Annotated in this window: 186 protein-coding genes, 3 rRNA genes, 36 pseudogenes and 1 riboswitch (2 of these 226 cut by a window edge); of the genes and pseudogenes, 93 read left to right on the top strand and 132 right to left on the bottom strand. The window is 65.5% G+C overall.

The genetic code is table 11. From position 1 onward, the window contains the following. Together ACZK2V_RS02920 and ACZK2V_RS02915 are read left to right on the top strand one after the other, a co-directional pair. Positions 1-557: pseudogene (locus tag ACZK2V_RS02920) on the top strand (aminotransferase-like domain-containing protein); it begins 893 nt to the left of the window's first position. Positions 558-879: 322 nt separating this feature from the next. Continuing rightward, positions 880-1,029, top strand: a complete 150-nt coding sequence (locus ACZK2V_RS02915) for a hypothetical protein (RefSeq protein ID WP_177179489.1) — start codon at positions 880-882, stop codon at positions 1,027-1,029. Between the two features lie 75 nt (positions 1,030-1,104). Here the strand turns inward: ACZK2V_RS02915 and bioD are convergent, their stop codons facing one another. Further along, positions 1,105-1,788, bottom strand: a complete 684-nt coding sequence (gene bioD, locus ACZK2V_RS02910) for a dethiobiotin synthase (protein WP_049463380.1) — start codon at positions 1,786-1,788, stop codon at positions 1,105-1,107. Between the two features lie 68 nt (positions 1,789-1,856). Here bioD and ACZK2V_RS02905 point away from each other — a divergent pair, with 68 nt between their 5' ends. Next, positions 1,857-2,339, top strand: a complete 483-nt coding sequence (locus tag ACZK2V_RS02905; protein ID WP_005407940.1) for a GAF domain-containing protein — start codon at positions 1,857-1,859, stop codon at positions 2,337-2,339. Beyond that, positions 2,336-2,698 carry a TfoX/Sxy family protein gene (locus ACZK2V_RS02900; protein WP_032128727.1) on the top strand — a complete coding sequence of 121 codons (363 nt, stop codon included), beginning with the start codon at positions 2,336-2,338 and terminating at the stop codon, positions 2,696-2,698. The genes ACZK2V_RS02905 and ACZK2V_RS02900 overlap by 4 nt, the downstream gene beginning before the upstream one ends. 91 nt (positions 2,699-2,789) lie before the next feature. On the opposite strand, the pseudogene ACZK2V_RS02895 reads toward ACZK2V_RS02900, so the two are convergent. Continuing rightward, positions 2,790-3,366: pseudogene (locus ACZK2V_RS02895) on the bottom strand (histidine phosphatase family protein). A gap of 142 nt (positions 3,367-3,508) precedes the next feature. After that, positions 3,509-3,731, top strand: a riboswitch (cobalamin riboswitch). Between the two features lie 115 nt (positions 3,732-3,846). On the opposite strand from ACZK2V_RS02895, the pseudogene btuB reads away from it, so the two are divergent. Next, positions 3,847-5,689: pseudogene (gene btuB / locus ACZK2V_RS02890) on the top strand (TonB-dependent vitamin B12 receptor). Between the two features lie 128 nt (positions 5,690-5,817). Here btuB and gph read toward each other — a convergent pair. The 3 genes and pseudogenes from gph to ACZK2V_RS02875 form a co-directional block, all read right to left on the bottom strand. Beyond that, entirely contained in the window at positions 5,818-6,486 is a 669-nt protein-coding gene (gene gph / locus ACZK2V_RS02885; protein WP_049462426.1) for a phosphoglycolate phosphatase, read from the bottom strand. Between the two features lie 64 nt (positions 6,487-6,550). Then, positions 6,551-7,340: pseudogene (locus tag ACZK2V_RS02880) on the bottom strand (class I SAM-dependent methyltransferase). After that, positions 7,337-8,266 (bottom strand): LysR family transcriptional regulator, encoded by a 930-nt coding sequence (locus tag ACZK2V_RS02875; RefSeq protein ID WP_032128732.1) that lies wholly within the window; start codon positions 8,264-8,266, stop codon positions 7,337-7,339. Before ACZK2V_RS02875 ends, ACZK2V_RS02880 begins: the two are co-directional and overlap by 4 nt. A 108-nt stretch (positions 8,267-8,374) precedes the next feature. On the opposite strand from ACZK2V_RS02875, the gene ACZK2V_RS02870 reads away from it, so the two are divergent. Further along, positions 8,375-9,013 carry an NAD(P)-dependent oxidoreductase gene (locus ACZK2V_RS02870; RefSeq protein ID WP_049462428.1) on the top strand — a complete coding sequence of 213 codons (639 nt, stop codon included), beginning with the start codon at positions 8,375-8,377 and terminating at the stop codon, positions 9,011-9,013. Between the two features lie 85 nt (positions 9,014-9,098). Further along, positions 9,099-10,010: an MBL fold metallo-hydrolase gene (locus ACZK2V_RS02865; RefSeq protein ID WP_049462430.1), complete on the top strand. Its 912-nt coding sequence runs from the start codon at positions 9,099-9,101 to the stop codon at positions 10,008-10,010. Positions 10,011-10,301: 291 nt separating this feature from the next. Here ACZK2V_RS02865 and dinB read toward each other — a convergent pair whose 3' ends face one another. Beyond that, positions 10,302-11,396: a DNA polymerase IV gene (gene dinB / locus ACZK2V_RS02860; protein ID WP_049463455.1), complete on the bottom strand. Its 1,095-nt coding sequence runs from the start codon at positions 11,394-11,396 to the stop codon at positions 10,302-10,304. A 191-nt stretch (positions 11,397-11,587) separates the two neighbouring features. On the opposite strand from dinB, the pseudogene fabA reads away from it, so the two are divergent. Together fabA and fabB are read left to right on the top strand one after the other, a co-directional pair. Then, positions 11,588-12,101 (top strand): annotated as a pseudogene (gene fabA, locus ACZK2V_RS02855) (3-hydroxyacyl-[acyl-carrier-protein] dehydratase FabA). Continuing rightward, positions 12,101-13,309, top strand: coding sequence for a beta-ketoacyl-ACP synthase I (gene fabB / locus ACZK2V_RS02850; protein WP_049424825.1), 1,209 nt, complete (start codon positions 12,101-12,103; stop codon positions 13,307-13,309). Before fabA ends, fabB begins: the two are co-directional and overlap by 1 nt. Before the next feature lie 207 nt (positions 13,310-13,516). On the opposite strand, the gene ACZK2V_RS02845 is transcribed toward fabB, so the two are convergent. The 3 genes and pseudogenes from ACZK2V_RS02845 to ACZK2V_RS02835 form a co-directional block, all read right to left on the bottom strand. Further along, positions 13,517-14,200, bottom strand: coding sequence for an HAD family hydrolase (locus ACZK2V_RS02845; protein ID WP_049463457.1), 684 nt, complete (start codon positions 14,198-14,200; stop codon positions 13,517-13,519). Beyond that, on the bottom strand, positions 14,197-14,898 hold the full coding sequence (locus tag ACZK2V_RS02840; protein ID WP_049463458.1) for a pseudouridine synthase: 702 nt from the start codon (positions 14,896-14,898) through the stop codon (positions 14,197-14,199). The genes ACZK2V_RS02845 and ACZK2V_RS02840 overlap by 4 nt, the downstream gene beginning before the upstream one ends. Then, positions 14,895-15,955: pseudogene (locus ACZK2V_RS02835) on the bottom strand (class I SAM-dependent methyltransferase). The gene ACZK2V_RS02840 and the pseudogene ACZK2V_RS02835 overlap by 4 nt, the downstream one beginning before the upstream one ends. Before the next feature lie 156 nt (positions 15,956-16,111). Here ACZK2V_RS02835 and ACZK2V_RS02830 point away from each other — a divergent pair. Continuing rightward, positions 16,112-16,375, top strand: a complete 264-nt coding sequence (locus tag ACZK2V_RS02830) for a hypothetical protein (protein ID WP_005407925.1) — start codon at positions 16,112-16,114, stop codon at positions 16,373-16,375. Between the two features lie 160 nt (positions 16,376-16,535). Here ACZK2V_RS02830 and ACZK2V_RS02825 read toward each other — a convergent pair whose 3' ends face one another. Both ACZK2V_RS02825 and ACZK2V_RS02820 read right to left on the bottom strand, forming a co-directional pair. After that, on the bottom strand, positions 16,536-16,826 hold the full coding sequence (locus tag ACZK2V_RS02825) for a DUF3247 family protein (protein WP_049463459.1): 291 nt from the start codon (positions 16,824-16,826) through the stop codon (positions 16,536-16,538). A 43-nt stretch (positions 16,827-16,869) separates the two neighbouring features. After that, complete coding sequence (locus ACZK2V_RS02820) at positions 16,870-18,858, bottom strand: hybrid sensor histidine kinase/response regulator (protein ID WP_032128739.1); 1,989 nt, start codon at positions 18,856-18,858, stop codon at positions 16,870-16,872. A 244-nt stretch (positions 18,859-19,102) separates the two neighbouring features. Between ACZK2V_RS02820 and ACZK2V_RS02815 the strand changes: the two genes are divergently transcribed. Next, complete coding sequence (locus ACZK2V_RS02815) at positions 19,103-19,666, top strand: DUF3016 domain-containing protein (protein ID WP_049463461.1); 564 nt, start codon at positions 19,103-19,105, stop codon at positions 19,664-19,666. 281 nt (positions 19,667-19,947) lie between these two features. On the opposite strand, the pseudogene alr reads toward ACZK2V_RS02815, so the two are convergent. Beyond that, a pseudogene (gene alr / locus ACZK2V_RS02810) lies at positions 19,948-21,016 on the bottom strand (alanine racemase). Next, positions 20,995-22,295 (bottom strand): annotated as a pseudogene (locus ACZK2V_RS02805) (D-amino acid dehydrogenase). The pseudogenes alr and ACZK2V_RS02805 overlap by 22 nt, the downstream one beginning before the upstream one ends. 149 nt (positions 22,296-22,444) lie before the next feature. Between ACZK2V_RS02805 and ACZK2V_RS02800 the strand changes: the two are divergent. After that, positions 22,445-22,924, top strand: a complete 480-nt coding sequence (locus tag ACZK2V_RS02800) for a winged helix-turn-helix transcriptional regulator (protein ID WP_005407919.1) — start codon at positions 22,445-22,447, stop codon at positions 22,922-22,924. 56 nt (positions 22,925-22,980) lie between these two features. Here the strand turns inward: ACZK2V_RS02800 and ACZK2V_RS02795 are convergent, their stop codons facing one another. Both ACZK2V_RS02795 and ACZK2V_RS02790 read right to left on the bottom strand, forming a co-directional pair. Then, positions 22,981-23,181, bottom strand: coding sequence for a hypothetical protein (locus tag ACZK2V_RS02795; RefSeq protein ID WP_049463463.1), 201 nt, complete (start codon positions 23,179-23,181; stop codon positions 22,981-22,983). A gap of 144 nt (positions 23,182-23,325) precedes the next feature. Beyond that, a complete protein-coding gene (locus tag ACZK2V_RS02790; RefSeq protein WP_049398340.1) occupies positions 23,326-23,703 on the bottom strand; it encodes a hypothetical protein in 378 nt (125 codons plus the stop codon). A 141-nt stretch (positions 23,704-23,844) separates the two neighbouring features. Here ACZK2V_RS02790 and msrB point away from each other — a divergent pair, with 141 nt between their 5' ends. The 5 genes and pseudogenes from msrB (at position 23,845) to ACZK2V_RS02765 (ending at position 27,104) form a co-directional block, all read left to right on the top strand. Further along, positions 23,845-24,312 (top strand): peptide-methionine (R)-S-oxide reductase MsrB, encoded by a 468-nt coding sequence (gene msrB / locus ACZK2V_RS02785; RefSeq protein ID WP_049463465.1) that lies wholly within the window; start codon positions 23,845-23,847, stop codon positions 24,310-24,312. Between the two features lie 91 nt (positions 24,313-24,403). Then, positions 24,404-25,256: pseudogene (gene motA, locus ACZK2V_RS02780) on the top strand (flagellar motor stator protein MotA). Positions 25,257-25,259: 3 nt separating this feature from the next. Next, positions 25,260-26,198: a flagellar motor protein MotB gene (motB, locus tag ACZK2V_RS02775; RefSeq protein ID WP_049398339.1), complete on the top strand. Its 939-nt coding sequence runs from the start codon at positions 25,260-25,262 to the stop codon at positions 26,196-26,198. Between the two features lie 128 nt (positions 26,199-26,326). Further along, positions 26,327-26,815: a hypothetical protein gene (locus tag ACZK2V_RS02770; protein WP_049463467.1), complete on the top strand. Its 489-nt coding sequence runs from the start codon at positions 26,327-26,329 to the stop codon at positions 26,813-26,815. A gap of 13 nt (positions 26,816-26,828) precedes the next feature. Further along, positions 26,829-27,104: a DUF4031 domain-containing protein gene (locus ACZK2V_RS02765; protein ID WP_049463469.1), complete on the top strand. Its 276-nt coding sequence runs from the start codon at positions 26,829-26,831 to the stop codon at positions 27,102-27,104. A 39-nt stretch (positions 27,105-27,143) separates the two neighbouring features. Here the strand turns inward: ACZK2V_RS02765 and ACZK2V_RS02760 are convergent, their stop codons facing one another. Next, positions 27,144-27,686: a DUF6630 family protein gene (locus ACZK2V_RS02760; protein WP_005407911.1), complete on the bottom strand. Its 543-nt coding sequence runs from the start codon at positions 27,684-27,686 to the stop codon at positions 27,144-27,146. Positions 27,687-27,776: 90 nt separating this feature from the next. Between ACZK2V_RS02760 and ACZK2V_RS02755 the strand changes: the two genes are divergently transcribed. Next, positions 27,777-28,025, top strand: a complete 249-nt coding sequence (locus tag ACZK2V_RS02755) for a DUF3297 family protein (RefSeq protein WP_032128750.1) — start codon at positions 27,777-27,779, stop codon at positions 28,023-28,025. Positions 28,026-28,115: 90 nt separating this feature from the next. Here the strand turns inward: ACZK2V_RS02755 and ACZK2V_RS02750 are convergent, their stop codons facing one another. The 3 genes and pseudogenes from ACZK2V_RS02750 to ACZK2V_RS02740 all read right to left on the bottom strand — a co-directional run bounded on the left by ACZK2V_RS02750 (position 28,116) and on the right by ACZK2V_RS02740 (position 31,111). Next, positions 28,116-29,765, bottom strand: coding sequence for a Na+/H+ antiporter (locus ACZK2V_RS02750; protein WP_032128751.1), 1,650 nt, complete (start codon positions 29,763-29,765; stop codon positions 28,116-28,118). A 117-nt stretch (positions 29,766-29,882) separates the two neighbouring features. Continuing rightward, positions 29,883-30,669 (bottom strand): annotated as a pseudogene (locus ACZK2V_RS02745) (dioxygenase family protein). A 31-nt stretch (positions 30,670-30,700) separates the two neighbouring features. After that, the gene (locus ACZK2V_RS02740; protein ID WP_049424804.1) at positions 30,701-31,111 is read right to left on the bottom strand and encodes a DoxX family protein; all 411 of its coding nucleotides are present in this window, start codon (positions 31,109-31,111) and stop codon (positions 30,701-30,703) included. 96 nt (positions 31,112-31,207) lie between these two features. On the opposite strand from ACZK2V_RS02740, the gene ACZK2V_RS02735 reads away from it, so the two are divergent. After that, positions 31,208-32,089, top strand: coding sequence for a LysR family transcriptional regulator (locus tag ACZK2V_RS02735; RefSeq protein ID WP_049424802.1), 882 nt, complete (start codon positions 31,208-31,210; stop codon positions 32,087-32,089). Between the two features lie 95 nt (positions 32,090-32,184). Here the strand turns inward: ACZK2V_RS02735 and ACZK2V_RS02730 are convergent. Continuing rightward, a pseudogene (locus tag ACZK2V_RS02730) lies at positions 32,185-35,241 on the bottom strand (bifunctional diguanylate cyclase/phosphodiesterase). Positions 35,242-35,417: 176 nt separating this feature from the next. On the opposite strand from ACZK2V_RS02730, the gene ACZK2V_RS02725 reads away from it, so the two are divergent. Beyond that, positions 35,418-37,529 (top strand): M13 family metallopeptidase, encoded by a 2,112-nt coding sequence (locus tag ACZK2V_RS02725; protein WP_032128756.1) that lies wholly within the window; start codon positions 35,418-35,420, stop codon positions 37,527-37,529. A 354-nt stretch (positions 37,530-37,883) separates the two neighbouring features. Here ACZK2V_RS02725 and ACZK2V_RS02720 read toward each other — a convergent pair whose 3' ends face one another. Then, positions 37,884-39,056: an MFS transporter gene (locus ACZK2V_RS02720; RefSeq protein WP_049460662.1), complete on the bottom strand. Its 1,173-nt coding sequence runs from the start codon at positions 39,054-39,056 to the stop codon at positions 37,884-37,886. Then, on the bottom strand, positions 39,053-40,267 hold the full coding sequence (locus tag ACZK2V_RS02715; protein WP_049460663.1) for an MFS transporter: 1,215 nt from the start codon (positions 40,265-40,267) through the stop codon (positions 39,053-39,055). Before ACZK2V_RS02715 ends, ACZK2V_RS02720 begins: the two co-directional genes overlap by 4 nt. 133 nt (positions 40,268-40,400) lie before the next feature. Here ACZK2V_RS02715 and ACZK2V_RS02710 point away from each other — a divergent pair, with 133 nt between their 5' ends. Continuing rightward, positions 40,401-40,988 carry a TetR/AcrR family transcriptional regulator gene (locus ACZK2V_RS02710; protein WP_486322915.1) on the top strand — a complete coding sequence of 196 codons (588 nt, stop codon included), beginning with the start codon at positions 40,401-40,403 and terminating at the stop codon, positions 40,986-40,988. Between the two features lie 228 nt (positions 40,989-41,216). On the opposite strand, the gene ACZK2V_RS02705 is transcribed toward ACZK2V_RS02710, so the two are convergent. Continuing rightward, positions 41,217-42,146 (bottom strand): oxygenase MpaB family protein, encoded by a 930-nt coding sequence (locus ACZK2V_RS02705; RefSeq protein WP_049460666.1) that lies wholly within the window; start codon positions 42,144-42,146, stop codon positions 41,217-41,219. A 309-nt stretch (positions 42,147-42,455) separates the two neighbouring features. Here ACZK2V_RS02705 and ACZK2V_RS02700 point away from each other — a divergent pair, with 309 nt between their 5' ends. Continuing rightward, the gene (locus ACZK2V_RS02700) at positions 42,456-43,070 is read left to right on the top strand and encodes a hypothetical protein (protein ID WP_032128761.1); all 615 of its coding nucleotides are present in this window, start codon (positions 42,456-42,458) and stop codon (positions 43,068-43,070) included. A gap of 39 nt (positions 43,071-43,109) precedes the next feature. On the opposite strand, the gene ACZK2V_RS02695 is transcribed toward ACZK2V_RS02700, so the two are convergent. From ACZK2V_RS02695 to ACZK2V_RS02635, 13 genes and pseudogenes are all read right to left on the bottom strand, one after another. Then, positions 43,110-43,454: a hypothetical protein gene (locus ACZK2V_RS02695; RefSeq protein ID WP_032128762.1), complete on the bottom strand. Its 345-nt coding sequence runs from the start codon at positions 43,452-43,454 to the stop codon at positions 43,110-43,112. Between the two features lie 18 nt (positions 43,455-43,472). After that, entirely contained in the window at positions 43,473-44,243 is a 771-nt protein-coding gene (locus ACZK2V_RS02690; protein ID WP_032128763.1) for a LytR/AlgR family response regulator transcription factor, read from the bottom strand. After that, positions 44,233-45,492, bottom strand: a complete 1,260-nt coding sequence (locus tag ACZK2V_RS02685) for a sensor histidine kinase (protein WP_010484138.1) — start codon at positions 45,490-45,492, stop codon at positions 44,233-44,235. Before ACZK2V_RS02685 ends, ACZK2V_RS02690 begins: the two co-directional genes overlap by 11 nt. A 212-nt stretch (positions 45,493-45,704) precedes the next feature. Continuing rightward, on the bottom strand, positions 45,705-47,354 hold the full coding sequence (locus ACZK2V_RS02680) for a M28 family metallopeptidase (protein ID WP_049460669.1): 1,650 nt from the start codon (positions 47,352-47,354) through the stop codon (positions 45,705-45,707). Between the two features lie 551 nt (positions 47,355-47,905). Continuing rightward, positions 47,906-49,552, bottom strand: coding sequence for a CsgG/HfaB family protein (locus ACZK2V_RS02675; protein WP_049463530.1), 1,647 nt, complete (start codon positions 49,550-49,552; stop codon positions 47,906-47,908). A gap of 16 nt (positions 49,553-49,568) precedes the next feature. Further along, a complete protein-coding gene (locus ACZK2V_RS02670) occupies positions 49,569-50,246 on the bottom strand; it encodes a hypothetical protein (RefSeq protein ID WP_049398327.1) in 678 nt (225 codons plus the stop codon). A gap of 99 nt (positions 50,247-50,345) precedes the next feature. Next, positions 50,346-51,446: a hypothetical protein gene (locus tag ACZK2V_RS02665; protein ID WP_032128768.1), complete on the bottom strand. Its 1,101-nt coding sequence runs from the start codon at positions 51,444-51,446 to the stop codon at positions 50,346-50,348. Then, the gene (locus tag ACZK2V_RS02660) at positions 51,437-52,633 is read right to left on the bottom strand and encodes a hypothetical protein (RefSeq protein ID WP_049463531.1); all 1,197 of its coding nucleotides are present in this window, start codon (positions 52,631-52,633) and stop codon (positions 51,437-51,439) included. The genes ACZK2V_RS02665 and ACZK2V_RS02660 overlap by 10 nt, the downstream gene beginning before the upstream one ends. Positions 52,634-52,740: 107 nt before the next feature. After that, positions 52,741-53,999 (bottom strand): annotated as a pseudogene (locus tag ACZK2V_RS02655) (RNA polymerase sigma factor). A gap of 45 nt (positions 54,000-54,044) precedes the next feature. After that, positions 54,045-54,400: pseudogene (locus tag ACZK2V_RS02650) on the bottom strand (DUF1428 domain-containing protein). A 23-nt stretch (positions 54,401-54,423) separates the two neighbouring features. After that, the gene (locus ACZK2V_RS02645) at positions 54,424-54,834 is read right to left on the bottom strand and encodes a VOC family protein (RefSeq protein WP_032128772.1); all 411 of its coding nucleotides are present in this window, start codon (positions 54,832-54,834) and stop codon (positions 54,424-54,426) included. A gap of 37 nt (positions 54,835-54,871) precedes the next feature. Then, positions 54,872-55,294: a VOC family protein gene (locus ACZK2V_RS02640; protein ID WP_012509913.1), complete on the bottom strand. Its 423-nt coding sequence runs from the start codon at positions 55,292-55,294 to the stop codon at positions 54,872-54,874. Positions 55,295-55,362: 68 nt separating this feature from the next. Continuing rightward, positions 55,363-55,776, bottom strand: a complete 414-nt coding sequence (locus ACZK2V_RS02635) for a YciI family protein (protein ID WP_049463533.1) — start codon at positions 55,774-55,776, stop codon at positions 55,363-55,365. Positions 55,777-56,492: 716 nt separating this feature from the next. On the opposite strand from ACZK2V_RS02635, the gene ACZK2V_RS02630 reads away from it, so the two are divergent. Next, positions 56,493-56,900: a YciI family protein gene (locus ACZK2V_RS02630; RefSeq protein ID WP_049461400.1), complete on the top strand. Its 408-nt coding sequence runs from the start codon at positions 56,493-56,495 to the stop codon at positions 56,898-56,900. Here ACZK2V_RS02630 and ACZK2V_RS02625 read toward each other — a convergent pair. Next, positions 56,878-58,958, bottom strand: a pseudogene (locus tag ACZK2V_RS02625) (NHL repeat-containing protein). The gene ACZK2V_RS02630 and the pseudogene ACZK2V_RS02625 sit on opposite strands and share 23 nt — an antisense overlap. 165 nt (positions 58,959-59,123) lie before the next feature. Here ACZK2V_RS02625 and ACZK2V_RS02620 point away from each other — a divergent pair. Continuing rightward, on the top strand, positions 59,124-60,644 hold the full coding sequence (locus ACZK2V_RS02620) for a tetratricopeptide repeat protein (protein WP_049461404.1): 1,521 nt from the start codon (positions 59,124-59,126) through the stop codon (positions 60,642-60,644). 42 nt (positions 60,645-60,686) lie between these two features. Here the strand turns inward: ACZK2V_RS02620 and ACZK2V_RS02615 are convergent, their stop codons facing one another. Then, positions 60,687-61,463, bottom strand: coding sequence for a lytic transglycosylase domain-containing protein (locus ACZK2V_RS02615; protein WP_049461406.1), 777 nt, complete (start codon positions 61,461-61,463; stop codon positions 60,687-60,689). A 218-nt stretch (positions 61,464-61,681) separates the two neighbouring features. Then, positions 61,682-63,055, bottom strand: coding sequence for a D-serine/D-alanine/glycine transporter (gene cycA / locus ACZK2V_RS02610; RefSeq protein ID WP_049399140.1), 1,374 nt, complete (start codon positions 63,053-63,055; stop codon positions 61,682-61,684). A 228-nt stretch (positions 63,056-63,283) separates the two neighbouring features. On the opposite strand from cycA, the gene ACZK2V_RS02605 reads away from it, so the two are divergent. Next, positions 63,284-64,900 (top strand): EAL domain-containing protein, encoded by a 1,617-nt coding sequence (locus ACZK2V_RS02605; protein WP_049461408.1) that lies wholly within the window; start codon positions 63,284-63,286, stop codon positions 64,898-64,900. Positions 64,901-65,224: 324 nt separating this feature from the next. Here the strand turns inward: ACZK2V_RS02605 and ACZK2V_RS02600 are convergent, their stop codons facing one another. Together ACZK2V_RS02600 and ACZK2V_RS02595 are read right to left on the bottom strand one after the other, a co-directional pair. After that, a complete protein-coding gene (locus ACZK2V_RS02600) occupies positions 65,225-66,409 on the bottom strand; it encodes an MFS transporter (RefSeq protein WP_049461436.1) in 1,185 nt (394 codons plus the stop codon). After that, a complete protein-coding gene (locus tag ACZK2V_RS02595) occupies positions 66,406-67,584 on the bottom strand; it encodes a serine hydrolase domain-containing protein (RefSeq protein ID WP_049461438.1) in 1,179 nt (392 codons plus the stop codon). The genes ACZK2V_RS02600 and ACZK2V_RS02595 overlap by 4 nt, the downstream gene beginning before the upstream one ends. Before the next feature lie 228 nt (positions 67,585-67,812). Between ACZK2V_RS02595 and ACZK2V_RS02590 the strand changes: the two are divergent. Then, positions 67,813-68,710: pseudogene (locus ACZK2V_RS02590) on the top strand (LysR family transcriptional regulator). 240 nt (positions 68,711-68,950) lie between these two features. Next, positions 68,951-70,556 (top strand): annotated as a pseudogene (locus ACZK2V_RS02585) (ATP-binding cassette domain-containing protein). A gap of 72 nt (positions 70,557-70,628) precedes the next feature. On the opposite strand, the gene ACZK2V_RS02580 reads toward ACZK2V_RS02585, so the two are convergent. Then, the gene (locus ACZK2V_RS02580; protein WP_049461444.1) at positions 70,629-71,954 is read right to left on the bottom strand and encodes a GTP-binding protein; all 1,326 of its coding nucleotides are present in this window, start codon (positions 71,952-71,954) and stop codon (positions 70,629-70,631) included. Between the two features lie 69 nt (positions 71,955-72,023). Between ACZK2V_RS02580 and ACZK2V_RS02575 the strand changes: the two genes are divergently transcribed. Then, positions 72,024-72,395, top strand: a complete 372-nt coding sequence (locus ACZK2V_RS02575) for a MerC domain-containing protein (protein ID WP_014645760.1) — start codon at positions 72,024-72,026, stop codon at positions 72,393-72,395. Between the two features lie 125 nt (positions 72,396-72,520). On the opposite strand, the gene ACZK2V_RS02570 is transcribed toward ACZK2V_RS02575, so the two are convergent. Further along, complete coding sequence (locus ACZK2V_RS02570; RefSeq protein WP_049461446.1) at positions 72,521-72,805, bottom strand: metal-sensing transcriptional repressor; 285 nt, start codon at positions 72,803-72,805, stop codon at positions 72,521-72,523. Between the two features lie 48 nt (positions 72,806-72,853). On the opposite strand from ACZK2V_RS02570, the pseudogene dmeF reads away from it, so the two are divergent. After that, a pseudogene (gene dmeF, locus ACZK2V_RS02565) lies at positions 72,854-73,817 on the top strand (CDF family Co(II)/Ni(II) efflux transporter DmeF). Positions 73,818-73,933: 116 nt separating this feature from the next. Here dmeF and ACZK2V_RS02560 read toward each other — a convergent pair. Both ACZK2V_RS02560 and ACZK2V_RS02555 read right to left on the bottom strand, forming a co-directional pair. Continuing rightward, positions 73,934-74,839, bottom strand: coding sequence for an IS110 family transposase (locus ACZK2V_RS02560; RefSeq protein ID WP_486322914.1), 906 nt, complete (start codon positions 74,837-74,839; stop codon positions 73,934-73,936). Between the two features lie 301 nt (positions 74,840-75,140). Further along, positions 75,141-75,425 (bottom strand): hypothetical protein, encoded by a 285-nt coding sequence (locus ACZK2V_RS02555; protein ID WP_032130412.1) that lies wholly within the window; start codon positions 75,423-75,425, stop codon positions 75,141-75,143. Between the two features lie 90 nt (positions 75,426-75,515). Here ACZK2V_RS02555 and ACZK2V_RS02550 point away from each other — a divergent pair. The 3 genes and pseudogenes from ACZK2V_RS02550 (at position 75,516) to ACZK2V_RS02540 (ending at position 77,300) form a co-directional block, all read left to right on the top strand. Beyond that, a pseudogene (locus ACZK2V_RS02550) lies at positions 75,516-75,933 on the top strand (hypothetical protein). A gap of 69 nt (positions 75,934-76,002) precedes the next feature. After that, the gene (locus ACZK2V_RS02545) at positions 76,003-76,326 is read left to right on the top strand and encodes a hypothetical protein (RefSeq protein WP_049462916.1); all 324 of its coding nucleotides are present in this window, start codon (positions 76,003-76,005) and stop codon (positions 76,324-76,326) included. 131 nt (positions 76,327-76,457) lie between these two features. Further along, positions 76,458-77,300 (top strand): class I SAM-dependent methyltransferase, encoded by an 843-nt coding sequence (locus tag ACZK2V_RS02540; protein WP_049462917.1) that lies wholly within the window; start codon positions 76,458-76,460, stop codon positions 77,298-77,300. 3 nt (positions 77,301-77,303) lie between these two features. Here ACZK2V_RS02540 and ACZK2V_RS02535 read toward each other — a convergent pair. Together ACZK2V_RS02535 and ACZK2V_RS02530 are read right to left on the bottom strand one after the other, a co-directional pair. Continuing rightward, positions 77,304-78,271, bottom strand: a pseudogene (locus ACZK2V_RS02535) (polysaccharide deacetylase family protein). A gap of 70 nt (positions 78,272-78,341) precedes the next feature. Beyond that, on the bottom strand, positions 78,342-79,001 hold the full coding sequence (locus ACZK2V_RS02530; protein WP_177179481.1) for a hypothetical protein: 660 nt from the start codon (positions 78,999-79,001) through the stop codon (positions 78,342-78,344). A 133-nt stretch (positions 79,002-79,134) separates the two neighbouring features. On the opposite strand from ACZK2V_RS02530, the pseudogene ACZK2V_RS02525 reads away from it, so the two are divergent. Continuing rightward, positions 79,135-79,813: pseudogene (locus ACZK2V_RS02525) on the top strand (hypothetical protein). A gap of 91 nt (positions 79,814-79,904) precedes the next feature. Here the strand turns inward: ACZK2V_RS02525 and ACZK2V_RS02520 are convergent. After that, the gene (locus tag ACZK2V_RS02520) at positions 79,905-80,078 is read right to left on the bottom strand and encodes a hypothetical protein (protein ID WP_097048477.1); all 174 of its coding nucleotides are present in this window, start codon (positions 80,076-80,078) and stop codon (positions 79,905-79,907) included. A 9-nt stretch (positions 80,079-80,087) separates the two neighbouring features. Then, positions 80,088-80,900 (bottom strand): alpha/beta fold hydrolase, encoded by an 813-nt coding sequence (locus ACZK2V_RS02515; protein WP_049462921.1) that lies wholly within the window; start codon positions 80,898-80,900, stop codon positions 80,088-80,090. A gap of 222 nt (positions 80,901-81,122) precedes the next feature. On the opposite strand from ACZK2V_RS02515, the gene ACZK2V_RS02510 reads away from it, so the two are divergent. Both ACZK2V_RS02510 and ACZK2V_RS02505 read left to right on the top strand, forming a co-directional pair. Continuing rightward, positions 81,123-81,602 carry a nuclear transport factor 2 family protein gene (locus tag ACZK2V_RS02510; protein ID WP_049462922.1) on the top strand — a complete coding sequence of 160 codons (480 nt, stop codon included), beginning with the start codon at positions 81,123-81,125 and terminating at the stop codon, positions 81,600-81,602. A 75-nt stretch (positions 81,603-81,677) separates the two neighbouring features. Continuing rightward, entirely contained in the window at positions 81,678-82,070 is a 393-nt protein-coding gene (locus tag ACZK2V_RS02505; protein WP_049462923.1) for an XVIPCD domain-containing protein, read from the top strand. A gap of 3 nt (positions 82,071-82,073) precedes the next feature. Here the strand turns inward: ACZK2V_RS02505 and ACZK2V_RS02500 are convergent, their stop codons facing one another. From ACZK2V_RS02500 to ACZK2V_RS02490, 3 genes are all read right to left on the bottom strand, one after another. Then, entirely contained in the window at positions 82,074-83,018 is a 945-nt protein-coding gene (locus tag ACZK2V_RS02500; protein ID WP_049462924.1) for an XVIPCD domain-containing protein, read from the bottom strand. A gap of 9 nt (positions 83,019-83,027) precedes the next feature. Beyond that, positions 83,028-83,663, bottom strand: a complete 636-nt coding sequence (locus ACZK2V_RS02495) for a hypothetical protein (RefSeq protein WP_143048151.1) — start codon at positions 83,661-83,663, stop codon at positions 83,028-83,030. 163 nt (positions 83,664-83,826) lie between these two features. Continuing rightward, positions 83,827-84,972 carry a YncE family protein gene (locus ACZK2V_RS02490; protein WP_049462926.1) on the bottom strand — a complete coding sequence of 382 codons (1,146 nt, stop codon included), beginning with the start codon at positions 84,970-84,972 and terminating at the stop codon, positions 83,827-83,829. A 219-nt stretch (positions 84,973-85,191) separates the two neighbouring features. Between ACZK2V_RS02490 and ACZK2V_RS02485 the strand changes: the two genes are divergently transcribed. After that, a complete protein-coding gene (locus ACZK2V_RS02485; RefSeq protein WP_143048150.1) occupies positions 85,192-85,974 on the top strand; it encodes a hypothetical protein in 783 nt (260 codons plus the stop codon). A 42-nt stretch (positions 85,975-86,016) separates the two neighbouring features. On the opposite strand, the gene ACZK2V_RS02480 is transcribed toward ACZK2V_RS02485, so the two are convergent. Beyond that, the gene (locus ACZK2V_RS02480) at positions 86,017-86,943 is read right to left on the bottom strand and encodes an XVIPCD domain-containing protein (RefSeq protein WP_049462928.1); all 927 of its coding nucleotides are present in this window, start codon (positions 86,941-86,943) and stop codon (positions 86,017-86,019) included. A 219-nt stretch (positions 86,944-87,162) separates the two neighbouring features. On the opposite strand from ACZK2V_RS02480, the gene ACZK2V_RS02475 reads away from it, so the two are divergent. After that, positions 87,163-88,023, top strand: a complete 861-nt coding sequence (locus ACZK2V_RS02475) for a hypothetical protein (protein WP_049462929.1) — start codon at positions 87,163-87,165, stop codon at positions 88,021-88,023. Positions 88,024-88,050: 27 nt separating this feature from the next. Continuing rightward, positions 88,051-89,343 (top strand): XVIPCD domain-containing protein, encoded by a 1,293-nt coding sequence (locus ACZK2V_RS02470; protein WP_049462930.1) that lies wholly within the window; start codon positions 88,051-88,053, stop codon positions 89,341-89,343. 54 nt (positions 89,344-89,397) lie between these two features. Here the strand turns inward: ACZK2V_RS02470 and ACZK2V_RS02465 are convergent, their stop codons facing one another. The 7 genes from ACZK2V_RS02465 to ACZK2V_RS02435 form a co-directional block, all read right to left on the bottom strand. Then, complete coding sequence (locus ACZK2V_RS02465) at positions 89,398-92,610, bottom strand: helicase-related protein (RefSeq protein WP_049462931.1); 3,213 nt, start codon at positions 92,608-92,610, stop codon at positions 89,398-89,400. After that, the gene (locus ACZK2V_RS02460; RefSeq protein WP_049462932.1) at positions 92,610-94,448 is read right to left on the bottom strand and encodes a phospholipase D family protein; all 1,839 of its coding nucleotides are present in this window, start codon (positions 94,446-94,448) and stop codon (positions 92,610-92,612) included. Before ACZK2V_RS02460 ends, ACZK2V_RS02465 begins: the two co-directional genes overlap by 1 nt. Next, positions 94,445-95,635, bottom strand: coding sequence for a DUF6361 family protein (locus tag ACZK2V_RS02455; RefSeq protein ID WP_049462933.1), 1,191 nt, complete (start codon positions 95,633-95,635; stop codon positions 94,445-94,447). The genes ACZK2V_RS02460 and ACZK2V_RS02455 overlap by 4 nt, the downstream gene beginning before the upstream one ends. 530 nt (positions 95,636-96,165) lie before the next feature. Then, on the bottom strand, positions 96,166-98,031 hold the full coding sequence (locus ACZK2V_RS02450) for a dynamin family protein (RefSeq protein WP_049462934.1): 1,866 nt from the start codon (positions 98,029-98,031) through the stop codon (positions 96,166-96,168). After that, complete coding sequence (locus tag ACZK2V_RS02445) at positions 98,028-100,241, bottom strand: dynamin family protein (protein WP_049462935.1); 2,214 nt, start codon at positions 100,239-100,241, stop codon at positions 98,028-98,030. Before ACZK2V_RS02445 ends, ACZK2V_RS02450 begins: the two co-directional genes overlap by 4 nt. Then, on the bottom strand, positions 100,238-102,001 hold the full coding sequence (locus ACZK2V_RS02440; protein ID WP_032968364.1) for a dynamin family protein: 1,764 nt from the start codon (positions 101,999-102,001) through the stop codon (positions 100,238-100,240). Before ACZK2V_RS02440 ends, ACZK2V_RS02445 begins: the two co-directional genes overlap by 4 nt. Before the next feature lie 88 nt (positions 102,002-102,089). After that, a complete protein-coding gene (locus tag ACZK2V_RS02435) occupies positions 102,090-103,094 on the bottom strand; it encodes a helix-turn-helix transcriptional regulator (protein ID WP_004139622.1) in 1,005 nt (334 codons plus the stop codon). Positions 103,095-104,000: 906 nt separating this feature from the next. Here ACZK2V_RS02435 and ACZK2V_RS02430 point away from each other — a divergent pair. From ACZK2V_RS02430 to ACZK2V_RS02415, 4 genes are all read left to right on the top strand, one after another. Beyond that, positions 104,001-104,648, top strand: coding sequence for a HEPN domain-containing protein (locus tag ACZK2V_RS02430; protein WP_049462936.1), 648 nt, complete (start codon positions 104,001-104,003; stop codon positions 104,646-104,648). 324 nt (positions 104,649-104,972) lie between these two features. Continuing rightward, positions 104,973-105,347 carry a TonB family protein gene (locus tag ACZK2V_RS02425; RefSeq protein WP_080356568.1) on the top strand — a complete coding sequence of 125 codons (375 nt, stop codon included), beginning with the start codon at positions 104,973-104,975 and terminating at the stop codon, positions 105,345-105,347. Between the two features lie 454 nt (positions 105,348-105,801). Then, positions 105,802-106,170: a hypothetical protein gene (locus ACZK2V_RS02420; RefSeq protein ID WP_049462937.1), complete on the top strand. Its 369-nt coding sequence runs from the start codon at positions 105,802-105,804 to the stop codon at positions 106,168-106,170. Between the two features lie 643 nt (positions 106,171-106,813). Next, positions 106,814-107,371 carry an HNH endonuclease gene (locus tag ACZK2V_RS02415; protein ID WP_053093340.1) on the top strand — a complete coding sequence of 186 codons (558 nt, stop codon included), beginning with the start codon at positions 106,814-106,816 and terminating at the stop codon, positions 107,369-107,371. A gap of 197 nt (positions 107,372-107,568) precedes the next feature. On the opposite strand, the gene ACZK2V_RS02410 is transcribed toward ACZK2V_RS02415, so the two are convergent. The 4 genes and pseudogenes from ACZK2V_RS02410 to aceE all read right to left on the bottom strand — a co-directional run bounded on the left by ACZK2V_RS02410 (position 107,569) and on the right by aceE (position 115,451). Next, positions 107,569-108,786 (bottom strand): 5'-methylthioadenosine/S-adenosylhomocysteine nucleosidase family protein, encoded by a 1,218-nt coding sequence (locus tag ACZK2V_RS02410; protein ID WP_080356569.1) that lies wholly within the window; start codon positions 108,784-108,786, stop codon positions 107,569-107,571. Next, positions 108,783-109,262 carry a response regulator gene (locus ACZK2V_RS02405; RefSeq protein ID WP_080356570.1) on the bottom strand — a complete coding sequence of 160 codons (480 nt, stop codon included), beginning with the start codon at positions 109,260-109,262 and terminating at the stop codon, positions 108,783-108,785. The genes ACZK2V_RS02410 and ACZK2V_RS02405 overlap by 4 nt, the downstream gene beginning before the upstream one ends. Then, the gene (locus ACZK2V_RS02400) at positions 109,252-112,644 is read right to left on the bottom strand and encodes a hypothetical protein (protein ID WP_152911155.1); all 3,393 of its coding nucleotides are present in this window, start codon (positions 112,642-112,644) and stop codon (positions 109,252-109,254) included. Before ACZK2V_RS02400 ends, ACZK2V_RS02405 begins: the two co-directional genes overlap by 11 nt. Positions 112,645-112,765: 121 nt before the next feature. Then, positions 112,766-115,451, bottom strand: a pseudogene (gene aceE, locus ACZK2V_RS02395) (pyruvate dehydrogenase (acetyl-transferring), homodimeric type). Between the two features lie 567 nt (positions 115,452-116,018). Here aceE and ACZK2V_RS02390 point away from each other — a divergent pair. Further along, complete coding sequence (locus ACZK2V_RS02390; RefSeq protein ID WP_049399094.1) at positions 116,019-116,579, top strand: PadR family transcriptional regulator; 561 nt, start codon at positions 116,019-116,021, stop codon at positions 116,577-116,579. 58 nt (positions 116,580-116,637) lie between these two features. After that, on the top strand, positions 116,638-117,435 hold the full coding sequence (locus tag ACZK2V_RS02385) for a siderophore-interacting protein (protein ID WP_049462941.1): 798 nt from the start codon (positions 116,638-116,640) through the stop codon (positions 117,433-117,435). 94 nt (positions 117,436-117,529) lie between these two features. On the opposite strand, the gene ACZK2V_RS02380 is transcribed toward ACZK2V_RS02385, so the two are convergent. Further along, positions 117,530-118,363, bottom strand: coding sequence for a hypothetical protein (locus tag ACZK2V_RS02380; protein ID WP_049462942.1), 834 nt, complete (start codon positions 118,361-118,363; stop codon positions 117,530-117,532). 209 nt (positions 118,364-118,572) lie between these two features. On the opposite strand from ACZK2V_RS02380, the gene ACZK2V_RS02375 reads away from it, so the two are divergent. Continuing rightward, positions 118,573-118,974 (top strand): hypothetical protein, encoded by a 402-nt coding sequence (locus ACZK2V_RS02375; RefSeq protein ID WP_049462943.1) that lies wholly within the window; start codon positions 118,573-118,575, stop codon positions 118,972-118,974. A 556-nt stretch (positions 118,975-119,530) separates the two neighbouring features. Here the strand turns inward: ACZK2V_RS02375 and ACZK2V_RS02370 are convergent. Continuing rightward, positions 119,531-120,238, bottom strand: a complete 708-nt coding sequence (locus ACZK2V_RS02370) for a YceI family protein (protein ID WP_080356579.1) — start codon at positions 120,236-120,238, stop codon at positions 119,531-119,533. A gap of 86 nt (positions 120,239-120,324) precedes the next feature. Continuing rightward, the gene (locus ACZK2V_RS02365) at positions 120,325-120,915 is read right to left on the bottom strand and encodes a malonic semialdehyde reductase (protein ID WP_004139510.1); all 591 of its coding nucleotides are present in this window, start codon (positions 120,913-120,915) and stop codon (positions 120,325-120,327) included. 120 nt (positions 120,916-121,035) lie between these two features. On the opposite strand from ACZK2V_RS02365, the gene ACZK2V_RS02360 reads away from it, so the two are divergent. The 6 genes and pseudogenes from ACZK2V_RS02360 to ACZK2V_RS02335 all read left to right on the top strand — a co-directional run bounded on the left by ACZK2V_RS02360 (position 121,036) and on the right by ACZK2V_RS02335 (position 124,962). Next, complete coding sequence (locus tag ACZK2V_RS02360; protein ID WP_049463237.1) at positions 121,036-122,001, top strand: mitochondrial fission ELM1 family protein; 966 nt, start codon at positions 121,036-121,038, stop codon at positions 121,999-122,001. Between the two features lie 128 nt (positions 122,002-122,129). Continuing rightward, positions 122,130-122,357, top strand: coding sequence for a hypothetical protein (locus tag ACZK2V_RS02355; protein ID WP_004139505.1), 228 nt, complete (start codon positions 122,130-122,132; stop codon positions 122,355-122,357). A gap of 48 nt (positions 122,358-122,405) precedes the next feature. Further along, positions 122,406-123,255: pseudogene (locus ACZK2V_RS02350) on the top strand (DUF2145 domain-containing protein). Positions 123,256-123,274: 19 nt separating this feature from the next. Next, positions 123,275-123,778 carry a hypothetical protein gene (locus ACZK2V_RS02345; protein ID WP_049463238.1) on the top strand — a complete coding sequence of 168 codons (504 nt, stop codon included), beginning with the start codon at positions 123,275-123,277 and terminating at the stop codon, positions 123,776-123,778. 32 nt (positions 123,779-123,810) lie between these two features. Continuing rightward, complete coding sequence (locus ACZK2V_RS02340; RefSeq protein WP_004139500.1) at positions 123,811-124,326, top strand: hypothetical protein; 516 nt, start codon at positions 123,811-123,813, stop codon at positions 124,324-124,326. 75 nt (positions 124,327-124,401) lie between these two features. Further along, positions 124,402-124,962, top strand: coding sequence for a queuosine precursor transporter (locus ACZK2V_RS02335; protein WP_004139497.1), 561 nt, complete (start codon positions 124,402-124,404; stop codon positions 124,960-124,962). Between the two features lie 751 nt (positions 124,963-125,713). Here ACZK2V_RS02335 and glnE read toward each other — a convergent pair. Further along, positions 125,714-128,508: pseudogene (gene glnE, locus ACZK2V_RS02330) on the bottom strand (bifunctional [glutamate--ammonia ligase]-adenylyl-L-tyrosine phosphorylase/[glutamate--ammonia-ligase] adenylyltransferase). Positions 128,509-128,909: 401 nt separating this feature from the next. Between glnE and ACZK2V_RS02325 the strand changes: the two are divergent. Beyond that, complete coding sequence (locus tag ACZK2V_RS02325) at positions 128,910-130,424, top strand: succinyl-CoA:acetate CoA-transferase ScpC (RefSeq protein ID WP_049462169.1); 1,515 nt, start codon at positions 128,910-128,912, stop codon at positions 130,422-130,424. Between the two features lie 72 nt (positions 130,425-130,496). Here the strand turns inward: ACZK2V_RS02325 and hglS are convergent, their stop codons facing one another. From hglS to ACZK2V_RS02140, 37 genes and pseudogenes are all read right to left on the bottom strand, one after another. Then, positions 130,497-131,861 carry a 2-oxoadipate dioxygenase/decarboxylase HglS gene (hglS, locus tag ACZK2V_RS02320; protein WP_049462170.1) on the bottom strand — a complete coding sequence of 455 codons (1,365 nt, stop codon included), beginning with the start codon at positions 131,859-131,861 and terminating at the stop codon, positions 130,497-130,499. A gap of 165 nt (positions 131,862-132,026) precedes the next feature. Next, positions 132,027-132,513, bottom strand: a pseudogene (locus ACZK2V_RS02315) (hypothetical protein). Positions 132,514-132,544: 31 nt separating this feature from the next. Beyond that, positions 132,545-133,297, bottom strand: coding sequence for an HAD family hydrolase (locus tag ACZK2V_RS02310; protein ID WP_049462172.1), 753 nt, complete (start codon positions 133,295-133,297; stop codon positions 132,545-132,547). A 95-nt stretch (positions 133,298-133,392) separates the two neighbouring features. Then, positions 133,393-133,803, bottom strand: coding sequence for an EF-hand domain-containing protein (locus ACZK2V_RS02305; protein WP_004139214.1), 411 nt, complete (start codon positions 133,801-133,803; stop codon positions 133,393-133,395). Between the two features lie 232 nt (positions 133,804-134,035). After that, a complete protein-coding gene (locus tag ACZK2V_RS02300) occupies positions 134,036-134,407 on the bottom strand; it encodes a hypothetical protein (RefSeq protein ID WP_032968343.1) in 372 nt (123 codons plus the stop codon). Positions 134,408-134,617: 210 nt separating this feature from the next. Further along, positions 134,618-135,329, bottom strand: a pseudogene (locus ACZK2V_RS02295) (M15 family metallopeptidase). After that, positions 135,262-136,813 (bottom strand): annotated as a pseudogene (locus ACZK2V_RS02290) (serine hydrolase domain-containing protein). The pseudogenes ACZK2V_RS02295 and ACZK2V_RS02290 overlap by 68 nt, the downstream one beginning before the upstream one ends. Before the next feature lie 55 nt (positions 136,814-136,868). After that, positions 136,869-139,829 carry a TonB-dependent receptor gene (locus tag ACZK2V_RS02285; protein WP_486323301.1) on the bottom strand — a complete coding sequence of 987 codons (2,961 nt, stop codon included), beginning with the start codon at positions 139,827-139,829 and terminating at the stop codon, positions 136,869-136,871. A gap of 163 nt (positions 139,830-139,992) precedes the next feature. Then, on the bottom strand, positions 139,993-140,754 hold the full coding sequence (locus ACZK2V_RS02280; RefSeq protein WP_164084055.1) for a DNA adenine methylase: 762 nt from the start codon (positions 140,752-140,754) through the stop codon (positions 139,993-139,995). Between the two features lie 138 nt (positions 140,755-140,892). After that, positions 140,893-142,086, bottom strand: a complete 1,194-nt coding sequence (locus ACZK2V_RS02275) for a GDSL-type esterase/lipase family protein (protein ID WP_164084054.1) — start codon at positions 142,084-142,086, stop codon at positions 140,893-140,895. A 53-nt stretch (positions 142,087-142,139) separates the two neighbouring features. Beyond that, complete coding sequence (locus ACZK2V_RS02270; protein WP_057504379.1) at positions 142,140-142,880, bottom strand: hypothetical protein; 741 nt, start codon at positions 142,878-142,880, stop codon at positions 142,140-142,142. Beyond that, positions 142,877-146,602 carry a LamG-like jellyroll fold domain-containing protein gene (locus ACZK2V_RS02265; RefSeq protein WP_164171597.1) on the bottom strand — a complete coding sequence of 1,242 codons (3,726 nt, stop codon included), beginning with the start codon at positions 146,600-146,602 and terminating at the stop codon, positions 142,877-142,879. Before ACZK2V_RS02265 ends, ACZK2V_RS02270 begins: the two co-directional genes overlap by 4 nt. Before the next feature lie 207 nt (positions 146,603-146,809). Continuing rightward, complete coding sequence (locus tag ACZK2V_RS02260; protein ID WP_139042348.1) at positions 146,810-147,088, bottom strand: hypothetical protein; 279 nt, start codon at positions 147,086-147,088, stop codon at positions 146,810-146,812. A 152-nt stretch (positions 147,089-147,240) separates the two neighbouring features. Further along, on the bottom strand, positions 147,241-147,996 hold the full coding sequence (locus tag ACZK2V_RS02255; RefSeq protein ID WP_486322913.1) for a phage BR0599 family protein: 756 nt from the start codon (positions 147,994-147,996) through the stop codon (positions 147,241-147,243). Positions 147,997-148,091: 95 nt separating this feature from the next. Next, positions 148,092-149,288: a hypothetical protein gene (locus ACZK2V_RS02250; protein WP_486322912.1), complete on the bottom strand. Its 1,197-nt coding sequence runs from the start codon at positions 149,286-149,288 to the stop codon at positions 148,092-148,094. 2 nt (positions 149,289-149,290) lie between these two features. Continuing rightward, a complete protein-coding gene (locus ACZK2V_RS02245) occupies positions 149,291-152,746 on the bottom strand; it encodes a phage tail length tape measure family protein (protein WP_200997050.1) in 3,456 nt (1,151 codons plus the stop codon). Between the two features lie 184 nt (positions 152,747-152,930). Then, the gene (locus ACZK2V_RS02240; protein WP_164084048.1) at positions 152,931-153,440 is read right to left on the bottom strand and encodes a DUF6631 family protein; all 510 of its coding nucleotides are present in this window, start codon (positions 153,438-153,440) and stop codon (positions 152,931-152,933) included. Then, positions 153,440-154,195 carry a phage tail tube protein gene (locus tag ACZK2V_RS02235; protein ID WP_164171599.1) on the bottom strand — a complete coding sequence of 252 codons (756 nt, stop codon included), beginning with the start codon at positions 154,193-154,195 and terminating at the stop codon, positions 153,440-153,442. Before ACZK2V_RS02235 ends, ACZK2V_RS02240 begins: the two co-directional genes overlap by 1 nt. A gap of 3 nt (positions 154,196-154,198) precedes the next feature. After that, positions 154,199-154,420 (bottom strand): hypothetical protein, encoded by a 222-nt coding sequence (locus tag ACZK2V_RS02230; RefSeq protein WP_049403053.1) that lies wholly within the window; start codon positions 154,418-154,420, stop codon positions 154,199-154,201. Beyond that, entirely contained in the window at positions 154,417-154,893 is a 477-nt protein-coding gene (locus tag ACZK2V_RS02225) for a phage tail terminator protein (protein WP_064968315.1), read from the bottom strand. The genes ACZK2V_RS02230 and ACZK2V_RS02225 overlap by 4 nt, the downstream gene beginning before the upstream one ends. After that, positions 154,890-155,423 (bottom strand): gp436 family protein, encoded by a 534-nt coding sequence (locus ACZK2V_RS02220; protein ID WP_049449826.1) that lies wholly within the window; start codon positions 155,421-155,423, stop codon positions 154,890-154,892. Before ACZK2V_RS02220 ends, ACZK2V_RS02225 begins: the two co-directional genes overlap by 4 nt. Before the next feature lie 9 nt (positions 155,424-155,432). Next, entirely contained in the window at positions 155,433-155,927 is a 495-nt protein-coding gene (locus ACZK2V_RS02215; RefSeq protein ID WP_057503376.1) for a hypothetical protein, read from the bottom strand. A 162-nt stretch (positions 155,928-156,089) separates the two neighbouring features. After that, positions 156,090-156,782 carry a hypothetical protein gene (locus tag ACZK2V_RS02210; protein ID WP_486322911.1) on the bottom strand — a complete coding sequence of 231 codons (693 nt, stop codon included), beginning with the start codon at positions 156,780-156,782 and terminating at the stop codon, positions 156,090-156,092. Beyond that, complete coding sequence (locus tag ACZK2V_RS02205; RefSeq protein WP_486322910.1) at positions 156,769-157,044, bottom strand: hypothetical protein; 276 nt, start codon at positions 157,042-157,044, stop codon at positions 156,769-156,771. The genes ACZK2V_RS02210 and ACZK2V_RS02205 overlap by 14 nt, the downstream gene beginning before the upstream one ends. Positions 157,045-157,100: 56 nt before the next feature. After that, on the bottom strand, positions 157,101-157,454 hold the full coding sequence (locus ACZK2V_RS02200; RefSeq protein ID WP_057503378.1) for a capsid cement protein: 354 nt from the start codon (positions 157,452-157,454) through the stop codon (positions 157,101-157,103). A gap of 53 nt (positions 157,455-157,507) precedes the next feature. After that, positions 157,508-158,713, bottom strand: coding sequence for a hypothetical protein (locus ACZK2V_RS02195; protein WP_064968337.1), 1,206 nt, complete (start codon positions 158,711-158,713; stop codon positions 157,508-157,510). A 296-nt stretch (positions 158,714-159,009) separates the two neighbouring features. Further along, the gene (locus ACZK2V_RS02190) at positions 159,010-159,579 is read right to left on the bottom strand and encodes a phage virion morphogenesis protein (RefSeq protein ID WP_057503380.1); all 570 of its coding nucleotides are present in this window, start codon (positions 159,577-159,579) and stop codon (positions 159,010-159,012) included. Beyond that, entirely contained in the window at positions 159,579-160,856 is a 1,278-nt protein-coding gene (locus tag ACZK2V_RS02185) for a phage head morphogenesis protein (protein WP_057503381.1), read from the bottom strand. Before ACZK2V_RS02185 ends, ACZK2V_RS02190 begins: the two co-directional genes overlap by 1 nt. 3 nt (positions 160,857-160,859) lie before the next feature. Then, positions 160,860-162,386, bottom strand: a complete 1,527-nt coding sequence (locus ACZK2V_RS02180) for a DUF935 domain-containing protein (protein ID WP_057503382.1) — start codon at positions 162,384-162,386, stop codon at positions 160,860-160,862. A 45-nt stretch (positions 162,387-162,431) separates the two neighbouring features. After that, entirely contained in the window at positions 162,432-164,120 is a 1,689-nt protein-coding gene (locus tag ACZK2V_RS02175) for a hypothetical protein (protein ID WP_486322909.1), read from the bottom strand. Positions 164,121-164,122: 2 nt separating this feature from the next. After that, the gene (locus tag ACZK2V_RS02170) at positions 164,123-164,677 is read right to left on the bottom strand and encodes a DUF3486 family protein (RefSeq protein ID WP_064968335.1); all 555 of its coding nucleotides are present in this window, start codon (positions 164,675-164,677) and stop codon (positions 164,123-164,125) included. 4 nt (positions 164,678-164,681) lie between these two features. Continuing rightward, positions 164,682-165,005: a hypothetical protein gene (locus ACZK2V_RS02165; protein ID WP_231298635.1), complete on the bottom strand. Its 324-nt coding sequence runs from the start codon at positions 165,003-165,005 to the stop codon at positions 164,682-164,684. Beyond that, positions 165,002-165,319, bottom strand: coding sequence for a hypothetical protein (locus ACZK2V_RS02160; RefSeq protein ID WP_057503384.1), 318 nt, complete (start codon positions 165,317-165,319; stop codon positions 165,002-165,004). The genes ACZK2V_RS02165 and ACZK2V_RS02160 overlap by 4 nt, the downstream gene beginning before the upstream one ends. Next, the gene (locus tag ACZK2V_RS02155; protein ID WP_057503421.1) at positions 165,316-165,822 is read right to left on the bottom strand and encodes a lysis system i-spanin subunit Rz; all 507 of its coding nucleotides are present in this window, start codon (positions 165,820-165,822) and stop codon (positions 165,316-165,318) included. The genes ACZK2V_RS02160 and ACZK2V_RS02155 overlap by 4 nt, the downstream gene beginning before the upstream one ends. After that, positions 165,822-166,481: a lysozyme gene (locus ACZK2V_RS02150; RefSeq protein ID WP_219629382.1), complete on the bottom strand. Its 660-nt coding sequence runs from the start codon at positions 166,479-166,481 to the stop codon at positions 165,822-165,824. The genes ACZK2V_RS02155 and ACZK2V_RS02150 overlap by 1 nt, the downstream gene beginning before the upstream one ends. Positions 166,482-166,535: 54 nt before the next feature. Next, positions 166,536-167,009, bottom strand: coding sequence for a hypothetical protein (locus ACZK2V_RS02145; protein ID WP_231298636.1), 474 nt, complete (start codon positions 167,007-167,009; stop codon positions 166,536-166,538). 34 nt (positions 167,010-167,043) lie between these two features. Beyond that, on the bottom strand, positions 167,044-167,430 hold the full coding sequence (locus tag ACZK2V_RS02140; RefSeq protein ID WP_064968338.1) for a helix-turn-helix domain-containing protein: 387 nt from the start codon (positions 167,428-167,430) through the stop codon (positions 167,044-167,046). A gap of 110 nt (positions 167,431-167,540) precedes the next feature. Here ACZK2V_RS02140 and ACZK2V_RS02135 point away from each other — a divergent pair, with 110 nt between their 5' ends. From ACZK2V_RS02135 to ACZK2V_RS02030, 22 genes are all read left to right on the top strand, one after another. Then, the gene (locus ACZK2V_RS02135) at positions 167,541-167,750 is read left to right on the top strand and encodes a hypothetical protein (protein WP_024957605.1); all 210 of its coding nucleotides are present in this window, start codon (positions 167,541-167,543) and stop codon (positions 167,748-167,750) included. Beyond that, positions 167,747-167,980 (top strand): hypothetical protein, encoded by a 234-nt coding sequence (locus ACZK2V_RS02130; protein ID WP_057503387.1) that lies wholly within the window; start codon positions 167,747-167,749, stop codon positions 167,978-167,980. Before ACZK2V_RS02135 ends, ACZK2V_RS02130 begins: the two co-directional genes overlap by 4 nt. Next, complete coding sequence (locus ACZK2V_RS02125; protein ID WP_057503388.1) at positions 167,977-168,270, top strand: helix-turn-helix domain-containing protein; 294 nt, start codon at positions 167,977-167,979, stop codon at positions 168,268-168,270. Before ACZK2V_RS02130 ends, ACZK2V_RS02125 begins: the two co-directional genes overlap by 4 nt. Further along, on the top strand, positions 168,270-169,220 hold the full coding sequence (locus ACZK2V_RS02120; RefSeq protein ID WP_231298637.1) for a DUF3102 domain-containing protein: 951 nt from the start codon (positions 168,270-168,272) through the stop codon (positions 169,218-169,220). The genes ACZK2V_RS02125 and ACZK2V_RS02120 overlap by 1 nt, the downstream gene beginning before the upstream one ends. Position 169,221: 1 nt before the next feature. Beyond that, positions 169,222-171,036, top strand: coding sequence for a DDE-type integrase/transposase/recombinase (locus ACZK2V_RS02115; protein WP_057503390.1), 1,815 nt, complete (start codon positions 169,222-169,224; stop codon positions 171,034-171,036). After that, positions 171,033-172,208, top strand: a complete 1,176-nt coding sequence (locus ACZK2V_RS02110) for an AAA family ATPase (RefSeq protein ID WP_057503391.1) — start codon at positions 171,033-171,035, stop codon at positions 172,206-172,208. Before ACZK2V_RS02115 ends, ACZK2V_RS02110 begins: the two co-directional genes overlap by 4 nt. A gap of 1 nt (position 172,209) precedes the next feature. After that, positions 172,210-172,446, top strand: a complete 237-nt coding sequence (locus ACZK2V_RS02105) for a hypothetical protein (protein ID WP_057503392.1) — start codon at positions 172,210-172,212, stop codon at positions 172,444-172,446. Beyond that, a complete protein-coding gene (locus ACZK2V_RS02100; RefSeq protein ID WP_057503393.1) occupies positions 172,439-172,681 on the top strand; it encodes a hypothetical protein in 243 nt (80 codons plus the stop codon). Before ACZK2V_RS02105 ends, ACZK2V_RS02100 begins: the two co-directional genes overlap by 8 nt. Further along, positions 172,681-172,983, top strand: coding sequence for a hypothetical protein (locus ACZK2V_RS02095; protein WP_057503394.1), 303 nt, complete (start codon positions 172,681-172,683; stop codon positions 172,981-172,983). The genes ACZK2V_RS02100 and ACZK2V_RS02095 overlap by 1 nt, the downstream gene beginning before the upstream one ends. A 1-nt stretch (position 172,984) precedes the next feature. After that, on the top strand, positions 172,985-173,374 hold the full coding sequence (locus ACZK2V_RS02090; RefSeq protein ID WP_024957596.1) for a hypothetical protein: 390 nt from the start codon (positions 172,985-172,987) through the stop codon (positions 173,372-173,374). Then, a complete protein-coding gene (locus tag ACZK2V_RS02085) occupies positions 173,364-173,639 on the top strand; it encodes a hypothetical protein (protein WP_040006676.1) in 276 nt (91 codons plus the stop codon). Before ACZK2V_RS02090 ends, ACZK2V_RS02085 begins: the two co-directional genes overlap by 11 nt. Further along, a complete protein-coding gene (locus ACZK2V_RS02080; protein WP_008265784.1) occupies positions 173,632-173,859 on the top strand; it encodes a hypothetical protein in 228 nt (75 codons plus the stop codon). Before ACZK2V_RS02085 ends, ACZK2V_RS02080 begins: the two co-directional genes overlap by 8 nt. After that, the gene (locus ACZK2V_RS02075) at positions 173,856-174,335 is read left to right on the top strand and encodes a hypothetical protein (protein ID WP_057503395.1); all 480 of its coding nucleotides are present in this window, start codon (positions 173,856-173,858) and stop codon (positions 174,333-174,335) included. Before ACZK2V_RS02080 ends, ACZK2V_RS02075 begins: the two co-directional genes overlap by 4 nt. Further along, positions 174,335-174,589, top strand: a complete 255-nt coding sequence (locus tag ACZK2V_RS02070) for a hypothetical protein (RefSeq protein WP_057503396.1) — start codon at positions 174,335-174,337, stop codon at positions 174,587-174,589. Before ACZK2V_RS02075 ends, ACZK2V_RS02070 begins: the two co-directional genes overlap by 1 nt. After that, positions 174,586-175,197, top strand: coding sequence for a DUF3164 family protein (locus ACZK2V_RS02065; protein ID WP_057503397.1), 612 nt, complete (start codon positions 174,586-174,588; stop codon positions 175,195-175,197). The genes ACZK2V_RS02070 and ACZK2V_RS02065 overlap by 4 nt, the downstream gene beginning before the upstream one ends. 82 nt (positions 175,198-175,279) lie before the next feature. After that, entirely contained in the window at positions 175,280-175,870 is a 591-nt protein-coding gene (locus ACZK2V_RS02060; protein WP_486322908.1) for a hypothetical protein, read from the top strand. Further along, positions 175,867-176,184 carry a hypothetical protein gene (locus ACZK2V_RS02055; RefSeq protein WP_064968336.1) on the top strand — a complete coding sequence of 106 codons (318 nt, stop codon included), beginning with the start codon at positions 175,867-175,869 and terminating at the stop codon, positions 176,182-176,184. Before ACZK2V_RS02060 ends, ACZK2V_RS02055 begins: the two co-directional genes overlap by 4 nt. After that, positions 176,171-177,079, top strand: coding sequence for a recombination-associated protein RdgC (locus ACZK2V_RS02050; protein WP_057503399.1), 909 nt, complete (start codon positions 176,171-176,173; stop codon positions 177,077-177,079). The genes ACZK2V_RS02055 and ACZK2V_RS02050 overlap by 14 nt, the downstream gene beginning before the upstream one ends. Positions 177,080-177,082: 3 nt before the next feature. Then, a complete protein-coding gene (locus tag ACZK2V_RS02045; RefSeq protein ID WP_082587862.1) occupies positions 177,083-177,796 on the top strand; it encodes a DUF2786 domain-containing protein in 714 nt (237 codons plus the stop codon). A gap of 171 nt (positions 177,797-177,967) precedes the next feature. After that, a complete protein-coding gene (locus tag ACZK2V_RS02040) occupies positions 177,968-178,432 on the top strand; it encodes a regulatory protein GemA (RefSeq protein ID WP_057503402.1) in 465 nt (154 codons plus the stop codon). Positions 178,433-178,437: 5 nt separating this feature from the next. Beyond that, positions 178,438-178,785 carry a Mor transcription activator family protein gene (locus ACZK2V_RS02035; protein WP_057503403.1) on the top strand — a complete coding sequence of 116 codons (348 nt, stop codon included), beginning with the start codon at positions 178,438-178,440 and terminating at the stop codon, positions 178,783-178,785. Positions 178,786-178,824: 39 nt separating this feature from the next. Beyond that, a complete protein-coding gene (locus tag ACZK2V_RS02030; protein WP_057503404.1) occupies positions 178,825-179,148 on the top strand; it encodes a phage protein Gp27 family protein in 324 nt (107 codons plus the stop codon). A gap of 184 nt (positions 179,149-179,332) precedes the next feature. Here ACZK2V_RS02030 and ACZK2V_RS02025 read toward each other — a convergent pair whose 3' ends face one another. Beyond that, on the bottom strand, positions 179,333-180,823 hold the full coding sequence (locus tag ACZK2V_RS02025; RefSeq protein WP_049400066.1) for a transglutaminase-like domain-containing protein: 1,491 nt from the start codon (positions 180,821-180,823) through the stop codon (positions 179,333-179,335). 132 nt (positions 180,824-180,955) lie between these two features. On the opposite strand from ACZK2V_RS02025, the gene ACZK2V_RS02020 reads away from it, so the two are divergent. The 6 genes and pseudogenes from ACZK2V_RS02020 (at position 180,956) to ACZK2V_RS01995 (ending at position 187,465) form a co-directional block, all read left to right on the top strand. Next, a complete protein-coding gene (locus ACZK2V_RS02020; protein WP_049421210.1) occupies positions 180,956-182,392 on the top strand; it encodes a C40 family peptidase in 1,437 nt (478 codons plus the stop codon). After that, a complete protein-coding gene (locus tag ACZK2V_RS02015; RefSeq protein WP_032130035.1) occupies positions 182,393-183,487 on the top strand; it encodes a dipeptide epimerase in 1,095 nt (364 codons plus the stop codon). Positions 183,488-184,103: 616 nt separating this feature from the next. Continuing rightward, positions 184,104-184,952: a MurR/RpiR family transcriptional regulator gene (locus ACZK2V_RS02010; RefSeq protein WP_049461891.1), complete on the top strand. Its 849-nt coding sequence runs from the start codon at positions 184,104-184,106 to the stop codon at positions 184,950-184,952. 15 nt (positions 184,953-184,967) lie between these two features. Further along, positions 184,968-185,727: pseudogene (locus ACZK2V_RS02005) on the top strand (L,D-transpeptidase family protein). Next, a complete protein-coding gene (locus ACZK2V_RS02000; protein ID WP_049461893.1) occupies positions 185,724-187,025 on the top strand; it encodes an APC family permease in 1,302 nt (433 codons plus the stop codon). The pseudogene ACZK2V_RS02005 and the gene ACZK2V_RS02000 overlap by 4 nt, the downstream one beginning before the upstream one ends. A 110-nt stretch (positions 187,026-187,135) precedes the next feature. After that, positions 187,136-187,465 (top strand): hypothetical protein, encoded by a 330-nt coding sequence (locus tag ACZK2V_RS01995; protein WP_049461894.1) that lies wholly within the window; start codon positions 187,136-187,138, stop codon positions 187,463-187,465. A gap of 52 nt (positions 187,466-187,517) precedes the next feature. Here ACZK2V_RS01995 and yiaA read toward each other — a convergent pair whose 3' ends face one another. Next, positions 187,518-187,970: an inner membrane protein YiaA gene (yiaA, locus tag ACZK2V_RS01990; RefSeq protein ID WP_049461895.1), complete on the bottom strand. Its 453-nt coding sequence runs from the start codon at positions 187,968-187,970 to the stop codon at positions 187,518-187,520. Between the two features lie 168 nt (positions 187,971-188,138). On the opposite strand from yiaA, the gene ACZK2V_RS01985 reads away from it, so the two are divergent. Next, entirely contained in the window at positions 188,139-189,308 is a 1,170-nt protein-coding gene (locus ACZK2V_RS01985; protein WP_049461896.1) for a PQQ-dependent sugar dehydrogenase, read from the top strand. A gap of 70 nt (positions 189,309-189,378) precedes the next feature. Here the strand turns inward: ACZK2V_RS01985 and ACZK2V_RS01980 are convergent, their stop codons facing one another. The 4 genes and pseudogenes from ACZK2V_RS01980 to folB form a co-directional block, all read right to left on the bottom strand. Further along, positions 189,379-189,921 carry a hypothetical protein gene (locus ACZK2V_RS01980; RefSeq protein ID WP_049461897.1) on the bottom strand — a complete coding sequence of 181 codons (543 nt, stop codon included), beginning with the start codon at positions 189,919-189,921 and terminating at the stop codon, positions 189,379-189,381. A gap of 131 nt (positions 189,922-190,052) precedes the next feature. After that, positions 190,053-192,227, bottom strand: a complete 2,175-nt coding sequence (locus ACZK2V_RS01975; protein ID WP_049461898.1) for a glycoside hydrolase family 3 N-terminal domain-containing protein — start codon at positions 192,225-192,227, stop codon at positions 190,053-190,055. Positions 192,228-192,355: 128 nt separating this feature from the next. Beyond that, positions 192,356-193,625: pseudogene (locus ACZK2V_RS01970) on the bottom strand (mechanosensitive ion channel family protein). 62 nt (positions 193,626-193,687) lie between these two features. Further along, on the bottom strand, positions 193,688-194,041 hold the full coding sequence (folB, locus tag ACZK2V_RS01965) for a dihydroneopterin aldolase (RefSeq protein WP_025878255.1): 354 nt from the start codon (positions 194,039-194,041) through the stop codon (positions 193,688-193,690). A gap of 360 nt (positions 194,042-194,401) precedes the next feature. On the opposite strand from folB, the gene ACZK2V_RS01960 reads away from it, so the two are divergent. After that, a complete protein-coding gene (locus ACZK2V_RS01960) occupies positions 194,402-195,067 on the top strand; it encodes a hypothetical protein (RefSeq protein WP_049461900.1) in 666 nt (221 codons plus the stop codon). Between the two features lie 142 nt (positions 195,068-195,209). On the opposite strand, the gene tsaD is transcribed toward ACZK2V_RS01960, so the two are convergent. Continuing rightward, entirely contained in the window at positions 195,210-196,235 is a 1,026-nt protein-coding gene (gene tsaD, locus ACZK2V_RS01955; protein ID WP_049461901.1) for a tRNA (adenosine(37)-N6)-threonylcarbamoyltransferase complex transferase subunit TsaD, read from the bottom strand. A gap of 166 nt (positions 196,236-196,401) precedes the next feature. Between tsaD and rpsU the strand changes: the two genes are divergently transcribed. The 6 genes and pseudogenes from rpsU to ACZK2V_RS01925 all read left to right on the top strand — a co-directional run bounded on the left by rpsU (position 196,402) and on the right by ACZK2V_RS01925 (position 201,613). Further along, positions 196,402-196,617: a 30S ribosomal protein S21 gene (rpsU, locus tag ACZK2V_RS01950; protein WP_002808376.1), complete on the top strand. Its 216-nt coding sequence runs from the start codon at positions 196,402-196,404 to the stop codon at positions 196,615-196,617. A 133-nt stretch (positions 196,618-196,750) separates the two neighbouring features. Then, positions 196,751-197,194: a GatB/YqeY domain-containing protein gene (locus ACZK2V_RS01945; RefSeq protein WP_005415013.1), complete on the top strand. Its 444-nt coding sequence runs from the start codon at positions 196,751-196,753 to the stop codon at positions 197,192-197,194. Positions 197,195-197,299: 105 nt separating this feature from the next. Beyond that, on the top strand, positions 197,300-198,220 hold the full coding sequence (locus ACZK2V_RS01940; protein WP_049461902.1) for a YihY/virulence factor BrkB family protein: 921 nt from the start codon (positions 197,300-197,302) through the stop codon (positions 198,218-198,220). A gap of 61 nt (positions 198,221-198,281) precedes the next feature. Continuing rightward, positions 198,282-200,019: pseudogene (gene dnaG, locus ACZK2V_RS01935) on the top strand (DNA primase). Between the two features lie 27 nt (positions 200,020-200,046). Beyond that, positions 200,047-200,547: a protein tyrosine phosphatase family protein gene (locus ACZK2V_RS01930; RefSeq protein ID WP_049461904.1), complete on the top strand. Its 501-nt coding sequence runs from the start codon at positions 200,047-200,049 to the stop codon at positions 200,545-200,547. 28 nt (positions 200,548-200,575) lie between these two features. Continuing rightward, positions 200,576-201,613: pseudogene (locus tag ACZK2V_RS01925) on the top strand (bile acid:sodium symporter family protein). A gap of 46 nt (positions 201,614-201,659) precedes the next feature. Here the strand turns inward: ACZK2V_RS01925 and ACZK2V_RS01920 are convergent. From ACZK2V_RS01920 to ACZK2V_RS01895, 6 genes and pseudogenes are all read right to left on the bottom strand, one after another. Beyond that, complete coding sequence (locus ACZK2V_RS01920; protein ID WP_132808923.1) at positions 201,660-202,403, bottom strand: hypothetical protein; 744 nt, start codon at positions 202,401-202,403, stop codon at positions 201,660-201,662. A gap of 677 nt (positions 202,404-203,080) precedes the next feature. Beyond that, positions 203,081-203,887, bottom strand: coding sequence for a hypothetical protein (locus ACZK2V_RS01915; RefSeq protein WP_049461906.1), 807 nt, complete (start codon positions 203,885-203,887; stop codon positions 203,081-203,083). 146 nt (positions 203,888-204,033) lie between these two features. Then, positions 204,034-204,927, bottom strand: coding sequence for a heme o synthase (gene cyoE, locus ACZK2V_RS01910; RefSeq protein WP_010484229.1), 894 nt, complete (start codon positions 204,925-204,927; stop codon positions 204,034-204,036). A gap of 4 nt (positions 204,928-204,931) precedes the next feature. Beyond that, a pseudogene (locus ACZK2V_RS01905) lies at positions 204,932-206,093 on the bottom strand (COX15/CtaA family protein). Between the two features lie 10 nt (positions 206,094-206,103). Further along, positions 206,104-206,673, bottom strand: coding sequence for a hypothetical protein (locus ACZK2V_RS01900; RefSeq protein ID WP_032129724.1), 570 nt, complete (start codon positions 206,671-206,673; stop codon positions 206,104-206,106). 109 nt (positions 206,674-206,782) lie between these two features. Next, a pseudogene (locus tag ACZK2V_RS01895) lies at positions 206,783-207,497 on the bottom strand (SURF1 family protein). 57 nt (positions 207,498-207,554) lie between these two features. Here ACZK2V_RS01895 and ACZK2V_RS01890 point away from each other — a divergent pair. After that, a complete protein-coding gene (locus ACZK2V_RS01890) occupies positions 207,555-207,773 on the top strand; it encodes a twin transmembrane helix small protein (RefSeq protein ID WP_005412025.1) in 219 nt (72 codons plus the stop codon). Between the two features lie 20 nt (positions 207,774-207,793). On the opposite strand, the gene ACZK2V_RS01885 is transcribed toward ACZK2V_RS01890, so the two are convergent. The 6 genes and pseudogenes from ACZK2V_RS01885 to ACZK2V_RS01860 all read right to left on the bottom strand — a co-directional run bounded on the left by ACZK2V_RS01885 (position 207,794) and on the right by ACZK2V_RS01860 (position 212,648). Continuing rightward, positions 207,794-208,669 carry a cytochrome c oxidase subunit 3 gene (locus tag ACZK2V_RS01885; RefSeq protein WP_049461908.1) on the bottom strand — a complete coding sequence of 292 codons (876 nt, stop codon included), beginning with the start codon at positions 208,667-208,669 and terminating at the stop codon, positions 207,794-207,796. A gap of 13 nt (positions 208,670-208,682) precedes the next feature. Beyond that, positions 208,683-209,273, bottom strand: coding sequence for a cytochrome c oxidase assembly protein (locus ACZK2V_RS01880; RefSeq protein WP_049461909.1), 591 nt, complete (start codon positions 209,271-209,273; stop codon positions 208,683-208,685). Then, entirely contained in the window at positions 209,270-209,506 is a 237-nt protein-coding gene (locus tag ACZK2V_RS01875) for a hypothetical protein (protein ID WP_049461910.1), read from the bottom strand. The genes ACZK2V_RS01880 and ACZK2V_RS01875 overlap by 4 nt, the downstream gene beginning before the upstream one ends. A gap of 8 nt (positions 209,507-209,514) precedes the next feature. Next, complete coding sequence (ctaD, locus tag ACZK2V_RS01870) at positions 209,515-211,122, bottom strand: cytochrome c oxidase subunit I (RefSeq protein WP_004153896.1); 1,608 nt, start codon at positions 211,120-211,122, stop codon at positions 209,515-209,517. A 59-nt stretch (positions 211,123-211,181) separates the two neighbouring features. Beyond that, a complete protein-coding gene (coxB, locus tag ACZK2V_RS01865) occupies positions 211,182-212,159 on the bottom strand; it encodes a cytochrome c oxidase subunit II (protein ID WP_049461911.1) in 978 nt (325 codons plus the stop codon). 11 nt (positions 212,160-212,170) lie between these two features. Beyond that, positions 212,171-212,648, bottom strand: a pseudogene (locus tag ACZK2V_RS01860) (DUF2244 domain-containing protein). A 274-nt stretch (positions 212,649-212,922) separates the two neighbouring features. Here ACZK2V_RS01860 and putA point away from each other — a divergent pair. After that, positions 212,923-216,137, top strand: a pseudogene (gene putA / locus ACZK2V_RS01855) (bifunctional proline dehydrogenase/L-glutamate gamma-semialdehyde dehydrogenase PutA). Between the two features lie 88 nt (positions 216,138-216,225). Here the strand turns inward: putA and pnuC are convergent. Beyond that, the gene (pnuC, locus tag ACZK2V_RS01850; RefSeq protein WP_049461913.1) at positions 216,226-216,798 is read right to left on the bottom strand and encodes a nicotinamide riboside transporter PnuC; all 573 of its coding nucleotides are present in this window, start codon (positions 216,796-216,798) and stop codon (positions 216,226-216,228) included. Between the two features lie 142 nt (positions 216,799-216,940). Beyond that, positions 216,941-218,290 carry an outer membrane protein transport protein gene (locus ACZK2V_RS01845; protein ID WP_049461914.1) on the bottom strand — a complete coding sequence of 450 codons (1,350 nt, stop codon included), beginning with the start codon at positions 218,288-218,290 and terminating at the stop codon, positions 216,941-216,943. A gap of 227 nt (positions 218,291-218,517) precedes the next feature. On the opposite strand from ACZK2V_RS01845, the gene ACZK2V_RS01840 reads away from it, so the two are divergent. Continuing rightward, the gene (locus tag ACZK2V_RS01840) at positions 218,518-219,210 is read left to right on the top strand and encodes a rhomboid family intramembrane serine protease (protein WP_019662230.1); all 693 of its coding nucleotides are present in this window, start codon (positions 218,518-218,520) and stop codon (positions 219,208-219,210) included. A 117-nt stretch (positions 219,211-219,327) separates the two neighbouring features. Here ACZK2V_RS01840 and ACZK2V_RS01835 read toward each other — a convergent pair whose 3' ends face one another. The 3 genes and pseudogenes from ACZK2V_RS01835 to ACZK2V_RS01825 all read right to left on the bottom strand — a co-directional run bounded on the left by ACZK2V_RS01835 (position 219,328) and on the right by ACZK2V_RS01825 (position 222,676). Continuing rightward, on the bottom strand, positions 219,328-219,738 hold the full coding sequence (locus ACZK2V_RS01835) for a hypothetical protein (RefSeq protein ID WP_032129716.1): 411 nt from the start codon (positions 219,736-219,738) through the stop codon (positions 219,328-219,330). An 83-nt stretch (positions 219,739-219,821) separates the two neighbouring features. Then, on the bottom strand, positions 219,822-221,270 hold the full coding sequence (locus ACZK2V_RS01830) for a S41 family peptidase (protein WP_049461915.1): 1,449 nt from the start codon (positions 221,268-221,270) through the stop codon (positions 219,822-219,824). A gap of 108 nt (positions 221,271-221,378) precedes the next feature. Then, positions 221,379-222,676 (bottom strand): annotated as a pseudogene (locus tag ACZK2V_RS01825) (murein hydrolase activator EnvC family protein). A 95-nt stretch (positions 222,677-222,771) separates the two neighbouring features. Here ACZK2V_RS01825 and ACZK2V_RS01820 point away from each other — a divergent pair. After that, positions 222,772-223,432: pseudogene (locus ACZK2V_RS01820) on the top strand (DUF4097 family beta strand repeat-containing protein). Between the two features lie 86 nt (positions 223,433-223,518). After that, complete coding sequence (locus ACZK2V_RS01815; RefSeq protein ID WP_049401620.1) at positions 223,519-225,234, top strand: M28 family metallopeptidase; 1,716 nt, start codon at positions 223,519-223,521, stop codon at positions 225,232-225,234. 496 nt (positions 225,235-225,730) lie between these two features. Here the strand turns inward: ACZK2V_RS01815 and rrf (ACZK2V_RS01810) are convergent. From rrf (ACZK2V_RS01810) to ACZK2V_RS01800, 3 genes are all read right to left on the bottom strand, one after another. Then, positions 225,731-225,845 (bottom strand): 5S ribosomal RNA (rrf, locus tag ACZK2V_RS01810). A 135-nt stretch (positions 225,846-225,980) separates the two neighbouring features. Next, positions 225,981-226,095 (bottom strand): 5S ribosomal RNA (gene rrf / locus ACZK2V_RS01805). 127 nt (positions 226,096-226,222) lie between these two features. Continuing rightward, positions 226,223-228,295: ribosomal RNA gene (locus tag ACZK2V_RS01800) — 23S ribosomal RNA — on the bottom strand (it continues 805 nt past the right edge of the window).

The raw sequence follows: 228,295 nt of genomic DNA, 5'->3' as shown, positions 1-228,295 counted from the left end.
TCTGCGAACCGCCGGCGCCCTTGCTGAAGGCCTTCGATCGCGATGGCTGGGTGATGGTGGTCGGTGGGTTCTCCAAGACACTGGCACCGGATTACCGTATCGGCTGGCTGGATGGCGGCCGCTTCGCCGAGCGCATCGCGCTGCTGAAATTCCAGTCCACCGGTGGCGAGCCTCAACTGCTCGGCGATGCGGTGGCGGCGTATCTGGAAGCCGGAAGCTACGAGCATCACCTGCACCGCATGCGCCGGCTGTACCGCGAACAGGTGGGACGGCTGCGCCAGCTGGTGGCCGAACACTTCCCGGCCGGCACCCGTGCCACCGAGCCGCAAGGCGGCTTCCTGCTGTGGCTCGAACTGCCGGGCGTGGATACGCGTGAGCTGTTCGAACGTGCGCTGGTAGAGGACATCGTGTTCATGCCCGGCCAGGTGTATTCGCGTGGTGCGCGTTACCGCCACTGCCTGCGGCTGTCGTGCTGCCAGACCTTGGATGCGCGCTTCATCGGTGCGGTGGAGCGGCTGGGTGCGATCGCGCGGGAGCTGGCGGCTGCAGCACGGTAACGCCGGCCGCTGGCCGGCAACCTCGGGATCGCCAGGTGGATGCAGTTGCCGGCCAGCGGCCGGCACTACCTAGGATCACTCAAGCAGGTGCACGCCCAGCGCCGCGTGTACTCGCGCGGCGCGCTATCGCCACTGCCTGCGGCTGTCGTGCTGCCAGATGCTGGATGCGCGCTTCATCGGCGCGGTGGAGCGGCTCGGTGCGATCGCGAAGGAGCTGGCAGCTGCAACACGGTAGTGCCGGCCGCTGGCCGGCAACCTCGGGATCGCCGGGTGGATGCAGTTGCCGGCCAGCGGCCGGCACTACCCAGGATCACTCAAGCACGTGCGCGCCCAGCGCCGCGTGTACTCGCGCGGCGCACGCTACCGCCAATGCCTGCGGCTGTCGTGCTGCCAGACCTTGGATGCGCGCTTCATCGGTGCGGTGGAGCGGCTGGGTGCGATCGCGAAGGAGCTGGCGGCTGCGGCACGGTAACGCCGGTCGCTGGCCGGCAACCTCGGGATCGCCGGGTGGATGCAGTTGCCGGCCAGCGGCCGGCACTACCCAGGATCACTCGAGCAGGTACGCCGACAGCGCTTCGCCATCCTCTCCCGGCAGATACGGCAGCCGCCCCCAGCACGGCATCGGCAGGCGCTGCTGCAACGTCGCGATGTTCTCATCCTGGCGCTGCATCACCGGGTCGATGTGGTTGCCGATCCAGCCCAGGCACTCCACGCCGCTGGCCTGCAGCGACTGCGCAGTCAGCCGTGCGTGGTTGACGCAGCCCAGCCGCATGCCGACCACAAGTACTACCGGCAGATGCAATGCACGCACCAGGTCGAGCTGGTCGAGCGTGGCCGAGACCGGCGCCAGCCAACCGCCAACGCCCTCCACCACCACGACATCGGCCTGAGCACGCAGGCGCGCGAACGCTGCCACGATCGGCGCCAGTTCCACCTGCACGCCATCCTCGGCAGCGGCCAGCTCCGGCGCCAGCGGTTGCCGCAGCGCGTACGGATTCAGGTCGGCATAGACCGGCACCGGCCAACTGGCCGCCTGCAGCGCCAGCGCGTCCTCGTTGCGCAGGCCCTGCCCCAGGTCTTCGCTGCCGCTGGCCACCGGCTTCATGCCAACCGCGCGCAGGCCGCGCCGGCGCAGTGCATGCAGCAGCGCGGTGCTGGCCGCGGTCTTGCCGATCTCGGTATCGGTGCCGGTGACGAACAGGGCAGGCGGCAGCGTGGCGGGCAACGGCATCGATAAGCTCCAGCGGGGCAACAGAGCCTGCATTATCGCCGGCCCGGCGCGCTTGCTAGACTGCGGGCATGTTCGCCAATGCCTCGCTCACCGGCAGCAAGCCGGAACAATACGCCCAGCTGCTGGAACAGGCCCGCGGCCTGGTCTACGCCGAGTCCGACCGCATCGCCAACGCGGCCAACCTCTCCGCGCTGGTCTATCACGCTCTGCCCGACCTGAACTGGGTGGGCTTCTACCTGTACGACGGCAAGGAACTGGTGGTCGGGCCATTCCAGGGCCTGCCGGCCTGCGTGCGCATCCCGCTGGACAAGGGCGTGTGCGGTGCCGCCGCCAGCCAGCGCGTGACCCAGCGCGTGGAGGACGTCGATGCCTTCCCCGGCCACATCGCCTGCGATTCGGCCTCGCGCTCGGAACTGGTGGTGCCGTTGCTGCGCGGCGATGAACTGATCGGCGTGTTCGACATCGACAGCCCGAAAGTCGGCCGCTTCGATGCCGACGACCAGGCTGGCCTGGAAGCCATCGCCCGCGTGTTCGTCGAGGCGCTGGGATGAGCGCACCGAAGCTGCGCAACATCGGCCCGAAGAGTGCGGCGTGGCTGCGTCAGGTCGGCCTGCGCAGCCGCGAGGATCTGGTTGCGATCGGCGCGGTCGGCGCCTTCGTCAAGGTCAAGCGCGCCGGCTTCAAGCCCAGCCTGAACCTGCTCTATTCACTGGAAGGCGCGCTGCTGGACTGCCATTGGCAGGAACTGAGCGAGCCGCAGCGTGAGGCACTGGTGCAGGATTACGAAGCGCGCATCGCTGCGCATCCGCTGAAGGCGGCCGGCCCCGCTTCGGGCCCGGTGCATGAGCAGCGCTTCGATGCTGACGACGACGCTGAGGACAGCGTGGCCGAGCGCGCGGACGAGGATTGAGGCCTCCGCGTTCCTGGGGATGCCGGCCAGCGGCCGGCACCACCACTGCGATGCGGGATCGGTAGCGCCGGGTCATGCCCGGCGAGTGCGGTCAGGGCTGCTGCAGCTCCTGCAGTTCGCCCACCAGCCCGACCTCGCCGCGCTCCAGCCACACCCGCAGGCGTGTGCCGTGGTCAATACGCAGGGCCCAGCACAGCGACATCGGCAGGCCGCAGACCTGCGACAGCACCATGCGCAGCGGGCCGCCGTGGCTGACCACCAGCGTCGGCACCGGATCGTCATCATCAAGCAGGCGATCCAGCGCGCGCGATGCGCCGCTCGAAGTGGCCCCAGCTTTCGCCGTTCGGCGGCGGGAATGCATGCGGGTCGGCATGGAAGGCCGCCAATGCGTCCTCCGGCAGGTCGAACAGCGACTGCCCGTCCCAATCGCCGAAATCCAGCTCTTCCCATTCCTCGTCCGCTTCCACGTCCAGCCCGCGCGGCGTGGCCAGGGCCATCGCCGTGTGCAGCGAGCGCAGCCGCGGCGAACTGATCACCCGCTCCCAGGGCTGCGCAGCGTAGGCGTCGACCAGTTCCTGCGGCAGGCGGGCCAGCTGCGGTGGATCGCTGCGGCCATCGAGGAACTCATCGCGACCGTTGCCGGCATGGCGGACCAGGTCGAGGATCATGCGTGCGTCCTGTACAGGCAACGCGGGAACAGCGGAAAACGGGCGGACATCGGCAACGGCACCACGGGATCGAGGGACCATTCTAAGGGCACAGCAAAGGCAGTCGAGCACGCTCGACGCTACGGGCCGCCTGCGATGCCGTAGACTGCGCGCACTTCCAGGTGACCTGCGGCCACGGCCGGCAGGTTGAAACGGGAAGCCGGTGACGCGTGATTCCACGCCAGGCCGGCGCTGCCCCCGCAACGGTAAGCACGTCAGTTCCAGGCAACAACGCCACTGTGCCGCAGGCATGGGAAGGCGCCTGGACGGTGGCCTCGCGCCACCCGGCGGCAAGCCCGGAGACCGGCCAGGAAGCCTCAGGTCGCGATGCGGTGGGCATGGCGCTGGATGACCGCAGCCTGCGCTGCGGCGTCGGCGCATGCCTGCCTTCGCGGCTCCTCCCCTTCGCCACGCGGGCGTGCGTGGCACCTGGAGTCCCCCATGAAGCTGCAGTCCCGAATGCTGTCCCTGGCCGTGCTGGCCGCCCTGCCCGCGCTGGCCCAGGCCGCCGATGACACCACCGCGCTCGACCAGATCCTGGTCACCGCCACCCGCACCCCGATCGCCCTGCAGGACAGCATCGCGCCGGCCCAGGTGATCGACCGCGCGCAGATCGAATCCAGCCAGGCCACCTCGCTGCAGGAGCTGCTGCGCGGCCGCGCCGGCATCAACCTGACCAACTCCGGCGGCCTCGGCAAGCAGAGCTCGCTGTTCCTGCGCGGCACCAACTCGGGCCACACCGTGGTGCTGGTGGATGGTGTGCGCATCAACAGTGCCGACCTCGGCCTGGCCATGTACCAGGACCTGCCGCTGGCGCAGATCGAGCGCGTGGAAATCGTGCGCGGCCCGCAGTCCAGCCTGTACGGTGCCGACGCCATTGGTGGCGTGATCCAGATCTTCACCCGCCGCAACCAGGGCGATTTCGCTCCGCACTTCCAGCTCGGCGGTGGCAGCAACGGCCTGCGCGAAGCCAGCGGCGGCATCGGCGGTGGCACCGAACGCGGCTGGTTCGGCGCCGACATCGCCTACCAGCATTCCGACGGCATCGATGCCTGCCGCGGCTCCGCCTCGGTGTTCACCGCGGGCTGCTTTGCCGACGAGCACGACCGCGACGGCTACCGCAACCTGTCCAAGAGCCTGCGCGGCGGCTACAGCTTCAACGACCAGTGGACCGTGGAAGGCAGCGCACTGCGCGCCGACGGCAAGAACCACTACGACGGCTACTACAACTACTCGGAGACCCGCCAGCAGGTGCTGGCCGGCAAGGTGCGCTACACCCCGTCTGAACGCCTGGCTTTCACAGCCAACGTCGGCCGCAGTGACAACGAGTCGGACAACTTCGGCGACTTCGGCGCACGCGGCAGCGCGCAGACCCACCGCGACAGCGCCTCGCTGCAGGGTGACTTCACCTTGGCCGAAGGCCAGCTGTTGAGCACCGGCGTGGACTGGAGCGAAGACAACCTGGATGGCAGCAGCGCGGGCTACCTCGTCGACAGCCGTCGCAACACCGGCGTGTTCGTGCAGTATCAGGGCCGCTTCGGCCGCCACCAGCTGCAGGCCAGCGCACGCAACGACGACAACCAGCAGTTCGGCAACCATGCCACCGGCAGCGTGGGCTGGGCGATGGAACTGGAGCACGGCCTGCGCGTCAATGCCAGCTACGGCACTGCGTTCAAGGCGCCGACCTTCAGCGACCTGTACGACCCGTGGAGCGGGGTGCCGACGTTGAACCCGGAGAAGTCCAAGAGCGCCAATCTCGGTGTTTCGCAGCAGGGCCAGGGCTGGCATTGGGGCCTGGATGTGTACGAGACCCGCATCGATGACCTGATCACCTACGATGCGTCCACGATGAAGATGCAGCAGGTGGAGAAGGCGCGCATCCGCGGTGCCGAGCTGACCGGTGGCGTGCTGTTGGCCGGTTTCGACATCAACGCGCAGCTGAGCTACACCGACCCGCGCAACCGCACCCATGGCAGCACCCAGTTCGACAACTGGCTGCCGCGCCGTGCGCAGCAGACCGCGCGCCTGGACGTCGACCGCCGCTTCGGCGATTTCCGCGCCGGCCTGACCGTGCAGGGTGCGGGCAAGCGCTATGACGATGCGGCCAACGCGGTGAAGGTCGGTGGCTACGGCACGCTGGACCTGCGCGCCGAGTACGCGCTGACGCCGTCGTGGTCGCTGCTGGCGCGCCGCCAACGTATTCGACCGCACGTATGAAACCGTGGCGTGGTTCAACCAGCCGGGCCGCGAGTACCAGCTGAGCGTGCGTTACCAGCCGAAGTGACCGCGACGGTCATGGTAGTGCCGGCCGCCGGCCGGCAACATCATGACCTTCGACAGCGCATCGCGGGTTGCCGGCCAGCGGCCGGCACTACCCATTGCGTCGGCCCGGTTACCGCCCGGCGACCGGCGTTATCCGTTGCACCAGCCCTGCAACCCCGGCAGTTCACGCAGGTCGTCGATCACCGCCACCGCATGCGCGGTGGCCAGGTCCAGGCCGCGCGGATAGCCGTAACGCACCAGCGCGATCGGCATGCCTGCATCTTCGGCGGCACGGTAGTCGGTCAACGAATCACCGACCATCAGGCACGCCTCTACAGGCAGCCCGAAGTGCGCGGCGATATGCCGCAGCGGTTCACCACTGGGCTTGCGCTGCGGCAGGGAGTCGCCCCCCAGCACCAGCGCGAACGCATCACCGATGCCCAGATGCTGCAGCAGCGGTGGCACCAGCGCTTCGGGCTTGTTGGTGCAGATCGCCAGCGGCACGTTGCGCGCACGCAGTTGCGCCAGTGCTTCAGCCACGCCATCGAACAGACGCGGGCTGCGCAGCAGGCACTCACGGTAGTGCACCATGAACACCGGCATCACTTCGGCCAGGTCCACCTCGCGGCCGGCCGCATGCACGGCCTGTTCGACCAGGCGGCGCACACCGTCGCCGATCCAACCGAGCACCGTGGTTTCCGGCACGCGTGCCACACCGATGTCCTCCAGCGTGCGGTTCAGTGCTTCGGCGATATCAGCTGCGCTGTCGACCAGCGTGCCATCAAGGTCGAACACGACCAGCGGATAGGGATACGACAAGGGACGGCACCTGCATGACGTGGGGCCGTCCATTGTACGCCGCAGGTTTTTGCGCCGATCCGCCTCAGCCGATCCGGCGCGCGCGGGTCGCCAGGAAGGTGGGCAGATAGCGATCGATCAGGAATCGCGGCTGCGGCTGCCAGTCTTCCATGAAGCGATCGATGATGAAGCCGGCATCGAGCTGCCCACCGATCAGTTCGGTCAGGCTGTGGCCGAAGGTCAGCGCGTCACCCCGTGCCAGCTTCGCCTCGCGCTCGGCCGGCGCCAGGTCTTCCAGGTCCGAATAGGGAATGGCGTACTGTGGCCGGATCAGGCCCTGTGCATCCAGCTGCGGATCGCGCGCCGACGAACAGCACCGGGTTGTAGAAGCTGGCCATCAGCATGCCATCGCGTGCCAGCACGCGGCGGCATTCGGTCCACACCGGGCGCACATCAGGCACGTACAGGTTCGAGATCGGGTGGAACACCACATCGAAACTGTCGTTGGCAAACACGTGCAGATCGCGCATGTCGCCCTGCACGGTGCGCAGCTGCAGGCCATCGCGCGCGGCGACCCTGCGGTCCTGTTCCAGCTGCCCGTCGGAGAGATCGAACACGGTGACGTCAGCGCCCGCAGCGGCCAGCACCGGTGCCTGCTGGCCACCGCCTGAGGCCAGGCACAGGATGCGACGGCCGCGCACATCACCCATCCAGTCCAGTGGCAACGCGCGGGGCGTCAGGTGCACCTGCCAGCGGCCTTCGCGCGCGGCGGCAATCGTTGAACTTTCCACCGGGCGCGACCATTCGCGCACTTCGCTGGCCTGGCGGTCCCAGGCAGCACGGTTGTGGTCGATCAAGGCCTGTCCATGGTTCATGTGTTCTCCTTGCCCGGTGGGCGCCAATCCAGATCCTGGAAGGCCGGGCTGGCGAAACACTCGCCCAGGAAATCCAGGAATCGCCGCATGATAGCGGGCTGCTGGCGCCGTGACGCGTACACGGCATGAATGCCGAGTTCGTCCAGGCTGAATTCGGGCAGCAGTTCGATCAGCTCGCCACTGCGCAGCAGCGGCGCCACCTGGTAGGTCGGCAGCATGGCGATGCCGGCACCGGCGCGCACCGCCTCCAGCAGCAGCGAGGCCTCGTTGGCGCTGATGTTGCCACCCACCGCCACCGACAGCGAACGACCGTCGCGGTGCAGCTGCCACAGGCTCTTGCCGACGTAGTGGTGGGTCAGGCAGTTGTGCGCGGCCAGGTGCTCGGGAGCGGTCGGTGTGCCACGCGCCTGCAGGTAGGACGGCGTCGCGCACAGCACCGAACGGCAGGTGGCCAGCCGCCGCGCGATCAGGCTCGGGTCGATCTGGCGGGCGATGCGCACCGCCAGATCCACGCGCTCTTCCACCAGGTTCACCGTGCGGTCGACCAGCAGCAGCTCGATGCGCGCCGCCGGATGGCGCGCGACGAAGCCAGCCACCGCCCGTGCCAGATGGCTCTGCCCGAACGAGACGCTGGCGGTCACCCGCAACGTGCCATGCGGCTCGGGATCATCGCTGGCCAGTTCGCCCTGCAGTTCTTCACCGATCGCCAGCATCTGCCGGAAGCGCGCCAGTGCCGCCTCTCCAGGACCGGTCAGGCTGACCCGGCGCGTGGTCCGGTGCAGCAGCCGTGCGCCCAGCCAGCCCTCGACCTCGGCCAGGTAGCGGCTGACCATCGCCCGCGACATGTCCAGCACCTCGGCGGCGGCGGTGAGGCTGCCGCGCTCGGCCACCTCGACGAAGACGGTCATGGCGGTCAATCGGTCCATATGCTCGATCCATGCAACAAACAAGCGCGTTATACGCTGTTTTTCGATCAACTGCAGCAGCCTAGAGTGGCCCCATTCCCACCCCACACCGCCCCACGGAGTCCTGCCATGAAGATCGCCCTCGTTGGTTCCACCGGCAACATCGGCCGCCAGATCGCCCGCCACGCGCTGGCCCGCGGCCACGAACTCACTGTCATCGTACGCAGCGCGCAGGACCTCCCGGCCGAGCTGGCCGGTGCCCATCCGGTGATCGCCTCGCTGGATGACCAGGACGCGCTGGTTGCCGCCATCACCGGCCACGACGTGCTGGCCAGTGCCTACGGCCCGCGCCCGGGCGATGACATCGGCCGCGTCGGCGAGGTCGCCGCGCAGCTGGCCGCCGCCGCACGCAAGGCCGGCGTGCCCCGCCTGGTGGTGGTCGGTGGCGCCGGCAGCCTCGAAGTCGCACCCGGCGTGCAGCTGGTCGATACCCCCACCTTCCCGGAGGCCTACAAGCCGTACGCACTGGCCCACCGTGAGGCGTTCAACCGCCTGCAGGCGGTGGATGACCTGGACTGGACCTTCTTCTCGCCGGCCGCCGAAATCGGCCCGGGCGAAGAGCGCGGCCAGTACCGCGTACAGCCCAAGGCCTTCCTGGCTGATGCCAGCGGCCACAGCCGCATCAGCTACGCCGACTACGGCGCGGCGTTCGTCGCCGAGCTGGAAGCGCACCAGTACCCGAAGCAGATCATCACTGCGGCGTACTGATGCCAGGCCGCCGGGCATGGCCCGGCGCTACCCACCTGTGAGCCAGGCCCACGCCCGGCTCGCCGTCCGCCACAAGGAATGCCCCATGCGTACCGCTGCCCTGCTGCTCCCCCTCGCCCTGGCCGCCAGCTTCACCAGTGCGCCACTGCTCGCCGCGCCGGCCGCCGCGGCGCCGGCCACGGCCACGAAATCCCAGCTGCACCTGCAGACCTTCCATCCCGGCCCGCAGGCGATGTTCTCGGTGTCCTCGGTGCTGATCGAAGGCCGCCACGACGCGATCCTGGTCAATGCGCAGTTTGGTGCCAGCGACGCGCGCAAGCTGGTCGAGCTGATCCGCACCAGCGGCAAGCAGCTGACCACCATCTACATCAGCCACGGCGATCCGGACTACTACTTCGGCCTGGCCACGCTGCAGGACGCGTTCCCGCAGGCGCGCGTCGTCGCCACTGCGCAGACCGTCGCCCACATCCAGCAGACCCAGGCCGGCAAGCTGGCCTACTGGGGACCGAAGATGGGCGCCGACGTGCCGGCGCGCATCGTGGTGCCGCAGGTGCTGGACGGCGATGCCCTGCAACTGGAAGGCCAGCGCCTGCCGCTGATCGGCCTGGATGGACCCACGCCGGACCGCACGGTGCTGTGGGTGCCGTCGCTGCGCGCGATCGTCGGTGGCATTCCGGTGGTGGCCGGTGAACACGTGTGGATGGCCGACACGCAGACGCCGAAGTCGCACACCGACTGGCTGCAGACCCTGCAGCGGCTGCAGGCACTGAAGCCGAAGGTGGTGGTGCCGGGGCATTACGCGCCGGGTGCGGCGTTGGATGCCAGTGCGCTGCGCTTCACCTCGGACTACATCCGCGCGTTCGATGTTGAGGCGGCAAAGGCGAAGGACAGTGCGGCGCTGGTGAAAGCAATGCAGGCGCGGTACCCGAAGCTGGCGGGCGTGGAGTCGCTGGAGCTGAGTGCGAAGGTGGCCAAGGGCGAGATGCAGTGGCCATGAGGTAGGGAGTTTTCTTTTGCAGGGCTGCGCCCTGCACCTGCTCAATGCAACGGCAACAGCCGAAGCAACAGCTGGCTATCCGTGGGATGGCGAGGTGGGTCCGGTTGCGGGGGACGCCGTGAATCCGTCCATGGAGGCTCGGTCGCGCCATCCATGGCGCTCACGCCCCCGCAACCGGACCCACCCCGCCTTCGACAGTTCTCTGCGATCTGCCTGGATGGCATGTCTCCGCAACCTGTCTGGATGGCATGACCTGCTCTTGGTAGGTGTCGACCTTGGTCGACACGAAGATCAGCTACGTGGGGACTCGTTCGGCCCGTGCTCGAACAGTTCCCCCTGCACCACCGGCTCCTTTTCGCGGAAGCCACCGAGTCCGACACCCACCAGCCGGTAGCGGGTCTCCGCCGGCAGGTCGACGCGGGCGCGCAGGGCCAGGGCGATGTCGCGCAGTTCTTCCATCGATTCCGGCGGGCGCTCCGGGGTGAAGCTGCGGGTGAGGATGCGGAACTGCGCGGTCTTCAGTTTCAGCACCACGGTGTGGCCGACGCGTTCGGTCTTGCGCGTGGCATTCCAGGTTTTCTCTGCCAACTGCACGATCGCCTCCCCCAGGTCTTCCAACGGCAGGTCTTCGGCGAAGGTGTCTTCGGAGGAAATCGACTGCACCTGTTGGTCCGGCTCCACCGGCCGCTCGTCGATGCCGCGTGCGCGGTTGTACAGGCTGCGGCCGAAACTGCCGAACGCCTCTTCCAGGTCGATCAGTGCCCACTGCCGCAGGTCGCCGCAGGTGACGATGCCGCGCGCGGCCAGCTTGCCTTCCATCACCTTGCCGACGCCGGGCACGCGGTTCACCGGCAGTGGCAGCAGGAAGGCGTCCACCCGCTGCGGTGGAATCACGAACTGGCCGTCGGGCTTGCGCCAGTCCGAGGCGATCTTGGCCAGGAACTTGTTCGGCGCGATCCCGGCTGAAGCAGTCAGGTTCGTTTCCTCGCGGATCTGCGCGCGGATGGTGCGGGCGATGTCGGTGGCCAGTTCAATGCCACTCTTCGGCTCGGTCACGTCCAGATAGGCCTCGTCCAGCGACAGCGGCTCGACCAGGTCGGTATGGCGCAGGAAGATCGCGCGTACCTGCTGTGACACCGCCTTGTAACGCGCGAAGTCCGGCGGCACGAAGATCGCGTCCGGGCACAGGCGCTCGGCACGCACGGCGGGCATCGCCGAACGCACGCCGAACACGCGCGCCTCGTAGGACGCCGCACACACCACCGAGCGGGCACCCCGCCATGCCACGACCACCGGCTTGCCGCGCAGTGACGGATCGTCGCGCTGCTCCACCGACGCGTAGAACGCGTCCATGTCAACGTGGATGATCTTGCGCAGTCGGGTCATGTCAGGTGGGAAAGGCGGGGCCGGGCCGGGTGGGCCACACGCCGAAGTATGGTCGTTGCACATCAACAGGATGCGCGTATTCCCTTGAAAACACTACGGTTGCGTACGGTTGAAATGTTTGATCGGCGCAGTTTCCACGGGCATCCTCGAGCGCTTGTTTCCCTGTTTCCCCGCTTCCAGGATTGTGCTTCATGACCCGTCTCCACGCGTTCAACCGCGAACAGCTGCTGGCCAGCGCACGCGGTGAACTGTTCGGCACCGCCGCCGGCCGTTTGCCCAACGATCCGATGCTGATGTTCGACCGCATCACCGACATCCGCGAGGACGGCGGACCGCATGGCAAGGGCATGGTACGCGCCGAACTGGATATCCGCCCGGACCTGTGGTTCTTCGGCTGCCACTTCACCGGCGACCCGGTGATGCCCGGCTGCCTCGGCCTGGATGCCATGTGGCAGCTGACCGGCTTCTTCCTGACCTGGCTGGGCGCCCCCGGCAAGGGCCGCGCACTGGGCTGCGGCGAGGTGAAGTTCACCGGCCAGGTACTGCCGGAGGCCAAACTGGTGCGCTACGAGATCGACATCAGCCGTGTCATCAACCGCAAGCTGGTGATGGCCCAGTCGGACGCCCGCATGTACGTGGATGACCGCGAAATCTACAGCGCGCGACCTGCGCGTCGGCCTGTTCACTGAAACCGGGAGCTTCTGATGCGTCGCGTCGTCATCACCGGCATGGGCATCACGTCCTGCCTCGGCAATGATCTGGATACCGTTTCGGCTGCGCTGCGCGAAGGGCGCTCGGGCATCACCGCCCTGGCCGACCACGCCGAAGCGGGCCTGCGCAGCCAGGTAGGCGGTCGCGTCGACCTCGACCTGGAGGCGCTGATCGACCGCAAGCAGAAGCGCTTCATGAGCGATGCGGCGGCCTTCGCCTACCTGTCCATGCGCGATGCGATCGCCGATGCCGGGCTCAGCCCCGAGCAGGTCAGCAACCTGCGCACCGGCCTGATCGCCGGTTCCGGCGGCGGCTCCAGCGAATGGCAGATCGGCGCAGTCGACCTGCTGCGCGAACGCGGTGTGCGCAAGGTCGGCCCGTACATGGTGCCGCGCACGATGTGCTCGACGGTCTCGGCCTGCCTGGCCACGGCCTACCAGATCAAGGGTGTCAGCTACTCGCTGTCGGCCGCCTGCGCGACCTCGGCGCACTGCATCGGCGCCGCCGCGGACATGATCCGCCATGGCGCGCAGGACATCATGTTCGCCGGTGGCGGTGAAGACCTGCACTGGTCGATGAGCGTGATGTTCGATGCGATGGGTGCGCTGTCGACCAGCTTCAACGAGACCCCGGCCAGCGCCTCGCGTCCATACGACAAGGACCGCGACGGCTTCGTCATCGCCGGTGGCGGCGGCATGCTGGTGCTGGAGGACTACGACCACGCGGTTGCGCGCGGTGCGCACATCCATGCCGAGCTGATCGGCTATGGCGTGACGTCCGATGGCGCCGACATGGTCGCGCCGTCCGGTGAAGGCGCGGTGCGCTGCATGAAGATGGCGCTGCAGGACGTCGATCGTCCGCTGGACTATCTCAACACCCACGGCACTTCCACGCCGCTGGGCGACGTCACCGAGCTCAACGCGATCCGCGAAGTGTTCGGCGATGCGGTGCCACCGCTGTCCTCGACCAAGGCGCTGTCCGGCCATTCGCTGGGTGCGGCCAGCGTGCATGAGGCGATCTACTGCCTGCTGATGATGCGCGATGGCTTCGTTGCCGGTTCGGCCAACATCGGCGAACTGGACCCGAAGGTGGAAAGCTTCCCGATCCTGCGCGAGAGCCGCGAGCAGAAGCTGGATACGGTGATGTCCAACAGCTTTGGCTTCGGTGGCACCAACGCTGCACTGGTGTTCGGGCGGGTGTGATGGGGCAGGTGTGCCGACCAACGGTCGGCACCCGTAGAGTCGAGCTTGCTCGACTGCATTGAAAAGCGTGCCAACCAAGGTTGGCACCTACCGGGGCGTTTGGGCGTGCCAACCAAAGTCGGCACCTACCAGGGCGTTTGGGCGTGCCAACCAAGGTTGGCACCTGCCGGGGCATTGGGTGTGCCGACCCACGGTCGGCGCCCACCGTTACCTCGGCAGCAGCGGCAGCAGCAGCGCGTGCGCGTCCACCAGCGAGCCGACGATGCGGTGACCCAGTGCGCGCAGCTCTTCATCCGGATGCACCAGGTCCGGCACCTGGATCACGGTCATGCCGGCAGCCAGCGCTGCACGCGTGCCGGCCGGTGAGTCTTCCAGCGCCAGGCAGCGCTCGGGCACCTGGCCCAGCCGCTGCGCGGCCAGCAGGTAGATATCCGGCGCCGGCTTCGGCCGCGCCACATCACCACTGGTGATCACGGCATCGAAATACGGCAGCAGGCCGGCAGCGGCCAGCTTGCGGTTGGCCCGCGGCTGCCGCGTGGTGGTTGCCACCGCGCGCGGTACCGCGTGCGCTTTCAGCAGCTCCAGCAGCTCCAGAATGCCCGGACGCAGCGGCAGGCCGGTCTGTGTGCGTGCTTCGTACAGCTCATGGCAGCGTGCGGCCACCGCTTCGATCACGCTGTCCTCGATGCCCTGCGCACGCAGCAGCGCGTGCGTGTCACGGTCACCGAGGCCGACCATGCGCAGGAACACCGCCTCGTCCAGGCCCAGTCCGAACTCGTCGGCGGCCTCGCTCCAGCAGGCCAGCGAGACCCGCTCGCTGTCGATCATCAGGCCGTCCATGTCAAAGATGACGGCGTCGGGCAGGAACGGCAGCGCAGCGATGGTGGTCATGGAGCGAACAGCGTATCCAGATCGGTGGAGGTGAGCTGCCGCCATTGCCCCTCGTCCAGTCCCTGCAGGTCCAGCCCGCCGACGCGGCTGCGGTGCAGGGTCTGCACGTGGTTGCCGGTGGCGGCGAACATGCGGCGTACCTGATGGTAGCGGCCTTCATGCAGTACCAGGCGTGCGCGACGCGCATCCAGCACTTCCAGTTCAGCCGGCAGCAGGGGGGTCTTCTCGGACTCCAGCATCAGCGTACCGCTGGCGAACAACGCCACTTCGTCGCCGCGCAGGTCGTCGCTCAGTTCCACTTCGTAGACCTTGGGCAGCTTCGACTTCGGCGAGATGATCCGGTGCAGCAGGCCACCATCCTCGGTCAGCAGCAGCAGGCCGCTGGTCTCGCGGTCGAGGCGGCCCACGGTGGACAGCACCGGATCGCGGTCACGGAAGCGCGGCGGCAGCAGGTCGTAGATCAAGCGGCCGGTGTCCTTGGTCGAACAGGTGTAGCCGGCCGGCTTGTGCAGCGCGATCGACAGCCCCACCGGCGGGTCCAGCGGCTCGCCGTCGACCCGGATCGCCTCGTGCGGCACCTGGTCGTCGGCATACAGCACCTCGCCGTCGGCGTCGGTGACGCGGCCTTCGCGGAACATCCACTGCACCTGCTTGCGGCTGCCATAGCCCAGGTTGGCGATGAGCTTGACCAGCTTCACTTGCCCTTCCCCTTCACCGCTTCCACCAGCTTGAAGCCATCACGCTCGGCGATCACGCGCACCGCGCCAAAGCTCTCGTTGAGCGTGTACTCGTACGGCAGGTGGCGGTTGGCCACCACGTACAGGCGTCCGCCCGGGCGCAGCGCCTGCGCGGCCACGGCGATGAAGCGCTGGCCGATGTCCGGGCGATCGGCGCGCGACGGCGTGTGGAACGGCGGGTTGCTGATGATGACGTCGTAGCCCGGTTCGATACCCGCGGTGACGTCCTGCCACAGGAAGCGCAGCGGCAGCGCGCGGCGGCGGCGCCAGGTTCAGTTCGGCCAGGGCCAACGCACGCTGCTCGGCTTCGTACAGATCCAGCGCGGTGATCTTCGGGCAGCGTTCCAGCAGCTCGCGCGACAGGTAGCCATAGCCCGCGCCGAGGTCGGCGGCACGCCCGGCCAGGTCGGCCGGCAGGTGCTCGGCCAACAGCGCCGACGCCGGGTCGATGCGATCCCAGGCGAACACGCCCGGGCGGCTGAGGAAACGGCCGCCGACGATCGGCCGCACCGCATCCAGTGCCGACCAGCGCTTGGCCAGGTCGGCGTCGTGCTGGCCCTGCATCGGGGCGGTCCAGTACACGCGACAGTGGTTCTTGGTCAGGCTGCCGCCGAGGCCGGTCAGTTGCTTGAGGTCACCCTCGCCCGAACGTGCACCTTCGTTGTTGGACTGGCAGGCGACGATGCGGCCGCCGTCGGCGACCAGCGCCAGCGCGCGCGAACAGGGCACGGGCCTCCTCGCGCTGGCGCGGCGGCAGCACCAGCACCAGCGGGTAGCGGCCCTTGCCGGCCACATCATCCAGCTGGCCGCTGACGGTCCAGCCGGCGGCCTGCTGCAGCGGCTGCGCGAACGGGGCAAAGCTCTGCTCGCAATGCACTTCGCGGTTGCCGGCCACTTCGCGCAGCGGCCAGCCGTCGCGGGCACGCAGGAAGGCCACCGGGCCCTCCGGCCAGCGCAGGGCGCCTTGGGAGAACGGCAGGAACAGGGTCTGCAGGGGGGCGTCGTCGCTGGAGGCCATCGGCGCGGGTACTTCAAGCGTGAGGGCCGTCCATTGTACCGGCTTGGCCGGGCCGGCCCCGGCGGCCGCTTTGCGAAACCCGAACGGGGCCTTGATCTGCCAGCAACATTGAAACGTTCAGGGTAGAGGCTCCCCCGGAAACCCAGGAGAACCTGCATGCGAGCCTTGTTCGTCGGTGGCGTGGTCGACAACAGTGAAATGGACCTGGAAGGCAGCCATCCGCCCGTGCATTACCCCGAGGACACCGGCGGTGGCCACTCGCGCTACCGGCTGCACCAGGTCGGCCATGGTGCCGACGGAAGCGTGGCCTATGCGGTGTACGGCGCACCGGACCTGGCCGACGACGAGGTGGCGAGGGTGGCGGAAGAACGCGCCTATGCGCGCCGGTTCGAGGCGACGCCTACGTTGTTCGAGCATTGATCCCAACAGCCACGCATGGCGTGGCTCTACTGCAACCTCTGGAAAATCCACGCTGTGCGTGGACGGCATGAGGCCTGGCCGATGACGAGGTCACGCACATCCATGCGTGGCCCTTTCCAGTAGATCCACGCCATGCGTGGATGGGGTTGGCAGGTTGCCGTCAGACCCTGGGCGGCAACCTGCGGATGCTGGCGATCTCATCCAGCCACACATGGTGCTGCTGCACCGGCGTGTCGTAGTCATCCAGGCGCAGCTGGCCGTTGCTGCCTTCGTCGCCGGCCTCGTTGCGGTATTGCTGCACCGTCGGTTTCACGGCGACGGTGCCGAGCAGTCGGCGACCATCGTGCAGGGTCAGTTCCACCTGCGTTTCGCCTTCCAGCTGCGGCAGCAGGGCTTCCAGGCGCGCGATCTGCGCCGGATCGGTGTGGATGCGGGGAGCTGTACGGGACATCGGCGACCTCCTGCGTGCAGGGTCGCCGATCGGCCGTGAATGCTCAGTGCAGCGCGCTGTCCGCGCGTGGCACCTGCACTTTGCGTACCGCAGCCACCAGCTGTGCCACCGAGTACGGCTTGGCCACGTGTTCCTGGAAGCCCGACGCCAGCGCTCGGCGCCGGTCATCGGCACGTGCCAGCGCGGTCACGGCAACCGCCGGCAGGGTCATCGCATCCACGCCCATGTCCTCGCGCAGCGTGCGCACCAGGCCATAGCCATCCATGCCCGGCATGCCGATGTCGGTCAGCATCACGTGGTACTGCAGGTGCCCGGTATCGGCCAGCAGCGCCAGCGCTTCACCGGCCGAGCTGGCTGCCGACACGCTTGCGCCCTGCTCTTCCAGCATGCGCCGCAGGTACTCCAGCACTTCCGGCTGGTCTTCCACCGCCAGCACGTGCATGCCACGCAGCGGATACGGCTCGACGATCACCGGCTCCAGGATCGGTCCGCTGATCACTTCGCGCAGCGGCCGCCGTTCGGCATCGGGAATGTGCTGCGGCAGGCGCACGGTGAAGGTGGCGCCGTGGCCATGGCCCTCGCTGGCGGCGGCGACGGTACCGCCATGCAGTTCGACCAGCTGCTGCACGATTGCCAGACCCAGGCCGAGGCCGCCATGCCGTCGGGTGGTGGTGCCATCGGCCTGGCGGAAGCGGCTGAACAGATGATTGAGGAATTCGGGCGCGATGCCGTCGCCGGTGTCGCGCACGGTGATCACCCAGTGGTTGCCGTCGGCCTGCAGCTGCAGATCGATGCGGCCTTCGGCCGGGGTGAACTTGATCGCATTCGACAGCAGGTTCCACAACACCTGCTGCAGGCGGGTGGCATCGCCCAGCACCAGGCTGGGCTGCTCCGGCAGCTGCAGGCTCACGTCCAGCGCCTTGCCTTCGGCGACCAGCTCCTGCGCGCCGATGGCTTCGCCCAGCAGGTCGCGCAGATCCAGTATCTCCACCTCCAGCTGCACCTTGCCCAGCAGCATGCTGCTGAGGTCGAGCATGTCCGAGATCAGCCGCTTCTGCGCACCGGCGCTGTTGGCGATCACGTTCAGGCCCTTGTACAGCGGGCTGGTGTTGTCCACGCGCTGCAGCAGCAGTTCGCTCCAACCGAGGATGGTGGTCAGTGGCGTACGCAGTTCATGCGACAGCGTGGCCAGGAACTCGTCCTTCAGCCGCGCCATGTTCTCGGCTGCGCTGCGCGCGGCACGCTCGGACTGCAGCAGCTCCTCGCGGGCCAGTTCGATCTCGCGGCGTTCGGTCACGTCCGGGCTGCTGCCGGCCAGGCCGATGAAGCGGCCCATCCGCGAGAAGCGCGGACGCGCGTTCATCTCCAACCAACGCCAGTCGCCATCGGCGCGTCGGGCCCGCACCAGCGCATGCATCGACCGCTGCGCCTTCAGCGCTTCCTGCAGTTCGTACTCGAACACCGACGCATCGTCCGGGTGCACCAGGCCACGCCAGACATCTTCCGGCACGCGCGTCTCGTCGCCGCCGAAGAACTCACTGAAAGCGCTGTTGACGAAACGGGCATGGCCGCGCTCGTCGAGCACCCACACCGGCATCGGCAGGCCATCGGCCAGCGCACTGAAGCGGGCTTCGCTTTCGCCCAGCTCCACTTCCATCTGCTTGCGCGCGGTGATGTCGAAGAACAGGATGCCGACCTTGTCCTCACCCGGGCGGCCCACGCGCACCGCATCCACCGCGAACGAGCGGCCCAGCGCACGCGCTTCCATCTCGAACTGTGCCGGCCGGCCACTGCGGGCAACTTCGCCGTAGATGCGGAACCAGTCTTCCTCGTGGCCCGGTTCCAGCGCCGTCATGCGCTGGCCACGCGCATCCTTCAGGCCGGTGTGGCGCTCGAATGCGTCGTTGACCTCGATGAAACGATAGTCGACCGCACGATCGCCCTCGAACAGCACCTGGATCACGCAGAAACCGGCGTTGATGCGCTCAAGCACGCCATGATGCAGGTCGGGTTCGGGCGCCGGCACCATCATCGGTGGGCGCTCCACGAGGGGCGGCAGTGTGGACAAGGGCGTCAGTGCAGGCCGGGTTGGAGGCACAGCATCTTCCAAAGGGCGTATTCACAGCGTCAAGCGCCGTCAGTCATGGTTGACGACGATGAATTGGCGGCAACCACTCTTGCGCATGACGCAATCTGCCATTGCGGCGCCCCGGCCGCAGGATCACACTCGATCTGTGATCAACATCGTCCCCATCGCGGGGACGCAGGAGACCGTCATGAAACGCTCACTCGCGATTGCCCTGCTGGCAGGCGCCCTGGTGGCGGGCGGCGCCGCCGCTGCACCGCGCACCGTGACCGATGCGGACGCGCCACGTGCGTTGCAGGCCGATGGCCCGGTCAGCGTGAAATGGGAGGACCCGGCCAAATTCACCGAGATCCGCCAGAGCACCAACCGCTTCGAGGCCGAGCGTGGCGACTGGGTACAGCAGCTGGCACGCTACCTGCAGACCACCGCCGCCAAGCCGCTGCAGCCTGGGCAGACCCTCGATGTGACCCTGGTCGACATCAAGCGCGCCGGTGACTACGAGCCGTGGCATGGCCCGCGTGGCCGCGACATCCGGATCATGCGTGACATCTACCCGCCGCGGATCAGCCTGCAGTACACGTTGAAGGACGCCAGCGGCCGTATCGTCAGCGAGGGCGATGTGCGCCTCAGCGATACCGGCTACCTGCACAACCTGGGGCTGAAGAGCGACAGTGATCCGCTGCGCTACGAGAAGCGCCTGATCGATGACTGGGTGAAGCGGCAGCTGGCCAGCCAGGCCACCGCCGCGCGATGATCCCGGGCGGCGCGACTCACCGGTAGGTGTCGACCTTGGTCGACACGCATTCAAAGCGCCGACCAAGGTCGGCCGCTACCAGTGCCGAGCACGCCGACCAGTCCCTACCGGTAGGTGTCGACCTTGGTCGACACGCATTCAGAGCGCCGACCAAGGTCGGCCGCTACCAGAGCCGTGCGCGCCGACCGGTCCCTACCGGTAGGTGTGGACCTTGGTCGACACGCATTCACAGCGCCGACCAAGGTCGGCCGCTACCAGAGCCGTGCACGGCCAGCGTTCGGTCAGTCCTGATAGACCTTCGCCACGCGCTTGACCGCGCAGGGCAGCTGGTACGCACTCACGCCGCAGCGCGGCGCCAGTTCGGACAGCGTCGGTGCACTGCCCCACAGTTCCACCACACTGCCGATGCCGGCCTGCGCGTGCGCGGTCAGGTCCACGGTCAGCATGTCCATGGACACGCGCCCGATCAGGGCACCGGGCTGACCATCGATCAGCGCCGGGGTGCCATTCGGGGCAAACTGCGGATAACCGTCGGCATAGCCGAGCGCGACCACGCCCACGCGGGTGCGTGCCTTGGCCACGAAGCGCGCCATAGCCCACCGGCTCACCGGCCTCGATCCAGCGTTCGGCGATCACCTTCGACTGCATCGTCATCACCGGGCGCAGGCGCTCGGTCAGCGCGGTGTTGTCAGGCAGCGGATTGGCGCCGTACAGCATCAGGCCCGGGCGCACCCAGTCGCTGCGTACATCTGGCCAGCCCAGCAGCGCCGGCGAGTTGCACACGCTGGTCTCGCCATCGAGGCCGTCGATGGCCCGCGCGAACGTCGCCGCCTGCTCGTGGGTGCGTTCGCTGTCCAGTTCGTCGGCACGCGCCAGGTGGGTCATCAGCACGATGCGTTCGACCTGCGGCAGCGCCAACAGGCGTGCATGCGCCGCGCGGAAGCTGTCCACGTCCAGGCCGAGGCGATGCATGCCGCTGTCCAGCTTCAGCCACACCGTCAGCGGGCGCGGGCTGTCGAACGCGACCAGGGCTTCCAGCTGCCACGGCGAGCCCACCGCGAACCAGAAATCGTGTTCGGCCACCAGCGCCATGTCGCTGGGCTCGAAGATGCCTTCCAGCAGCAGGATCGGCGCACGGATGCCGGCCTGGCGCAGTTCCAGCGCCTCTTCGATGGTGGCCACGCCGAAACCATCGGCCTCGCCTTCCAGTGCCTGCGCACAGCGCACTGCGCCGTGGCCATAGGCATCGGCCTTGATGATCGCCAGGGCCTTGCCACCGCCCAGTTCACGGGCGAGCCGGTAGTTGCTGCGCAGGGCGCCCAGATCGATCAGCGCGCGGGCAGGACGCATGTGCGGTTCTCTTGTTGCGGCGCGTGACCGTACTGGCCGTAGCGGAAAATATCCAGGCCTTCGGTGCTGATCTGCGGCTGGCGCGCTCATCAGGTCGGCCAGGTAGCGGCCCGAGCCGCACGCCATGGTCCAGCCCAGCGTGCCGTGCCCAGTGTTGAGGTACAGGTTGCGGAACGGCGTGGCGCCGATCACCGGCGTACCGTCCGGCGTGGCCGGGCGCAGGCCGGTCCAGAACTGCGCGCGACAGGTCACCGCCCTTCGGGTAGAGATCGCTGACCACCAGCTCCAGGGTCTCGCGACGGCGCTGCGACAGCGACAGGTCGAAGCCGGCCACTTCGGCCATGCCACCGACGCGGATGCGGTCGTCAAAACGGGTCACCGCCACCTTGTAGCTCTCATCGAGGATGGTCGAGGTCGGCGCCATCGCCGGGTCGGTGATCGGCAAGGTCAGCGAGTAACCCTTCAGCGGATACACCGGCAGGCGCATGCCCAACGATGCGACCAGCGCCGGCGAGTAGCTGCCGAGCGCGACCACGAAGCGGTCGGCGGTTTCCAGCTTGCCGTCGATGCGTACGCCGGTGATGCGGTCGCCATCGAATTCCAGGCCGGTGATGTCCTGGTCGAAACGGAACTCGACACCGGCATCCACGCACATCTGCGCCAGGCGGCGGGTGAACAGCTGGCAGTCGCCGGTCTGGTCACGTGGCAGGCGCAGCGCGCCGACCAAGCCATCGACATGGGCCAAGGCCGGTTCGGCCTGGATGATGCCGGCGCGGTCCAGTACCTCGTACGGCACGCCGTACTGGGCCAGGATCTCGATGTCCTGCGCCGAGGCATCCAGCTGCTGCTGGGTGCGGAACAGCTGGGTGGTGCCCAGGTCGCGGCCTTCGAACTCGATGCCGATCTGCGCGCGCAGCTCGTTCAGGCAGTCGCGGCTGTACTCGGACATGCGCACCATGCGCGCCTTGTTGATCGCGTAGCGCTCGTGGGTGCAGTTGCGCAGCATCTGCCACAGCCAGCGGTACTGGGCCAGGTCCATGCCCGGCTTGATCGCCAGCGGCGCATGCTTCTCGAACAGCCAACCGATGGCCTTCTTCGGCACGCCCGGGGCGGCCCACGGCGAGGTGTAGCCGAACGACAGCTGGCCGGCATTGGCAAAGCTGGTTTCCAGCGCCGGGCCGGGTTGGCGGTCGATGACCGTGACTTCAAACCCGGCCTGTCGCAGGTACCAGGCACTGGTGGTGCCGATCACGCCGCTGCCGAGAACTAGGACTCGCATGGGACTTCTCCAACCCGATCATTCCCTGCACTGGAGCGTGCCGGGACCATAATTGGGGAAGTATAGACAGCCATTCCCAGTTGATTTGCCTGATTTGCGATCAACCGGCAGGATGTTCCCCTGCAATTCATTCCCCAAGGTTGACGGCCATGGCCACCCGTACCCGCGAACTGGACAAGATCGATCGCAAGATCCTGCGCATCCTGCAGGCCGAGGGCCGTATCTCCTTCACCGAACTGGGCGAGCGGGTCGGCCTGTCCACCACCCCGTGTACCGAGCGCGTGCGCCGGCTCGAGCGCGAGGGGGTGATCACCGGCTACCACGCCCACTTGGACCCGGCGGCGGTGAAGGCCAGCCTGCTGGTATTCGTGGAGATCAGCCTGGCCTACAAGTCCGGTGACATCTTCGAGGAGTTCCGGCGCGCCGCCCTGAAGCTGCCCAACGTGCTGGAGTGCCATCTGGTCTCGGGCGACTTCGATTACCTGCTGAAGGCGCGGATCAGCGAGATGGCCTCCTACCGCAAGCTGCTCGGCAGCACCCTGCTGACACTGCCGCATGTGCGTGAGTCGAAGAGCTACATCGTGATGGAAGAAGTGAAGGAAACGCTGAGCCTGCCGATTCCGGATTGAGTCCGGAACGGTAGTGGGGCCAGATCCCGTGCAGCGGGCTCTGACCCCCGGGTCCGTCAGCGCTGCTGCGGATGCTTCTGCGAGCGCTGTTCCTGCTGCTTGCCACCCTTGTGCGGCTGCTGCGGCTCCATCTGCTGCTGTTGCTGTTGCTGTTGCTGTTGCTGCTGTTGTTGCTGCGGGTTGCGGCCCTGCGGTTCCTTGCCGGGATGACGGTTCTGCTGGTTTTTCATGATCGCGATCCAGTGGACGAAGGACATGCGGCGGCGCAATGCCGGCGCACGGTCACGTTGGTCCCGGAACGGTTAATCGCAGGCGAAAAAGCAGTGATCTGCAGCGGGTTGTTTTCGTGCGTTCAGGCCGGACAGCGTGCGGTAGCCGCCAACCTCGTTTGGCACCCGAGATCAGCGCTTGATCTGCTGGCCATCGCCGGCCGGCACGCTGTCGTAATAGCGGCCGGTACGCGAATCGAACACGCGGTTCGGACCGGCCGGGCGTACCCCGGGGACGATGCGGCCATTGCGGTCGTACACCTTGTCGGCCGGCTTCGGCGCCGGGGTGGGCGCGATCTGGGCGGGACCGGTGGACCTGATCGGCTGCGCCGGCTGCGGCGACGGCAGGACCTGCGGCTGCGGGCGAGCGGCCTGCGGCGGCGGCATCACCGGCTGCGGTGCCACGGTGGTGGCACTGCGGGTGGCGGTCGGGCTCGACGACGTCGGTACCTGGGCCTGCGCGACCAGGGGCAACAGGGCCATCAACAGCAGGGAAAGGGTCGGTTTCATGTCACGCTCCGGCGTGGATCACATTTACCTTGCGCCTGCACCTGTGTGCCGGCCATGAACGGCCATCACACTTGCAAGCGCGCGCCGGCACCCCCACGTTTTCCGCCATCCCCAGGCCATCAACCCCCACGGAGCGCCGCCATGACTGCCTTCGACCTGACGCCCCCCACCGCCACCCAGACCGAGGCGCTGATCGCCGGCCTCAGCAGTGAAGAGCGCCGCGTGCTGCTGCAGCACGGTACCGAGGCGCCGTTCTGCGGCGTGTTCCTCGACAACAAGCGCGAGGGCGTCTACTGCTGCCGGCTGTGCGCACTGCCGCTGTTCCGCTCCAGCACCAAGTTCGATTCCGGCACCGGTTGGCCGAGCTTCTTCGCCCCGTTCGACCCGGCACACGTGCGCGAAATCCGCGATACCAGCCACGGCATGGTCCGCACCGAGATCACCTGTGCGCGCTGTGGCAGCCATCTGGGCCACGTATTCCCGGACGGCCCGCCGCCCACCTACGAGCGCCACTGCCTGAACTCCGTCTCACTTTTGTTCACCGGCAATGGCGAGCCCTGGCCCGACCCGTTGCAGCGTGGCGGCGCCGAAAGCGGCGTGGCGGGCTGAAACACCCCGCTGACCGATTTCACAGAATTCCCTCTTCAGAAAACCGGGCGACGGGCCGACAAGGAGATATCCCCTCTCCTTGCGTCGCCCCATGCTCATCATCGTTGGATTCCTGGTCGTCATCGTCAGCGTGATCGGGGGCTATCTCGGTGCCCACGGCCGCCTGGGTGCCCTCTGGCAGCCCTACGAGCTGGTCATCATCGGTGGCGCCGCGCTCGGCGCCTTCCTGGTCGGCACCCCGGCCAAGACGGTCAAGCAGACCCTGCAGGCCATGGTCGGCGTGTTCAAGGGCCCGCGCTACAAGCAGCAGGACTACATCGATGTCCTCAGCCTGCTCTATGAACTGCTCAACAAGGCCCGCCGCGAAGGCTTCATGGCGCTGGAAGACCACGTCGAGCGCCCGGCCGAAAGCGCGCTGTTCGGCAACTACCCCAAGGTGCAGGCCGACCACCACCTGATCGACTTCATCACCGACTGCCTGCGCCTGATGATCGGCAGCAACATCGAGCCACACGAGCTGGAGCCGCTGCTGGAACTGGAGCTGGAAAAGCACCACGCCGAGGCCATGGCGCCGTCGCAGGTGCTGACCAAGGTCGCCGACGGACTGCCCGGTTTCGGCATCGTCGCGGCGGTGCTCGGCATCGTCATCACCATGGGTTCGATCGGCGGGGATATCGTCGAGGTCGGCGGCCATGTGGCCGGCGCGCTGGTCGGTACCTTCCTGGGCATCCTGCTGGGCTACGGTTTCGTCGGCCCGATGGCGGCAGCGATGGAAGCGCGCCGAGCAGGACAGCCGCATCTACGAATCGGTGAAGACCGCGCTGCTGGCCTGCCTGCGTGGCTACAACCCGAAGATCGCGCTGGAATTCGCCCGCAAGACGCTGCCGTCGAACGTGCGCCCGGCCTTCTCCGATTTCGAGCAGCACCTGAAGACGGTCAAGTAAGCCATGGCCGAGACCAAGCCCACCGTCATCGTCCGTCGGGTCAAGAAGGCCGGCCACGCCGCCCATCATGGCGGTTCGTGGAAGGTGGCGTATGCCGACTTCGTGACCGCGATGATGGCGTTCTTCCTGGTGCTGTGGCTGATGGCCACCACCAACAAGAACGACCGTGCGGCCATTTCCGAGTACTTCCGCAACCCCAGCCCGCTGAGCGGGCAGAACGCCACGCCGGCGCCCGGCATGGCCGGCCCGGGTGGCGCCAGCACCTCGATGATCAAGCTCGGTGGTGCCACCGACATCTCGCGGGGCAGCAGCAACGATCCCTTCCAGAACCAGAAGGAAGCGGTGCCGCAGCCGGTGGACCAGCAGCAGCGCGACAAGCAGCAGCTGGAAGCGCTGATGAAGGAACTGCAGGAGGCGATCAGCAAGAGCCAGGCGCTGGAGCCGTTCAAGGACCAGCTGCTGCTGGATCTGACCCCGGAAGGCCTGCGCATCCAGATCGTGGACAAGCAGAACCGGCCGATGTTCGACCTCGGCAGCGCCACGCTGAAGCCGTACACGCAGCAGATCCTGCACGAGTTGGCCAACTACCTGAACCACGTGCCGAACCGGATCAGCCTGACCGGCCACACCGACATCACCGCCTATTCGGCCGCGCGCGGCTACGGCAACTGGGAACTGAGCGCCGATCGTGCCAACGCCGCACGGCGCGCACTGGTGGACGGCGGCCTGGAGGACAGCAAGATCACCCGCGTGGTCGGCCTGTCTTCGTCGGTGCTGTTCGACAAGGCCGACCCGCAGAATCCGATCAACCGCCGCATCAGCATCGTGGTGATGACCCAGGCCGCCGAAGCAGCCGCCCTGGCCGGTGCCGGCCCGCAGGTGGGGCTGTCGGCCCCCGCCGCCGACCCGGACGTGCAGGCCGCGCAGGGTCCGGCAAAGTAAACGGTAGGTGCGGACCTTGGTCCGCACATCCGGGAAAAGCGTGCGGACCAAGGTCCGCACCCACCAGGGGCATGACCCGGCGCACCCGCTACAATGGTGGTCTTTCCGTTTCCAGGTGACCCCACCCCATGTCCCAGAACTCCAAGGCCAAGCGCGACAAGCGCAAGAAGCAGCAGGCCAAGCGCCCGTTCCTGCGCCTGAACGCGCAGCAGCAGGTGCAGAACCATGCCGTGCTGACCAACGAAGACGGCCAGGTGGTCGCGGCCATCGGCCTGCAGGGCCGTGAGTGGCTGCTGGCCATCGGCGGCCAGACCATGGGCAACGCCGAGAACCCGGTGCCGATGCTGGCCATGCTCAAGCACCTGGCCAACGTGCAGGAGAAGGAAGGCCGCAAGGTCAACCTGGAGTACTCCGAACTGCTGCAGAAGCTGCTGGACACCCTGGCGGCCGAATCCGAGCAGACCGCCGACGAGTACCTGGACAAGCTGGTTGCCGAGTTCGAAGGCGTCGACGCTGCTGAAGGCGAGGAAGGCGAAGCCGCCGAGGGCGACGTGGCCGAAGAAGCCGCTGCCGAGGCCACTCCGGCCGCTGACAGCGACAGCAAGCCGCAGGCCTGAACCGGCCGCGGCGGTGACAGTCTACGTCGATGACGCGGTGCATCCCTGGCGCGGACAGCGCTGGGCGCACCTGATGGCCGACACCCTGGCCGAGCTGCACGCGATGGCGGCGCAGCTCGGCATTCCCCCGCGGGCCTTCCAGAACAAGGCCAGCGGTGCCCACTACGATGTCACTTCCGAGCTGCGCGCACAGGCGATCGCGCTCGGTGCGCGGGCGATCTCAAGGCACACCGACCGCGCGCTGGTCAAAGCGGTGATCGCCAACGCCAGGGCGCAGTACCGGCCGTAGATGGGAGCGCCGGGCATGGCCCGGCGCTACCGATCAATCTCAGAACGGGTCGCTGCCCAGCCGGATTTCCACGTTCAGCAGCGAGCACAGCGCCAGCATCGCGTCGTCGTCGCGGGTCAGCGCCATCACGCCGGTGAAGCCGTCGCTGCCGGCATCCACGCTCCACAGCGTGTAATTGTGCTCGCGCAGGCGGTCGAATGCGGTGGACATCAGCTGCACGCCGTCCAGGTCTTCGGCGAAGTCCTCGTCGTCCAGGTCGCCGCCCCAGTCCAGCTGCAGGTTGAAGCGCGCCGACAGCTCGTTCACCGCCGACTGCAGCGATTCCAGGTCATCTCGTTCCACCTCGAAACCGGACTGCCAGGCAATGGCCGTGAACAGCGCTGGCAGCCAGTCGCTGTCCGCTTCCAGCGGCTGCCCGTCCTCGGCCAGGTGCTCGCGCCAGCGGTTGAACTGCTGCAGGGCCAGCTCTTCGTCGCCCGGGTTGATCAGTACCAGCAGGTTCCAGACCCGCGCCTCGAAGCCGTCTTCGTCGAAGTCGTGGATGTCTTCCTCGAAGTCGAAATAGTCGCTGTTGTCGGGCATGGCGGAACTTCCTCTGGGGCAGGCCGGCATTCTACGGTTTATCCTGTGCCGCTGAAGCCGGCCTTGGTGGCCGTCACTGTGAATGAAGCGATGAGCGATACCCCTCCCGACCACCTGGCGATCAACCCGGCCAGCCCCTTCCATGATGCGCAGGCGCTGGAGCGCGGCGTTGGCGTGCGTTTCAACGACGTCGAGCGCGACAACGTCGAGGAATACTCGGTCAGCGAAGGCTGGATCCGCGTGCAGGCCGGCAAGGCCCGCGACCGCCGCGGCAACCCGATGACCATCAAGGTCAAGGGCAAGGTCGAGGCGTATTTCCTGGACCAGAAGCCGGAATAACCCGCGCCGTGGGATCGGTAGAGTCGAGCTTGCTCGACTGCTTTGCGAAAGAGCAGTCGAGCAAGCTCGACTCTACGCTTCGGGGCAGGGTCACTCGCGCTTGCGCGATTCCAGCAGGTCCAGGTTGCGGATCAGGCGCCGCGAGATCTCATCGGAGATCACCCCGCGCCGGGTCAGCCGGAACAGCTCCTCGCGCTCGGCATTGAGGCCGGCACTGCGCAGCTGGCGGTAGCCCAGTTCCATGCGCCGCACCTTCTCCGGGTCCACGTCGGGCCCGTCGCTGTCCTTCTCCAGGTGGCGCTGGTACAGCAGGCTGACCCGCGAGGCGGCGTCGTTGTACAGCTGCACGTTCTCGGTGTTCTGGTTCATCACCATCTGCTGGCGCATGCGCTCGACCCCGGCCAGCGCCGCCTTCGACGACAGCCGGCGCGCCAGATCCTCTTCCTTGCGCTCACCCGAATCGGACGGCAGCTGCAGGCCTTTCAACAGCCGCGGCAGCGCGATGCTGGCGCCCAGCAGCGAGAACAGGATCACCGACGCGGCCAGGAAGATCACCAGGTCACGCGCCGGGAACGCACTGCCGTCGGGCAGGAACAGCGGCAGGGTCAACACGCCGGCCAGGGTGATCGCACCGCGCACGCCGGCCACCGAGGTCGCCACCACGATGCGCCAGTTCGGCGCCTCGCCCCGCTCCAGGCCGCGACGACGCGCGCGCAGCAGGTTCCAGCGCAGCGACAGCCACACCCACAGCAGGCGCAGCACGACCAGTGCCAGATTGATCACCACCACATACACCAGCAGCCACCACGCACTCTGGTGGCCGGTCTCGTTCATGGTGGTGGTGGCGCGTTCGACGATGCCCGGCAGCTGCTCGCCCAGCAGCACGAACATGATGCCGTTGAAGCTGAACTGCAGCATGTTCCAGACCCCGGCACGCTGCACGCGCATGCTGCCGGAGACACGGCCGGTCAGCTCGACATAGCTCATCGCGATACCGGCAGCGACCGCGGCGAGGATGCCCGAGGCATGGATCTCTTCGGCCAGCAGGTAGGCCGCGAACGGAATCAGCAGGTTGACCAGCATCGCCGCGCCAGGCTCTTCGCCGAAGCGGCGCCACAGCCAGCGCTGGAAGGTGGACACACCCAGCGTCACTGCCACTCCCACAGCAAGGCCGGCCACCGCCACCCACACGAAGGTCAGCGAGGCGGTGGCCAGCGAGAAGGTGCCGGTCATCACTGCCGCCACCGCGAAGCGGAAGCAGACCAGGCCCGAGGCATCGTTCAGCAGCGACTCGCCCTCAAGGATGTGCATCAGGCGCTTGGGAATCGGCGCCTTGGAAGCGATGGCCCCGACCGCCACCGGGTCGGTCGGCGACACGATGGCCGCCAGCGCGAAGCACACCGCCAGCGGCATCACTGGAATCAGCCAGTGGATGAGGAAGCCGGCGCCGATGACGGTGAACACCACCAGGCCGAACGCCAGCTCGAGGATCGCGCCCTTGTCGCGGAACAGGCCCTGTTTGGGAATGCGCCAGCCATCCAGGAACAGCAGCGGCGGCAGGAACAGCAGGAAGAACACCTCCGGCTCCAGCGCGTGGCCGCGGTTGAACACGCCGGCGATGACCGCACCCAGGCCGATCTGCACCAGCGGCAGCGGCAACGAGAACGGCAGGACACGAACCAGGTAGCCGCTGGCGACAACGGCCACCAGCATCGCCAGGACGACTTCAATGGTATGCATGCTTCTTCCAGGAAGCGGCGCGCGGGGAGGCTCGCAAGCCAGCGCCGGAAACCCGGAAAAAACTACCACATGCGGCCATGACCGCGACGGCCGGGGCCGCCGCGCGTCAGCCCCGGCTCATGCCCCGTCGAAGCGGTACAGATCCATGGCGAGGAAGCCGGCATCGATACCGGCGTCGATGCGGCGTGCACCGAAGCCGCCCTCGCCGGCCGCGCCCATCGCGAAGAACAGCGGCAGCAGGTGCTCGTCGGTCGGGTGCGCACGTTCGGCGAACGGCGCCTGCCGACGGTAATCGAGCAGGGCCTGGCGGTCGTCGGCGGCCAGGCGCTGCTCCACCCACTCGATGAAGGGCCGCACGTACGGCGCTTCCTTGCCGTCCTGGTAGTCGCCCCAGTCGTGCAGGTTGTGGGTGATGCTGCCCGAGCCGACCAGCAGCACGCCCTGCTCGCGCAGCGGCGCCAGCGCGCGGCCGAGCGCGAACTGGTGCTCGGGGCCGAGCATCGGCTGGATCGACAGCGGCACCACCGGGATGTCGGCCTGCGGGCGCAGCAGCCGCAGCGGCACCCAGGCACCGTGGTCGAGGCCACGCTGCGGGTCGAGTGCCACCGGCAGGCCAGCGGCGGCGATGCGGCCGGCCACCTCTTCGGCCAGCGCCGGATCGCCCGGCGCCGGGTACTGCAGTTCAAACAGCGCGCGGGAAGCCGCCGAAGTCATGGATGGTCGGTGGCTGCGGATGCGCGCCGACCAGCGGCTGCCGGCCCAGCCAGTGCGCCGAGGCCATCACGATGGCGCGCGGCGTCGGCAGGTCGCGCGCCAGCTCGGCCAGGCGCACGCCAACCTGGCCCGGATGCAGGGCGGTCATCGGCGAACCATGCGAGATGTACAGCGAAGGCAGGCGGGACATGGAATTCTCCAGTTGCAGGGTCAGGCGGCGATCAGCGCGAACGCAGGGTCCACTTGCCATCGCCGACCAGGAACAGCACTACCAGCGCCAGTGCCCAGAACGCCGGGTATTCCCAGCCGCCGCCGGCATTGGCGAAACCGAAGCCGTTGGCGCCGTGCACGGTGACGATGGTGCCCAGCAGCAGCGGCACACCGACAAGGCCCACCCAGCGTGCGTAGATGCCCAGCAGGAGCGCGACGGTGATCACCAGCTCGACGCCGATGGTGAGGTAGCCGAGCACGCCGGGCAGGCCCAGCGACTCGAAGAACGCCGCCGTGCCGGCCGGGGTGAATACCAGCAGCTTGATCAGCGCATGGACCAGGAACAGCACGCCCAGGGCCAGGCGCAGCAGGGTGGCGCCGTACGGGGCCAGCGGCGAAACAGGAGCGGTCGTGGTGTGCATGGGGAAACACCTTGAAGGGAGTAGGCACAGGTTATTGCGCCTTCGTGGACCAATAAATACGATGGATTGACCGTATTTATTTCAAAAGGCGCAACAATGGACACCCTCGAGGCGATGCGCGTGTTCGTGGCGGTGGTCGAGCGCAACGGCTTCAGTGCCGCCGCCCAGGCCCTGGATATGTCCACTGCCGGCGTCACCCGCCAGGTCGCCGCGCTGGAAAAGCGCCTGTCCACCCGCCTGCTCCACCGCACCACGCGCCGGGTCAGCCCGACCAGTGCCGGTGCCGCCTACTACGCCCAGTGCGTGCGCCTGCTGGCCGAGTTCGACGCGCTGGAGGCCAGCATCGGCGCGCAGGCGCTGGAGCCCTCCGGCACGCTGCGCATCAACGCACCGGTCAGTTGGGGCATCGCCCGCCTCGGCCCGCTGCTGGCCAGCTACCGCGAACGCTTCCCGCAGGTGGAACTGGACCTGGCCCTGTCCGACCGGCTGGTGGACATGGTCGAGGAAGGCTACGACGTCGCCATCCGCATCACCCGCGAGCCGGGGCCGACGTTGATCGCGCGACGTCTGGGCGAATCGCGGGTGAGCCTGTGCGCCGCGCCGGCCTACCTGGCCGCACGCGGTACGCCACAGACGCCGCAGGAGCTGCAGGCCCACGCCTGCCTGAGCTACAGCTACTGGGCCGCTGGCGACCATTGGCCGCTACAGGGACCGGGCGGCGAAGTGAAGGTGGCGGTAAGCAGCCTGCTGCACGCCAACAACGGCGACGTGCTGCGCGAAGCGGCGATCGCCGGTATGGGCGTGATCCTGCAGCCCGATTTCCTGCTGGAAGACGCGCTGGCCGATGGCCGCCTGGTGCGCATCCTGCCCGAATGGGAGGCCTCGCCGATCGGCATCTTCGCGGTCTATACCAGCCGCAGCCATCTGGCACCGAAGGTGCGCAGTTTCATCGACCATCTGGTGGAGGCCGGGGTGTAGCCGAATCTGGCGCTTGCCGGTAGTGCCGGCCGCTGGCCGGCAATCAGACACATCCCGGTCCTGGGCGAATGCCGGCCAGCGGCCGGCACTACCACTTAGGCGGCAACCTCATCCAGCGCCTCGATGATCCGTTCCAGCGGCGCCGGCCGCCCGAGCAGGTAACCCTGCACCTGGTCGCAGCCGTGCGCAGCCAGCCAGTCCAGCTGCCCCGGCGTTTCCACGCCCTCGGCGATGATGGTCAGGCCCATGCTGTGGCCCAGCGACAGCAGCGCGCGGCAGATCGAGGCATTGCGCGGATTGGTTTCCACGTCGGCGACGAAGCTGCGGTCGATCTTCAGGATGTCCAATGGCAGGTGCTGCAGGTAGGACATGCTGGAATAGCCGGTACCGAAATCATCCAGCGACACGCTGATGCCCTGCTCGTGCAGGCGTTGCATGGTCTGCATCGCCTGCGCCGGCTTGCGCATCAGGCTGCTCTCGGTCAGCTCCACGTGCAGCGCGCCGCGGGCCAGGCCGAACTCCTGCTGCGCGCGGGTGAACTCGGCCACCAGATCGCTGTTGAAGAACTGCACCGCCGATACATTGACCGCGATCGGCAGCTCGCCCCAACCGGCCTCGACCAGCCGGCGCTGCGCCTTCGCCGCCGCACGGATCACCCAGCGCCCCAGTGCCAGGATCAGCCCGGTGTCCTCACACAGCTGGATGAACTCGTTGGGCGGGATGAAGCTGCCATCGGCCTGCGGCCAGCGCAGCAGAGCCTCCAGCGCGGCCGGGCTGCCATCGCTGGCGTGCCGGATCGGCTGGAAATACAGCTGGAACTCGTTGTCGATGGCGGCGTGGATGCGTCCGGCCAGGCGCAGGCGGTCGGCCAACCGCGTGGTCACCGCCGCGTCGAACCAGACCACCACGTTGCCTTCGGCGCGCGGCATGCGCGGCCTGTGCGGCCATGCCGATCACCTGCTCGGCGCTGTGGCCGTCGCCGGCAATGTGCACGGCCACGCCGATGCGCGGCTCGAACTGGTGCAGCGAATCCTTGCCGCGCATCGGCGCCGACACGATCTGCAGCAGGTCGTCCAGCACGCGCTGGGTATCGTGCTCGGCACCGATGGCGAACACGAAGTCCTCCGCCGGCTGGAATGCCAGCGTGCCGCAGCGCGCCCAGGCCACCGAGCCGGGTCGCCATCGACTGCAGCACCGCATCGCCGATCTCGCGGCCCAGCGTGTCGGCCACCAGCTGCAGTCCTCGCAACTGCACGAAGGCGATGGTGTAGCCCTCCTGCTGTTCGTCCAGCTGTTCGGTCAACGCACGCACGTTGAGCAGGCCGGTGGCCGGGTTGTGCCGCGCCTGGTAGGCCAGGTCGCGCTCGTAAGCCAGCCGCTCGCTCACATCCTCGGCCAGCACCAGGCAGGCGGGCTGGCCATCGAAATCGAGCTTGGACAGGTGTGCGCGCACTTCGAACACACTGCCGTCCTTGCGCCGGTGCAGGCGCACGGTGGCATCCTGCAGCTCGCCGACACGGGCCTTGGCGATCGCACCCTTCACCTCGTCCCAGCCTTCGCGCGGGCGGATGTCGAGGATGCTCATCGCCAGGAATTCCTCGCGGCTGTAGCCATACTGGCGCACGGCGGCATCGTTGACCTCGATGAAGCGCAGCGTATCCGGATCGAACACCCAGAACGGCGCTGGATTGCGGTCGAACAACAGGCGGAAGCGGCGTTCCACTTCGCTCATCTGCTCGCGGGCCTGGTAGCGTTCGCTCAGGTCGGTCAGGGCACCGATCATGCGGCGCTCGCTGTCGGCCACCTCCACCCGCTGCCCGCGTGCGCCCACCCAGCGCACTGCGCCTCCGGGCAGCACCAGGCGGAACACCTGGTCGAGCACCGCGCCACCGGCGAAGGCCTGGTCGAAGGCCTGCTGCAGGCGCGCTGCATCATCACGATGCACGCGCGAAGAAATCGGCCACCGGCAGCGCATCGGTCTGCACGCCGAAGATCTCACGCGCCAGCGGTGACCAGCGCAACAGTGCGGCATCCTCGTCCACGTACCAAGTGCAGACGCGCCCAACCTGGTGGGCCAGGCGCAGTTCGGCATGCCCGGTCTTCAGTTCCTCCGCCATCGACTGCTGGCGGCGGGTGCTGCGGCGCACCGCGTACAGCAGGACCAGCAGCACCCCGACGTAGGCCAGCACGATTGCTACTGACGCCTGCAGGTAGGGCCACCATGGCGCCAGCACGTCCTCATCGGCCAACCCGACCTGCACCGCCAGCGGGCTGCGCTCCAGCGTGCTGATGGTGATGATGCGCTGCACACCATCGACCGCGCCCGGCAGGCTGCCCAGCTCGACCACGGCCTGCTTGCCGAGCAGGTCGCGATGCGCGAGATCGTAGCGTCGGCCGACCGTGCCGTGCGGGTCCGGTACGCGGGCCAGCATGTAGCCTTCCGCATCGCTGATCGACACCAGCCCGTTCGGGCCAACATCGAGGCCGCCGATGATGCGCTGCAGTTCGCCGCAGCGCAGCCGCGCCAGCAACCAGCGGTCACCGGCCATCGGCAGCGCCAGCGGCACCACCCAGCCACCGTCGCTGGCGCGCAGCGGCGGGCCGATGTACAGCGAACTGCCCAGGCCGCGGCGCTGCGGATCGGTCCACAGCGGCAGGTTCAGGTCACCTTTGCCGGCCGTCAGGGCGCGGCCATAGCTGTCCAGCACCACGATGCTGTGCAGCTCGGCATGCCGGCGCAGCACGCCGCCGATGGAGGCATCAAGCAGCGCCGGCGCCTGCGCGGGCACGCTGCGGAACACTTCAACGGCATCGGCGGCGATGCCGGACATCGCCCGCTCCAGGTTGCGCAGCTCCAGCGCCAGCAGGCGCTCGCTGCCCACCGCCAGTGCACGGCTCTGGCGCTGTGCGGCCTCCAGCCGGCGGTGATGGTCGTTGGCCAGCATGGTGGTCAACCCGGCCACCAGCAGAATGCCCAGCAACACCCCGCCCCAGGTAATGGCGCGCAGCGGCCGGGCCAACGCCCGTTTCAGCGCGGGCATCGGTTGGTCTTCCTTGTGCAGTCGGCTGGCTTCATGCGCGAACGAATCCTCCACATCCCCGACCTCAACGGCCGGCGGACGCCATTCTTGACGCCTGACCCGCCCCCGCATGGCCACCTCCCCGTGTCCGCGCAGGGCTCCTGAGGCCAGCATGCACCACACCGGTGACGGCGTGAAGATCGCTTCCGCGCGTTCAGCCAGATCCCGCACAGGGCGGGCGGCACTACGGGAGGGCCAGCCGGGGCGGAGCGGATTAGACTTGGGGTTTTCCGCTGCAAGAGAAGTCCATGTCCAAGCTGCGCCGTCCCACCCTGGCACTGGCCATCGTTGCCAGCCTGTCCCTGGCCGCCTGCGACCGCCCGGCCGATCCGGCTGCCGGCACCGCCGCGCCTGCCGATGCCGCACCTGCGGCCGCCAAGCCGATGCTGGGCAGCTTCGGCTTCGATGCCAGCGGCATGGACCGCAGCATCAACGCCGGCGATGATTTCTTCGGCTTCGCCAACGGCACCTGGGTGAAGAACACCGAGATCCCGGCCGACCGCTCGCGCTTCGGCAGCTTCAACGTCATCGCCGAGAAAACCCTGGCCGACACCCGCGCCATTCTCGAAGGCGCCGCCGGCAACACCCAGGCCAGCGGTGACGACAAGCTGATCGGCGACTACTACGCCGCCTACATGGACGAAGCCGGCATCGAGCAGCACGGCATCGCGCCGGTGCAGCCGCAGCTGAAGGCCATCGATGCGATCGCCGACAAGGCCGGGCTGGCCCGTGCCCTGGGCGGCGACGTGCGTGCCGACGTCGACCTGCTCAATGCGACCAACTTCTACACCGACCGCCTGTTCGGCCTGTGGGTGTCGGTGGACCTGCTGCAGCCGGACCGCAACGCGCCCTACCTGGTGCAGGGCGGCCTGGGCATGCCCGACCGTGACTTCTACCTGGGCGGCGGCCGCATGGCCGAGCTGCGCAAGCAGTACCAGGCCTACATCGCACAGATGCTGCAGCTGGCCGGTGTCGCCGATCCGGCGGGCAAGGCGCAGCGCATCCTCGCGCTGGAGACGAAGATCGCGCAGGCGCACGCCACCCAGGAAGAAACCAATGATGTGACCAAGGGCGCCAATCCCTGGACCCAGGCCGACTTCAATGCCAAGGCGCCGGGCATGGACTGGAACGCCTTCCTCGACGCGGCCGCGCTGGGCAAGCAGCAGGACTTCATCGTCTGGCAGCCCAAGGCCGTGGCCGGCCTGTCCAAGCTGGTCGCCACCGAGCCGCTGGATGTCTGGAAGGATTACCTGGCCTTCCACGCGCTGGACCGCGCCGCTGCCTACCTGCCGAAGAAATTCGCTGATGCCCGCTTCGCCTTCCACGGCACCACGCTGAGCGGCACGCCGCAGCAGAGCGACCGCTGGAAGCGTGCAGTGGACGACGCCAACCATGCCATCGGCGAAGCGATCGGCAAGCGTTACGTCGAGAAGCACTTCGACGCCAAGACCAAGGAACGCGCGGACGAGATGGCGAAGAACATCATCGCCGCCTTCGCCAAGCGCATCGACGCGCTCGCGTGGATGTCGCCGCAGACCAAGGCCAGCGCCAAGGCCAAGGTGGCCGGCCTGACCGTGGGCATGGGCTACCCCGAAAAGTGGCGTGATTACACCGGCCTGGAGATCCGCCGTGATGACGCGCTGGGCAATGCGCAGCGCGCCGAACTGTTCGAGTACCAGCGCAACATCGCCAAGCTGGGCAAGGCGGTCGACCACAGCGAGTGGGCGATGCTGCCGCAGACCATCAACGCGATGAACGTGCCGCTGGAGAACCGCCTGGTGTTCCCGGCCGCGATCCTGCAGCCGCCGTTCTTCGACGGTGCTGCCGACGACGCGGTGAACTACGGCGCCATCGGCGCAGTGATCGGCCACGAGATCAGCCACGGCTTCGACAACGCCGGTGCGCTGTTCGACGAGACCGGCAAGCTGCACAACTGGTGGACCGCTGAAGACCTGAAGCAGTTCAACGCCGCTGGTGATGCGCTGGCCGCACAGTTCAGCAGCTACGAGCCGTTCCCGGGCGTGCATGTGAACGGCAAGCTGACCCTGGGCGAGAACATCGCCGACGTGGCTGGCCTGGGTACCGCCTACGATGCCTACCAGCTGTCGCTGCAGGGCAAGCCGGGGCAGACCCTGGAAGGCTTCACCCCCGACCAGCGCTTCTTCCTCGGCTTCGCCCAGGCGTGGCGCAGCAAGAGCCGCGAGCAGGCGCTGCGCAACTCGCTGCTGACCGATGTGCATGCACCGGGCCAGTTCCGCGCACTCACCGTGCGCAACATCGACGCCTGGTACCCGGCGTTCGAAGTGAAGGAAGGCCAGAAGCTGTACCTGGCCCCGGACAAGCGGGTCAAGGTGTGGTGATGTAACCGGAACGGGCGCCGAAAGGCGCCTGTTTCATTTCCCGGTAGCTGCCAACCCTGGTTGGCAAATGCCCCGCTCTGGTGGGTGCCAACCCTGGTCGGCACATGCCCCGCTCTGGTAGCTGCCAACCTTGGTTGGCAAATGCCCCGCTCTGGTGGGTGCCAACCTTGGTCGGCAAATGCCCCGCTCTGGTAGCTGCCAACCTTGGTTGGCAAATGCCCCGCTCTGGTGGGTGCCAACCTTGGTCGGCAAATGCCCCGCTCTGGTAGCTGCCAACCTTGGTTGGCAAATGCCCCGCTCTGGTGGGTGCCAACCTTGGTTGGCACGGAGCAGGAATCCACGCATGGCGTGGATCTACCTGCGGGTGGTGGCAACCATCAGCAGAGCGCTCGCAGCCAACACCGCAGCAGCCCAAAGCGTGGCGTACGGCCCGACACCATCCAGCAGCCGTCCCCCGCCCCACGCGCCAAGTGCGATACCGATGTTGAACACGCCTACATACAGGGCGGTGGCGATCTCCACGGCCTGCGGCACCGCTTTCATCATCCAGCTCATCAGGCCCACCGATACGCCGCCATAGGCCAGGCCCCATAGCAGCAGCACCGCAATGCCACCGCTCGGCGTGCCCCCCACCCACAGCAACAGCAGCGGCGTCAGCAGCAGGCCCGATGCGATCGCCAGCAACGTACCGCGCGGATGGCGTGCTGCCAGCGGCCCGGCGATGAAGTTGCCGGCGATGCCGGCCAGGCCGTAGGCAAACAGCAGTGCACCGATCCACGACGCCTCCACGCCCGAGACGGACGTCAGCAGCGGCCGCACGTAGGTGAAGGCGATGAAGTGCCCGGACACCAGCAGCACGGTCAGCCACAGCCCACGCCGCAGGTCGCGCTGGCCAAGCTGCTGTACGAACTGCCGCGGCTGCGCCGATGTACTTACAGGTAACGCGGGAACCACCCGCAGATGCAGCAGCATCACCGCCGCACTGAACAACGCCATCGCCGCAAAGGCGCTGCGCCAACCCAATGCATCCCCGATCAGCGCGCCCAACGGAACGCCCAGCACCGACGCTGCGGCCACGCCGCCGAAGATGATCGAGGTAGCCAGGCCGATGCGGTCAGCCGGCACCAGACGCGCAGCCAGACCGCCGGCGATGGCCCAGATGCCGCCCATGCAGAACCCCACCAGCACCCGTGCGGCCAACAGCCAGCCGATGCCCGGTGCCAGCGCCGACGCGAGGTTGGCGACCAGCAGGAGCGCAAGCAGCGCGCACAGGATGCGACGGCGATCGATGCCACCGGCTGCGATCACCACCAGCGGTGCGAACACTGCCGCCAGCAGGGCCGGCAGCGAGATCATGAGGCCGGCTGTGCCGGTGGACGCGCCGAGATCTTCGGCGATCGGGGTCAGCAGGCCGACCGGCAACATTTCGGTGGTGACCACCGAGAACGTGGCGAGGCCGACGGCGGAAACCGCCCACCACGGATGACGAGGCACAGGCGCGGCGTGCGCAGGCGATGAAGCGCTCACGGGACGATTCCTTCAGGGGATGTGGTCGAGGCAGACGGGCGCAGTGCACGGTGCGCGAGCACGGCGAACAGCAGCACGCCACCGCCTGCCACCAGCGCAACAGCAAAACCGCTGCGCACGCCCCCCGCATCGACACCCTGCCCGGACAGTGCCGCGCCCAGCGCCACGCCGATGTTCAATCCGGCCAGCAACCAGGTCATGCCTTCGGTCAGGCGCGATTCGGGCACGTACTGTTCGACCAGCGACATCGCCACGATCATCGTCGGCGCGAAGAACACCCCGGCCAGCAGCACGGCAACGGCCAGGGCAGGCAGGCTGCCGACCCACAGCAGCGGTAGCGTGGCCAATGCAGTGGCCGCTGCTGCGGTCAGCAACAGGCGCGGCAACGGGATCTGCAGCTTCAGTGCACCAAACAGCAGGCCCGCCGCGCAGCTGCCCAGCGCATAGGCCGACAGCACCCAACTGGCAGCCAGTGGCTGCCCGCGCTGTTCGGCGAAGGCCACGCTGGTGATGTCGACGGTACCGACAATCACACCCATCGCCAGCATCAGCAACGCCAGCAGGCGGATCTCCGCTTGCCGCAGCAGCGAGCGCGAGGGTGTTGCGCCTTCGCAGCGCTGCAGCGGTGGTTCGGTACCACGCTGCAGGAACAGTGCGGTCACTCCGATCACCAGCAGAAGGGCTGCAGCCAGCACGCCGGCCTGTGGCCATACCGCTACCGACAATCCGACTGACAACGGTGGCCCGGCGATGAAGGTGACCTCGTCGAACACCGTCTCCAGCGAGTAGGCGGTCTGCAGTTGCGGGCGCCCGCGATGGATCGCGGTCCAGCGCGCGCGCACCATCGCCGACACACTGGGCATGCAACCGGCCAGCATCGCCGCAATGAACAGCGTCCAGTCCGGCGCGGCCAGCAGCGTGCACGCAAGCAGCAACAGCAACCCGGCCGCACTGGCCGCGGTGGCCCACGGCAGCACCCTGCCCTGCCCGCGCCGGTCGACCCAGCGCGATACCTGCGGCGACAGCAACGCGTAGGTCAGCACGAAGGTGGCCGACACCGCACCGGCCAGTGCATAGCTGCCGCGCAGCTGGGACAGCAGGGTGATGATGCCGATACCGGTCATCGGTAGAGGAAGGCGTGCCAGCAGCCCGGCCAGGGCGAGGCCGGCGGTGCCGGGGGCCGCGAACAGGTCGCGATAGGGGGTGGCCATCAGGTTCTCCAGGGCAGCGACTTGCCTGGCGCACTGGGCGCCACGACAATACATACAGAGTGTATGAATAAGAGGCTACATTCATACGCACCGTATGTAAATAATCATGCACTGTGTATGTAAGGAGCTCCGGATGGTTCGTCGCACCCGCGCCGAGATGGAAGAAACCCGCGCCACCCTGCTGGCCACCGCCCGCCGGGTGTTCAGCGCGCATGGCTATGCCGCCACCTCGATGGACGACCTGACCGCCCAGGCCGGGCTGACCCGCGGCGCGCTGTACCACCACTTCGGCGACAAGAGGGGTCTGCTGGCGGCTGTCGTCGCCCAGCTCGATGCCGAGACCGACCTGCGTCTGCAGGCGATCAGCGATGGCGCGGATGATGCCTGGGACGGCTTCGTGCAGCGTTGCCGCGCCTATCTGGAGATGGCACTGGAGCCGGAGATCCAGCGCATTGTGCTGCGCGATGCGCGCGCGGTACTGGGTGGTGCCTCACCGGAATCGCAGCGCCACTGCGTGCACTCGATGCAGCACCTGATCGAACATCTGGTGGCGCAGGGCGTGGTGGCGCCGGTGGACGCGCAGGCGCTGGCGTCGCTGATCTACGGCAGCCTGGCCGAGGCCGCGTTCTGGATCGCCGAGGGCGAGGATGGCGACCAGCGCCTGCGGCAGGCGACGGCGGCGCTGGAGATGCTGTTGCGTGGGTTGAAGTCGGCCGGGTGAAGCCCATCCGCGCATGGCGTGGATCTACTGCGGAATCCGCTCTGGTAGAGGCCAACCTTGGTTGGCGCTTCTTCGGCACCGCGCGAAATGCGTGCCGACCAAGGTCGGCAGCTACCAGAACCAAGGTGTCAGTAGATCCAGCTACTGCGGAATCCGCTCTGGTAGAGGCCAACCTTGGTTGGCGCTTCTGCGGCACCGCGCGAAACGCGTGCCAACCAAGGTTGGCACCTACCTGGGAACGGTGGGCCACCCGCGCAACACCGCCACCGGCACGCCCATGCGCGTGCAGGCGCGGCTGGCCAGGCCATCGGGTAGCGCGCGGCGGAACAGCGGCGCCATGCCCTGCATCAGCTTCGCCGACGCGGCCGCCTGCGCCCGTTGGCGGCCATTGCGCTCGAGCATGCCTTCGGCCCAGTCCGGCAGCAGCGCGGCACCGGCCCCCAGAAACACTTCGCGCGACAGACCCGGCACCGGTACCGGCAGGCGCACGCCGGACAACACCTCCAGCACTTCGCGCGAGCGTTCGTCGACGCGCAGTTCCGGCTGCCGCGCGCAGAAGTACGCGGCCACTTCGGCTTCACTGCGTGGCACATCCACCGCACCCAGTGCCTCGGCCACGCAGCGGTACTCGTCGTAGTAGCGATCGGCGATGTGCGCCGGCACCTCGCGCCCGTAGCGGCGGAAGCCTTGCAGGAAGCCAAACGCCTCGGTCACGTGCACCCACGTCAGCAGCTGCGGATCGTCCGCCGCATAGGGCTCCCCCTGCGCGGTCTGGCCCCGGATCTGCGCATGGATGCGGCGTACCTTGGCCACCAGCGCCTCCACCTCGCCGCTGGGCGCATAGCTGGTGCCGGCAACGAAGGCGGTGGTGCGACGCAGGCGTCCCACCAGGTCCTGGCGGAAATTGGAGTGGTCGTAGACGCCGGCCAGCGCGCGCGGGTGCAGGGTCTGCAGCATCAGCGCACACAGGCCACCGGCCAGCATCGACGGGAATTCCGCATGCAGCCGCCAGGTGACGCTGTCCGGGCCGAACCAGCCCGGGTCTCCCAGCGGGTGGTCGTAATCGATGCCGCTCTGGCCACGCGGGAAGGCCTCCAGCACCCAGCGCCGGATAGGCGCGGTGACGGGGCGGGAAAGTCGCTGCAGCAGAGCCGGCATCACAGGTCCAGGAAAGGCGGAAGAGCGGCCGCAGGTTGCGCGGTCGGCCCCGATTCTGGGCGATCACGACGCCGACGGCGAGTCTCCGCGCTCAGCCACGGTTTCATGTGCAGCCGCAGCACGTTTCACCCTGCGACATCCTGTCGCAGGCTGCGACCATGATGTTGCAGTGCAACAACATTCACCCATTCAGACAAAACCCTTACGCCGCTAGGCATTGCGCCCATTGCACGGCTCGCTGGAAGTGCTAGAACTGAACCCGCCACACCGTCCAACGCTGATCGACGCACGTTCCACAAGGAGCCAGCCATGATTGCTTTGTTCAAGGGTTTGGGACTACTGCTTCGCGACAACGAGCTCTACAGCAGCCCGTTCGAAAAACAGGTCGCGCACTGGCGCAGCCTCAGCGAGCAGCAGATCCGCGATGAAGTGGCTGTGCTGGCCCAGGCTAAGTGCCAATGGCTGATCGCCTCGATCGTCGGCTGGCAGGCGGCCTCGCTGCTGATCCTCGGGCTGATCACCAACTACCTGTGGCGCGACGATTACCACATCACCTTCACCCGCGTGGTCGTGGTGTTCGGCTCATGGATCTCGATCCTGTTCGTGATCTGGTTCATGGCCAACATGTTCGACCGCACCGCCGGTTTCGAGCGTTGGATGAAGGCCTTCAACAGCCGCGCCCGCATCAGCTCCAAGGCCGACAGCGTCGAGAACGTGGCCGAGGCACTGGACCTGGCCGAGCACTACCCGGAAGTGCTGGACTACAAGCAGGCCGTCACCGCCAAGCGCGAGCTGCGCCATGAGGACATCCGCATCATGACCGAGATCGGGCGCATGAAGCAGCACTCAGAACTGGTCGGCCGCCTGAACCATGTGGGTGAGAACGAGCACCACCACGACCTGACACTGCAACCTGCCTACTGACCCTTCAGGGAAGCGGGGGGACCCACAATGCCACCGTGATCACTCACGGTGGCATTGTTCTATCGGGTCCTGGCTGACGCATTGGTGGAAGCCCCTGGGCAGGTCACGCATCGCCTCGGTCTTTCCCACCGCCACCGCGAACCGACGCAACGGCGGCGTGGCACACGCGGCCCCGCTGCTGCATGCAGGGTCCAGCACCACGTAGTGGCAGTGGCCACTGCTGCTGGCGATGCACTGGAACCGCGCCTCGCCATCGACCACGGTGCGTTTGCTGTACAGCGTGTCCACGCCGTTGGCATTGGTACGGGTGATCGAGGTTTCGCTGGACTTCTCGCAGCCGGCCAACGACAGCGCAGCAACGCAGGCAAACAGGAACAGGCGCATGGTGCCTCCAGGGTGCGGCTACATGCCGCGGAACAGGCTCATGAAGGGTTGGCTGACCACCAGCGTCTCCGTACGCCCACGCAGGCGCAGCACCCCGCGCCCGGTATCGTCGCGGCTGACCGCTGCCACCGCCTTCATGTTGACGATGGTCGAGCGATGGATCTGGCGGAAGTGCTGCGGATCGAGCACTTCCAGCAGCTCGCGCAACGGTGTGCGCAGCAGGCTCTCACCGGCCGCGGTCATCACGGTGGTGTACTTGTTGTCAGCACGGAAATAGGCCACGTCTTCCAGCATGATCAGCTGCGTCTCGCGGCCGTTGCTGGCGGTGATCCAGGCCAAGGGCGGGCGCTCTGCCGCCCTCTGCGACGGCCCCAGGCGCTGAAGCAGGCGTTCGAGTACGGCATCGTCCTGGCGCGTTGATGGCAGCCGCGACAGGATGCGTTCGCGCGTGGCCAGCAGGCGCTCATCGCTGACCGGCTTCAGCAGGTAGTCCATCGCACCCTGCTCGAACGCGTCGATGGCGTACTGGTCGTAGGCGGTAACGAACACCACCTGGGTGCGCGGGCTCAGTTCGGACAGCGAACGGGCCACTTCAATGCCACTGATGCCGGGCATGCGGATATCGAGGAAGGCGATGTCCGGCTGTTTCTCGGCCAGCTGTTCCAGCGCACTGGCGCCATCCTCGCACTCGGCCACCAGCTTCAGGTCCGGCCACAACCGGCCCAGCTGCTCGACCAGCGACTGCCGCAGCAGTTCCTCGTCTTCGGCAATGAGCGCCTCAAGCGGCATGGCTGCGCTCCTTGCTCGACTGCGGCAGGGTCATGGTCGCGGCCACGCCGCTGGGGAAGTTGGCGACGATCGCCACGCCGGCCTGTTCGCCGCAGGTCAGGCGCAGGCGCTCGCGCAGGTTCTTCAGGCCGATGCCGGTACCGCTGGTGCCCTGGCCGAAGCCGAGGCCATCGTCGGCCACCGTCACCGTTACATGGTCATCGAAGCCACGCGCCAGGATCCAGATCGTGCCACCGCCGGGCTTCGGTTCCAGGCCATGCTTGATCGCGTTCTCCACCAGCGTCTGCAGCGCCATCGCCGGCAGCTGCACGCCGTGCAGTTCGTTCGGTACCTGCACCTCCACCCCCAGCCGTGCGCCCATGCGGATACGCAGGATCTCCAGGTAGGCACGGGTGCGCTCCAGCTCCACGCCCAGCGTGGACAGCGATTCGTCCACCTGTGGCAACGAGCTGCGCAGGTACTGGATCAGGTGGCCCAGCATCTGGTCAGCACGTGCCGGGTCGGTGCGGGTCAGCACCTGCGCGTTGGCCAGCGTGTTGTAGAGGAAGTGCGGTTCCACCTGCGCGTGCAGCAGGTTCAACCGGGCCACCGACAGCTCCTTTTCCACCTGGGTCTGCTCGGCCGCGGCCTGCTCGTCGCGACGCTGGTCGGCAACACGGCGGCTGATCGCGCGGGTGACCGCTTCGGCGTTCTCGAAGTTGCTGCCCTCATCCAGTGCCAGCAGGTCGGCCCACCAGCCGGCATCCGGCTCAAACAACAGGGTGACGGTACTGGTGCCCTGCCCCGGCGTGACCGTCGCCAGCACGCTGTTGCGCTTGATCGCCAGCCGTGCCGGCAGGTTCCAGCGCGATGGCTGGCGGCCGTTCCAGGCATCCACGCGGCGCACGTAGGCCCGCACCTGCAGGCTGCCGGCCGAACTTTCCACGTCTTCAACGCGCGGCAGTTCAGCGATGGCCGCTTCCACCACCGAGAATGCCTGGCCGGCATCCATCGGCAGTTCCACCTGGCGGCGCTGGCGGCCGGAGAGCGTGGTCGAATCCAGCCGGCCGGCGACCAGCCAGACGCGGCGTACATGGGTAATCGCGCTGCCCAGCGCGGAAATCATCAGAAACATCGCCAGCAGGCCGAAGATCCAGCCGGGGCCATCGTTCATGCCGCTGAAGATGCCGCTCCAGACCATGCCGGCGACGAACAGCGCCGCAGCCCAGGCCAGCAGGTGACGAAGCAGGAGAGAGAGGCTGGCGAACACGGCGGCGCCTTGGAGGAAGGGGGTGAGCCGAGCATAGGGCGGCCCGCCGGGCAAACAAGCGGGTTGCGACGAAGGGCCGGAAAGCGGGGATGGAAGCCATTCTGGTAGAGCCGGCCGCTGGCCGGCTCCCCATGACCTCCACAAGCATCACAAGGTTGCCGGCCAGCGGCCGGCACTACCCGGGAGGCGCCGGGCGAACCCGGCGCATTCCCTTACTTGCGCTGGTCGGCGCTGGCGTCACGCACGGCGCGGAACGATTCGTCCTTGCTCCAGTTTGGCCAGCTGCGCGAGTTGGCCAGCTGGTTGCCCAGCGTGTACAGCACCTCCAGGTCGCGGGCGGCACCGGCGAACACCCAGTCCGGCTGCCACTCGTCGCCCTGCTGGTGGTAGCGCTTGGCGGTGTAGTCCTCGGAGGCCTTCTTGCCTGCGGCCACGCCACCGTCCACCCAGTCCTGGCCGGCCGACCAGGACAGCGCCGGCACGCCACGCTTGGCGAACGGGAAGTGATCGGAGCGGAAGAACAGGCCCGCTTCCGGCTTCGGGTCCGGCGTGTAGCGGATATCCCAGCCCTTGGCCACGTCCTTCAGCTGGTCCAGCAGCTCGAAGCGCGCGGCACCGTAGATGCCGAAATCACGCGACGGCCCGAACGGCGCCATGCCATCCATGTTGATCACCGCCACGGTCTTTTCCAGCGGATACAGCGGATGGGTGGCGTAGTACTCCGAACCCAGCAGGCCCTTTTCCTCGGCGGTGACCGCCAGGAACAGCAGCGAACGCTGCGGGCGCTTGGCCTTGGCGAAGCCACGGGCCAGTTCGATCAGCGATGCGGTGCCACTGGCGTTGTCCAGAGCGCCATTGAAGATCCGGTCGCCACGTGCGTCGGGCTCGCCCACGCCGATGTGATCCCAGTGCGCGCTGTAGACGATGGTCTCGTCCGGGTGGCTGCTGCCCTCCAGGCGTGCGGCCACGTTGTGCGAGGTGATCACTTCGGTCTTCACCGCGTACTTCGCGTCCAGGCTGGCGCCGGTCAGCGGCACCGGGGTGAAGTCGCGCTGCTGCGCCTTCTTCTTCAGCGCCTCGAAGTCCTGCCCGGCCGAGCGGAACAGCTCCACGGCCAGGTCGCGCTGGATCCAGCCTTCCAGCAGCGGGTGGCTGTCGGCCGGGTTGTCGCGCACCACGTCGAACATGGTGTTGGTGTTGGAACCGGCCACGGTGGCCCAGCCGTACGACGCCGGTGCGGTCTCGTGCACGATCAGCACGCCCAGCGCCCCCTGGCGGGCGCCTTCTTCGTACTTGTAGGTCCAACGGCCGTAGTAGGTCATGCCCTTGCCGTCGAAATCACCCTGGCCGGTCTCGAAGTCCGGGTCGTTGATCAGCACGACGGCGATCTTGCCCTTCAGGTCCACGCCCTTGAAGTCATCCCAGTTGCGCTCCGGGGCCTTCACGCCGTAGCCGAGGAACACCAGCGGGGCCTTGCTGATGTCGACGTTGCTGGCGCCGTTCATGGCAGCGCGCACGGCGATCTGCTTGCCCTGTTCCAGCGCAACGGTCTTGCCGCCCTGGTGCAGCGCCAGCTGCGGTGCGCCGACGATGTCGCCCTTGCGCAGCGGCACCGCCTGGGTCCACAGGCGCTTGCCGTCCTTGAGGTCGCCGCCCGGCTGCAGGCCGGCGTCGGCGAACTGCTTGCTGAGGAAGGCGATGGTCTTCTCTTCGCCGGCGGTGGCCGGGGAGCGGCCTTCGTAGGCGTCGGAGGCCAGTTCCTTGACGTCGGCGGAGATCCGCACGCCATCGAATTTCGGGGTGGCCGCCATCAGTGCGCTCGACACCGAAAGGGCCAGCACGCCCAGTACTACTCGTTTCATTGCTCTCTCCAGCAGGGAAATCCTTCTGGAGTGTAAGGGGTTCGGCAGGGCTGCGCCCTGCACCCGCAGAAACAACGGCAACGGCCGAAGCAACAGCAAAAGCTGGGTTCCTGAGGGTAGGCGGGGTAGGTCCGGTTGCGGGGGACGCCGTGAATCCGTCCCTGGAGGCTTGGGCGCGCCATCCATGGCGCTTACACCCCCGCAACCGGACCCACCCCGCCTTCGACAGGTTCCCGCTGCTGTTGGTGGGTGTCGACCTTGGTCGACACACCGCTGTTGGTAGGTGTCGACCTTGGTCGACACGCCGCTGTTGGTAGGTGTCGACCTTGGTCGGCACGCCGCTGTTGGTAGGTGTCGACCTTGGTCGACACACCGCTGCTGGTAGGTGTCGACCTTGGTCGACACACCGCTGCTGGTAGGTGTCGACCTTGGTCGACACACCGCTGCTGGTAGGTGTCGACCTTGGTCGACACGGACGGAAACAAGAAGGGGTCAGTTCCCTTTCCCAGCGGGAACGGTCTCTGACCCCATCGGTGTGTTGCTTGAGCCTGTTACCAGTTCGGGTCTTCGGCCGGGGCGGCAGCGGGCTTGGGCTTCGGCTTGGCCGCCGGGCGCGCGGCGGCAGCCGGTGCAGCCGAGGCCGTTGCGCCAGCAGCGGCAGCAGCCGGCTTGCTGCCCAGCTTCTGGCGCAATTCAATCTGGCCCGGACGGAAGCCGCCGCGCATGGCGTCGACGCCGTCTTCGATGGTGCCGTACGAGGTCTGTGCAGCCACGCGGTCGATGCGGATGGTGCAGCACGGGTGTTCGCTGCGGCCCAGCGAGCGACCGGTCTGCGGGTCCTTCAGTTCTTCGCCCAGGCGCACGGCCTGCCAGCGCTGGCCGGCCTGCACGGTGTCACCGCCCTGGCTCAGCACCACCTGGTCTCCGTCCACCGAAACCACCGACACCGGGAACAGCGTGGTGACGATGGCGGTGCCGATCTGGCCGGACAGCGATTCCATCATCGCCGCGGCCATGTTGCGGCCATTGACCACGCGCGGCAGGGTGCTCGGGCCGGTCGAGGCCAGCTGGTGATCGAAGCTGTCGGACATCACCACCTGGCCGGTGGTGGCGTTGATCAGGCGCAGGGTAATGCGGCCGCCACCGGAGTACGAGGTCACCTGGCGGTCGGACATGCGCAGGTTGCGCACGCTGCGCGGGTACTCGAAACGTTCGATGGTCGGGATCAGGATCAGGTCGGTCGCCAGCTGCTGGCCCACGCGTGCGGTGTCCTGCAGGCGCACGTTGCCACTGTTGATGTGATCGATCTCGGCCTGCAGTTCGTCGCCGAATTCGCGGTCCAGCACGATGAAGCGCTGGGTCTGGGTCAGCGTGTCGGACAGCCGTGCGCGGATCGCATCGGCCACTTCATCGGCATCCACGCGGCCGTCTCCGACGGCGTAGCTGCCGGCCTTGGTGCGCGGCAGGGCAACCACGATCTTCGGCTTGCCCTGCTCGTCCGGCGCGCGGTACTGGGCAATCTGTGCGCGCACGCGCACCTTCCAGTAGCTGCGCATGCTGCGATGGGTCACGTCGGAATCGAACGAACTGGCGCCACGCTTGGCATCGACGTTGACCTTCTCGTCGTAGCTTTCCCTGACGCTGGCCGAGGCCGAACCGCTCTTGGCCGATGCTTCGCCGGAGGCACTGGCCGACGCCGAGCCCTTGAAGCTCCAGCCTTCGTCGCTGGCGCGCACGCGGGCGATGGTTTCCTCGTCCAGCTGCCGCACTTCATCCTGCGACAGGATTTCATAGCCCAGCACCGCGCCCTGCGAGCCGGCGATCATCTGCTGGGTGAACGCGTCGGCGCGGATATCGCCGACGTGTTCGTCATCCACATCCACATGCAGGCCTGCACGCAGGCTCTGCATCTGACTGGCCACGCGTACGCCGTTGACCTGCGCCACCGCCGACTGCAATGCCGCCAGCACCGCCAGTTCCGGGGTGCTGCCAATGCCGTCGGCTTCGCGCGCGACCTGGGTGATGCCGCCGAAATCCGGCGTGCCACGCAGGGGCGCTGCTTCCACTGGCGCATTGCTGGCCAGTGCACTGGTTGCCTTGTCCTTGGCGGGCGCGGCGGCCGGGGTGTCCTGCTTGCCACAGGCTGCAAGCAGCGTGGCAGCCAGGCCCAGGCCGATCAAACGGTAGGTCATACGCATGGAGATTCGCCTCGGATCAGAGCGTGTCGAGCATCGAATCGGCGTTGGACGGCACCTTCACCTTGCTCTTCTTGGCGAAGGTCACGGCCGACTTGGTCGAACCGTACAGGCCCTGGATGAAGCCCGGCGATTCCTTGGCCACCCATGCACCTGCTGCCAGCTTGCGGCCGACGGTGGCCAGCTGGGTCGCGCCCAGGTTCTTCATGCCGGCGGTGAAGTTGCTGGCTTCGCCGCCCAGCTTCTGTGCTTCGGCCGCCGAGGACAGCAGCGAGACCAGGCCTTCGGCGTAGTGCTGCTTGGATTCAGCGTTCAGTTCCGGCTGTGCGGCCTGGCGCTCGTTGATCGCCGCCTGCGCAGCTTCACTGACCGACACCGACTTCTTCATCGCATCGACGCTGACCGAACCCGACGACAGCGCCTGGCGCTCGGCTTCCAGCAGCTGCACCTGCTCGGCCAGGCCGAAGGCGCGGGCAAACGAGGTCTGGGCCTGCAGCGAGTGCGACTGCGAGCTGACGAAACGACGCACCAGCGCTTCCTGCGCGGCTTCGTCCGGAGCGGCGGCGCTGGAGGCGCTGCTGCTGGAGGTGCCGGTAGCGGCGCCAGCCAGGTCCTTCAGCTTGCCCAGGCCAGCGTGGGCCGGCATCGACAGGGTGGCGGCCGCGATGGCCACGACAAGAGCGGTATTGCGGATCATGTGAGTGTCCTTTTGGGAGAGACGGCCGCGAAGCGGCACGTGGGAAATCGGTAACCCCGGGCGATGCCGAGCGAGCTCGGCACCCACCGGGGTGGCGGATCAACGAACTGCCTTGACGTTCAGTTCGTTGATCATCTGCTGGGCAGCCTTTTCAGCCGCCAGCTGCAGCGCGTTGGTACGGGCGACGGTTTCGTTCGGGCCGGTACCGGAGAACTGCACCGGGCCCACCGACGACACGGTGCGCGGGAAGCGACCGGTCACGTCCAGCACCTTGCCGGTGACCGTGACGAACACGCGGGTGTTGCCGCTGGCCGGGTCGCGGTCGCGCATGCCGACGTCGAGGGTGCCGACGGCGATGTACGGGATGTTGGCCGCACGGATGCCGTTGGCGGTATCACGCAGGGTGGCCGGGGCCAGGTCGTTGCCGGTGCTGAAGTCCTTGCGGATACGCTCGATGCTGAGCAGACCGCGCGACTCGCCTTCCACGTATTCGGCTTCAACCACTTCGTAGCCGGCGGCGCTGAAGGCGCCGGTCATCGCGGTGTTCACTTCGGCGGCGTTGGCCACCTTCCAGCTGATGTTGTCGCTGCGCTGGGTGGTGCTGCCACCGCTGGTGACCGACATCGAACCATTCTGGTTGATGCTGCCGTTGGTGCTGACCGAGTTGCCGCGGAAGCTGTCGCCTTCACGGGTGTTCTCGCTGTAGCTGCTGCTGGCGTCGACGCGACGGTATTCCTTGTCCTGGAACGACTGCACGGTGTCCTGCGAGCGCGCCATGAACAGGAAGGTCAGCAGCGAGCGCTGCGCGGCGGTGGCACCGGCCACGGCCGAGCCGGCATCCAGCTTGGTCTGCAGCAGTGTGGTGTTGATCTCGGCGCGGACGGTGACGGTGTAGGTCTTGGCCTTCTTGTCTTCAATGTCCGACAGCTGCACGGCGCTGAGCACGTAGCGGTCGATCTCGCCGATGAACTCGGAGCGACGTGCTTCGAACAGGCGCAGCTTGGCCGCACCGGTTTCGGCGATGTACGCCTCCAGTGCATTGACCTTGGCCTTGTTCAGGGCCTGGGCGCGGGTGTCGGCACTCAGGCGCAGGCCGTAGCTGGCCGAACCGGTACCGCGTGAACTGGCGGTCTGTGCAGCGACCGGGGAGGCCACCACCAGGGCGATGAGGATGAGCAGGATGGTACGCATCAACGACATGACTTGATCAACTCCTGGAGGGCTTGGGTCTGCTGCTGCAACGGGCGGCCGCCCGGCTTCTGTTCGTCCAGCCAGCCGCGCGAATCGGCGCGCTTGGCGGCGGCGCCGGCGAAGGCGTCGAAGCCGGCCAGCAGGGTTTCGTAGCTGGCCGACCACTGGTCGACCTGCCACTGCGTGACCGGCACCACCTTGGTGGCACCCTTGCGCAGCGGCTGTTCGAAATAGACCTTGCCGGAGAACGGCTCGGTCACCTTGGCGGTGAAGAACGCGCCGAACAGCATCGTCTTCATCGCCGGCGTTTCTTCGATCACGCCGTTCTTCAGCGCATCCACCTGCAGGTTGATGACGTAGTCCGGCTCGGGAATCTTCAGCTGGTAGACCTTGCCGTCGGCAAAGCGCGCCGCCATCGCACCACCGATCGCCTGGCCCGAGGCCGGCGGCAGCAGGCCGACGCCGGTATTGGACGACAGCGTCTTGGACAGCTCATGGGCCAGCGTGGCGCGCAGCGGGGCTTCCCACTTCGGGTCGGGCAGCTTGGCGCGGACCGCGTCGGACAGGGTTACGCCACCGACCTGCAGGCGACGCACGGCGGCATCGGGCAGCTTGGCCTGGGCGAGGCTGGCGGCCAGTACCTGCGACAGGCTGGTCGCAGCGTTGCCGTACAGCAGATCGGCGACGATCGCATCGATATCGTCGTTGTCGGGGCGGTAATCCTGCACATCGATGCGCTGCAGGGTGAGCGGATAGGACGCGATCACCTGGCGCTCGCGGAAATCGAAGAACAGCGCCTGCAGCGCCACTTCCACCAGCACCTTGTACTGGTCGCCGATCGGCTCGACCGAGACCAGTTCGCGGTCCAGTGCCGCGGCCAGCACTGTCGCACTGGTGGTGCCGTCGAGCATCGCCACCGGCTGGTCGATCAGTTCCAGATTGGCCGGCGGGCGACGCTTGAGCCCCTGCCCCAGGGTCTGGTTGAGCGGGATCAAGCCACGCTTTTCCAGCACGGCGTGCGCATGCGGCGTGGTCGCCTGCACGGCAGCGGCATCAGCGGTATAGGCAAAACCGGCCCAATAGGCCTGCTGTGATTTGTCTGCCGCCTGCACGGCCATCGGCCATACGGCCAGGCACAGGGCACAGGCAAGCAGGCGCGCAAAAGCGCGCGATGCGCTCTTCGTCCTTGAATACATCCAACCGCTCCTCGGTCAATACGCATGGAAAGTGGACGCTGACGCGTCCGCTGGGCGCGAAACATAACGGCTCGCGGGCCCGCCGACAAGTGCTGCCTTCGTCGAGGTCACTCCGTGGGAGGCAGGCCGGCCCGTTGCCGCAGCAGGCCCCGCTCTGCCTGGTTCTGGCTGAGTCTGGCGGCTTCCGCAAAAGCGTGACGTGCGTCCAGGTCGCGCCCCAGCGCCTGTAGTAACTCCCCGCGCACCACCTGCAGCGGCGCGTACTCGCGCAGTCGCGCGTCCACCAGCAACGGCTGCAGCTGCGCCCACGCCGCGAAGGCACCGTCACTGCGCAGCACCGCCACGACCCGGTTCAATGCAACAACCGGCGAGGGCTGCACCTGCAGCAGCTGCGTATAGAGCGCTGCGATGCGCGGCCAGTCGGTATCCTCGGGGCGGCGCGCCGCTGCATGGCACGCTGCGATACGCGCCTGCAGTACATAGGGATCATCAGCGCCACCGGCGGCCAGCGCCGCGCCAGCACCTGCTGCCCGCGTTCAATCTGCAGCCAGTCCCAGCGCGCGGTTCTGCTGGTCCAGCAGTACCGGCACGCCCTGCGCATCGGTCCGTGCCGCGGCACGCGAGGCCTGCAGCTCCATCAGCGCCAGCAGGCCCAGCACCGGCGGCACCGGCAGCCGGTGCGCCAGGATGCGCGCGAGCCGCAATGCCTCCTCGCACAGCGCCGGACGCATCCAGTCATCACCGGCACTGGCCGCATAGCCTTCGTTGAACACCAGGTAGATCGCCTCCAGCACCGAAGTGAGCCGCTCGGGCATCGCGTCAGCACGCGGGACCTCGTAGGGCACCTGCTTCTGCGCCAAGGTGCGCTTGGCGCGCACGATGCGCTGGGCGATGGTCGGCTCGGGCTGCAGGAACCGCGCGCGATCTCGACAGTGGTCAGGCCACCGAGCAGGCGCAGGGTCAATGCCACCCGTGCATCGGCCGGCAGCACCGGATGGCAGGCCACGAACATCAGCCGCAGCAGGTCGTCACCCAGATCATCTTCCAGCGCTTGACTGTCGTCGGGCGCCGGCAGCGGCGCCGGATGCAGTTCCTCGCCCCACTGCGCATGCTGCTGCGCCACCCGCTGGTGCTGGCGCAGTACATCAATGGCACGGTTGCGCGCAGTGGTCATCAGCCAGGCTCCGGGGTTGTCCGGGATGCCCTGCTCCGGCCAGCGCTCCAGCGCGGCCAGCCAGGTGTCCTGGGCCAGCTCCTCGGCGCGGCCGACATCGCCCCCGAGCAGCCGCGCCAGGCGCGCGATCAACACCGGCGACTCCATCCGCCAGAGGGTTTCCAGACGCTGCGTCAGTGCGGGCTCGAGCATGCGCCGATCACAGCACGCACGCCCGGCCCGCACAAGCGCCGCAGCTCACGCTTCAACAATCGGCTTGAAGCCGCCCCAGAACATGCGTTTGGTGTCGAACGGCATGTCCTTCGGGCCCAGCGACGCCAACCGCGGGTCCACCATCACTTTCGCGTTGATACGGTCGCGCGCCGGCGCGAACGGAACACCACGAAGGCGACGATCACCGTTTCGCCAGGTTTGGCCTTGACCGCACGCGGAAACGACGTGCTCTTTCCCGGTTCCACATCGTCGGCCACGCATTCCATGTACTGCAGCGCGCCATGGTCCTTCCACACCGCACCGGCCTTGCGGGCAAGGCGGCGGTAGGCCGCCACCTTGTCCTGGGGGCACGGCAGCACGTAAGCATCCACGTAAGCCATGAGGATTCTCCCTGCGGCGGCCGTCAGCCCGGTTCGCCGTCCATGTGTGCGATTTCCCAGAGATGGCCATCCAGATCCTGGAAGCCGCGCTGGTACATGAAGCCCAGGTCGCGCGCCGGCTGCGGTTCGCTGCCGCCGGCGGCCAGTGCCTTGTCCACCAACTCGTCAACTGCCTTGCGACTGGGTGCCGAGAGTGCGTTGATCACTTCCGTGTGGGTGTGCGCATCGGCAATCGGCTTGTTGGTGAACTGCTGGAAAAAAGGTTGGGTCAGCAGCATCACGTAGATGCTCTCGCTGATGACCATGCCTGCCGCGTCATCGTTGGTGTAAGTTGGATTGAAGCTGTAGCCCAGCGCGGTGAAGAAGGCCTTGGATTTCTCCAGGTCCTTCACCGGAAGATTGACGAAGATCATCTGCGGTTGCGGTGCATTCATCGGTGAAGCTCCTTGTGGATGAAAAGAAGAAGAGGGATCAGGGCTGCTTCATGCAGTTGACCATCCACGGCTTGCCGTAGCGGTCGATCAACATGCCCCAGCGGTGCGCCCAGAACGTTTCGGCGATCGGCATCTGCACCTGGCCACCGTCGGCCAGCGCGGCGAACACGCGTTCGGCTTCTTCGATGCTGTCGACGTCGACATTGATGGTGGTCGAGCCACCCTCGCCACCGCCGGGACCGTCGGCCGCCATCACGATGGCGCTACCGATTTCCAGCTGGCTGTGCGCGACGTGGTCCAGGGTTTCCGGCGGCATCTCGTTGCAGCCCGGCGAGCCATCGGAGGGCGGCATGTCGCGGTATTTCATTTCCGAGGTGACCTGGCCACCGAGTGCCTTGGCGTAGAACGCCATCGCCTCATGGGCCTGGCCGCTGAAGCCGAGGAAAGGAATCAGTTTCATGGCAATACTCCGTCGTGGGTTTCAGGGGGGTAGCGCCGGGCCATGCCCGGCGGGGGAAATGAATCGGGTCAACCTTCCAGCTGTGCACGCAGACGCTGTTCCTGCTGCTGTAATTCGGAGGTGAAGGCTTCACCGAAGTCTTCGGCGGAGATCAGCGGGCGCAGCTCCAGCGTGCCACCACTGTTGAACGGCGCGCGGCTGGCCCATTCAACGGCCTCGTCCAGCGAGCGCACGTCCCACAGCCAGAAGCCGGCGATCTGCTCGCCCGCAGGGCCAAACGGACCGGCCTCGACCTTGGGCGCGCCACTGCCGAAATGAATGCGACGTCCGCGCTGGGTGGCATGCAGGCCTTCACCGGCCAGCATGATGCCGGCGGCCACGAGTTGTTCGTTGAAGGCGCCCATTTCGGACAGTTCCTGTTCACTGGGCATGCGGCCGGCTTCGGAGTCGGCGTTGGCCTTCACGATCACCATCACTTTCATTGCGGTCTCCCGTGGGGACGCGTGGTGCGTGCCCTTCACTGGGTACAACGAACCAGGGGGCTGGGAATCGACACGTCTTTTGAAAATTATTTCTTCCGTGGAAAGCGCGCCTTCGGCGGGCGTCGGCGAACGGCGGAGCCCCTCCGTGGTGGGGTGGGCTGGTCGCTGAAAGCTGGTTTCCTGTGGGTGGGCCGGGCGGGTGGGATTGGCGGGGACGCCGTAAACCCGTCCATGGGGGCTTAGCCGCGGCATCCATGCCGCGGATACCCCGCCAACCCCACCCGCCCGGCCCCAGACAGATTCCGGTGGCCGAACCACCACGGGAAGATCAAGAAAAAAGGCAGAAGCAACAGCAACAGCGGGTGGCTGGCGACCTCGGCTTTGCGAGCGGAGCGACCCGCTTTTGCTCTTGTTGTTGATCTCCCGTGGTGGGTCAGCCGCAGAGATCTGTCCAAGGCCGGGTGGGGAGGCAGGGCAGGGGCGTGAGCCGCATGGATGCGGCGACCGAGCTTACATGGACGTACTTGCAGCGCCCCCTGCCCTGCCTCCCCACCCGGCCAAATCCAAGAACCCGAGCTTTCAGCAACCAACCCACCCCACCACGGAGGGGCTCCGCCGTTCGCCGATCGCCCGCCGCAGGCGGCTTTTCGCGCTGCAGCATGCTGGCAGGCAAACCTGCGCCATCATGGACACCTCGCCCCCGCCAGGACCGTCCCATGCAGCAGTACCTGCTTCTGATCTACATCGAGCCTGCCCTGCTGCAGGCCCTGCCCACCGAAGAATTCAACGCGCTGATGCGCGACTGCCTCGCCCACGCCGACAGACTGCAGGCGGAAGGCACGCTGCTGGCCGCGCAGAAGCTGCAGCCGGTTGACACCGCGCAGACCCTGCGCGTGCGTGATGGCCACAGCCGTGTATTGGATGGCCCGTTCGCGGAAACCCGCGAACTGCTGGCCGGCTTCAACCTGATCGTCGCCCGCGACCGCGACGAAGCCATGCGCATCGCCCGCGATTTCCCGTGGGCACGCTTCGGCAGCATCGAGGTGCGGCCGCTGGAAGACATGGACGCCGAGCGCGAACGCTGCGGCGCCCCGGCTGCGGCTATGGCAGCAGCCGTACCCTGATCTCGCGCGGACCCACGCCTTCGTTGCCGCTGTAGTCGCGCACGCTGGCGCGCACGGTGTACTCGCCCGGTGGCAATGCCGCCGGCTGCCAGCGCCCGGTTTCCATCAGGCCGTCACGCACGGTGTTGGTGGCCAGGTAGCGGAAACGGGTCACCGCGCTGCCATGCACGGTGATGCCGCTGTCCGGCGCGTAGGCCACGCGCACCGCTTCGTTCTGCGGCGGCATGCGGTTGAACACGATGTTCCAGCGTGGCTGTTCGTAGCCCTGCAGCGGCTGTCCGCCGGCATCGAGGATCTGGTAACCCACCTGGTACATGCCCAGCCGGCGCCGCGGCAGGTTGTTGTCGACCTGGTCCCAGGCCTCGACCACGATCTGCACGCCACGTCCCTGCCGCGCCACCATCACCACGCCGTCGCTGCCTGCGGTCATCGGCTGGTCGTTGTCGTCCAGCAGGGCCACATCGGTGATGCGCGGTGCGAAGTGGTCGGCGTAGTTGTGGAAGCCCAGCGCCACCGCGTTGGTTTCGAAACCGCCGGTACCCACCGCCAGATGCACGTGCGCCTGGTTGTTGATGCTGCCCAGGCGATCACCGACGTGGATGCGCATGCCACGACGCACGCGCATCCGCTCCAGCTTGCCCTGTTCGTCGTACAGCGCCTGCCAGCGCGCATCGAACGGCTGGTCGCGCGGGGTGCGGCCGACCCGCATGTGGATGTACTTGAGACGGTCCACGGCCAGGCCCTCCGCCTGCCCACCCAGGCTCCACGCCGCTACCGGGCTGCTGATCTTGCCATCGGCGATCGCCAGCACGGTCTGGCCGACATCGCCGCGCACATCGAAACCGCCGTGCAGGTGGTGGCGGCTCTCGCCCTTGAAGTTGCCGCGCACCTCGCCCAGCGTGCCGACCACTTCATGCCAGCCATCCTGGGGTGCCAATGGCCAGCGCCCACCGGTGTCCGGCAACGCTGCATCGGCAGCGGGCCCGACCAGCGCCGGTGCCGGCAGGTCACCCACCGGCAGCGGGCGCAGGCGGTGCAGGCGATAGCTGGCGGAATCGGCGACCAGCACGCTGCCATCGGCATCCATCGCCAACCCACTGGGGCGGGCCAGGCGTGGCAGGCGGCCGTTGCCCACCAGCGCGATCTGGTGGCCCTGCGGTGTTACCTGCACGATGCGGCCATCAAGGTCACCCACGTAAAGCACGCCGTCGTGCGTGGTGGCCAGCGACAGCGGCCCATTGATCACGCCGCCATCGCCCAGCAGCGTGCTGACCATGCCGTCGGCACCGACCCGACGCACCGCGTTGTTGAACAGGTCGGCCACCAGCAGCGCGCCGTGCGCATCGAAGGCCAGTGCCACCGGTGTATCGAAGCGTGCATCACCCGCCAGGCCATCGGCCAGCCCCGGGCGCTCGCCGCCAGCCAGGGTACGCACGTTGCCGTCGGTACCGATCACCCTGATGCGGTCGTTGAAGGTGTCGGCCACATAGACCTGGCCCTGCGCGTCCACCGCGATGCCCATCGGTGCATCGAAGGCGCCTGCGCGGCAGGGCCATCGGCGTAGCCCTGTTCGCCACCGGCCAGCGTGGTCACCTGGCCATCGGTGCCGATACGGCGGATCGCGTGGTTGCCGGTGTCGGCCACATACAGGTTGCCCTGCGCGTCGGCGGCGATGCCCGAGGGCGTATTGAAACTGGCCTGCAGTGCCGGGCCATCGATACGCCCCTCGCCCTGCCCGGCCACCGTTTCAACGCGGCCATCGGGAAGGCGGCGACGGATCCGGTTGTTGTCACCGGCATCGGTGAAATAGACGCTGCCATCGGCACTGCGCAGCAACGCGTACGGATCGGCGAAACGCGCCTGCGCGGACGCGCCATCGCGGTCACCCGGGTGGCCATCGCCGGCCAGCGGCTCGATCTGCGCGGTCCACGCCAGCGGCGTTGGAACCGGGCCTGCCGGTTCAGCCGGCGTATGCAGCGGCGTCTCCCACCAGGTCGCGGCCAGTGCCACTACGGTCGCCAACGCTACGCCTGCCGCCATCCATTGCCACCGTGCCATCGTGCTGTGCTGCCTGCCTGCTGTCTGAAGAGGCACTGACAATAGACGCTGAACGCAGGATCCGCCACGGCCAAACGTACTGCCGGATACCAGAGTTCCATGCGTTGCGCTTGTTCTCCCTGGCTACAGCGGGTTCAATGCTCTTCCCACGGATGGAGATCCTCCATGCCCCGCATCTTCCCCCTCGCCGCCCTGCTGGTGGCCGCACTGGCCAGCACGCCGGCCTCCGCCTCGATCTCGGTGGCACCACAGAAGCCGTCAGTCACCGCCGATGCGATGCACCAGGCCTATGCCACGCGATGGGATGAGGCGATCCAGCAGTCACGCAGTGGCAACACGCTGGGCGCACTGATCGCGATGGAACGGCTGATGGAAGATCCGATGCTGGATGACTTCGATGCTGAACATCGCGGCCGCGCCGCGCAGGTGGCCGGCTGGACCGCGATGGTGCAGAAGAAGCCGGACCAGGCTCGCCGCTATCTGCAGCGCGCGCAGGAGGCACTGCCGGACGATGCGCAGATCCTGCTGACCCTGGTCTCGGTGGAACTGTCCGAGAACCAACCGGCGCCTGCCACCAAGCACCTGGTGCAGGCGCTGAAGCATGCCGAAGCGCCGTTGCCGGTGGACCACCACGCGATCAACTACCTGCAGTTCCGCCTGCGGGACCAGCCGCAGCAGCGCATGGAACTGCTGCAGGCACTGTTCGACAACGGCTGGAAGAGCGGCGGCCTGGAACCCACCGGACTGTGGCTGGCACTGGCCACGCTGCAGGCCGACAACGGCCGTGGCGAGGCCATCCCCGCGACCCTGGCCCGCATCTCCGCGCCCGCCGAAATCATCCGGCTGCGCAGTGACAAGCGCTTCGATCCCTATGTCGACCGCGCCAACCCGCGCTTTGATCCCGTGCAGGCTGCACAGAAGCACCTCGACGAACTGCGGGTTTCCGGCCTGCTCGACCGGGCGCTGGACGCGCGCATGGCCGAGTTCAGCAGCACGCTGCTGATGCTGGACCGCAACGAGGAAGTGCTGGCGCTGACCGATGGCATGGCCGCTGCGGCCGCCGAAGGCGAGGCGCCTTCGGCAGCGGAAGCCGAATGGGTGGCATGGCTGCTCAACAGCCGGCTTACGGCGCTGCGCCGGCTGGGTCGCAACGAGGATGCGCTGGCGGCAGCCAAGCTGGCCGCACGCATCGGTGCACTGGGCCCCGATGGTGCCGAGCACCAGTTCAACGTCGGCTTCGTGTTCAGTTCGCTGGGCCGCATGCAGGATGCCGCCACGGCAGTGAATGACATACCGGGCCTGGCCGGTTACGGCAAGGCGGCCCAGGCACTGCTGCAGTTCGTTGCCGCCCGTGAACGTGGCGATGCCAAGGCCGAACAGGCCGCGCGTGCAGCGATCCTGGCCCAGGGCGATGACGCGCGCCTGTTCCAGCGCGAAATGCTGCTGGACGAGGGCAATCTCGACGGCGCAGCTGCCGTGCTGATCGAACAGTTGCGCTCACCCGTTGAACGCGGTGAAACGCTGGCCAGCCTGCAGGACATGCGCACCTATCCGTCGCTGCCCGGTGACGTGAAGATCGATGCGGCCTGGCGTGCGCTGAAGCAGCGCGCCGACGTGCAGGCCGAGGTTGCCCGCCTGGGCCGCATCGAACGCTACGAACTGGTCAGCACCTCCACCTCGCGCTGAGCAAGCTCCCATGTAGAACCACGTGCGTGCAGCACCACCCGCCTAGCGCGCCGGCACCTCGGTACGGATGCCCATCGCCTCGCGGTAGCGTGCGTACAGGGCCATCACCTTGTCCACGTAGGCCAGGGTTTCGGCATAGGGCGGCACGCCCTTGTAGCGGGTGACCGCGCCGATGCCGGCGTTGTAGGCGGCCGCTGCCAGCGGCCGATCACCGTTGTAGCGACGCAGCAACGCGCGCATGTAGCGGGCGCCGCCATCGATCGACTGCTGCGGCGAGAACGGATCATTCACCCCGTACTCCTGCGCGGTGTCCGGCATCAACTGCATCACGCCCTGTGCGCCCTTGCTGGACACCGCCAGTGCATCGAAGTTGCTTTCGGCATGGGCGATCGCGCGCAGCCACGCGTCATCCACGCCGGTGGCCTTGGCGGCGGCCTTGAACTGTTTGGCATGCTGCGCCAGCTGCGGCTTGCCCACCTTGCCCAGGCCTTCGTGGGCAGGTTCACCCGCCGGCGTGGCCATGGTGAACTTCAGGAACACCCGCGAGCCGGGCAGGTTGCGGGTGGAGTAGACCAGCGCGCCATCCTGCTCGCGCTCGTACAGCACGCCGCTGAACACGCCCATGTTGCCCCACAGATTCGGGGTCTGGATGGCGTTGTCGTCGATTTCCTTCGGGGTGCAGCGTGAACCGGGTTCCGGCGCGGTGGCCAGGCTGACGGTGTTGCCCTGCACGCAGCGGTAGACGGTGCGCGCGGCGGCCAGCCCGGGCCACAGGCTGGGCAGCAGCAACAGCGCAAGCAGGAGAGGGCGACGGAACATGGCGGCCGGATCATCCGGCCGCGCCCGCTAATGCTGGGTGAATGGGGGTCGGCAGGGCTGCGCCCTGCACCCGTGGTAGTGCCGGCCGCTGGCCGGCAACCTCAACAGCAACGGCAACGGCCGATTTCCTGCGGGGGTCGGATCCCGTTGCTGCGCAACGGTCTCTGACCCCACTCCAGAGAGATCTCTGGATCAATCGATGGAACGCAAATGCTGGATTACTTCGCGGTCCTCCGCCGCACCCAATACCCCACGCCCAACAGCACGAACCACACCGGGCTGGCGACCAGCGCCTGGCGGGTGTCGGCCTGCAGGCTCAGCAGCACCAGCACGGCGGCGAAGAACACCAGGCAGGCCCAGCACATGGCGACGCCGCCGGGCATCTTGAAGATCGAGGCGGCGTGGCGTTCCGGGTAGCGGCGGCGGTAGGCCATGTAGGCCACCAGGATCAGCGACCAGACGAAGATGAAGAGCACGGTGGCCAGCGTCGTCACCAGGGTGAAGGCGGTCACCAGGTTCGGGATCAGGTAGATCAGCAACGTGCCGCCCAGCAGGCACAGGCACGAGAACAGCAGGCCACGGGCGGGCACTGCGGCGCGCGACAACTTCGACAACCCGCGCGGTGCGTGGCCCTCTTCGGCCAGACCGTACAGCATGCGGCTGGTGGAGAAGATGCCGCTGTTGGCCGAGGACGTGGCCGAGGTCAGCACCACGAAGTTGATCAGGCTTGCCGCGGCAGGAATGCCGGCCAGCACGAACAGCTGCACGAACGGGCTCTTGTCCGGCACCACCTGGCGCCACGGGGTGACCGCCATGATCGCGATCAGCGCCAGCACGTAGAAGATGATGATGCGCACCGGGATCGAGTTGATCGCCTTGGGCAGGTTGCGCTCGGGGTCTGCGGTTTCAGCGGCGGTGGTACCCACCAGCTCGATGCCGACGAAAGCGAACACCGCGATCTGGAAACCGGCGAAGAAGCCGACCAGGCCCATCGGGAACATGCCGCCGTCATTCCACAGGTTCGACAACGACGCGGTGTGGCCACTGGGCGAGGTGAAGCCCCACGCCACCAGCCCGGCGCCGGTGATGATCAGTGCACAGATCGCCACGATCTTGATCAGCGCGAACCAGAATTCCATCTCGCCGAACAGCTTCACCGTCACCAGGTTCAGTGCCAGCAACAGCAGCACGCAGGCCAGTGCCGGTATCCAGGCATCCAGCCCAGGGAACCAGAACTGCGCGTAGGCGGCAATCGCGATCACGTCGGCGATGGCGGTGACGATCCAGCAGAACCAGTACGTCCATCCACAGAAGAAGCCGGCCCAGGGACCGAGCAGATCGGTGGAGAAATCGATGAAGGATTTGTACTGCAGGTTGGACAGCAGCAGCTCGCCCATCGCGCGCATCACGAAGAACAGCATCGCGCCGATGATCAGGTAGACGAAGACGATGGACGGGCCGGCCAGGCTGATGGTCTTGCCCGAGCCCATGAACAGGCCGGTGCCGATGGCACCGCCGATGGCGATCAGCTGCAGGTGGCGGTTGGACAGGCTGCGGCGCAGGTGCTCGGGGGGCGTTGCGGGCTCGGTCATGGGCGTGCATTGGGGCGGGCGAAGCGTTCGACGTTAGTCCTCCCCGGCCCGGAGCGCCAGCGCTGGACGGCCCGATTGCGTCAATCATGGTCGCTTTCATCACATTGTGACCGAATACCGGATTCGTCCCATTCCGCCCGGCCCGGCGTCATGCTCAGATAGCCGCACCTGCCCAAGGATCGGCCCGACCATGTGCCCTGCCCTGCCCGCCCCGCTGGAGCTCCGGCCTTGAGTCGGCTGCGCGTGATCATTGGTGGCACCGCGCTGGCGCTGCTGGCCGCGGCCGTGCCGATCGCGGTGATGGCCTATGCCACCTGGGACCGTGCAGTCAGCGTCGAGCAGCAGCGGCTGCGCGACATCGCCGGTCGCGCGCTGCGCCGCGCCGACCAGTCCTACCAGGAAGCGCTGGCGGCACTGCAGTCGGCCGAGGTCGGCGCCCACGACGCCTGCGGGCCCGAGCATATCCGGCGCATGCAGACACTGGTGATGACCTCGCCGTCGGTCGACCAGATGGGCTACTTCGAGGGTGGCAAGCTGCGCTGTACGTCGTGGGGGCCGTTCCTGTCCGACGTCAACCAGCCCAAGGCCGACCACGTCACCAGTGATGGCGCCGGCATCGCCGTGGATGTGCGCCCCGAGGCCAGCGGACGGCGCCAGGTCCTGTCGTTCCTGTACGGCAACTACGACGTGCTGGTCGATCCGCGCCGCTTCGTCGATGTCATCGCCGACCCGAACGTGCGCCTTGCCCTGGCCAGCCCCGATGGGCGTCTCCTGGCCAGGCAGGACGGCATGGATCCGGCATTGCTGGAGACCCTGCTGCGCGCCCCCGATGAAGGCCTGGACCACCACACCCTGTATGCCACCGCCCGCAACGAAGAGTGGTTGGCGATCGCGACCATGCCGCGTACCGCGCTTGCCGCGACCTTCCGCCAGCAGGCGTGGCTGTTCGTGCCGATCGGCGTTCTGCTGGCCGCTGCCGGTGCCGGCCTGGTGATCTGGCTGTCGCGTCGCCGCCTGTCCCTGCGCGGCGAGCTGGCCACAGCGATCCGCCGCCGCGAGCTGTACCTGCACTACCAGCCGATCATCGAGCTGGATACCGGCATCTGCGTCGGCGCCGAAGCGCTGGTGCGCTGGCAGCGCCCGGATGGCACCCAGGTGCGGCCGGACCTGTTCATTCCGCTGGCCGAAGAGGCCGGCATGATCGGCGCGGTCACCGATCTGGTGATCGAGAACGTGGTGCGCGACATGCGTGAACTGCTGGTGGCCGACCGCAGCGCGCACATCGCGATCAACCTGGCCGCCGAAGATATCAGCAGCGGCCGTGCGCTGAAGATGATCTCCAAGCACATGGCCGGCAGCGGCATCCTGCCGCAGCAGATCTGGATGGAGGCCACCGAGCGCGGCTTCCTGGATCTGGACCGCGCCCGCACGATGCTGGCGCAGGCGCGTCGGGCCGGGCACAGCGTGGCCATTGACGATTTCGGCGTCGGCTTCTCCAGCCTGCAGTACCTGGAACAGCTGCCACTGGACGCGTTGAAGATCGACAAATCATTCATCGATGCGATCGACACCGAGAGCGCCACCAGCCCGGTAACCCCGCACATCATCGACATGGCCAAGGAGCTGGGCCTGTGGGTGGTGGCCGAGGGCGTGGAGACCGAGGCACAGCTGGCGTATCTGCATACCCGGAAGGTCGAGTTCGCGCAGGGTTGGCTGTTCTCGCGGCCGCTGCCGCGGGATGAGTTCGTGGTGTTCCATCACAAGCGGCAGCAGCGCTATGGCGCGGCGCGGGAGCACATGCAGAATCCGCGCAGCGTGCCGATCGAGCGTGAGGGGATCGAGTAGGACGGCCAACGGCGGAGCCCCTCGTGGTGAGTCGCGTACAGTGGATCCATCAGTTGGGGCCGGGTGGATGGGTCGCGCAGGGGGCGCTGCAAGTACGTCCATGTAAGCTCGGTCGCCGCATCCATGCGGCTCACGCCCCTGCGCAACCCATCCACCCGGCCACGGACACATTGCGGCGGCGTCCCACCACGGAATCAACAGAAGAAAGCAAAAGCAAAAGCAAACGCGGGTCGCTGCGCTCGGCAGATCCACGCCATGCGTGGATGGCGTGGACCACGGTAGTGCCGGCCGCTGGCCGGCACCTCGGTAACGTCTGGTCTGCGCCTACGCCCAGGCCTTCGGCCGTGCCAACAGCCACGCCGCGCTCACCGCCAGCAACAGCAACGGCAACCAGCCCAGCTGGCTCGGGCCGCTGACCTGCAACAGCACACCGCCTGCTACGCCACCGGCGGCAATCGCCAGGTTCCAGCCGGTCACCAGCATCGACTGCGCCAGGTCGGCAGCAGCACCGGCACGGCGTGCGAGCGCGGTCTGGAACAGGGTCGCAACCGACCCGAACGCCACGCCCCACAGGATCGTTGCCAGCAGCAGCGGTGTGGCCTGTCCTGGCCACAACAGCAGGGCCAACACCGGAAGAATGAAACCGATCACGGCCGCCCACACCAGCGTGCGCAGATGACGGTCCACGCCCCAACCGGCAATGCCGATACCAACGATGGCAGCCACGCCGAAGGCCAGCAGCAGGCGGTCCAGCCACGGGCCGGCGCCGGCCTCCACCGCCAGCGGTTCGATGTAGGTGTACAGCACGTTGTGCGCCAGCACGTACAGCACCATCACCGCCAACGCGCTGCGCACGCCGGGCATGCGCCACACCGTACCCAACGACGTGCGCTGACCGGCCGCGGCCGCCGGTAACGCCGGCAATGCCCAGCGCGCGTACGCCAGCAGGCCGACCCCCAGCACGCTCATCAACGCGAACGCCCAGCGCCAGCCGATCTGCTGGCCCAGCAACGTGCCCGCCGGTACGCCCAGCGACAGCGCCAACGGCGATCCAACCATCGCCACCGCAATTGCCCGGCCCTGCAGCGACGGCACCACCATGCGCGCCGCGTAGCCGGCCACCAGCGACCACAGCAGGCCACCACTCACACCGGCCAGGAAACGCGCGGCCAGGATCAGCGGATAGCTGCTGCTCACGGCGGTCAGCGTGTTGACCACCACGAAGCCGGCAATGGCGGCCAGCAACAAGGGGCGTCGCGGCAGGCGCTGGGTCAACGCGGTCATCGGCAGTGCGGCCATCACCGATCCCAGCGCGTACACGCTGACCAGCTGGCCCACCGCCGCATCACTCACGCCCAGGCTCTCGCCCATCGGCCGCAGTACACCGGCCGGCAGGGTTTCGGTCAGCAGGGTGATGAAGCCGCCACCTGCAAGCGCCAGCAGGCCGGCCCACGGCAGGCGTGTAGCTTCGCCGGCAGGACTCGCCGCATCAATGGCATGGCCGCTCATCGCGCAGCCTCCAGATCGGCGTAGACCGCGTCACGCAGCTCATCAACGAAGGCACCGTCCATGCCTTCGTACAGGGTGTTGGTCAGCGCCACCACGCTCAGCCCACGCGCAGGATCGACAAACCAGCTATGGCCGTAGGCACCGCCCCAGCGCCAGGTGCCTTCGCTCTGTGGCGTGCCACTGGCGGCGGCATCGCGCAGCACCGCAAAGCCCAGCCCGAAGCCCCAGCCGGCCGGTTCCGGCGGCCCCTGCTCGCCCACCTGCGGGGTGGCCATCGCCGCCACCAGCGCGGGCGGCAACAGATTCGAAGCTTGCACATCGCGCAGGGCCTCCAACACCGCCATCACCTCGTCGGCGCTGCCAATCAGTCCAGCACCGGCCGAAGGGAAACGGCTGGCATCGGTAGCACGGGCGAGGCTGTACTCGATGCCGACGGTACCCTCGAATGGAGCGACCACCTCGCCTTCCTGCAGGCGATGCGGCTGCGGCGCGTCGGTGACATAGGGCGTGGCCAGCCGTGCGGCATCGTCGATGGCAAACGCGGTATCGCGCAGGCCCAGCGGCGTGGCCAACAGGCGTGCGAACAATGCCTGCAGCGTTTCACCAGTCGCGGCTTCAGCCACGGCGCCCGCGACGTCCACGCCCAACGAGTACAACCATTGGCTGCCCGGCGCGAACAGCAGCGGCGCCTGCGCGATGCGATGCACGTTGTCGGTCAGCGTCAGCGGATTCGCATCCATGCCATCGCTGACGCCGGCCTGTGCGTACGGGCCATCCGCATCGGCTTCGAGGAAGCGGTAACCCAGCCCGCTGCTATGGCTGAGCAGTTGGCGCAGGCTGATCGGCGGCGTGCTGCCATCGGCCAGCGCCGGGCGGAAGTCCGGCAGCCAGCGCTGTACCGGCGCATCCAGGTCCAGCACGCCTTCGGCTACCAGGCGCAGGATCACCGTGGTCAACAGCGGCTTGCTGACCGATGCCAGCCGGAACAACTGGTCGCGCAGCATCGGCGTGGCCGACTCGCGATCGGCCAGCCCGGTCGCGCTGGCGTGGCGCAGCACACCGTGCTCGCGCACCAGCACTACCGTACCGACCAGGCGCTGTGGGTGGACCTGCTGCAGCAGCCGCTGCACCGACGGCAGCGTCGGCGCAGGTGCAAGGGAAGGAACAGCGTTCATCGCGGTGATCCGTGGGGAGAGGCCCGCCACGTTAGGCACCACGCCCTCGTGCAAAAAGCCGGTTGCGGCTCCGGGCATCATGGACCCTGCAGTCCGCAATCGGCATGATGGCCGGAACTGCAAGGCCGCAACGGGCTCCACACCACTTCGCACCACAGTGTTGCGATGGCGGAGCCGTCCGCTACAGCCGCGCCGACCTACCCTGCCGCTTTCATTGCCCGCACGCCCATGTCAGTCCTGGACAACCTCGCCAATCTGCAGACCTTCGTGCACGCGGCCGACACCCGCAGCTTCGTCGAGACCGGGCGCCTGCAGGGCATCTCGGCCTCGGCCGCGGGCAAATGCGTTGCCCGGCTGGAACAGGCACTGGGCGTGCGCCTGTTCCACCGCAGCACGCGCAGCATCACCCTCACCGCCGAGGGCCAGCTGTTCCTGGCACGCTGCCGGCGCATCCTCGACGAACGCGATGCCGCACGCACCGAGCTGGCGCAACCGCATGCCGCACCGAGTGGCACGCTGCGCATCAGCCTGCCGCTGGTGGGCGATCTCACCCTGCCGCTGATGGCCGAGTTCATGACCGCGTATCCGGACATCCGCCTCGACCTCGATTTCTGCGACCGCCTGGTCGATGTCATCGAGGAGGGTTTCGATGCCGTGCTGCGCGTCGGCGAGCCCAGCGACTCGCGCATGAACGCCCGACGCCTGGGCGTGTTCCCACGCCGCATCGTCGCCTCGCCGGCGTACCTGCAGCGGCGCGGCACGCCGCGCACGCCGGCCGATCTGATGCAGCACACGCTGCTGCACTATCGCTTCCCCAGCACCGGCAAGCTGGAACTGTGGCCGATCCACTGGCCCGACCATGAAACACCGCAGGAACTGCCGGTACACATGGTGGCCAATACCATCGAAGCGCGGGTGGCGCTTGCATTGCGCGATATCGGCCTGGCCTTCGTGCCGGTGCACTCGGTGCGCGATGCACTGGCCGACGGCCGGCTGCTGACCGTGCTCGACGAGCATGTGCACTCCTGCGGCATCTTCCACCTGCTGTGGCCCTCCGGCCGCCACGTGCTTCCGAAGCTGCGGGTATTCATCGACTTCGTCAGCGCGCCTGGAAACCGTGCCGTAGGCCGGTAGATCCGCGCTCGATGGCCGTGCCACGTAGAGTCGAGCTTGCTCGACTGCTCCTCAAAAGCAGTCGAGCAAGCTCGACTCTACAATTCGCATGCCCTGCGGGCGGTATAATCTCCCCTCATCCCTCCCAGAGGCTCGCGACCAATGCGCCATTGATGCCGCCGTCTTCGCAACAGACGGCCTGACTCTTCCCGCCCCTGCGCGCAGGGGAGAACCCGGCATCCATGGAGGTCGCATGACCCCGCATTCCCTCACGCTCGATCGCGTGTCGTATCGATTGGCCGACGGCCGCCCGCTGTTTTCCGATCTGACGTTTTCCTTCGAACCGGTCGCCACCGGCCTGGTCGGTGCCAATGGCGCTGGCAAAAGCGTGCTCGCACGCCTACTGGCCGGGCGTCTGTCGCCCGATAGTGGCCAGGTGCGTGGCAGTGGCCGCGTGTTCCTGTTGCCGACACCCGGTTATCCACCCGCCGGCACGGTCGGTGAACTGGCCGGCGTCGGCGCGGAACTGGCCGCACTGCAACGCATCGAAGCCGGCAGCGTCGATGAGGCCGACTTCACCTGCCTAGGCGAGCGCTGGGACCTGCGCGAACGCCTGCAGCAGCAATGGCGTGCGCTGCAGCTTCCCGACGACCTCGATCCCGCCCAGCCGGCCGCGCGCCTCAGTGGCGGCCAGGCCATGCAGGTGGCGCTGTCCGGCGCCTGGGCCAGCGGTGCCGACTGGCTGATCCTGGACGAACCCAGTAACCACCTCGACGCACGCCATCGCCAACAGCTGTACGAACAGTTGCAGCAGTGGCGCGGTGGCCTGCTGGTGATCAGTCATGATCGCGAACTGCTGGGCCGCATGCAGCAGATTGTCGAACTCGATGGGCGTGGCCTGCATCGCTATGGCGGCGCATGGCAGCACTACGCCGACACACGCGCCGCCGAACGTGAAGCCGCCACCGCCCAGCTTGACCATGCGCGTGCGCAGCACCGGCAACAGCAACGCAGCGCGCGAACAACACGAACGCCAGCAGCAACGCCAGGCACGTGGCAACCGTGATGCGAAGCAGGCCAACCAGGCCCCCATCCTGCTCGGCCGGCAGAAGCAGCGCGCCGAGGCCAGCCACGGCCGCGCGCAGCAGGTGCAGGCCGAACGCCTGCAGGCCAGTGCAGAGCAGCTGCGCGCAGCGGCGTCGGCGGTTCATGCGGCACCGGAACTGGCGCTGTTTGCCACCGATGGCGAGCGTGGCAGCGCACGCCTGCTGCAGGTACAGGATCTGGTCCTGCCACATGGCTGCAGCGCACCATTGCAGCTGGAGATCCGTCGAGGGCAGCGCATCGCCGTGGTCGGTGACAACGGCAGTGGAAAATCAACCCTGCTGCGTGTGCTGGCCGGCCAGCTGCCGGCGCGCAGCGGCATCGTGCAACGGCATGCGCCACTGGCTCTGCTCGACCAGCAGCTGCTGGGGCTGTCCGGCGAATGCAGCATCCTCGACAGCGTGCAGGCCGCCAACCCGAGTGCCGACCCCGGGGAGCTGCGCACGCGCCTGGCCCTGTTGGGTCTGGACGCACAACGCATCCAGCGCCCCGCCCGCAGCCTCAGCGATGGCGAACGGGTGAAGGGCACACTGGCCAGTGTGCTCTACGCCGATCCCGCGCCCCAACTGTTGCTGCTGGACGAGCCCGGCAATGCACTGGACCTCAGTGCATTACAGGCGCTGGAAGAACTGCTTGCGGCATGGCCGGGCGCACTGGTGATGGTCAGCCACGACCGGCACCTGCTGCAGGCGTTGCGGCCGACCCAGGTGCTGCACGTGAGCACCGAGGGCTGGCAGTGGCATGACGCCTTGTAGATCCACGCATGGCGTATCGACCCGGGGTAGTGCCGGCCGCTGGCCGGCAGCCCAGGAAACCTCAATGCACCGTCAGCGCTTCCACACCGGGAACGCCTGTGGCATCTGCTGCCACAGCAGCGGCCCCGCCCGCAGCTCCTGGTCATTGAGCAGGCACGCATCCAGCTCCGCGCGCACCGCACGCTCATCCATGTGCACACCAATCACCACCAGCTCCTGGCGGCGATCACCCCACAACGGGTGCCACAGCCGCTGCATCGCCGTGTGCGCGGCTGCATCCGGAAACTCTTCCAGCCCCGGCAACGGTGCGCTCCAGCAATCGGCCTGCTGCCGCGCCCAGCCAAGGTCGCTGTAGGGCAGCGGTGTCGGCGGCAACAACGGTGCGGTGTCTTCCAGGCCGGCACGCACGCGGTCGCGCGCGGCATACCAGAAACCCGCCGCCTGCGTCCGCGTCGCGGCGCCCACGGTGTTCAACTCGCCTACCCAATCCATGCGGTTGGCCAGCCAGAACCAGCCCTTGCTGCGGATCACGCCGGGCATGCCGGACTGCAGCGCGCGGGCGAATCGCGCGGGGTGGAACGGACGCCGCGAACGGTAGACGAAGCTGCCGATGCCGTACTCTTCGGTTTCCGGTGTGTGCTCGCCACGCAGCTCCTTCACCCAACCCGGCGCGCGTTGCGCACGCTCCATGTCGAAGCGGCCGGTATCCAGCAGCTCGGCCAACGGCACATCACCGAAGCTGGACAGCAGCAGCTTCGCATCCCGGTTCAAGCCACGCAGTACCGCCAGCGTGTCCTGCAACACTTCGTCATCCACTTGGTCGATCTTGCTGACCACGATCACGTCGGCGAACTCCACCTGCTCGCACAGCAGGTCGACCACACCGCGATCATCGTCCGGCCCGGCCTGCTGGCCGCGCTCGGCCAGGCGCAGGGTCGAACCGAAGTCGGCAAGGAACGCGCTGCCGTCGACCACCGTCACCATCGTGTCCAGCCGCGCGATATCACTCAGGCTGAAGCCGTGCTCGTCGCGCACCGCGAACGTGGCCGCCACCGGCATCGGTTCACCGATGCCCGTCGATTCGATCAACAGATAGTCATAGCGGCCGGCCTCGGCCAGGCGCTGCACTTCCTGCAGCAGGTCGTCGCGCAGGGTGCAGCAGATGCAGCCGTTGCTGAACTCCACCAGCGTCTCTTCGGTGCGGCGCAGCTCGGCGCCACCTTCGCGCACCAGCTGCGCATCGATGTTGACCTCACTCATGTCGTTGACGATGACTGCCACGCGCAGGCCCTCTCGGTTGCGCAGGATCTGGTTGAGCAGGGTGGTCTTGCCGGCCCCAAGGAAGCCGGACAGCACGGTGACCGGAAGGCGACGGTCGGCGCGGGAAACAGTGTTCATGTCGGAGCGGGTTGGCTGCGGAACGGAAATGTTACTGTATAACAGTTGCCGCGCAAGGAACCTCCCCTGATGAAGTCGCCTTCTGCCGCCCTGCTCGATGCCGGCGCGGTCGCCCTGTCCAGCCTGTGCCTGCTGCACTGCTTGGCGTTGCCCCTGCTTGCCGCCGCGCTGCCGCTGTTCGGCACCTGGGCCGAAGCGGAATGGGTCCACCTGCTGTTCGTGGCCATCGCCCTGCCACTGACCGGCTACGCGCTGTGGCGGGCCGAGCGCCGTCACCCACTGCCCGTGCTGGCCTGGGCCACCGCCGGCGCCGGGCTCGGCCTGCTGCTGGCCGGCGCGCTGGCCTTGCCCTCACATGACTGGGAAACGCCGATGACGGTCACTGGCAGCCTGCTGCTGGCCGCCACGCATATCTGGAACGCGCGGCACCGGCACGGGTAGTGCCGGCCGCCGGCCGGCAACCGCATGAGCTTCGGACGCCACGGGTAGTGCCGGCCGCTGGCCGGCAACTGCATGAGCTTCGGACGCAACCTGCAGTTGCCGGCCAGCGGCCGGCACTACCCCTGCTATTTGCCGTAGCGGCGCAGCAGCTCCACCAGCACCGCAGCCTCGTCCGCCCGCTGCTGCGGGTCATCGGCACCCACTACGTGTTCCTGCAGATGCTCGTGCAGCAACTCCATCAGCAGGCTGTGGGCGGCACCGCGCACCGCGGCGACCTGCACCAGCACGCCCGCGCAGTCCCCCGCTTCCCCCTCGGGCTTGTCCAGCGCCTGCTCCAACGCCGCCACCTGACCCGCGATACGGCGTACCCGGGTCCGCAGCTGCTTTCGATTCTTATGTACATGGGCCATGGCGGGATCATATACCCTATGGGGGTATCCACTCCAGCTCCCGCCGCCATGCACTTGGACGCCCTCGCCGCCGCCCGTCGCCACGAACACCGCTTCGACGACGGCAACCCGCTGGCTGAACGCAATACCCGCCGCGCCCTGTGGCTCACCGTCAGCATGATGTTGGTGGAGATCGTCGGCGGCTGGTGGTTCAACTCCATGGCCGTGCTCGCCGACGGCTGGCACATGAGTTCGCACGCGCTGGCGCTGGGCCTCTCGGTGTTCGCCTACCGCTGCGCGCCGCTACGCGCACGATCCGCGCTTTGCCTTCGGTACGTGGAAGATCGAGATCCTGGCCGGCTACACCAGCGCCATCGCACTGCTTGGCGTCGCCGCGCTGATGGCCGTGCAATCGCTGGAACGGCTGTGGGTGCCGGCACCGATCCATTACGACGAAGCCATCGCCATTGCAGCGTTGGGCCTGGGCGTGAATCTGCTCTGCGCCTGGTGGCTGCACGACAGCCCGGGCCACGCGCATCACCATCATGGGCATGGGCATGACCATCATCACGGGCACGACCACGATCACAGCCATGCGCACGGTCACGACCTCAACCTGCGCTCGGCCTACGTGCACGTGCTGGCCGACGCCGCCACCTCGGTGCTGGCCATCGTCGCCCTGCTTGGCGGCAAGCTGCTGGGCCTGACCTGGCTGGACCCGGTGATGGGCCTGGTCGGCGCCGTGCTGGTGACGGTCTGGGCGATCGGCCTGCTGCGCGATAGCGGCCGCATCCTGCTCGACGCGCAGATGGATGCACCTGTGGTGGCCGAAGTACGCGAAGTGATCGAACAGGGCCCGTGGCCGGCACGCCTGGCCGACCTACACGTCTGGCAGGTGGGTCGCGGCAAGTACGCGGTCAGCGCCAGCGTGGTCACCAGCGACGTCAGTCTGGATGCCGATACCGTGCGCAACGCGCTGGCGATTCATGAGGAGCTGGTGCACGTGACGGTGGAGATTCACCGCAGCGCCTGACCCGCATCCGGTAGTGCCGGCCGCTGGCCGGCATGGCATGCTCCGGCCGCCGCTGACCAGTAGAGCCAGGCCATGCCTGGCTGCGTTGCCCACAAGTCGAGATCCTATGTTCGTGGTCAAGCCTGCTGGAAGCAGGCTTGACCCACCTTCAGCATGGCCGGATCGAAGTCCCGGCCGCTTTTGAAGACACCCCAGGCGATCCTGGCCAGCTTTCTGGCCAGGATGTTGAAGACGGCGGTGCTGGGGTGACCGCGTTTTGACAGCTCGTCGTAGAGCGGTTGCCCCTGGCGACACCGCTTGAGCCCCATTGCGGCCATGTAGAGCATCTGGCGCAGCACTGGCGCGCCCTGTTTGGACAGCCGACGCCGTCCCGTTCTGCCGCCAGACTCGTTAGGCCGGGGATCCAGGCCCGTGCAGGCGATCCACGCGTTGGCGTTGGCCAACGGCCAGCGCGTCATGTAGTAAATCAGGTGAGCGGCGACGGCAGGGCCGATACCAGGGATGGTCAACAGGCGCTTGTAGAGCGCGCCATGCTCTCCATCGCGACCCAAGCGCTGCAGTTCGCTTTCCAGCTCGGACAGCGTCCCAGCCAGAGCGCAGAACAGATCTGACAGCTCCCCGGGGGCACTTTTGCTTACCCCGAAGGATTGCTCCAGGCGCGCGCGTGTCTTTACCAGCGTCTGCCGCTTGCGCAGCAAATCGTGCATCTGCTGCTGCTCATCGGTACGCGGTACGTATTCACGCAGGCGATCGTTCTCCTTCTTCACGTACCGGGCGATCGCTTCGGCGTCCATGGCGTCCGTCTTGCCACGCGAGCCCGTCGCCCGGCCGTAGTGCTTGATCAGACGTGGATTGATCACATAGACAACGTGGCCTGCCTGGCCAGCCATCCGAGCCAACAACTCGTAGTACCGCCCCGTCGCCTCCATGCCAATCCGGCATCGCTGGGGCAAGGTGTTGAGCCACTGGGCTATGCCGGCCCGGGTGTTGGCGATCCTGTCGCCGGCCTTGCGGTCGGCCACTGCCGGTACGAACTCCTTGGAGTCCACGTCCACGCCAATATCGAGAGAATCAGACATTTGTACGGCTCCCAGCTATCTTTAAGGGGCTGGGGTGGTACCGCACCGACGTTAGCTTGCCTACATCGACGATCCCCTTTGGGGGCCGTACGATCCTTTATCGACGTTCGTGTGCGGGATGGGGATCGCTCGACTCGTCTGTCGGCTAGTATCCGCAGATGCATGCTTGACGGTCCCTCCACCCTGGCTCCTACATACCTCGTAGGAGCCGGGAGGAACATACAAGCATGGCTCGACTCTACAACTACAGCTTCAACATCATCCGCAGCAGGTACATCAGCAGCGGCAGCGCGCTCAGCACTGCACCACCGATGCCGATCCACGGCCAGCGCTCGCCGCGCACGCGCGAAGCCACCGCCAGACCGCAGCCCACCAGCGCCGCGCCCAGCACCCCCACGCCCAATCCCGCAGCCATGCCATTGCCGCCTGCGGCCACCGCCGCCTGCGCAGCGAGGCTGCCCGCGCCCCAGCCCACCACGATCCCCAGCCAACTGGCCACGCCGCACCACGGTGCCTTGTCCTTCGCCATCCGAAAACCCCTGTGTCCTTGCCGAATTTCTGTACGGACCACGCCCGTGCACTGCCTACACTAGCCGCACCTGCCCCGTCGGGACATCCCATGCGCACGCTCCGCCTGCTGCTGCCCGGTGCCCTCCTGCTGCTCACCGCCTGCAGTGGTGATGCCGGGCTTCCTTTCAGCGCCGACCCGTTGCAGGGCTGCTTCGCCACCGGCGGCGCGCAAACCGGCCGATTTCCGCATCGACAAGGAAGGCGGCCAGTACTTCGTCTCCTTCAGCCGCGGTGACCAGTGGCAGCGCGAACCCAACGCCCTGCACAAAGCCACCCGCAGCGAGATCAGCCGCTACTTCCGCGATGACGCCGAGCAGATCGACAGCGCGTTGATCCGCATGGCCGGTGGCTTCGGCATCTTCCACTTCAACAAGGGCGCGACGCTGAAGGGCAAGGCCAGTGATAGTGACTACATGGCGCTGATGCTGATCGGGGCTGGGCCCGTATACGCGGTCAAGTGCCCGTAAGACGCAATGATTCTGATGGCGGCTCAGGGCAATATGAGCACATCCTGTCTTCTTTGAGGAGCGATGCCAATGCTGCTGTTTCTGCTGCTTGCGTTAAGCGCGCCGAAGACCCAGGGTGCCTATGACGAAGTCCGGGAACTGCCCGACGGCCAGACACTGATATTGCGCACCCTGGACTGGGATCTCGGCGATGGTCGCCACGAGCGCGTTACCGTGCATTGGCTGCTGCAGGAAGACGGCAGCCTGCGCTACGACTTTGATCGGCAGCCACCGGAAACCCAGGAGGTCCACCGTCAGTCGTGCGCGCGAGTAGGCATGCAGCCGTCGCGTGGCGTCGGCGTGATTTCAGGGGAAGGAACCACACACGGCTACAGCTGCACCAGCCAGCGGTAGCGCCGAGCCCACGCTCGGCTCCGCCATGCCGGCACCCACGCGTGGCGTGGATCTAGCGCAACAGCAGCCACACGTGGCCCCGGCAACAGCTGCGGTACCATGCCCTCCCCCGAACCGCCCCGGTACCCGCCGTGCCTCATTACACCGGCCCCCTGCTGACCCGCGACAGCGCTGACACCCTGCGCCGTGCCCATGACAAGGGCGCTGCTGAATGGCAGGGCTCGCTCGACCTGGGCCTGAGCCAGGACAGCGTGGCCCTGAACGCCGACGGCTTCTACTTCCGTGGCCAGCGCTACCCGTGGCCGGGCAAGTTGAAGGACCGCACGCTGTACTACTGGGACGGCGAGGACTTCGCACCGATCTCGCGCTACAGCGGTTCGCTGATCAAACTGGTGCCCACCGAATGGGGCGCACCGACCTTCGAGATCGACGGCATCAAGATGCTGCCGACCTCCAAGCTGTCACCGTTCGAGGATGCGCGCCGCAAGGTCGAGCTGGTCGCCCCGGCCGGCAAGGTCATCCTCGATACCTGCGGCGGCCTGGGCTACTTCGCCGCCTGCGCGCTGGAGGCCGGTGTCGGCCAGATCCGCTCGTTCGAGAAGAACGCCGATGTGATGTGGCTGCGCACGCTCAACCCGTGGTCGCCGGATCCGGACTCGGCCGCCGCCGGGAGCCGTCTGCAGTTCAGCCACGGCGATGTCTCGCAGCAGATCGAGCAGGTGGCAAGCAACAGTGTCGACGCGATCCTGCACGACCCGCCGCGCTTTGGCATCGCCGGCGAGTTGTACTCGCAGGTGTTCTACGACCACCTCGCCCGCGTCATCCGCAAGGGAGGGCGCCTGTTCCACTACACCGGCGCGCCGAACAAGCTGACCAGCGGCCGCGACGTGCCGCGCGAAGTGGCCAAGCGCCTGGAAAAGGCCGGTTTCAAGGCCGAGCTGGCGCTGGACGGCGTGCTGGCCGTCAAGCGCTGAGCTTCATTCCGAGTCAACCTTCGCCAGCTTCATCACCCACTTCGGCACTTCCGGTTCACCGGCGTAGAAGTCTTTCGGCTTCTTCTCGGCCATCGCCCAGCGGTGCAGCCAGCTCGGGCCATAGCGACCGCTGTAGCCCTCGGCGCCACGCCCGTAAGCAGGATCGCGCATCGCCTCATCCAGTGAAATGAAGCGATAGCCGCGCCGCTTCGTCGCCGCCACCAGTTCGGCGAAGGTGGCTGCATTGAGTTCGTTGGCATGCATCAGCCACACCTGCGGCAGCGCGTAGCCCAGCAGCGCCTGCGACTGCTTCTCGTAGTAGTCCAGCTTGTTCAGCATGTAGGGCACATAGCCCTTGCGCAGCTGCGCCAGCATCGCCTCGCGCGCCGGGGAATCAGGCTGCTCGTTCATCACGTTGGCATAGGCGAAGGCCCACACCCACTCACCGTTGTCGACCGTCACCGGCGCCACGCGGTAGCCATGCTGCTTGAAGAACACGTCCATCTCCGCGCGTTCTTCCGGTGTGCGTCCGGCACGCAGATAGGGATGGCGCATCCACTGCGGTTTCAGTCCGCGCTCGGCCAGCAGCGGCCGCAGCACCGTTTCACCACGCAGAAAATCCTGCTGGAACGCAGGCCCCCCCTGGCGTTCAGATCCATGTGCGAATAGGTGTGGTTGCCCAGCACATGCCCGGCGTCCAGCCAGTCGCGCAGCATCTGCACCCGCGCGGGCTGCACGTGTCCGTTGATCTCAAGCTTGTTCTCGTTGACGAAGCCGACCACCGGCACCCCCGCCTGGCGAAGCTGGGCCATCAGCGCTTCGTGCCGCGATTGCAGGTCCGGCGGAACGATCTCGTCCACCCGCGCCCACGGCAGGTCGTCGATGGTCATCGCGATCCGGCGATCCACCTCGGCGGCGTGTACCGCCAACGAACACAGCAGCAATGGCACCGCACGCAGCAACCAACGCATCAGCACATCCTTGCAGGGGTGAAGTGCTGACTCTAGCGCGATTGCGGACGCGCGGCCGGTCCCACACCCGCTATAGGCCGGGCGACTGCACCTGACGTTCGCGCACGATCGCCCGCCACAGCATGAATCCCGCAGCCATCGCCATCAGCATCAACGCGACCAGCACCAGGGCAAGATCATCGGGATTGCGCAGCAGCGGTGCATGCTCATGGGTGAGGATCTCGAACACCACCTGCTGCGCCTGTGCCAGCGGCAACCGGCCCTGCTCGCCCAGCTCCACCAGGCACGCCGCTGGGGACAGCTTGGCCACGCCAGTCCATGCCAGGTCGTACAGGTGCAATGCCCTGAGGGCCAGCGCCAGGATCGCGGCGTGCAGCGCCATCAGCCCCCAGTTGGCACGTCGCAGGCGTTCCGACAGGCGGCCCAGCCGGTAGACGCTGATCGACATCGCGCCCAGCAGCGCCAGTACCACGCCCGCCATCGGAATCCACTGCAAGGGTTGCCACGGTGCAAGCGCAGTGGACCGCGCCAGCAGTTGTTCGGCCACCTGCATGCGCGCGACAGGGTCGGGCCCACCGCATGCATCATCCACCGGCTCCAGCAGCAGTCCCACACGGTAGTGGAAGAAGCCGACTGCAAGGGCTACCGCCAGCAGCGCCACCACCTGCAGTGCCAGCAGGATCGGGCCAGGACCACAGATACGACAGAAGCGGGTAGCAGCAGAGACCATCGGTTCATCCATGACAACAAAGGACCATCCTAACCAAGCGCCCTGTGCTTGTCGGCTGGCGGATACGACAACCGGCGCGCGGTCCCGGTAGGATGTGGATGAGCATGGATGGTCGTATGTAGAGGTGTTGTGGATGGTCACGCTGTATCTGTGGGTGCGAACGCTGCTTCCGCTGCTGGCGTTCGTGATCGCCTGGATGCTGCTGTCGCGCCTGATCAAGGCCCGCGTGGCGCGCCTTCCACGGGTTCCCTTGAACCTGCCCGAGCACAGCAGCAGCCCGCGCAGGAAGGACCGGCGCATCTACGCGCGCAAGCTGCGGCGAAAGCCAGGTCTGCGTACCGCAACTCGCCCGGCCTCCGCGCCGCGCAGCTGGAACCTCGCAGCGGTGTTCGTTTCGCTCTTCACGTTGATCGCCACCGTGCTGGTCGTGCCGGATGGCGCGCTTCCAGGTCATGGTCGAGAGCATCACCGGCTACCCGGCTACGATTGCTGAAGTACATGTTCCCGCTGCCGGGCAGCCCCTCGTACTGCAGGCGTGGCAGCCAGCACTGGCGCAACTGTCGCGGCCGGTAACGATGCGCTACCTGATCGGACGCACCGGCGGCGAGCATGATGCGCACGCCATGCTACCGGTACAGGTGAGGCATCAGGGGGATCGCCTGCAGGTGGCTACGGCAGTGCCGGTGGATGCCGAGCTGCTGCGTGCAGAGCTTGCGCGCTTGGCGGGGCTGCCGACGGAGGCAATCACCGTCCGCCAGCGCGAGATCTCACCCTGGCTGGAACCCGGCTGGAAGCCCCTGGTCGACCTGTAGAGTCGAGCCCATGCTCGGCTGCTGTTGCAGTAGATCCACGCCATGCATGGATGGATGCAGAGCGGAGTCGAGCATGGCTCGATTCTACAGATCACGATCCGCGCGGCAGCTTCGCGGCCCACATGTTGTCCACCAGATTGGGATAACGCCGCCCGTTCTCTTCCGCGCGCTGCCGGGCTGCCTCCTTCTGCGCAGGCGACAACGGCTGCGACGTCTGGCCCTTGGGATTGGGCTTCTTCCACGGGGGCGTCTTCGGTTCACGCATGGGCGCAGCTTACTGCTTCAGAAAGTTCAACAGCGCCAGATTGAAGTGATCCGCATGACTGGTGTTGCAGCCATGCGGCGCGCCTTCCAGGATCACCACCTCGCTGCCCGCAATCGCCTCATGGGTGCGCTGGCCGGAGCCCTCGAACGGCACGATGGCGTCACTGTCACCGTGCAGGATCAAGGTCGGCACCGTGATCTTCTTCAGGTCATCGCGGAAATCGGTAGTGGCAAACGCCTTCATGCAGCCCAGCGCCGCCACCTGGTCGGATTGATGGCACAGCGCGATCGCCGCCTGACGCGTCTCTTCGGTCACCATCAACTGGCCGTTGGCGCTGAAGAAATCGCGGGTGAAGCCATCGAAGAACGCCTCACGATCCTTCTCAAGACCGCTGCGCATTTCATCGGCCTTTTCCTGGGTGAGCGGGCCATCCGGGTTGTCATCACTGCGCAGCAGATACGGCGGCACCGCCGCTGCAAACACCACGCTGTGCAGACGGTCCTGCCCATGATTGCTCACATAGCGCGCCACCTCACCGCCGCCCATCGAGAAGCCGACCAGGCTGACGTCGTGCAGGTCACGCTCCTCGATCACCCCGGCCAGGTCCGCTGCCAGCGTGTCGTAGTCATAGCCCTCGGCCGGCTTGTCGGAACGGCCGAAGCCGCGCCGGTCGTAACTGATCACCCGATGCTGCGCATCGCGCAGGATCGACACCTGTTGTTTCCAGGCATCGGCAGACAGCGGCCAGCCGTGGATCAGAATGATCGGGCGGCCGTCACCACCGGTGTCTTCAACGTGCAGGCGGATGCGGGAAGCAGGCATGGGAGCTCCTGTGGAAGGGGAGGCTTTCAGGCTATTGGCCGGCCCCTATCGCGACCGTGACGGAATCGCCGATCGCCATGACATCGCCTGCACAGGCGACGCCGCCGGAGCCGGGCCGTCAATGCGGGCATTCACTCCGTAGAAGGGCCGTTTCATCGGAAGCCGGCTGCAGCGGCCCAAACGCCATGCGAGCCTGCATGAACCATCCCCGGGAGTTTCGCCATGCTGCTGCTTACCTTGCCCCTGCTTGCTGCCGGTCTCGCTGCCGCACCGTCGCCCGCCGATGACCTGCGCCAACAGATCCGCCAGGCCGATACCCAGCTGTTTGCTGTGGCCTTCGAGGCCTGCGATGCCGACAGGGCCGCCGCGATGACCACCGAAGACATGGAGTTCTTCCATGACAAGGACGGCAAGTCAGCCAGCAACCGCGAGGACTTCCGCCGCAGCGTGGCCAACATGTGCAGCAATGCGCGCGAGGGCGGCTGGAGCCTGCGCCGTGAGCTGGTGGAACCTTCGCTGCAGGTGTTCCCCTTGCGCGACGAGCGGGCGCTGGAAATCGGCGACCACCGCTTCCATGAACGCGGCAAGGACGGCGTGGAGCGCTGGGTGGGCCAGGCCCGCTTCATCCAGGTCTGGCGCCGCGTGGACGGGCGTTGGCTGGCCGAACGGGTGATCAGCTACGACCATCGGCCGGCGGACTGACCCCTCGGGCGCGCTTCACGGGCCGGATCTATACTGACCGGGCCCACCACGACCCATCGCTACCGTTCGATCGCCATGCCAGAGATCACCCCCAACCACCCCGACTACGGCCTCAACCAGCAGATCCGCCAGGGCGTGGCCGCACTGGACGCCCAGCATGGCCGTCCGTTCGACCAGACCAGCGAGCGCCTGGCCGCCAGCCTGACTGTACTCGCCCGCGAGCAGGGCCTGCAGCAGGTCGACCATGTGCTGGTCAGCAATGCGACGGCCCAGCATCCGGCCGGGCACAACATCTTCGTGGTGCAGGGCGACCCGACCAATCCTGCGCATCTGCGGGCAATGATGCCGACCGCTGTGGCGGCGCAGATGCCGGTGGAGCAGTCGATGCAGGCGTTGGGGTTGACGGCGCAACAGCAGGTCGAGCCGCAAGCGCAGGAAATGCAGAATCCCACTCCGCGGATGGGGTGAGCGTCAGCTCATCCGCATCATGCTCTGCTCCTGCACGGCCAGTTGAGGCTCCTGACCTACCGCAAGCGCCTGCGCCTTCTGGTCCTGCTCCAGCTGCTCCACCTTGGCGAACGATTGCTCCACGGGTGCTTGCGCGGCCGTTGCGGTCTCCATGGATGCCCGCGTATGCGCCGGGTTCGCTGGATCGCCCTCGATAAGGAAGATCCGCTGGCCTGCCCCTGCATCTGCAGTGGCCTGGCTCAGCGCCACGTAATCCACCCGCTCGATACCCTTTTCCTTCGCCAACGCGAGCAGACTCGCAGAGATACGCTCGCTTGCATCGTCGTAGACTCGGCCATGCTGCTGGTCCACCTCCGCCACCTTGCTGCGAATGGACTCCAGCAGCTCCCTGTCTTTCTGCGGAAGATGCTGCTCGCTGATCAGGCGCTGCATAAGCGTGCGCTCCGGCATCGGGTTGCGCACTTCCCTGTTCAGCTCGCTGTCCGGAAATGGCGCGCGGATGCTACGGATCGCATCCACGTTGTCCAGCGGCTTGAGGTTGCCCTCGAAGCCCTTCCGCTCCATGCCCAAGATGTTATGACGATGCAGGCCCGCGTGATTCAACGCGCCCCAGGTGAAGTCGATGCAGCTGTTGCTGGCGCCGTTGTAGTTCATCTCAAAGCCATGCTTCGCAGGGGCGTTTCCAAACGCCAGCAGCTTGTCGTACTGCTCCTTGGAGATCTCCATATCACGTCGGTAGATCGGCTTCTGATACTGATCTGCATCATTGGTGTACACCTTGCCCGGGCCACTTCGGGCGCCATGCTCTTCCGGCGCGAATCCCAGGCTGTGGCTCGTCTTTCCATCGGAGACCGTGTAGTACACATGCCCGGCCATGGACGTTCCACCGGCCCGCAACGGTGTTCCGGGTGCGGCAACGTAGATGGAAACAATATAGCGATCATCCATGACGTACTCCTACTTGGCGCGGTGTGTGTAAGCCAACTGCAGTTCAGACGGAACAGCCTCCAGCCCCGCGGCCGGTGACAGCAGGCGAAGGCGCAGGCGGTAGTGACCGGGTTTCACCTGCTCGGCCCAGGCAAAGGTCACGGTGCGATAGTGCCCGTCCGGCCCAATCAGACCGGCAGCCACCAGGGACGCGTCGTCAGCACTGTCGGGTACTACGCCGGGCACATGCCCATCCGAGCCGACAGCCACCATTTCAGAAGGTTCAAAACCATTGAACTGGCGACGGGTCAGCGGCACCGGCTCAGTACCAACCTGCTCGACACGTTCAAGCAGCACTTCAGCCGGCAGTCCCTCGCGCACGAGGCGTTCGGCAGCCTGCGCTGCCTGTGCGTCATCCTCGCCTTTCACGCGAAGGCCGATCAGCAACGTGGGGGCAGCGTTCGGGCCGGGCGGTGTCAGTTCAAAATCGACCACCATCGGTTCATGCATGGCGGTGACCGGGAACGGTCGGATGATCGGCACGACGTTCTCCTGAGCTGTGGCCGCGCGGGTTTGGGGTGCGGGGGCCGCGGCGGGTTGGCAGGCCGCCAGCAGAACCAAGCATGCAGCGCTGGCCGTCCTCAACAGGTAATTCCGAAGTGTCATCCATGGACCTCGTCTGTAGCGTCTTCTGAAAATCTACACCAGGTGCGTAAGCCACAACGTGATGCCAGCTGGATTCCAGGGCATCGGACTGCGCCGTTCAGGTGAAAATGAAGAAGGGCAGGACGCATCGCCCTGCCCTTCCCTCTCACGCTGCCGAACAGCCTTACAGCTGAATCCGCGCCACGCTCTCGTCGGCGCCCTTGTCATCCTTCTCGCCGTTCTTGATGCTCACGTACAGCACGTTGTTCTTCGCATCCAGCGCCAGACTGTTCGGGTGGGTCGGCACCGTGTAGGTGGCCACCTTCTGGTAGCTGTCACTGTTGTAGGCCGTCACCGTACCGGCTTCGCGGTTGGTCACGTACAGGCGCTTGCGCGGTGCATCCAGCAGGATGCCCAGCGGGCCGGCGTCGGTCGGGATGCTGGCCAGTTCCTTGCCAGTGCTGCGGTCGAGCACCAGCACGCGCTGGCCCGGATGCTTGCTGACCAGGCCGCTGCTCTTGGCCTGGTAGCCACGCAGGAATTCCGAGCCCTGGTCGGTCACGAACAGGCGCTTGCCGGCCGGGTCCAGCGCGATGTTCATCGGCTGCTCGGCGGCGATCTTGTGCTGTGCCACCACCTTGTTCGAATCGGTGCCCACCACCACCAGATCGGCCAGCAGGTTGCTGGTGTAGACGCGCTTGTTGGCCGCATCCAGCGCCAGGCCCGGTGCCTTGGCATTGCCCAGGCCGTCGATGGTGTTGATCACCTTCAGCGTGGTGGTATCGATCACGAACAGCACGCTGCTCACGTCCGGCTGGCTGCTGTGGCCGGTCACGTACAGGCGGTTGGCCGCGCTGTCGACCACCAGTTCGCGCAGGTCGTGGGTGTAAGCAGCCTTGCCGTCCTTGCCGGTCTTCTTCTCCATCAGCTGGATGGTGCCGACGGCCTTGTTCTGCGCGGTGTCGACCACGGTCACCGACAGGTCCACGGTGTTGCCCACGTACAGGCGGTTGTGGGCGTCATCCAGCACCACGCCGAACGCTTTGCGCTCCAGCGGGATGCGGGTTTCCACGGCCAGCGTGGCCGGGTTCAGGCGCAGCACCTGGGCCGGGCCGGCGTCATCGCCAAAACCACCGGACGAGGCCACGAACACGGCATTCTGCTTCGGGCTGTAGGCCAGCTCGTACAGGCCCTTGGCCACCGCCTGGCGCTGCACGGCGGCGGTGGCACTGGCGGCGGGTGCGTTGTCGGCGAACGCGGAGGGCACGCCAAGGCTGAGCGAAACGGCAACGGCCAGGGCGGCCGAGCGGAAGAGAGGATTACGGAACATGCGAGCGTCCTTGAATGGGCACGGGAGGGTGTCCTGGCTCGCTGGGCCGTTCTACGACGGCCCGACCTGCATCTGTCTGCGCGGGGTGGGCTGGCTGGGTAGCGGGGGAATGGTAGCAGTTCTCAATTGGCGATGCGCCAATCGGTCTCGGCCACAGTGTGAGGACGAGAAACCGCTCGTTGGCATCTCCGCTCCCCGAAGATGTACGGCCTAAAGAACTTGGCCAACTCGCCGATTGCCACAGTGGGCAATCCACGTTTCGGAGCAAAATTGGAAATCAGGACACGCGCAAAAATCTACGCTTGGCTATTGCTGGCTGCTGCAATCAGCTACGTGGCGTGGTCATCATTGACGATATATACGCCCTTGGTCTCTAGTGAAACGGGTCAGACGTCGCTGAAGGAAATACGCGACTACAGCAATGAACTGGCAGAACGAATGCAGAAGACACGCGCCGAGCACAACCTCCCCTTCATTGGCGAGCAGCAGCTTACGATTGATCACGTTACAGGCATCAATCATCTGGCGGCCGACGCAGCAAGAGCGAGGCAAAGATACTTCGACCCTGAGCACACTTACGTTTGGAAGGGCATACTCGACGACATCAGTAACTACGTCCAACATCTGGACGGATTTGGATCCTCAGACCCAAATGATTCCAAGATGCGCCTTCAGGAACTGAACTCAGCACTCCTGCAGGTCTTGACCAATCGCGACAGGGCTGTGAAGACGATGGAGGGAACCAAGCAAATCTTCAGCGTTCATATTGGCGAAGCCAAGGGCTCGCTGTATACGGACATCCTGATGACGAAGACTTTGCTGGATGCCGGCGTGAACGAACACCTTCTGCTGACGACACAATCAAGTGCACCGCCATTCGAGGATATCGTCCGCTTGCAGAATGCGGAGTGGGCAGTATTCGAGCTGCATCAACAGTTGGGCCGCGACTACGAGCAAGCCAATCGAATCCCAACTGCGATTCGCCTGCTAATCGGGCGTTGATGACACAGCTCGTACAGCCGAGCAAGCAACCGTTGGCGCGGACTATTGCTCCTTCAACCGCAGCGAATCGGCCACATCGGTCTTGGCCGCCACTTCTGTAGCGATGCTGGCGCGGCGGTGCCCCGGGTCGTTGCGATCGCCCTGCACGATGAAGATGCTCTCGGCGGCATGGCTGCTTTGGGTCGGCTGGCTGAGCAGCACGTGGTCCACGCGCGAGAGATTGTTCTGCTTGGCCAGCACCAGCAGGCTGGCGCTGATGCGCTGGCTGGCGGCATCGAACGGGCGGCCATGCGCGGCATCCAGCTCGGCCACTTTCTGGATCAGCTGCGCGAACAGGCGATGGTCCGGATGCGAGGGGTCCAGCAGCGTGCCGGCCACTTCAATCGGCGTCGGCGGCGGCTCATCGCTGGCGCGGTCGCCCTGGCGATGGTGTTCGGCCTCGCGCTCGGGCATCGCATGGTGGGTTTCGGCATTCAGATCGCTACCCGGGAACGGCGCGGCAATGCACTGGATTTCCGGCAGGTTGAACAGCACCGCGAACTCGCCCAGATTGCTGCCGCCGTCCAGCGGCGCCGGCAGCGGATGCAGGCCAGCGTAGTGCAGCGCGGCCCAGACGAAATCGCTGCAGCGGTTGATGGTGGCCGGGCGATCCACATCGAATTCGAACTCGGCCGGTTCCTCGGCGAAATCACGCAGGCAGCCGTAATGCTCCTCAGTGATTTCCAGAGTGCGGCTGTAGTACGGGTCCAGATGCTCATCGGCATCGTCGTGGCGCACCTGCGCGTACTGCGCACCCGTGGGGGCTTCACCCGGCGCCTGGCGCGGCGGTGCGAAGCCGTAGCTGTGGGCCACGTCGCCTGCCGCCACCTGCAGGTACATGTGGCCGCGCGGGGAGATGCCTCCACTCTTAAGCAGGGTGCCGGGGGCGGCCAGATAAAGCGTTGCCGTGTAGCGTGTTGCCTGCTCCATGCCTGTTCAGCCTTGATGGGTGCTGCGGTCCTGGCTGGATGATGGCATAGGTGGGATGGGAGGCAGGTGGAGGAGCCCGGGGCCCGTAGTGGAGGCATGCTGAATGTGTGAACCAGCGAACGCTGAGGCACCGGATGCAGATATGGAGCGTGACCGGCTCTGTGGAATACGCCGCAGAACCTGTCCTATAGTGCCTCGTACACCTCAAGGAACGGCCGCATGAACCTGCCACCGCCGGGCCGCTGGTTGGCCCTGGCCATCGCCTTGGCAAGCAGCACGGCCTGCAGCAAGGCCCCCTCCAAGGAACCGGAGCACCGGGAGACCCCCATGACCGACACCGCACAGTCCCACACCGTGGACGGCTACACCTATACCACCGCCCCCGTGGAAGCCACGCTGGGCCCACACCGCTACGCCTTCCCCGCCAACCTGTACGACGACCAGATGGGTCCGGCGGTGGGCGGCGGCATCGGCCTCACCCTCCTGTGGCCCGACCTGCAGGCGGCACCGCCGGGCACGCGCGCCTCGCGCAGCATGTCCGACCACCACCGCGCCATCAGCCTGTCGCTGGATTACATCGACGCCCTCCCCATCGCCGAGCTGCTGCCGCGCAAGACCAGCACCGAAGCGACCACCGAGGACGGCTCGATCAACCGTGACGACCCGCGCCGCCGGCTGGACCTGCGCAACGCCGGTACGCCGCACTTCGGGCTCACCCCGTACGTCATCGACGAAGCCCGCATGACGCGGTTTTCCGAGGCGTATGCCGCGCAGCGCGGCGCGCCGCCGGTGCGCACGCCCGAAACCGACCAGGAGTGGTACATCGCCCGCGACACACAGGGCGCGCTGGCCACCTTCATCACCTGCAATCCGCCGCAGGATGGGCGCGAGGGGCTGACCGTGCAGGGCACCACGCTGGTGGATGACCCCGATGTGCCGGTGGCCACCTGCACGCATACCTTCACCGACCCGCAGGATGGGCTATCGGTGCGCGCGATCTACCCGCGCGTGCTGCTCAAGGACTGGAAGGCCGTGGAGGACGCCACGCGCGTCCTGCTGGCCCGCTACAAGCTGCGGTAACCGACCAGGGTTCAGGAGGAACGACACATGGGTGAATTGACCCGCAAGGATCTGGAGATCCTCAGGGAATACGCAGACAGCGGAAACCGCGAGCGCTACTGGAGCTACCTGGCGCACAAGGAACATTCCGATGGCTACGGTCTGCTGGCCCTGGGCGTGGTGCGCAACGACAACCTGCCGGGCCAGGTCGCCAACGCCTACGCGCAGTCGCAGGCCCGTGACCAGCACGACCGCAACCCGGCCCTGCAGAACCGCAACCTGACCGAGCGCGAATGGGAGGCCTTCGGCCAGACCCTGCTGCACCGCGACCTGGAACGCCGCGAGCACTGGATGGAGGCCAAGCGCCCCGATCTGGCCCTGAATCTGCCCGGCCGCGATGTGCAGCAGGCGCACGATGAAGCCTTCAAGCGCCACCACCTCGACCCCAACTGCTGGACCCCGCGTGTGCTGCTGGAAGCCACCCGCAAGGAACGCGGAGAGGGCAAGGCCGAGGAAGTCTGGAAGGAGATGCTCAACAACGATGTCGGTGGTACCCAGCGCGCGGCCAACACGCTGGGCAGCGCGTACCTGGCCATGCCCTTCTGGAGCGCCACCGGCTATGTCGGCCGGCTGGGCCTGTACGAAGGCTCGCTCATGGCTGAGGCACTGCCCAGCAGCGATCCCAATGTCATCGGCTCGCGCAGTTCGTACCACATGTATTCGGAAAAGGAGCAGGCCTGGTACCTGCAGGTGCCAGGCAGCATCCCACTGCGTGAGCACAACCCGAGGATCATCGCCTCGCTGGACGACGCCCGTGCCGTGCGCCTGGAGCGCGCGGAGAAGGCCACGCACTTCCACCCCGAGGACAGTTACCGCACCCGCCTTGAAACGCCCAAGGTGGTGATGAACGAGCCGCTGGAGCGCGATGGCCGCGAAACGCAGCTGGCCGCCAACCGCCCCGACCACGCCAACGATCCGGTGTACCAGCAGATCCGCGGCCAGGTGGCCAGCCTGCAGGCCGAGCACGGCCTGGTACTGGGCAACAACCCTGATGGCGTGACCGCGCGCCTGGCGGTGCTGGCCAAAGAGAACAACCTCAGCCAGGTGGACCACGTGATGCTCGGCAAGGCCAACGGCCCTGGGGGTGCGGGGCAGAACCTGTTCCTGGTGCAGGGCGCGCTGGATGATCCGGCCCACCTGCGGGTGGCCATCTCCGCCGAACAGGCCGTGCAGGCGCCGGCCGAGCAGAGCTACCGGCAGCTGGACGCACTGGCGCAGCGTCAGACGCAGGATGTGGAAAGCGCGCAGCAGGTGCAGCGGGAGGGGATGCGGATGGCGTGAGCCTTCCGTGGGCCAGGCAGGGGGCAGCGCATGCGCCCTGCCCGGCCGACCCGGTCAGTCCGGCAGCAGTTCGATCCGCCAGGTATCCAGCAATGCCTGCACATCCTCGCCGCCTTCCGCACGCGCTTGCAGGTGCCCCAGAAGATCCTGCTGGCGCGGCTGTGCAAAGACCATGCGATACAGCGCCAGGCTGCTCTTCAGCCGATCAAAGCGATGCTTGTCCTGGCTCAGAGGAAAATGGAACACCTTTCGCTCGACCGCCACACCGCCCGGTGCCTCGCAGATCCAGTAGGGAATCAAGCCCGCCAATGGCGTGTCCTTGTGAGGCAACTCTGCATTGGTGAATAGTCCCGCCCATGGGTCACCGGCGGCCTGGTCGGCCACGAACCCTGCCAGCCGCGCAACGTTTCGGCGGACGGCCAGTCCTTTGTAGCGATGAACGCGCCCCTCCCGCTGCTCAAGATCCACCGGATTGCCAGGCAGGTTCCAGTGAACGATTGAGTGGCACCAGGAATGGAAGTCCAGCCCTTCCTGCCCCACCGAAGTGGATGCGAGCACGAAGGGACGGAAGGGCGAGTTGAATGCATGCTGCAACGCGTCCTTGCGGGCAACCACCTTGTCGTCCTCGGTGGCATTTCCGTAGCGCATCGCATACCGGCAACGCAATGACAGCGCATCGTCGCGCACGAGCTTTCCATCCAACAGCTTCACACCCTCAGGGTGAAGCTGGCTTGCGCGCACGTGGCCCGCATCACTCACGCCCTTCGCGATGGCCTGAGCATGGGTAGATTTCTCGTCCGCTGCGTTCTGCTCGTGCAGCAGATGCAGGTACTCATCAAGCAAAGCCTGCAAATTGCCTTCTGCGCAGTAGGCCACCGCCCGCCGCCAATACACCCCACCTTCCTCGTGAGTGATGATGGCGACCGCTTCGGGCATATTCAGCTGTCGGCGGAACACGTCCGCAATTTTTATGGCGGCCTGGCGAAGGTCGGCCTCATTGTCTCCCGGCAGCAGGCGCAGCAATGCACGCAAAGCGCACACACCTGGTGCCGCCAATGCGAGATCAGCCAGTACCTCGGCAATGTCGTCGGGACGTGGCCCAAGCGTCTGCAGAGAGGGCTCGTCAAAACCGCGCCCCCATACCTGTCGCCAGTAAGCCACATGACGGGAGAACCCCTGCCCTGAAACGCTGGCGCCACCGTCTTCCTCATCCTCACCCGCACCAATCGTCAGGTCCTCCGAACCCCAGCACGGGTCCACATGCGATTGGACATGCGCACGCTCAAGCAGAAGCAGCGTCAACCAGTACCAGCGCACGTCAGGCGGCCCCGAGTGCCTGGACGCTGGCAGGTCAAGCGACTCCATCCTCTCCCTGATCCGACCGGCAGCCTCACGCCTGGCATCTGCCAAGTGCAGCGAGCCACCTGCAGCGACCGACATCGCCAAGGGATCGACCATTGTGGCCAGCGCGAGGGAAGGAACCAGCAGAGTGAGCGCGTTCATGTCCTCATGCCCGCTCTTGCCGCTGTTGAAGCGCAAGCGAGCACTCAGGCTCTTGCCAGGCGCGTCGTATCCGGGCTGGAGCGCATGCCCCGCCATGGCCAATTGCTCGGCATGGTAGGAAAGAAGGCCGGCAATCGCATCAGGAACCATGTTCCAGCTTGAGAACACCAGCGTCTTGCTGAAATGGGATACCTGCGCGTACGCACCCTCTCCTGCCCAGTAAGGCATGGAAGGAGGAACCCACAACAAGCGCCAGCTGCCCTGGTCCTCCATATCCTTGGCCAGCACGTCCATTCTCGGGTTTGCCGCCACCAACGGGCTGTACCGCTGCAGCGCATCCTGATCCAGCGTCCTGTACTGCGGATGCTGGGACAACGCCCGCCCCAGAGCCGCCTTGCCCTGTCGATCCATCATGCGGCGCTTGAAGGTGTATCCGTCCTCACGCATGAAGTTCAGCAGGTAGGGACTGGAGCGCCAGAACTCCATGACATCATTCGTCCCCGCCGCTCTTGCAAGCGCATCCACGCAGGCGTAGTCCGCCAGGTCCTCCGATGTCAGCGACAACGGAAGCGGGACATCCCTCACCATCGCATCGCGGCCCCGGGTTACACCCACGCGCTCGGTCCGGCACATCACCTTCTTGAGCCGACTCTCGATTGCACCCTTGAGCACACGTGCATCATCCTGCGATGCCCCCACGCCCACCAGCGATGCACGGAATGCGGCGAGGTCAGCGCGGAGCGCGGTCACCTCTTCCGGATCATTGAACAGGAATGACGCCGTTGCCAGGAAGTCGCGGTAGTGATCCTCCTGCTCCTGCTGGGCGACGAACATCTTGTAGGGCGTGGCCGAAAGCAGGAGCACGCGAGGCTTGTTCTCATGGTCGAACAACTCCTGCGCCAGCTTTGCAGCAGAAGATGCCGGGGCAGCCTCGTCATCGGAGTCAGGATCCTGCACGGCAAGAAGCTCGCGGAAGCGCTGGAACTCATCCAGCACCACCAGATCAGGCTTCAGTGCCTTCAGGCAACAGTGCGCCAGCGTGGTGCGCAGCCAGGACGTCAGCTCGAGGGCTTCGGCGCGCTCGTCACTGTCCAGTGCACGCGTCCGCCGACCGGCGTGCCTGTCACAGACTTCGACAAGCTGTCTCAATCGCTTCTTGTCCAACGACTTGACAAACGTACGGGTGATGGCCTCATCCGGTTCATCCACGCCGTCCTCGTGCTCAAAATGCTGCCGCCAGCCATCTCCCAGACCGCCACGCAGCACCCAGGCCAAGCCGTTGGCATTGAGCCTGGATACGCCCTGCAGCATGCGATGGATGAGCACGCGCTCGCGGGCCAGTCCTCCACGGCTGGTTGTTTCAAACGAAGTACCTGGTGTGAAACTGATGAAGTTCACACCGTCGCCTTCCAGACCGCCATCGGCAAGCGCCAGCGGCAGCAGGGTCAACCGGGTAGCGCGAACCGCTTTGGTCGAACGAAGCCGAAGACGCTCCAGGTTCTGCGATGCGATGGAAGCATTGGAGCAGATGTAGATGATGTCCATGCGCTCTTTGCTGGCTGCCTTATGGGCAACCACGCGCGCGATCAGACCTTTGGCCACCTGCGTCTTGCCCAGCCCCACCTCATCGGCGACCAGGAAACGCAGTGCCGGATCGTGATCTTCGTACATGCGTCGGAACGCATAGTTCACCGTCCTACGCTGGAAGCCCTTCAGCCGCTCAAGAACGGGGGTCGGATCCGAAAGATCTGTATTCCTGTTCATTACGCAGCCTCCTTGCCAATAGCGTTTCCCACAACTTCCCAGAGGGCCAGGAAATCATCGGGCAGACAGGGCTGCCCATCGAACTGCTTGTCCTTCAACCGCTTCACCATGCGATCAATCGCTTCAAGTCGTTCAGGCTCGCGGGAATAGATCCGCAGCAGCTGTTCAAACAGCGGGTAGTTCGCCATGAGGCCACTCGCATCCCTGCTGCCGCCGCCGCTGCCTTCGGATCGATTGCGCGCTCCACAGCCTGCGGCCTGGGGATCATCCAGCAGCAGCGCGAGATAGCGCAGGAACGCCGCGCGGTTACCCAGGAGTTGTGCCACCAGCGCGTCCGCGCGGTCGTCTGGAGCGCCTTCCAGTGAAACTTCCAGCGCGAAGCGCAACGGCGGGACGGCCAGCTCCTCGGCGCGGGTACTGTTGGGCGTGACCTGGAAGCCAACCAGCGAACTCACCTCATGGCCGGCAAAGGTTCCCAGATCAACCTGACCCGCCTGTACAGCACGGGCCCGCTCGGAAACCACCGCCAACGGCCACGCGTGCAGCGTGGCACCGTCAAGCGGAAGGCCCGGGCACGAAAGCGCGAGGTTCCATCCCGAGACCGGATGGGTTTCGCAGTGCAGCGTCCAGGCGGCAGCTGCAATCTGGCGACGGATGGCCTCCAGCTGGTCCTGCAGCTGGCGACGCTCTGCGCCCTCCGCATCTTCGCCCTCACCGGGCGTGTACGTGTCCAGCAAGGGCTGGAGATGCTCGTCAAGCCACTGCCTCGGCGCGGGAATCCTGCTCACCGGACCGCTCAGCTCCGCAACCACTTCAACGTTGCTGCCGTTCTGCACAACCGCGTTGGTGTAATTGGCCGAACCGACTGCAACGTGCACCCGTTGGCCGCGCTGGAACACGGCCACCTTGGCGTGCAGGCCCTGCAGCGTATCGGCCTGTCCAGCCTCTTCGCCTTCGGAGAGCAGCGTGTCAGGCTTCAACACGTAGGCACTGTCATCGGCCAGGCAGGCGCCGGCCGGAAGCCTATCCAGCTCATCGGCGCGACTCACCAGCATGAAGTCGCCGTTGCAGTGCTCGCGCAGCGTCTGCAGCGCGCCAGCGCGTACGAAGGGAGAGACGATCAACACATCCTGGGCCTTGCCACCGCCCTCGAGCGGACTCCACGGCACTGCCCGCTTTGCAGTACCCAGCACGTGGAACGCCAGCTGGGTGAAGCCCGGAGGCTTTTCCCAGTCAGCGCGCTCGATGTCCTTCGCCAACGATACGATCATCGCCTGCCGCTCCAGGTCCGGCGACGCCCCTTCGGTATTCAGCGGCAGCCAGCGCAGGAAGTCCGCCAGCGGCTTGTTGCTGGCCTCCTTGGCCTTTCCCGGCACACCATCCAGGCGCAGGCTCACGTCCCAACAGCGGTCCCAGGTCAGATTGCGGGTCAGCACCAGCAGACGTACGACGGTGGCAGGTTCGGCGGCCGCATCGATGGCCACATAGCGCAGCGCCCAGATCTTCGGGTGGAAGGCGCCGCCGTGTGGGGCGCAGACCTCATGCACCATGCCCTCAGCCAGCACCGCCAATGCGCTGCCTGCTGGCGGTGCTTCCATCCGTCCCCGTTCGCAGAACACCGCAAGCCTGCGGCTTGCCCGGCGCAGCCCTTCCACGAGGCGCAAAGGATCTTCTTCGGCGCTGTTGTCGTGGTCGCCGAGCAAGGCGAAATGTGCAGGCAATCCCAGCAACGCGCCCAGCGACAGGCTGTACGTAGTGGCGACGCCGGCATCAAACCGGTAGCCGCTGGGGGGCTGCAAGGCCTCGGTCAGAGTACTGCGTGCAGATGGATGGATCATGCGGCCTCCAGGCCGTGCAGGAGGTCGGCAAGGTGACGGCGCGTGATGCCCCACCGGTAATTGAGGATTCCGAGGCCGGACGCACCGCTCCAGCGATCGAGGTTTTCAGGATTGAAGCGCGAGAGATTGCCTTTCAGCGAGCGCTCCCGCTCACGCACGAGACTGCGTGATTGCGGGCTGTCGGCCTGGCCGGCCTTGACCAGCGCAAGCCAGCTGCTCACGAACTCGCGGGTGCGCGGATGAATCGGACGCCCCACCCGTTCCACCTGCTCCCAGAACCGCACCATGTCCCATTCGCCCAGCTGCGAAGCCGGAACGCCGTCGATCCAGGTCTTCAGTTCCTGGCCGTACTCCTCACGACGTTCATCGTTGGAAGACGCCTCCGCCAGGGCAAGGTTGTAGACCAGCGACGCACCGTTGGCGAGACGGGAGAACTGACGCGCGTGTTCCACGAGCTCACGCAGCGGCTGCGGAGCCTGGCGGATCTGTGGATGCAGCCATGGGAACCCGGCGTCGGCACAGTCGCCCAATCGCCCCTTGTCCTGCGCCAGCCACACCAGCAGGGTCTGCGGGTGATGAACCTTCCATTGCTCGCGGATGAACTCCGCCTCGTCCGCGGTCAGGGACAGCGATCCCTCTTCCAGTGCGGCCACCGGTACGAGCTTCTCCAGTGAGGGATGCCAGGTCTGTGCAATCAGCTCAGCGTCCTCCATCCCGTCGTCGCGTTGCTGCTTCCAGCTGCGCTCCCTGCGAATCTGCTCGATGGCCGAGAAGTAGTCCTGCTGGGAGCCCGATCGCGCGAAGATGCCCCAGGAGCGCATGCCCGCCCAGTAGACGGAGCTGGCAAGGCGCTTGAGCGTGTGGCCGGAATCACGACCGAACGCCCCGTCCTCCGCCGCCAGGCAATCATTTAGCTTCAGCTCATCCTGCCGCGCACGCTCTGCATAATCCCTGGGGCGTACCGAAGAAGCCTCCAGGCCCATGAACATCCTCGGCAGCAGAAGCATGTATCGCAGCCGCGTCTGGATGACGGAGGTGCCGGGGAACAGCTGGTCGGACAACGCATCGCGGATACCGCCAAATCCGAGCTCGTCGCGGGTGCCGGGCTGGTCCAGAAGAGCCAGCAGCGTAGCGCTGCGTGCCTGTGCCGCAGCGTCATGGTCGAGCCATGTCAGGCTGGAAGGCATCTCAAATCCTCCCGCAGGCGCGTGCGCGCGTGGATGCGCGGCGCGATACATGGCGCGTGCATTGGGTCTGCTGGTTCATCACTTTCCCCTGTTCCTGTTTCTGGTGTGGGTGACGCTTGTATCTGTGCTGCTCGATTGCTCTTGCATGTGCCGGCCAGCCATTCTTCCGATCAATGCGTCACTGGCTGTCGCGCCCTCAAAGAGGATGGACCAGCAGGACGCACCATGGGCAGGGATGCCCCCGCCATTCATACGGAGGCAAGCCGCCCATGTGGGGACGTACACAACGTTGGACCTATCACTGCCCAGCCTGCGGTTGGCTTCGTATCACCCCGCCAGCGGGGGATGTGCGTCTGCCGGGGCTGACGCACTTCTCCCATTGCCCGCAGTGCAGGTCACCCGCCGTCTCTGGCCGCCCCACCCGCACCCTCGACCACCTTTGGAATGGTCTGCCTGAGGCCTGGCGGAAGGCAGGCCCCAAGCCATAGCGACATTCAGGCAAAGACAGGTCATGCCAGGCCACACCCGCATCAAGCGGGCGTGAGCACCCGTCTTGCTGCATCGAGGAAAGCGGCATTGATCTGGTCCGCATCGACAAGAAGTCTGGACAGGGCGTCGAGGTTCATCGCCGCGTTGATGGTCTCCACGTTCTGGGTTGCCGAACGCATGGTTGCCGCATCCTGGACATCTCCCTGCATCAGGTCCAATGCAAGCGCACGCGCGGCCGAGCGGCAGGCCTTCGCCGTCGCGATGGATTCGGTGATGGCACTGCGATAAAGCTCGAACACCTCGTTGATCCGATCCTCGACATGCTCCATCGGCAGACGACCCTTGGGACGTTCACGCAGGAAGTCCTGCATGGATTTTCCACGGAATTCGTACTCCTTGCCGTACTTTGAGGAGTAAACACTGATGCCCTCAACCGTGATTCCATTCAGCTCGATTTCGTCCTCGATCTGCCCCAGGATCTCTTCAATCTGATCAGCTGATCGCAGATCGGCCTTGTTCAGAACCACGTAGACAGGGCGTCCCTCGAAACCAATCTCCTTCAGGAATTCGATATCCGAATCCGGAGTCGTACCGTTGGCGTCAATTCCGATGACCCAGAAGAGCACATCCGACTTCCGCGAGTGAGACACGGCTACCGCGCGATCGCTCTGACTGAAACTACCCTCGGTACCCGGGTTGTAGCCGGGGGTATCCATCAGACAGATGTTGCCGGTGCGCTCGGTGTCCATGCTGGTACCGACGCTTACCAAGGGCATGATCCGCTTGAGGTCAAAGCTGAACTTCTCGACAAACGCACGGGACATTTCCTGGTAGAACCCGGCATCCAGATCAATGCAGCCGCCATTGAACGAATACGCCTGGATCTGCGTCTGCTGCGCGGGATACACGTAGCTGGGGATGACGGTTGCCGGCGTGACGCTGGAGAGCAGCTTGAAATCCTTGCCGAGGAAGCTATTGATGAAGGCCGACTTTCCGCTGCTGAAGCCACCGACCACCCCCACGACCGTGCGGCGGAAGATGTCCGGATTGGCCGCCATCAGGTGCAGCTCCTGCTGGATGGACTGCAACAGCCTCAGCGCCTTCGCTTCGTCAGCGAGGGACGCCTCGGCACTAGCAAAGCGCATGTAGTCATCATCGAGCAGCTTCTGGAAGGCTTCGATTCCCTCATTTCGCGGCGGCGGCACAGCAAGCAGGCGCGAAACGAGCGCAAAGCGGATCTGCGTTGCGGCATGTTCGGCCTGCAGAAGATCCAGGTCGCCACCCAACTGACGGCTCTGCTCCTGCTCGCTTTCAAGCGCAGCCTGGGTTGCAGCATGCTGCATGGACTGCACCTTAAGGCGGTCCTGGGCATCCACCAGGCTCGTCGTCAGTTGCGCCCGGGCCATCTTCTCGGCGCCGTAGCGCTGGCTCAGGTCCAGTTCGCGCCTGCCCGCTTCCTGAAGCTCCTTCTGCAGCTCCTGCGAGACCTGCCTCTGGGCATCGAGTTCGCCAGCCAGTGCCTGCTCGCGGGTCTGCGCATCGTCACGCTCGCGACTACGGGTGGTCTCACTCTCGGCCAGGGCCTCGGACACACTCTTCAGCTCAGTTCCCCGCTCCGCCAGAGCCTCCGATGCGCGTTCAAGTTCGGTCTCGCGCTCTGCCAGAGCCCCGGATGCGTGTTTCAGTTCAGCTTCCCGCTCTGCCAAGGCAAGCGCGCGTTGCTCCGCCGTGATGTTGAGCCGTCGATGGTCCTCCACGATGGAGATCCAACGCTGGCTGGCTGCATCCATCTGCTCCTGGATGGCGGTCACGTGGGGCCGACGGCCCCACGGCTTCCACCCGGCGAGGTAGGTAAGGTGCTGCGCGCTGGTGCCTTCGAACAACGGCCTGCCATTGTCACCACTCACTGCATTGCCTCCAGCTCCGCATCCATCATGGTCAGTGTCGCCCGCGTCTTTTCAGCGTCTTCCATCAGCGCCTGCAGTGCATCGAACTGAGCTTGAATGTGCCCAATGAAGTCATCTGCAACAGACTTTGGAATTGCCCTCTTTACTGTCTCAACATACTCGTAGACCGCAGCCTCAGCCGTTTCTCGCAGTGTCTCAATGGCGTGCTGCGCCTGCTCGAGGAACGTATCGGCCTCGCTACCCTTCAGCTTCATGGTGGATGCCTTCAGCACCGGTGCCCGAAGCGAAACCGGAGGAAACTCCACGCCATTGACGATGCTCTTCAGCGATGAATAAACCGCCTCGATGTCCAGCTCATCGTCCAACTGCCGTCGCGCCGTCTGGAGCAGTTCTGCAAACAGCCGCTTGCCAAATTTGGCCTGCAACTCAGTCGCTCTGCTGTCAAGATCTGTTCGCAGCCCACTAGCAAATGCCGATACGGCGGACTTCACAGCAGCAGGCAGGACGGTGCGGTTGTTCTCCTCATACTCCCGGTAGCCGCCATCCCAGAGTTTTCTTGCCACCCAATTGAAGGCGCCAGGAGACTCAGTGCGGCGGGTGGTTTTCTCGGTACCTACCGTCCTGCTCACCCCCGAATCGGCAGCGTCGTAGGCGCCATCGATGACCTCCTTCATGGCCTTCCTGAGGCCATTCACGAAACCAGTCTTGATACCCATGAGCTCATCATCCAGAGCCACCGTAAGGTTGAATTTGCGACGTTCCAGCCCTCGCTTGTTCTTCTTCAGCTCCGTCAGCCCGGCCTCACCAATCTCCCCTCTGCGCAAAGACAACTGTCTGCGCAGCTCACGCAGCAGCTCGACCTGCTTCCGCTCCTTGGCATCCAGCAGGTCCTGGCGCCGAGCGGCCAGCACGCGCGCTTTCGCTAAACGGGTCTGTTCCACCACCTCATGCAGACCGGCCATGTTGGCCAACTGATCGAGATTGGTGCGTGACAGCCCTGGATTGTCATCCCTGAAGTAGTCCGGGTAGGTTTCCTTGAGGTTCTGCCATGCCGTCAGGCGGCCACCTTGCCAATCCGCCACGCTGTCGAACTCGACGGACATCGAATGGCACATGCCGGAACTGTGGATGATCGCATCCTCACCCTTGTCCACCAGGCTCTGGAATACATCGCCAACCTCGGGGTTGGAGAGCTTCAGCTTATCCAGCACCTTGCCCGCATGGCCCGCAAGCTCCCGCCGCAGACCGGTCAGCGAAGCATGCAGCTGTGCCTGCATTTCCGAACCATGCAGCGTGTTGTCCACCTGGCTGGCAACCAGCACCAGTTCGCGGATGCCCTCGGCAGCGGTGATCCGCGCCATCACGTCCAGATCTTCCTGACTCATGAACTGCGCTGCCGGGCTGACGACAAACACCACATCGCAGCACTTCAAGAGATCATGGGTGCGTGCCTCGCGCGATGCAACCGGGTCATTCAGCCCCGGCGTATCGATGATGCGCAGCCCGCGCAGCGCCTCCACCGGCATCTCGATGTCGACGCTCTTGGTTACAGGCATGTAGCGACCTTCCGCGGCAACGTAGTCCGCCAGCAGCGCCGCCAGGCCCTGTACGTCGTCAGCCTCCAGCGGCTTGTCCTCCTTCAGGCGGGCCAACGAAAGGCCGGATGCTGTGATCTTCTCCCACTGCTCGTGCGAGGCCTGCAAGGACGGCTGCTGGGTGGCCAGTGCCCGTCGGGCACCCCGCTCGGCCAGCTCCCTGCGGCGCTCAGGGTCCAGGCCCGCACGCCCTTCCGTGCGTCGCAGCTCTTCGATCAGCGACTTCTCAAGCAGGTCGCTGTACGCAGCAGCGGCCTGCTCGATGTTGGCAAGATCCGCCTCGGAGTAGAAGCGCGCGGTCGCCTTGAACCGGTCGCCGTAGGTCAGCGTGGTCAGTGCTGCGGTCATCGGCGTCGCCGCCTGCGGCAGTACTGACTCCCCGTTGAAAACCAGCGCGTTGAGCAGCGTCGATTTGCCGGCCTTGACCCGGCCGACAATGCCAATGTCCATCAGGCGATTTTCGTCGTCCAGTCGCAACAACGCTTCCTTCAGGCTATCGATCGTGTCGATCTCCCACTGCGACGAAGCCCCGACGGCGCCATTGAGAATGTCGGCGTGTGCTGCAAGCCACGTGATCAACTTCTGCTGACGGTCCAGGATCACTTCAGCACTCATCGGGCGGACTCCAGCGCGACGACTTCGTTCGCAACGGAGGTCAGACCAGCTTCCGCTGCGTCAAGTGCTTTCACGCGTGCCGCGCGGGCAGGACTGCTCTGCTCGGCCACAACACTTTCCAGCAGCTGCCGTTTTTCCTCGATGGCCGTCTTGAACTCATGCACGGCCTGCTCGATCAGGCCATCAACCTGTGCCTGCAGCAGCTCGGGCAGCTTGGTCCGGAACTCGCGCTGCACCGACGGAATAACCTGGTTGTCGATGGTCTTGCGCAGCTCCTCCTCGCGGAGCTTGCGCGACACAAACCCGAGGATCTCCGGCAGGAAGATCACGACCAGCTCGATCGCCGGAGCCACGACGCTGGTGGTGACCGCCAGAACGGTGGTGATACTGCGGAAGGCGACTCGGGCTCTCTGGGTCTTCTCCCGATCATTCTCGTCATCACCGGCATAAGGACGCAGCAGCTTCTCGTCTTCACGCGCCTTCTGCAGGTTGCCCTGCCAGCGCTCGAGCGCTTGACCGGTCTGGGTCAGCGTCTCCTGCACGCGCGTCTGCATCTGCTGCGTCCAGTCCGGTCCGCCGACACTGCCAACCTCATCCACCTCGCGCTGAGACAGGGATTTGGCCAGATCACCAATCGCCTGCTGGCTCAGCCCTTCCATGCGTTCCTTGACCACACGACTCAAGCGCTGGCGGGAAATATCGCTGACGACCTGCGCAAACCGCGGGTTGTTGCCACCGGCAGCGGCCGCCTGCAGCTCACTGGAGGCCTCGCGAAGGGCCTGGCCTACTTCCTCAACGCACTGTTCGACCACCTGGCTCAGGCGGCTACGGCCCAGCTTGGCGACGAGGGCGTCGCGCTGGGCGTTCAGATCATCCAGGGCATCATTCAGCTGACGTACGCTGCGATCAATATCCGCATCGCTCTGATCCAACGCCTTGCGTGCCATTTTCACCTGGGCACGAGCGTGGGCAAGCTGGCGCGAGATTCGCGGCAGGAAGCGGCCGATCCACAGATCACTTGCACTGATCTTGGGCAGCAGACTGGCCAGTCCATTGCCCTGCTTGCGGTCGTCGCGTGCCATGGCCGGCGCAACGCCCAGGCGCAGCTCAAGCTGCTCCCGTACAGCCACTTCCACGGCATCCACTTCTTCGGCCGAACGCAGGTTCGCCTTGCTCAGCAGGATCGAGAATCCAGCCTCATAGGTCTGCATGGTTTCAAGCTGGCGCAGCGTCGACTCGGCCAGAGTACCGTCGGGCACGCTCACGGCCACGATGAAGTGCGCGCCACGCGGCAGATAATGGGCGATGGCCTTGTTGTGGCTGTCCAGCGAGGAGCCGAAGCCGGGCATGTCCACGAGAACCTGTGGATACAGCGCTTCCAGGCGCGGGTCGTCCAGATGCAGTTCCAGGTGCGTGTACGACGAGGCCCGCGGCTTGATGGACAGCAAGTCCTCCACGGCGAGCCGATCACTGCCACCATCGGCACGGTGCGCCAGAACGTGGGGATCCCGGCTGAAGCGCAACTCGGTGGCCAGCTCAGTCTCCGGGGTGATACCGACCGGGAGGATGTCCGCGCCCAGGAAGGTGTTGATCAGCGAGCTCTTTCCTGCACTGAACGCACCGATGATCGGTACCAACAGTTCGGCCCGCTGCATTTCTTCGGCGAGCGAGTGGTTTTCAGGCAGTTCGATCGCTGCGCTGTCAGCCAGCGTCGTAATCCGGTCCAACAGACCAAGGCATTGATTCTTAACAGCGAACATCTGTTTCCCCTGTGTGGCGTGTAGGTCGAAGGAGTAGCGCGGAAAGATTGTGTTGCGGGCGTGCGACATCCGGCGTCGCACCCACACGTCAGTAACGCTGTGCGGCGCTTCGGTGGCGAGCGGCGATATCGTCGGCCAGTGCTGCGGGAGCCAGAACGCGTACCGATGCGCCCAGGCCGAGCAGCCACCAGCGCAGTTGGGCGGAGTCATCGACGGTGGCCCGCAGACGGGGAACAAGACCGTCCCCGACGTCCAGCTTCTGATCACGGGAGAGCGGTGTCTCCGCCAGGTGCTGGGCCAGGGCTTCATCAAGCTCCAGCTCAACGGACAGAGGTCCCTTGCTCTCGAAGCCAGCGGCAACCCGGCTCGCATAGTTTCCGAGTTCGAAGGACTCAGCACCTTCGGTGTCGGCGTCGAGCATTTCTGCACGCTGTACCCGGTGCAGCGACAGCGTAGTGGTCTCCGTGCGCCCATCAATCCGTCCAGCCAGGTAACTGGACGTTCCACGCTGGATCATCCCGTAGGGATGGAAGACGTACTCACTGGCATCGCTACGGCCACGGGCCACGTAGTACAAGCGCAGCTGCTTCTCGTTGAAAAGCGCCTGGTGCACGTTGACCGCCACGTCGGTGTCCACCGCAGCCGGCAGCAGGGACTGGCTGGCTGGCACGACGGCGACCTTCTCGTGCCAGCGCCGCGTGGAACGCGTCGTGCGGACCGCCGCCAGCGTCTTCTCTGCCTGGTCAAAGAACGGCGTCAGTGCAGGCCAGTGATTGGCTGGCAACAGTCCCTGCAGGTTGCGCTGCGCGGTGAGCAGCACCACCGCCTGTGAGACGGACATGCCCGGCATGCTGAAGGCGGCCGCGCCGCGCATCCATGCCCAACCATAGGGTTTCTGAAGATCATTGCTCTCGATGGGGAACTGCAGCGACAGGGCGTTCAGATCCCGCTCGATGGTTCGAGTACCCCCCTTGTAGCTCTCCGCCGCCAAGGTCTGGGCGAGCTCCTTCACGGTGCGGTAGTGCGGAGCAGGCTGCAGCAGCTGCAGCAGACGCCACTGGCGCGCCAGCGAGGAGCGGTTATCGGTGTCCATGTTGCCAGTCCTTTGTATGTTTCCACGACATCCCAGCAGGGGATGAGCCGATTCAACCGAAAGCTGCGACATCTGATGTCGCAAGAAGCCACTTCGGCCAACAACGGGTTCCTTCCCTTGGTCTCGTGATTATCTTGAATCCGATCACGCTTTCACAGCAGACACAGGGCCATCTGCGGGTGCGGATGTGGAACGATGTGTGTTCCGATGGAGGCTCAAGTAATCCAAACGCAAGCCGATAGCGGCCGGCTACGGATGCCAATGGCACGGCGCTCGGCGGGCAGCGACGCATGCCTGCACGGGGCGCCTCGTGGTGGATCGCTCTGCAGCAGAATCTATCGCCAACTCGCGCGCGATGTCTTTAGGAATGGTCTGAAATCCAATCGCGCCGCCACGATCCCGGGAGCGCCGAGTATCGGCCCGGGTGACGCGACACAGGTTGTCGCACCCCTCTGCAGAATGGACGCCGAAGGATCGGAACAGGGGCATTGGACGCCCCGCTACTACCCAGGAGGAGGGACTGCATGTTCAAGATTATCGGTGCCACGGTGGTTTACGGTTTCGCGCTGTATGGGCTGGGCCGCTGGCTGACGGATCAGCAGCTTGTCGGCGCAGATGACTGAGGCTCGGCAGAGCATGTGGGGACTGGCGCAAAAGTCGACCTACCATTGCCGAGACTGCGGCTGGAAGCGGACATTGCCTTCGTCCGGGGATGCGCGTATCGAGGGACTGACCTGGTTCCGCGCCTGCCCCGAGTGCCGCTCCACTGCGCTGGCGTGCGGCAGCGCAGCCACTCTGGATGCGCTTTGGCAGGGATTACCCGAGGCTTGGCGGAGTGCGCGACGTTCGGAGTAGTTTCCCAGCCGGAGGTGCCATGCATAATGGCAAATCTTACAGGGGGGAAAAATGGATTCGACTGCTCTGAAGGAAGTGCATCGTCAGATTCGCGATGCACAACCGGACTCGACGCGCGTGCGCCTACACCGCGCCATCAGCTGGCTCAACCGCGCCGAACAGGAAGACGAGGATACGGACGCGCGATTCCTGTTTCTGTGGATTGCGCTGAACGCAGCCTATGCCCAGGAGTTCGGATTCGAGAATGCCGAGCGCGAACAACTGCGCAAGTTCTTCGATGCTTTGCTGAGGCATGACAAGCAAGGAAGCCTGCAGGACATCCTGTTCAAACAGTTTCCCGGGCCTATCCGAACCCTTATCGGGAATCGCTTTGTCTATGCACGCTTCTGGAAGGCACTGCGGGAACATGACAGCAGCGACCAGTGGGCAGAGCGCTTTGCCAAGGACCAGCGCTCGGCGCTGCAGGCCGTAGTTGAGCGGCGTACTGAAGTCGTGCTCTCCATCGTGCTTGACCGGCTGTACGTACTGCGCAACCAGCTGGTACATGGCGGGGCCACGTGGGACAGCCATGCCAATCGTGAGCAGTTGCGAGATGGCGCCGCCATCCTGGGCCAACTGGTACCGGCAATCCTGCATCTGATGATGAGGGACGACGCGCCCGACCTGGGTGAAGTCGCCTACCCGATGATCCACATCTGAACCACGGCACGGCCAGAGATTTCGGCAGGCCCGGCAACGCGGTTTAGGGACTGAGCGCATGGCTGGGACCCGCCCCAGCCATGCACGCTCCACGCCATCCCCCACCCCCAAGGGGATGATCATGCCCACGATCCTCGCCGGGCGGCTGGAAGGTTCTACCCACGCGCTATCACCCGCCACTACGACGTCGGCCTGGGCGCGGCCAGCCGGTCCAGGCGGGAGCCAGCCGGGGGATGGCCGCGATGCTGATAGCGCACCGGAATGGAAACCACGTATGCCCCGTTTGAACACCGCCCTGGCACTGAACCTCGTTCTGATGCTGCCATGGCCACAGCTGCCATGGCCATGGCGGCGGACCCGCAGGTTTCCACTGAAGTGTTTGTAGAGGCCGGCGACAACCCCACCCTCAAGCTGCAGCAGGCACCTGCCCTTGTGTATTCAACGGCCCTCGCCACGCCGCCCGATACCTTCCTGCAGGCTCCCATGGCGGTGCTGCTGGTTGCTCAATTGGATGAGCTGGGCCACGTTTCCAACGTGATGGTGGCGCGGTCCAGCGGACTGCGGGAGCTCGATCGAGCGGCCTTTACCGCAGTGGACCAGTGGCGCTTTGATCCGGTCGTGGTTGAGTGCGTCGCGCGGCATGCGCGGGTACGGGTCCGTCTGACCTTCGTGCCCACGGCCGAGGCGCCGCCCGGCTGAACCGCTGCTCCAATCTGTCGCGATTGGCCCTAGGCCATCGCCCTGGCTGCGGGCGCTCCTGCGCTTGGGGCCAATAGCGCCAAGCTCTTCAAGAGCGTTGCGGCGCAATCGCTTGCTGGCTTAACACCGTGTGCGACAATGCCGAAAGCGTCAGGACTGGCAATCATCAGTCCTGTGGTTTCTTGGCATTTGGTTGCTGCACGGGTATCTCTTGGCGTGCCACCGGAAAAGGGTGGCGCGGGGTTCGAAAGCCCGCTCAGTAACCTTGTGTTTTGCGCTTGTCAGCCGGCGTCACCTTGTGTGACGCCGGCTGGCAATCCGTTCGCGTTCCATGGCGGGCGGTGCGTGGGGGTCTTCGGACCCACCGGCATGGTTACTGTCCGGCTTTCGAACCACGCATCGTCCGCCGCCTTTATCTGGTGGCGCTGCTATCTGTCCTGTACGGAGCATTGCCATGACCACATCGGACTTCCGTTCCCTGCACGCGCAGTACGATCCGGAGAACGCCGACGCCGAGCGCGAACCATCCCCCGATCCCAACACCTTCGTCGCCACACTGCGCCGCATTGGTAGCGGTGTGGCTGCAGACGGTCAGCCTTGGCCGGAACGGCATCAACTGCCTGGGCGCTGTCTTCAGCTGGCGGATGCGGATTGCGCGCTGGCGGGGCTGCGCGTGGTGGCGGAGCTGATGCTGGCTGCGGAGCGGACTCGGCAGAATGGTGCGCCCGAGGAGTACGTGGGGGATCGGGTGATGGAAGGATTGAAGATGGCGTGTGTGGCGTTGACTGCGCAGGCTATTGAGCGGTTGCAGGTTCGGGAATAGAGCGTGCTTTGCTACGCACATCGAGTGCAACGCGCCGGATTGCATGCACGGCCCTAAGCATGCGCCGCTGTCTGAGCCCCTTAGCCTCCAACACTGGCCTCACTATGCCGAGCCAGACTTTACTTGCCCTGACTGCGGCAGCGTTACTAGGATTGATCATTGGCGGAGCGTACGCGCCAGCCACCACAATGAGTCTTGAGAACTACCCAAGGCTCACCGACTCGGAGTTTGCCCTGTTTCGGGCCGACGCCGAGAGCTTTGCCGAGGAGTTGGCTTGCCAAGGCATCACCATCGGAAAGCATGATCCAGGTGCACACTTCTTTGATCTGAGCCTACGTGACGATGCCATTGTGTTCGTGGACAACTCTGGGCCAAGAATTCTGATAGTCACCATATCCACGGTTGCAAGCTATGCAATAGAGCTACAGCGCTGGAAAGATAGATGGGGCTCAACCGAGGGACGCAGGAGGAACTTGAGCCCACCTGAGAACGGCTGCCCTAGGTCTGCGTCCCAATAGCCCCCATCTGCACCCTGTCCTGGCAGCCAAACCCGTCAGCCAATGACACAAGGAACCTGGTTCTGGCCAGAATCCTGGGCACCTAGCTTCTGGGACAGGGATCCAGGAAGGAACTCCCTTTCGAGGTGGACGCGCTCTACAACCGTCAAAAGCACATCCACGGTGTATTTGGCGGGCAACGGCAAGGCGGCATTTCAACACCCAAGGAGCATCCGCTAGTCATCGCGTTCACTGGCGAGGCTGGCGTGTCTCATGGCTACCATGACTTCTGGAACGACGACGAAGTCTTTCATTACTTCGGCGAGGGTCAAGTCGGAGACATGAAGTATGTGGCGGGCAACCGAGCAATTGGCGAGCACGCCAAGGATGGCAAGACGCTCGTAGTGTTTCAGATGATGGGCAAAAGGTTCCTTCGCGCGAGTCATATCAAACCGTGGGCGGATAGCACTCATAGCGAGCGCGTTGATGACGAGAACGGTCTTCTGCTGGCCCCGCATGCGGACCTGCTCTTTGATCGCGGCTGGATTAGCTTCTCGTCGGCCGGTCGCCTGCTGATTTCGAGCTGCCTACCTTCTGACGTGCAAGTTCGGCTTGGCCTGAAGTTGGATGCATCACTTCGATATAGAGACTTCTCCCAGAAGCAGCTCGGTTTCTTTGAGTTTCACCGAAGACGTTGTCTTTGATAGGCGCCGTCCACCGATACAGAAAGTTTGAAGAGCATGTCAGGCGCTATTGCAAAGATTGCATCAACCCTCGTCCTTTCCTGGTAGTGACGCGACCTGTTTTCGAAGCTGCTGTCTTGGCGCCGCCCCCGCTACTGTAGGCAAGGGCATCGAACCTCCCAAAACACATAGTTCCAGTTGGCATATTCGTCACGCCATTAACAGATATCGAAATATCTGCGAACAAGATGATCAAGAACGGCAGCACTTGTGTAGGCAGAGTATGACTGAAGTCCATCATTCTTATCCGCGTCTGCAAAATCACATACTGCCTTTAATCCTACAAATTTTGGACGAGGAGATGTCGCCATTGCGCACGCGGATGAGACGCCGTAAAGCTCCATTTCTAGCCCTAAAGCGGCGCGCTGTTGGTGTGAGACCTCTTTCGCAAAAGCCCTATCTGCTACCACAGCTGAGCCAGACGCAACGGGACCAATTCGAATTCTAAGATCATTTCGCGGCGGATTTTGCCAAGCATCTCTAATCGATCTCAGAATCTCCTTATCTTCCGACAACTGCTCAATCAGCGCCCTCAGTTCCGGCGAAGACTGAATTTGATGAGGTGCCATCTCAAAACCAGGCTCACCGTTGCCATCCACGATACGCTTCCCGGCCTGATAGTCCCAAACCGGATCTGCGAAAACCACATCGCCCAACTCCACCCTTCCAGAGAATCCAGCACTAATGCCTGGCATCGCGCAAATATCTGGAACAACATCCGCGATCAGTTTGCTCGCCAGCACAGCTGACGCCACCATACCCATTCTCGGAGCAGCGGCAGCAATGACCCTAACATTACCTTTCGCCGTACTTACGACGCCCTTTGAGATGAACGAAACATCATCGAACGGGGTCTCCGCCTCCCAGTTCCAGGGAAGCTTCTTCACGGCCTCCAACTCAGGACTACGAAGCGCGCATATTACGAGAACCTCTGCCTTAGATGTTCTCGTAGCGTCTTCTTTGCGCGCAGAGCGGAGGTAGTTAACACAATTTTTGACTCTCTCCACCCACCCATTGTCGGCCTCAGAGACCTTAATTACATTCCACAGCATCTCATTAAAGGTATCGACAGCGTCAGCAATGCCTTCATCGTACGCAGTGAGCCCAACAATGTTTCCCGGCCTTTTGTACTCACCACCCTCAGAAATATCCTCAAGCAGGTCAACGCAGACCTGGGCATCTGGATCATCTTCTTGACGGAAAGGGATAAGCACATCAAGAAGCAGCAGATCGTAGTAGTTATTTCGTAGAAACTGGCGTGCAGAGTATGAACATACTGCCACCTCGATATGATCCCGAGGAATTCCTGTCTCCATGAGAACGGCAACGATCCGCTTCAACTTGGCTTGTGTATCCTCAACAACAAGAATTCTCAAATCGACACCCTCGCAATAAATTGATCCATCAAGCTAATCAACGCCCTCTTCCAATCCAAATTGGCGTTATCAAATTCCACAAGCCCAAGGAAGACATCCCCATGCTCTTCGCGCAACTCACACTCCAACTCTGACAGAAGATACCATTTTCCATCGATTGAAAAATCTGCGTATTGAGTTACAACAATTACGAGCGGCGAATAACTGAGCCGCTCGAACTCATTAAGAATTTCCACCCCCCCAGCGCCTTGCGGCCTGCCGCCCCCTTCTCCAGCCGCCACATCGAATGTTGGCAACGACATATCTAGCAAGATCAAATCAAAACTCTCTCGACCAAGACGCGCGATGGCTGATCTGACAGATGCGGCCTCAGTGATAATCGCCTCAGGATAATGGGATGCAAAAAGATCACGGACATTCTTCGACTTATGTGCCTCATCCTCAGCCAGGAGTATCGAGAAGCCTCTACTCTTCACAGCAACCTCCCTCTTGAAGAATCAAGGACAGCTTCATATCAACAAAAAAATCCGTTGCAGATGAGAAACCAAAATCCAAGTAACCCTTCGCGGATTGGCTCGCGATGGCAGCCAACTTCTTAAAGCCGGATTCGCCCTCGCGCCTAAGACCCTGTTCAATTCGCCCAGCCTTAACTTCATTCAGTATCTCAGAAACACGAAACTGGTTTCGATCGCGCACACCAACTGCAACTTCATTTTTTACGACGATCCTAAGCGTCCCTTCTGCATCATTGACGGAGCAATGTAGGCTAACAATCGCTCCGTCCTGAACTTCAGACTTGGTGTGAATATTTCCAAATATAACCAGAAGCACGTCAGCCAGCACGGGAATGTCCGCTGCGGTTATATCGAAGTCTGGGACTGTAGACTCAGAGAGGTTAAGGTTTGAATTCTTGTAAGTGGCCTTCGACGACTCTATACCAATTGCGAATGCATCCGCCAGTTTGCATCTCATATGGGCGGCATCAAGCCCAGACTTTTCAAACCATTGTGCCACCGACTCAACTTCTCCCAACACATCCCGACAGGCTTGATCCAGCTTACTGAGCAGCAAGGACAACTCAGGATATTTTTGTCGCTTCGCGACTACGGTAGCTCTGACCCTAGAGAACTCCCTAGATATCGATTCAGCAGTGCGTTCCCGGAGGTGCCTACGAACCGCACTCAATGACGGGTTGAGCAACCCCCAGAATGCCGCAAACATTGAATCCAGGAACCCATCGAAAGAGAGATCCCGCCGTACAAACGACCTGATTGTATGATACTCCCCCGCACCGAGATTAATACCAAGAAGTCCACTTACTTTCTCAGCAGTACGAATCTGAACAACGTTGTTCTTTGCATAGAGAAGTTCTGCATCGATTTTTTCACTGAAGTCACACATCGCTCTGACGACCTCAAGCTGTTCGATGTATGGAACTCTAACGTAGCTATCCCGCCAATCGTCCGGCTCGACGTAGGGTAACCCGCTACCCAAAGCCTGGAAAATCATTTCGTGCTGCTCGATCGCACCCCGCAAATGCCCGACGATAGAGCCGTGGCGGATACGCTTACTGAGATAGCTATCAAGGCCATGTTTAGCATCGAAAAGAAATCTGTTGCAGCTCAGATTTATCATTTCAACCAAGAGCTGGTCCGCCTCACTCTTAGGAAACGCAAGATCTCCAGCGCCAGAATCTCCCTTAGCAACCCGCCTCAGAACCTCATCAAACTCTCTCGTGTCTTCCACGGAAACGGGAGCTAGTGCGCGATATCGACTGAATGGCTCTGTCAACTCCTCACGAAGAAGCTGTCGGAGCGCCGCCTCGTCTACATATATTCGACTTTGATCAACTATGCGCCGACCATCCTCAATCATCAACAGATGAGTGATTGATACAATCTCAGAGTCATAGAACTCCTTGTGCTCGACATCAATCTCTCGCAGCACAGAAAGTATCTCTCTCATCTCCTTTCGAAGAGACTTCACCCCGTCTATGGAGTAAATCATGTCTACCACATGCTCCTCGCAGACCTCCCGCCAGAAGTGCCTAACTGCATTTATTCCGTGTACCGCCACATCAATCTGCGAGGGTCGCTCAATGGAATGGATCTTCAGGAAATCGTCGATCGCGAAGCGCAAGCATGTGCTCCAGTATTTCCCGGCATTCCTTTTGTTTAGGTAGTGGGCGGCGATGGATAGTCGGATATCAGAGGAGCATGACCGTATATCCTTCCACCTCAACTGAGCGGAGAACGCCAGTGCGTTTGGTGAGAGAGCTACCGCTCCCAGTCGAACAACCCCATCTGAAAGCACCTCCAAGAATGCAGATACATTTCGGTTTTTCGCAGCAGCTTCCAATGCCATGAGCGTTGCGAAATGACTCATGAACCCAACATCGGAGTGTACAAGGGGAGTTAGCTCGACAAGAACCCTTGGCAGATCACGGGCGACGGAATGCTGCGCTCCCAGAGCAATTGCTCGAGCATCTGAGCTCAGGGCCACTCCGTCACTTGGTCGCGGGGAAACCGAGATATCATTAATCAATCTAACTAAGTCCCCATGCTCCGACAGCTGCGATAGAAGGCGTGTGCTCTGAACGCAGCCAGGTACACTTCGCGCTGCAACTTGCATGGCAACTGAATCGAATATATCTGTCGCTGCGAGCCTGGTACTTGCACTTACAAGATAACCATCATACCAGTTCAAATGTAGCTTTCTCAGATCGGCCTTTGCAGCAACCGATCGCTCAGTTGCCAGCAATGCCTCGGCAAATCTGCTGACGACCTGGTTTCTCAAAGAACGCGCTTCCCTCTCACAACCATGGCCTTGAGCAGCCTGCGCTCGACAGATGGATGCAGTGATAATGTCCTCTATATTCAGGCATTGACGCCCTAGACATTCCTTCATGGCTTGGCGGTAGTGACCTGACACCAGCGAATCCATAGTCTTGCCGCTCAGCCCTAAAGAGGATGCTGACGTACTGAGTCTGCGATCCTCAATGCAGCTCAACTCATGTACGATCGCGTCGACATCAATGCCAACCTGCAGCCGTCCTGAGCGAACTGCGCTCAACAGACATACAAATGTTTCATAAACATCAATGCTAGCGTTGTTCTGCTCAACTCTAAGTACGCTCGCAATTTCAGCCTCATCTGAAGGCCACTGCTTGGTAAGCTTGTATTCAAGATAAACTGCAAGCTCCCTGTCCTTTATCTTCTCACATCGCTTCTTTACATCTGCAGTGAATCTTGCAACTGACGTAGACGGCTCATTGCGCACACTGAAATGATGAGACAAGAATGGGGCAACCCCCCCTTGCAGCGCCCGCTTGACAGTCGCTACGTACTTTTTCTGTGCCTCAAGACCGCCAGCTTGCTGATGGAGGAATATCCTTTTTTCAATAAGAAATATTGACTCCCCGAACTCGTCCGAAATCTCTTGTGCCTTTTCTAGCGCCCCTCTCGCTCCCGCCCAAACAATCTCTCCAAGCTCTTGATTCATCTGAATCGTCTTGGAGATTTCACCTGCCGCAGCCTTTATTCTCGCAATGTTCCAAAGCACTTCATCGGCGAGAGAGAGCTCCGGCATTTCCACGAGAGCTGCAACATTTGAATAGCCTTTTAAGGGAACCAGCCGAAGCATCTCGGCAGCGAACGAATTTATGTAGTCGAAGTAAGCACTATAGGATAATGGGGATAGAGTTTCTCTCGCCTTCCCATGCACATCTCTTAGACCGCGAACTGCACGGAAAGTGCGAACACTCTGGTCGACCCCATATGCCCGCTCCTTGATACTCCCAACAAGCCCACGGAGAGTCCCATACTTTGATGAGGCTTTGCGCACTTTAATGGCTGACATTCACATTCCCTGTATATCGCCCAAAATATTCATCCTTACGAGTGAGGCACGCGTTCAAAAAGAAGGCGGCTTAATAGCCGCCTTCTTCCCTCACTACCGGAGCGGTCCACACTGGCCGGCTTCAAACCCCAACAGGATTAGCCTTCTCCGGATCAATCTTGTACTGCTTGATCGCCCGGGCCACATCCTTCGCGGTCATCTTCCCTTCCTTCGCCAGCGCCGCAATCGCGGCATGGGCGATGTAGTACCGGTCCACTTCAAAGAACCGGCGCAGGTTCGCACGGGTATCCGAACGACCAAACCCATCGGTACCCAGCACGGTGTACGACATCGGCACGAACGCGCGGATCTGGTCCGCATACGCACGCACGTAGTCGGTGGCGGCAATCGCCGGGCCCTGGCGGCCTTCCAGCAGCTCGGTCACGTAGGCCTTGCGCTGCTCACCTTCCGGATGCAGGCGGTTGGCACGCTCCACGTCGAAACCATCGCGACGCAGTTCGTTGAAGCTCGGGCAGCTCCAGATATCGGCGGTCACGCCGAAGTCCTTGTCCAGCAGCTCGGCGGCAGCAATGGCTTCGCGCAGGATGGTGCCCGAGCCCAGCAGCTGCACGCGCAGCTCGCCCTTCTTCGGCTTGCCGGCGTCGGTCAGCAGGTACATGCCCTTGACGATGCCTTCGGCCGCGCCTTCCGGCATTTCCGGGTGGGTGTAGTTCTCGTTCATCAGGGTGACGTAGTAATACTCGTCCACCTGGTCTTCCATCATGCGCTTGGTGCCGTGCTGCAGAACCACGGTCACTTCGAAGCCGAAGGTCGGGTCGTAGCTGCGCACGTTCGGGATGCCACCGGCCACCAGATGGCTGAAGCCATCTTCGTGCTGCAGGCCTTCACCGTTCAGCGTAGTGCGGCCAGCGGTGCCTCCCAGCAGGAAGCCGCGGGTACGCATGTCCGCCGCCTGCCAGGCGATGTCGCCCACGCGCTGGAAGCCGAACATCGAGTAGTAGATGTAGAACGGCAGCATCGGCACGTTGCTGACCGAGTAGCTGGTACCGGCGGCCATCCACGAGCTGATCGCACCCGGCTCGCTGATGCCCTGCTGCAGCACCTGGCCGCTCTGGTCTTCGCGGTAGAACATCAGCTGGTCCGCGTCCACCGGCTTGTACTTCTGGCCGAACGGCGCGTAGATGCCGATCTGGCGGAACAGGCCTTCCATACCGAAGGTACGGGCTTCGTCGGCCACGATCGGCACGATGTGCGGGCCCAGTTCCTTGTCACGCAAGGTGATGTTCAGGCTCTGCACGAAGGCCATGGTGGTGGAGTAGCTGCGCTCGCCGCTGCTCTTCAGCAGGCGCTCGTAGGCTTCCAGCTTCGGTGCCACGAAGGTCTTGTCGGCCTTGCGGCGGCGCTGCGGCAGGTAACCGCCCAGTGCGGCACGGCGTTCCTGCAGGTACTGCACTTCCGGCGAATCCGGGCCCGGGTGGTAGAACGGCACCTGGCCGTCGGCCAGCTGCGCGTCGGTCACCGGAATGTTGAAGCGGTCGCGGAAGTGGCGCACCGCTTCGTCGTCCAGCTTCTTGGTCTGGTGGGTCGGGTTCAGTGCCTCACCGGCGCTGCCCATGCCGTAGCCCTTCACGGTCTTGGCCAGGATGACGGTCGGCATGCCTTTGGTGTTCACGGCCTGGTGGTAGGCGGCGTACACCTTGTGCGGGTCGTGGCCACCACGGTTCAGGCGCCAGATGTCGTCGTCGGACAGGCCGGCGACCATCGCAGCGGTTTCCGGGTACTTGCCGAAGAAATGCTCGCGGGTATATGCGCCGCCGAAGGCCTTGCAGTTCTGGTATTCGCCGTCGACGGTTTCCATCATCAGCTTCTTCAGGACGCCGTCGCTGTCCTTGGCCAGCAGGGCATCCCAGTAACCGCCCCACAGCAGCTTGATCACGTTCCAGCCGCCGCCACGGAACACGCCTTCCAGTTCCTGGATGATCTTGCCGTTGCCGCGCACCGGGCCGTCCAGGCGCTGCAGGTTGCAGTTCACCACGAAGATCAGGTTGTCCAGGCCTTCACGGCCGGCCAGGGCGATGGCACCCAGGGTTTCCGGCTCGTCGCTCTCGCCGTCGCCGATGAAGCACCACACCTTGCGGTCGGACTTCTCGATCAGGCCACGGTTTTCCAGGTAGCGCATGAACTGCGCCTGGTAGATGGCGGCCAGCGGGCCCAGGCCCATCGACACGGTCGGGGTCTGCCAGTATTCCGGCATCAGCCACGGGTGCGGGTAGGAGGACAGGCCACCGCCGTCCACTTCCATGCGGAACTTGTCCAGCTGCTCTTCGCTGATGCGGCCTTCCAGGAAGGAACGCGCGTAGATGCCCGGGGCGCTGTGGCCCTGGATGAACAGCAGGTCGCCCGGGTGGTTTTCGCTCGGGGCGCGCCAGAAGTGGTTGAAGCCCACGTCGTACAGGGTGGCGCCGGAGGCGAACGAGGCGATGTGGCCGCCCAGGTCACCCGGCTTGCGGTTGGCGCGGACCACGGTGGCCATCGCGTTCCAGCGGATGATCGAACGGATGCGCCATTCCAGCTCGGCATTGCCCGGGCTCTTGGCCTCGAGCTGCGGCTCGATGGTGTTGACGTACTCGGTGGTGGGAGAGAACGGCAGGTAGGCGCCCGAACGACGGGTCAGTTCCACCATGCCTTCCAGCAGCTGATGCGCGCTCGGAGCCCTCGACATCAATAACGGCCTTCAACGACTCGATCCACTCCTGGGTTTCCACAGGATTCGGGTCGTTGTTCAGCACCTCGTTCAACCAGTTCATTAGCGCTCCCATAACCGCACGCACGCGCGCGACTGTTGTATAGATTTCTAGACCGCAAAGTGTAGCGCACCAAGGGCTTTCGTCACTTGGCTACGCAGGCGTATGGATGCAACCGGCCAGTGTCCGCAAGGGGCTTGCCGGGCCCGCTGAAGGCCCTGCGGCGGGCCTTGTTGGCTGCGCGGGCTGTCGCTTGCGGGCCGCTGCGCCCATGTGCAGGACGCAGTGTTACCGCTGCCGATGACGGTTGTAGGGCAGCGCCATGCCCACCTGTATCGGCTCCGCGTGCTGGCGCTGAACGGACGACAACGTGTCGCACCTGCCTCTGGATCGCCCCCCGCCCTGCCCTCAGGGTAGGCCTCGAGTGTTGGCCTCGCCCGCTTCGGTCCGCCGTCTGGCCCTGCCTCACTCCCTTCCACAGTGTTTCCGGGGCGCCTCGCAAGGGGCGCCCCTTTTGCTGTGCGCGGGGCCGGCCGTGGCCCAAAACTGACCTGCTTGTGGCCGGATCGATGATTGTCGTCTTCGATATATCGATATATCGTTTGCACACTCGTTTACCGATATATCGAAATGAGCCGTACCGCTTCTCCCAGAGCCCGTTCCACCAATCCGGAAGTGCCACGCCGCAACGGCCAGCCGCGGGTGCTCAGCCGCGGCGACCTGCGCCTGCTGGTGCTGGCCCTGATCGGCGAGCAGCCGCGCCACGGCTACGAGCTGATGCAGCTGATCAGCAACCAGTTCATGCAGGCCTACACGCCCAGCGCCGGCACCATGTACCCGCTGCTGGCCAGCTTCGAGCAGGCCGGCTGGATCGAGGCCGAGGAAGTGGACGGCAAGCGGATCTTCCGCATCACCACCGCCGGCGAGTTCGAGCTGAAGGTGCAGCGCACCCAGGTGCGCCTGGCGCAGCGACGTGCCTTCGACCGTGCCCGCGAGATCACCAAGGCCTCGCTGCCGCCGCCGCTGGCCGGCGCCCTGCGCGAGTTCAAGCGGGCGCTGGTGCATCACCACGGCCGCTGGGCCGAGGGCGAGGCAGAAGAAGTAGCGGCGCTGCTGACGCGGGCGTCCGCGCTGCTCAACGGTACGGCCGGTAGCGAGAGCCAATCCTTTTCTACGACCCAGCCAGACTGAATCCAGCCAGGTCGCCCCTACGCCGCGCGCCCCGCGCGACACCTTTACAGGTAACCCCATGACCGAACACAACAACACGCGCCTGCGCCTGGATGTGCGCTTCCGTGAACTGACCGTGCTGCGCACCGAAGAGGTCACCCCGCACATGCGCCGCATCGTGCTGGGCGGCGCCGAGCTGGCCGGTTTCGATTCGCCCGGCGCCGACGACCACATCAAGCTGTTCTTCCCCAATGCCAGCGGCGAGATGGTGCTGCCGGTGGTCACTGCCGAAGGCCGCAGCTATCCGGCCGGCAAGGAGCCCTCACCGGCCCGCGACTACACGCCGCGCTGGTGGGACCACGAAACCGGCGAGCTGGCCATCGACTTCGTGCTGCACGACCAGGGCATTGCCGGGCCGTGGGCCGAGCAGGCCAAGGCTGGCGACACGCTGGTGATCGGCGGCCCGCGCGGCTCGTTCGTGGTGGCCGACAGCTACGACGCCTATGTGCTGATCGGCGATGAAACCGCGCTGCCGGCCATCGCCCGCTGGCTGGACGTGCTGCCGGAGGATGCCGAGGTGCAGGCCTTCATCGAAGTGAGCGATGAAGCCGAACGCCAGGACCTGCCGCAGTACGAGAACGTGCGTATCCACTGGCTGGAGCGCAATGGCTTCGCCGCGGCCAGCAGCACGCTGCTGGAAGACATGCTGACCGACTTCGAGGCACCGGACGGCGATGTCTTCTACTGGATCGCCACCGAATCGCGCCGCGCCCGGATGATGCGCAAGTTCATCGAAGGCCACCTGGGCGTGCCGCGCGACTGGATCCGTTCCACCGGCTACTGGAAGGCCCACCCGGACGAAACCGACGGCGATTGACCGGGCAGCCGGTGGGTGCGGCCCCTGCTTGGTGGGTGCGGACCGTTGGTCCGCACGCCCTGCAACAGGTAGTGCCGGCCGCTGGCCGGCAACCTCATGAACCTTCGGCAGGAACCTGCAGTTGCCGGCCAGCGGCCGGCACTACCACGTTGGATGCCACCTGCCGCTTCCACCCGAACCGCTGCGCGGCCCAGATCTCCAGCGCCACCAGCAGCGCGATGATCAGCAACGGCAACAGCAGCCCGAAGTACACACCGGGCATCATGCCGTTGATCTGCGCTTTCACCAGCCGCAGCACGCCACGGGTGTGCAGCAGCTCATCAACGTGCATGGTCAGTACCTCGCGTACCACCTTGGGTTCCAGCCCAATCGTGCCGGCCTTGTCCACCAGCGTGTCTTCCACCATGCCGCGCAGCAGGCCTTCGCGCACTTTGCCGATCACCCAACCGGTGCCGCGCGCCAACGGGCCGTTGCCAAGACGATCAAGACCGGGCAACGGATGTTCGCTGAGGTAGGCCGAAGCGATGGTATCGGCCACATCCCCCACCGTGCCCTGGCTGCGCAATGCCTCGCGCATGCGCGGGTCGTCCAGCGAATCGGTGAAGCCTTCGCTCCAGCCTTCCACCAGGGTCTGCAGGTGCGGCTGGAAATGATCGAGCTGCTTGAACAGCGCGCGGTGCGCGCCAGCAGTAAAGCCCAGCTGCAGGCCGAAGAAGGCGGTGGCCAGTGGCAGCAGCACCACGTAGCTGGCCAGCAGCCAGTGATGCCAGCGCTTGCGCCGCTGCAACCAACCCCGGCGGTGCAGCCAGCGCCAGGCAAAGATGCCCAGCACCAGGCCAAGCAGCGTACCGAGCACGCTGCCGCCCAGCAGATCGAGCACGCTCAGGCCCGTCCAGAATTCGTTCAACCAGTACTGCGCGTCCTGCATGGATCTTCCTTCCGTGGGTGGTACAGCGGGCCATTGTAGAGCCGAGCCCATGCTCGGCTGCTCTCCGCCTCCGGTGGGTGCGGACCGCCATCGACTGGTGGGTGCGGACCGTTGGTCCGCACACTCCCATGCAATTGCCGGCCAGCGGCCGGCACGACCCGCCAAGCAATGCGACAATCGCGCTCCTTTCCTGCAGCAACGAGGGCCACATGGCCAAACTGACCCTGGCCAGCGTGGATGCGCTGCGTACCCGCTTCGCCGATGACGCCGCCTGCGACGCGGCACTGGCCGCCTTCGCCGACACCGCTGCCCTGCGCGTACCGCTGCGTGAGCTGGTGGAAGCACAACACCGCTACCTGCAGGCCGAATTCGAAGTGGCGCAGGTGGCCGATGTGCTGCGCCGCGACCAGAAGTACGCGCCGGTGGGCCGGCCTTCGATCAACATCGTGCAGCTGCGCAAGCAGCAGGCCGCGACCAAGCAGGCCGCGCTGATCGCACGCCAGGTGGTGGCGCAGGCAGCGCAGACCTTCGTTCGGGTGAGCGGGCTGGCGGTGAAGGCCAAGCAAAGCCCGAGCGAAGCGTGCGTGGCATGGTTGGGCGCGCTGCGCTGAACGCGCGTACCCGGTAGTGGCCAACCTTGGTTGGCCTGCGAAATGCTCGTGTGCCAACCAAGGTTGGCACCTACCAAAGCACTCTCCGGCCCTGCATGAACCGGTAGTGGCCAACCTTGGTTGGCCCGCGAAGTGCTCGTGCGCCAACCAAGGTTGGCACCTACCAAAGCACTCTCCGGCCCTGCATGAACCGGTAGTGGCCAACCTTGGTTGGCCCGCGAAGTGCTCGTGCGCCAACCAAGGTTGGCATCTACCAAAGCACTCTCCGGCCCTGCATGAACCGGTAGTGGCCAACCTTGGTTGGCCTGCGAAATGCTCGTGTGCCAACCAAGGTTGGCACCTACCAAAGCACTCTCCGGCCCTGCACGAACCGGTAGTGGCCAACCTTGGTTGGCCCGCGAAGTGCTCGTGCGCCAACCAAGGTTGGCACCTACCAAAGCACTCTCCGACCCTGCATGAACCGGTAGTGGCCAACCAAGGCGTCCCCCACGCCCAAAAAAGAAGGCCCGCTTTTCAGCGGGCCTTCTGCCTTCTCACGACGAGTGAGCGGGGTGCATCAAGCGGCCGGCTTTTCGCCGGTGGCTTCGGTGGTGATGCGGATCTTCACTTCATCGCTGACGTTCGGGGCATACGCGCCGACGCCGAAATCGCTGCGCTTCAGGGTGGTGGTGGCATCGAAGCCGGCGGCCGGAACCTTGGCCATCGGATGCTCGCCGCCGCCGTTGACGGTCACGTCCAGGGTGACCGGCTTGGTGATGCCCTTGATGGTCAGGTCACCGGTGACGGTCAGCTTGTTGGTGCCAGCGGCTTCCACCTTGGTGCTCTTGAAGGTGGCATCGGCGAACTTGGAGGCGTCGAAGAAGTCGGCGCTCTTCAGGTGCTCGTCGAACTTGGCGGTGAAGCTGTTCAGGCCGCTCAGCGGCAGCTTCACTTCCACGGTGGACTTGGTCACGTCGGCGGCGTCGTACACCAGGGTGCCTTCGACGTTGCCGAAGTGCGCGCTGGGGTTGGAGAAGCCAAAGTGGCTCCACTGGGCCAGCACGTCGGTGTGGGTCGGGTCCAGCTTGTAGGTGCCCGAGGCGATCTGGATCGCTTCGGCGGCCGGCGCGGCGGCAGCGGCATCGGCAGCCGGGGTGGCGGCCTGTTCGGTGGTGGCCGGGGCGGCAGCGTCAGCAGCCGGGGCAGCGGTGTCGGCCGGCTTGGAGCAGGCGGCGATGGCCAGGGTCAGGGCCAGCGGCAGCAGCAGTTTACGGGTGGCGCTCATCTGAGGAACTCTCCGGATCGTAGGGTGGGTACACGGTGCAGCAAGAGCCTGCCACGGGACGGCAGGCCCGAAACCGATACAGCGACTTACGCGATGCGCGCCGCTTCGTCGAACGACAGGCGCGGCAGACGCGGGAACAGGCCCGCCGAGTCACCGTAACCCAGGTTGACCAGGAAATTCGACTTGATGGAGGTGCCGGCGAAGAAGGCTTCATCCACCTTGGCTGCATCGAAGCCCGACATCGGGCCGGCATCCAGGCCCAGCGCGCGTGCGGCCAGGATCAGGTAGGCGCCCTGCAGGCTGCCGTTGCGGATGGCGGCTTCGTGGCGGCCTTCCTGCGGGCCGTCGAACCAGGCCTTGGCATCGGTGTGCGGGAACAGGTACGGCAGCTTCTCGTGGAAGTCCAGGTCGAAGCCGATGATGACGGTGACCGGGGCGGCCATGGTCTTGTCGTGGTTGCCTTCGGACAGGGCCGGGGCCAGCTTGGCCTTGGCTTCCTTCGAGGTGACGAAGACGAAACGGGCCGGCGTGGTGTTGGCGGCGGTCGGGCCCCACTTCACCAGGTCATACAGTTCCTGCAGCAGGCTGGCCGGGACCGGCTTGTCGAGGAAAGCGTTCTGGGTGCGGGCAGTACGGAACAGCTGGTCGAGGGCAGCAGCGTCGAGCGCGTGGGACATCGGTGGATCTCCAGGGCGGCTAAGGGAAGTCAGTGCCCGCGGGCGGCGCGGGGCGAAACGACGAGCCGCAGTGTAGAGTGTCGCGACTGTTGCAACACCCAGCAGGGCTGAAACGAATTAATGCCACAGGTGAAACGATCGAGCGCGCCCTGGACGGTCACGGACGGCCGTGCGGGCAATGTCCGCCAGGCGGTCGCGCTGGCCTCTGCGCTGCGCCAGGGCACCCATCGGCCGCTGGTCCTGCAGCCCCGCGCACCCTGGCGCTGGCTGTCGCCGCGGCGGCTGCCCGGTGATGTGAACGGCTATGGCGAGGCATTCGCGACGCTGGCCGCGGACGCACCGCCGCTGGCGATCGGCTGTGGCCGTCAGGCCGCCGGCGCACTGCGCGTGCTGCGCGCACGTGGCAGCCAGGTGGTGCAGATCCTCGACCCGCGCATCAATGCCCGCCACTGGGACATGGTGGTGGTGCCCGAACACGATGCCCTGCGTGGCAGCAACGTGCTGACCCTGCTCGGCAGCCTCAACCCGGTGGATGACGACTGGCTGGCCTGGGGCCGCGCCGCGTTCGCTGGCTTCAGTACCCTGCCTGGCCCGCGCACCGCGCTGCTGGTGGGCGGGCCGACGCCGCTGGCACCCTGGGACGAGACCGCGATGGTGGGCGTGTTCCAGGCGCTGGCCGATCAGATCCGCGCTGAGGGCGGCAGCCTGCTGGCCACGACTTCGCGGCGCACGCCACCGGCATTGGCCGAGATCCTGCGCGCGAAATTCTCCGACCTGCCGCACGTGATCTGGGGCGATGGTGGCGACGGCACCAATCCCTATGGCGGCCTGCTCGGCTGGGCCAACCGCGTGGTGGTCTCGCCCGATTCGGTGAACCTGCTCTCTGAGGCCTGCGCCACGCGCATGCCGGTGATGGTGGCGCTGGCCGAGACTGCGCAGGGCCGCTTGGCGCGCTTCCAGCAGCAGCTGCGCGAGCGCGGGCGATTGCAGGCGCACTGGCTGGACTGGCAGTACGACCGTATCGAGCCGCTGCGCGAGACCGCGCGGGTGGCGGCAGAAGTGAAACAGCGCCTGGCAGCGGGGTAGTGCCGGCCGCTGGCCGGCAATCCTGGGCACCTGGCATCACGGTAATGCCGGGTGCCCAGCGTTTTCTGAACATTTCGATCCGGTACCGCGGTTAGAGTCCAGCTTCCCCCATCACTCTGAACGTCTTCATGCGTACCTTGCTCCTGCTGCCCCTGGCCCTGCTCGCTGCCTGCTCCACCACGCCCACCGAGCTGGATCCGATTTCGTATCAATGCCAGCAGCAGTTGGACGCGTACCGCGAACAACCGGCGCTGCGCGATCCGAAGGGCCAGCGCCCACCGCTGCCGGTGGCCCCGATCAGCGATGCCTGCGACAAGGAGCTCCAGCGCAAGGGCGTGGATCGTCCCCTGCGCTGAGCAGCGTATGATCGGCGCGCGGGCCTGCCCGCCGTTGAAGGTATCGACATGGATCGTTTCTCCCACCTGCCGCGCGCCGCGCTGCTGATCACCAGCCTGCTGGCGACCGCACCGGCCTGGGCCAACAGCACCGAATGCCGCGAGCGCTACCCGAGCGTGGCCGCGCAGGCGGCGATGCTGGACGTGGCCTGGACCACCGCTGAGCGCCTGGACGCGCTGCCCGATGTGGACGTGGTGGTAGCCGCGCGGTGGCCAGGACCTGAGCCGCTACGGCCTGCGCCACAGCCACCTGGCCTTCCTGGTGCGTGAGGACAATGGCCGCTGGCGCGCAGTTCACCTGCTCAACCGCTGCAAGACCGACAGCTCGCAGCTGTACCTCGAAGGGCTGGGCAACTTCGTCGGCGAGAGCGGCGGCCATACCGACCTGCGCATCGGCGTGCCCTCGGCGCCGCTGCGTGCCGCGTTGAAAGCGATGCTGGTGTCGCCGTCGATCCAGCCGAAGGCGCTGCACGAAACCAAATACAACGTGGTTGCCTACCCGTTTGCCACCGACTACCAGAACTCCAACCAGTGGGTGCTGGAAGTGCTGGCCGCGGCGATGGCGCAGACCGAAGGCGCGCCGGCCATCGTCAAGCGCGAACAGGCACAGCAGTGGCTGCGCCAGCAGAAGTACCAGCCCAGCGTGCTGCATATCGGCCTCGGCAAGCGCGTGGGTGCGCGCCTGTTCGTGGCCAACGCCACCACCACTGACCATCCGGCCGGCGAACGCATCTCCGGCAACTATTCGGTGGTGACGGTGGAATCGGTGTTCGATTTCCTGCACCAGCGCAGCCAGCTGCAGCAGGAACTGGTGATCCCTCACGTGCCGGTAGCCGGTGCTGCCGCCGCCACGCCCTGAATCCAGCAAGGAGAACGACATGCGTACCCTGCCCGCCGTCCTGATGCCGATGCTGATCGCCGCAAGCCTGGCCTGGTCCACGGCCGCTCATGCAGAGCGCCGCATCGTGATCATCCACGACCCGGGCCCGCAGGGACCGAGCCTGGAGATGTCCACGCAGATGGTGACGTCGGCCCGCGCGGCGGCGGCGAAGGAAGCCCAGGATGCCGCCGACGCTGGCCAGCCGCTGGCCCGCCCGCAGCAGATCAAGCTGCCGCAGATGCAGGTGAGCGCGATCGCCACCACCGTGGATGGCCGCCGCGAAGTGCTGCTGCGCGATGCCAACGATCCGCAGAACACCGCATCGATGCAGTACCCGCGCGGCATCGGCGATCCCGCCGTGCAGTTCACCGTGGGCCAGACCGTGAACTTCGAACCGACCGGCGCCGACCAGGGCTGGCAGCTGAAGGACAACCAGGGCCGCCCGCTGGAATACCTGCCCGAGGCCACCGGCCCGCGCGACATCTTCGATACCCGGCGCTGAGCCGCCGTCCCCACCCTGACCAGGAGGTCTCCATGTTCCGTTGCCTGCGCGTTCCCGCCACTGCCCTGCTGCTTTCGGCGCTGGTGGTGCCCACCGTCCATGCCGGCGCCGCGCCGCAGTTGAACAGCGGCCAGACCAGCGTGCTGGTCACGTCGCTGATCGTGCTGTCGATTCCGTTGGCCACGTCGATGGGACTGGCCGAACTGTCCAAGGCCCCGTTCAAGGCCAGCGAGCGCAACGGCAAGGTCGCCGCACGCACGCCGGCGGTGCCGCTGCCACCGATGGAAGTGAAGCAGGTCGCCACCACGCCAGCCGGTGATCGCCAGGTGCACCTGCAGGTGCCCGGCAAGGCCGACCAGACCGCAACGCTGCAATGGCCGGCGGCTGCAGGTGATGACCCGATTGCCGGTTTCGTCGTCGGCCAGCAGGTGCGCTTCGACCCGACCGACGCGGGTGCCGGCTGGACCGTGAAGAGCGCGCAGGGCCAGGCGCTGGCCTATGTGCCGACCGCCTATGCCGCCGGCGATGTGATGAGCGAAACGCTGTAAAGCTGAACGGCCGGTTTTGGCATTGCCGCGGGCCGGGCGGATAATGGGCGATCCCCTTTGTCCCCCTGGCTCGCCATGTCCGTGCGTCCTGCCCCTGTGTTTGCCCCGTTGACCGCCCGCGCCCTGGTGCTGGCGGTGCTGGCCATGGGCGCGGTGGTGCTGCTGTCCAACGTACTGGTGCAGTACCCGATCAACGATTGGCTGACCTGGGGTGCTTTCAGTTACCCGGTCGCGTTCCTGGTCAGCAACCTGATCAACCGCCGCTTCGGCCCGGGCCCGGCCCGGCGCGTGGCGTGGATCGGTTTCGCGGTGGCGGTGCTGCTTTCGATCTGGGTGGCCACCCCGCGCATCGCCATTGCCTCGTGCTCGGCCTTCATCGTGGCCCAGCTGCTGGACATCACCGTGTTCGACCGCCTGCGGCGTGGCAGCTGGTGGCGCGCACCGATGGTGGCCACCACCTGCAGCGCGACGGTGGATACCACCATTTTCTGGTCGATCGCGTTTGCCGGTTCGACCCTGCCGTGGGTGAGCTGGGCTGCCGGCGACCTGGCGGTGAAGCTGGCGATCGGCGTCTGCCTGCTGGCCCCGTTCCGCGCACTGTTGTGGAAGATGGCGCCGCTGCGCACCACCAGCTGACCGCCGTTGCTCTGGTAGGTGCCAACCTTGGTTGGCACGCTGTTGCCGGGGTCATGAACGCTGACGGATTGTGCCAACCAAGGTTGGCACCTACCAACAGCAGGCCAACGCTCAGATCATTGATCCGGCGGGTCATCGCCGGGCCATTGATCCGGTAGTCGCCAACCTTGGTTGGCGCTTTGCATTCATGCCAACCAAGGTTGGCATCTACCAACAGCGGGTCATCGCCGGCCAATGATCCGGTGGGTGCCGACCGTTGGTCGGCACGCCCTGCAGAACCCATCGCTGCCGACAGATTGTGCCGACCAACGGTCGGCACCTACCAACAGCGACCATCGCCGAGCCATTGATTGGGTAGCTGCCAACCTTGGTTGGCGCTTTGCATTCATGCCAACCAAGGTTGGCAGCTACCAACAGCAGGTCATCGCCGGCCATTGATCCGGTGGGTGCCGACCGTTGGTCGGCACGCCCTGCAGAACTCATCGTTGCCGACAGATTGTGCCGACCAACGGTCGGCACCTACCAACGGCGACCATCGCCGAGCCATTGATCTGGTAGCTGCCAACCTTGGTTGGCGCTTTGCATTCATGCCAACCAAGGTTGGCATCTACCAACAGCGGGTCATCGCCGGCCAATGATCCGGTGGGTGCCGACCGTTGGTCGGCACGCCCAGCAGAACTCATCGCTGCCGACAGATTGTGCCGACCAACGGTCGGTACCCACCCAAAGTTGTTGCAGCATTTGCACCCACTCAGGCGAACGGCAGCTCCGCGGCGATGCACGCGGCGGTAATCGCGGCACATGCCTCTTCAATCGCGGGCGTGGTCGGCGCCAACCGCGGGCGCCGATCCAGCGTGCAGGCCAGGCCCACGTCCAGCAGCGTGGCATGTGCTCCATGCAATGCCTGCGCCGTGTCTTCCGGCAGGAAACCGGCAACGGCCAACGCATCGATCAACGACGGCGTATCGCGCGGCTGCAGCAGCGCCGCATGCTGCGCACTGCGCGCCAGCACACCGGTCTGCAGCAGGAACTCCAGGTCCACCACGCCGCCAGCACCCTGCTTCAGGTCCAGTCGCGCGGCATCGCTGCGGTCCAGTTCGGTGCGCATGCGGCCGCGCATCTTCAGCACGTCCGCGTACAGCACACCCGTGTCGCGCTCACGCCCAAGCGTCTGCGCACGCACCTGCTCGAAGTCGGCCAACAGGCTGGCATCGCCGGCCACGCCACGCGCGCGCACCAGCGCCTGGTGCTCCCAGGTCCACGCACGTTCGCGCTGGTATTCGGTGTAACTGGCCAACGAAGACACCAGCGAACCCTTGCCACCATCCGGGCGCAGGCGCACGTCGATGTCGTACAGGCGCCCGGCGGCGGTCACCGCACCGAGCAGCGCCATCACCTTCTGCGCCAGGCGTGCATACCAGCGCCCCGGCTCCAGCGGACGCGCGCCATTGCTGGCATCCACCCCGGCCGGGTTGTCGTGCAGGAACACCAGGTCCAGATCGGAACCGAAGCCCAGTTCAAGCCCACCGAGGCTGCCATAGCCGATGATCGCGAAACGCCCGCCGGGAATCTCGCCGTGTGCGGCATGCATGTCCGCTTCGGCCATCGCCAACACGGTGACCACCACGGCCTGCGCCAGCTCGGCCAGTTGCCGCGTGCTGTCCACCGCACCCTGGCGGCCATCCAGCGTGGCCATCGCCATGCGGAAACTCAGTGCCAGCCGCGTTTCATTGAGCCAGCGCAGCGCGGATTCCGGATCTTCCACCGGCAGCACCTGCTGGCACTCGGCCAGCATGCCAGCCGCATCCGGCATCGGCCCGGATACGCGCACGTCCAGCAGTTCGTCCAGCAGCAGCGGATACGCCGCCAACCGCTCGGCCAGCAGCGCGCTGCGCGCCAGCACGTCCACCAACCGCGCCAGTGCGCTGGGCTGTTCGTCCAGCAAGGCGAGATAGCTGGTCCGGCGCAGCACCGCCTGCAACAGGCCGAGCACGCGCTTGAGCGCGGCATCCGGCTGCGGCGAACGCGTGGCCGCATGCAGCAGCGCGGGCAGCACGCGATCCAGCCGCGCACGCGCGGCATCGGACAACGACTTCACGCCGGTGCCCTGGGCGAAATCGCGTAGCGACTGGTCGGCGCCGTTGGCATCGAGGAAACCGGCTTCGGCCAGCAGCGGTGCGTTGCTGCCTTCGGGCAGGCTGCGCCAGTAGTTGGCCAGTGCATCGGGCGCGGCCTGGCCCTTGCGCGGTGCCAGCAGCGCGGCGAATTCAGTACTGACGCGCTGCTGCTGTTCGGCCAGCGCCGCGCGCAGCACCTCCCAATCCGGATAGCCCAGACCCACGGCGATGCGTTCGCGGTCGAGCGCATCACTGGGCAACACATGGGTCTGCGCGTCACGCAGCATCTGCAGGCGGTTCTCCAGGCGCCGCAGGAACAGGTACGCCTCGCGCAGCGCGCTGCCATCCTCGGGCGCGATCTGCCCGGCGGCCACCAGTGCGTCCAGCGCCACCAGCAGCCGACGCTCGCGCAATGCCGGTTCGCGACCACCGCGGATCAGCTGCAGCGCCTGGCACAGGAATTCGATCTCGCGGATGCCACCGGCACCGCGCTTGATGTCGTCGTGCAGTTCGCGGCGTGCGACTTCAGCGGTGATGGCCGCCTTCATTTCGCGCAGGCCGTCTAGCGCGGTGAAATCCAGGTAGCGGCGGTACACGAACGGGCGCAGGGTCTGCAGCCACGCCTCACCGGCCTCGATATCGCCGGCCACCGCGCGCCCTTCAGCCAGGCATAGCGCTCCCAATCACGGCCCTCGCGCTGGAAATACTGGTCCATCCCCGCGAACGAGAGTGCAACGCGGCCGGCGCTGCCGAACGGACGCAGGCGCAGGTCGACGCGGTGGCTGAAGCCATCGACGGTGGTTTCATCCAGCAGCTTGGCCAGGCGCTGGCCGAGACGGGCGAAATATTCTTCCGCCGCCAACGGACGCGGTCCATCGGATTCACCTCCCTGCGGATAGGCGTAGACCAGATCCACATCGGAACTGAAGTTGAGCTCGCCACCGCCCAGCTTGCCAAGGCCGAACACCACCAGCTGCTGCGGGATGCCGTGTTCATCGGCGATGACGCCGTGACGCTGGGCGAATTCCTGCTGCAGGGCGTCCAGCGCCAGCCGCAGGCAGTCTTCGGCCAAAGCGGTGGCACCGGCCAGAGTCTGCGCCACGTCGTCCAGACCGGTCAGGTCACGCCAGATCAGCCGTGTGGACATCGCGGTACGCCAGCGCCGGATCTGCGCCGGCCAGTCGCTGGGCTGCAGCGGATCGAGCACCGGCGCTGGGATCGGCGGGCAGCCGGGCGCGGCCAGCTGTGCCAGCAAGGCCGGTTGCCGCACCAGGGTGTCCAGCGCGAAGTCGCTGGCCACCGCCAGCCGGGTCAGCAGCGGCAGCAGGTTGGCCGGGATGTGCTCGGGCAGGACCTGGGCCAGGCGCGCCAGAGCGCGGTCGACAAGAGGCTGCAGGGAGGCGGGCACGTCAGCGGGGGCGAGGGTCATGGGCTGATTGTATCGACCCGTTAACGCCGGCCGCTGCCCAGCGAATCCGATGACCCGGTAGTGCCGGCCGCTGGCCGGCAGATCCGATGATCCTGCCGAAGGTTACTGGGGTTGCCGGCCAGCGGCCGGCACTACCGATAATGGAGACCGCGTATTCATACTGGACGACAGGCAATAAAAAAGCCCGCTTGCAGCGAACTGCCAGCGGGCTCTGCTCCCTCCCCCACGTCGGGATGCAGGTCCATCGTGCGGGCTGCGAAAGCACTTTGCACGCTGCACTGCAAAACAAAACCGGCGGGTTTGGGTGACCCCTGCGGGAAAAGCCATTCCACGAAGGTAGAACCCCCCGTACGGATGAGGATGGCCGATAATCGGAATTCCCCCAAGCAACACGTGTCGTCATGTCTGTTGATCGCATCGCCAACGCGCGTCTTCGTGACCGCGTGGTCTCCGCAGAGGCCGCAGCCGCGCTGATCCAGCCCGGTGAAACCGTGGCCATGAGCGGCTTTACCGGCTCCGGGTATCCCAAGGCCGTTCCCGTCGAACTGGCCCGCCGCATCGAAGCGGTGCATGCCCAGGGCCAGCCCTTCCAGATCAGCCTGATGACTGGCGCCTCCACAGCGCCGGAACTCGATGGCGCGCTGGCCAAGGCCGATGGCATCGCCATGCGCATGCCGTTCCAGAGCGACCCGGATGCGCGCAACCGCATCAACGAGGGCAAGCTGGATTACATCGACATCCACCTCAGCCACGTGGCCCAGCACGTGTGGTTCGGTTTCTATGGCGAGATCGATACCGCCGTGATCGAAGTCTCGGCCATCCGCGAAGACGGTTCGCTGGTGCCCTCCACCTCGGTCGGCAACAACAAGACCTGGCTGGACCTGGCCAAGAAGGTGATCGTCGAGGTCAACGAATGGCAGCCGGCCGGCGTCGACGGCATGCATGACATCTACTACGGCACCGCGCTGCCGCCGCACCGCAAGCCGATTCCGCTGGTGAACGCCAACGACCGCATCGGCGACACCGCGCTGCGCTGCGACCCGGACAAGATCGTGGCCGTGGTGCGCACCAACGGCCCGGACCGCAACAGCCCGTTCAGCCCGATCGATGCGACCAGCGAGCAGATCGCTTCGCACCTGATCGAGTTCCTGCAGCACGAAGTGAAGAAGGGCCGCCTGCCGCCGAACCTGCTGCCGCTGCAGTCGGGCGTGGGCAATATTCCGAACGCGGTGCTGGCCGGCCTGGCCAAGAGCGGCTTCCGCGACCTGGCCGCGTTCACCGAAGTGATCCAGGACGGCATGCTCGACCTGCTGCGTGACGGCGTGCTGAGCTATGCCTCGTGCACCGGCTTCGCGCTGAGCCCGCAGGCCAACGAGACGTTCAAGGAGAACATCGATTTCTACCGCGAGCGCATCATCATGCGCACGCAGGAGATCTCCAACCATCCGGAACTGGTGCGCCGCCTCGGCTGCATCGGCATGAACGGCATGATCGAGGTGGACATCTACGGCAACGTCAATTCGACGCACGTGATGGGCACGCGGATCATGAACGGCATCGGCGGTTCCGGTGACTTTGCCCGCAACGGTTTCCTGTCGGCGTTCCTGAGCCCGTCCACCGCGAAGAACGGCACCATCTCGGCGATCGTGCCGATGGCCAGCCACGTGGACCACACCGAACACGACGTGTCGGTGATCGTCACCGAACAGGGCCTGGCCGACCTGCGTGGCCTGACCCCGCGCAAGCGTGCGCAGGTGCTGATCGACAACTGCGCGCACCCGGATTTCCGCCCGCAGCTGCAGGACTACTTCGACCGTGCCAGCCGCGAGAGCTACGGCAAGCACACCCCGCATCTGCTGCCGGAAGCGTTGTCGTGGCACCAGCGTTGGCTGGATACCGGCACGATGAAGAGCTGAGATCCGGAGACTCTGGTAGAGCCGGCCGCTGGCCGGCTCCCCAGAACAGCCGGCCAGCGGCCGGCTCTACCTTCACGCGGTGCGCAGCGCCGCCAGCGACTCAGCCTGCAGCCGCTCGTAGATCTCGAACTCGTCATTCACCGCCACGCCCAGCGCCTGCTCGAAGGCCTCGCGGTTGGCGTGTGCGGCATACGCACGCTGTTCTTCGCCGCCCAGGTTCGACTGGAAGATGCCCGCCGCACTGACCGGCAGGAAATCCTCATAGACGATCGGGTCGGCCGTGGCCAGGCCGGCGGCCACCAGCACTTCGGCGGGCAGATCGGCCACGCGCTCCGGCGCGGCGCGGCCAGCGTCGGTCAGCTGGTAGCGGTAATAGCCCAGTCCTTCCTGGCGCAGCGTGTCATGGTCATCCGGGAAGCTGGCGAACACCGCCTGCAGGCGCTGGCCGTAGTCGCCGCCGGTGCTGCCTTCGCCACCGGCATCGCGGGCCTGCGACAGCAGCTGGTCGTACAGCGCGCGGCCCTTCGGGGTAAGCGCAAGGCCCCGCTGTTCGATCTCGCCGAAGCGCGCGGTGTGGGTGCCGGCATCGCCACCCTCGCTGTCCGGGAAATGCACGGCTTCTTCCAGTGCCTTGAAGCTGGTCTGCCGCAACAGGATCGGGCAGGCACGGCGCGGCGGACCTTCGATCACCGCCTTGGCGGCCATGCCATGCTCGATCATCGCCGCCTGCGCCGCGTCGATATCCAGCGTACGCGGGGTCAGATGGTTGATGTGCGGGCCACGGAAGCTGACCACGTCGGCCACCAGGCGATGCGCGTTGTGCAGCGCGTGGTAGGTCGGCAGGTCGACCGTGGCATCGCCATGCCAGCGGAAGGTTTCCAGTGCTTCCTCGACGAAGCGCTCGGCATCGGCCTGCGAGAGCCCGCCGTCACGCTCGGCCTGCTCGATCAGCGCCAGCGCGCCCTCGGTGAAGATGCGGCGACGTGCAAGGATCTTTGCCGATTCGGCACGCAGCGCTTCGTCTTCGATCAGCTCCAGGCGCAGCAGCGAGGTGAACACGCGGAACGGGTTCTGCGCCAGCGCGGCGCCGGTGAGCGGGCGGAACGCGGTGGAGTGCACCGGCACGCCGGCCACCGACAGGTCGTAGTAGCCGACCGGGTACATGCCCATCACCGCGAACAGGCGGCGCAGCGTGGCCAGTTCCTGCACGGTACCAACGCGGATCGCGCCGTGGCGCTCTTCATCCAGGCGCGCACGCTCGTCGTTGCGCTGCAGCTGTGCGGCCAGCGCAGGGTCCTGGTCAAGCACCTGCGCGTTGATCCGCTCCACCAGTTCCACCAGCGTGCCGTACAGCGGCACTTCGGTGCGGTACATGCGGGACATGGCCTGCGCGAACAGGCGGCGGATCATATCAGGCGAAACGAAAGAGGCGCTCATCAGTCACTCGATTACGGGAACGGGGAACAGCTCGAACCCGTATTGTCGCCGGAGCGCGGGGCCGCGGCGATATGCAGAGCAACATGAAGGAAATCGGTAGTGCCGGCCGCTGGCCGGCAACCTCCGGATGCCTGGAAGGATGCAGTTGCCGGCCAGTGGCCGGCACTACCGCTTGAGCTGGCGCCTCAGGGTGGCATCCAGGGTGATCGGCCGGTCCCAGTGCTGGTAGCTGGCCACGATGGCATGGCGCACGGCGCGGTAATGCAGGTTGTCCGGCTTGGCCGGCATGCGCTTCACCACCGCCTCCCAGCCGCCCTCCGGGTCCTGGCTGAAGGCGCGCACGCTGTCGCGACAGGTCTGGCCGCTGGCCTTGGCCCAGAAGCAGGCGAAGTAGATATCCCCGGCCTGCCAGCCATGGGTGGTGAACAGCGCGCTGATGTAACCGCGCGGCACCTCGGCATAGCGCGACACTTCGTCGAGGAAGGCGTCGGGGTAGCGTTCGGCGTAGTGGTTGATGTCCTGCAGCTGGGCATCGACCCAGCGGTCACCGGTTTCCACCGTGTAGGCCGCCGAACGCTTGGCGGTCTGCTGGGCCAGCACGATGGCCGGCACCAGCAGCAGGGACAACAACAGCGCGCAGTCGGACGTTCATGCCACGATTCTGCCGCAGCCGCCGGGTCCTGTCAGGCCGCCGCCGAGGCCTTGGCCTCGATCGCGGCCAGTGCGGCCGGCCAATCATGGGCGGTATCGGCAGTGACCATGCGCGGTTCGTCGTCGGCCACGCCGTGCTGGGTCTCGTGGGCCCAGGTCACCGCGTACGGGGTATGCACGCCCCAGCCACCCAAGGTCACCACCGGCTCGATGTCCGAGCGCAGCGAGTTGCCGACCATCACGAAGCGCTGCATCGGCAGGTCGAATTCGGCCAGCACGCGGGCGTAGGTCTCCGGGTCCTTCTCGGAGACGATCTCGATGCGCGGGAACAGCTCGGCCAGGTTGGCGACCTTGATCTTCGCTTCCTGGTGGAACAGGTCGCCCTTGGTGATCAGCACCACTGGATAATCTTCGGCGATCGCAGCGACTGCTTCACGCACGCCGTCGATCAGCTCGACCGGGTGGCGCAGGGTGTCGTGGCCGATGTCCAGGATGCGCTGGATGTCCTTGGCCTCGATGCGCTGGCCGGTGATGTCGATGGCCGCTTCGATCATCGACAGCGTCATGCTCTTCACGCCGTAACCGAAGGTGCCCAGGTGGCGCTGCTGCACTTCCAGCAGGTGGCGCGCGGTCTGCGTGTCATGCACGTCGACGTAGCGCGACAGCAGGTCAAGATAATCCTGCTCGGCCTTGCGGTAGTAGTCCTCGCTCTTCCACAGCGTATCGTCACCGTCAAAACCGACCAGGCCGATGGCGCGCGACGGCGCAGGCGTGGGGGTGTTCATCGCACAAGGATACAGGGGTGCTGGTGACGATAAAAACCCGGGCGGCCGCAGCCGCCCGGGTCCCCATGCACCGGTCTTCCCGAATCAGGCGTGGATCAGCGGCCCTGCGCCGCGCCGGCACCTGCACCGGCCTGCTGGGCGGCCACGTAGGCCTTGTACTCGTCGGCGCTCAGCTCGCCGTCCTTGTTGGTATCGGCCTGGTCGAACACCTGGGCCAGGCCTGCGTTCACCTGCGCCTCGGTCTTGCTGATGGTGCCGTTGCCATCGGTATCGATGCTGGCCCAGGTCTGGCCACCGCCATTGGCCTGTGCCGAAGCCGCTGCGGCCGCGTTGGTCGCCTGGTCAGCCGCCTGCCCTGCCTGTGCCGCCGACTGCTGCGCCTGCGCGGCCTCGTTCTGTGCCTGCGCGGCCTGCTGCTTGGCCGACTGGGCCATCGCCGGAATGGCCAGCACGCTGCCGGCGGCGACGATCAGGGCGATCAGGGGCTTGCGGTTGCGAATAGTCATCAGGGGTGTCTCCTACCAATTGGGTGGTGTTGCGCGGCGTGTTGTCTCCGCACGGCACCTACCCTGCCACCGCGTTTCTGAATCGATTTTGCCCCGCGACCGGCGTCAACACGCACGATTAACCACTCGCCTACGCGCATGCTTTAGCGCGGTGGTTAGCACGAAGTGAGTGGCTCATAAGCTGCGCATTCAGCGCTGCCTGATTTAACCGGCAGCGAACAAAAAACCTGCGTCAGTCGACGTTCTGAGCCGATGACCGCGAACTGAACACCACCCAGCCGAGGGCAACACCGGCGAGCGCGCCGGCGATTTCCAGCACCACGCGGCTGCCGAGTTCGTTCGGATCGTGGATGGTGGCGAGGAAAAGGCGCGCATACAGGGGCGACTCCAGACGCACGATGCCCATGTAGAACAGCTTCCAGGCATCGATGCCGGCGGAGATGATCACGGCGATGACGCAGGACCAGCCGATCGCGTGGCCAACCGTCCAGTGCAGGAGCCGGCACAGCTGCGACCACAGGAAGTACACCAGCAGCCCGACCAGCAGGGCAATGGCGCCCGCTTCGAGGGTACCGAGCAGGCCGAAGTGCAGGGGAAGGTTCATCGGGTGGGCAGGGATGAAGAGGCGGCCAGTGTAAGGGATCTGCCTCGGACCCAATCCGTTAGCCCCGGTAGATCCACGCCATGCGTGGATGAATCCCCATCGAAATCGAATACTCCGATGATTGAACGAAAGGCGTCCACGCATGGCGTGGATCTACCGTGTCGACCAAGGTCGACACCTACCAACAGCAGCGCCCCTCCGCCGATGTCCCTACCGCACGGGGACGTCGTATGCGGTGCCCGGGTCCGGTTCGGGCTGCAGGGTGTAGTGCCACCACTCCTGCGGATAGTTGACGAAACCACGGCGTGCCATCGCCTGCACCAGCTGCTTGCGATTCGCCTGCTGCGCAGCACTCAGCCCGCTCGTCTGCGTATGCGCGCGTGGCCCGAAGAAATCGAAGTCGGTGCCCATGTCCAACGGCGTACATGCACCACTGCCGCAATCCAGCAGCCCCAGATCCACCGTGGCACCGCGGCTATGGCCGGAGCGCTCGGCGATGTAGCCGTCGGCCAGCAGCCGTGGCTTGTCCAGATCCGGGTACTGCAGAGCCTTGCGCGAGCGCTCGCGCGGATCGTTCACCCAGGCCATGAAGGCCTGCACCGAGCGCACCGGCCGGTAGCAGTCGTAGAGGCGCAGGCCAAAGCCATCCGCGCGCAGGTCCTGTTCCACCTGTGCCAGTGCCTTCGCCACCGGCGCCAGCAGGTAACAGGACGGCCCCTCGTAACCCGGCACGCGCGCCGGTGAAGTTGTTGGCGCCGGCGTAGCGGATGTCCATCTCGATGCCTGGCGACAACGTGCGGATCTCCACGAATCCGGCGCTGGCGGCATCGGTGGCCGGCGAAACACGCGGCGGCTCAGCGGCGCTGGCGCTCGCTGCCAGGGCAGTCGCCAGTACGAGTGAAATGCAGGTCCTGGAAGTCATAGCTGAAGTCGATGTCCGGGTCGATGGCACGCAGGTCCAGTGTGGGCGGCGCACCGTCACCGGGCTGCAGCCAGGCCTGTGCGTCTTCGCCCAGCGTATCCCAGCGCAGCAGCCAACGCCCCTGCAACTGCAGCACCGTGGCCTGCAGCCGGGGCGACTTGTCCACGCTGAAGCGCAGGCCGTCCGCGCCCGGGCACAGTGAGGCCGGGCCCAGCCACGGATCGCGGTAACGGCCCTGCCAGTGCGGCAGATCCGTGCGGCTCGTCTCCTGCGCCGCAACGGTGGACGGCCGCGAATGGCCGGTCGCCGCCCGCGTTGCCTGGTCTGCCTTCAATTCGGCCAGGTACTCCATCGCAGGCCGCGCATCGTCCGCTGCGGTGAAGCGCTTCAGCGCGGCCTGCATCAACGCGGTACGCGCATCCTCGCCTTCGCCATTGATCAGCATCACCACACCCACCTTGCGGTCGGGCAGCAGCGCCAGCGACGAGTACATCCCTGACAGCGTGCCGGTGTGTGCCACCTTCCACTGCCCATCCATGTCAGACACGCGCCAGCCATAGCCGTAGCCGTAGAAATGCGCGTTGTCCCAGCGCCGCTGGCGCTCACCCAGCGGCATCGGCACGTGTAATGTCCACAACGTGCGGCGCTGTTCACTATCCAACCAATCCTGCACCACGGCAGGATCAAGCAGTACCTGCATCCAGCGCGTCATGTCGCGCAGCGAACAGCGGATGCCTCCGGCAGCCATGGAAGGCAGGTCCGGGCTGATGGCACCGTCAGCGTTCACCACCTCATTGCGATCACGACGCCAGGCATGTGGCTGCGCGACGTTGCCTACGCGCTTCACCGACCAGGCCCCCACCTGGCAGCGCGTCATGCCGAGTGGTTCAAACACCTGCTCGCGCATCAACTGGTCGTACGATTTGCCACCGGCCGCAGCGGCCACTTCGCCGGCCACCACATACATCAGGTTGTCGTAGGCATAGTGGCTGCGGAAGCTGCTGACCGGCTTCAAGTGCGCCAGTCCGGCAATGATGTCGGCGCGGGTGAACGTGTTCGGCTCCGGCCACAGCATCAGATCACCGGCGCCCAGACCGAGACCGCTGTTGTGGATCAGCAGGTCGCGCACCTGCATCTGCTGGCCCACCCATGCGTCATGCATGCGGAAGCCCGGCAGGTGCCGCCGCACCGGGTCATCCCAGCGCAGCTTGCCCTGCTGCACCAGCCGCGCCAGCAACGCGGCGGTCATCGCCTTGCTGTTGGAGGCGATCTTGAACAGCGTGTCCTCGTCGATGCGGCCGCCATCACCGCGCGCCCTCGGCATGGCGATAGACCACGTGCCCATTCTCGACCACCGCCATGGCCAGCCCGGGCAGGTGCTTATGCTGGACCACGGCGGCGACATCGGCATCGATGGATGCGGTATCGACCGCCGAAGCGGAGGGTGCGGCCAGTGCCGCTGCGAGGATCAGCAGATGATGCATGCACGCTTCCCTTCCAATGCCCGCGCCGCCCACACGGACGGCACGGGATGCAGCCTCAGAAATTCCAGGTCACCACCAACTGTGTATAGCGCGGAGCCTGCCAGCGCGTCCCGGTGGCGAACGTCGCCTCGCGGTACTGGCCGGGCTGCGCTTCATAGCGCTGGTGCACGTTGATGGTCTTCTGATTGTTGAACAGGTTGTAGACCGACAGCCGTGCGCTGAGGTCGATGCCTTCCACCGGCAAACGCCACGTCACATTGGCGCCCATGGTCCACGTCCATGGCAGGCGACCGAACGCGCCGCGCGGACTGTACTCGAACTGTCGCTGGTTGTATGGGCCGGAGCAGTTGGCCACGCACAGCCAACCGGTGCCACCGCCACTACCTTCACTGGAGGTACTGCCACCGGCGATGGAGTCGTTTGGCCACATCACGCCATACGCAGTGATCGGGCCACCGGACTGCACCTGCAACGTGGTGCCGAAGGACCATTGCTTGTTCAGTGCGTACGCAGCTCGCAGCTTGAACTGGTGGCGGAAGTCGTTGAACAGTACGCCGTAGCGCTCGTTGGTGGCGGGGTGGTCCCAGAACTGGACCATGCCGGTATCACCGTAGTTGGTATCGGAGTTCACTGGTCCTTCGAAGTTGCCTTCACTCTTCGACCACAGGTAGGACGCGTTGAACATCCACTTCTCGTCCCATGCACGGTCGATCTGGAACTCCAGCGCCTTGTAGGTACGCTTGGGCTTGGAGTAACCGATCACCTCGCCACTGCCGCCCTTTCGATAGCCGCTGTTGGCGGTGTCGATGGTGATCCAGCCTTCGTTGGCGCAACCGATGCTCTTGTCGCCCCAGATCGTCAGGCTCTCGCCCGGGTTGGCGATCGGCCACAGCGTGCTGGGGGTCGGGCCGCACGGGGTGTAGTTGATGCGGATGTCATCCAGAGCGCGGGTCATGCGCCGGTAGGTGGCGTTGACGCCCCAGGACCACGCCTGGTTGATCATGTTCTGGAAGCCCAGGATGTACTCGTCCTGGTAGACCGCCTTGAGATCGCGGTCCACGCTCTGGCGCAGGTCGGCACCGCCGGTGTTCATGCGGGTGTCGGTCGGCCCGATCTGCTGGCCGACGATCGGTGCCATGTACGGCGAGCCTGTCGGCGAGGTCTTCTGTTCCCAGCCATTGAGCACGTAATAGCTGTATTCGTCGGTGAGACCACCGGCGAAGTTCACGTTGATGTTGTTGGTAACCGGCAGGTAGTAGCGGCCGGCGTTGCCGAAGAGCTTGGTGCTGCCATCACCGCGCATGTCCCACGAGAAGCCCACACGCGGCGCGACCAGGTCGTCCATCTTGATGAACGCCTTGCCGGCGGCGGTGCGGTTTTCGAAACGGTCCCAGCGCACGCCGAGGTTGAGCATCAGGTTCGGAGTGATGTTCCAGATGTCTTCCACGTAGAAGGCATTGGCTTCAGTCTCGAACGTGCCTCCCGACTTGCGGTTGCGCGCACGCAGCATTTCGGTAACGCCTGCTGGCACGTAGGCATTGGCACCGTCCCAGACTTCGTCGCCAGGTCGCGCTACGTAGGCCGTGTAGCTCAACTCGGTCGGACCGGGGTAGCGGGTGGACTGCTTTGTGGTCATCAGCTCACGGTCGACACCGAAGCGTAGCAGGTGATCACCCAGCTGCCATTCGAAGTCCAGTCGCGCCACGTCACGGGTATCGTCACGCTCGGCCACTGCCGTGCCGGTGGGGTGGCAGCCTGCGCGCAGGCCCTGCAGCTTGCCCAGGCGCGGGCCGTAGGTGCTGTCGGTGAACACCGGGCTGCACGCCTGATCCAGCGACGAATTGGTGAACGCACGCTGGTTGTTCTGGCCGACCATGGCGCGGGCGGTGAAGTTCTGGCCGAAGTGGCCGGTATAGGTGGCCGACCAGTTGCGACCACCCGTCTCGGTGACCGAATCACCGCCCCATGCACCGAGCTGGTCTGCGTTCCAGTTGTAGCCATACGAGGCGTTGGTGACGTCACCTTCGTCGGAGAACGCCAGCAGTGCCAGGCTGTGGTTGTCGTTGATGTTCCAGTCCAGCTTGGTGCCCCAGAAACCGTTGCCGGAATCATTCTTGAACCAGGTACTGCCATCGGACGAGGTGTTGTGCCCTTTGTCACTGCGGTCTTCATACATCGCGAACAGGAACAGCTTGTCCTTGATGATCGGACCGGAGCCCCACACGTTGGTCTTCAGGAACGAGTTGTTGTCGCGGCTGCCATACGAATGCGGGGTTCCATCACGATGGAAGTGGTCGCCGCCGCTGGAGCGCCATGCACTGGGTTCAGCGGTGACTTCCACGCCGCCTTCGAACTCGTTGCTGCCCGAACGGGTCACCGCATTGATCACGCCACCGGTGGAGCGGCCGAACTCGACCGAGTATCCGCCGGTCTTGACCTGAAACTCCTTGAAGAAGGCGAACGGCGCGGTACTGAAGCCGCGACGGGTGTACATGTCGGTGACATTCAGGCCATTGATGAAGACGGCATTTTCAGCCACCGACGAGCCGGCGAAGGACAAGCCACCAAACGACGAGTTGCCGCCGACCACGCCAGGCGCCATCAGTGCGACCGCAGACAGGTCCTGCGCCACAGGAAGGCGCGAGATTTCCTGTCGATTGATGTTGAAGGATGTTTCGGTGGAATAGACATCCACGCGATTGACCACGCGTGTGCCGACCACCTGCAGTGCATCGAGATTGGTGACGCCGCCGCCGCTTGCCAGATTGACCGTGGTGGTGCCGCCGATCGCGACGCTGACAGCAACCTGATCACCCAGCTTCTGGCCATCACGGCTGAGCTGCAACTGGTAGTCGCCCACCGGTAGCTGGCCCAGGCGATAGCTGCCATCGGCACCGACCGTGACAGAGCGGGTCAGGCCCGTGCTGTTGCTGACCACGGTCACCTGATCACCGGCGGTGGCGCGGCCCGCCACCGCGCCGCTCACGTTCTGCGCCATTGCGGTGCCGGGCAGCATCACGCCCAGACACGCCCCAAGGGCGACGCACAACGCCGCCCGCTTGTGTAACGGCGCGCGATAAATCGCCCGCCATAGGTGAGATAAACGGTGGGGCGCCAATGTTGCGCCCACCGGAATGAAATTGCACGGGACGTAACCCGTCCCGTGCGCCTCTGCCAACCTACCAGGTCGTGAAGATCAGCTCCCTCCGCTGGACCGCCTGCCGGCCAATCGTGTAGCGGATCGGTACCACCCGGTCCCTGAACTGCCCGAACACCTTCCGCATGGCCGGGTGATCGTTGATGGTCAGAATGGCCGCGCCGCGCAGACTCGCCATCTGGCTGGCCAGCTCCTCGTACTGCTCCATGCCGAAGGGCGTTCCATATCCCTCGGTCTCCCAATACGGGGGGTCGAGGAAGAACAGGGTATCGGCTCCGTCGTACTTGGCCATGCACTGCTGCCAGGCCAGGTGCTCTATGGTCACCTTGTGCAGCCGCAGGTGCGCCGCGCTCAGATCCTCTTCGATCCGCAACAGGTTCAGGCCTTTGCCACCCCGACCGAAGCCTGGCGTCTGGCCTGTGGCCTTTCCGCCCCAAGCCAGGCGCTGTAGGTAGTAGAAGCGTGCAGCCCGTTGGATGTCCGTGAGGGTGTCAGGATGCTGGAGTTGGCACCACCGGAACATTTCCCGGCTCGTCAGCGCCCATTTGAACTGGCGGACGAACTCCTCCAGGTGGTTGGCCACCACCCGGTAGAGACGCACCAGCTCGCCGTGGCAGTCGTTGAGCACCTCAGCCCTGGCTGGCTCTCTGGCGAACAGAAGAGCGGCGCCGCCGGCGAAGGCCTCGACATAGGTCCGGTGAGGGGTATCGGCTACCAGGGGCAGCAGGTGGGGCAGCAGGCGGGTCTTGCCGCCTGGCCAAGGGAACAGCGTGGTCGTCTTCATTCTCAGCCTCTGCGATGAGCATCGGCGAGGCTTACCTCCCCCGCGCGGGGAGCAGGGCCTCGGCCAAAAGCACGCGGGCTGTACGCGTGTGTTGCGGTGCCAGGCCGACAGTTGCAGCTGTCGGCCTGGCGCCCTGTTCTAGAGCTGCAGGAAGTCGCTCAGGGCCGAAGCGATCGCTTCGGCTCCGGTCGAGTTGGGGTGGACGTTGTCGAACACCAGGCCGCGATCGCTCTGCCGGGCCCAGCTGCGGCCCAGCGCCACCCGCAGATCGAGGAAGTGCCAGTTGTAGTCCGCCGCGATGTTGCGCAGCGCGGCCGCCTTGGCGTCGTATCCGTAGATCCCACCCAAGGCCCTGCCATCGTTGGGGACGAAACCGACGCACAGACAGCCATCAGAGGTCGCCGAGGCCGCCTTCACCACCGCCTCCAGATTCGCGTACCACATGCCTGGGTCAGTGCCGGCGGTGGTGTCGTTGATCGTGCATATCACCACGGTGAAGTCAGGCCGCAGGGCCGACAGCATCGGCCGGTGATTCCAGGGCTGACTGGCGACGATCAGGTCCGCAGACTTGGCCGCGCAGTAACCGCCCACCAACGCCACCGGGCTGGCGCTGCCATCGAAGGTCTCGATACCACAGACGAAGGCGTCGCCGCCGCTACCGACGCCGACCTCGATGTAGTGGGTGCCGGCGGACACCGTGTAGTCCTTCGACACCAGCGACGCAGCCGCGTCCTGTGACACGGTATCGACCAAGCTCCCGTCGACGTAGATGCCCACCGCCGTGTTCAGGCCGGAAAGGGTCGGATACCACACCCGGAAGCTGGAGAACGCGCCTGCAGGCGTGAACCGCAACTTTCCCGTGCTGCCGCCGGCCGCCTTCAGGTGGCGCCCGCCGAAAATCTGGGAGACGGTGGAGTCCGGTGCCCAGCCCGTGCCCAAGGTGATGCGCGGGTCGTAGCTGGCCAGCCCGGTATTGGCCAGGGTGACGTTCTGCTCGCCGAAGAAGCTGTCGGTACGAACACCCTTCTTCACCATGAAGCGCCGCGCCAGGCTGGTTGTTGCCGCGCCAACCAGACCATCAGCTCCCGTTCCCGAGCCTTGGCCGGCGACATTGGAGTCGCCCACGATGGCCAGACGCGCCGGATTGGTCGCGCCGCGCGCCTTGGCGGCCTGCCACTTGGCTGTACTGCCGACGCGGGTAGCCTGGCTCGCGCCGGCATCGCCAAGCGTGGCCAGCAGCTGCCCCACAGTCAGGCGAATGTCGTTTCCAGGCGACACCGTGCCGCCACCGACGGCGGCGCCGCCCTCCGGCGCCGTGCCGGGAATGATCACGCTGCTGGCCAGGGTCTGCAGCTGCGGTTTTGAGCTGAATCGAGCCATCGTTCTTATCCTTGGTAGGCAATGCCGGCCTGGTCGACGTAGGTGTCGCCGGCCTCATCGGTGTACTCGCTCGTCGGGTCGAGCGATTCGAAGTAGAAGCCCGTGAAGAGCCCAGGGCCGCCCTGGCTGCCACGGAAATAGTTGACGCCGACCCGGCCGGCGGCTTGATGGGTGCTGTCCGAGCGGGTCAGGACAACGGTGCCGTCCAGGCGGCGGACGGTCAGTGTCGAACCGATCAGCTCCACCTCCAGCCACACCACCACCTCGCTATCCGTGATGCCTGGCACCTCGACGAACTGCAGCTGCTGGAAAGACCCGGAGGCCGCGTTGGAACCTCGCCCAAACTCGACGCCAAACGAGGTGGCGCTGCGACGGCCGACGCCCAGGATGTAGGCGTAGGTGTCGTTGGTGACCTGCCAGCTGGTAGTGCGCAGCAGCAGGCCCACGTTGTCCGTGCGAACGCCGGTACCGGCCGGGATCACGAATCCGACCAGGGCACGGCAATCCTTGGCGGCCGGCACGCTCTCAAAGCGCGCCCTTGAAGCGGTGCCGGTGCTGCCGCACTGCAGGTTCAAGCGCCCTGCCTGCACCGACAGGCCCGACCCAGCCGGCCCGAACAGCGTCATCTGGGCGGTGTTGTCGACCTCTGCCCACAGCTGCCCCCGATCGAAGACGTGCAGCCGCGAACGGCGCTCCACGGAGCCCAGCGCATCGGTGGCGGTAATCACCGCATTGAAGGCGGTCACGATGGGGTTCCTCCCAGGGTCGAGTCGCTGCCGGTCTGATCCACGTCCAACGAGACCCCTGGCGGCAGGCCGGTTGCCGACCAGGTCACCGGGCTGGCCTCGGTGCCCCGCTTGAAGTGAAGGCTGTACGGGCCATAGGCCCGACCGCGAACCAGCGCGATCGGCAGTGCCGGCATCTCCAGCAGGCGTGCGGGGAAGTCCGAGGGCTTTGCCGGCGGCGTGAAGGGCTCCCAATACACGGCTGCACCGGCATGCACCTCGACGCCAGCCAGGCCCGCATACAGCCGCTCGGCGGTCAGGGTCGTGTTGCTGGCCAGCGACAATGCCGTCTGGCTGAGGTTGACCGCTGCTGCAGGCAAGGTGCTCTCATCGACCAGGCGGCCATCCTTGAAGATACGGGCCACGCCGCCGCGCCTGGAGATCGCCAGGTGCGACCAGGCACTGTTCGGCAGTCGGTTCTCCGCCAGTGCAAGGACCGCATCATTGAAGAGGCGCACGTAGTTGCCGCCCGTGAACACGTCCAGGCCAACCTGCATCGGGTTGGTCAGCTGCTCGCGGCGCAGGTAGAGGCCGCCATTGGTCGTGTTCGGGCCGATTTGGAACAGGCGCGCGTAGGTGTCGCTTGGGGCCGCATCAGGGCGTATCCACATGGCCACGCTGAAGTCGGCCGTACCCAGACTGGCCTCCAGCTCCTGCCGCAATCCGGTGCCATTGAAACGCACCGAGGCACCGCCGGCGTATGGCGACTGCGTGGGGTCCAGCACCGGCAGGTTGGAGGAGCTGACCGCCACCGTGCGACCACCGGCCTCCTGGTAGCCGGTCTGCATCGGGAAGCTGCTGCGCATGGTCGACAGCGCAATCTCCGTCTCGGCAAAGCCCACATTGCCCGCCGCATCCTGACCCTTGACCCGGATCGGGTAGTAGCCCGGCGCGCCACCCAGCGGAATCCCTTCGATCCGACCGGCGGTGGTGTTCAGGCTCATCCCCGCAGGCAGCACGCCCTGATCGATCGACCACTCCACGCCCTCGGCCTCCGTGGTGAACACCAGCGAGGCGGTGGAGTTGTTGGCACCACGCCAGGCGCTGATGCTGAAATCCAGTTGATAGACACGACGGAACAGCAGCTCCACCGACTGCCAGCTATCCAGCCCGTCGCGCCGGGAGCTGAGCAGCACGCGGTTGCGCTCGACCAGCTGGCCGGCCGGCACAGTGAACGAGGCACCCACCAGGTCCGGGTAGGAGACAACCAGGGCGCCGGAAGCGGCGTCATACACGGTTACGGTGTAGGTGGTGCCTGGCTCAGGCCCAATGCTGGCCATGCCGGTATCCACCAGCTGGTCCGCCTGCGCCACGCGATCGCGATGGGCCCAGCTCAAAACAGCGTCACCGACGACGTCCTCTGGGTACAGCTCGCCGTTAATATGCACGTCCGCCGGCGGATACGGCCGGGCCTGGCGATCCTCCATCTCGACCACCAGATCCTGCGCGTCGGCCAGGTCCGTCAGCGCCGACGCGCCACGGGTGAGCAGCTTGGCGTGGACGGTGTCACCGCCGACGTACTCGGTGGTGTCGGTCGCAAAGTCGGTGAGGAACAGCACGCGGGCGCCCGGCGCGTGCAGATGAGGCACCGTGTCGGCGCAGGCACGGCCCAGCGTGAGGGTCATCGCAGCCGCGTCAATGGCATCCACGCGGCAAATCTCCGCGCCAACCAGGGCGATATCGCCCACGGCCACCGAGCCCAGATCCAGCGGATCGGTCAGGGTGAAGCTCTCGGTGCGATAGCCGGCTTCTTCGACCAAGGCAGCGCTTGCGCACCAGTCACCCCGGCCGCGATAGCTGTACTCCGCCCCGCCAGCCTGAGCCATCAGGCGGAAGTACTGCCCCACCGTTGGTGGCGCTGAGGCTGCCAGCAGGAAAGAGACGTCACTGCTGAGCTGTGCCAGGTCGGCCGCACTGAGCTGCGAGACCAGCACGACGTAGGGCACCTCCATCGCCACCTGGTGCGGCGAAACGGTCGGCGCCGTCGACGGCGGCTTCCCGCCTGGCTCAGTTCCGACATAGACCGAATTGGGCTGGCTGTAGACGTCCTCACTGCAGCTGAAGGTGATGGCGCCGGACTTCAGGGTGCCGCCACGCTTCTCGCCCATCAGACACACCATGTCGGCGATGCCCCGCTTGGGCGCCTGCAGGCGGAAGTAGCTGCCCGGTGACCACGTGCGGGCCACGGGCGTGGTGGTCAGGTCGAACTTGCGCAGCGAGGTGGCCTTGGCACGCAGATTGCGGGCGCCGATCTTCAGGGCCAGATCCACGTTGGCGACCTCGCCGGAGCGATCCTCCTTCTCCGAGACCACACTGCCAAAAGCCTGGATCGCGCCCAGCGACTGCAGTGCGGGGGTGGTGCCGATCGCGTTCTCGACTGGGTCGAAGTACTTCACGAACAGCTGGTTGCAGGCGTTGTCCATCGTGGCGGGCTCTTCGGCCCAATCCAGGATGTCGTCGTCGGTCAGCACCGGAAGCTCGTCCAGAACGTACTTCCCGCGCGGCACGTTCAGGCGATACCGACCATCCATGCCCTGCACGAGCACGGCCCCTGCAGCATCACAGATCCGTTGCTGGTACTGCTCGATGGACTCCTTATCTGGATCATAGATCGGGCACAGGCCCATTCCCTCTTCGAAGAAGACATCCGCGGCTGCGCGGAAGCTGGCATCGTCGATCACCGAGATGGGTTCGGCCCCCATGCTTTCGTGGGTAATGCTGTCGTACAGGATGTGGGCGGCATTCATCCCGACCAGCGGCACCTTGGCATCCAGGCTCTCCACTCGCGCCGTCAGCCACTGGCTGGGCGCATCCTGCAGGCCATCGATCGTCAGCGCCTGCAGCCTGACGGTCGCATTGCTGGCCACTTCGACATTCAATGGCGCGCCGTCGAGGATCAGGCGCGAAGACTCAAAATTGGGGGTGTAGTTCAGGTGGTACGTCGCCGGCGGATTGCTGATCTCCAGGCGATACACGTTGTGATTGGGCAGGATGCTTCCCGAACCCGTGCCGCCCTTGATGAAGCTGGGCGAGCCTGGCATCGGGAAACCACCGCTGTAGTACTTGGTCTCGACCGAGCCGCTGATCCGCAAGCCGACCTGGAAGATCGTTGCGCCGGTGCCATTGAGGGTGAAGCTGTCCTCGCTATCGCCAGGCACTGTGCAAAACGAACCCTGCATATCGATGCAGGGCAGGCTCCAGGACACGGAGCGGAAGCCGGAAACGACCTCACTTGCATCCTTGTCGAGCAGGATCTTCACCTTCTCCGGATACCAGCACACGCCATCCTGCCAGCCTTCCTTGATCCGGCGCAGGACGAAGCTGGGCGACTTCGGATAGGGGGTGAAGGCCGACCACCTTCCGCCCTTGAACAGGACAGTGACCAGCCCACGATAGGCGCCGTGCGCAGCACCGAGATTCGGCGGAAGCCAGGGATTGATCTGCTGGTCCTCGCGGCCGAACATGATCTCAGCCTCGCCCTCGATGCCGCCTTGCTCATCCTCACCGCCGAACAGGTTCTCGGCGTGAATCCAGATCGACCCGTTGGACGTGACCACGCCAGCCCATGCCGTTGCATCATCCACGTCCCACTGCACGAACTCATCCACCGGCCCCTGACACAGGCCGAAAAGCAGCTTGAGCTTGTACCAGTAACCAACGGTCTTCTTACCTCCGCCGCCCATCGCTGGCCTCCATTCGCTGAGCGTGCGCAACCAATGCCAGGGCCAGGCCATCACCTGTAGCGACCAGCCTCTCGGCCTCGATACCCTCCTTACGGAACGCATTCCAATCCAACCCATGCGCGGCAAACCAGTCCCTACCGCCACGCGAGCAGAAGCCTGGCTTGTTGCCGAAGCCCGGAATCGTGCGCAAGTGCTCAAGGGTTACGATCATTTCTTGCCGCCTCCCTTGCGGATCTTGTCGGTACCGGCCGACCGCCACGCAAGTACCTGCGGCTCGGAGATCCGCACAGTTCCATAGATGCGCTTCACGGCGGTGCCTTCTTCGGTGGTGGGGATATCGGGCGTCTGCACTTCCGGCTTGGTCTGGTTCGTCCGGGCGAGCAGCGCACTGATCAGCATCGATACGATCATGATGATCAGCTGCACCCACCACACAAAGGCCTGCTGCGGCTCCCGTTGCGGGAAGGGCGAACGGAACTGATTCACCAGTAGCACGAGGCCGCCTAGGGCCAACGCAAGCGCCATGACGCGCCGCGCAAGAGCACCGGACTCCGTGTCATGCCACCAGTACCTGAGACGCCACCCATACACATACAAGAGCCGACGCAGGCCGCGCCGAGGTTGTTGCCGATCAGTGCTCACCATGAGATCCGGTGTCCGTCAAAGGGGTTCTCCACGTTCAACTGCGGCTGGCCGCCATAGTTGGGCGTGTTCTGGAAGTAGCTGCCGCAGTCGGCGAATGTGTGTGCACACCCAGGCGCGACCGTGACCGTCAGACCCGCAGCCAGTTCAGGACCGGGGTAGTTGAGGGTGATGGTGTCGCCGGCGTGCGAGTTGATCGTCCGCGTCTCCGCCAGGCCGTTGCTGCGCGCCCAGACCATGACCCCGCCTTCCAAGCGACCAGCGGGGAACGCGGCAAACGCAGCTGAGCGCAAGGTGGCACCACCCACGGAAGCCAGCACGGCCTCCACAGCGTGATCCGACATCGCTACCCCACACCGATACAGCGCCTTCCAGCAGCCCCGGGTGAACCGGCCCGTATTGCCCCGGAAACCCTTGCGGGAGTTATTACGCTCGCAGGTCAGGGTCAGGGTGGTGTCAGTGAAGCGCGGTGATACCACCTGGCCCGTCCACTCGATCACCGCCTGCAGGTCCGGGTCGTTGCTGTGGACCTTCATGCACACAACGGAAACCCGGCCGCTTGGCGCATAGGGCCGAAAGATACGGCCGAACTCCTGCGTCACCGGCAGCTCGGCAGCGGCCGGATTCAACAGGAACGGCATCTTGATGGTCAGCTTGTTCTGCGATCGCTCGCTGGTTTCATTCACAGCACTGCGCTCGATGCCGGGCGCCGAGCGATAGAGCCTTGCACCATCCCCATTACCGATCATCATGTCGCGCGCCGGATGCGAACCGGTACGCGTTGCCCTGCAGGGTGAACAGGAACAGATGGACAGGGCGGGCCAGGAAGCGGCTGGTCTCGAAGGCCTCAAACATGGGGAACCACCGAAGCAAAGCCGAGGGTGCAGGTAGCGACACCATCGGCGTCGGTGGCGTGTCGAATCTCGACCTGGTCGCTGGCGAGCGTGGCCAGGCTCATGATCTGGACGGCCCGAACCCGCGACGCCGAAACGCTGATGTCCAAGGGCGCATCCAGGGTGATCACCTCGACGTCGTTGGAGGCCACCGAGCCAGTAATGCGCCGATGAATGGCGGTGCCGTCCAACAGCTCGATGCGCAGGTCTCGACGCCCAGGCGCCTGCGCACCGAACAGCGCATAGCCCGCCCATTCGATGGGGATCTCGATGGCGCCCACGGCCAGATCGGCGGTGATGCGCAGATCACTGGTGTAGGACGGCAGCCATATAGGCGTGGACCGGCCGCACAGGGTGTACGCCAGAGAGCGCAGCCAGCTGTGCTCTTCACGCCCGAACAGCTTCCATTGTGTGCTTTGCGATCGGAAGGCGAAGTCTGCAAGGGGCACGGTAAGCGGTGCAGCGCTGTCGTTGTCCAATACCTCTCGCAGGCGGGCATAGCTGGCCTTCGGTTGATCAGTCCAGTCTGCCCAACGGTTCAGGACCGGCGTGCCCAGGTAGAGCGGCAGGTCGACCAGGTTGGGCCATTGACAGACGTCAAGCACATCGAATGTCAGTGACCGGGCGCCGGCATTGTCATGCCATAGCGCCTCTTCAGCGCTGTCCTGCAGCTGAGCCACTCGCAGGGGATACAGCACGGTTCCAGCTGGCCATGTGCCAACAGTGGCGGCGGCAAGGGACAGCCCTTCACCTTCCACCGAGGACACCGTCACCACTTCCCAGCGGTTGACCGCTGCCCACAGCAGGGCCTTTCCGCCAGCGAAGAAATCAAACCCATTGGTTCGGCAGGCAATCTCGACCGATCCTACGGGCAATCTCGCGGGAATGAGCTGCGCATCCGGCCAGATGGGGACGAGCCAACGACCACCGTGGCCAGCGAGCAGCATGTCGACGACCCGGCGCTGCTGGCCCTCACACTTCACAGAGAACTCAAAGGACCGACGCGGATCAGAGCGATACGAACAATGCTGGGAGACACCAGATGCCGATGCCTGCATGTAGTTGGTGGCCCACGACAGCGTCTCGGTAATGGTGTCCGACCAGTCAGCAGGAACTGGAAACACGCGGGGGCCGGTAGCGGAGAAAGACATCGTTACCACTCCGACTGGATCGCAGCGCCATTCCGGCTGGCCGTCATTACTACCGCTTGCTCAAACGCTGGATGCGAGGCCAACTTCTGGACCAGCTCATCCTGATCCTGCAGAAGGTAGACACGCATGTTCTTCGGAGTCGGAGTCCCGGCCGGTGCCACCGAGCTGAAGACCGGCTCCCGCTGCAGCGAGGGCATCTGGCTGACTAGGCCACCGTCGGCAAAGGCATAAGCACCCCAGCGCCGGACGGCATCCATGCCGATGGCGTTGAACGCGTGCAGGAATGCCAGTGCACCCGGCTGCCGGACCACCTTGGCCCGGGCTACGAATTCACCATTGGAGAGCCAGGCAGGAATGCTGTCACTGGTACCTGTACCTGCACCCCAAACGGGACCACCCTGCGCTCTACCGACGGGAGTAGGCGTACCCACGCTGACGGTGCCGGTGTTGCTGGCCGCACCAGCAATACTACCGACCATGCTGACAACGGCTTTGGCATTGTTGGCAGCAGCCAGTGCGAGGGCGGCTTGCTTGAGCTGAACAGCAGCAGCCACCAGAGCACTCGCGCCGGTGACCAGGCCATTGCCCGCACCTGCCAGCGCCGAAGCGCTGCCGGTGACCGCTGTGGCGCCAGCGGTGACGACACTACCAGCCGAGGACAAGGCGACTGCCGAAGCTTGCGTTGCGGCCGCACCTACAGCCTGCGTACCGACGTCAGCGCTCTTGTCGAACAGCTTGCCAGTCAGGGTGGACGCCAGCTTGGCCGACAGCTCATCGGCCACATACCCAGCCAGGCCACTGGCAATGGATTGGAAGAAGCTGCGCACGATCTCGCCCAAGGTGGCATTGCCATTGGCCAGCGACATGAGGGCATCACGGAATGCGCTCTGGAACGTGGTGCGCACGTTCTGCTGCAGCAGGTTGGTGGTGGCGGCCATCTCCTTGAGCTTGACGGCCATCTGCTCAGCTGCCTGCAGCGCTTCGGGGTTCTTCAATGCCTCGGCGGTGGCGCGCATGCGATCGGGAAGATCGCCCAGGGCGGTCAGCTGCTGCCGGGACAGTTCTACCAGCTTCTGGCGCGCCTGCGCTTCGGTGATCAGCCCGGCCTGCAGCTCGATCTGGATGCGCTGCTGAGCCAAGCCCATTTCACCCATCGCGCGGTTGTAGGTCTCCTGCATTTTCTGCAGTTCGGCTGTGAGGCGGACCAGCTCCTTGGCACGGTCGACCTCGGCCACACCGGACTGGTTGCCAGCCTCGACCATCTGCCGGCGTGTGACCTCGAGCTCGCGCAAGCTCTTGGCCTGCTGTGCATCGGGACCGCGCCCTTCAAGGTTGGCAATCTGATCCCGCACCTCCAGCAGCTTCCGATTGGATTCAACCAGAGCGTTCGCAGCATCAAGCTTCTTCGCGCTATCCAGCAGCTCCTGCTTAGTCTTCGACGACGCATTCTGGAAGTTGCCCTCATCGATGGCGGCCTGGACGCGGGACACCTCCGTGGCCTTCTTGCGTGTCTCATCGAGCGTGCCGACCAGCTCGATCTGTTGCTTCAAGCGCTCCAGTTCGCGCTGCGCGGCTGCCTCATCCTTCTGGGCTTCTGACTTGGGACCCTTGGGCTTCTTGGGTAGGCTTTCGGCATAACGTGCTCGAGCCTCCGCCTCCAAGGCCTTGACCGCCTTATCGTCCATGCGGCCGGCTTTACCCAGTGCCCGGATCTTGGCGATTTCCTCTTCAAGCTTCTTCTCCTTGCTCAGATTGCTTAAGCGAAGGCGCTCGAACTCTTCCCTCGCCTTTTCTTCCTCCGGCGTCAGGGGGGCATAGATGCCAGCCATCTGCACCTTCACAGGCGCATTGGTTCCAGAGGCCGCCCGGATGCGCGCAGCCATCTTGCCGGTCAGGTCAGCAAAGGAAGGGAGCCCGAAGTTCTTGGCCAGCGTGCTGCCGACCACACCCATCCCCAACAGATCGGACAGCCGCGGCAGCCTGGCCAGCACACCCCATTCGCCAGCCAGCTGGACCACCGCGTTGGTGAAGTCGCCCAGCGCGCCCCAGGCGCCGCTGACGTCCTTCTTGACATCCCGCCAACCGCGCGCGAGCGCCGGCATCGTCTCATCGCTCTGATCTGCGACCTCATCGAGGCGATCGGAATAGATCTTGATCGCCTCCGCCACTGCCTCCTGCTGGTTGCCCTCTTTGACCAGGGCGCGCACACGCGCGAGCTGGGCTTCTGTCAGGAAGTTCTCCGACTCGGTGAGCGTAAGTAGCCCCTCGACCGGATCCTTCCTCAGAGAGAGGAACTTGGCGACGGTGGTATCGATGGCCTGGCCGGCGGAGGCCTGCATCTTCGCAGCGCTGCGGGCGACGAGCTCGAACTGCTCACCGGTGAAACGACCGGTTTGAGCCACCTTCGTCAGCGCCTCAGCAGCGTTGCCTCGGGAAACCCCTTGAAGACCGGTGAGCTGATCGCGCCGGGCCTGCAGGTTGGCAGTGCTGGTGGCGGCATAGTTGTTGGTGACGATCAACGCCCGCTGGAAAGCCATCTCTTCGTCGGCCGCCCGTTTCCAGGCCAGTACCAGGCCGCCCACTGCCGCGGCCAGTCCGCCGACCACGGCGATGGTGGGGGTAATAGCGCCAACCAGCGCACGCGCGGCCGGCACCACGCCACCAAAGGAATCCTTCAGCTGGCCGCCCTGCTGGACGGCCACCATCCAGATCGGCATGCCGCTGACGATGCTGGTGGTGATATCGGTGATCTGCGCCGGCAGCTGGCGCATGGCCATCTGGTACTGCCCGGCGGAGATAGCGCCCGGCCCGCGGCCGCGATTGTTGATCTCGGCCAGGTTGACGGCGTTGCGCTGGATGTTGATCCCCGCAAGGGCGCGGTTGTACTGCTCGCGGCTGATGCGACCGGCATCCACCGCGCCCTTGAGTTCGCGCTCGTCGCGCTCGAGTTTCTGCAGCTTGGCCGACGCACCGTCGTACCGGCCCATGACGCGTTCCAAGGAGCGTTGACGCTGCTGCTCAGTGCGGCTCAGCGATGCTTCCTGCTTGTCCAGCGTCTTCAGTGCGCTGTTGTAGTCCTCGGTGGTGATCAGCCCGCGGGCCATGACCCGATCAAGCAGAGCCTCGGTGTCAGCCAGCTCGGACATGCTGGCTGCGCCCTGCTGCAGACGAGCATCGAGCTCGGAGATCGAGCGGATCTCATCGGCCACCGTCTTCTGCATGGATGTGCCGGCCGTGCGCACCCGGTCCGCGGCTGAAGCGCTACTGCGGCTGGCCTGGTCCAGCGCGCCGGCCGCCTTGTCGGCACCCTTGGTGACACCCTCCAGACCTGCGCCAGCGGCGGTGCCAGCATCCTTGATCGAGGCCAGCCCCCGCTGCAGCACCGGCAGGCTCTTTTGCGCCTGCTCGATATCCAGGGCGATGCGCATCGCCAGTTCAAGGTTGCGGGTGGCAGCCATTGTTACTTCAGTTCCTTCAGCAAGGTGGTCGCCGGATCACCCCCGGCATAGGCAGCGTTGGTGTCGGTAATGCGCTCCCGCCGTGCTCGCCGTTGTTGGGCTTGGACATGCTCCCAAGCGAGCAGGATCTGGCGCTGCGTCATCCGGCCGATGTCGGCAAAGCAGCGCCCGTAGCCGGCACAGATCAGGTCGGTGAAGACGCGTCCGTAGCCGACTGGTTCACCCTTTTGCCGACGGCGTTGCGCAGCAGCCGGCGCAGCAAAAAATTTCCGTTGGCCTGCCACCACAACAGCAGCATTTGCTCGCCATCGGTTTCATTGAGCGTTTCCAGCCAGGCTTCCTGCGCCCGCACTTCGGCGGCGGTATCCGTACCCTCGCCCGGCGGAGGGGCGATAGCACAGGCCAGCAGGTGGCGGAACACATCCGGATGCGAGAGCAGTACATCGGTCACCTCCAGCATCGAAGGCGGATCGCGCCCCTCAAACAGCGGCTGCAGGTCGGCCAGCAGCGGAGCCGCTGCCGGCAGGATCCGCGCCCCTTCGAAGAAGCCGTACTCGCGCACGATCACCGTCTTGCCGTCGACCTGGCCCTGCTGCTGCGCAGCCAGGATGTCCAGTTCGCCGGCGACTGCCTCCGAATCCAGCGAGCCGGGTTCGGACGGCGGTTGGTCCTGATTGCCGATTCGCGTGGCCATCAGACGGCATCCACCAGCAATGCACGAGCGTACAGGCCAAAGCGCGGATCGGCCTGGCGCACCGGGTCGATCTTCGCTTCGCCGGTGAGCGCAATCTCACCGAAGGTGTCGTTGATCAGCGACAGCGTCTCCGAGGCCGGGAAGGTGACGCGGTGCACCTCGCCGCGGAAGCGCATGGTGGTGCCATCAACACTGTTGACGCCGTCGAAGAGCACGTAGTACTCGGACTTGGTGCTTTCGAAGACCTTCACCAGGCTGTGCGCAGCGTACTCGTAGGTCTTGGCCACCACTGCCGTCTTGTCGGTGAGGAAGGTGACGATGCCGGTGGTCAGGTTGACGGTGTAGTCGGTGTCCAGCACCAACGGCGCGGCTGGGGTGCCGCCCTCCAGAACCAGTGCACTGATCGCCGCATACTCCAGCGCGACCACATCGCCCGGCTTGACCGTACCAATGGCCTCGTTGGCTGCTGAGCCGGCAGCCAGCTCCATGCGGGTGCCGTCCGTGGCCAGCGCCAGGTGATCGGTGTTGAGCTGGCCCAGGGTCAGATTGACGCCGAGGTTGCGCTCGGTGGTCATGGTAGCGCCGACACCGCGCACACCGGACCAGCTTTCCTTCTTGGTTTCACGAGTGCTGGACATGGTCAGCTCGAGGACGCTGGCGTCATACGCCCAACGCGCCGGTGCGCGGCTGCCGTCGGCATTGCGCAGGCCCAGGTACACACGACCCTGCAGGGAGAAATACTCGGTATCGGACATGGCTTACTTCGCCTCCTGGGCGATGGCAGGAGTCGCCTGGCCGTTGGCCTTGCGCGACGGATTGGGGGAAGAGTCGGCGTCGGGAGCGTCGATGAAGCCGCGCTCAACCGCCCAGGGCACCAGGTCGGCAGGAAGCTCCACCGTTTCGCCTTCCGCAATGGGCTTGCTCGCAAGCGTCAGGCCCGCCTTCTTGATCGTGTGCTTCTGAGTGGTCTGGGTAGTCATCGCGGAATCTCGGGTTGAAGAACGGCTTGGGTCTTCCATACGTCGACCCACAGGGCGGTGGCAGCGTCGTAGTCCTCGAGGTTGCCCTCGATGAGCTGGCAGGCACGGCCACCAGGAATGGGCGGTGTCCAGCCCAGCAGCGGCTGACGAACCTTGCCCAGCAGCAGGCGCAGCTCATCGATCACCTGCGCCCCACGCTGCTCGCGGTAGTTGCGGCAGACGGTCACCACCGCGAAGTTCACTTCGACCAACTGCGCCAGGCGCGACTGCTGGCCGGGGATCGAAACGCCGGTTTTGGTCTCCAGCGGCATCTCCCGGGCCAGCAGCACGTAGCAGCACGGCGCGGGGAAGTCGCGCAGCGCTGTAACGGCGGCGTAGTCGGCGCTGCCCTGCACCTGGCGCAGCTCCTTCTCGCTGACGCCCTGTCGGATGCGATCGCGCACCAGGCCAGTGTCGAAGGGCTGGGTGCTCACCGGCCGTAGTCCTGCAGGGTTCGATGGCTGAACTCTCGCGGTGGTGCACAGACCTCCGGTGCACCGCCGCTGGGCGCAGGCAGCGGGTCATCGGCGCCGAGGCTGAACTTGCCATCGCGCACCAGCTCCAGAAAGCGCAGCGCTTCCTTGTAGTCGCGCACCACCGGATCGGTGCGTTCCTCGGTGTTGACCCGGTCCTTGTGCAGCAGGTAGCGCGCAATCCATCGGGCCCAGGTGGACACGATCCCCGGTACCGGCGCTGGCAGCGGTACCGGATAGGGCTTGGGCTTGCGCATGACCAGGTAGCCGTTGATCACGCCATCGGCATCGTCCAGGGCGCTCTGCACGTGCGCGGCCGCCTCATCGGCGATCGCCACGTCGGCCGGGTCGAATGCGCTGCGATCGCTGCCGAGCAGCGTGGCATCCATCAGCGCATCGTCCACAACCGGATAGCGCTCCGGCGTGGCCACCTGCGCCAGCTCCTGGGCGAGCTTGGCCGCCGACAGCAGTGCGAGCGTGCAGTAGGACATGACGGCCGGTTACTCCAGCTCTTCCGGGGTGGCCGGTTCGTCACCGAGGACGCCAGCATCCTGGTAGGCCTGCGCCTCTTCCCACGTCATCTCGATCCACGCCGGCGGCTTGACGACGACGTCGTTGTGCTTGAACGGGCTGAGCACTTCGAAGCAGGCAGACAGCCAGAGACCGTTGGACAACGCGGGATCCGTCGAATGGTCGCCCGTTGCAACAGCATCGAAAGAGGTAGAGGCGTCACCCGAAGGCGTACCCGCCTCGGCGCCGGCATCCTGGTCCGCTACAGACTGATCGCCCGGCGGTTGGTCGACGGCAGCGCCATCGACCTCCGAGGCGACCGTCTCGGCGGGCTGAAGTTCGCCGCGGCCTTCCTCCGGAACCCAGCCGCCCTGCGCCGGCGACGCGTCGGCAGCCTTCTCTTCCGTGACGGCCGGCACATCGGCCGGCTTGCCGTCCTGGACGGGCTTGGGTGCGCTGGGCGGCGCAGTGCGGGGCTTGGCCATGACGAGATCTCCGAATAGGTGTGGTGCCGTGCTCTCCGGCTGTCACGCATGGTTTTGCTGTGCTTCGCACGGCCAGGTCCCGCGTTCGCCTGGTGCTGCCGCTCGCTGGGTTGTACGGGTAAAGCGGCAACTACGCCGACTATCCTTCGCCGGCTCCCTTCATCACGCTGCGGGCGCGCCTGCGTTCTGGATCAGGTAGCCCGCGACCATGCCGCTGAGCACCGGAGTGCGGTTGTTGTTGACCGGGTGAATCCAGGACTGGCGGTTCTCTTCGCGATAGGCCTGACGCACATTCGGCTCGCCCGCCATGCTGTAGGTGTAGCCATAGCTCGGTCGCGCGCGGTTGCGGCGGTTGCCGCCGCTCGGCGGGGCCACGAACGCTAGGATCACGTCCTGACCCCACACATCGCCCAGGTCATCATCCTGGCCGGTAGCCACCACCGCCTCACCAATGTAGATGTTCGGGATTTCCCACATCGACGCCAGGATTTGGGTGGTCAGTGCATTGAAGCCGCGATGCTTGAGGTAGTCCTGAATCTTCGGATTGGCCTTGGCTGCTTCGAATGCCGCCGCCGACAGGATCGCCGTGTTCGGCCGCATACCGATGCTGGAACGAATGGCCTCCTTGCCGACGCCAATATCAGCAGTCGGATCACCAGAGGCGCCGCGCCAACGATTGACGCCCACCAGAGCGACCTTGTGTTCGTTGTCGTAGTTGGCCGCATTGCGCGCTACGTCAGCGCACTCACACTCGTGTTCCAGCTCCATGATGTCCAGGACGATATCCACCGCGTCCTGCGAAGCGTCCAAGCCTGGGCCGTTGGCCGCCTCATTGGCGGTTTCATCCGGAACCACCGCCTCCAGTGCTGCAGGGATGATGGCGTAAGGCTTGCCCTGGTAGCCGAACTGGACGCGCTTGGTTGCTTCGCCCGGCGCGCTTGGTGTTGTAGCGACGGAAGCCTTCCTTTCCGAACGTCAGGATCTGACCACCAAAGGTGGCCACATCGACGCGCGGGAAGAGGTACTGGCCAACGTTGCCGGGGCGGACGTAGCCGAGTGCATGGGTGGTCAGGATCGGATCGATGATGCGAGCCTGACGGAGAGTCTGCTGGGACATGGAAGGTCTCTCTGCGAGATGGTGAGAACGATGAGCGGCGGCAGTTGTGGCTGAGATCAGCCGGTGGTCGCTGGCGCGTTGGGGATCAGGAGCACTTCGACGCGGTCACCATCTGCCGCGGCAGGCTGCAGAGCCTGAGCAACGACAACGCCGGTAGTGCGAGCAATGAGTTTTCCAGTAGATCCCACCTGCAGGTAGGCACCGTCGTCAAACGCTCCGCCAGCAGTGGCGATGCTGGTGCCCACCACATCAACGGGCACCCGGTCGCCCACCAGTCCACTGGTGTTGGTCACACCGAAGGCGTTGCCGCCGGCGGTGGCGTACTGTCCGTCACGACCGACGACGCGCTCGGCTTCCAAGGCGACTGCTGCGATGACAGCCAGGGTGAGCAGCGAGATTTTCTGAGTCATGGTTCTGCGCTCCAGCGCGAGGAATGAGTTGAGAAGCTGCGTTTGGATACAGGTCAGGAGACCGCTTTGACTGCCGTGAGGTAGTCCACCCCCGCGTGGGTACGCTGGTAGTCCAGCGCCTTGTTGTGCAGCGCAAGCCGTTCCGGGTCGACCTGGGTGCCAGCCGGTGCAGCGAAGTTGGCCGCGCCTGGCCCCACACCTTCACCACCAGACTTCTCACTGAAGTCCACGGCCTTGGGCAGGCTGGTCAGCAGCTCGCGCAGCACCGATTCGGCCGGCTTGGACACCGTCGTTTCACCCTCGGCGAAGTTCAGCGGATCCTTGCCATTGGGCTGAGCCAACAGCAGTTCCACCACGGCCGGCTGCTGGCGCGGCAGCAGCTTGCCTTCCTTCACCAGGCCTTCGGCGAACGCCACTGCGTCTTCGCGTCGCGCGGCCTGTTCACGGGCGGCGAGGGCCTTCTCGCGAGCGTCCAGGGTGGAAGCCTGCTGGTCGAGCTGCTGCTGGCGCTGTGCGTGCTCGACGTTGTTCTGCTGGGACATGGGGTCGATCTCCGATTTGACCTGTTCACGAGTGGGAGGCGGTGCCTGGACGGGCGCAGGTCCATCGAGGGCGCTGCGCGGGAACTGGGTGAGCAATGGCGATGCGAAGAGGGCCGACGTGCGCGAGTTTTCGTCATCGCGTGTGCTGCTCTCGATGCCGCGGATCTGCCAGTCCGGAATGACCTGGTCAGCCGTCTCCAGGCCCTGGGTATCGATCAGCCAGTCGCGGAAGCGGCGGAACAGATCCGTCAGCGTCCAGCCCAGCGGGGCCAGCGACATGGCAAAGCACGCAGCGTCATCGCCTTCGGCGAAGGAGGCCGACTTGAGCCCCTTTACTGCCGGCGGCTGCGCGCCCAGGAAGCCGATGTGGCGCAGGTAGTACTTGCCCGGCGTCGGGTTCCCCGGCGAATCGGGCATGAAGATGGAGGCGCTGATCTTCTTGAAGCGGCCGTTGTTGACCAGCTCCGCGAAGGCAGGATCTACCTCGTGCGGTTCGGCCATCAGGAGGCCGTCCTTGGCCTGAAGCACTTTGCTCCAGCCATAGGCCGGGTCGTCGGTTTTGGGATGGCCCACCACAATGGGCGCTTCGTGCAGCGCCGGATCGTAGCTATCGGCGATCTGCTGCACATCCGCCTCGCTGAAGGTCAGCGTGCGGCCGTCTTCGGCAACGTGCGTGCCGGCTTTGAAGATCTGCAGGGTGGCGGCGGGCTGGTTCATGCCGCCAGTTTTCCCGCGCCAGAGGTCGCTGTCTTTGAAACTGGTTTCCAACTTTCGAGGGCGGCAGCGGACTGGCTCATGCCCTCCTTTTTCCCGCAGTACCGTCTCACGTCTTGGGACGGTGCATTGCAGAGAATTTCAACCGCAGATGCACGATGCGCGTGCGGTGATCGTCCTGCGTGGAAACAAGTGCCAGTATCGGCCGCACAGGTGTGTCAGACACCAAGCCGGTGTGGGTGACGCCCGAGTGTGGCGGCGCGCCTGTAGCGGCGCGCAGAGCGCCTCCCACGCGACGATCAATCGAAGGCGCCGCTCACGTGATCTTGAGCGATATCCAGCAGCTCTTTCTCATCCTCGCGACTGACGCCAAGCCAAGGGCGAGCAGCGATGGTGTTCGTGTAAGCAGGCATCGTGATCGAGCGCCTATAGCGCGTATTCTTGCGATTGGCTTTGACGAACCGGCTACCGCCTTTGCCAGTCTTCAAGTAGATCTTGGCCGGGCGCGCCGGGTGACGGATGGTGCCGCCGAACTGATGGATGGCGCCATAGGGCGCATTGGTACCAACCAAGACGGCCTCATTCCCATCCGTTTGCCACGATGCCATGTCGCCGAGCATGTGGAAATCAAACTTCAGAATCGGGACGCCGGGGCGCTTCTTCTGTTTCCAGCGTTTGTAGCTTGGCTCCAGTGCACGCCATCGCTGTCCGGTCGGATCACGCTCCTTCTTGGCTCGCTCGCGTGTCGACCTCAGCAGGTACTCGCCCCAGTCTCTCAGGATCAGTTGCCGTGCTTCGCCCTCCAGCTGGCGCAGCGCATCAGCCAGCGCAGGTGTTGCCGAATCCAGGGTGACTTCGAGCTGCGCCATCAGAGTGCTCCCTGCAGCAGCTGCAGCGTGCCATCGGCGACGCTGCGCTTGAGATCAGAAGGCATCAGCATCTGCAGCTGGGGCTGGATGGTGCTGACGCCCGTTTCCGAGATGGCCACGTCGACCACCATGAAGGCCGGGCGCCCCACCGCAAGGACATACCGCAGGTGGCCTGCGGCCACGTCCAATAGGATGGCCACCGCATCGAGCAGGCGGATAGGCAGCTCGGCTGCGGCGATGGCGACCGCGCCAGGCCGAGTGATGGGGAGCTGCTCAGCCAACACTGCAAAGGCCGCCGTCGCTGGTCGAACGGCAGCGCGCTGCAGCTGCGACACCAGACCGGGAGACAGTGCGCCGGCCAGGTAGCGAGCAGCGTGCGCGGCATCGGCGTCAATGCTGGCCAGCCAGCTTGCGTAGCCGGCCTGCAGGGCGTCCCTGGCACGCGGCCGCGCCAAGGCCTGGGCGGCACTGGCGGCAGCGGGCGCCGCTGGCAGCCGCGCGCCCGTCTCCAGTGCACTCTGCAGAGCGGAGGTCAGTTGGCCTGTCAGCGAGGGCGGTGTGACCGGACCACCACGGCCACTGGGCCAGTGGTCCGCCGTTGCTCCAGGCGCGTAGCCGAAGCCAGGATCGACGCCTGCCGGCGTCAGCACCGTGCGCGGTCCACCGGGACTGCGCTGCCCGACCGTCACCGACTGCATCACAACCTCAGGGGCCGTGTCGGGGCCGTCCTTGCCCAAGCGGCGCAGATCGCGTTCGTTGAGCGCATCGACGTAGCACTGGCAGCCCCAGCCGTTGGCCGGATAGTGATAGCGCCACCAGGGATCATCATGGCGTAGCACCATGCCATTCCAGGACACGTGCAGTGGCCGGGGGTGTTCGACGGCATCGTTGTGGTTGTAGCGCCAGAACGGCCGTACCTTGATCAGCTGCTGCAGCTGGGCCCAGCGCCCGGCGTTGTAGCTCTGACGCAGGTTGGTTTCGTAGATCACCCGCGAGCGCCAGTTCCGGCCGCCGTTGTAATCCCAGCCATGCGTGGCCACGATGCGGTCGAAGTCTTCGCGGAACTGCTCCAGCGTGCGGCCTTCGGCGATGACACGGTCGATGGACTGCCGGAAGTCGGCCAGCAGTGCGTCACGGTTGGCACCGGCCACCATGAAGCTGGTGTCGTGCTCGGCCTCCCATACGTCCAGGTAGCTCTCGGTGAGCACGTTCTTCTTGCGACGGAAGAACTCGATCTGCTCCTGGAATGGAACTTGGGCGTAAGCAACTCCGGCCATTGGTCAGTCTCCTACACCTTGGACGTCGCTGCGGCCGGCCAGGGTCGCGGCCGTCATCGCATCGGCCATCACCGAGGCGTAGTCGTCCAGGGTCATGTTCGGGTGCAGCTCAAACAGCCGGTCGCGCAGTTGCTCCAGCGAGTCGACCTCATCGACCAGCTGGCGGATCTGCTCGACCCATCCAGCACCAATGGGCGACAGCCGGCGATCGAGCTGCTGGCCCAGCTCGACAGCAGGATCGGGCGTCTTCGGGGTGCCGTCGGCAAAGGCGGCGGGATAGTGCCTGCGCAGCAAGCTGACCACCGCACCGCCGGCGTCGGCGAACTGGGCGCCATCGATCGCCGTCGGTACCGCAGGCGGATCCTGCGGCGCCTGGACAGGCTCGTAGTTGTCGCCGTAGGTCTGATCCATGTAGACCTGCTTGGGCCTGTAGCCCAGGTCAAGGATCTTCTTGTCACGGCTGGCGGTAGCGTCCAGATCCTCCGGCTCTTCCGTGACGCGATAGACCCGAGGAATGGCCGCGCCAGGGAAGTTCCATTCGGTGAGCCAGCGCGCTGGCCCCTTGTTGAAGGACTCGCACACCAGGTCGGCATCGGAGGTGATGATGTCGCGGCGCACCTCGCGCTGCAGCTGGTCGTTGCCCAACTTGCCTGGCGTGCCTTGGGTACTGGCGGTCTGGCCCAGCACCACCTTCTGGATGGTGGCATCCATGTAGTCCTGCAGGGCCTTGTAGTCGGCCGTGCCACTACGTCCGGCCTCCAGCAACGCCAGCTCCATTCCCTTGGGCATGATGATGCCGCTGTCGGTCTGGATCGCGCGGGTGGCTTGCAGCAGCTTGGCCTTCTCCGGATCGGTTGCGTTGGTGTCGTACTTGCCCACCGCAGTGGGCATGCCGAACTTTTCAAGGAAGATCAGCCAGAACTTGAGCCCGTTGCGCTTGAACAGCACCGGCCAGTACAGCCAGTGCGCCAGGCCCAGGCCATATGGCTCATCGTCGTGGTCGGCACCGGAGCAGAAGTTCCAGAAATAGGGCGCGTGCGCAGGCACGCCCTCGGTCATCTGGGTCTGGGTGAGTAGGCGCAGGTCACCTTCCTTGCCGTAACGGAAGCGCCGACGGTTACGAACCTTGATGTCCTTCAGGCCGATGCGGGTGCCGTCGACCTTGTACAGGATCTCCGCCACGCCATAGCCGTAGAACACGCCGAAGAGCATCTTGCGGGTGACGTTGTCCCAGCCGATGCCGTGCAGCTGCTCCTGCAGATACTCTGCCGCTTGGCGGTCGATACGCTTCTCGCCGCCGGGCTCCACCTGCCATTCGCAGGCCACCACCGAATCCTGGCGAGAGCCGAAGGTGGTCTTCACCTCCGGGTCGGACAGCACCTGTTCGTAGATCTGAAGGTCGTAGCCGCCGCGGTTGCGCAGGACACTGTCAAAGGGCAGCAGCAGTGGCCCGGTGTAACCACGGGTGATGTCGGTGCCATCGGCAGTGGTGGCAATCTCGCGGCCGATCTCTGGGCGGGCGGTCGTCATGCAAATCCTCCAAAATCATTTCCGCCGCTGACCGTGCCGAAGGCATCATCGGTCACGACGGTGGCCACGCCGTCGGCTCGGCCGTCGCCGATGTAGGCGCGCGCCGGCCGCCTGGAACTCGATGGGCACCGAGGTGACGTGGTTGAGTGCGGCAAACTGCATCAGCACGCCGGCGATCGCGCCGTCGCCGTGGCGCACCAGCTCCGGATCCTGTAGGTCCTTGCGCTCCAGACGCGGCACCATCGGGATGCCGTCGACGTACTCCACTGCGCGGTGGTCGTCTTCCAGGGACGCGTCCCTGGGCAGACTGAGGAAGCCGTCTTCGAACAGCGCGATGTACTTGGGCATCCATTCGCCGTACCAGGGGCGCGACAGGGTGACCTCGTGGATTGGGCCACCGATGTAGCGGCCCGTCTCGGCATCGAGCTCAGCCCGGCCGTAGCGGTCGCCGGTGTACTCCATCAAGGTCTGGCCGGGACCAGTGGCATCGCCGGCGAATGACCAGCGGCCAGGGAATCCTTCCTTCAGCGCGTCCAACAGCGCCCACAGGATCTGCTCCTGCTGTCGGGTGGGCGCGTTGGCCATCTCGATCAGGAACGGCACGTCGCGGCGCAGATCCTGCCCGACCTTGGCAGGCTTGATGACCGAAAAGTGACGGTGGCGCGCGAAGTCCATGCCGATCGCCCAGCGCCCGGTGAACCCGGCTACCGCAGCGCGCAGCACTGGCAGCAGCGTGGTGGCGATCCAGACCGAGCACCAGATCTCGCGCTCCTTCTCAGAGCGCTTGGGGAAGTCATCATCAAAGACCAGGCGCAGCACTGGCCGGGCCTCGGGCATGGCCCGATCGATCCAGACCGAGGGGATGGCAGAGCCATCGCCATCGCGCGGGATGACGTCCAGCTCCTCGCGCATGGCGGCCTTGCGCGGGCCGTAGGCCGAGCGGATCGCGGTGTACCACTCTTTCTTGCCCTCGGCGGTGGCCACCTTGCCACGCATGGCGCAGACCCGCTCGTACAGGCCATTGGACACCGCATCATCGAAGCTGATGCGGATCACACCGGCCTTCTTGCCGTAGCGACCGGCTTGGACGTCCTGGACAAGCTGGTTGAACGGGTTCTTCTTACCCCGATGGGTGGACCACACTCGGATGCGACCGCCCCAGATCAGCAGCGCGGTGGCCGATTCGAGCACCTTGGCCACGTCCTTGTGAAGCGCCGCTTCGTCGATGTTCACACGGCCCTGTAGGCCGTGGATGTTCTCCGGGCGCGAAGACAAGGCGGTGATCCGGAAACCGCTGGCGAACCGAACACGGAATGCCTGGATCTGGCGGCTTGTGCCGTCAAGCAGCTGATCGTGGAAGATGTGCTGCTCGATCCTGGTGGCTTGGCCACGCGCAATGATCGGCGCGAACTTGGCGACGTAGCCGATGTACTCCAGGCCTTTTTCCCTGGTATCGGCGATGTACCAAATGTTGTCGCCGCCGTCCTCTTTTGAAGTGGCAGCAGTGATGGTGTCGTCCAACGCCTGGGCGAAGGTGACACCGGTACGTCGCCCCTTTTCGCAGACCGCGATGTCGAGCAGCGCCTGCATCCGCAGCCACGCGGTTTGGTGGGCCATCAGAACACCGGCCGCCAACGGGTCGAAGTCGGCAGGGATCTCACGGACGCAGTCGGGCAGCTCGTCCCATTCGACGAGGCGCTCGGTATCCGGCAGAGGCCGCAAACTGTCGACCACGGTCAAACTCCCATCAGCACTTGCTCGCGCCAGAACCGCGCATCCTCAGCGGAGAGGCCACGCGCCTGCGCTGCGCTTTCCACTCGGGTGGCAGCATCCAAGAGCGCTTTCTGGCGGACCTCGCCCGCCCATTTCTCGCGAACGATGGAAGAGCGGGTCAGTTCGGCAATGGCCTTGGCCGCCTTGCTGTACAGCGCAATGCGATCGGCTGGGGAAATGCTCTCATCGTCCTGGTCGGCCGCTTCTTGGAACTGCAGCAGCGCTTCGAACAGGTCGGTCTGCAGCAGGCCCAGCAGTGCACTGCCGCGCTCGGCGGCATTATCCGGCGCCTGCTCGGCCACCAGTTTCATGGCTTCGGTGCTGGCGCTGATCGAAGCCAGGCGGCGCTTGAGCCGCTTGGCGCGTTCGTTGACGGTGGTCTTGCTGATCTCGTAGCCCTGCTCGCCCAGCCATTCGGACAGCGCGATGCTGCCGCCGAAGGCGTTGGCAACCAGACGCCGTTCCAGCTCTTCACGCACGTCGGCCGGCAGCAGGTCGATCTTGCTCACAGGAGGCATGGGGTCACCAGTACTTCGGCGGGCGCGCGATGCCCGGCCCGCAGTCGATGCTGTACTCGACAATGTCCACACCGTGGCGCGTCAGCTCAGCCGACCACGGCCCCGAAGGGGATTTGGTGATTTGGATCAAGCGGCGAGTGTCCAGGTAATCCAGCTCCCTGCGCACTTCCAAAGCGGTGGCATCCGGATACATGTCTTGGGCGGCGCCGGCCAGGACGGCTTCGCCGATCGGATACGGGCGAGAGCGATCCAGCACCAGCAGCATCAGCCAGCGCAGCTGCTCCCGGCGCAACTTGCCCAGATCCGGGCCCTGATTTCCGTGACTCACGGCGTGTTCCCCTTGCTTTGCATGTTCGTGATCTTCGAGGCCACTGCATCGAGCTTTGCCTCGATGACGCTCTGCCCGCGGGCATAGTCCTCGCGGCGGACGTATTCCTTCGCAACTTCCAGGCGGAAGTCGGTGAGGTGGTTCTCAACCTCGCGCCAGCGCTTGCTGTCGTTGATCAGGATGGCCAACTGCTGATCAGTGCGTTGCTGTAGTTGGTTCACCAGCCAGCGACCGCCGGCGATCAGGCCGCCGAGCAGGGTGATGCCGATGCCGGCGAACCACACCAGGTAGAGCGGCTGCACTTCAACGATCATGGGCTGGTCTCGGCGGAGAGGCGCTGTCCAGTGAGGGCGCTGATGGAGCGCTGACAGGCCAGGACGTGTTTGTCGGCGTCGCGCCCGACTCGAACAAAATCGCCCGCAACCTCTGCTCGTAGTTGGGCGCTCGCATCACGTTCGACGGCGCCAGAGACGGCTTCGGACAAGCGGGCGGTGTGGCAGGTGGCAAGGTCGTTGCGCAGCCTGAGATTGCCAGAATGCACGTCAGCCACAACAGCAGCTGGGATGGACGCGGACGCCTCCCGATCATGTTCATGTTCGTCTCCGATCTGGGCCATCACCGTGGCCTGGGTGTGCTCGGTGTCGCGAGCGCTGCGCTCGTCTTCCAGCTGCGATTGAAGGGTGGTCACGCGCTGCTGGGACGTGGCGTCGCGAGCCTGGGCATCCAGGGCATTGCCGCGGTAGAGAAAGGCCGCGGCAATGGCCACCAGCAGGAGCACCAGCAGCAGGGCGATCGTTACGATCAGTGCGCGAATCATCAGTACCGGCCCTCGCACATCGCGCGCTCAGCGGTGCGGCGGCGTTCAAGCCCTTTGTATGGCCGGCCGCCGGCGTTGGCCCAGTTGCTTAGCTGGGCACATGCAAGATCCCAGCGACCTTGGTTGGCGTAGACACGGATCCGCGGCTGCTGGCCGTTGCGCAGGGTGCACAGGCCGTCCTTCACCCCGGCGCCGCCAGGGCCCACGTTGAAGGCGAACGACGTCAGTGCGGCTGCCTGGTAGTCGGTCATCGGCACCTTGATGCAGCTTTGCACGGTGTTCCAGGCGACACCGAGGTCCGACTGGAGCAGGCGCTCGCACTCTGCGCGGGTGTAGGTGCGCTGTTCTACCTTGGCCGTATGGCCGTAGCAGACCGTCAGCTTGCCGACGACATCACGATAGGGCTGGGCCGAGTAGCCCTCGAAGGGCTGCACCAACCCGAGCAGCAACGCCAGCATGGTTGCCAGCATTCCGCCCGCGATGGGCAGTGCCTTGTTACCGGGTTGCTCTGCTGCCATGCGCCATCTCCAGGGAAAGATGGCCGACGGGCAGACGAGGATGCCCGCCGGCCAGGTGCGCCATGCGCACACCAAACCGATGGGCAGAGTTTCAGTCTTTGACTGATCGTCGTCTTTGAAACTGGTTTCGAGGAATCTCACGCGCCGCGCGTGGGACTGTGCAGATCCCTTCGCGACGTGCGTAGCTGCAGAAGACTATTCGCCCTTGGGCTTATGCGCTTCCCACCAACTGTTGACAGAGGCAGCGGGCGGTGTTTCCGGTTTGGAAGGTTGATAACCAGGATTTACAGCGGAAGGTGCGATCGCCGCAGGACCCGGGGCTTCTACCCTGGGAATTTCAACGTCTCCACATCGCTTGGCGGCAAAAGCCCCCTGAAGCTGAGCTCGCCTTTCCACTGACGTCCTCTTTGCTTCATTCCGTTCGATCACATTTCCGATCCCAAAGTCACCCAAAAAGCTGGCAATGGACATGCCGCTGAACTTTGCTTGCTGCTCGACCTGCCTATCAAAGGCATCCACCTTGGATAGTTCAATTCGGATCTGCTCACAAGAATAGTTCAACGTCTCGTAGCCAGTTAACGGCTGCAACCGGCCATAGCGTTTGGTGGCACAGCCGCTGACAGATATCACCAGCACTGCGCCAGCAATAGCGAGCACTTTCCACTTCATGTTTTCCCCCTGGTTGATTTGCTCTTACGCCACATCACTCTGACGAGCCGTGCTTTTTCGTTTTGAGTTCCGGTTTCGACTGGGCGAACGCAGCACTTGTTTTTTCAAGAGCCACCTTCGCGTCTTCAGGACTGTTCCGGTAGTTGTTCAGCAGCATCGCCTCGCGACTTGTCAACTGCACCCCTTCTCCTGATGCGCCCATGCCGGTGAGAAGCCAGAGCGGTTGAGTACCGAATAGCAGATTCAATTTAACGAGCAGTTCGACCTCTACTGGCCGCGTTCCCGCCTCGTACCGGATGAGCGTGGTTCGCCCGATGCCGAGCAGCTCAGCGAAGTCCTTCTGGCTTCTATCGCCCCGGATCAACCTAAGCCTTTCGCCGGTGTCGCGCCGGCTGTCGTTCTCTGAGTTTCCGTCAGTCATTTTGTTCCCGCTCGGGTATTGACAAGTGTTCCCGAACGGGAACATCATTACTTCCACTGGCAGCGCCTACAGCAGCCAACCAATGGAACAAGGATCAAAGGATACACGCGATGAGCGAACCCGCCCCCAGCCTGGATCTTCACCTCAAGGTCCGCACCGCCTTCGTTGGCAAGGGCACCAGTCTCCGCGGCTGGTGCATGGAGAACGGCGTCCCCCCGCAGAACGCCCGGGACGTCCTCATCGGGCGTTGGAACGGCCCGAAGGGTCAGGCCCTGCGGCGCCGGCTGCTGAAGGCCGCAGGCCTGAGCGCCTCAGCATGAGCACCGCCGGCCGCCCCCTGGACGAAGTCCCGACCCGCGAACTGGAGCTGTTGCTTGCCTCGGCCCGTGACCAGTACGCCACCGCTGTGAACAACTGGCAGTGCGCCGTCGAATCAGACGAGCCGCTGGCCAACACCCTGCCGCTGGCTGGTGCCGTCGACGCAGCCGACCGCCGCGCCGTCCGGATCCTGACGGAGCTGGCACGCCGTCAACAGGGTGCTGCGGCATGAGCGAGCAGAGCATCTTCACCCGCCTGCTGTTCACCCTGGCCGGGCACAGCCGCACCGGTCTGCGCCTGAAGCCGATCGCCGACGGCATCGGCGAATCCCCCAGCACCACGCTGCGCAACCTGCAGCGCCTGGCCGAAGACGGCCTGGTCGAACGCTCCCCCTTCGACCAGGAAAACTGGCGCCTGGCCCCCCGAATTGTCCAGATCGCCTTGGCCCATCAAGCCGAGGTGGCTCGTGAAGAGCGCCAGCTGGACGACTTCAAGAACCGCTACAGCCGTAGCCCCAACTGATGACGAGGATCGAAATGGCAGAGAAGCAACTCAACAAGCGCGGCGCCAAGCCGCTCGCCCAGGCCGAGCCAGTTGTCCAGGATCTGGACGCGGAAAAGCTGGCCGAGCGCAGCCAGGAGCTGGTTACCCTCGGTGAGCACCAGAGCGAGGTGGTGGATCAGTTCGGTGACGGCCTGCCGTGGCACCCGGACCACTACGAGAACGCCATTCGCGGCGAACTGCGCCGGGGCTGCGAAGCCTTCCTGCGCGCCGGCCGCTACCTGGTGGTTGCCCGCGAATGCGCAACGCATGGCGATTGGCAGGGAATGCTTGAACGCCTGAGCATCGAGCCCCGGCAAGCCCAGCGCATGATGGAGGCCGCTCGTCGCGTCTCCATGCTCCCAAATGCGTCGCATGCGACGCATTTGGTGGCTGCCACCAAGACCCAGAGTCGGCTGATCGAACTTCTTTCATTGCCGGAGGAGCAGTTCACCGAGCTCGCGGAACAAGGTGAGACCGGCGGGCTCTCTCTCGATGACGTCGAGACGATGTCCCGTGCCGAACTCCGCGCCGCCATCCGCGACGCCCGCGCCGACCTTGAGGCCAAGGATCAGCGCATCACCAAGTTGAGCGACGATCTCAACAAGGCGGAGGAGAAGACGGCAAAAGCGCAGAAGAAGTGGAAGAAGGCCACTCCGGACGAGCAGTCGCAGGAACTGCTGACCCAACTGGAGCTCGCAACCTCCCAGGTCCGTCTAGCCATCGCCACCGGCAGTGAAGAAGCCGGCTTCAGCGGGGCGGTGATCGCGCTCATGCAGCACGCCGAGCAGCACGACCTCAATGTTGATGAACAGGTGGCCGGGATCATCGCCAGCCTGATCAACGACCTGCGCCTTGTCCGCGACCACCAGGAGGTGGGCGTCACGGTGATTCATGACCGCCGCCTGGCCGACTGGAAGCGGGAGGGCTGACATGGCCCTCAGCGCCAGCTTGATCGAGCAGGCCGCCGCTGACCTGCTCTGCGCCGAGCACGGCCAGAAACGCGCCATTGCCGAGCGATACGCCGCCGAATGGGGCTGCAGCGTACAGACGCTGTACCGACAGGTCTCGAAGCTGACCTGTTCGCTGAAGCCGCGCAAGCGCCGCAGCGATCGGGGCAACTCCGACTGGACCCAGCAGGAACTGGAACTGATTTCCGCTGTGTTGCTGGAGTCGCGTCGCGGCACCGGCAAACGCCTGGCCAGCATCGGCGAGGCCATCGACATGCTGCGCGCCAATGGCATGGTGCGCGGCGAGACTGTGGATGCCGGTACCGGCGAGATCCGACTGCTGAGCGAGAGCTCGGCAGCCAAGGCCTTGCGCACCAACCGCTTGCACCCTGATCAGCTGTCGGCACCCGCACCGAAGGTACAGCTGGCCAGCGAACATCCCAACCAGGTGTGGCAGGCCGATCCCAGCCTGTGCGTGCTGTATTACCTCAAGCGCCAGGACGGCCTGCATGCGATGCCGGCAAGCGAGTTCTACAAGAACAAGCCCAAGAACCTGGCGCGCGTCGAGAACGAGCGCGTCTGGCGCTACGTGTTCACCGACCACACCAGCGGCGCCTTCTACGTGGAATACGTGCTGGGCGCCGAGAGCGGCGAGAACCTGTGCCGCACCTTCATCAACGCCATGCAGTACCGCGGTGCGGCTGATCCGTTCTGTGGCGCACCGACGATGGTGATGGTGGACCCGGGCAGCGCCAATACGGGTGCGATGTTCAAGAACCTGTGCGCGGCCCTGGGTATTCGCATCTGGATCAATCAGCCGGGCCAGCCGTGGGCAAAGGGCCAAGTCGAAAAGACCAACGACCTGATCGAACGCAAGTTCGAGCACCGCCTTCGCTTCGACAACGTGCAGAGCTTGGAGCAGCTCAACGCATCGGCGTGGCGTTGGATGCGCAACTTCAATACCACCGCTCAACACACCCGGCACAAGTCCTCGCGCTACCAGGCGTGGATGACGATCAAGCCCGATCAGCTGCGCCTGGTACCGGCGACCGAGGACTGCATGAAGCTGGCCACCCGCGCACCGGAACTGCGCAAGGTCAACCCGCTGCTGCGGATCAGCTTCCTGGGCAGAACCTACGACGTGTCGGGCGTGCCGGGCGTGATCGTGGGCCAGAAGCTCACGGTCGCCCGCAATGCCTTCGGTAGCGAGTTCGGTGCGCAGGCGCTGTTTACCGACGATGCTGGCCGCGACACCTGGTACACGATGGAGCCGCTGGAAGCAGACGCATACGGGTTCACCGGTGCGGTGGCGGTCGGCACATACCACGCGCACGCCGACACCCCGGCGGACACAAACCGCAAGCGGGTCGAGCGCCTGGCGATGGATGCCGAGACCGACGAGCAAGCCAAGGCGCAGCGCAAGGCCAAGGCAATGCCGTTCGGTGGCCGTATCGACCCCTACAAGTCGGTGCAGCAGGCGCCGGAGATCCAGCACCTACCGCGCCGGGGTCATCGCGTCGACGTCGCGGTCCCCGATGTGGTCGAGGCCCCTCGCTTCACGGTCGATTCGGTCACGCCCATCCGCGCCGAGCTGCCGCCGCTGAACCATGTGGAAGCGGCCATGCGTCTGAAGCCTCTGCTGGAGGCTGCGGGTTCGGCCTGGACGGCTGACCACTATGCCCGCACCGCCCAGCGCTGGCCTGAAGGTTTGCCGGTGGATCAGGTCGAATCCTGGGCACAGGCCTTGGCGACGCCTGAGCGTGGCGGCCTGCGCCTTGTGGAAGGAGGTGCTGCATGACGCTGCGTCTGAAGCGCCTGCTCACCGAGGCTGGCATCAAGCAGGGAGACCTGGCCAGTGCTGCAGGTCTGAGCCGTCCGGCCCTCAATGCCTTGATCAACCACGGCCAGTTGCCCACCAGCTGCGATCCGGCAGCGGTGCGCGCTGCCATCAGTTCCTGCCTGACCCAGCACGGCGTAACCGACGCCCACTGGCATGAAAAGGAGGGGCCGACGTGCGGGGTCACGCCAGCCCCGGTTTCCCCACCGCAAGACACCGATAACGACAACGACATTCACGACGAGGAAGATCCCATGCTACTGCGTTTTCAGGCTTTGACTCCACAGGCCAAGCGTCACTTCGGCCTCACCAGCAATCCTTTCGCCGATCCGGCCAGCGCCGAAGAGGTGTTCCTGTCGCCGGACATTCGCTATGTCCGCGAGAGCATGTACCAGGTAGCCCGCCACGGCGGCTTTGCTGCGGTGATCGGCGAGAGCGGTGCTGGCAAGAGCACGCTGCGCGAAGATCTGGTCGATCGCATCCAGCGCGAGGAACAGGCCGTCATCGTGATCCAACCCTACGTGCTGGCCAGCGAAGGCAGCGATGCCGTGGGCAAGACCCTGCGCAGCCACCATATCGCCGAGGCGATCATGGCCGCTGTCGCCCCGCTGGCCAAGCCGAAGAGCAGCCCCGAATCCCGCTTCCGCCAGCTGCACGAATCCCTGCGTGACAGTTCCCGCTCGGGCCACAGCCATGTGCTGGTGATCGAGGAGGCTCACAGCCTGCCGCTGCCAACCCTGAAGCACCTCAAGCGCTTCCGCGAGCTGAAGGACGGCCTGCGCCCGCTGCTGTCGGTGATCCTGATCGGCCAGCCCGAGCTGGGCGTGAAGCTCTCCGAACACAACCCGGAGGTGCGCGAAGTCGTGCAGCGCATCGAAATCATCACGCTTCCGCCACTGGATAACGAGCTGGGAGCGTACCTTTCGCACCGCTTCAAGCGTGCCCAGGTGCCTCTGGACAAGGTCGTGGAACAGGGGGCCATCGATGCCCTGCGCGCCAAGCTGGTCCCTTCGCGCGGCGCAGGGTCGCTGCTGTACCCGCTGGCCGTCCAGAACGCGCTGACCGCGGCGATGAACCGCGCCGCTGACCTGGGCGTGCCAACCGTCACCGCTGATGTCGTGCGGGGGGTGTGAGATGGCGATCCGAACTGAGGGCTGGCCGGTGGCAGAAGCGATGGTGAGGGCACCGCAGGGCGACCAGTGGCCGTTCGCTACCGAGGCCATCCTGATCCCCTTCGATGTTCAGGATAAGCCCGAGCCGATCAACCTGGACATCCTGCAGGTGGTGATCGTGCCCCGCGCCAGCTGGGAACGGATCATCGCCCATGTCCCAGCCGACGTGCTTCAGCGCGAAGGGGTGGCGAATGGCTGACCGCGCCGCCACCGACGGGCTGCCGTACCTGCGCAGCTTCGCGCATCAGCTGCTGCGCGAAGCGGAACTCCCCGATCGCCAGGTGACGGTGATGCACCGGGATCTGTTCCGCCGAGCGCACATCGACTGGCGGGACGGCCAGAACATGGCCTCGCTCCTGGACAGCCTCAACCTGCAGCAGCTGCGTGCGCTGGTCGACCAGCTGCGCGACGGCGACGACGACGAGGAGGAGTGATGGCCGTTCCGACGCTCAAACGCTGCCACGGGCAGGTGCGCAACCGGAAGAGCCACAGCGCCCACCCCAAGCGCCATCGGCCCGTAGGGATGGTGGCGAGCAAGCCGCCCTTCCTGGAGGACTCAGCGGTGGCCACGCTGTACATCCTGGACATGCAGACCGGCGGCGAGTACGGGATCGATCTTCTGCCCAGCTATGGCATTCAGGTCACGTCTTCCAGCACCAGCAAGCGCTGGTACCTGGATGCGGACGCAATCGTCGACCTGGCCGTCGCCGCCGGCATTGATCGGAGGGCCGACTGACATGCAGCTGGCCCTGCTACCGCAAGAGCTGTCCCCACAGACGGTGCTTTTGCAGCTGCAGGGCCGTCGCGGCGCCGTCAACGGCATCACCGCCCGCGACCTGGTGCAGCAGATCACTTCACGTACCAGCACCGCCGACGAGCGCCGCCTGCGCCAGATCATCGAGCAGCTGCGGCGCGAGGGACACCCGATCTGCGCCCACCCGGCTCACGGCTACCACCTGGCCGCCAGTGCGGCCGAACTGGATCGCGCCTGCACCTTCCTGGTCGGGCGCGCCATGACCTCCCTGGAGCAGGTCAGCGCGATGAAGCGCGTTGCGCTCCCGGATCTGTACGGACAACTCGGGCTGGACAAGCCCGCTACCGACGAGGAATCCAACCATGAACCATGAACGCAATTCCGACGTGCTGTATGCCGCCGCCAACACGGCACGCGAGCTGGAGAACAGCGGCATCGAGATCCTGGGCCTGCACAGCAATGGCCGTCGCGCGGTGCTGATTCTGGACCGCCCTCCCACGATGGTGGGTGGCCACCTCAAGCGCCGCCAGCCCAACGGCAGCGGCGGGCAGGACCGCGTGATGGCCGCTGAGTACCAGGGCGTGCAGCTGGAGTGGACCCAGCGTCCTCCGATGCTGCGGGAGGTGGCTCATGGCTGAGCGCGGCCAGTTCCTGGTGGTCCCTGCTGAGTGGGTGGGTGGCGACACCTTCACCGACTCGGACAAGGCGATCGAAGACGCCCAGGCCCGCAGCAAGGTCGACGGCAAGCACCGCGCGGTGGTTTGCGTGGTCGCTCGCACTACGCCCAGCCCTGCACCGGTCATCGTGCTGACGCGTACGGAAGCCGGCATCACGCAGCCGCAGGTTGTTCAGCCATGAGCGCCGTCCCCAGCCCCGCGCTGCAGCATGCTATCGCCCTGTCGCTGGGCGGCAGCGTGGTCCGGTCTGACGACCTGATCGACCGGGTGATGGAGCACGGCTTCCAGTATCGCGGCTACGTGTCCAACGCGGTCGCCAAGGCGGTGCGATGCGGAATGATCCTGCGCGTTGGCGAAGGGCCGGCCCGCAACTACCGCCTCAACCCCGACTGGAAGATCGACCCGACGGCGTTGGCCGCCGCGCAGGCACAGCGCGTGCGTGGTACCCGGCCAGGGACGACAGGGACGCAGAAGGCCCAATCTGCTGCTGGCGGCTACAAAGGCCCCGCTTTCGACAAAGGCCCCCTGACGCCGTCCATCGGCACCGTATGCCAGTCCCAGGAGGATCTGGAAGGTGAGTTGCCGCCTTACCTCGGTGGCCGCCTGGTCGATTCGCTGCACAACCACTTCGATCGCATCTTCGGCGGGGTGGAGTGATGGCACGTACAGGCCGTCAGCGCTACGACCACTTGCGCGCGATGCGCTTTGCACTGTGGGCCCGTACACAGAACCCGCGCCAGCTCACCCCACAGCGCATTTCCGGCCTGCTCGGCATCTCGCTGGATGCCGCCCGCCGCTGGCGCGCCGACTGGTTCACCGCCAACAGCCCTATCCATGTCGAAGGCGTCCCGGACGTCCTTCGGCCCACTCAACCGTTTGTCACCCCCGCCGCCCAAGGAGGCGCCCAATGACCCCATCCATTCCCGAAGGCTACCGCGAGGACCGTAATGGTCGGTTGGTGCCCGAGGCACAGATCAAACCGATCGATCTGACGCGTGACCAGCTGGTGCAGGAGAAGATCCAGCGCGCCCTGGAGCTGCGCGAAGCCCTGCGCACCTTCAAAGCGGATACGTTCACCGATATCGGCGCGTTCGTGCAGCTCAGCGGCGAGCAGTACGGCGCCAAGATCGGCGGCGACAAGGGCAACGTCAGCCTGTATTCCTACGATGGCCGCTTCAAGATCCTGCGCGCCTGCCAGGACACCATCCAGTTCGATGAGCGCCTGCAGGCTGCCAAGGCCCTCATCGATGAGTGCCTGAACGACTGGACCGAAGGCTCACGCGCCGAGCTGCGCACCCTGGTCAACAGCGCCTTCAAGGTGGGCCAGGACGGCAGCATCAAGACGGCAGAGGTGCTGTCACTGCGCCGGCTGCAGTTCGATGACGCCCGCTGGCAGCGGGCAATGACCGCGATCAGTGATGCGGTGACGGTGGTGGGCAGCAAGACCTACGTGCGCTTCTACGAGCGCGATGCACGGGGTCAGTACCAGCCGATTTCCCTCGATGTGGCGGGGGTCTGACATGCCCAAGATCCGAGACACCTGCACCTTCCGCTTCGACGGCGTTCGCGGTGCACTGAATGCCAACACCCTGGTGCTGGCAGTGGCGATCGCCGACCAGGCTGCGCGTGCGAACGTGGAGATCCATGCTCCGTCCATTGAGCTGGACGGCGTGCGCGGCTACGACTCGACTTGCGGCTCTGTAAGCGGGCCAGTTCGCGGCAGCGTCCAACTGGCCTTGCAGTACATCGAGGCCCGAGGCGACGGGTTTCCCTGGCGACTGAAGCGCCACATTTCGCAGCCGACCCTGCTGTTCTTCGAGGAGCGTACCGACGTTGAGGTGGCCACCTCCGGCCCGCGCAACGCGTGCGTCAACTGCGACATGCCCACCGGCTTGGCGGAATCGCCGATGTGCGGTCCGTGCGCCCAGCGGGCGGTAGGTGCGATGGCGTCTACCACGGCTGACGCGATCCGGCGCATGGACGGGCTCGACTTCGTGTGTGGCCTGCGCGACCCGCAGACGAAGCGGAACGTGGCCACGGCCATTGCTCGCCAGGTTGGGCATGGCATGGCCGAGAAGTGCGAAGCCCAAGCCGAAGCGGCCCTCAACGCCATTCTCGAGCTGCTGCTCCACCCGCCGGTGCTGGTCTTGCAGCGCAGTGGCCCAATCAACCTCCTGGGGGTGCACTCGTGATCGCGTACTGCTGGGCCAATGGCCAGATCGGGTTCGGCACGAGTGTGCCGGACGGTGCGATTTTCATCGCAGAAGGAAGCGGCGCACAGCTGCGCAAGGTGATCAGCGTCGCAGCCAGGCACGGAAAGGGACTGCTGCAGGGGATGCTGCTTGTACCGGGCGTGCCAGAGGCGCAGACGCAGCGGGAAAAGGGTGACGCACTGGGCCTCTGGTTGGCGTGGTGTTCCCAGCATCCGCGCCGCCTGCGTTGGGGTGCAATGAGCGCCGCCAACGGTGGCACCAACTCAGAGGAGAACCGCCATGTTCGTGCGTAACCTGGTGCTGTTCCGCTTCCCAACCAGCACCGACTTCTCCGAAGTGGAGACGGTGCTGCCGTATGGCGTGCTGGAGCCGGTCGGCCCTCTGGAAATGAACTCTCGCGGCTTCATTTCCCCCTTCGGCCGCGAGGAGCAGGAGCACCTGTCCTGCCGGCAGGGCGACTTCCTTTGGCTGACCGTGGGCGGCGAGGACAAGATCCTGCCCGGCGCGGTGGTCAACCGTGCGCTGGAGAGTCGTCTTCAGGTCATGGAACAGGAACAGGGGCGTCGACCGGGTGGCCGTGAGCGCAAGCGCATGAAGGACGACGTCCTGCACGAGCTACTGCCCAAGGCCTTCGTCAAGAACAGCCGCCACGACGCTATTCTGGACCTTGCCAACGGCTATGTGGCCGTGGACACCTCCAGCCGCAAGGTGGCTGAGGCCTTCGTGTCCGATATTCGCGGCCTGCTCGGCAGCTTCCCGGCGATGCCGCTGAATGCCGAAGTCGCGCCGCGCTCGGTCCTGACCGGGTGGATCGCTGGCGAGCCTCTGCCGGAAGGCCTGTCCCTTGGCGAGTCCGCCGAGTTGCGTGATCCGGTCGAGGGTGGCGCCAAGGTGCGCTGCAGCGACCAGGAACTGCGCAGCGACGAGATCGACAAGCACCTGGATGCCGGCAAGCAGGTCACCAAGCTGGCCCTGGTGCTGGAGGACGCGCTGTCCTTCGAGCTGGGCGATGACCTGGTGTTGCGCAAGCTGAAGTTCCTGGACGGCGCGCTCTCCCAACTGGAGCAGGCCGATGCCGACGGCCGCCGCGCCGAGTTCGACGCCCGCTTTGCCCTGCAGAGCGGCGAGATCCGTCGCCTGTTCCTGATGCTGGAACAAGCCTTCCAGCTCTCTGGCCGGGAGGGTTGATCGATGACCCGTGATCAAGCTTTGCGGAAGATCCAGGCATGTCTCCGCCTGGCGGCCTCATCCAATGCCACCGAGGCGGCGACGGCACTGCGCCAGGCTCGGGCGCTGATGGACCGCTATGGCCTCACCGAGTCGGACGCGGCCACCAGTGAAATCGGCGATACCGAGGCCGCAACCGGCTTTCGTGGTGGTGATCTGCCCCAGTCGTTGATTGCCCTGGCCGCCTTGGTTGCCGATGGCTATAGGTGCCGCGTGATCGGCAATCGCCAGCGTGGGATGTCCTTCAAGGAAGAGCAGTTCATCTGGCAGGGCCGTACCACGCTCCGCTTCTTCGGTGCTGGTGCCGATCCTCAGATCGCCGCATATGCCTTCACCGTGCTGCGCCGCCAGTTGCAGCGCGACAAGGCCCGTCACGTTGCACGCGTTCGTAAGTTGGCGAATCGCCAGCGCCGCGCAGAAGAGTTTGCACTCGGCTGGGTGGCTGCGATCTACCGACTGTTCCCGCGTGCAGAGCTGCCGGAAGGGCGCCGTGAGTCTATCGACGCAGCGGTGAGCCTTCGTTGCGGCGAAGTTGAGGTCAGCACCGGCAAGCAAATCAAAGGTGGGCGGTCCAAAGCCGACGATTACGCCAGCGGCTATGACGCAGGGCGGCAGGCCAAGCTCAACCAAGGCCTGGAGGAAGGTCAGAAGAAGCTGGAGACGACCGGTGGCTACTGAACGAAGGGCTCCCCTTACCAAGAAGTCCCAGATCGCCGACGTCCTGACGGCTGGCGGCCGCATCGTGGCCGGATCCCGAGCCGGCCTGCTGCGGCTTCTGGATCAGTCCGGCCTGGAGGTTCCGGCGTGGCAGATCGCCCTCCGAGCCGCCCAGGCCGCAAGGAGCAAGGCATGACCCGCGCTCGCAAGGCCGGCGACGGCCGTAACCGGGTACTGGCCGCGATCCACGCCGGTGCCAAGAAGCTCAGCCTCTGCGAGGACGTCTACCGTGACCTGGTCGAGCGTGTATCCAGGGAGCATGGCGTTGCCCAGCGCAGCGCCGGCAAGTGCGATCGCCGGCAGCTCGATGCGATCGCCAATGAGTTGCGCCGCCTGGGTGGCATCCCCGCCAAGGCAGCGTATGCGGCCAAGCGCTGGGCCGGTCGTCCCAAGGGCGACCTGTCCCCGCAGCTGTCCAAGATCGAGGCGCTGCTGGCCGATTCGGGGCGCGAGTGGGAATATGCACATTCGGTGGCCCGCCACATGTTCAAGGTAGGACGCCTGGAATGGTGCAACCCGGATCAGCTGTCCAAAGTGATTGCCGCTCTTCAGATCGACGCCAATCGCCGTGCCCGGCGGGAGGCTCCTTCGGCATGAGGTCGATGGAGGCCCGCCGTAACGCGCTGTTGGACAATGCTGCTGAGGCGGCGGCCAAAGCTGCGCGGAAGTTCGGCCTCGATGACGATGCAGCCGAGCATATCGGAGCGGTAGTGGCCGATATGTTGGCCGAGAACTGGGGTGGCCAAACGATCTACTTTCCTCAGGATGCAGCCTTTAAGCTCACCCCTCGCGAGCGTGAGATACTCGAGGCCCAACGAACGGGCACAACGATCCCTGCCCTGGCGAAGCAGTACAGGATGTCCGAACAGGGCATTCGCAAATTGCTGGCTAGAGCCATCCTTCGGGATCGGAACCTGAACCAGATGAACCTGTTCCTCAACTCCCCTTGATTGCACCTTCCGAGAGAAGCTATGCCCAGACCGCCCAAAATGGCCACGTTGCCACCTGAAATTCTGGCCGAGGCACACGAAAGGTTGCGGAAGAACGGGTATTCCCAGTCTGTCGAGCTTTCCAAATGGCTGGCCGACCTCGGATTCTCGATCAGCAAGACGGCTATCAATGACTACTCCCAGCAACTTCGTACGCTTGATGCTGAGGGTGGGGGTGTCATCGCCACGATGATGCAGCGCCGCCGACAATCCGGGGCTTTGAACAGCAGCAAGATCGGTCTACTGGTCGAACTTGGCCAGCTGAGGGTCCGTGAGCATCAGATCCTCGCCGAGCTCGCGGCCTTGGAACGAGCAGGCGACTGATTGCACCAGGCGCAATCAGTCGCCGACGTAAGCGAGCGGTAGTCCCGCTTTGTCCGGGATAGTCCCGCATTTATCACGCCAGCGGCCCCCATATATCCCACCCCTGCACACGCTTGATGCTGTAAGCCTTCATCCCCTGCTCTCTCCTGCAAGAATTGAATGGTGTGGAGTGCGATGTGTCGCGCTAGCGTTGCCTGGCTGGCAGTACCCGCCACTGGAAGTCGTAGTTCCATTGGTCGAAGTACAGGTTGCCGCCAGCCCACTCGGCCTCGCCGCGCTGCGAGTCGACCGTTTCCGAGCGGAAGTGCTGCTTGGCCGGCACCAGGGCCTGGCCGAAATCGTCGTTGAAGGCGATGCGGTAGCCGTCGAGGCCACCCAGGTAGAAATCGCGCAGGGCCGGCACGTCGCTGGCCAGTGCGCCGGTGGTCACGTCCATCGGCAGCCATCCATACGGCGCCAGGTAGACCTGCCCCCAGTCATGCAGGTTGTTGTAACCACTGCCATCGTCGGAGAACACCATGCCCGACTGCCAGCGTGCGGGAATGCCGTTCAGGCGCAGCAGCGCGATCAACAGCAGGGTCTGCTGCCCACAGTCGGCATGCCCGGCATGCAGCGCGTAATCGCTGATGTTGCTGATCGTGGAGTATTCGCGCGCACCGGCCCATGGAATGCGATCCACGGCAGCAAACAGCTTGCGCACCACTTCATACGGGCGGGTTTCCCCCTGCAGCACCTGGTCGGAGAACAGCTTCAGCGCCGGCGTGAAGCGCACGTGCGGCAGCTGCTCGGCCAGGTAGGGTTTCAGTGCCGGATCGGCCGGTGTCGGCTGCACCTTGGCCGGATCGATCGCGGTATGCCGGGCCAGGATCGTGACCGCATAGCGGACCTCGAAGCGGGTCGGCTGCCCGGCCACCGCTTTGGCTTCCAGATAGGCGGTACGCTGCAGGGTGCTGGCTGGTGCCACGCGCGCCTTGCCCGGGGTGCTGCCCAGCCACTGCACCTGCTCCTGCTGGCCGGGTATCTCGCGCGGGTACGGAATCCAGGCGCGTACGGTCTCGCCGGCCGGCACCGCATCGGCTTTCACCGTGAGCGACTGGGTGAATTCAATGCGCTGCGGCAGTACCGACGCCTGGCCACTTTGTTCCGCTGCGGCAAGCACGCGTGCGTGGTGCGCGTTGAGCACCTCGTTTGGGCCCGGCGCCGGCATCGGTGCATCCGCGCGGCGGCGCGCACGTGCCTCGTCGCTGAGCAGGAACAGGTTCAACGGTGCGCGCTTGAAGTACCAGCGCGTGCCATCGATGTCGAGGTGTTCGATCAGTCCAAGCTGGTCCCAGCGTGCGAATTCCTCGTCGGTCAGGTCGGGAATCCAGCGGCGCACGGCAGACTTGGCGGCGGCTTCGTCGAGGGAAAAATCCAGGCGGATGCGGCGCATGCGCTCTTCCTGGAACGCGATGTCGTCGAAACTGACGCCAGGCTCCGCCGCGTCCGCAGCCGACCAGGTGTTCAGTTCGCTGCCGGCTTCGGAGAACCGTCCCGCGTCGATCATCTGCACGACCCGCGCAAACTGGATGGCCGAGGGTGGCGGCTCCGCTCCCGCCGACCACGCCCACAGCAGCAGCGCGGCACACAGGCCGGCAGTGGCAGGCAGACGTGGTTTGCGAACGGCAGGATCCACAGCGACACTTCCCCAGCGCGGGTGGTAACGGCTGTGTAACACGGGCCGGGATGCCGGTCAATAATTTATTCTTGCTTTCGATGCCAAAAGGAATAAATATTCCAACAGGCATTCGAGGAGGGTGTGCAGCGCATGATCCTGGCTTCCCGCGAACGGCATCGGCATTGGCCACGCCGCTTGACCCTGGCCCTGTGCCTGCTGGCCGCACCGGCCTTTGCACAGGCGGCCCCGCCGCCCGACCCGGGCGCGCCGCTGCCCTATGTGATCGGCCTGCACGAGGCCTACCTCACCCCGCAGTACTGGACCGCGCGCCTGGACAACGCAGACGTGCCGATCCTGGACCGCAGCCAGATCGAGGCACAGAACGCACGGATGCGGTCACAGGACAGCCACATCCAGGACATCGCCGCACTGCCCGAGCAGCTTGATGCGGCGGCGGTGCGCGCCAGCATCACCTCGCTGTCGAGCTGGCCCACCCGCACTCTGTACAACGACAAGGGCCAGGCCGTTGCGCCGGCACTGCGCAGCGCGACCGAAGCCAATCTGGGCCTACAGTCCATTCCCGCGCAGACGACACCGCAATACGGGCTGGTGGTGAAGCGCGCTGCACTGCGCACCTTCCCCACCCGCGAGCGCGTCTTCAGCAGCGTCGGTGACATCGACATCGATCGCTTCCAGGAATCGGCGCTGTTCCCCGGCGACAAGGTCGCCGTGGTCCATCGTAGCGCCGACGGCCGCTGGCTGTTCGTGCACAGCGAGCGCTACAGCGCATGGATCGAGGCCGATGCCATCGCCAGCGGCGACAAAGCCACCGTGCTCGGCTACGGCGCGAAGGGACCGTACCGGATCGTCACCGGCGCCACCGCACAGACCGCCTACACCCCGGAAGAACCGCGCGTCTCGCGCCTGCAGCTGGACATGGGCGTGCGCTTGCCGGTGCTGGCCGACTGGCCGGCGTCAGAGCCGGTGAACGGCCAGCAGGCACATGCGTCGTGGGTGGTGCAGCTGCCGGTACGCGAGGCCGATGGTCGATTGAAGCTGGTACCAGCGCTGTTGCCGCGCTCGCAGGACACCGCCGCCGACTATCTGCCGCTGACCCCACGCCTGCTGCTGCAGCAGGCCTTCAAGTTCCTCGGCGAGCGCTACGGTTGGGGCCACGACTACGACACCCGCGACTGCAGCGGTTTCGTTTCCGAGATCTACCGCAGCTTCGGCGTGCTGCTGCCGCGCAATACCAGCGCGCAGGCGGTCAGCCCGGCGCTGGACCGCGTGCCATTCACCGGCAAGGACGGCAAGGCCGTGCGCGACCGCGCCGTCACCGACCTGCAGGTGGGTGACCTGGTCTACATCCCCGGCCACGTGATGATGGCCATCGGCCACGTCGACGGCCGCACCTGGGTGATCCACGATACGGCGGGCGGCAGCTGGTTCGGTGCTGACGGCAAGCGTGTGCAGGCCCACCTCAATGGTGTTTCGGTCACCCCGCTTGAGCCGATGATGGCCAGCGACAGCGTCCGCTACATCGACCGCATCACCAACATCCAACGCCTGCGTGCCAAGACCCCCTGAATGAAGATCACTGCCATCGAACTGGGCATGCTGCGCGTGCCGCTGAAAACACCGTTCAAGACCGCCCTGCGCACGGTGGAAACCGTGGAAGACGTAGTGGTGCTGATCCGCACCGACACCGGCCACACCGGCTACGGCGAAGCGCCGGCCACCGCGGTGATCACCGGTGATACCCACGGCTCGATCATCGAGGCGATCCGTCACTTCATCGCGCCGCGCCTGATCGGCCAGGACGTGGCCAACCTCAATCGCCTGTGCGGTCTGGTGCAGACCGCGATGGAGCGCAACACCAGCGCCAAGGCGGCGGTGGAGATCGCGCTGTACGACCTGTGGGCACAGCTGCATGGCGCGCCGCTGTACCAGATGCTGGGTGGCGGCGACCCGGTGATCACCACCGACATCACCATCAGCGTGGACTACATCGACAAGATGGTGGCCGATTCGCTGTCGGCGATCGAGCGCGGCTTCGAGTCGCTGAAAATCAAGGTCGGCAAGGACATCGGTCTGGACATCGAACGGGTCAAGGCGATCCACGCCGCCGTGGAAGGCCGCGCCCTGCTTCGGCTGGACGCCAACCAGGGCTGGACGGCCAAGCAGGCGGTGCATGCCATGCGCACGCTGGAGGAAGCGGGCGTGGTGCTCGAGCTGCTGGAGCAGCCGGTGAAGGCCGCCGACATCAGTGGCCTGAAGTACGTGACCGACCGCGTCAACACGCCGGTGATGGCCGACGAAAGCGTGTTCAGCCCGAGCCAGGTGATGGACCTGATCCAGCAGCGCGCGGCCGACATCATCAACATCAAGCTGATGAAGACCGGCGGCCTGTCCAACGCGATCCGCATTGCCGACATCGCCGGCATCTACGGCGTGCCGTGCATGATCGGCTGCATGATCGAATCCAGCATCAGCGTGGCTGCGGCCGTGCACCTCGCGGTGGCCAAGAGCGATGTGATCACCAAGGTCGACCTCGACGGCCCCTCGCTGGGCCAGTTCGACCCGGTCAGTGGCGGCGTGCACTTCAACGAATCGGAGATCAGCATCAGCGACGTGCCGGGGCTGGGCATCACCGAAGTGCGCGGGCTGGAGATGCTGGGGTGACCCGCGCAGTCGAGCATGGCTCGACTCTACAAGGGCCGTGCTTATCTGATGCCTGGTCGGGCGTTACTTTTCTTTCTGCGGAAAGAAAAGTAACCAAAAGAAACGCTCCGCCAGCCGCGAGCCGACGTGCTGCGCACGTCGGTGCCCTGCGCTCCTCGGTCCGTCAAGGGACGGCGCGGAACTCGCTGCGCTCAGACACCCGCGCCTCTTCGCCCTCGCAGGACCTGCGGTGCTCGGCTCGCTACAAGGCGGACTCAACGTCCAAAGCAACAGCTGCACCCAGTAAATCCATGCCACGCGTGGATGCACCTTCTCTTGCTTCTGCCCTACCCCGTAACCCCTTCGCGGCTGGCACGCGCGCGATGTGTCCGAGGTCGGGCGGGTGGGGTTTGCAGGGGTGTCCGCGCCATGGGCCCGAGGCATGCCTCGGGCGGGTTGGGCAGGACGCCCAACCCCGGTCTTGCCGTTTGCGCAGGACAGCGCAAACGAGCAAGCGCGGCCAAGCCTCCATGGACGGATTCACGGCGTCCCCTGCAAACCCCACCCGCCCGACCCACTCCATGACACGCTCTACGCGACCAACCGCAATGCGCCTACACATGCCCGGACTCCCCGCATGCCGCCCCTGCTGAAGATCCGTTCCGAGCGCGGGCAGATGTCGGCCATCGAGCGTCGCATCGCCGACTTCATTCTCGACAACGCACACCTGCTGCGCGACTACTCGTCCCAACAGCTGGCCAGCGCGCTGGGCATCAGCCAGTCCAGCGTGGTGAAGTTCAGCCAGAAGCTCGGCTTCAAGGGCTACCCGGACCTGAAGTACTCGATCGGCCAGGATGTGGCTCGCGCCGGTGCCGATCCACAACAGGCGCCCAGCGAACCGGACAGCGGTGACGACTACCTGCGCCTCGGCGAGGCCCTGCGCCGCAGCAAGGCACAGGCCGAGGAGGAAACCCGCCAGGCCAATCCACGCGGGGAAATCGAGCGCATCGTGCAGCTGATCGACGGCGCGCCGAAGCTGTTCGTGTACGGCCTGGGTGACGACGGCCTGTACGCGCGTGAGTTCGCCATGCGATTGTCGCTGCTCGGCCTGCTGGTGGTGCCGCATACCGACCCGATCCTGATGCTGGCCAACCTGTCGGCCGCGCGCCCCGGCGATGCGCTGCTGGTGTTCTCCGAGTTCGGCAACCTGCCCCAGCTTTCGCAGCTGTCGCGCCAGTTCCAGGACATGGGTGGCAAGGTGATTTCCATCACCCGCCACACCGCCAACCCGCTGCGCGCGCATGCTGATGCAACACTGGTGGTGTGTGCGCACGACCGCACGCCGCAGGTCGCGCAGCTGCTGTACCGTAGCGCCATGCACGCGCTGCTCGATTTCCTGTTCGTGCTGCTCTGCCACGCCAATCCGGATCGCCAGCAGCAGCTCGCGGTGAACCTGGAGCGGATCGACCACCTGCTGGATTCCTGACCGGAGCGCACGTTGATGAAATCGCTGGTCCGCCTCGCTACCGCTGCGCTGCTGCTTGCTGCAGCGGTGTCCGTATACGCGGCGCCGCTGGATGGTGCGCGCCAGCTGATCGTGGTCACCAGCGATGGCTGGGACAGCACCGAGGGCCAGCTGCAGGCCTATGTGCGCGATGGCAAGGGCTGGCACGCGCATGGACAGGCGTTCCCGGTGGCGCTCGGCCGTACCGGCAGCGCCTGGGGCCTGGGCCTGCATCCGGCACAGGCCGACGGCCCGCAGAAGCAGGAAGGCGATGGCCGCAGCCCGGCCGGCGTGTTCGCGCTCGGCAGCGCCTTCGGCTATGCCATCACCCGCCCCGGCACCGCGATGGCCTACCAGCCCATGCTTGAAAGCAGCTACTGCATGGATGTGTCCGGCTCTCCGTTCTACAACCGCATCGTGGATGAAAAGAAGGTCGGCAGCGCCGCGGTCAAGGGCTCCACCGAGCCGATGCGGCTGGACCTTCACAACCAGGGCGACGTGCGCTACCAGGAAGGCTTCGTGATTGCCCATAACCCGGACAACCAGCCCGGCAAGGGCAGCTGCATCTTCGCCCATCTGTGGCGCGCCCGGTGAGGCCACGGCTGGCTGCACCGCCATGCCGCAGCCACGCATGCAGGCGCTGCTGGACTGGTTGCGCCCGCAGGATATGCCGCGCTTCGTGCTGCTGCCGCGCGCCGAGTACAAGCGCCTGCAGGCACAGTGGCAGCTGCCCGCACTGAGCGGAGACGCCCGTTGAGCGCGCAGGACGAACCGCAGCTGCAGCGCGCGGTCAGCCGCTGGCAGATCGTCGGCCTGTCGATCAACGATGTGATCGGCAGCGGCATCTACCTGCTGCCGGCCGCCACCGTCGCCCTGCTCGGCCCCTTCAGCCTGTGGGGCGTGGTCGCCGCCGGCATCGTCGTTGCCCTGCTGGTGCTGTGCTACGCGCAGGCCGCCAGCTACTTCGATGAACCCGGTGGCAGCTACCTGTATGCCCGTGAGGCGTTCGGGCGATTCGCCGGGTTCGAGATCGGCTGGATGATCTGGTTGACCCGCATCAGCTCGGCGGCCGCATTGAGCAATGCACTGGCCGATGCGGTCGCGCGCTTCTGGCCGTGGGCCGGCGCCGGCATGGGCCGCATCGCGGTGATCGTGGTGTCGCTGGGCTTCCTCACCGGCGTCAACATCATCGGCGTGCGCTCGGCCGCGCGCACCGGCGTGGTGCTGGTGATCGGCAAGATGCTGCCGCTGCTGCTGTTCGTGGCCATCGGTGCGTTCTACATCGATCCGCAACTGGCCTTCTCCGGCCAGCGCCCGGACCCGCATGACCTGCAGCGCATGGGCGAAGCCGCCTTGCTGCTGCTGTACGCCTACGCCGGCTTCGAGAACATTCCGGCGGCCGCCGGCGAGTACCGTAATCCGCGCCGCGATATTCCATTCGCCCTGATCACCATGATCATCACCGTCACCGTCATCTACGGCGCGGTGCAGGTGGTGGCGCAGGGCACGCTGGCCGGCCTGGCCAGCTCGGCCACGCCGCTGGCCGATGCCGCCGCCGGCTTCGGTGGCGAGGCACTGGCGCTGATCCTGACCATCGGCGCGACCATCTCCATCCTCGGCACCAACAGCAACACGATGATGATGGGCCCGCGCTTCCTGTTCGCGCTGGCCCGCGATGGCTACGGCCCGAAGATCCTGGCCCAGGTGCATCCGCGCTTTTACACGCCGGCCGCGTCGATCCTGTGCCAGGGTCTGATCGCACTCGGCCTGGCCCTGTCGGGTTCGTTCGTGCAGCTGGCGCTGCTGTCGATGACCACGCGCCTGTTCGCCTACATCGGTACCGCCGCGGCAGTGCTGGTACTGGCCAAGCGCTATGCCGACCGCCCCGGTGCATTGAAGCTGCCGGGCGGCCCGCTTATTCCGGTGCTGGCGCTGCTGCTGTGCGTTGCGCTGTTCGCCAGTGCCAGCTGGCAGAACATCGCCGCCGCGCTGGTGGCGTTCGCCATTGGTGCAGTGATCTACAAACTGCCGCGAAAAGATGCCGACGCCGGATGACCGATAGCGCCGGGCCATGCCCGGCGGATTGATCTGGTGATCACGCTGCCGGACCGGGCCGTTAACCGCCACGCAGGCATGATCAGGCTTCGTCCACAACGGAGCCTTCCATGACCGAGTACCAGATTCCCGGCCGCGTACCGGACGACAGCACACCGCGCGATGCGGTCAGTAACTACTGGCGCGAACGCTACACGGCCGAGCCGTACTACGACGACCAGCTGTTCTTCGAGGACTACGAGCCGGCCTACCGCATCGGCCACGCCGCACGTGCGCAGGACGTGATCCGCGCCTACGAGGAAGTGGAACGCGAGCTGGAATCACGCTGGGCCAGTGAACGAGGCAAGAGCCGGCTGGAGTGGGCGCAGGCACGCAGTGCCGTTCGCCGTGGCTGGGAGGAAGCGCGGCAGGTGGAACCGCGCCTGGCACGCGGCCCCTGACGGATCCGATATGCGGCAACGCCGGGCATGGCCCGGCGCTACCGTTGCTGCATCACTCCTGTTCCGGCAGCGGCGGCACGGCCGTGCTGCGCTTGCTCTCACCGCCACCGGCGGCGATCAGGTCGCGGGTGTTCTTCTGCACCGCCACCGCACCGAACAGCGACAGCGCGAAGGCCATGCCGTAGAAGCCCTTCTCGCTCAGCACCAGGGTGGCGTTCCACAGGCCAACCAGCAGCAACAACAGCGCAGACAGCAATGCGAACCAGCACAGCGCGTAATACAGGCCACTCACCGGGATTCCCTCGACACGGTCACGCACGCTCTTCTGCAGCGACACCGCCGCGAACAGGCCGAACAGCAGCAGGGTCAGGTAGTAGCCCTTTTCGTTGAGCGCCATCGTGGCGTTGAACAGACCGATCAGGTAGGCCGCCGCACCCAGCAGCAGGGCCACCCATGAGGCGGCGATGAAGGCGGTGGAGGGCTTGTGGGGCATGGCAGTGTTCATTGCAGATCCTTGGCAGGCAGACGGGCACGCTTTGCCCGGGCGTGCCCACCCTAGACGATCCCGCCGCGCTCGCACAGGGGTCGCAGGACCTTCGGGCCACGACGCTCACGACGCCAGTGGTATACAAGGGACAGCCCGGCCATCCGCATCCCCGCACTGGAGATACCCATGACCCGCACGCCCCTGCTGCTCGCCCTCGGCCTGGTGCCGATCCTTGCCACCTCCGCCTGCAATGCCGCCGACCCGGCCGCCAACGGGGCCCAGACCGCAGCGTCCGCAGCCTCCACCACTGCCGACCAGCGACCGTTCACCGCATCCGAAATCAGTCGTTTCGACCAGCCGTGGGCAATGACCTTCCTGCCCGATGGCAGCCTGCTGGTCACCGAAAAGCGCGGAAAGCTGCAGCACCTGGACCTGGCCAGTGGCCAGAAACACGAGATCACCGGCGTTCCGAAGGTCGCTTACGGCGGCCAGGGCGGCTTCGGTGACGTGATCCTGCACCCGCAATTCGCGAGCAACCACGTGGTCTATCTCAGCTATGCCGAGGAAGGCACGCTGGACACCCGCGGCGCTGCCGTGGCCCGTGCCACGCTGGCGCTGGATGCCAACGGTGCCGGCCAACTGAAGGACCTGAAGGTGATCTGGCGACAGAGCCCGAAGGTGAGTGGTGAAGGTCACTACGGCCATCGCCTTGCTTTCGGCCCGGACGGCAAGCTGTGGATCAGCTCCAGCGAGCGCCAGAAGTTCGATCCGGCACAGGACATGGGCGGCAACCTCGGCAAGATCATCCGCCTCAACGATGATGGCAGCCTGCCCGCCGACAACCCGTTCGCCTCGCAGGGCGGCGTGGCCGCGCAGGTGTGGTCACTGGGCCACCGCAACATCCTCGGCATGGCCTTCGATGCCAACGGCAAGCTGTGGGCCCACGAGATGGGCCCGGCCGGCGGCGACGAGCTGAACCTGATCGTGCGCGGCGCCAACTATGGCTACCCGATCGTCTCCAACGGCAACCACTACGACGGCCGCCCGATTCCCGACCACGATACCCGCCCGGAGTTCGCCGCCCCGAAGGTGACCTGGACGCCAGTCATCTCGCCGGCCGGCTTCGTGATCTACAGCGGCACCCTGTTCCCGCAGTGGAAGGGCAGCGGCTTCATCGGTGGCCTGTCCTCCACCTCGCTGGTGCGCGTGGCCTTCGATGGTGACAGCGCGCGCGAAGCCGAACGCTTCAACATGGGCGAGCGCATCCGCGAAGTGGAACAGGGCCCGGATGGCGCCCTGTGGCTGCTGGAAGATGGCAACAAGGCGCGCCTGCTGAAGCTCACCCCGAAAACCTGACAGGATGGTAGTGCCGGCCGCTGGCCGGCACGTTTTCCCGCAACGGCCCCGCACGCGGGGCCGTCTGCGTTCATTGGATGGTGATGACCTTCACCTCGGTCTTCGTGCAGGCCTGGTCCAGGCACTGCCCGTTCAACCACACCTGGCCATCGCCGATCATCACGCCCTGCTGGTTGACGAAGACCTTGCCGAAGTCCTGTTCGGACACCGCCTTGACCACCGCCGGGGTGATGATCTTCTCGTAGTTGCGCTGGAACTCACCGGGGCCGGTGATCTTCCTTCCGTTAGCGATATTCAGCGGGAAGCGCACTTCCTCCACCACCGCAGCGCGATCACCGCCGACCACCGCGGTCTTGAACGCGTTGAACACCTTCTCGTACTGCGCGGCATCACCGAGCAGGGTCTCGATACGCGCACGTGCGTCTTCGGTAGTCGCTTCCGCTGCGGGCGCGGTCGGTGCCGAAGCAGCGGATTCAGCGGCAGGTGCCGCAGGCGTTGCCGCAGCACTGGCCTCCATCGGCGGCGGTGCGTCCACCGCAGGCTCGGCCGGCGGTGCCGGCTGCGAACAGGCCGCCAGCAACAGGGCGGGAATCAACACAGCGATCGTGCGCATGCGCGGACATCCATCGGTTCAAGAACACCGATGGTAGCGCCGCCGCGGTGAGGACAACAAAAAGGGGACGGAGGGGATTAAGTCGTTAGTGGCACAAACGACTTAATCCCCTCCGTCCCCTTTTTCTTCGATCAGGCCTTCAGCAGCTCGAACTGCACGGCTTCGCCTGCTGCCGACGAGGCGCAGACCCACAGGTCGAACTGGCCCGGCTCGGCACGCAGCACGCCGTCGCGGCCGGTGAACGCCAGCTGCTCGCGGGTCAGGGTGAATACCACTTCGGCCGACTCGCCCGGCTGCAGTGCCACCTTGCGGAAGTCCTTCAGTTCACGCACCGGACGCACGCGGCTGGCCACGCGGTCGTGGATGTACAGCTGCACCACTTCCTCGCCGGCCATGTCGCCGCTGTTGGTCAGCGTGGTGGTGATGGTCAGGGTGTCGTCCCAGCCGAGCTGCGCCGCACTCAGCTGCGGCACGCCGTAGGCGAAGGTGGTGTAACCGATGCCGTGGCCGAACGGGTACAGCGGCTCATTCGGGATCTCGCGCCAGCGAGCCTTGAACTCCGACATGGTCGGCAGTTCCGGGCGGCCGGTGCGCGGGTGGTTGTAGAAGTACGGCTGCTGGCCGGACACCTGCGGGAAGCTGACCGGCAGGCGGCCGGACGGGCTGTAGTCGCCGAACAGCACATCAGCCACGGCATGGCCGGTCTGCGTGCCCAGGTACCAGGTGACCGCCACCGCGTGCGCGTTGCGCACCGCGCCCTGCAGTGCCAGCGCGCGGCCGTTGCGCAGCAGCACCACCAGCGGCTTGCCGGTCATCGCCACCGCCTCGGCCAGTGCCTGCTGTGCCGGCGGCAGGGTGATCTCCACGCGCGACTGCGCTTCACCGCTGTAGCGCTGCGGTTCGCCCAGCGCCAGCACCACCACGTCGGCGCGCAGCGCGGCCGCCACGGCGGCTTCGGTGCCGCCCGGAATGGCAGTTTCCAGTTCGCAGCCCGGCACGATCTCCAGCAGCGCTTCATCGCCGATGGCGGCGCGCACGCCGGTTTCCAGATCCACGTAACGCTGCTTGTCGCCGAACAGCGTCCAGCAGCCTTCAATGTTCTCGCGGTCCTGCACGAACGGGCCGATCAGCGCGATCTTCTGCCCGGTCTTCTGCAGCGGCAGTACGTTGTCACGGTTGTTCAGCAGCACGATCGAACGGCGCGCGGCATCGCGCGACAGTGCGTCATGTGCGGCAATGTGCGAGGTATCCGCTTCGCGCGCCGGGTCCAGCGAACGGTACGGGTCGTCGAACAGGCCGATGGTTTCCTTCAGCCACAGGATGCGGCGCACGCCTTCATCCAGCACCGCCATTGGCACTTCGCCGCTCTCGACCAGGCCCGGCAGGTGTTCGGCGTAGAAGCCGCTCTGCATGCTCAGGTCCAGGCCGGCGGTGAACGCCTTGGCAGTGGCATCACGGTCATCGGCGGCATAGCCGTGCGCGACCAGTTCCATGTCGGCGGTGTAGTCGGAGATCACCACGCCCGGGAACTTCCACTCACCGCGCAGGATGTCGGTCAGCAGTTCGGCATTGGCACTGGCCGGCACGCCGTTGATGTCGTTGAACGAGGACATCACGGTGATCGCGCCCGCATCGAAGGCGGCCTTGAACGGCGGCAGATGCACGTCACGCAGGGTCTGCGGCGAGATGTCCACCATGTTGTATTCCATGCCCGCCATCACCGCGCCGTAGGCGGCGAAGTGCTTCGGCGTGGCCAGCAGCGAATCGGCGGCGCGCAGGTCGCTGCCCTGGAAGCCACGCACGCGGGCGGCGGCGAACGCACACCCCAGCACCACGTCCTCACCGGCACCTTCGGCGCCACGGCCCCAGCGCTGGTCGCGGGCGATGTCCACGGCCGGCGCATAGGTCCAGTGCAGGCCAGCGGCCGTCGCTTCGATGGCGGTGGCGCGCGCGGTGCGCTCGGCCAACTCCGGCTCGAAGCTGGCGGCCTCGCCCAGCGGAATCGGGAACACGGTACGCATGCCGTGGATGACGTCGGCCGCCAGGATCACGGGGATGCCCAGGCGGCTCTCTTCGGTGGCGACCTGCTGGATCCGGCGGCCCAGTTCGGCGCCCACACCATTGAACAGCGAGCCGACCTTGCCCTCGCGCACCTGCTGCAGCACCTGGTCGGCATTGCGCACGTTGGCTTCCGGGTTCACGTCCGGGGCGAACGGGCGGACCATGTCCGCGAAGACACCCAGCTGGCCGACCTTTTCCTCGACGGTCATCTGGGCAATGAGGGATTCGATGCGATCGGAGGCCACCGGCAGTCCTTGATGAAAACGTTTACAAGCCCGGCATTCTAGCGATCCCGGGCGATTTGGCGAGGGGTTTGTTCATTCAGTTTCAGCCACCAGCGGGGTCCGTATGGCCCCGCCGGGGGCACCGCAGCTTACTCCGAGCCGGCCAGCTGGCGCTGCCCGGCCATCAACATGGCGTCGCTGGAGGCCTGGAATACCCGCAGGCCGAAGGCCGGCAGGATCGCCAGCAGGTGGTCGAAGATGTCCGACTGCACCGCCTCGTACTCGCCCCAGGCGGTGCTGCGGGTGAAGCAGTACAGCTCCAGCGGCAGGCCTTCGGTGGTCGGCTGCAGCTGGCGTACCAGCAGGGTCATGTCGGTATGGATGCCCGGGTGGCTGCGCAGGTAACGCTCCACATAGGCCCGGAAGGTACCCAGGTTGGTCACCCGGCGGCTGTTGACCTCGGCCACGCCCTGCTCGCGCAGGCGCCCGTTCCACTGGCCAAGCTCCTGCTCCTTCTCCTGCAGGTAATCACGCAGCAGCGCGAACTGGCCGAGGAAGGCCAAGTCGCCTTCGTCCAGGAAGCCGACGCTGTGCTGGTCCAGGTACAGCGCGCTTGATGCGGCGGCCACCGGCCTCCTGCATGCCGCGCCAGTTCTTGAACGACTCGGTCACCAGCTTCTTGGTCGGAATGGTGGTGATGGTCTTATCGAAGTTCTGCACGGTGACGGTGTGCAGCGCGATATCGATGACGTCACCGTCGGCGTTCTGGCTGGGCATTTCGATCCAGTCGCCGATGCGCACACGGCCATCGCCACTGATCTGCACGCTGGCCACCAGCGACAGGATGGTGTCCTGGAAAATCAGCATCAGCACCGCCGTGGCCGCCCCCAGGCCGGTCACCAACGGCCCCAGTTTCACCCCCAGCAGCGTGGCGATGATGGACAGGCCGGCGGCCACGAACACCACGATCTTGACCACCTGCAGGTAGCCCTTGATCGGCTTGTTGCGCGCATCGGGCTTGCGTTCGTACAGGCTGTTGGCCGCGTCCAGCGCATGCGAGAACGCCATCGACACCGTCAGCACGGCCCATACGATGCACAGCTTGATGATGACGTTGACCAGGCCGGGTGGCAGGTCGGGAATGAGGGTGATGCCCGAGGCGATCACCTGGCTGGGCACCACGTTGGACAGGCGCGAGATGACCCGCATCAGATGGCTGCCGCGCCCGGACTCGGCACCTGGCAGGCGCTGCAGCAGGCGCCGCAGGCCACGCACCAGGATGCGCTTGGTAACCCAGTTGGCCAAGCCCGCAGCGATCAGCAGCGCCGAGATCATCAACGCCAGGTAGGCGCCGGGATAGGGTTCCAGTGTGTTCTGCAGCTTTTCCAGCCACTGTACCGCCACCACCGCGTCCACCATCAGTTGTCTCCTTGCGTTGTCGTTGTTGTTGGGGGTGCCGGCCAGCGGCCGGCACTACCGGATCAGTCCCGCGAGCGCTCGATGATCACGCCCACCGCGCGCGCGCCACGCACCGCGCCCGGCTTGCTCAGTTTCAGGCGCAGCCACTTCACGTCGAATTCGTCCAGCACGATCTGTGCGCAGCGCTCGGCCAGGGTTTCGACCAGGCCGAATTCCGACTCGCGCACGAACTGCTCCAGGCGCTTGCTGACCGCCTTGTAGTTCAGGGTGTGGGCGATGTCGTCGGAGGCCGCCGGACGACGGTTGTCGAAGCCCATCTCCAGGTCGAACACCAGGTCCTGGCGGATCCGTCGTTCCCAATCGTAGATACCGATCAGGGCGTCGATCGTCAGCCCCTCGATGAAAACCTTGTCCATTGCGCTTAACCAGCCCGAATACAGGGGGCCATGGTAACGGCACGACGGTGAGCCTGCCCGGAACGGGCGGTGAGTGGCCGGCAGGGGCGCGGCTCCAGAAAAGACAAAGGACCCCGCTAGCAGGGCCCTTTGGTACTACCGTTTGTCCCCGGGGGGAGCTGTTGAACAGCCGCGGGTCCCGGTGGCGCAGGCACGCAGATTAGGTAAAGACGAGATCACCGGTCAAGGCCAATTCCGACAGGGCAGATCAGGTAGTCGTCCGAGGTCAAACGCAGAGAATCAGCCGCGCAGACAACGACGTTCCCTGATGGTGGCCGCCGCCCACTCTCGCGAACATCGATCCCTCCTTCACCACCGCACATGACGATGGCTCCACACGATGTACTGCGGCGCGCGTTGTCAGCGGAGCGTCTGTCTACTTACGAGAGAATCGCATCGACCTGCAGCCCCGACGTCACGGCCGAATCCCTGTACCTCTGGAACATGCGGATGTGCGGTGCACTGATGATGCCGGTCCATCTGTGCGAAGTGGTCACCCGTAACGCCGCTGCTACCGTGCTCGCCCGGCAGCATGGCCCGCGTTGGCCCTGGAATGATGCCTTCCGACGCAGGCTGCCAACCTCGTCCTGTACTTCCGCACGTGCAGCACTGGAACAGGTTGCTGGCCGCACGACCGATACACCCGAAATCGTCGCCAAGCTGCCGATGGTGTTCTGGCAGCAGCTTTTCACCTGTCGCTTCGACGACACGCTATGGATACCCGCACTCAATGGAGTTCTGCGGCATGCACCCTCAGCTCATCCCAGCGTCATCAGAAAAGCCATCCACTCTGACATCGGACGCATTCGCCACCTGCGCAACCGCATCGCGCACCACGAACCCATCCTGGAACGCGACATCGGTGCCGACCTGGCGGCGATCGGGCGGCTGATCCACGCCCGCTGCCCGCATACGCTGGGCTGGCTGCAGCGCCATGAGCGGGCGACAACGGTGTTGGCGGCGTCGCCATTGGCAGGGCGTCCGTAATGTGTAGCCGGGCGTGGCCCGGCGCTACGGAGGCCTGCCTGTAGAGTCGAGCTTGCTCGACTGCTCTGTGTCCGTCATTGCGCCCAGTCGAGCAAGCTCGACTCTACAAACGCCGATCGAGCGGTTCGCGCGGCCGGGGGGCTCAGACCGCCGGCAGGGTCGCCATGTCCCAGCGCGGGGTCACATCCACCTTCGGCGGGCTGTACTGGCCGGCCTGCAGCCGCAGCGCGCCGGCGAAGGCGATCATCGCGCCGTTGTCGGTGCACAACGCCGGCCGCGGGAAGCAGGCACGGCCGCCGAGACGCTCGGCCATCTGCTGCAGGCGTGCGCGCAGGCGCTTGTTGGCGCCAACACCTCCAGCCACCACGATCACGTTGGTGCCGGCCGCTTCCAGCGCGCGTTCGCACTTGATCGACAGGGTCTCGACCACCGCGTCCTCAAAGCCCCGGGCGATGTCGGCACGGGTCTGCTCGCTCTGGTCACTGTCGCGCCAGGCCATCAGGACCTGGGTCTTCAGGCCGGAGAAGCTGAAATCCAGCCCCGGGCGGTCGGTCATCGGTCGCGCGAAGCGGTACACGCCCGGCGTGCCCTGCTCGGCCAGCCTGGCCAGCTGCGGGCCACCCGGGTACGGCAGGCCCATCAGCTTGGCGGTCTTGTCGAAGGCCTCGCCGGCCGCGTCGTCCAGGGTCTCGCCCAGCAGGCGGTACTGGCCGATCGCGTCCACCGCCACCAGCTGGGTATGGCCACCGGACACCAGCAGCGCCACGAACGGCGCTTCCGGCGGGTCGTCCTCCATCAGCGGGGCCAGCAGGTGGCCTTCCATATGGTGTACGCCCACCGCCGGCACCTCCAGCGCCCAGGCCAGCGACCGCGCCACGCCCGCGCCGACCAGCAGTGCGCCGACCAGACCGGGACCGGCCGTATAGGCCACGCCGTCGATATCACCTACACCCAGACCGGCGTCGGCCAGGGTCTGGCGCACCAGCGGCAGCAGCTTGCGGACGTGGTCGCGGCTGGCCAGTTCGGGCACCACACCACCGTATTCGGCGTGCAGGGCGATCTGGCTGTAGACCGCATGGGCGCGCAGGGCCGCGCTGCCGGCCAGGTCGGTGTCATACACCGCCACGCCGGTCTCATCACAGGAAGATTCGATGCCAAGGACTCGCATGCCTGCTATTATGACGCCCCTGCCGCCCCCTCGGGGGACGTGCAGATCTCACTGCTTTCGAACCGCCGGCCCGTATTCAGGGTTGGCCGCTTGCAGTTTGTCTATTCGCCGCTATAATGTGCGGCTCGCCGGGCGTGACCCGGTTCTACTGTGTCCCGGAGATTCCATGCCCAGCGTCAAAGTCCGCGAGAACGAGCCCTTCGAGTTTGCTCTTCGCCGCTTCAAGCGCACTTGCGAAAAGGCCGGTGTGCTGGCCGAAACCCGCAAGCGCGAGTTCTACGAAAAGCCGACCCAGGAGCGCAAGCGCAAGGCCGCCGCTGCTGTGAAGCGTCAGCTGCGCCGCTCGTCGCGCGACGTCACCAAGCGTCAGCGCCTGTACTGATCGGACGCATCTTCATTGCGGCGGGCTTGCCTGTCGCGATGGAGCCGAAGCCGGCACGCGCGAGCGTCGCCGGCTTTTTGCGTTTCCGGGTTCGGGCATCCGCCCCGCCCCACCTACCACCACGAGGTTCCTCATGAGCATGAAGCAGCAGCTCACCGAAGACATGAAGGCCGCCATGAAGGCGGGCGAGAAGCACAAGCTGGGCGTGATCCGCCTGATCAACGCCGCCATCAAGCAGCGTGAAGTGGACGAGCGCATCGAACTGGATGACACCGCCGTGATCGCCGTGCTCGACAAGATGGTCAAGCAGCGCAAGGACTCGGTCAGCCAGTACGAGGCCGCCAACCGCGAGGACCTGGCCGAGATCGAGCGCGCCGAGATCGTGGTCATCGAAGCCTACCTGCCGGCCAAGATGGGCGAAGCCGAGATCGTGGCCGCCATCCAGGCCGCCATCGCCGAAACCGGCGCCTCCGGCCCGGCCGACATGGGCAAGCTGATGGGCGCACTGAAGCCCAAGCTCGCCGGCCAGGCCGACATGGGCCTGGTGTCCAAGCTGGTCAAGCAGCAGCTGGCGTAATCCAGCACTTGGGGTCGGATCCCTTCCGCGACGCGGAAGGGCTCTGACCCCATTGATGCACTCGCTTCACCGCACCTTCGTCGCTCGCCTGCTACAACCGCACACATGGTTGAACCCGAGCCCAACGTTCACGTGTCACTGCACAAGTACATCAAGCGCCTGCAGGACAGCTTCCCGATGGCGGTGGCCAAGCGCTTCATCGACGTCGACGTGCTGACCCAAGCAGCTTCCGTCTCCTTCTACGCGCTGCTGTCGATGGCGCCGTTGCTGGTGCTGCTGCTGTGGCTGACCGCCTCGCTGTACCCACCGGCCCAGCAAGCACTGATCGACCAGATCAGCTCGGTGGCCGGCAGCAGCGCGGCTACCGTGGCCGAAACCGTTCTGAGGAACGCCGACAACCAGCCGGATGTCGGCTCGCTGGCGGGTGTGTGGAGCACGCTGCTGCTGTTCGTCGGCGCCACCGCCGTGTTCGCCCAGCTGCAGAACGCACTGAACCTGATCTTCCGCACCAGCGGCGAGCGCCTGGAAGGCCTCAAGGCCTGGCTGCGCAAGCGCGTGTTCTCGTTCGGCGTCGTGCTGGCGCTGGGCTTCCTGCTGATCCTGTCGATGACCGCCACCACGGTGCTGCAGGTGGCCTTCGCGCAACTGCCTTCGATCCTGCCCGCGCTGGGGTACGTCACCAGCCTGCTGCTTTACGCAGTCGGCTTCGCCTTCATGTACCACTACCTGCCCGACCGTCGCGTGGCGTGGCGCCAGGCCTTCATCGGCGGCGTCATCACCTCGGCACTGTTCGCACTGGGCCGCTACGGCATCGGCGTCTACATCGCCACCGTGGCCCCCGGCAGTGCCTACGGCTCGATGGGCGCGCTGGTGATCTCACTGGTCTGGATCTATTACGCGACCGTCGTGTTCTTCGTTGGCGCGCTGATGACCGCGGTGATCGATGAGCGCCTGCGCGCGCGCCATCACCTGGCCGCCGCCGGCATCGATCCGGCCACCGCCAGCCAGGTGCCCGACAGGGGGTAAACTAGGGCAACCGCCCCCGGTTCCGTCGCGTGGTCCTGTACCGCGCCCTGCCCTGTTGCCCATGGCCCGTATCCCCGACGCTTTCATCGACGATCTGCTGGCCCGCACCGACATCGTCGAGGTGGTGGGCAGCCGCGTGCCGTTGAAGCGCCAGGGCAAGGAGTACGCCGCCCGCTGCCCGTTCCATGACGAGCGCTCGGCGTCGTTCACGGTCTCGCCCACCAAGCAGTTCTATCACTGCTTCGGTTGTGGCGCGCACGGCACCGCGATCAGCTTCCTGATGAACTACGACCGCCTCGAGTTCCTCGACGCGGTGGATGAACTGGCCAAGCGCGCCGGCATGGAAGTGCCGCGCAGCGAGAACCCGCGCAGCCCCCAGCAGCAGGACGACAGCCGCGAGCTGTACTCGGCGCTTGAGGCGGCCACGAAGTTTTTCCAGAGCAACCTGCAGGGCAGCGACAAGGCCCGCAGCTACCTGGATGGCCGCGGCGTGGATGAAGAGAACCGCGCGCGCTTCCAGATCGGCTACGCGCCGGATGGCTACAGCGGCCTGCGCGATGCGTTGGGCAAGGACGAGCGGCGGATGAAGCTGCTCGACCGCGCCGGCCTGTTCTCCAAGAACGATCGCGGTCACGTCTACGACAAGTTCCGCGACCGGGTGATGTTCCCGATCTTCGACCGCCGCGGCCGGGTCATCGCCTTCGGCGGCCGCGTGTTCGAGAAGGACGACGGCCCCAAGTACCTCAACTCGCCCGAGACCGCGCTGTTCCACAAGGGCCGCGAACTGTACGGCCTGTGGCAGGTGCGCCAGGCCAACCAGAAGATCGAGCGGCTGATCGTGGTCGAGGGCTACATGGACGTGGTCTCGCTGTTCCAGTTCGGGGTCACCCAGGCGGTGGCAACACTGGGCACCGCGACCACGCCGGACCATGCGGAGCTGCTGTTCCGCAACGCACCGGATGTGTTCTTCTGCTTCGACGGCGACGCCGCCGGCCGCCGCGCCGGCTGGAAGGCGCTGGAGTCGGTGCTGCCGCGCATGAAGGATGGCCGCCAGGCCTTCTTCCTGTTCCTGCCCGATGGCGAAGACCCGGACACCATCGTGCGCAAGGAAGGCGCCGAGGCGTTCAACGAGCGCCTGAAGCAGGCCACGCCGCTGTCGCAGTTCTTCTTCGACGAACTGACCCGCGAGATCAATCTGGGCACGCTCGATGGCAAGGCACGCCTGGCCGAGCGGGCCAAGCCGATGCTGGCGCAGATTCCCGACGGTGCCTTCGGCGACCTGATGAAGCAGCAGCTGGCGCAGCTGACCGGCCTGGGCGGTACTGCCCAGGTCACGCGCGCCGATGCCGCAACGGCAGCCGCAGCGGACGATCCAGCCCGTGGCCAAGCGCAGTCTGGTGCGCGGCGCGATCGCCGTGCTGCTGCAGCAGCCGTCGCTGGCGCTGACGCTGGGCGGCAAGCATCACTTCCAGGGCCTGCGCCTGCCCGGCGTGGAACTGCTGCTGGAGCTGCTGGGACTGGTCGAACAGCGCCCGGACATCAGCACCGGCGCCCTGCTGGAGCACTTCGACGGGCGCGAGGAACAGGCATCACTGCACACGCTGGCTGCGCAGACACTGCCTGGCACCGAGGCCAGCTGGACCCAGGAACTGCACGACGCCGTGGCCCAGCTGGAGAAACAGCTGCTGGTGCAACGTCTGGAGGAGTTGTTGGCAAAGCAGCGCCAGCAGGGCCTGGACGATACTGACAAGTACGAACTGCGCGAGCTGCTGAAGGCGCGCGCCGGACTGCGCCTGTAGCGGCAGAACGTTTTCACGGAGAGGACCATGCTGCTGCGCCTGACCTGCCTGCTGTTGTTGTCGCTCTGCCTGCCGCTGACGGCCCTGGCCGAAGACGCGCCCCTCAACGAAGTCCGCCCCGGCCTGTACGCCGGCGGCCAGCCCAGCGCCGCACAGCTGCAGGCCTTGGCCGCACAGGGCGTGCGCACCGTGATCGACCTGCGCCAGCCCGACGAGGACCGGGGTTTTGATGAAACCCGCGTAGCCGAATCACTGGGCCTGCGCTACGTACGCATTCCGGTGGCCGGTGCCGACGGCCTGGATGCGGCCAACATCCGTGCCGTGCACCAGGCCCTGCAGCAGAGCCAGGGGCCGGTGCTGCTGCACTGTGCGTCCGGCAACCGCGCCGGTGCCGTGCTCGGCCTGGTCAATGCACGCTACGAACATGCCAGCCCCGAACAGGCCCTTCAGCTGGGCCAGCGTGCTGGCCTGAAGTCGCTGGAAGCCGCCACCCGCCAGCGCCTGGCCACGCCGGTCACCTCGCCCTGAACCCTCCGCACCAAGGACTCTGCCCACCATGACCCGCTGGTGGTCGCGCCTGCGACCGGACAACTTCACCCTCGCCCTGCTGTGCACCGTCGGCCTGGCCTCGCTGCTGCCGATGAAGGGCGCCGCCGCCATCGTGCTCGACGATGTCACCACCGTCGCCATCGCCGCGCTGTTCTTCCTGCATGGGCGCGCCTGCCGCGCGAGTCGATCATCGGCGGCATGCTGCACTGGCGGCTGCACCTGACCATCCTGGCCTGCACCTTCATCCTGTTCCCGCTGCTGGGGCTGATGTTCAAGCCTCTGTCGGGCTGGCTGCTGACGCCGGAGCTGTACCTGGGCGTGCTGTTCCTGTGCACCCTGCCCTCCACCGTGCAGTCGTCCATCGCGTTCACCTCGATGGCACGCGGCAACGTACCCGCTGCGGTGTGCAGCGCCTCGCTGTCGAGCATCCTCGGCGTGTTCCTGACCCCGCTGCTGCTGACCGCACTGGCCGGTACCTCCGGCGGCGTGCACGACCCGCTGCATGCGATCGGCGGCATCATGCTGCAGCTGCTGGTGCCCTTCGTGGCCGGCCACCTGCTGCGGCCGTGGATCGCCGGCTGGGTGGAGAAGCAGCGCGCTGCTGCGCTATACCGACCAGGGCACGATCCTGCTGGTGGTGTATTCGGCGTTCGGCGAAGCCGTCACCGAGGGTCTGTGGAGCAAAACGCCGCTGCTCTCGCTGCTGGCCGTGGCGGTCGTGGCCGCCGTGCTGCTGGGCATCGCGATGCCGCTGATCACCTTCATCGCGCGTCGCCTGCGCTTCAATCGCGAGGACGAGATCGCCATCGTCTTCTGCGGCTCGAAGAAGAGCCTGGCCACCGGCGTGCCGATCGCCAAGGTGCTGTTCGCCGGTGGAAGCCTCGGCGCGATCGTGCTGCCGGTGATGATCTACCACCAGATCCAGCTGATCGTCTGCGGTGTGATCGCGCAACGGTATGCGAAGCGCGCCCTGATTGGGCGCGCGGGTTTTTGTAGAGAGCCCATCCACGCGCGGCGTGGATCTACCAAACCGCGGATGGCGTGAACCCGCAGTAGATCCACGCCATGCGTGGATGACGCATACGCCGCCGCTAATCCACGATGGCCGCGGCGATGTCGTGCAGCACTCGGGCGTTGCGCTCCACGTCGCTGCCCGGCTCGCCCGTGACGGTCAGACTGTAGGTCTTGCTGTCTCCCGTCCAGGCAAGCTCAACCCGAGTACGGCCGACACTATCCACAACCTTCCCGAGGTGAGCGGGCTTGCCGTCCACCACGGTGTTCTGCGCCTCCGCGATGACCTCGATCTGCATGCCCGCAGCGAGGAAGTTGTTCTCGCTGAACTCCACGATGCCGACACCCTCCAGCCGGTAGAAACGGCTCAAGCCCGAGGACTTTCCACCCTCCAACGCACCACTGGGCTCCATGCCAATCATCTCGGCTGCGCCCAGCAGGCTGCTTTCCAGCCTGCTGGGGGGCTGCGGCAGGCGCTGGCGTAGTTCTGGAGTTGAGCGGTGAGTCCGCGGCACGGCAGCCAGCATTTCGGCCTGCGTTGGGATGCTCCCTGCTGCAACCCGCACGACACCGTTGGATCGTTCGATGTCATCGCGAAGCTGCTGCTTCACTTCTCGGGGGGCATCAAGGTCTGCCAGTTTCACCATCTGGTAGCTGCCCACGCTGGCGGACGATCTTCCCATTGCCGAGGCCTCCTGCATTGCAGCCTGCATGGCGCGTTGGTGTAGCCAGCTCCCTACCGCATCGGGAGCAGGTTCATTCTGGGATGCTTGAGCTGACATCGACATGGCCAGCGAGAATGCGATAAAGCAAAGAATCTTCATGATGCTCACCACTCCGAAAGCTGGCAATCGACCGCACTCATGGGTTGCGTAAATACGCGTCCGCCCAGCACCCATGTGTGATATCCGTGAACAACCATTCGTTCTGGATCACTGCCATCGCCTGCGTAAAATCGCCAGGAGTACAGTCCATTGTTAGGCGCACCGAAAGCATGCTTCGGCTCAATGTTCCCGAGGGGAACGTGCCTAGTTACGGCCGACCCCTGAAAATTGCGAAACTGGGGCCGTTCATAGGTCACGGATTCGTTGATGAATCCAATGCAGTTGGCCCGACTCAGTGCTTTTATTTCTGCTGCCGCATTGCCAGCCAGGCTGGTAAGCGCGGCACACAGAACGATGGGCAGAGAAACATGACATCTCATTGATTGCTCCACAGAATTGCGAGTCATCCCGCAATACCTGTGTATCTACTGTTGATGATCCGGTCTGGTGGAACAGTCGGTATCTGTGACGCCTTGCGTGCAGGAAGCTGACAGCGCGGCAAAACCCTACAGCGCGACGGCTTGGTCGATGGGCGCAGTTGCAGCCCTCCCGGGCGAAACCCGACACTGGCTGCGCCGGGTTCCGTGAGAGCCCATCCACGCATGGCGTGGCTCTACTCCCACCGATGGCGTGAACCACCAGTAGATCAACGCCATGCGTGGATGGGTTGCCTGCCGTTACGGGCCCACCAGCGTGCCGACGCTCAACTCCGGCATCCACACCCACAGGTCGTACGGCCGTTTCGCATCGGCATCGACCCGCGGCGCCGTGGCCACCTGCTCTGGAAGTGGCCGCGCCATGCAACGGTCCGCGCACGCCCACGCCTGGCCACGCAGCGCACCCAACCGCACGCTGTAGATATCCAGGTCCCGCAGCTGGGAGGCCATCGGCTGCCTCTGCATTTCCGGCGGCATACCTTCCGGCCGCCGCAGCATGGCGTGGACATTGCCCGTCAGCACCAGCATGCGTGCATTGTCTGGCAACCCTCGATAGAGCCGTCGCAATTCGGCTGCCATGAAGTCATCGCGCGCCTGGTTGCCGCCACTGCTGGCATTGACGTCATAGCCAACCACTTCGATCACGCGCCCCTGCGCCTTCAGCACACGGAGGCCTTCGATCATCGCCAGCATGTCGCGGCTGCGGCGACCATCATGCTGGTCATCGCGCACGGTCCAGAACGCGCGGCCGTGCAGGTGCCGGCGCGCCCTGGCCCCGCCATCGGATTCCAGATAGTCGCGCAGCACAGGGTTCTCGGCGCGTGGCAGTTCCAGCGCCAGCAGGACCGGGCCGTTGCGGCTGTAGTCGTCCACCAGCTGGCGTACCAGCAACGGGGTCTCGCGGGTGCCGTGGAATTCGCCCAGTACCAGCAGGCGGTGCTCACCGGCATGCTGGCGGATCTGCGCGGCGGTGTCATCGGCATGCGCGGTGAGGGCCACACCCAGCGCCAGCAGCAGCGCGGTGGTCCAACGGAAGATCGAATGCATCCCTGCGCCTTCCTTTCCTTTGCGGTCAGGAACAGCAATGGCGACGCAGCAACCGCGGTTCAAGTAGATCCACGCCGTGCGTGGATGCTCCCGCCATCAGACCGGGCCTGAGTCGAGCGTGGCTCGACTCTACAAAGGGCAGCCCCTCACAACCAGGGCAGGATCCAGTGGTCCACCAGCAGGAAGGCGAACAGCGCCATCAGGTAGACGATGGAGTAATAGAACATCTTCATCGAGAACAGTTCGTCCGGCGGATTGAGCATGCGCCAGGCGTACCAGAGGAACACCGCATTGAGCACGATCGCGCCGCCCAGGTAGAACGCACCGCTCATGCCCACCAGGTACGGCAGCAGGCAGACCAGCGCCAGCACCACCGAATACACCATGATCTGCTTGCGGGTGTGCACCACGCCGTGGGTCACCGGCAGCATCGGAATTTCCGCCTTGGCGTAATCCTCGCGGCGGAAGATCGCCAGCGCCCAGAAGTGCGGCGGCGTCCAGATGAAGATGATCAGCACCAGCAGCGACGAGTACGCCCAGTCCGACGAACCCTGCATGCCGGTCACCGCAGCCCAGCCCAGCATCGGCGGCATCGCGCCGGCCAGGCCACCGATGACGATGTTCTGCGAGGTCGCACGCTTGAGGTACACGGTGTAGATCACCGCGTAGCCGATCAGCGAGGCGAAGGTCAGCACGGCGGTGATCAGGTTCACCCACAGCACCAGGATGACCATCGACAACACGATCAGCACGCCGGCGAACACCAGCACCTGCCACGGCTTGACCTTGCCCACCACCAGCGGACGCCACGATGTGCGCGCCATCTGCGCATCGATGTGCGCATCCAGCAGCTGGTTGATCGCCGCGGCGGCCGAAGCGGCCAGCCAGATACCGAGGAAGCCGAGCACGCCTGCGCGCACCTGCTCCCAGCTGGGCACGCCGGGGATGGCCAGGACCATGCCGACCAGGGCGGTGAAGACAATGAGGGCAACGACCTTGGGCTTGGTCAGGTCCCAGTACTGGCGGTAATTGGAAAACATGGAATCAGTCCGGGGCACGCAGGCGGGCCAGCAGGCTGACCAGCACGAACAACAGGGCAACGGCCACGCCGTTGTGGGCCACCGCCACTTCCAGCGGCAGCGCCAGCTTCACATTGAGGATGCCGAGGGTGACCTGCAGCACCAGCAGCGCGATCAACGCGCTGGCCCAGCCACGCATGCTCGGCAACCGGAACAGGCGCACGCCCAGCCACAGCAGGTAGAGGGCCACCACCACCGCGAACAGGCGGTGTGCCATCTGGATGGCGATGCGCGAGGCGCCATCCAGCACGCCGCCTTCGTAATCCACGCCGATGCCACGCCACAGGGTGAAGCCTTCGACGAAGTTGTGCTGCGGCCACCACTGGTTGGCGCAGCGCGGGAAGTTGTCCAGCGAGGCGCTGCCACCGCCGCAGGCCAGCGCCGCGTAATTGGCGCTGACCCAGCCCCCCAACGCGATCTGGGTGACCAGCACCGCCACGCCGATGCGCAGCAGCCACTTCAGCTTCGGCGCCTCGGCCAGCGTGATCGGCATGTGCGTCGCGCGCCAGGCCATCCACACCAGCAGGCCGAACATCAGCATGCCACCGAGCAGATGGCCCATCACTACGATGGGTTTGAGCAGCAGGGTCACCGTCCACATGCCCAGCAAGGCCTGGAAGATCACCACCGCCAGGGTCAGCAATGCAGCGCGCCAGGTCGATGTTGCTCCAGCGCAGCGCGGCGATCAGCAGGATCGCCTCACCGATCAACGCCAGCACGCTGGCCGTGCCATGCCAGCCCATCATGTACAGCGGTATGCCGGCGGCCACCAGCACGCAGGCGGTCACCACCGCCGTGCTTCCGAATCGCCGCTTGCGCGTGGCCAACAGGGCCAGGGTCAGGATCTCGATGCCCAGCGCGCCAGCCAGGAAGCGGTGCACCTGCTCACGCCAGGCCTTGTGGGTCTCCAGCGGGCGGATCTCCGCCGCCGGGTGGCCGATGGTCTCTTCCACGTGCTGCGGCCAGGTGGCCTGGCCATAGCAGGTCGGCCAGTCCGGGCAGCTCAGGCCGGCATCGGACAGGCGCACGAACGCGCCGAACATGATCGTGCTCGCGGTCATGATCATGGCGAACCACGCCAGGCGGTGGAAATTGCGGTGCAGCGCCGGACGCGCGGAAAGGCTCATCAAACGGGACTCACTTCAGTTTCAGCAACGTGGCCATGTCCTTGCGCAGGCCACCCAGGTCGGTGCCCGGGGCATGACGCATGATCACGAAGCCGTTCGGATCGATCACGTAGACCGGCAGGCCAGCCGGATCGTCGACGCCGGGCAGGGCCGCGCGCAGTGCTGGCGACGGAGCCAGCGGCCGCAGCGCGGGCAGCGAGGCGATCGACGCCGGTGGCGTTCCCAGCCACAGGATTTCGACATTATCGGCGTTATGGCCGAACAGCTGCCACACCTTGCCCAGTCCCTGCGACAAAGTGACGCACTGCGCGTCGCAGGCACCGGCCGGCGCCACCAGCAGGCGCCAGGTACGGGCCTCGGGGTTCCAGGCGTAGGGCTGGCCGCTGGCCAGGGTCGGCGCCTGCTGGCGCAGGTCCACCGGCGGCTTCAGCAGCTGGCCGGCATTGCGGTGCCCGGTCGGTTGCCAGCCGGAGAAGCGCAGCACGGCGGCCAGTGCCATCGCACCGAAGAACACGGCAAACAGCAGCACCAGGGTCCGGCGGCCGGAGCCGCGCGCCTGCGGGGACGTAGCAGTGTTCATGCGGGGCATTTTCTCATGGTTGGGTAAGGGATGCGGGTGTGGTGCCCCGGTAGTGCCGGCCGCTGGCCGGCATCCAGGAATCCGAGGGGATGCCGGCCAGCGGCCGGCACTACCGGGCCACGGCACGTCTCCTGCGCCACTCCAGCACCAGCGCGACCACCAGCACGGTCAGGGCCAGGCCGAACCACTGCACGGCGTAGCCCAGGTGACGCTGCGGCGGCAGCGTGTTCGGCAGCAGGTCCAGATCGCGTTCGTCGCCGAATGGCAGTGCCGGGTCCAGGCGCAGGACGCGGTCGGGCAATACCGGTAGGCCAAGCGCCGCCGCCAGGCCTTCGGCGGGCAAACGGCTGGCCAGCCAACGCCCGGCCTCATCGGTAGCGGAGAACGCCGGGCCCAGTGCCAGTCCCGCCGACGGCGGCGGCGCCAATAACCCACGCACCGCCACCGGCGAAGGCGGCGCCGGCACATCCGGCAGCGTGCGATCCGGCGGCAGCGCGCCAGCCGAGGTCGACCAGCAGCACGCTGCCTCCGTCACTGCGGAACGGACGATAGATCTTCACCCCGGCGCGACCATGCCGGGTCTGGTTGTCCAGCAGCACCACGCCGGGCAGGAAGCGGCCGTGGTCGGCCACGCCGTGCAAGGCGCCGGGCGCCGCCAGGGCCTGCGACAACGGAAGCGCTTGCGCCACAGCTGGACCCTGCGCATCCAACATTGCCTGTTTGGCATGCATGCGCTGCAGTTGCCACAGCCCCAATGCGCTGAAACCGGCCATCGCCAGCACCGCCAACAGCCAGCCGATCACGCGCGTGTGCTGGCGCATCATGACAAGTCCGCGCAAACGCGGTCAGATAGGCGCATCCACCCTGCCCTCGAGCCGCGCATGAGTGATTCGCTGAAGACCCTGCTGGTAATCGCGTTTCTGATCGTCATCGTCTGGAATCTGGGCGCCGGCCTGTATTACCTGCTGGTCGACCGCGGCCAGACCAAGCGCACGGTCAACGCACTGACCCGCCGCATCGCGGTGTCGGTGGCGTTGATCCTGCTGGTGATCGTGAGCATCTACATGGGCTGGATAAAACCGCACGGCATCGGCGGCTGAGGCCACCGATACGTGCGCGGTCAAAGCACGTAGACGAACATGAAGAGCATCAACCACACCACGTCGACGAAGTGCCAGTACCACGCGGCGGCTTCGAAACCGAAATGGTTGTCGCGGGTGAAGTGCCCCTTGGCCGAACGCAGCCACATCACGATCAGCATGATCGTGCCCAGCAGCACGTGCGCACCGTGGAAGCCGGTCAGCATGAAGAACGTTGAACCGTAGATGCCCGAGCCGAGCGTCAGGTTCAGTTCCTTGTAGGCGTGGATGTACTCCTCCGCCTGCAGGGTCAGGAAGCCGAGGCCGAGCACCACGGTCAGGCCCAGCCAGATCAGCAGCTGGCGACGGTTGCCCGCCTTCAGCGCGTGATGGGCGATGGTCAGGGTCACGCCGGAGGTCAACAGGATCAGCGTGTTGATCAGCGGCAGGCCCCAGGCCGGAATGGTCTGGAACGTGCCACCGATCGCCGCCGGGCCATTGGTCGGCCATCCGGCGGAATAGCCCTGCCAGAGCAGCTCGTTGGTCATCACACCGCGGCCTTCGCCACTGAGCCACGACAGGCCCAGGTTGCGGGTGTAGAACAGTGCGCCGAAGAAGGCGCCGAAGAACATCACCTCGGAGAAGATGAACCAGATCATTCCCATCCGGAATGATCCGTCGACCTGGTGGTTGTAATTGCCGGCCTGCGATTCGCGCACCACGTCGCTGAACCACCAGAACAGGGTCAGCACTAGCATCGCGATGCCGATGTAGAACGTCCAGCGTCCCCAGCTGGCATCGTTGAGCCAGCTGGCCACGCCCACCATGGTCACCATCATCGCGATGGACCCCACGAACGGCCATTTGCTCTGGGCCGGGACGAAGTACACGTTGGCATCGGTCGGTGTCTGGGCCATGTCGGTATCCGGGTCAGGGTGCGGCGTGCGCGCCTTCCGAGGTGGCGGCCGGAGCCAGCCGATCGGACAGCGCGTCGTTGCGGTAGAAGGTGTAGGACAAGGTGATCGTCTTGATCTCCGGCGGCAGGTCCGGATCGACGATGAAGCGCACCGGCATGTCGCGCTTCTCGCCGGCCTGCAGCGTCTGCGCGGTGAAACAGAAGCACTCGGTCTTGCTGAAGAAGCCCGACGCACGCGCCGGCGCCACCGACGGTACCGCGCTGCCGACCACCGCCTGCTGGCTGTCGTTGCGGGCGAAGTACAGCGCCTCGTTGAGCTCGCCCGGCACCACGTCCATGGTCAACTGTTCGGGATGGAACGACCAGGGCAGGCGCGAGTTGACGCCGCCATCGAACTCCACGCGCACGGTGCGCTTGCCGGTCACGGCGCCGGTACTGGCCTCGCTGCCGGGACCGCGCTCCAGGCGCACGCCGAATACCTTTTCGCAGGCGATGCGGTACAGCGGCACCAGCGAGAACGTGAGCAGGAACACCGCCACCGCCACGCCGATCAGGCGCGGCAGCCCCGCACTGCGTGACGGTGTGGTGGCCGGCGCCTCGCTCATCGGCCGATCACCCCGCTGAGGATGAAGCCGACGTAGACCAGCACGGCGATGGCGCCGACCCAGAGCGCGGTGCGCCTGGCGCGTTGGCGCTGCTGCTCGATGCTTCCACCCTGGTAGAGCCGACCGCTGGTCGGCTGCGCTTCGCTGTTGTAGAGCCGAGCCGTGCTCGGCGGCTTTTCGTCAGTCGAGCATGGTTCGACTCTACCGATCGGGAGCGGGCTTTCGTTATGCATGCCCCACCTCAATGCGTGATGTCGTCATGCGCCAGATCCCCCGGGCGGATGGTCGGCGGCGTGGTGAACGTATGCGCAGGTGCCGGCGACGGCAGCGTCCATTCCAGGCCGCGCGCACCTTCCCACGATCGGGCCTCGGCCTTCTCGCCGTTGCGCAGCGAGGACAGCAGGATCGCGGCCATCATGAACGGCGTGACGAACATGCCGAACGCGCCGATCGAGCTGATCAGGTTCCAGTCGGCGAAGGCCACGCTGTAATCGGGAATGCGGCGCGGCATGCCGGCCAGGCCGAGGAAGTGCTGCGGGAAGAACAGCAGGTTGACGAACACGATCGACCACCAGAAGTGCACCTTGGCCCACTTCTCGCTGTACATCCGCCCGGTCCACTTCGGCCACCAGTAGTACACCGCCGCGATCAGCGCGAACACCGCACCGGTCACCAGCACGTAGTGGAAGTGCGCGACCACGAAGTAGGTGTCGTGGTACTGGAAGTCAGCCGCCACGATGGCCAGCATCAGGCCGGAGAAGCCACCGATGGTGAACAGGATGACGAACGCCACCGACCACAGCATCGGTGCCTCGAACGTCAGCGAGCCACGCCACATGGTGCTGACCCAGTTGAACACCTTCACCCCGGTCGGGATCGAGATCAGCATGGTGGCGAACATGAAGTAGATCTCGCCACCCAGCGGCATGCCCACGGTGAACATGTGGTGGGCCCAGACGATGAACGACAGGAACGCGATCGCGGCGGTGGCGTACACCATCGCCTGGTAGCCGAACAGCGGCTTGCGACTGAAGGTCGGGATGATCTCGCTGACCACGCCAAAGGCGGGCAGGATCATGATGTAGACCTCGGGGTGCCCGAAGAACCAGAAGATGTGCTGGTACATCACCGGGTCACCGCCACCGGCGGCGTTGAAGAAGCTGGTGCCGAAGAACTTGTCGGTCAGCAGCATGGTCACCGCACCGGCCAGCACCGGCATCACCGCGATCAGCAGGAACGCGGTGATCAGCCAGGCCCAGCAGAAGATCGGCATCTTCAGCAGGTCGATGCCCGGCGCACGCATGTTCAGCACAGTGGCGATGATGTTGATCGCGCCCATGATCGAGCTGATGCCGGCCACGTGGATGGCGAACACGCTGAAGGCGACGTTGTAGCCGCCCTGCAGCGACAGCGGCGGGTACAGCGTCCAGCCGCCGGCCGGCGCACCACCGGGCAGGAACAGGGTCAGCAGCAGCAGGCTGAAGGCCACCGGCAACAGCCAGAACGACCAGTTGTTCATGCGCGGCAGCGCCATGTCCGGCGCGCCGATCTGCAGCGGGATCATCCAGTTGGCGAGGCCGACGAAGGCCGGCATCACGCCGCCAAAGATCATCACCAGCGCATGCACGGTGGTCATCTGGTTGAAGAACTCGGGCTTGACGAACTGCAGGCCCGGCTGCGCCAGCTCGGCGCGGATCACCACGCTCATCGCCGCACCGATGATGAACATGATGAAGCTGAAACCCAGGTACAGCGTGCCGATGTCCTTGTGGTTGGTCGAGAAGAACCAACGCTCGAAGAAACTCTGCTGGTGATGGTGATCGTCGTGCCCAACTGCCGAGTGCGCCATTGCAAAACACCTCTCAGAATCGGTTGTCACCACGGCCGCGAACGGCCGCGGGCTTTACATCACGCGCCGCTGGCCACGGTGGCAGGCGCGCTGCCCGCTTCTGCAGCAGCAGGCGCAGCCGGTGCCTCGCTCGCCGGTGCCTCGCTCGCCGGTGCAGTCGGTGCCGCCGGTTCGGTAGGTGCCGCCGGCGTTGCCGGCTCGGCGGGCGGCGCCGGCTTGCGCTGCGCCAGCCACTGCTTGAACTCTTCCTTGGACACCGCCTCGACCACGATCGGCATGAAGCCATGGTCCTTGCCGCACAGCTCGGCGCACTGGCCGCGGTAGACGCCGGGCTGCTCGATGCTGGTCCAGGCTTCATTGATGAAACCGGGGATGGCGTCCTGCTTCCAGCCCAGCGCCGGCACCCACCAAGCGTGGATCACGTCATCAGAGGTGATGACGAAACGCACCTTGGTATCGACCGGCAGCACCAGGCGGTTGTCGACATCCAGCAGGTAATGCGGGTGAGTCTCGCGGGTCGGCACGATGCCACTTTGCCGCACGCGGTCGGACTCGCGGTCCAGGCGGCTGGTGAAGGTGACGTTCTCGCCGAGATACTCGTACTTCCACATCCACTGGTAGCCGGTGACCTTCACCGTCATCTCGGCATCGCGGGTGTCGTACATCTTGATCAGGTTGGCCGTGGCCGGCCATGCCATCACGATCAGGATGATCACCGGGATCACCGTCCAGATGATCTCGGCCTTGGTGTTGTGGCTGAAGGTGGCGGCGACCGCGCCCTTGGATTTGCGGAACTTGAAGATGGCGTAGGCCATCGCCCCGAACACGATGACGCCGATCACCGTGCAGATGATCAACGAGAGATTGTTCGATTCCCAGGCCAGGCGCGAGGTCTGGGTCACCCCCTTGCCCATGTTCAGCTGCCACGGCTTGGGATCGGCCGCCTGGGCCCAGGCCAACGCCGGCATCAGTCCCCCGGCCACCATGGCGGCGACCGCTGCAACGCACTTCGTGCCCCACCTGCTGCTTTGCTTCATTGCCTAGACCCTTAGCGTCGTCGGTTGCCGCCATCGCTGGCGGCGAGCAAGCTTTCAAGTGTCTCTGCGAGCGTCTGACGTTCGGCCGGCGCGAGGAAACTCCCCCACCTCCACCTGCCGGCCGCTGGATGCCAGCCGGACCCTCTCGTCGTCGGTGAGCAGGCGCACCCAGTGGGGGTGGGCCCGGAACACCGGCGATCCACCGGGTACGGGGATGACCTCCACGTACGCCGGCACTACCCGGATCTCCTCCTGCCGTTCACCACTGCGCCACAAGGCACGCAGTGCCGCCGCCAGCACCAGGCTGTACAGCAGCGCGAACAGGGGGGCGAATGCATTGCCGGCCAACCACCCGAGGGCGGACACCAGCCACATCGCACCCGACAACACGGTGAACAACAGGACGAACTGCCGGGCATCGAGCGCCCGTGGGGGACGCAGCCGCAGCTGCGTACCTGACCCATCCGGAGCTGGAAGCACCTCGATCATGTCGCAACCGCGTTCCTGCCGCGGGAAACGTCTCGATGGTAGCCCCGCCCTCTCGCCGGTAGCAAGGGTGCATTCACACTTTTTACCATGCTGCAACACAGCATGAGGTCGGCGGCACGAATGACGAATTCAGCACAAATCCTGCCAAGCTTGCTGAACACGCTGAATCCACTGCAGCTAGGGGCTATCAGCGCTTCACGAAGGTGGCTGTTGGGCACTTCCGCAACCCGCAAAAATGATTAAAATCGCCAAGTTTTCCACTGGCCGGACCGGCATGAACGCACCTTCCTCCTCCCCTGCCGCCCACGACGCTCCGCGTCCCGGCGCGCTGCTGTCGCCGGAACTGCCGGCGCCCCCCAACCCGTTCCGCCAGGCCATCACCGATGGCTGGTTGAAGGACGAGGCCAGCCACGTGCGCGAGCTGCTGGCGCAGGCCCGCCTACCCGCCGAAGAGCAGGCCAAGGTGCAGGCGCTGGCCGCCGACCTGGTCGGCCGCGTGCGCGTGCGTGCCAAGGACCAGGGCGCGATCGAAGCCTTCATGCGCCAGTACGACCTGGGCAGCGAGGAAGGCGTGCTGCTGATGTGCGTGGCCGAGGCGCTGCTGCGCATTCCGGACCAGGACACCGCCGACAAGCTGATCCGCGACAAGCTGGCCGATGCCGACTGGGAAAAGCACCTGGGCGGCAGCGACTCGGTGCTGGTCAACGCCTCCACCTGGGGCCTGATGCTGACTGGCAAGCTGGTGCAGATGAACGACGCCACCCGTGCCGATGCGCCCAGCGCGTTCAAGCGCCTGGTCGGCCGCGTCGGTGAGCCGGTGGTGCGCCTGGCCGTGCGCCAGGCGATGAAGATCATGGGCCACCAGTTCGTCATGGGCCGCACCATCAGCGAAGCGCTGTCGCGCTCGCACAAGGGCGACAACGCGAACTACCGCTACTCCTTCGACATGCTGGGCGAAGGCGCGCTGACCATGAAGGACGCGCTGCGCTACCTGGAAGACTACCGTCGTGCGATCCACGCCATCGGCGGCGACCACAAGGCACGCGGCGGCCGTCCGGACGGCGACGTCAACAACGCGCCGGGCATCTCGATCAAACTGTCGGCGCTGTACCCGCGCTACGAGCACGCCAAGCGCGCGCGTGCTGAAGGACCTGGTGCCGGGCGTGCTGGAACTGGCACAACTGGCCAAGAGCTACGGCATCGGCTGCACCGTCGACGCCGAAGAGTCCGACCGCCTGGAACTGTCGCTGGACATCATCGAGCAGGTCTTCTCCGACGCCTCGCTGGCCGGCTGGGATGGCTTCGGCGTGGTCGTGCAGGCCTACCAGAAGCGCACGCCGTACACGATCGACCACCTGGCCGACATGGCCCGCCGCGCCGGTCGCCGCTTGCAGGTGCGCCTGGTCAAGGGCGCCTACTGGGACGCCGAGATCAAGCGCGCAGATCGAAGGCTACCCGGGCTACCCGGTGTTCACCCGCAAGCAGAACACCGATGTCTCCTACCTGGCCTGCGCCAAGCGCCTGTTCACGCATGCCGACGCGATCTACCCGATGTTCGCCACGCACAACGCGCACACCATCGCGGCCGTACGCAGCATCGCCAATGGCGGCGTGTACGAGCACCAGAAGCTGCACGGCATGGGCGACGACCTGTACGCCGAAGTGGTGCCGGCCGACCGCTTGAACCTGCCCTGCCGCGTGTATGCGCCGGTCGGTTCGCATGAAGACCTGCTGCCGTACCTGGTACGCCGCCTGCTGGAAAACGGCGCCAACTCCAGCTTCGTCAACCGCATCACCGACGAACGCGTGCCGATCGCCGACCTGATCCGCGATCCGGTCGAGATGGTCGCTTCGTTCGAATCGATTCCGCATCCCAAGATCCCGCTGCCAGTTGACCTGCTGCGCAGCCAGAACCACGACAGGAAGAACTCCATGGGCGCCAACCTCGCCAACGACAACGAACTGCGCGCCCTCGCCGAGCAGATCAACGCTGCAGTGAAGCCGTGGCAGGCCGCCCCGCTGGTGCCGGGTGCGAACCCGGCCGGCGCCGCGCTGCCGGTGACCAACCCGGCCGACACCCGCGAAGTGGTCGGCCAGTGGCTGGCCGCCGATGCCGCCACCGTGCAGAAGGCCCTGGCCAACGCCGTGGCCGCGCAGCCGGCCTGGAACCGCACCCCGGCCGCCAGCCGCGCCGCCATCCTCGAGTACGCCGCCGACCAGCTGGAAGCGCGCATGCCGGAGTTCATGGCGCTGTGCGTGAAGGAAGCCGGCAAGAGCCTGCCCGACAGCATCGCCGAAGTGCGCGAAGCGGTGGACTTCCTGCGCTACTACGCCAAGCAGGCGCGCGAGCAGTTCAGCCACGCCGAGAAGCTGCCGAGCCCGACCGGTGAGTCCAACGAGCTGCAACTGCACGGCCGTGGCGTGTTCGTCTGCATCAGCCCGTGGAACTTCCCGCTGGCGATCTTCCTGGGCCAGGTCGCTGCCGCCCTGGCCGCCGGCAACAGCGTCATCGCCAAGCCGGCCGAGCAGACCAACCTGATCGGCTACTACGCGGTGAAGCTGCTGCACGACGCCGGCGTGCCGGCCGAGGTGGTGCAGTTCCTGCCGGGCGACGGTGCCACCGTCGGTGCCGCACTGACCGCCGACCCGCGCGTGGCCGGCGTGGCCTTCACCGGCTCCACCGACACCGCCCGTGCGATCAACCGCGCGATGGCCGCGCGTGATGCCGCCATCGGCGTGCTGATTGCCGAGACCGGTGGCCAGAACGCCTTCATCGCCGACTCCTCGGCACTGCCGGAACAGCTGGTCAAGGACGCGATCGGTTCGGCCTTCACCTCAGCCGGCCAGCGCTGCTCGGCCGCGCGCGTGCTGTTCGTGCAGGACGACATCGCCGACAAGGTGATGACCATGCTGGCCGGTGCGATGAAGGAACTGAAGGTCGGCAACCCCGGCCTGCTGTCCACCGACGTCGGTCCGGTGATCGACGCCGATGCGCTGCAGATCCTGCAGGATCACGCCGTGCGCATGGACCGCGAAGCACGCCTGATCGCTGCGGCCGAGCTGTCCGCCGAAGCGGCCAACGGCACCTTCTTCGCCCCGCGTGCGTACGAACTGAAGGACCTGGGCCAGCTGCAGAAGGAAGTGTTCGGTCCGGTCCTGCACGTGATCCGCTGGAAGGGCGACCAGCTCGACGCGGTGATCGACCAGATCAACGCCACCGGCTACGGCCTGACCCTGGGCGTGCATTCGCGTATTGACGAGACCGTCGACCGCATCAGCAACGGCGTCCACGTCGGCAACGTCTACGTCAACCGCAACCAGATCGGTGCGGTGGTCGGCGTGCAGCCGTTCGGCGGCCAGGGCCTGTCCGGCACCGGCCCGAAGGCCGGCGGCCCGCACTACCTGCTGCGCTTTGCCACCGAAAAGACGGTGACGGTGAATACCACCGCCGCCGGTGGCAACGCCTCGCTGCTGACCCTGGGCGACTGATCGCCTGCGTCATGCGGTGAACGAAAAACCCCGCGAAAGCGGGGTTTTTTGTGCCTTTTTTCCTGTAGCGCCGAGCGTGGGCTCGGCGCTACACCCGCATCAGGCCGCGCCAATGACGCAACGCCACCAGCGCGTTGATCCAGAAGCCCACGTACAGGATCGAGGTCAGGTGCAGGCCACGGCTGTAGTACAGCGGCACCGCCACGGTGTTCACCAACAGCCACACCCACCACGATTCCAGCTTGCGCCGCATCATCAGGATCTGCGCGATCACGCTCAGCACCAGCACCGCCGAATCGATGTAGGGCGCGTAGGCGTTGGTCAGGCGGGTCAGCATCCAGCCGTAGCCGAACGTGGCCACCACCGCCAGCGGCGCGAGCCAGGCCCATGCACGCGGTCGCAATGAGGTAATCGGCAGCGGCGCACCGTGATCGCCACGCAGCCACTGCCACCAGCCCAGCACGCTGATGGCAATGAAGAAGAACTGCAGCACCATGTCTGCGTACAGGTGCGAACGCTCGAACACGGCGGCGAACAATGTGCAGCCCACGATGCCCAGCCACCAGGTGTGCACGTTGTTGCGGCCGGCCAGCAGGATCGAGCCGGCGACGGCAATGTTGGCAGCCAGCTCCAGCTGGAAGTTCGGATCGGACAGGTTCATGGCGCTATTGTCGTGGATCCGCACCGTGGCTGGCTGCGCTCTTCAGTAGATCCATACCACGCGTGGATGGCCCGTGGCCACAGAAAAAGAAAGCCCCGCTTGCGCGGGGCCTTCCGTGTGCTGCGTCAGGCCGAGGCCCGAATCAGAACTTGTACTGGAACGAAGCCGCCAGCACGTCGCCACGGACCTTGTACTTGCCCGACAGCGAGTTGCCCTGGTTGGCAGTGGTGGCACGCACGTTCACGTTCGGATCGCTGGTGAACAGGTGGGTGTAGCCAAAGTTGTACTCGGTGTTTGCCGACGGGGTCCAGCCCACGCCCAGCGACAGCCACTTGCGGCTGGTATCCGGCACGCGCGCGTCGCGGTGTGCGTCGGTGGTCGGGGTCTGGTCCAGTGCAACACCACCGCGCAGGGTGACGGTGTCGCTCAGCTTGTAGTCGGCGCCCAGCGACACGAAGGTGGTGTCACGGTAGCCGAACTCCAGGACCGAGTCCGCCTGCGGCGACGCGTAGTCGACGGTGACGCTGTCAAAGGCGGTCGACCAGGCGGTACGGGTCACGTCGCCCATCACGGTCCAGCGGTCGTTGACCTTGTGGGTCACGCTCAGGGTGGCCGAGGCCGGCATGGTCACCGTGGCCTTGCCGCTGGTGTCCATGAACCAGCCGCGGGTACGCGGCGAGTTGGTCAGCAGCGAACGTGCGCGGTCGGCGCCGCTGAAGGTCGCATCACCACCGGTGATCTTGTGCTCGACCTTCGAACGGTAGCTCAGGCCGATGTGGGTGTTCTCGTCGATCGAGAACAGGCCACCGACGGTCCAGCCCACGGCATTGTTGTCACCCTCGATCTTCAGGGTGCCATCCGCGCTGCCCGGGGCGAAGCCCGGAGCGCCGGCGCCGGCCAGGATGCTGCCGTAGTCGACGGCGTTGCTCAGCTCGATGGTCAGGTGCTCGACGAACACCGACGCGCCGAACGACACGTACGGGTTGACGTCATACGACGCGGCGAAGCCAAGGTCGATGGCCTTCAGATCGGTCTTCAGGCCGCTGTAACGACCGACCCAACCGTTGTCGTATTCGGTCTTGAAGCCGAACGGTGCGGTCAGCGACACACCGAAGTGGGCCTTCTCGCCGATCGGCATGTGGAAGTACGCAGCCGGGACCGGAGCGATCATGCCGGCGTCGCCGCCGTCACCACCGGTCTGCGGGCGGCCTGCCGCATTGCGGCCCTGGCCCTTGAACTCGGCCTTGAAGCTGATGGCGCTCAGGTCGCCCTGGACCATCGTGCCTTCCAGCTGGCGCATGCCGGCCGGGTTGACGGCGATGATGGAGGCGTCGCCTTCGGCGCTGCCGGAACCGGCGAACGCGCGGCCGAGGCCCTTGGCGCTGTTTTCCTTCAGCTGGAAGGCAGCAGCGTTGGCGTCGGCGGCGGCCAGCGCACCGGCAACGCCGACGGCCAGCAGGGTCAGACGGGCAATGGTGGAAGCGGTTTGCATCGTAGTTCTCTCTCCGGTAAGCGGTGATGGTGCTCTGAGTGCGCCTGCGCCCGGCAGGCCTTGGGGCCCTTCGGAGCGCGCCGGATTCCCCCTCCCGACATACGACGCCGTATGCGAGTATTACCCAGAGCTGTTAATGAAACAATAACAGCGCAGGCGCTTTTTTCGTCCCAGAAGCTGAACAGGACAATCCCCGCCGTAAGCGCCCGCACGCTAGGCTATTGCCCATGTTCGTCTCCCTCCCGTCGCGCAAGAAGGCGGCCCTGCGCTGGGCCACGCCCGTGCTGTTTGCGGCACTGTGGCTGGCGTTCCTGTGGTCGATCTCGCGTCCGGACGACGCCCGGGGCAGCCTCTGGCTGGACTGGGGCGCCCTGTCCACCGGCCTGACCCACCCGCTGGACTGGTGGGCGACCCTGCAGGACGGCAGCGTGCTGCGGCTGTTCACGGCTCTGTTCCTGCACGCGGACTGGTCACATCTGCTGGGCAACCTGGTGTTCCTGCTGATCTTCGGCCTGCCCGCCGAGCGGGTGCTGGGGCCGTGGCGGCTGCTGCTGCTGTTCCTGGTCGGCGGTGCGGTGTCCAACCTGGTAGCGATCTACACCATGGGCAGCCCGGACCAGATCATCATCGGTGCCAGCGGCGCGGTGTCCGCACTGATCGGCGCCTATCTGGCCCTGTTCCCGGGCGCCCGGCTGGGCGTGGTCATTCCGCTCGGCCTGTTCCTGGAGTTCGTGCGCGCCCCGGCCTACCTGCTGATCGGCGTCTGGGCCGCCCTGCAGGTGGTGTTCGCCCATATCGGCCCAAGCTTCGGCATGGTCGCCTGGTGGGCGCACATCGGCGGCTTCGTGTTCGGCGTGGTGTACGGGGTCTACGTGCGGGCGGCCATCGCCCGCCGCCTGCGCAAGCGCCACGGCTTCTGACCCCTGGTAGTGCCGGCCGCTGGCCGGCTCCACGCGCACCCGCTCGTTCGTGGCGTCGAGCGTGCTCGACTCCTTCATCGATATGGATCTGCTCCGTCCGCGATGACGCCGAATGCGTCACTCGCGACTGACCACCAACGTGTTGTGGTGGGTATCGAACAGCAGCGTAGCGCCGTCATCCAGCACCACGAAGTACTCAAAGAACGGCAACTCGCCGAGCAAAGGAATCAGTTCACTTGCCTGCAGAGTCCAGATCGGCCACGGCAATGCGCGCTCATCTGACGCTACCAGGCACATTTCACCGTTCACTTCCGCCAGCAGTTCAGCCAGGCAGGAAAGGCCTTCATCGCTGCTGTCGTATTGGATCGTCTGATCAGACGTCGCTTTGCCTGCCCACCAATAGACAAAGCGCGGATCGATTCCATGGCGGACCGCCAGGGATTCCAGCAGGGTGGCGGCCCGGTCAGGTGGCAGCGGATCACGGCCAAGGAGTTGGCTGATCGTAGTCGCCAGGTTCGAATCGTCCATGGGCCGATTCTATCGGGCGACGCCTCGGCCGCGTCGCCTTCTGCATGAGCAGGGTGTCCGCCAGGCACAGCCCGGCGCTACCCTCAGGGCTTGGCCGGGACCGGAATGGGCTTCGCTTCCGGCTTCGCTTCCGGCTTCGCTTCTACCTTCGCCTCCGGCTTCGCGGCAGCGGCCTTCGCAGCCTTGGCCGCATCCACTTTCGTCGCTTCGGCCTTCAAGCGTGCAGCCACCGAACCCGGGTTCTTCAGCTCGGCCAGCGCGTCGTTGATCGGGCCATCGCCCGGCAGTACCGCACCGGCGTGATAGCCCTCGGTGCCCTCGTCGTCACCGCGCAGATGGCCCGGCAGGGTCGCTTCGCTGTAATCGCTCAGGCTGGCCGGCAGTGCATCCTCGGCCGGCGTAGCGGCCGGCTTCAGTTCGACCTCCGGCACGATGCCCGTGGCCTGGATCGACTTGCCGCTGGGCGTGTAATAACGCGCGGTGGTCAGCTTCACCGAGTCACCGTTGTCCAGCGGCAGCACGGTCTGCACCGAGCCCTTGCCGAAGGTGCGGCTGCCAACCACGCGGGCGCGCTTGTTGTCGCGCAGTGCGCCGGCCAGCACTTCCGAGGCACTGGCCGAACCGGCGTCGACCAGCACCACCACCGGTGCGCCCTTCAGCAGGTCGCCCGGCGTTGCATCGAAACGTGCATCGCTGATGCTGATGCGACCGCGGGTACTGACGATGTTGCCCTTGTCGAGCAGGTCGTCGGCCACCTGCACGGCAGCGGTCAGCAGGCCACCCGGGTTGCTGCGCAGGTCCAGCACCAGGCCCTTGAGCTGGCCACCGGACTGCTTCTGCAGCTGCTGCACGTGCTTCTGGAAGTCCGAACCGGTGTCGGCCTGGAAGGTGCTCAGGCGGATGTAGCCATAGCCCGGTTCCAGCAGGCGGCTGCGCACGCTGGTCACGCGGATGGTCTGGCGGGTGAGGCTGACATCGAACGGCTTGGGCTTGCCTTCGCGCACGATGGTCAGCACCACCTTGCTGCCGGCCGGGCCGCGCAGCGGTTCGCTGGCATCGATCGCGCTGATCGGCTTGCCGTCGATGGCGATGATCAGGTCACCGGCGAGGATGCCGGCCTTGGCCGCCGGCGTGTCGTCGATCGGCGAGATCACCTTCATGCTGGCGTTGTCTGGCTGCTGCTGCAGCTCAACGCCGATGCCTTCGTAGGCACCGCTGGCCTGTTCGTCGAAGGCCTGCGCGTCTTCCTTGTTGAAGTAGGTGCTGTGCGGGTCGAGGTCGAGCAGCAGGCCACGCACCGCTGCCTGCATCAGCTTCTTGTCATCGACCGGATCGACGTAGGCGGCCCGCACTGCGTTGTAGACGGCCACGAAGCGGCGGATGTCCTCCAGCGGCACCTTCGAGGTCACCGCCTCCTCGCTGCTCGCTGCCTGCCCGCCGGTTTCCTGGCTCGGGGCGGGCGCGGTCTGCTGCGCCCAGGACAGCGCTGGCAACAGGGCCAGCAAGAGGGTGGCGGTACGGGCTGCGCGCATGGATCACTCCTGTCGACGGTGGCATGGTGCCCAAGGCACATGCACCGATTATGCGCGAAGCACAGCTAAATTCCCGTTGAATCCAGCCCGCTCATGGCGAGCCGGGATTCAGCGCCGCTGCAGCCAGCTGTCCGGATTCACCGGTTGCCCGCCACGACGCAGCTCGAAGTACAGCGCGGTGACCCCTTGGCCCCCCGAGTTGCCGACCTTGGCCACCGCATCGCCACGGCTGACCCGTGCACCGGCGTCCTTGAGCAGGGTGTCGTTGTGGGCGTACAGGCTCATGTAGCCATTGCCGTGGTCGACGATCAGGATCATGCCGTAGCCGGTCATCCAGTCGGAGAACACCACGGTACCGTCGGCCACAGCGGTGACGGTGCTGCCGGCCGGTGCGCCGATCAGCACGCCGCTGCTGGTACGCCCGTCAGGCAGCTTGCCGCCGTAGCGGGCCAGCAGGTTGCCGGACAACGGCCAACCCAGGCCCCCCACCTTCGGCGCCGGTGCGGAAGCCACCGCCGGCGGAACCTTGGTGGGCGGTGGCGGCCGTCCCTGTGCCGCGGCCTGGCGTGCGGCACGTTCGGCAGCGGCCTTCTCCGCTGCCGCACGGCGCGCAGCCGCGCGACGCTCGGCCTCGGCACGGGCGGCGGCCGCACGCAGATTGGCCAGCAGTGTTTCCAGCGCCTTGGCGTCCTGGCCCAGCGCCTGTTCCTTCTCGCGCTGGTCCTTGAAGCGCTCGTCCAGCGAGGCCACGGTCTTTGCACGATCGCGGCGGTCGGCTTCCAGCGCCGCTGCCTGCTGCTTCTGGTCCTGCTGCGCCCCCTGCAGCTTCTGCTTGCGCTCGGCAATCTGCGCCTGCAGCGCTTCCAGTTCCTTCAGGTCGGCGGTCAGCGTGGTGATGCGCTGGGCCCGCTCACGCTGCAGGTAGCGGTGGTAGGCCAGGGCGCGATTGGCATCGGCCACCGTGTCCTGCGACAGCAGCAGCTTCAATGGTGCGTGGTTGCCCAGCTGGTAGGCCGCACGCAGCAGGCCGGCCAGCTCGCGATGCTGCTGGGCGAGGTTGACCTGCAGCGTGCTGCGGCGTTGTTCGGCCTCGGCCAGGGCCCTTCCTGCTCGCGCAGCGCGGTCTCGGTCTGCGCAAGCGCACGGCCGGTGCGGGCCACCTTCTCATCTGCCTCGCGCAGCTGCTGCGAGGCCTGGCCACGCTGGCCTTCGATCTGCCGGCGCTCCTGCGCCACGCCCTTCAGCTCACTGCGCAGCTTCTGCAGCTTGCGCTCGGTCTCGCGCGTGGTCTGCGCGGCACCCGGCAGCGGCAACGCCAGTGCCAGGGCCAGCCCCAACAGCAGGCAGCGCCCGCCGCGAGCAGCGGCGATGTGATGTCGGCGTGATGGGAAGGCGTTGTTGCGCAAGGGCTTTCCAGTGACTTCAGGCAGTTGCAGGGGGTACCGGGGAATGGTGACATCTCCGCACGCGGCCTGCCAGCCGCACATCCATCGAGGTCCCCATGAAAGCTCTCTCCATTCCGCTGCTGTTGGGCGTACTGCTGGTCACCGGGCCAGTGGCAGCGCAGGAAAACATCAGCAAGGTCAACGGCAGCATCAGCGCCGAACCCGGCCAGCGCTACGGCAAGCTGGACACCGTCAACGGCGGCATCCGTGTCGGCGAAGGTGTCGAGACCGGCAGCATCGACACCGTCAACGGCGGGGTCAAGGTCGCCGATCGCGCGCACCGGCAAGATCGAAACGGTCAACGGCGGCGTACGCCTGGGCCGCGAAGTGATCGCCCACGGCAGCGTCAGCACCGTCAACGGCAGCATCTTCAGCGATCGCGGCAGCCAGATCGAAGGCGGCGTTGAAACCGTGAACGGTGGCATCGGGCTGGTCGAAAGCCGCGTCGGCAACGACGTGGAAACCGTCAACGGTGACATCACCGTGGGCATCGGTTCGCAGGTCAAGGGCGGTGTGCACGTGCGCAAGCCGAACTTCAGCGTCTCGCTGACCGCCAGCCGCAAGCCGCGCGTGATCATCGGTCCGAATGCCGTGGTGGACGGCCCGTTGCAGTTCGAACGCGAGGTGGTGCTGTACGTGCACCGCACGGCCCGCATCGGCCCGGTCACCGGCGCCGAGCCGATCCCGTTCGACACCGAAACCGCTCCGGCGGACTGAGCACACCGCGCCCATCGGTTCGGTGATACTCGCTGTTACCGGTCGTACACGTGGTGCGGCCGCCCTTTGTTTTCCAGGAATCGACGATGCCCCGCAAACTCCTCCTGTGCCTGGCCGCTGCGGCCGCGCTCAGTGCCTGCAAAGGCGAAGACACTCCGGCGCCCGCGCCGGCCACCGACACCGCCACTGCCAAGCCGGCGGCCCATGCGTTCTCGCCGGAGATCAACGCCGGCGACTTCGCCGAGATGGTCAAGACGCTGGCTTCGGATGAATTCGAAGGCCGCGCCCCGGGCAGCAAGGGCGAGGAACTGACGGTCAACTACATCCGCGACCAGATGCAGCGCATCGGCCTGCAGCCCGGCAACGGCGACAGCTGGTTCCAGGATGTGCCGATGACCGAGACCACGGCCGACGAATCGACCGTGCTGAAGATCACCCAGGGCGGCAAGACCACCGAGCTGAAGTTCGGCACCGACATGGTGGTGGGTACCCGTACCGGCCAGGCCGAGGTGAAGGTCGATGCCAGTGACCTGGTGTTCGTCGGCTACGGCGTCGACGCGCCGGAGCAGAAGTGGAACGACTACGCCGGCCAGGACTGGAAGGGCAAAACGGTCGTCATGTTTGTCAACGACCCGGGCTTCCATGTCGATGACGCGAAGCTGTTCGACGGCAAGCGCATGACCTATTACGGGCGCTGGACCTACAAGTTCGAGGAGGCTGCGCGAAAGGGCGCCGCTGCCGCGCTGATCGTGCACGACACCGCCGGCGCTTCCTACGGCTGGGATGTGGTGAAGAACTCCTGGGCAGGCCCGCAGTACGACCTGCCGGCCAAGGATGACCCGGAAGCCCGCATTCCGGTGCAGGGCTGGCTGAGTGCCGACGCTGCCAAGGCGCTGTTCGCCGGTGCCGGCCTGGACCTGGCGCAGGCCTACAAGGACGCCAGCAAGCGCGGCTTCAAGCCGGTGCCGCTGAAGGCCACCGCTGCAGTCGATCTGAAGAGCCAGATCGCGCAGAAGCAGTCGCGCAACGTGGTGGGCGTGCTGCCGGGCAGCAAGCGTGCCGACGAGGCCGTGCTGTACATGGCGCACTGGGATCACCTGGGCAAGCACGAGGGCGAGACCGGCGACAACATCTACAACGGCGCGGTCGACAACGCGACCGGCGTGGCCGGCATTCTCGAAGTGGCCGAAGCAATGGCCCACCAGGAGCCGAAGCCGGAACGTTCGGTGGTGTTCCTGGCGGTGACCCTGGAAGAATCCGGCCTGCTGGGTTCGAAGTACTACGTTGCCCATCCGACCTTCCCGCTGGACAAGATCGCCGGCGTGATCAACATCGACGCGATGTCGGTGGCCGGCCGTGCCAAGGACGTTACCGTCACCGGCTTCGGCAGCTCGGAGCTGGAAGACATCCTCAAGCCGCTGGCCGCGGCCCAGGACCGTACCCTGCACGGTGAGACCTCGGTGCAGAGCGGCTTCTACTTCCGTTCCGATCACTTCAACTTCGCCAAGGCCGGTGTGCCGGCCCTGTACGCCGATGGCGGCGAAGACCTGCGCGAGGGTGGCGTGGACGCGGGCCGCAAGGCTGCAGCCGACTACGGCGCCAACCGCTACCACGGCCCGAAGGACGAGTTCGATGCGGCCACCTGGAAGCTGGACGGCACCGTCGAAGACCTGCAGCTGATGTACGGTGTCGGCAAGGAGCTGGCCGGTGGTGATCGTTGGCCGAACTGGTACGAAGGCAACCCGTTCAAGGCAGCCCGCGACGCGATGATGAAGGACAAGGCCCCGGCTGCGGCGAAGTAACGTCGAGCTTGCTCGACTGAGTACTGAAGCAAGCCAAGGCGGCGCCCGCAAGGGCGCCGCTTTTTTGTGTGTGATCGCGCCCTGCAGTTGTAGATGCCAACCTTGGTTGGCGCCGTGGTTCCATGCAGAGAGCATCCACGCATGGCGTGGATCTACTTGTAGTGCCGGCCGCTGGCCGGCAAACGATCGCTGTGTGGGCCTGCTGTTGGTAGCTGCCAACCTTGGTTGGCGCCATGGTTCCTCGCAGAGGGCCTCCACGCATGGCGTGGATCTACCGGTAGTGCCGGCCGCTGGCCGGCAATCACAGCGACGCGCACTGTCTGGACCTGCTGCCGGGGGGCGGCACCGCTCTTCGCAGGGACAGCCATCCACGCATGGCGTGGATCTACCGGCCGCTGTGCAGCCACGGCAGTGCCGGCCATCGGCCGGCACTACCCGCATTTCGCGCGCACAAAGAAAAACCCCGCTGCGCGAGCAGCGGGGTTTTGGGTGTAAACCCTGGCGATGACCTACTCTCGCATGGCTTGAGCCACACTACCATCGGCGCAGCTGCGTTTCACTTCCGAGTTCGGGATGGGATCGGGTGGTTCCACAGCGCTAATTTCACCAGGGAGACGGTTGCAGCAGCGCTTGCAGCGCCAGCTTCGCGATCTTGCCCTTGGGGCGGAAGGTACCCGGAAAATGCAGTGCCTTCACTTAATAAGAAAAACCCCGCTGCGCATGCAGCGGGGGTTCTCGGGTATAAACCCTGGCGATGACCTACTCTCGCATGGCTTGAGCCACACTACCATCGGCGCAGCTGCGTTTCACTTCCGAGTTCGGGATGGGATCGGGTGGTTCCACAGCGCTAATTTCACCAGGGAGGCGGTTGGAGCGTCGCCATCCGATACAACTGGATAAGGCGCCTGCCTCTCGTAGTTCTTGTGACGTAGCGTGCACTTGGATGCTCTTACGACGTTGTCGTAAAGCCAAGGCAACTTGAGGTTATATGGTCAAGCCTCTCGGATCATTAGTATCAGTTAGCTCAATACATTGCTGTACTTACACACCTGACCTATCAACCACGTAGTCTACATGGTTCCTTCAGGGGGCTTGTGCCCCGGGAGATCTCATCTTGAGGCGCGCTTCCCGCTTAGATGCTTTCAGCGGTTATCGCTTCCGAACATAGCTACCCGGCAATGCCACTGGCGTGACAACCGGAACACCAGAGGTTCGTCCACTCCGGTCCTCTCGTACTAGGAGCAGCCCCTCTCAAATCTCCAACGCCCATGGCAGATAGGGACCGAACTGTCTCACGACGTTCTGAACCCAGCTCGCGTACCACTTTAAATGGCGAACAGCCATACCCTTGGGACCGACTACAGCCCCAGGATGTGATGAGCCGACATCGAGGTGCCAAACACCGCCGTCGATATGAACTCTTGGGCGGTATCAGCCTGTTATCCCCGGAGTACCTTTTATCCGTTGAGCGATGGCCCTTCCATACAGAACCACCGGATCACTAAGTCCTAGTTTCCTACCTGCTTGATCCGTCGATCTTGCAGTCAAGCACGCTTATGCCTTTGCACACAGTGCGCGATGTCCGACCGCGCTGAGCGTACCTTCGAGCTCCTCCGTTACTCTTTAGGAGGAGACCGCCCCAGTCAAACTACCCACCATACACGGTCCCCGACCCAGATAATGGGCCCAGGTTAGAACGTCAAGCACGACAGGGTGGTATTTCAAGGATGGCTCCGCTGCAGCTAGCGCCACAGTTTCATAGCCTCCCACCTATCCTACACAGACGAACTCAACGTTCAGTGTAAAGCTATAGTAAAGGTTCACGGGGTCTTTCCGTCTTGCCACGGGAACGCTGCATCTTCACAGCGATTTCAATTTCACTGAGTCTCGGGTGGAGACAGCGCCGCTGTCGTTACGCCATTCGTGCAGGTCGGAACTTACCCGACAAGGAATTTCGCTACCTTAGGACCGTTATAGTTACGGCCGCCGTTTACTGGGGCTTCGATCAAGAGCTTCGCCTTGCGGCTGACCCCATCAATTAACCTTCCAGCACCGGGCAGGCGTCACACCCTATACGTCCACTTTCGTGTTTGCAGAGTGCTGTGTTTTTGATAAACAGTCGCAGCGGCCTGGTTACTGCGACCCTCTTCAGCTATAGCTCGCACGAGCCACCAAAAAGGGTGCACCTTCTCCCGAAGTTACGGTGCCATGTTGCCTAGTTCCTTCACCCGAGTTCTCTCAAGCGCCTGAGAATTCTCATCCTACCCACCTGTGTCGGTTTACGGTACGGTCTGCGTAAGCTGAAGCTTAGGAGCTTTTCCTGGAAGCGTGGTATCAGTGACTTCGCCTTAAAGGCTCGTCTCGGTGCTCGGTCTTAGAGGATCCCGGATTTGCCAAAGATCCAAACCTACCGCCTTTCCCCAGGACAACCAACGCCTGGTACACCTAACCTTCTCCGTCCCTCCATCGCACTTACGCGAGGTGCAGGAATATTAACCTGCTTCCCATCGACTACGACTTTCGTCCTCGCCTTAGGGGCCGACTCACCCTGCGCCGATTAACGTTGCGCAAGGAAACCTTGGGCTTTCGGCGTGCGGGTTTTTCACCCGCATTATCGTTACTCATGTCAGCATTCGCACTTCCGATACCTCCAGCAGACTTCTCAATCCACCTTCAACGGCTTACGGAACGCTCCTCTACCGCGCATACAAAGTATGCACCCCAAGCTTCGGTTCTGTGCTTAGCCCCGTTAAATCTTCCCCGCAGACCGACTCGACCAGTGAGCTATTACGCTTTCTTTAAAGGGTGGCTGCTTCTAAGCCAACCTCCTGGCTGTCTGTGCCTTTCCACATGGTTTTCCACTTAGCACAAAATTTGGGACCTTAGCTGTGGGTCTGGGTTGTTTCCCTTTTCACGACGGACGTTAGCACCCGCCGTGTGTCTCCCATACAGTCCGTCTCGGTATTCGGAGTTTGCAATGGTTTGGTAAGTCGCGATGACCCCCTAGCCATAACAGTGCTCTACCCCCGAGAGGATACATATGAGGCGCTACCTAAATAGC

The sequence above is a fragment of the Stenotrophomonas sp. 93052_Sma genome (assembly GCF_056481145.1).
Note: the sequence above shows the minus strand (reverse complement) of the source record. Positions and strands in the feature narration are given on the sequence as shown.

What these genes read in the sequence shown, in the direction of transcription:
- ACZK2V_RS02280 (WP_164084055.1), bottom strand. Translation starts at nt 140,754, where the DNA reads ATGAAGACGACCACGCTGTTCCCTTGGCCAGGCGGCAAGACCCGCCTG.
- ACZK2V_RS01900 (WP_032129724.1), bottom strand. Translation starts at nt 206,673, where the DNA reads ATGAACACTGCTACGTCCCCGCAGGCGCGCGGCTCCGGCCGCCGGACC.
- ACZK2V_RS01980 (WP_049461897.1), bottom strand. Translation starts at nt 189,921, where the DNA reads ATGCGCACGATCGCTGTGTTGATTCCCGCCCTGTTGCTGGCGGCCTGT.
- ACZK2V_RS02740 (WP_049424804.1), bottom strand. Translation starts at nt 31,111, where the DNA reads ATGCACACCACGACCGCTCCTGTTTCGCCGCTGGCCCCGTACGGCGCC.
- ACZK2V_RS02085 (WP_040006676.1), top strand. Translation starts at nt 173,364, where the DNA reads ATGAACCATGAACGCAATTCCGACGTGCTGTATGCCGCCGCCAACACG.
- ACZK2V_RS02700 (WP_032128761.1), top strand. Translation starts at nt 42,456, where the DNA reads ATGATTGCTTTGTTCAAGGGTTTGGGACTACTGCTTCGCGACAACGAG.
- ACZK2V_RS02160 (WP_057503384.1), bottom strand. Translation starts at nt 165,319, where the DNA reads ATGATCGTTGAAGTGCAGCCGCTCTACCTGGTGTGGTTCGCCGGCATC.
- ACZK2V_RS02465 (WP_049462931.1), bottom strand. Translation starts at nt 92,610, where the DNA reads ATGAACAGGAATACAGATCTTTCGGATCCGACCCCCGTTCTTGAGCGG.
- ACZK2V_RS02130 (WP_057503387.1), top strand. Translation starts at nt 167,747, where the DNA reads ATGAGCACCGCCGGCCGCCCCCTGGACGAAGTCCCGACCCGCGAACTG.
- ACZK2V_RS02825 (WP_049463459.1), bottom strand. Translation starts at nt 16,826, where the DNA reads ATGTCCCGTACAGCTCCCCGCATCCACACCGATCCGGCGCAGATCGCG.
- ACZK2V_RS02040 (WP_057503402.1), top strand. Translation starts at nt 177,968, where the DNA reads ATGACCCGCGCTCGCAAGGCCGGCGACGGCCGTAACCGGGTACTGGCC.
- ACZK2V_RS01930 (WP_049461904.1), top strand. Translation starts at nt 200,047, where the DNA reads ATGCTGCTGCGCCTGACCTGCCTGCTGTTGTTGTCGCTCTGCCTGCCG.
- ACZK2V_RS02635 (WP_049463533.1), bottom strand. Translation starts at nt 55,776, where the DNA reads ATGAAAGTGATGGTGATCGTGAAGGCCAACGCCGACTCCGAAGCCGGC.
- ACZK2V_RS02310 (WP_049462172.1), bottom strand. Translation starts at nt 133,297, where the DNA reads ATGAACACCCCCACGCCTGCGCCGTCGCGCGCCATCGGCCTGGTCGGT.
- ACZK2V_RS02215 (WP_057503376.1), bottom strand. Translation starts at nt 155,927, where the DNA reads ATGGCCAAGCCCCGCACTGCGCCGCCCAGCGCACCCAAGCCCGTCCAG.
- ACZK2V_RS02710 (WP_486322915.1), top strand. Translation starts at nt 40,401, where the DNA reads ATGGTTCGTCGCACCCGCGCCGAGATGGAAGAAACCCGCGCCACCCTG.
- ACZK2V_RS02555 (WP_032130412.1), bottom strand. Translation starts at nt 75,425, where the DNA reads ATGGCGAAGGACAAGGCACCGTGGTGCGGCGTGGCCAGTTGGCTGGGG.
- ACZK2V_RS02820 (WP_032128739.1), bottom strand. Translation starts at nt 18,858, where the DNA reads ATGATGGTGCCGGCGCCCGAACCCGACCTGCATCATGGCGTGCTTGAG.
- ACZK2V_RS02245 (WP_200997050.1), bottom strand. Translation starts at nt 152,746, where the DNA reads ATGGCTGCCACCCGCAACCTTGAACTGGCGATGCGCATCGCCCTGGAT.
- ACZK2V_RS01880 (WP_049461909.1), bottom strand. Translation starts at nt 209,273, where the DNA reads ATGAGCGAGGCGCCGGCCACCACACCGTCACGCAGTGCGGGGCTGCCG.
- ACZK2V_RS02030 (WP_057503404.1), top strand. Translation starts at nt 178,825, where the DNA reads ATGGCCACGTTGCCACCTGAAATTCTGGCCGAGGCACACGAAAGGTTG.
- ACZK2V_RS02830 (WP_005407925.1), top strand. Translation starts at nt 16,112, where the DNA reads ATGCGAGCCTTGTTCGTCGGTGGCGTGGTCGACAACAGTGAAATGGAC.
- ACZK2V_RS02015 (WP_032130035.1), top strand. Translation starts at nt 182,393, where the DNA reads ATGAAGATCACTGCCATCGAACTGGGCATGCTGCGCGTGCCGCTGAAA.
- ACZK2V_RS02670 (WP_049398327.1), bottom strand. Translation starts at nt 50,246, where the DNA reads ATGATCCGCAATACCGCTCTTGTCGTGGCCATCGCGGCCGCCACCCTG.
- yiaA (WP_049461895.1), bottom strand. Translation starts at nt 187,970, where the DNA reads ATGAACACTGCCATGCCCCACAAGCCCTCCACCGCCTTCATCGCCGCC.
- ACZK2V_RS02660 (WP_049463531.1), bottom strand. Translation starts at nt 52,633, where the DNA reads ATGTATTCAAGGACGAAGAGCGCATCGCGCGCTTTTGCGCGCCTGCTT.
- ACZK2V_RS02115 (WP_057503390.1), top strand. Translation starts at nt 169,222, where the DNA reads ATGGCCCTCAGCGCCAGCTTGATCGAGCAGGCCGCCGCTGACCTGCTC.
- ACZK2V_RS02285 (WP_486323301.1), bottom strand. Translation starts at nt 139,829, where the DNA reads ATGCTGCCCGGCACCGCAATGGCGCAGAACGTGAGCGGCGCGGTGGCG.
- ACZK2V_RS02105 (WP_057503392.1), top strand. Translation starts at nt 172,210, where the DNA reads ATGGCGATCCGAACTGAGGGCTGGCCGGTGGCAGAAGCGATGGTGAGG.
- ACZK2V_RS02620 (WP_049461404.1), top strand. Translation starts at nt 59,124, where the DNA reads ATGCCCCGCATCTTCCCCCTCGCCGCCCTGCTGGTGGCCGCACTGGCC.
- ACZK2V_RS02390 (WP_049399094.1), top strand. Translation starts at nt 116,019, where the DNA reads ATGAGCCGTACCGCTTCTCCCAGAGCCCGTTCCACCAATCCGGAAGTG.
- ACZK2V_RS02905 (WP_005407940.1), top strand. Translation starts at nt 1,857, where the DNA reads ATGTTCGCCAATGCCTCGCTCACCGGCAGCAAGCCGGAACAATACGCC.
- ACZK2V_RS02335 (WP_004139497.1), top strand. Translation starts at nt 124,402, where the DNA reads ATGTCCGTGCGTCCTGCCCCTGTGTTTGCCCCGTTGACCGCCCGCGCC.
- ACZK2V_RS02200 (WP_057503378.1), bottom strand. Translation starts at nt 157,454, where the DNA reads ATGACTCAGAAAATCTCGCTGCTCACCCTGGCTGTCATCGCAGCAGTC.
- ACZK2V_RS02035 (WP_057503403.1), top strand. Translation starts at nt 178,438, where the DNA reads ATGGAGGCCCGCCGTAACGCGCTGTTGGACAATGCTGCTGAGGCGGCG.
- ACZK2V_RS02385 (WP_049462941.1), top strand. Translation starts at nt 116,638, where the DNA reads ATGACCGAACACAACAACACGCGCCTGCGCCTGGATGTGCGCTTCCGT.
- ACZK2V_RS02705 (WP_049460666.1), bottom strand. Translation starts at nt 42,146, where the DNA reads ATGCCGGCTCTGCTGCAGCGACTTTCCCGCCCCGTCACCGCGCCTATC.
- ACZK2V_RS02615 (WP_049461406.1), bottom strand. Translation starts at nt 61,463, where the DNA reads ATGTTCCGTCGCCCTCTCCTGCTTGCGCTGTTGCTGCTGCCCAGCCTG.
- ACZK2V_RS02075 (WP_057503395.1), top strand. Translation starts at nt 173,856, where the DNA reads ATGAGCGCCGTCCCCAGCCCCGCGCTGCAGCATGCTATCGCCCTGTCG.
- ACZK2V_RS02250 (WP_486322912.1), bottom strand. Translation starts at nt 149,288, where the DNA reads ATGTCTTTCTCCGCTACCGGCCCCCGCGTGTTTCCAGTTCCTGCTGAC.
- ACZK2V_RS01915 (WP_049461906.1), bottom strand. Translation starts at nt 203,887, where the DNA reads ATGCATTCGATCTTCCGTTGGACCACCGCGCTGCTGCTGGCGCTGGGT.
- ACZK2V_RS02185 (WP_057503381.1), bottom strand. Translation starts at nt 160,856, where the DNA reads ATGGCCGGAGTTGCTTACGCCCAAGTTCCATTCCAGGAGCAGATCGAG.
- ACZK2V_RS01985 (WP_049461896.1), top strand. Translation starts at nt 188,139, where the DNA reads ATGACCCGCACGCCCCTGCTGCTCGCCCTCGGCCTGGTGCCGATCCTT.
- ACZK2V_RS02715 (WP_049460663.1), bottom strand. Translation starts at nt 40,267, where the DNA reads ATGGCCACCCCCTATCGCGACCTGTTCGCGGCCCCCGGCACCGCCGGC.
- ACZK2V_RS02640 (WP_012509913.1), bottom strand. Translation starts at nt 55,294, where the DNA reads ATGAAACTGATTCCTTTCCTCGGCTTCAGCGGCCAGGCCCATGAGGCG.
- cycA (WP_049399140.1), bottom strand. Translation starts at nt 63,055, where the DNA reads ATGACCGAGCCCGCAACGCCCCCCGAGCACCTGCGCCGCAGCCTGTCC.
- ACZK2V_RS02725 (WP_032128756.1), top strand. Translation starts at nt 35,418, where the DNA reads ATGTCCAAGCTGCGCCGTCCCACCCTGGCACTGGCCATCGTTGCCAGC.
- ACZK2V_RS02365 (WP_004139510.1), bottom strand. Translation starts at nt 120,915, where the DNA reads ATGTCCCACGCGCTCGACGCTGCTGCCCTCGACCAGCTGTTCCGTACT.
- coxB (WP_049461911.1), bottom strand. Translation starts at nt 212,159, where the DNA reads ATGAAGCAAAGCAGCAGGTGGGGCACGAAGTGCGTTGCAGCGGTCGCC.
- ACZK2V_RS02480 (WP_049462928.1), bottom strand. Translation starts at nt 86,943, where the DNA reads ATGGAGCAGGCAACACGCTACACGGCAACGCTTTATCTGGCCGCCCCC.
- ACZK2V_RS02545 (WP_049462916.1), top strand. Translation starts at nt 76,003, where the DNA reads ATGCTGCTGTTTCTGCTGCTTGCGTTAAGCGCGCCGAAGACCCAGGGT.
- ACZK2V_RS02445 (WP_049462935.1), bottom strand. Translation starts at nt 100,241, where the DNA reads ATGAGTGCTGAAGTGATCCTGGACCGTCAGCAGAAGTTGATCACGTGG.
- ACZK2V_RS01835 (WP_032129716.1), bottom strand. Translation starts at nt 219,738, where the DNA reads ATGGACGATTCGAACCTGGCGACTACGATCAGCCAACTCCTTGGCCGT.
- ACZK2V_RS01960 (WP_049461900.1), top strand. Translation starts at nt 194,402, where the DNA reads ATGACGATGGCTCCACACGATGTACTGCGGCGCGCGTTGTCAGCGGAG.
- ACZK2V_RS02120 (WP_231298637.1), top strand. Translation starts at nt 168,270, where the DNA reads ATGACGAGGATCGAAATGGCAGAGAAGCAACTCAACAAGCGCGGCGCC.
- ACZK2V_RS02875 (WP_032128732.1), bottom strand. Translation starts at nt 8,266, where the DNA reads ATGGACCGATTGACCGCCATGACCGTCTTCGTCGAGGTGGCCGAGCGC.
- ACZK2V_RS02325 (WP_049462169.1), top strand. Translation starts at nt 128,910, where the DNA reads ATGTCTGTTGATCGCATCGCCAACGCGCGTCTTCGTGACCGCGTGGTC.
- ACZK2V_RS02440 (WP_032968364.1), bottom strand. Translation starts at nt 102,001, where the DNA reads ATGTTCGCTGTTAAGAATCAATGCCTTGGTCTGTTGGACCGGATTACG.
- ACZK2V_RS02790 (WP_049398340.1), bottom strand. Translation starts at nt 23,703, where the DNA reads ATGAAACCGACCCTTTCCCTGCTGTTGATGGCCCTGTTGCCCCTGGTC.
- ACZK2V_RS02845 (WP_049463457.1), bottom strand. Translation starts at nt 14,200, where the DNA reads ATGACCACCATCGCTGCGCTGCCGTTCCTGCCCGACGCCGTCATCTTT.
- ACZK2V_RS02095 (WP_057503394.1), top strand. Translation starts at nt 172,681, where the DNA reads ATGGCCGTTCCGACGCTCAAACGCTGCCACGGGCAGGTGCGCAACCGG.
- ACZK2V_RS02865 (WP_049462430.1), top strand. Translation starts at nt 9,099, where the DNA reads ATGCGTACCGCTGCCCTGCTGCTCCCCCTCGCCCTGGCCGCCAGCTTC.
- ACZK2V_RS02460 (WP_049462932.1), bottom strand. Translation starts at nt 94,448, where the DNA reads ATGATCCATCCATCTGCACGCAGTACTCTGACCGAGGCCTTGCAGCCC.
- ACZK2V_RS02020 (WP_049421210.1), top strand. Translation starts at nt 180,956, where the DNA reads ATGATCCTGGCTTCCCGCGAACGGCATCGGCATTGGCCACGCCGCTTG.
- ACZK2V_RS02495 (WP_143048151.1), bottom strand. Translation starts at nt 83,663, where the DNA reads ATGACACTTCGGAATTACCTGTTGAGGACGGCCAGCGCTGCATGCTTG.
- motB (WP_049398339.1), top strand. Translation starts at nt 25,260, where the DNA reads ATGGCCGAGACCAAGCCCACCGTCATCGTCCGTCGGGTCAAGAAGGCC.
- ACZK2V_RS01815 (WP_049401620.1), top strand. Translation starts at nt 223,519, where the DNA reads ATGCCCCGCAAACTCCTCCTGTGCCTGGCCGCTGCGGCCGCGCTCAGT.
- ACZK2V_RS02770 (WP_049463467.1), top strand. Translation starts at nt 26,327, where the DNA reads ATGTCCCAGAACTCCAAGGCCAAGCGCGACAAGCGCAAGAAGCAGCAG.
- ACZK2V_RS02010 (WP_049461891.1), top strand. Translation starts at nt 184,104, where the DNA reads ATGCCGCCCCTGCTGAAGATCCGTTCCGAGCGCGGGCAGATGTCGGCC.
- ACZK2V_RS02630 (WP_049461400.1), top strand. Translation starts at nt 56,493, where the DNA reads ATGCAGCAGTACCTGCTTCTGATCTACATCGAGCCTGCCCTGCTGCAG.
- ACZK2V_RS02380 (WP_049462942.1), bottom strand. Translation starts at nt 118,363, where the DNA reads ATGCAGGACGCGCAGTACTGGTTGAACGAATTCTGGACGGGCCTGAGC.
- rpsU (WP_002808376.1), top strand. Translation starts at nt 196,402, where the DNA reads ATGCCCAGCGTCAAAGTCCGCGAGAACGAGCCCTTCGAGTTTGCTCTT.
- ctaD (WP_004153896.1), bottom strand. Translation starts at nt 211,122, where the DNA reads ATGGCGCACTCGGCAGTTGGGCACGACGATCACCATCACCAGCAGAGT.
- ACZK2V_RS02425 (WP_080356568.1), top strand. Translation starts at nt 104,973, where the DNA reads ATGGCCACAGCTGCCATGGCCATGGCGGCGGACCCGCAGGTTTCCACT.
- ACZK2V_RS02045 (WP_082587862.1), top strand. Translation starts at nt 177,083, where the DNA reads ATGACCCGTGATCAAGCTTTGCGGAAGATCCAGGCATGTCTCCGCCTG.
- ACZK2V_RS02265 (WP_164171597.1), bottom strand. Translation starts at nt 146,602, where the DNA reads ATGGGCGGCGGAGGTAAGAAGACCGTTGGTTACTGGTACAAGCTCAAG.
- ACZK2V_RS02205 (WP_486322910.1), bottom strand. Translation starts at nt 157,044, where the DNA reads ATGTCCCAGCAGACTCTCCGTCAGGCTCGCATCATCGATCCGATCCTG.
- ACZK2V_RS02795 (WP_049463463.1), bottom strand. Translation starts at nt 23,181, where the DNA reads ATGTCCTTCGTCCACTGGATCGCGATCATGAAAAACCAGCAGAACCGT.
- ACZK2V_RS01840 (WP_019662230.1), top strand. Translation starts at nt 218,518, where the DNA reads ATGTTCGTCTCCCTCCCGTCGCGCAAGAAGGCGGCCCTGCGCTGGGCC.
- ACZK2V_RS02735 (WP_049424802.1), top strand. Translation starts at nt 31,208, where the DNA reads ATGGACACCCTCGAGGCGATGCGCGTGTTCGTGGCGGTGGTCGAGCGC.
- ACZK2V_RS02135 (WP_024957605.1), top strand. Translation starts at nt 167,541, where the DNA reads ATGAGCGAACCCGCCCCCAGCCTGGATCTTCACCTCAAGGTCCGCACC.
- ACZK2V_RS02505 (WP_049462923.1), top strand. Translation starts at nt 81,678, where the DNA reads ATGCCAGAGATCACCCCCAACCACCCCGACTACGGCCTCAACCAGCAG.
- ACZK2V_RS02090 (WP_024957596.1), top strand. Translation starts at nt 172,985, where the DNA reads ATGCAGCTGGCCCTGCTACCGCAAGAGCTGTCCCCACAGACGGTGCTT.
- ACZK2V_RS02645 (WP_032128772.1), bottom strand. Translation starts at nt 54,834, where the DNA reads ATGAATGCACCGCAACCGCAGATGATCTTCGTCAATCTTCCGGTGAAG.
- ACZK2V_RS02370 (WP_080356579.1), bottom strand. Translation starts at nt 120,238, where the DNA reads ATGAGCGCCACCCGTAAACTGCTGCTGCCGCTGGCCCTGACCCTGGCC.
- ACZK2V_RS02155 (WP_057503421.1), bottom strand. Translation starts at nt 165,822, where the DNA reads ATGATTCGCGCACTGATCGTAACGATCGCCCTGCTGCTGGTGCTCCTG.
- ACZK2V_RS02520 (WP_097048477.1), bottom strand. Translation starts at nt 80,078, where the DNA reads ATGCGTGAACCGAAGACGCCCCCGTGGAAGAAGCCCAATCCCAAGGGC.
- ACZK2V_RS02230 (WP_049403053.1), bottom strand. Translation starts at nt 154,420, where the DNA reads ATGACTACCCAGACCACTCAGAAGCACACGATCAAGAAGGCGGGCCTG.
- ACZK2V_RS02100 (WP_057503393.1), top strand. Translation starts at nt 172,439, where the DNA reads ATGGCTGACCGCGCCGCCACCGACGGGCTGCCGTACCTGCGCAGCTTC.
- ACZK2V_RS02050 (WP_057503399.1), top strand. Translation starts at nt 176,171, where the DNA reads ATGTTCGTGCGTAACCTGGTGCTGTTCCGCTTCCCAACCAGCACCGAC.
- ACZK2V_RS02515 (WP_049462921.1), bottom strand. Translation starts at nt 80,900, where the DNA reads ATGCCTGCTTCCCGCATCCGCCTGCACGTTGAAGACACCGGTGGTGAC.
- ACZK2V_RS02180 (WP_057503382.1), bottom strand. Translation starts at nt 162,386, where the DNA reads ATGACGACCGCCCGCCCAGAGATCGGCCGCGAGATTGCCACCACTGCC.
- ACZK2V_RS02475 (WP_049462929.1), top strand. Translation starts at nt 87,163, where the DNA reads ATGAACCTGCCACCGCCGGGCCGCTGGTTGGCCCTGGCCATCGCCTTG.
- ACZK2V_RS02345 (WP_049463238.1), top strand. Translation starts at nt 123,275, where the DNA reads ATGCGTACCCTGCCCGCCGTCCTGATGCCGATGCTGATCGCCGCAAGC.
- ACZK2V_RS02340 (WP_004139500.1), top strand. Translation starts at nt 123,811, where the DNA reads ATGTTCCGTTGCCTGCGCGTTCCCGCCACTGCCCTGCTGCTTTCGGCG.
- ACZK2V_RS02530 (WP_177179481.1), bottom strand. Translation starts at nt 79,001, where the DNA reads ATGGTCTCTGCTGCTACCCGCTTCTGTCGTATCTGTGGTCCTGGCCCG.
- ACZK2V_RS02240 (WP_164084048.1), bottom strand. Translation starts at nt 153,440, where the DNA reads ATGGCCACGCGAATCGGCAATCAGGACCAACCGCCGTCCGAACCCGGC.
- ACZK2V_RS01875 (WP_049461910.1), bottom strand. Translation starts at nt 209,506, where the DNA reads ATGCATAACGAAAGCCCGCTCCCGATCGGTAGAGTCGAACCATGCTCG.
- ACZK2V_RS02680 (WP_049460669.1), bottom strand. Translation starts at nt 47,354, where the DNA reads ATGAAACGAGTAGTACTGGGCGTGCTGGCCCTTTCGGTGTCGAGCGCA.
- ACZK2V_RS01940 (WP_049461902.1), top strand. Translation starts at nt 197,300, where the DNA reads ATGGTTGAACCCGAGCCCAACGTTCACGTGTCACTGCACAAGTACATC.
- ACZK2V_RS02140 (WP_064968338.1), bottom strand. Translation starts at nt 167,430, where the DNA reads ATGACTGACGGAAACTCAGAGAACGACAGCCGGCGCGACACCGGCGAA.
- ACZK2V_RS02690 (WP_032128763.1), bottom strand. Translation starts at nt 44,243, where the DNA reads ATGCCGCTTGAGGCGCTCATTGCCGAAGACGAGGAACTGCTGCGGCAG.
- ACZK2V_RS02580 (WP_049461444.1), bottom strand. Translation starts at nt 71,954, where the DNA reads ATGAACACTGTTTCCCGCGCCGACCGTCGCCTTCCGGTCACCGTGCTG.
- ACZK2V_RS02455 (WP_049462933.1), bottom strand. Translation starts at nt 95,635, where the DNA reads ATGCCTTCCAGCCTGACATGGCTCGACCATGACGCTGCGGCACAGGCA.
- ACZK2V_RS02300 (WP_032968343.1), bottom strand. Translation starts at nt 134,407, where the DNA reads ATGAACCTTCCCCTGCACTTCGGCCTGCTCGGTACCCTCGAAGCGGGC.
- ACZK2V_RS02190 (WP_057503380.1), bottom strand. Translation starts at nt 159,579, where the DNA reads ATGGCGCAGCTCGAAGTCACCCTGGATTCGGCAACACCTGCGCTGGCT.
- fabB (WP_049424825.1), top strand. Translation starts at nt 12,101, where the DNA reads ATGCGTCGCGTCGTCATCACCGGCATGGGCATCACGTCCTGCCTCGGC.
- ACZK2V_RS02900 (WP_032128727.1), top strand. Translation starts at nt 2,336, where the DNA reads ATGAGCGCACCGAAGCTGCGCAACATCGGCCCGAAGAGTGCGGCGTGG.
- ACZK2V_RS02430 (WP_049462936.1), top strand. Translation starts at nt 104,001, where the DNA reads ATGGATTCGACTGCTCTGAAGGAAGTGCATCGTCAGATTCGCGATGCA.
- ACZK2V_RS01890 (WP_005412025.1), top strand. Translation starts at nt 207,555, where the DNA reads ATGAGTGATTCGCTGAAGACCCTGCTGGTAATCGCGTTTCTGATCGTC.
- ACZK2V_RS01885 (WP_049461908.1), bottom strand. Translation starts at nt 208,669, where the DNA reads ATGGCCCAGACACCGACCGATGCCAACGTGTACTTCGTCCCGGCCCAG.
- ACZK2V_RS02500 (WP_049462924.1), bottom strand. Translation starts at nt 83,018, where the DNA reads ATGGATGATCGCTATATTGTTTCCATCTACGTTGCCGCACCCGGAACA.
- ACZK2V_RS02570 (WP_049461446.1), bottom strand. Translation starts at nt 72,805, where the DNA reads ATGGCCCATGTACATAAGAATCGAAAGCAGCTGCGGACCCGGGTACGC.
- folB (WP_025878255.1), bottom strand. Translation starts at nt 194,041, where the DNA reads ATGGACAAGGTTTTCATCGAGGGGCTGACGATCGACGCCCTGATCGGT.
- ACZK2V_RS02575 (WP_014645760.1), top strand. Translation starts at nt 72,024, where the DNA reads ATGAAGTCGCCTTCTGCCGCCCTGCTCGATGCCGGCGCGGTCGCCCTG.
- ACZK2V_RS02695 (WP_032128762.1), bottom strand. Translation starts at nt 43,454, where the DNA reads ATGCGCCTGTTCCTGTTTGCCTGCGTTGCTGCGCTGTCGTTGGCCGGC.
- ACZK2V_RS02755 (WP_032128750.1), top strand. Translation starts at nt 27,777, where the DNA reads ATGAGCGATACCCCTCCCGACCACCTGGCGATCAACCCGGCCAGCCCC.
- bioD (WP_049463380.1), bottom strand. Translation starts at nt 1,788, where the DNA reads ATGCCGTTGCCCGCCACGCTGCCGCCTGCCCTGTTCGTCACCGGCACC.
- ACZK2V_RS02675 (WP_049463530.1), bottom strand. Translation starts at nt 49,552, where the DNA reads ATGCGTATGACCTACCGTTTGATCGGCCTGGGCCTGGCTGCCACGCTG.
- hglS (WP_049462170.1), bottom strand. Translation starts at nt 131,861, where the DNA reads ATGAGCGCCTCTTTCGTTTCGCCTGATATGATCCGCCGCCTGTTCGCG.
- ACZK2V_RS02070 (WP_057503396.1), top strand. Translation starts at nt 174,335, where the DNA reads ATGGCACGTACAGGCCGTCAGCGCTACGACCACTTGCGCGCGATGCGC.
- ACZK2V_RS02170 (WP_064968335.1), bottom strand. Translation starts at nt 164,677, where the DNA reads ATGCCTCCTGTGAGCAAGATCGACCTGCTGCCGGCCGACGTGCGTGAA.
- ACZK2V_RS02435 (WP_004139622.1), bottom strand. Translation starts at nt 103,094, where the DNA reads ATGGACACCGATAACCGCTCCTCGCTGGCGCGCCAGTGGCGTCTGCTG.
- ACZK2V_RS02510 (WP_049462922.1), top strand. Translation starts at nt 81,123, where the DNA reads ATGCTGCTGCTTACCTTGCCCCTGCTTGCTGCCGGTCTCGCTGCCGCA.
- ACZK2V_RS02360 (WP_049463237.1), top strand. Translation starts at nt 121,036, where the DNA reads ATGCCACAGGTGAAACGATCGAGCGCGCCCTGGACGGTCACGGACGGC.
- ACZK2V_RS02125 (WP_057503388.1), top strand. Translation starts at nt 167,977, where the DNA reads ATGAGCGAGCAGAGCATCTTCACCCGCCTGCTGTTCACCCTGGCCGGG.
- ACZK2V_RS02400 (WP_152911155.1), bottom strand. Translation starts at nt 112,644, where the DNA reads ATGTCAGCCATTAAAGTGCGCAAAGCCTCATCAAAGTATGGGACTCTC.
- ACZK2V_RS02065 (WP_057503397.1), top strand. Translation starts at nt 174,586, where the DNA reads ATGACCCCATCCATTCCCGAAGGCTACCGCGAGGACCGTAATGGTCGG.
- cyoE (WP_010484229.1), bottom strand. Translation starts at nt 204,927, where the DNA reads ATGTTTTCCAATTACCGCCAGTACTGGGACCTGACCAAGCCCAAGGTC.
- ACZK2V_RS01995 (WP_049461894.1), top strand. Translation starts at nt 187,136, where the DNA reads ATGACCGAGTACCAGATTCCCGGCCGCGTACCGGACGACAGCACACCG.
- tsaD (WP_049461901.1), bottom strand. Translation starts at nt 196,235, where the DNA reads ATGCGAGTCCTTGGCATCGAATCTTCCTGTGATGAGACCGGCGTGGCG.
- ACZK2V_RS02490 (WP_049462926.1), bottom strand. Translation starts at nt 84,972, where the DNA reads ATGTTCCGTAATCCTCTCTTCCGCTCGGCCGCCCTGGCCGTTGCCGTT.
- dinB (WP_049463455.1), bottom strand. Translation starts at nt 11,396, where the DNA reads ATGACCCGACTGCGCAAGATCATCCACGTTGACATGGACGCGTTCTAC.
- ACZK2V_RS02195 (WP_064968337.1), bottom strand. Translation starts at nt 158,713, where the DNA reads ATGAACCAGCCCGCCGCCACCCTGCAGATCTTCAAAGCCGGCACGCAC.
- ACZK2V_RS02305 (WP_004139214.1), bottom strand. Translation starts at nt 133,803, where the DNA reads ATGACTATTCGCAACCGCAAGCCCCTGATCGCCCTGATCGTCGCCGCC.
- ACZK2V_RS02595 (WP_049461438.1), bottom strand. Translation starts at nt 67,584, where the DNA reads ATGAACGCTGTTCCTTCCCTTGCACCTGCGCCGACGCTGCCGTCGGTG.
- ACZK2V_RS02255 (WP_486322913.1), bottom strand. Translation starts at nt 147,996, where the DNA reads ATGATGATCGGTAATGGGGATGGTGCAAGGCTCTATCGCTCGGCGCCC.
- ACZK2V_RS02800 (WP_005407919.1), top strand. Translation starts at nt 22,445, where the DNA reads ATGGCCACCCGTACCCGCGAACTGGACAAGATCGATCGCAAGATCCTG.
- ACZK2V_RS02600 (WP_049461436.1), bottom strand. Translation starts at nt 66,409, where the DNA reads ATGAGCGGCCATGCCATTGATGCGGCGAGTCCTGCCGGCGAAGCTACA.
- ACZK2V_RS02375 (WP_049462943.1), top strand. Translation starts at nt 118,573, where the DNA reads ATGGCCAAACTGACCCTGGCCAGCGTGGATGCGCTGCGTACCCGCTTC.
- ACZK2V_RS02145 (WP_231298636.1), bottom strand. Translation starts at nt 167,009, where the DNA reads ATGAAGTGGAAAGTGCTCGCTATTGCTGGCGCAGTGCTGGTGATATCT.
- pnuC (WP_049461913.1), bottom strand. Translation starts at nt 216,798, where the DNA reads ATGAACCTGTCCGATCCGAACTTCCAGCTGGAGCTGGCTGCCAACATT.
- ACZK2V_RS02815 (WP_049463461.1), top strand. Translation starts at nt 19,103, where the DNA reads ATGAAACGCTCACTCGCGATTGCCCTGCTGGCAGGCGCCCTGGTGGCG.
- ACZK2V_RS02420 (WP_049462937.1), top strand. Translation starts at nt 105,802, where the DNA reads ATGACCACATCGGACTTCCGTTCCCTGCACGCGCAGTACGATCCGGAG.
- ACZK2V_RS02355 (WP_004139505.1), top strand. Translation starts at nt 122,130, where the DNA reads ATGCGTACCTTGCTCCTGCTGCCCCTGGCCCTGCTCGCTGCCTGCTCC.
- ACZK2V_RS02080 (WP_008265784.1), top strand. Translation starts at nt 173,632, where the DNA reads ATGGCTGAGCGCGGCCAGTTCCTGGTGGTCCCTGCTGAGTGGGTGGGT.
- ACZK2V_RS01945 (WP_005415013.1), top strand. Translation starts at nt 196,751, where the DNA reads ATGAGCATGAAGCAGCAGCTCACCGAAGACATGAAGGCCGCCATGAAG.
- ACZK2V_RS02235 (WP_164171599.1), bottom strand. Translation starts at nt 154,195, where the DNA reads ATGTCCGATACCGAGTATTTCTCCCTGCAGGGTCGTGTGTACCTGGGC.
- ACZK2V_RS02220 (WP_049449826.1), bottom strand. Translation starts at nt 155,423, where the DNA reads ATGTCCTACTGCACGCTCGCACTGCTGTCGGCGGCCAAGCTCGCCCAG.
- ACZK2V_RS01845 (WP_049461914.1), bottom strand. Translation starts at nt 218,290, where the DNA reads ATGCAAACCGCTTCCACCATTGCCCGTCTGACCCTGCTGGCCGTCGGC.
- msrB (WP_049463465.1), top strand. Translation starts at nt 23,845, where the DNA reads ATGACTGCCTTCGACCTGACGCCCCCCACCGCCACCCAGACCGAGGCG.
- ACZK2V_RS01920 (WP_132808923.1), bottom strand. Translation starts at nt 202,403, where the DNA reads ATGAAGATTCTTTGCTTTATCGCATTCTCGCTGGCCATGTCGATGTCA.
- ACZK2V_RS02110 (WP_057503391.1), top strand. Translation starts at nt 171,033, where the DNA reads ATGACGCTGCGTCTGAAGCGCCTGCTCACCGAGGCTGGCATCAAGCAG.
- ACZK2V_RS01830 (WP_049461915.1), bottom strand. Translation starts at nt 221,270, where the DNA reads ATGCGCGCAGCCCGTACCGCCACCCTCTTGCTGGCCCTGTTGCCAGCG.
- ACZK2V_RS02760 (WP_005407911.1), bottom strand. Translation starts at nt 27,686, where the DNA reads ATGCCCGACAACAGCGACTATTTCGACTTCGAGGAAGACATCCACGAC.
- ACZK2V_RS02470 (WP_049462930.1), top strand. Translation starts at nt 88,051, where the DNA reads ATGGGTGAATTGACCCGCAAGGATCTGGAGATCCTCAGGGAATACGCA.
- ACZK2V_RS02870 (WP_049462428.1), top strand. Translation starts at nt 8,375, where the DNA reads ATGAAGATCGCCCTCGTTGGTTCCACCGGCAACATCGGCCGCCAGATC.
- ACZK2V_RS02665 (WP_032128768.1), bottom strand. Translation starts at nt 51,446, where the DNA reads ATGTCGTTGATGCGTACCATCCTGCTCATCCTCATCGCCCTGGTGGTG.
- ACZK2V_RS02750 (WP_032128751.1), bottom strand. Translation starts at nt 29,765, where the DNA reads ATGCATACCATTGAAGTCGTCCTGGCGATGCTGGTGGCCGTTGTCGCC.